A 230,686-nucleotide genomic window follows, 5' to 3' on the forward strand; every position below is an offset into this window, starting at 1 on the left:
TGGTGTCAAAAAGTTGCCCTTTTACTTCAATACCGTAGTTTTTCATCACCTTGATGTCATACTTCAAGTTCTGACCAATTTTTTCAATGCCCTCCGATTCAAAGAAAGGCCGAAGCTGTTCCAAAATTTCCGATGCTGCCTCTTTTTCCTCTGGAATGGGAACATAAAACCCTTTTTTGGCTTCCCAACTAAATGCAATGCCTACAAGTTCTGCTTCCAATGGATTTATGGAGGTGGTCTCTGTGTCAAAACAAACCGAAGTTTGTTGCATCAGTTTTTTTATGAATAGTTTTAGTCCTAGGCCAGGTAGAATACTCTGGTATAAGTGTGAGACATCTGAAACGGTATTTCGACTAGACACATCTTTGATGGTCGCAGGGGCATCGGCCGGGTTTCCACCAAAGAGACTAAACTGTCCACTGCCTGCAGCTTGAGGCTTTTCAGGGGTCTTTTGAACTTGTGGGCTAGATTCCGGTTCGGCGGGCTCTTCGGAGAAGATTTTAATGAACTGTTCTTTTAATCTCCTAAACTCAAGCTCCTCAAAAATTTGCTGCACTTTCGTCCCATCTGGTTCGGACATTTCATAATCATCGGCATTGAAGGTAACATCACAATCAATTTTGATTTCTGCCAACTTTCTTGAGAGTCGACCCAACTCAGCATTTTGCTCCACTTTCTCCTTCATCTTGCCCTTCAATTGGTCTGTATTGGCTAAAAGCCCTTCCATATCTCCAAAATCTGCCAGGAATTTTTTTGCCGTTTTGTCACCGACACCGGGAAGACCGGGAATGTTATCACTGGCGTCCCCCATCATTCCCAAATAGTCAATAACCTGCTCTGGGCGTTCTACTCCAAAGCGCTTTTGTACTTCCGGGATTCCCCAAATTTCGATTCCATTTCCCATCCTGGCAGGTCGGTACATAAAAATGTTTTCCGATACCAATTGGCCAAAATCCTTATCCGGGGTAACCATAAAAACTTTATAATCTTCTTTTTCGGCTTGTTTGGCCAAGGTGCCTATGATGTCATCGGCTTCGTATCCTGCAAGCTCTACCACTGGAATCTGCATGGCCTTTAGAATATTTTGAATATAAGGCACAGCAATTCGGATGGCATCCGGAGTTTCATCTCGGTTGGCTTTGTAGTCTTCAAATAGTTCTGTGCGCTCAACGCTACCCCCTTTATCAAAGCATACTGCTAAATGGTCTGGCTTTTCACGTTTGATCACATCAAACAAAGAATTTACAAACCCCATGATTGCTGAGGTGTCCATTCCTTTGGAATTGATTCGAGGATTCTTTATTAAGGCGTAATATCCCCTAAAAATCAAAGCGTAGGCATCAAGGAGAAAAAGTCGTTTTTGGTCAGACATAATATTGTAGTCAATTAAAAATTTTCGATTGAAGAATCTTAAAAGTAGAAAAAAGAATCAAGTTGATATGGGTTTAAAAAGGATACATTTTATTCTTTTTGATAAAAACTATGTACCTGTTTGTTTTCATGACCTTTTTCGGAATATTCGCGATAGGTAAACCCTGGATGCACGCAATAGCCTCCAGTTTCACCTTGCTTGTTAATAGCCAAAAAACCTATCTGGAAATCCTTGCGTCCCTCATTCTTTTTCATGATGCGCTTTACACCTTCCTCACAGGCTTCTTGCGGGCTTTTTCCTTGACGCATCAATTCAACAATCAAAAAACTGCCAACTGTACGGATGACTTCTTCACCCACTCCAGTTGCCGTGGCACCTCCGACTTCATTGTCTACATACAATCCAGCCCCAATTATGGGTGAATCGCCAACACGACCTGCAACCTTGTATGCCATTCCGCTAGTAGTACAAGCTCCGGCAATGTTTCCGTTTTTGTCAATGGCCAACATTCCGATGGTGTCATGGTTTTCTATGTTGATGGTAGTTTCATAGTTGGATGTTTTCCTCCACTCTTCATATTGTTTCCGTGTGCTTTCCGTTAATAAGTCGGTTTTTTTAAACCCCTTTTCATAGGCAAACTTTTCCGCACCCCTTCCAGCTAGAATAATATGGGGAGTTTCTTCCATTACTTTCCTGGCCACCGAGACCGGATGTTCAATATTCTGTAAATACACAACCGAGCCGCAATTACCATCTTTGTCCATAATACAGGCATCCAAAGTTACATTGCCATCCCGATCAGGACGTCCACCTTTTCCAACAGTTTCATTGGTGACATCAGACTCTTCAACCATGACACCTTGTTCAACAGCGTCCAGTGCATTACCATCATTTTTCAGCACATCCCATGCTTTTGCCGTAGCATTCATAAAGTTCCAAGTACAAATGGCAATCGGTTTTGTAGCTGCCGTCACTACTGCTACATTTTCGGGTTTGCTTTCGGTCTTGCATGAGGCTAAAACAGGTGCTGACATGAGTCCTGCAGTAGTAAGCCCTGATTTTTTAAGAAATTTGCGTCTTTGCATGGTTTGGATGTTTATTTTTAGTCCTGCTAAAGATAGCAATATGCTTGTAGAAGTTTGTGCCAACTCACTTGAATCTGCCCTTGTTGCCCAAGAAGCTGGAGCTGACCGTATTGAGCTTTGCAGCGAGTTGGGGGTAGGTGGAATTACTCCGTCCTATGGATTGATTGAAGCGGTTCGAAATCAACTCAGTATTCCTGTACATGTGCTGATTAGACCCCGCAGTGGCCATTTCACTTATTCTGATTTTGAGTTTGAAGTAATGCAAAAGAATATCGCTTTATGCAAACAAATGGGGGTGGATGGAATTGTTTCTGGAATACTCAAACCTGATTTTAGCTTGGATATGGACCGAACATCGGTTTTGCTCGAAGCATCAGGCTCCATGAAATTTACTTTTCACCGAGCATTCGATTGGGTTAGAAAACCTATAGAAACATTGGAACAATTAAATACAATTGGAGCTGATTATGTTTTGACTTCTGGTCAGGAATCTTCTGGCACAAAGGGTTTGAGTTTGCTAAAAGAGTTAAATGATTTATCAAAAGGTACGATTGTAATGGCAGGTGGAGGTGTACGACTTGATAATTGCGAAAAATTTAAGGCAGCCGGACTGCGGGCCATTCACCTTTCTGGAACATCCTTTGGAAATGAAGTAACCATTTCGGGTAAAGTTCCAATGAATTCGGAAACTCATTTGCAGGAATATCAAGTAGCTGTAACAAACTTGGACAAGGTTCGTCAAATTGTACGCAGCGTTAAATAATCGCTAAATAATTCAGTTCCAGAACTAAAGAAATATCTTTGTAAAAAAGCAATTGCATGCCCCGATTTTTAATTATTCTGTCCATAATTTATATTGTTTCAGCCATTTATGGTTTTCAGGGGTTTAAAACCCTTTTTAAAAATGTATGGCTTCATTGGGCCTATGGATTGCTCTTTTTAGGAGCTTTGGCCAATTTCTTAATTCGTGTGCTTAACTACACCCCAGGAGATGGTATAAGGGGACAGATTGCCAATGCGGGTGGGATTTTCTTTTCGTTTTTGTTGCTTGGATTGGTATTTGGAATCTTTCTATTGCTTGAAGATATCGTTCGATTGTTTGTATTTGGATACAACAAAATAGCTGGGCTATCAGAAACCCAGACCCAATTTTTCCCTTCTCGTCGAAAATTTATCAGTGGAATTGCTCTTGGGATTGCTGCATTGCCATTCGGTGCCTTGCTCTATGGAATGTACAGGGGTAAATACAACTACAAGGTATTGAAGTATCAACTTGAGTTTGACGATTTGCCCGATGCTTTTGATGGTTATAAAATCACCCAGATTTCAGATGTGCACAGCGGTAGCTTTGATAATCGAAAAAAAGTGTCTTATGGCATTGATTTGATTAATGAACAACAAAGCGATGTTATTCTTTTTACCGGAGATATGGTAAATGATAAGGCTGAGGAAATGAAACCATGGGCGGATTTATTTGGAACCCTTGAAGCTAAGGATGGGAAGTACTCGATACTAGGAAACCATGATTATGGAGATTATACTCAATGGGAATCGGATGAAGCCAAAGCTGAAAACCTAGTTGACCTAAAGAATTTGCAAAAAGAAATGGGCTTTGATCTCTTGCTGGATACACATCGCTACTTAGAAAAAGATGGACAACGAATTGTTTTGTTGGGTGTTGAGAATTGGGGTAGAGGTGGATTTAAAAAAGCTGGAGATCTTGAAAAAGCAAAAACCGGCATTTCCAAGGATGATTTTAAAATATTGATGAGCCATGATCCATCGCATTGGGAAGATGTTGTTATCAAAGATGACTATCACTTCCAGCTTACCCTAAGTGGACATACCCATGGCATGCAGTTCGGAGTAGAGATTCCTGGATGGGTAAAATGGAGTCCGGTAAAATGGCGTTACAAGTATTGGGCGGGCGTTTATGAAGAGCTGGGGCAGTTCATTAATGTAAATCGTGGCTTTGGATTTATAGGTTATCCAGGTCGTGTCGGGATTTGGCCTGAAATCACTGTGATTACCCTTAAAAAGAAAGGTTTAACCTAAATTTAACGCCGTTCCTTTCCTTATAAAAACGGACTTCAGTAAAATTTTAACAAATTTTCTTACTTTTGGTTGGTAAACCGAGTAAGTATACATGTCTAAATTTGGTGAACTTATTGATGTAAAAGTGCCAGTGTTGCTGGACTTTTACGCAGAATGGAATGATCAATCCACCTCTATGCATCCTGTGTTGCGCGATGTAGCAGCTGCCTTAGGAGATAAAGGAAAAGTGATTAAAATCGATGTCGACAAAAACAAAGAGCTTTCACAAGCACTCCGCATCAAAGGGTTACCTACTTTGATGATCTACAAAAAAGGAGAAATGGTCTGGCGACAAAGCGGTGAACAGGATGCCAATACCCTTATTGGAATCCTAAATGAATATATCTAAGCCGATTTATTTTATTTTCAACCTATTGGACAGCGGCTGCTGAATCCGATATGGCTTCTATGGTGTCCAATGGAATAGAATCTTCAATGTCCGGATCGGGCATGGTGGGTTCTTCAAAAGCATCTTCATCTTCTCCAACAAACTGGGAGAATTTGTCTATGTACTCATTGAAAATCAAGGTTTCAGATTCAGCCAGTTCCCTATCCTGATTTTCGATAAGGATGTCAATGTTTCTCCTGTACGCCTGCATTTCGGTTAGGATGTCATCAATTTTGTCGTACTGCTCATCCAATGGAATACCGGAATAGTACTCCAATCGTTCTTGATAGACCTTTTTCAGTTTTTCAAAAAGCTCACGTGCCTTATCGGTTTCACCGACTTTGTAATATCCGTCTACAAAAGGCTCCACAAATGCATAAAACCCATATCGTTCAACAGGCATATTTGTCATGGCCATATCAATGATATCTTTGGCCTTATCTATCTTGTTTTCGGCAATCAATGTCTCCATCAAACGGGCAAGATTACTTCTGAAAGACAGACCTTGTGAACGTGTTTGGGGGTCGTGGTAAATGTCTCCGCTTGAATTTCCCCAATCCCACTTTTTGACGATATCATACATTAGGTCACTATCTATTCGACCCATTTCAAAGGAACTTCTGTTTTCGGTCTTAATGGGAACCAATTTGTAGGTCAAACCATCCAACTGCAAATAATCCTTCATCCAAATGTACTCTGCACTATCAAAGCTTCCACCGGAAAAATAGATGGGCCTTTTCCAATCGTTGTTGGCGATAAGGTCTAACATTAAAATCCTATTTTTTGGAAGCGCACTCTTTGGAAGGTCAATATCTATATAATCTACGATGAGATCAGCATCTTTCTCCTTGACCAATCCGCTTTCTAAAACATTCTTTTTGTTGACAGGAATCCTGATTTTATTGGTAGGATAATAAATGATATTTAAAGTGCCTTCGGGAACCTCACTAACATCAACACCTTGCTTTTCCAACAAATACTTATATCTGGTCTGAGGTTTATCACTTCCAATCCAATTCACAAAATCTTTGATACTCCACCTATTTTCTGTTATACCTTGATAATAAACAGCATCTCGTGAGCCATAACGATATTTATCATGGGTCAGTTGTGAAGGAATTGGGTCACTTTCATAGGCTTTTCGTTTCATCTGGTCTATATACCAATCTGTGGCAAAAAGGCTAGTGTTAACTACACGAACATCGGTTCGGTAGTCTTCAATTTCCTGCACATACCAGAGAGGGAAAGTGTCGTTATCCCCAATAGTAAACAAAATAGCTCCTGCATCTTCTTGACACGAATTTAAGTACGCCTTTGCCGTTGAATTTGCAGTAGCTCTACCTGAACGGTCATGATCATCCCAGTTCTGAAAGGCCATCAGCAAGGGAACTGCCAAAAGGCATATTACCGTAATCGCTGGGGCGGCTATCTTAGCTGATAAAAACTTCCTGAATTCATCAAATAGGCCATATACACCCATACCTATCCAAATACAAAAGATATAGAATGACCCCACTAGGGAATAATCTCTTTCCCTGGGTTGGAAAATGTAAGGATTGGTATAGAATTGAATGGCCAATCCGGTAAACATAAAAAAGACAAAGAGTGCCCAAAAGTGTTTTGGATTTTTGGAAACTTGAAAGACAATACCGATAATCCCAAGGAGTAGCGGTAAAAAGAAATAGGTGTTTCTGCCTTTGTTGTTTTCCCAGTCGCTGGGCAGGTTATTTTGACTCCCGAGTCTAAGGCTATCCACAAAACCGATACCACTTAGCCAATGTCCATTTTCATCATATCTACCCTGAACATCATTCTGTCGGCCAACAAAATTCCACATAAAGTAACGCATGTACATGTATCCAAATTGGAACTCGAACATGTACTTAATATTTTGCCAAACGGTGGGGGGTTCGACTTCGATATATTCACTAAACTCGCGTAAAAAACGAATGTATTGTTCGCCGTCAAGCTCTCCTCGGGCATAGGCATCTTTAAATTTGGCGACGGCCTCCCGCAGGTCGTTGTTTGATATATATTCCGACTTGATCTTAAACTCTAATACACCAAAATGGCGCATGTAATTTTCCGCATGTTGCTCACTCCAAAGTCTTGGTAAAAAACCTACATGCTTCTCATGCGGACCTTGAATGGCATTTTTATAATTATTGACAATCACATACTTGCCCAACTTTTCATCTTTCTCGTATTTTGGACGGTCGTCCTGGTCTTCTCCAGCTGGTGCGAAAGTATTGGAGTAATATGCCCCATAAAATGGACTTTCTACCCCTGGGTATTGCTCTCTGTTGTAGTACGCAAGAAGTGATCGAGCATCTGAAGGGTCATTTTCATTGACCACGGTATTGGCATTAGCTCTTATGGGCAACATCAACCAAGATGAAAAACCGAGCAAAAGAAACATCAAGCACAACACTATGATATTTCCTGAATGGAAGCCATTTTTTCTTGTGTAACGCAGGGCAAAATAAAAGGCTGAGATAAACAACAACCCCATTATGATTGTCCCCGAATTAAATGGCAGTCCAATGCTGTTTATGAAGAAAACTTCACTCCAACCGAATAATTTTAATACATAGGTCAAGGAAAATTTGTAAACCAACATTAGTAGGGTCACAACTATAATATTGGCCAACAAAAAGTTCTTTATTGTTGTTGTTTTGTATGTTTTGAAATAGTATAACAGGCCTATGGATGGGATGGCCAAAAAGCCCATAAATTGTATTCCGAAAGTAAGGCCGATTACAAAGCAAATGAGTAATAGCCATCGATGACCTCGAGGGTCGTCAAGATTGTCTACCCATTTTAGTCCCAGCCAAAGTAAAAGGGCCATGATTAAACTGGCCATGGCGTAAACTTCTGTTTCTACCGCATTGAACCAAAAACTATCGGAAAAGGTAAATGCCAGTGCGCCTACCAAACCACTTCCAAAAATGGCGATGGTCTTACTATTACTCAACGGTTTCTTTTTTGAAATCATTTTGCGGGTCAAATTCGTGATTGTCCAAAATGTGAACAATACTGCAAAAGCACTTGAAACAATGGAAACGGCATTGACCATCAAAGCAATCTTGGAGGAATCACCAAAAGCGAATATCGAAAAGAATGCACCGATCATTTGCAAAAGAGGAGCACCTGGTGGGTGACCTACCTGCAATTTGGAGGAGGTGGTGATATATTCACCTGCATCCCAAAAACTTCCAGTAGGTTCAACGGTAAGGGAATAAACGATAAATGCAATGGTAAAAGAGACCCATCCCAATATGGTATCCCATTTTTTGAAGTCTTTTGCAAACATAAAAGTTGGTGTTTACCAAGTTGAGGCGAATTTAGTAAATATAGTAGAGAAGACTATTGAATTTTGGAAAACCTTTAACAAGGGCACTTGCAAAAAATAAAGCTTGGAATCTTATCAAATTATTTGTTGAAACGAAAGTTTGTTTTAAATTTGCACCCTCTTAATGGTAAATGGCCCATGGTGTAATTGGCAACACAGCTGGTTTTGGTCCAGTCGTTCTAGGTTCGAGTCCTAGTGGGCCAACAAAAAATCCTCTTAATTTTAGAGGATTTTTTTATTGCCTCAATTTTATTGAGAGCTGTCCGCCACAGACATATGGCTTTTTAATGGGATTTATCCAAGATTTATTGGAAACACCATGAGTTGTAAACATCTTTTCTAACGGAACATTGGTAACCCCTCAGATGCGGCCAAAAAACCGGCAAGAGCCCCGAGAGTATTCAATGTGCAATGAATAATAATTCCCAAATAGACATTTTTCTTTTTCCAAACTATCCAACTTAAAATAATTCCGATTAAAACTGTAGCCATATAATTATGTGGCTGCCAAAAATGGTACAAACCAAAGAGTGCACCGTTTAAAATAGGAGCCCATTTTTTTAGGTAGGCCATTCGTGGTAATAAATACCCCCTAAAAAACAGTTCTTCAACAAGTGGTCCAATAATACCATCAATGAATATTCCCAAGAAAAATACTTTGGCGATAAGGGATAAATTTGCGCTTCCAAAGCCAGGGTCGAAATACCATTCGGGCAACCAGAAGAAAATGTTTTCTTTGATCCACAAGCCAATCGGGTATAAAGGAATGAAAACAACCAAACATGCCAACATTCCGATAAGTGACCATTTTATATATTGACCAACGGACAACTTTTCTGTGTATGCTATGACGTTTTTAAGGGTGTAACGTCCGTTTAGCTCTTTTCCTTTGCGGAGTAAATGTGTGGTCGCCAAAGGTGTTAGAACCAATAGTTCAACCAATAGCAAAGGTGCAAGTCCAGGGTATCCCATATCGACCAGATGTCCGCTTATAAGGATATATACAGCCAGAAAAATGATTCCCATATAGAAGTGGTACCATAATTGTTTTTTTAAAGTGATTTGATCCTGATAAATATCGAAGGTGTTTCCCATGAGGTCTGTTTTAAGATTCATGGAGCTAAATTGAATTGAAAATCGGACCTGTGCGACCGACTTTACGAAGTCGAACCAATTTAATGGGTTGGATTTCAGGAAATCAGAAGTCGAACTTAGGTTTTTAGTCTTCTGTATTCCGTTGGTGTAAGGCCAGTCCTGTTTTTAAATTGTGTGTTGAAAGAGGATTTGGAATTGTAACCTACAAGGTACATTACTTCTAAAATGGTCAATTTATCGTCTTGACTCTCCTTAAGGATTTTTTTGGCGGCTTCTACGCGATACCCATTAATTAAGTCAAAAAATGATTTTTTGAAAACTTCATTGATTGCCATGGAAACCTTTCGTGTATTCTCATTTATGGAAAGCGATAGCTGCTCCAAGGTTAAGTCAGGTTGAAAATGGATGGAATTTTGCTCTAAGGCGGAAAGCACTTTTTCAGAAATCATGTCAGCTTCTTCCTGCTCAAGTTTATTCTTAGCGGTGCTTGTGAATTTGACTCTTTCTACAACAAAAGGATGATCCAATGCCTTTACAATTATCCGGATAAGAATGAGGCCCATGCAAAGGGCCAGCAATGGTAATCCAATTTTAAAGTAAACATTTGGATTGTAATAAAAAAGGGTTGCCAGTAATGAAATAACCAATATTACAACTACCGCATTTAGGATGTCTTTTAGCCAATTGATATCATATTCCGAATAAAATGCATTCAGATTTTTAACAGTTTTTGAAACCATACCCTTTGCATGGAAAACATAGGCAAAAACGTGGGCATATATCAATAGTGCTCCGATGAAAGAGCCAATAGGCTGGTTCGAAGTCGATATGGAATGTAGTACTTCTAGTTTGTTTTCTAAAGGAAGTGAGTGATAGGTGGCCATGATGATAAAAAGTAGGCAGATAAATGGTAAAAGGTGTACTAGATCATTTTTTTTAAGAATGCCCCCTAGTATCCTTTTAGTGTAAAAAAAGAGCAAAGGGCCATAAAGTAATGAAGTGGAATCTATCCAGAGGGCCAATCGCGGAAATGTTTCGTAGAACCCCATCACAAAAGCTACGGCATCCAAAAAGTCCAGCGCCCATAAAAGAAAGAAGCCTCCCAACAGCCAATTTGAAGAAGGAACCCCCTTTTTTGAAACAAAAAGGTAAATTGCCAACAATCCAAACAATGTAATACAAGCAATGGAAAAGATTATGAAGAGATTCATTGTGGCAATTTGAGACAAAATAATGCAGATATGGATTAAATGCAAGAAAGATAATCTTGGGCGCCATCTTTTCAGAGCATGGTTTTAATTCTAAAAGAATCAAGAAGAAGCTACTTGAAAAGCATACTTTAATTTATATCTCTTGCAATTGCATCATGTAATATTTATTGTATATTTGCGCCACTGAACGGATATAAATGTATTCATGAGGGGACTTCTGGTCCCCTCTTTTATTACTTGATTTTATGTTAAGGGAGAAAGTAAAATCATTATTGAGCAAGGCTTTGGAAGAAAATCCATCCTTGTTTTTGATTGATTTTATGATAACAAATGATAATACGATCCGTGTGGTTTTAGATGGTGATGAGGGTGTCAATCTTCAAGATTGTATGAACATAAGCAGGGCCATCGAGCACAATTTGGATAGGGAAGAGGAAGACTTCTCTTTGGAAGTCACCTCGGCAGGAGCAGCTTCCCCATTAGAATTGCCACGTCAGTACAAAAAGAATATTGGTAGAAAATTAAAGGTAAGGACAGGTGAAGAAGAATTGGAGGGAAACCTGACCCAAGCCTCAGAAGAAAGTATTACCTTGGAGTGGAAGGCCCGTGAGCCAAAGCCTGTAGGTAAAGGAAAAGTTACAGTTCAGAAAAAACGGGACATTCCCTTTTCTGAAATCCATGAAGCAAAAGTGATATTAAAATTTTAATTGTAATTCAAAAATGGAAAACCTAGCGCTCATCGAATCCTTTTCGGAATTTAAGGACGATAAGTTTATAGATAGGGTAACCCTTATGGCAATTTTGGAAGATGTGTTCCGAAATGCACTCAAGAAAAAGTTTGGTTCTGATGAAAACTTTGACATCATTATCAACCCAGATAAGGGTGATTTGGAAATTTGGAGAAACCGAATCGTTGTAAAGGATGGAGAAGTTGAAGAGCCCAATGAGGAGATCTCTTTGTCCGAGGCCAGAAAAATTGAACCAGATTTTGAAGTGGGCGAGGATGTTTCGGAAGAGGTGAAACTAATGGACTTAGGTCGTCGTGCAATCTTAGCATTGCGCCAGAACCTGATTTCTAAGATTCATGAGCACGATAACACTACCATTTATAAGCAATTCAAGGATCTAGAAGGAGAAATATACACGGCTGAGGTGCACCATATTCGTCACAAAGCAATCATTTTGTTGGATGACGAAGGCAATGAGATTATCCTTCCAAAGGAAAAACAAATTCCATCTGACTTTTTCCGCAAAGGAGATAATGTCCGCGGCGTAATCGAAAGTGTTGAACTTAAAGGAAACAAGCCGGCAATTATCATGTCCAGAACATCACCAATTTTCTTGGAACAATTATTCTTCCAGGAAATTCCTGAGGTGTTTGATGGATTGATAACAATAAAGAAAGCTGTTAGGATTCCAGGTGAAAAAGCAAAAGTTGCCGTGGACTCTTACGATGACAGAATTGATCCAGTAGGAGCTTGTGTTGGAATGAAAGGATCTCGAATTCATGGAATTGTTCGTGAATTGGGTAATGAAAATATCGATGTAATCAATTGGACCAACAACTCACAGTTGATGGTCACAAGAGCATTAAGCCCAGCAAGAGTATCCTCTGTAAAGTTGAACGATGAAAAGAAAACAGCTCAAGTATATCTAAAGCCGGAGGAAGTTTCCAAGGCTATTGGTAGAGGTGGTCATAACATCCGTTTAGCTGGTCAATTAACTGGTTATGAGATTGATGTGTTCCGCGAAGGTGTAGAAGAGGATGTGGAATTGACGGAATTCTCAGATGAAATAGAAGCATGGGTCATTGAAGAGTTCAAAAAGATTGGACTGGACACAGCCCGAAGTGTTCTTGAGCAAGATGTGAAAGACCTTATCAAAAGAACTGATTTAGAAGAAGAAACTGTTCAAGAGGTAGTGCGCATCCTCAAAGAGGAATTTGAAGATTAAACTATATATTAGCAGCGAATTTTAGGGCAAGTAAAACAATTTATGGCAGGAAACCCAACAATACGACTCAACAAAGTTCTAAGAGAATTGAACATTTCACTGGATAGGGCAGTGGACTACCTTTTGTCAGTAGGTCATGACGTAGAGGCGCGTCCTACTACCAAAATCACGGATGAGGTGTATCAAGTACTGTTGGATGAGTTCCAAACGGACAAGAGTAAAAAAGTTGCTTCCAAAGAGGTTGGTGAGGAAAAGAGAAAGGAAAAGGAAGCGCTCAGAGTTCAGTTGGAACAAGAACAGGAAGAACGTCGACTTGCTAGGGAGAAAAGGAACGCTGAGCAAGTCATAAAGGCAAAAGCGGAACTTTCTGGTCCGAAAACAGTGGGTAAGATAGACCTGGATAAAAAGCCTGAGACTCCAGTAGAAGAAAAACCTAAGGAGGTAGCTGTGGAGGAACCTAAACCTGTGAAGGCTGAAAAGCCCAAAGAAGAGGTTGAGGTTAAAGAGGTTGCAAAACCAGTTGAGGCCAAAAAAGAAGAAGAGGAAGCCCCAGCCAAAGAGCCGGAGGCAATTCAAACCCAATACAAAAAACTTAGTGGTCCTAAGATAACTGGTGATAAAATTGACTTGTCTCAATTTAACAAGCCAAAGAAAAAGAAAGAGGAGCCAGCTAAAACATCTGGGAGAACTGCAAGTGATAACGATAGGAAGAAACGTAGAAAACGTATTGTTAGCAAGAATGCTCCTCAGCAGGGTGGTAATCGACCCAGAAATAATGGTCCAGTTAGAAAAGGAAACCAGCGAGCTGTTCCCAAGGTAGAGCCTACCGAAGAAGAAGTACAAAAACAGGTAAGGGAGACCCTTGAAAAACTTCAAGGTAAATCCAGTAAAGGAAAAGGTGCCAAGTACCGAAGAGAGAAAAGAGATCAGCATCGTCAGCAGACTGAGAAAGATCTTGAACAACAAGAATTAGAGAGTAAAATCTTAAAGGTTACAGAATTTGTGACCGTGAACGAGGTGGCAACCATGATGGATGTGACCACTACGCAAATTATTTCTGCATGTATGTCACTAGGAATCATGGTGACCCTGAACCAAAGATTGGATGCAGAAACACTTTCTATTGTCGCTGAGGAATTTGGATATGAAGTGGAGTTTGTAACCGCAGAAATTGAAGAATCCATTGAGGAAGAAGTTGATGCTCCGGAAGACTTGAAACCAAGAGCACCTATTGTTACTGTAATGGGTCACGTTGACCATGGTAAAACATCCCTTTTAGATTATGTTAGGGAAGAAAATGTGATTGCCGGAGAAAGTGGTGGTATTACCCAGCACATTGGCGCATATGGAGTTACCCTGGAAGATGGACAAAAAATAACATTCTTGGATACTCCAGGTCACGAGGCGTTTACCGCTATGCGGGCAAGGGGTGCACAAGTTACCGATATTGCAATTATTGTAATCGCTGCTGATGATGATATCATGCCGCAAACCAAGGAAGCAATTAGCCATGCCCAAGCGGCCAATGTTCCTATTATTTTTGCGATCAATAAGATTGATAGACCAACAGCAAATCCAGATAAGATTAAAGAAGGTCTTGCCGGGATGAATTTATTGGTGGAAGATTGGGGTGGTAAAATCCAATCACATGATATATCTGCGAAGACAGGAGATGGTGTAAAAGAACTTTTGGAAAAGGTGTTGCTTGAAGCTGAATTATTGGAGTTGAAAGCAAACCCTGACCGATTAGCAACGGGAACCGTGGTTGAGGCGTTCTTGGATAAAGGGCGAGGATATGTTTCCACAATTTTGGTGCAAACAGGAACCTTGGAAATTGGTGATTATGTTTTGGCAGGAACCTGTAGTGGTAAAGTAAAAGCCATGCAGGATGAAAGAGGAAAGAACATCAAAAAGGCCGGTCCAGCAACTCCTATTTCTATTTTGGGATTGGATGGAGCTCCGCAGGCCGGTGATCGATTCAATGTGTTGGAGGATGAGCGTGAAGCAAAACAAATTGCTACCAAGCGTTCGCAACTACAACGTGAACAATCTGTTAGGACACAGCGTCATATTACACTCGATGAAATCGGAAGAAGGATTGCGCTTGGTGACTTCCAGGAACTGAACATTATTCTTAAAGGTGATGTTGATGGATCTGTTGAAGCATTGACGGATTCTTTCCAGAAATTGTCTACCGATGAGATTCAAGTGAATATCATTCATAAAGGCGTAGGAGCTATTACAGAATCTGACGTATTGTTGGCAAGTGCCTCCGATGCGATTATTATCGGATTTAATGTAAGACCAATGGGTAATGCTCGAGCAGTGGCCGATAAGGAGGAAATCGATATCAGAATGTACTCCATTATCTACGACGCTATCAATGATCTTAAAGATGCGATGGAAGGTATGTTGTCTCCTGAAATGAAAGAGGAGATTACAGGTAATGCCGAGATTAGGGAGACCTTTAAGATTTCCAAAATCGGAACCATTGCAGGTTGTATGGTAACAACTGGTAAGATCTTTAGGAATTCGCAGATTCGTCTGATTCGTGATGGAGTTGTCATATTCACTGGAGAATTGACGTCTCTTAAACGATTCAAGGATGATGTTAAGGAAGTATCCAAAGGATATGACTGTGGATTACAGATTAAGAACTATAATGATATAAAAGAAGGTGATATTGTTGAAGCCTTCCAAGAGGTGGCGGTCAAGAAAAAACTGTAACCTTTATTAACAAAGAATAAAAAATCCCGCCTAAGCGGGATTTTTTTATTGGATTTATTTTCCTTCTGGTTTTAAAAGAATTGCCTCCGGATATTTTTTTCTCACTTCCATGTATTTACGTTCTGCTTCAAGTTTTGTCTTAAATTTCCCTAAACGCACACGATAGGTCGGTGATTCAAATTCAATTTTAGAATACCAACCAGCAAAATCGATATCTACTTTTGTTTTTAAATTTTGAGCCTTCTGATAGCTCCCAAAACCTACTTGAATCTGATAAAAATCAGACTTGGAATTGACTTGAGTATACAATTTCAGTAACTCGTCTATACGTGGATCTTGTTCAATGGTAATGTTACCTTCCTGTGCAGAAACGTGTAGTGCAAAACCAGCAAAAAGGGCTATAGATACAAGGGTTTTCATAATTTTCGACCGCTTTTCCAAATTGTGATTATACAAATGTAATTTATTCAGTTTTAAACCAAGGAAATGCATATTATTTAGAATGTTTATAAATTATATATTATAAATACCTTAACATTTTAAAAAATGTGACTATGTCGTACTTTTGTGACCAATTTTAGGCCGAGAAAAGCTATTGTTCTCAGTATCAATGGAAATAACCGTGCCAAAGATTTCGACAGAAATTTCGTTAATATGAAAAAGGTTTTATACCGCCATCTATTTTCTAAAGTTTTAGGTTTATCCCTCCTATTTTTTTCCGTTTCAATTTTTGCGCAAGAAGAAGCAGCTGAAGCTTCTGGTGGTGATGCTGCCAAGGGAAAGCAGCTCTTTAACCAGAACTGTGCAGCCTGTCACTCTTTGGACAGAAAAATGACGGGACCTGCATTGGCAAATGTAGAAGCGAGATTGTTAGAAGACGAAGGACTGGATAAAGAATGGCTTTATACTTGGATTAAGAATAGTCCAGGGATGATTAAGTCAGGTGACTCCTACGCCAACAAGATTTATGCTGAATACAATCAAGCGGCGATGACGGCATTCCCGACTTTGTCAAATCAAGATATCGATGATATTTTGGCATATACTGCGGCTCCACCTAAAACAGCTGTTAAGGGTCCTGAAGGTCCTGAAACGCCGTTGACTCCATCTGAACCAGGTATCTCTAACGAATTAATATTAGGTGCACTGGCATTGGTTTTTGGCCTGTTGGTCATCATGTTGCTTTTGGTTAATAAGACATTGCGAAGAATAGCCGAGGCCAATGGAGTGGTGTTGGAAAAAGAAAAAGCTGAAAAGAGAATCCCAATATGGAAAGCTTTTGCTCAAAATCAGTTTTTGGTTTTGGTTACTGCTATTTTCTTGTTGTTGGCCAGTGGATATTTTGCCTACGGATGGATGATGCAGGTTGGTGTTGACCAAGGTTATGCGCCGGTACAGCCAATTCACTATTCACATAAAATCCACGCAGGAGACAATAAAATTGAATGCAAGTATTGTCACTCTTCCGCTAGAGTTTCTAAACATTCAGGAATACCATCTTTGAACGTTTGTATGAATTGTCACAAATCAATTTACGAGTACAAAGGAAATCCTGAGGGACCTAGTGCGGAAGATTTGGCAAATGGATATACCAATGAATTCTATACCGGCGAAATCAAGAAGTTGTACAAAGCCGTTGGATGGGATGAAGAGAATCAACAATATACAGGTGAGACACAGCCAGTAGAATGGGTTAGAGTACACAATTTGCCTGATTTTGCATATTTCAATCACTCACAGCACGTTTCCGTTGCTGGAATCGAATGTCAGACATGTCATGGTCCAGTAGAAGAAATGGAGATAATGGAGCAGTTTGCACCATTGACCATGGGATGGTGTATTAACTGTCACAGGGAAACAAATGTGAAAATGGAGGGTAATGAATACTACGAAGCTATCCATGCAGAACTTTCCAAGAAATATGAAGTGGAAGAATTGACTGCCGCAATGATGGGTGGTTTGGAATGTGGTAAGTGTCACTATTAAGAATTAAAAGAAGATAATCTCAGATATATCGTATGGCATCAAACAAAAAATATTGGAAAAGCGAAGCGGAGTTAAATCCGAACGATTCCATTGTTGAGACGCTAAGACAAAATGAATTTTCGGAAGAAATCCCGGTTGATGAGTTTTTAGGAGATAAAGAAAACCTATCAGCTTCAACAACCAATAGAAGGGATTTTCTAAAATATGTTGGATTCAGTACCGCGGCTGCAACTGTTGCTGCCTGTGAAGGTCCTGTTCACAAATCCATCCCATATGTTGTGCAACCGGATACTATTGTGCCAGGAGTTGCAAACTACTATGCGACAACCATAGCAGATGGATTTGATTTTGCCAGTATTTTGGTAAAAACCCGAGAAGGAAGACCTATCAAGATTGAAAATAATACCGATGCCAAGGTGAATGGTAGTGCAAATGCACGTGTTCAAGCATCTGTGTTGACTTTATATGATAGCAAAAGGGTTCAAGGGCCGATGGCTAATGGAGAACCTATCGAATGGAAGGTGTTGGATGCTACAGTAAGAGCAAAACTGGGGAGCTTGAAAGGTTCGAACAGACAGATTGCCTTATTGACCCAAACCTACGCCAGTCCATCTACTGAAAAGTTGATTGCCGAATTCAAAGCTGAATTTGGGGACAATGTAAACCATGTAACGTACGATGCCATTTCTGAAGATGCTGCCTTGAATGCTTTCAATGCGGCCTATGGAGAAAGAGCATTAGTGGACTACGATTTTGAGAAAGCGGATGTAATTGTGTCCTTCGGAGCTGATTTCTTAGGAGATTGGCAAGGCGGAGGATATGATGGCGGATACGCTAAAGGACGTGTTCCAAAAAATGGAAAAATGTCCAAGCACATTCATTTGGAATCCAATATGTCACTGTCTGGAGCTAATGCGGATAAGCGTTACCCGATGACGGCTGCACAGCAGAAAATTGCGTTGGCCAAATTGTATGGTAAGCTAAACGGAACCAATGTAGGTGGAGGAACTTCTGATGTGGACGAAGCCGTTGATAAAATTGCTGCAGAAATCAGAAAAGCTGGAAGTAAAGCTGTTGTGGTTACAGGTCTAAACGATGTTAACGCGCAAACGGTTGTTCTGGCTATCAATAAGTTGCTTTCAAGTGAAGCTTTTGATACGGAAAACCCAAAATATGTTCGTCAAGGTGATGTTGCCAAGGTGAACAAATTGGTTTCCGATATGAATTCTGGCAGAGTAGGGGCTTTGATTATTGACGGAGTTAATCCGGTATATTCATTACCAAATGCTGAGGACTTTGTTGCTGGATTAGAGAAAGTTGATGTTTCTGTAAGTTTTGCTTTCAATAATGATGAAACTGCCCAATCTGTTGGATATGTAGCAGCTGCTTCGCACTATTTAGAATCTTGGGGAGATGCCCAATTGAAAAAAGGACAATATAGTCTTATGCAACCTGCTATCCGTGAGTTGTTCGATACCAGACAATTTCAGTCTGCTTTATTGACTTGGATGGGTAGTGATAAGACCTATTACGAATACATTAAAGAAAATTGGGACACTGCTATTTTACAAGGTTCCGATTGGAATCAGGCGTTGCAAGATGGTGTTTTTGTGGCTTCGGCAAGTGCAGAAGTTGCAGAAGAGCCGGTAGCTGCTCCAGTTGAAGCTGAAGAAGAACAGTGGGAAATCGCTCCAATCGCATCTTCGATAAGAGCTTTGGTCGGCGCCACCAGTCAAGGAACTGAATTGGTATTGTACTCCAAAGTGGGGATGGGAGATGGTCGTCAGGCCAACAACCCATGGCTACAAGAATTCCCTGATCCAATTTCAAGAGCGTCATGGGATAACTATGTTACTGTTTCCAAAGCAGATGCTGAAAAATTAGGATTGAAAAATCATAATGTTGCGAATGGTGGATTAAATGGAAGCTACGTTAAGCTTACTGTTGATGGCACTGTGCTTGAAAATGTCCCGGTAATCATTCAACCAGGTCAAGCCAATGGAACAGTTGGTCTTTCCTTTGGATATGGGAAACAAGCTGGTATGCAGGAGGAATTGGCGACAGGAGTAAATGCTTATACCTTATATAAGAACTTTTCCGATGTGCAATCGGTCAGTATAGAAAAAACGGCTGGAGAGCATGAATTTGCATGTGTGCAGTTGCATAATACGTTGATGGGGCGTGGAGATATCATCAAGGAAACCACCTTGGAGATTTTCAATACCAAAGACCATCACGAGTGGAACCATATGCCTCAGGTTACATTGAATCATCAAGAGATTCCTGTGACTTCTCCAGATGCAGACCTTTGGGAAGAATTTGATCGTTCCATAGGACATCACTTTAACTTGTCAATCGACCTAAATGCATGTACCGGATGCGGTGCCTGTGTGATTGCATGTCATGCTGAGAACAATGTTCCTGTTGTAGGTAAACAGGAGGTTCGAAAATCAAGAGATATGCACTGGTTGCGTATTGATAGATATTATTCTTCCGAAGACACTTTTGAGCAAGATGATGAGAAGAAAGAATCAATGGATGGTCTTTGGGGCGACAATGGTTCTTTGGGAGGATTTGGAGAAATGGAAGACCCTTCTGTTAATCCTCAAGTAGCATTTCAGCCTGTAATGTGTCAGCACTGTAACCACGCACCTTGCGAAACGGTTTGTCCAGTTGCTGCAACATCACACGGTAGACAAGGTCAAAACCAAATGGCTTACAATCGTTGTGTAGGTACTAGATATTGTGCCAATAACTGTCCTTATAAAGTACGTCGATTCAACTGGTTCCTATATGCCGATAATGATGAGTTTGACTTCAACATGAATAATGACCTTGGTAAAATGGTTATTAATCCTGATGTCAATGTTCGATCTAGAGGTGTTATGGAAAAATGCTCAATGTGTATCCAAATGACACAGAAAACTATTTTGGATGCTAAGCGTGAAGGTAGAGTCATCAAGGATGGAGAGTTCCAAACAGCATGTTCTGCAGCCTGTAGCAGCGGAGCTATGGTATTTGGAGACATCAATGATAAAGAAAGTAAGGTTGCCGAGTTGAAGGAAGATGATAGAATGTACCATTTATTGGAGCATGTAGGCACAAAACCCAATGTGTTCTACCATGTTAAAGTGAGGAACACCAACGAGGCTTAATCAATAAATAAAGAAGTAACAAGAAGATAAATTATGGCGTCGCATTACGAAGCACCTATTCGAAAGCCCTTAGTACTTGGAGACAAAGGATACCACGATGTTACCGTGGATATCGCCGCTCCTGTGGAAGGAAAAGCCAATAAGCATTGGTGGATTGTTTTCACCATTGCCTTGGTAGCATTTCTTTGGGGTATAGGATGTATCATTTATACCATTTCTACCGGTATCGGAGTTTGGGGTCTGAACAAGACTGTTAACTGGGCTTGGGATATTACAAACTTTGTTTGGTGGGTAGGTATTGGTCACGCAGGAACCCTGATATCAGCGGTATTATTGTTGTTCCGTCAAAAATGGAGAATGGCGATTAATCGTTCTGCAGAGGCGATGACCATATTCTCGGTAATTCAGGCAGGTCTTTTCCCAATTATACACATGGGACGTCCATGGTTGGCGTATTGGGTACTTCCAATTCCTAACCAATTTGGCTCATTGTGGGTAAACTTTAACTCACCGCTACTTTGGGATGTATTTGCGATTTCAACATATCTATCTGTTTCCTTGGTTTTCTGGTGGACGGGATTATTACCTGATTTTGCAATGATTCGTGACAGAGCGGTAAAGCCTTTCCAAAAGAAGATTTACAGTCTATTAAGCTTTGGATGGACAGGTAGAGCAAAAGACTGGCAACGTTTTGAAGAAGTTTCATTGGTTTTGGCAGGTTTGGCAACACCACTGGTACTTTCTGTACACACCATTGTATCCTTTGACTTTGCCACTTCGGTAATTCCAGGATGGCACACCACCATTTTCCCTCCGTATTTCGTTGCGGGAGCGATTTTCTCTGGATTTGCCATGGTGAACACCCTTTTGATCATTATGAGAAAGGTGTGTAGTTTGGAAGCATATATCACTGTTCAGCATATTGAATTGATGAACATTGTAATCATGATTACAGGTTCTATTGTTGGATGTGCCTATATCACTGAGTTGTTCATCGCATGGTATTCAGGAGTGGAATACGAACAATATGCCTTTTTGAACAGGGCTACAGGACCTTACTGGTGGGCTTATTGGTCCATGATGACCTGCAACGTATTCTCACCACAGTTTATGTGGTTTAAAAAATTACGTACCAGTATTATGTTCTCTTTCTTCATTTCCATCGTGGTAAACATTGGAATGTGGTTTGAGCGTTTCGTAATTATCGTTACATCATTGCATAGAGATTACCTTCCATCTTCATGGACTATGTTCTCTCCAACCTTCGTGGATATTGGAATATTCATCGGAACCATTGGTTTCTTCTTTGTACTATTCCTGTTGTACTCAAGAACATTCCCTGTAATTGCTCAGGCAGAAGTGAAATCTATTTTGAAATCTTCAGGAGAACGATTCAAAAATCTACGCGATGCAGGAAAGCCTTTGTATCAAACACCTTCCAAGGGAAGTGCAACTGTTGAAAAGGCAGCTCCAAAAGAAGAAAGTCCCGAAGCTGATACGGCTAAAGTTTCTTCCTTGTTGGATTCTATCGGAACCTTCGACGCAGCTACAGAAACTGCAGACGATTTGAAAAAAGTAAAAGGAATTGGTCCACAAATGGAGCAGACCTTGAACCAAATAGGGATTTTTACTTTCGCACAGGTAAGTAAAATGACGGAAAAAGAATATGATTTGTTGGATTCAATCACTGGTTCGTTCCCTGGAAGGGCACAACGAGATGATTGGGCTGGACAAGCGAAAACATTAAACGATAAAAAGTAATTATGGCATCAAAAGTTATACAGGCACTTTATAATGATGATGATGTGTTGATGCATGCCGTAAAAAAGGTTAGGGCAGAGCACCATCATATTGAAGAGGTGTACACACCTTTTCCAGTGCACGGTTTGGACAAGGCAATGGGCTTGGAAGATACCCGAATTGCGATTACGTCTTTTATGTACGGTTGTTTGGGATTGACAGTGGCTATTGTTATGATGAACTATATCATGATTGAAGACTGGCCACAGGACATTGGAGGTAAACCAAGTTTTAGCTATTTGGCAAATATGCCGGCTTTTGTTCCAATCATGTTTGAGATGACCGTATTCTTTGCAGCCCACTTAATGGTGATTACATTTTATCTCAGAAGTAGGATGTGGCCATTCAAGAAAGCAGAAAATCCCGATGTAAGAACCACTGACGACCATTTTTTAATGGAAATTGGATTGGGGGACAATGAAAAAGAATTGACAGCACTACTTTGGGAAACAGGAGCTGTAGAAATAAATGTTACAGAAAAGGAGTCTTAAAAATATGAAGCATTTAGGTAAAATAAGTGTTGTTTTGGTTTTGGTCCTTTCTTTTGCGGCTTGTGCCGATAAGAATCATCCAAACTACCAATATATGCCAAACATGTACGAACCTGTCGGTTATGAAACCTATCAGGGCGTTGACAATGGATTGTTTCCACAGGGAACTGAGGCTATGCTTCCTGCTGAAAACACAATCCCAAGAGGATATTTGCCGTACAAGTTTGAAAACACTCCGGAAGGAAAAGAATTGGCAAGATTGGAACCTAGTCCATTGGATTCATTGCAAAGCGAAGCTAATTTGGCCAAAGGAAAAGAGTTGTATGACATTTACTGCGCTATCTGCCATGGACCAAAAGGAAAAGGTCAGGGTACTTTGGTAAAGCGCGAAAAAATATTGGGGGTTCCTAGTTATGACCATGTTGCACGCAACATTACAGTGGGAACAACATACCACACCGTATATTATGGATTGAATTCCATGGGATCCTATGCCGCACAATTGGCTAATGAAGAAGAGATGTGGCAAGTATCCGAATACGTAATGAAGTTAAAGGAAGACCTAACAAAATAATTGGATAAGAGCATACTATGTATACATTTTCAAACAAGCTAAAAATGGGATCTTTCATCGCTATGGCGTTGGGATTGATTTGTTTAGCAACTGGATTTTTAAATGCTCCCAGCACCGTGGAAGAAGCCAAGGAAATGGTGGCAGCTGCGCATGATGATGGACATGGAAGTGGACATGCAGAAGAAGCTGCACACGTTGCAGATGACGCACATGGCGAAGAGCACGATGCCTCACATGATGAGCATTTGTTGCACCAATTACAAAATAGGCCTTGGGCAGCATTGTATGTCGGAGCTTTCTTTTTCTTTATGATTGCTTTGGGTGTTTTGGCCTTTTATGCCATTCAGCGTGCTGCGCAAGCAGGATGGTCACCCATGTTGTTCCGTGTTATGGAAGGGATTACCGCATATTTGGTTCCTGGTGGAATTATTGTGTTTGTGATCTTGGTGCTTTCTGTACTGCATATGAATCATATGTTTGTATGGATGGATGCTGATACCGTAGCCCATGATAAATTACTTCAAGGAAAAGCTGGGTACCTTAACCCTACATTCTTTTTAGTACGAGCTGCTATTTTCTTAGGAGGATGGATTGGGTATAGAGAAATATCAAGAAGATTGTCACTAGCTCAAGACGAATCTGATGACAATTCCAACTTTGTTAAGAATTTTAGATGGTCTGCCGGGTTCTTGGTATTCTATCTAATAACAGAATCAATGATGTCATGGGATTGGATTATGAGTTTAGACCCTCACTGGTTCAGTACCTTGTTTGGATGGTATGTATTTGCCAGTATGTTCGTTTCAGGAATAACAGTTACTGCAATAATAGCCATCTACCTTAAATCCAAAGGATATTTAGAAAATGTAAACGACAGCCACATTCATGATTTGGCCAAGTTTATGTTTGCAATCAGTATATTCTGGACCTATTTATGGTTTTCACAGTTTATGTTGATTTGGTACGCAAATATTCCAGAAGAAGTAACCTACTACATAGCTAGGTTCCAGGATTATAAAGTGCCTTTCTTTACCATGTTGGCCATGAACTTCATCTTTCCCATATTGGTGTTGATGAACAGTGATTACAAACGGATTAATTGGTTTGTGATAATGGCTGGTATCGTAGTATTGTTCGGTCACTATTTGGATGTATTCAATATGGTGATGCCGGCAACCGTTGGTGACCAATGGCATTTTGGTGTACCTGAAATAGGAGGAATATTGTTCTTTGGCGGATTGTTCGTGTTCTGGGTGTTCAATACACTTACCAAAGCACCATTACAGCCAAAACGCAACCCATTTATTGAAGAAAGTAGACAATTTCATTATTAATACGATTAAGTCTTAGAAAGAGATACAATGACTGCATTATTAACATTGACTGTTTTAGTTCTGGTAGCAATCGCAATCTGGCAAATGACCAAGATTTTTGAATTGTCGCAGCTAAAATCAGACTATTCAGAGGTAGCCAACGATTCGGATAACAATTACAACGGTTATCTAATGTTCGCATTCCTGATTTTTATCTACGGAATTACCATATTCAGTTTTGCAAAATATTCCAAGATGCTGTTGCCGGAGGCATCATCGGCCCATGGTGGAGAGTATGATCAGCTAATGTGGGTGTCCTTTGCCATTATCTTCTTTGTGCAATTTATTACACAGGCATTGTTGCACTACTTCGGATACAAGTATCGTGGAAAAGAAGGACAGAAAGCACTTTTCTTTGCTGATAATGACCGTTTGGAATTCATCTGGACAATTATTCCTGTTATTGTTTTGGCGGGATTGATTCTTTGGGGATTATACACCTGGACCAACATTATGGATATCAATGATGAAGATGATCCTCTTATCGTTGAACTCTATGCACAGCAATTTAACTGGAGCGCTCGATACGGTGGTGAAGACAACGTTTTGGGAGATGCTAGTGTACGTTTAATTGATATTGATCGTGCCAATGTGCTTGGTTTGGATGAATCAGACCCGAATTCCTCAGATGATGTGATTGTAAAAGAACTGCACTTGCCTGTTGGACGTAAGGTCAACTTCATGATGCGTTCACAAGATGTATTGCATTCCGCTTACATGCCTCACTTTAGAGCGCAAATGAACTGTGTTCCAGGTATGATTACCCAGTTCTCATTTACGCCTACAAAAACTACAGAAGAAGTCAGATTGGATCCCGATGTGATCGATAAGGTAAAAAGAACAAATGCCATAAGAGCAAAACGTGCTGCGGCAGGCGAGCCTAACTCCGATCCATGGGAATTTGATTACGTATTACTATGTAACAAGATTTGCGGGAAGTCACACTACAACATGCAGATGAAGATTATTGTAGAGACTGAAGAGGAGTTCAATAAGTGGATGGCAGAACAGACCACTTTCAAAGAAACTGTTGCACCCGTAGAATAATAATAAGAAAGGAAAAGAACCTTAATAAAACTTAGAAGAGATTATGTCAGCTACTGGACACGAACACGGACACGAAGATCATGGACATCATCATAAAGAAACTTTTGTAACCAAGTATATCTTTAGTCAAGACCATAAGATGATTGCCAAGCAATATCTTATTACAGGTGTCTTGATTATGGGATTCATTGGAATTGCGATGTCTTTGTTCTTTAGAATGCAATTGGCATGGCCAGGAGAATCTTTTGCCGTATTTGAGATGTTTTTGGGTAAATGGGCTCCTGACGGGGTTATGGATGCTGACATGTATTTGGCATTGATAACCATGCACGGAACCATTATGGTATTCTTTGTACTTACCGCTGGATTGAGTGGTACCTTTAGTAACTTATTGATTCCATTGCAAATTGGAGCTCGTGATATGGCTTCTGGTTTCTTGAACATGCTTTCGTTTTGGATGTTCTTTGTATCAGCCGTAATCATGGTTATTTCATTATTTGTTGAAGCGGGTCCAGCAGCAGCTGGATGGACAATCTATCCACCATTGAGTGCATTACCTTCTGCTCAACCAGGTTCTGGAGCGGGTATGACGCTTTGGTTGGTGTCGATGGCGATATTCATCGCATCATCACTTCTAGGATCTTTGAATTATATCGTAACCGTATTGAATCTAAGAACAAAAGGAATGTCAATGACACGTTTGCCGTTGACAATCTGGGCATTCTTTGTAACGGCCGTAATCGGTGTGATTTCTTTCCCTGTACTACTTTCTGCAGCGTTGTTGCTGATTATGGATAGAAGTTTTGGAACCTCTTTCTTTTTGTCTGATATTTTCATTCAAGGTGAAGTATTACATTATCAAGGAGGATCTCCCGTATTGTTTGAGCACTTGTTCTGGTTCTTGGGTCACCCTGAGGTATATATTGTGATTCTTCCAGCGATGGGTATTGTATCCGAAGTGATGGCCGTAAATGCACGTAAACCTATTTTTGGTTATCGTGCGATGATTGCTTCCATTTTGGCAATTGCGTTCCTATCAACAATTGTATGGGGTCACCATATGTTTATCTCCGGAATGAATCCATTCTTGGGATCCGTATTTACATTTACAACATTATTGATTGCTATTCCTTCAGCGGTTAAAGCCTTTAACTGGATAACAACTATATGGAAAGGAAATCTACAGCTCAATCCAGGAATGCTCTTTTCAATAGGGATGGTTTCCACCTTCATAACAGGAGGTCTAACGGGAATTATTCTTGGTGATAGTACCTTGGATATCAATGTGCATGACACCTATTTCGTTGTGGCTCACTTCCACCTGGTGATGGGTATATCAGCCTTATATGGTCTTTTTGCAGGAGTATATCATTGGTTCCCTAAAATGTTCCAAGGTAGAATGATGAACAAGAATTTGGGATATGTCCACTTTTGGGTAACAGCTATTGGTTCCTATGGAATTTTCTTCCCTATGCACTTTGTGGGTATGGCCGGAGTTCCGCGTAGATATTATGAGAATACAGCTTTCCCAATGTTTGATGAATTAACGAACGTACAGGTTTTAATGACAGTATTTGCCATTATTACAGCTGGTGTTCAATTAGTGTTCGCTTTCAACTTTGTTAGAAGTATTTTCTACGGAAAGAGAGGACCTTTGAATCCATGGAAAGCAACAACTTTGGAATGGACAGCCCCGCAAGAACATATGCATGGTAACTGGCCAGGTGCAATTCCACATGTACACCGTTGGGCATATGACTATAGTAAAACGTATGAAAATGGGGAATATATACTCCCAGGTCAAGATTTTGTGCCACAAACGGTTCCTTTACAAGACAACGAGGAAGAGCTGAATCACTAGTAACTTCCATTTAAAATACACGCCCATCCATCCGGATGGGCTTTTTTGTTTAAAGAGTTTGGTACGGCAATTGTTAGCTCTAATTGTAATATCTTTAATAACCCTTTAAAACGAACACTTGTGAAACATTTAGCCTTACTACTGTTATTGTTGTGTCATATTACAGCTATGGCCCAACGCAAGCCAAAAATTAAGGGAAGCCGTATTGTGACTCAAGTCAATGATGAACTTCCGGCTTTCAATGCCATTCAGCTTAATGACGACTTAGATATCCTTTTAAAAAAGTCTTTTGGTCCGGGTTATGATATTGTCGCTGATGATAATCTGATTGATATTTTAAAGTTTCGGGTGGAGGACAGTACCCTTATCATTAGCTCTTTTTATAATGTTACTGCTAAAAAACAATTCGACATCACCATTAACTACACCGAGCTCAAAGCAATCACCTTAAAAAGGGGGAGCATTACCGTTGATGACGTTATCAGTAGTGATGAATTATTTGTAGATGCCTTTGAAAATACGAGATTAAACCTGAAAGCTAGTGCCGCCGTAATGGATATTAATATGGAAGGAATTAGCAAAGGGGATTTTAATGTTGACGTTGATTCCCTCAACGTAAGTATTAGCAACAGGGCGGAGGCCTATATTTATGCGGTTAATGAAACAAGTCTTGTTGAATTGGATGAAAATGGAATGTTGACCTTTGAGGGCACATCCGATAGAATCCAAGGAAATTTTTTAGGTAACTCTAGATTCAAGGGCGAGAAAATGGAAGCTGGTTCATTCAATGTCAATGTGGAAAATACAGCAAGTGCTAGAGTCTACGCGTTTAGGGATTTGGAACTTCGTGCAAAGGGAAACACCAAAACCTATCTTTATGGAAATCCGCAGATAACCATTCTGGAATTTATGGATACCTCCCAGTTGATCAAGAAATTAGAATAATCCTATGTTGCAATGGGAGCCGAAAGACAATGCTCGGGTATTCCAAAACCATCGACCAATACCTCAATATGTGGGCGAAATTCCGTGGACAAACGCTCTACACGCTGCCGTATGGCTTTTGACTTAGTTCCACCAAAATATCCTTGTTCCAAATACCACCTTGAATCTTCATGCAACTGGTTCAGTGCATAAAGAGTTCCCAATTTAGCCATTAGGTCTCTGTACTTTTCATCTGTGATGGTGCGGTGATGCTCTTCAAAGACCTGATAAGCCAATTCAACACTATAGGCTTTTCCCAATGCCAACAAATGGGTCTGAACCTTTAGAAAAGCTTGATAGGAAGGAACACCCTTTTTGATATAATTCCGAATGCGCATGGCCAAGGTGTATGTCAATCTGCGAGTACGATAATTAAATGCATGTTTGTGGAATTTTGGATTGTATAAATGTTCCGAATCTACTTTATTGGAATAAATAGGATTGATAACAGCAAGTTTATCTGACAACTGCGAGCGCAATAATTTTAATACTGAGGCGAACCCTGCACTATTGAACTCTGACTTAAAATCTGATAATATGCCCTTGGCGGCAAGTTGTAGCAGAACGTTGTTGTCCCCTTCAAAAGTGGTGAATATATCAACATCACCTTTGAGGTCGGCAATCCGATTTTCTAACAAATACCCTTTTCCCCCACAAGCTTCCCGACATTCTTGAATCGTGGTATTGGCAAACCAAGTGATAACAGACTTTAAGCCAGCGACCTGTGTTTCCACCTTTCTTTTATCTGGTTGGGTATCGTCGCTATACCTTTTCATCATTTCCTCTAGGGTGAAATGATATACATAGGCACTTGCAATTGCCGGTGTCAAACGAAGCTGGTGTGTTGGATAATCCATGATTAAATCTTCCTGGATTTTCACGGTATCATTAAATTGCCTTCGGTTCAATGCATGTTTCACGGCAATGGTCAATGCCATTTTAGCTCCGCCCAATGCACCTTTGGCCACACAAATACGTCCTCCTACTAGGGTGCCCAGCATGGTAAAGAATCTTTTGTTCGGATTTTTGATTGTGGAATAATAGGAGCCATCATCTTTGATTTCCCCATACTTATCCAATAGATTCTCTCTTGGAACACGTACTTGGTCAAACCAGATTTTCCCGTTGTCAACGCCATTCAATCCAAGTTTGTAACCGTTGTCTTCAACAGTGATTCCTTTAAATAGGTTACGATCCTTATCCCTAAGAGGAACCAGAATAGCGTGTACCCCTTGATTTTTTCCATCTACAATAAGTTGAGCGAAAACGGAGGCTATCTTTGAATGCAATGCGTTACCAATATATTCTTTATTGTCATTTTCACCTGGAGTGTGTATTACAATAGAATCGGTTTTCTTGTCATAGGTTGCTGTTGTTTTAATACCTCTCACGTTAGAACCGTGACCCGTTTCGGTCATGGCAAAACATCCCAGTAGGGTAGCCTTTCCAGCATTAGTTAGATACCTGTCATGATGTTTTTTAGTGCCCAGTTTTTGGATACTTCCACCGAAAAGACCAAATTGAACCCCAAATTTCACGGCCAGACTTCCATCCACATACATCAAATGTTCAAATATGGCAGCATAGGCAGGCATGTTACCAGTGCCACCAAATGCTTCCGGATATGCCATGGCGCCATATCCCATTTCACCCAAAAGGGAAACCTGTTTTAAAACGTGATTTCGAAAGTCGTTTTTATCTCGGAGGACGGTCCATTTAAAAACATCTTGATCAAGAAAAGAACGAAACGCATCGACCTCAGATACATGAGGTCCCTTGAGCAGTGTATCCAGACTTCGGGCATTGTATTGATTTGAAGTCTTTTCATGCACAACTTCAACATCAAATAAATGATTGTAATGATTGGGCTGTATCCCTAAGTTAATTTCAATATGTTTCAAATGCTCGTTAAAATCGCATTGCGAACAATGAAAGTCGCCCAATCGCTGACTTAATGAAGCTAGTGGATATGTATCACTTTCAATTAGTTTGATTTTGGAATTGTTGATGGTCTGTTTCCATTGTTTAAATTCATTGTCCGATGGTGGTTGTTCCCTATTGAGCCATTTCAGTAGCTGCTTTTTTTCACCCACATCTAATGTAGAATCATCCTCAATGGTTTTTTTAACCACGGAAATTTCAGAAGCAGAAAGCAAATCGTCCGACCAGATTACATAGAAAAATGGGATGTACTGTATTATGCCATTAGAATAACTGGGTGTTACCATGATATTTTATATTGAGGAATTATATTTTCAAGTATCTAATTTAAGTCATAGATTTTTAAGGCTTAGTTTGGAAATCAAACCTTGGGTTATTTTAATCAAATTGGTTTCAAGTGCATCAGGTTTCAACTATATTTGTTAGGATATGAACGAAAACCTGGACCCAACATCCGAGAATTTTTCATCAGAAGAACTGGACATTGAAAGGGCGTTACGACCGATTACTTTCGATGACTTTACGGGACAGGAACAGGTATTGGAAAACCTTAAGATTTTTGTACAAGCCGCCAACCTTAGAGATGAAGCACTTGACCATACCTTGTTTCATGGCCCCCCAGGGTTAGGAAAAACCACCTTGGCACATATTCTAGCCAATGAGTTGGGTGTTGGTATCAAAATCACCTCTGGTCCTGTTCTGGATAAGCCAGGAGATTTAGCCGGACTTTTGACCAATTTGGAAGAACGGGATGTCCTGTTTATTGACGAGATTCATCGCCTTAGTCCGATTGTGGAAGAATACCTGTATTCAGCCATGGAAGATTACAAAATTGATATCATGATTGAAACGGGTCCGAATGCTCGGACCGTTCAAATCAATTTAAACCCCTTCACCTTGATAGGAGCTACAACACGTTCCGGTTTACTAACGGCTCCGATGCGTGCAAGATTTGGCATTCAAAGCAGATTGCAATATTATAACACAGAACTACTTTCAACCATTGTGGAAAGAAGTGCGGAAATTTTAAAAGTACCCATTACCACGAATGCCGCTATTGAGATAGCCGGGCGCAGCAGAGGGACTCCAAGAATCTGCAATGCCTTATTACGGAGGGTAAGGGACTTCGCGCAGATTAAAGGTGATGGAAATATAGACTTGGATATTTCCAAATTTGGACTGAAGGCGCTAAATGTCGACGCCCATGGCTTAGACGAAATGGATAATAAAATATTAAGTACCATTATTGATAAATTCAAGGGTGGTCCGGTAGGTATTACAACGCTGGCCACGGCAGTTTCCGAAAGTGCCGAGACGATAGAGGAAGTGTACGAGCCTTTTTTAATACAGCAAGGATTCATTATGCGTACCCCAAGAGGCCGCGAAGTTACCGAATTGGCCTATAAACATTTAGGGAAGTTAAAGAGCGGCACTCAGGAAGGACTTTTTTAATGGATAAATTGCCTCATATTTCTACTCTTAAGGTCATTGCCAACCGGAAAAGAATACAGAAAAACCCTTTGCCCTTCCATCATGAGAACTTTGAAAAGCTAGGAGATACTTTTCGTATTTCAATTCCAGCAGAAGGAAATGTTGTCTTTTCAAGAGACCCAGTGATGGTCAAGCAGGTACTGCAAACAAAACATCGCAGTTTTGAAAAGTCTAAACTGCAAACCGAAGATCTTGCTAAATATATAGGTCATGGTCTTTTAACCTCTAATGGCGATCATTGGAGAACCCATCGAAGACTTATACAACCGGCTTTTCATCAGAAAAAACTCAAAGGGCTTTTTGAAATCATGCAAATGGCCATTTCAAAAGAATTAGACCTTATTCCAACTGGTTCTGCAATTGATATGCTTCCACGTATGGGTGATTTGGCCTTTCAAGTTGTGGCAAAGACCTTGTTCAGTACGAATGATATCAGGGAGCCCATGATGGAACTGAAGCATATTACTGAGGTCAATCAGAATATGCTTGTTAAGGAAATGCGTAAACCCTATTTTAAATGGTGGTATAACCTAACCGGTGAAATCAATAAACATTTGAAAAAAAGCGATCGGGCCAGACAAATACTTGATCAACTGGTAGAAACTAGATTGCAGGAAGCATCACAGGGAGATGATCTTTTGGATATGCTGCTTCATGCTACTTACGAGGATGGAACACATATGCCGAGAAAGCAGTTGTTGGATGAATTGATGATCTTGTTTACAGCTGGCTTCGAAACTACTGCTACCGCACTTTCATTTACGTTGTATTTTTTGGCCAAAAACCCCCAATTACAAGAGAAGTTGTTTTTTGAGGCCCAAGAACTTAACAATGAAGTATATGATTTGGAAGATTTTAATAAATTACGTTTAACTTCTTCTTGCATTAAAGAAGCAATGCGATTGTATCCTCCCGCCTATTTTATAGATCGAGTGGCCTCAGAGCCTGTGGAGATCAATGGTGCACACTTTAATAAAGGTACTATGGTGCTGTTATCTATTTTTGAACTGCACAGGAATAAGGAGTTTTGGAAGAATCCGTTGGAATTCAAGGCTGATCGTTTTTTGGAAATGCCTCCCAAGACCCATGGTGATTTTTACTATCCTTTTGGAGCTGGGCCACGAATGTGCATTGGAAATGCGATGGCCACATATGAGATGATTATTACAGTTGTGGAAATCGTAAAAAGATTTCAAGTTTCTACAGGTATGACAGAGGTTGAGATCAATCCATTGATTACTTTAAAGCCGGAGCAGATTCGGCTAAATTTTGAAATGCGTAAGTCTTAATGGGATTTTGACCCCAATCAAACTTGATAAAAGACCCTTTTTAAGGAAACTATCTTCTTTTTTGTATCTTGATTTCAACTCTCCCGCTATTTAACATACCAAAACTTCTGCAGTATGAAGCGAAAAGACATGGTTCACTTTTATGAATTTGTAGAACATAATTTTCTTTTTAAACAACTAAGTGTGGATGATTTGTTGTTTACCAACTATGATTGCCCATTGGTAGGGTCTCCGGTAGATTATTATGCAAAAAAGAATTATTTCTGTTACATCTATGTGGGAGGGGGGAGATGGAAAACACCTACGGAGGAATATACGCTCAAGGCAGGCGATGCTGCTTTTCTTAAAAAGGGTCCACATCGGGTTTATAAAATCTTGAATGGTGACTTTTGTGCCCTATTAATTTTTGTTCCGGATGAATTTATTGCTTCCGTAATTAAAAATGATTGCGACTTAGAATTTACCGCTTCAAACATTCAAAATACTGATTGTGTTATACCATTGAATTTGGATGAAACACTTAATGATTATTTTGAGACACTACTTCATTATTTCAGATTACCCAAGTCTCCTTCAAAAAGTTTACTCAAAATAAAATTCAAAGAACTTATTGTTAATGTGGCCACAGGGGGAAATAACCCAAAGGCCACAGATTATTTTAAAGAAATTAGTTCCAGTCGTAAAAAAGCATTGAAGCCAATTATGGACGAACATTATCTTTTCAATTTAAAACTTAAAGAATTTGCCAAATTAAGCGGCAGAAGTCTTGCTACTTTCAATAGGGATTTTCTAAAGCTTTATAAAACCACTCCAGGGAAGTGGCTAAAACATAAAAGATTGGAATATGGGCGATTTTTGCTAGAGACTACGGATTTGAATGTAAATGAAGTGGCTTTGGATATTGGCTTTGAAAACACTTCCCATTTTATAAAATCTTTTAAAGCGCAATATCAAAGTTCACCATTGAGATTCAAGAAACAGTTAATGGGAAAGCAATTACATAAACGCGGCTGAGTTTTTTAGCATACTTTTTGAATTTTAGAGCAAATACTTTTTTTTAATTCTCTGTTAGCTTGCTGAAGTAAAAACTAAAAAGGGAAAACATGAAAAACTACACTTATGTACTCGTCACCATAACTTTGTTTTTTGTAACTGTTCTGAGCTGTTCACCGAAAAAAGCCAATATTAATTCATCTAAGGCAACGGTTGCATCTGAATGGAATAAAAAGATTATCGCAATTGCCGTAGCTGAGGATAACCTACTTACATTAAAAGGTTTGAGAACAATCACTATGGTTCATCTTGCTATGCATGATGTACTCAATACCATTGACCATAAATACGAACGATACGTTTATAAAGGTGAATATGTCAATACTGATCCAATTGCGGCAGTTGCTTACGCTGCCTATTTTGTGAGCGTGGATCAATATCCTGATAAGAAGGGGGAGTTGGAAATACTACTGAATAGATGGATAATTGATATTAGCGACGATGAGAAAACCATTGCAAAAAGCCTTGGTAGTGCTGTAGCAAATGCAATATTGAAACAACGTTCCAAAGATGGTTTCGACTCAGAAGCCGATTATACATGGCATCCTATGGGGCCAGGTGTTTATGCTGAGTTCAACGAACATAGTGGTACACCTGAAGGTTTTGTTTTTGGTGCTGGGTGGGCAGCAGCACAGCCCTTTATGCTGCCCAATCCCAATCATTTTATAGTGCCACCTCCGCCAAAGATTACTAGCAATGAATATACTAAAGCGTTTAATGAGGTTAAGAAAATGGGAAGTTCTGGCAGTAAATCAAGAACAGTCGACCAAACCCATTTGGCCATGTGGTGGAAAGAGTTTAGCGAAAGATCGCACAATAGATTGTTACGGGCTCTAATCATAAAAGAGAATATGAATCTATGGGATGCTTCTAGAACCTTTGCACTTATGAATATGGCTATTTATGACGGCTATATCAATGTATTCGATAATAAATTTCATTATAACCATTGGCGACCTTATACAGCAATTCGATGGGCTGCAAATGACGAGAATCCGGATACGGAACCAGATTTAGAGTGGAACAATTTGCATAAACATACATACCCTTTTCCATCGTACCCATCGGCACATGGTACAGCAAGTACATCGGCAATGACGGTTTTGGCAAATACATTGGGAAAAGGTGATGATTATGCTTTTACCATGGTTCAAAAAGAAGTTGATAGTGCTGGATTTTTTTCAGGAAAAATGAAAATGAATCCGTCTACACGTTCTTTCAATAGCTTTTCAGAAGCTGGGATGGAAGCTTCCATGTCAAGGGTTTATTTGGGAATTCATTTTCGTTATGATTCTGAAGAAGGGTATAAACTTGGAGCCAAAATCGGTAATTATGCTGCGGACAATTTTCTAAAACTTGCAAATTAGAGATTTTCCCAATGCTGGTAATGAACGATTTCTACATGAAGTTGAACCATTTTTGCTATTTTAAAAGCATAAAGAGGTATTTCTTTACTTCTAGAAGTAATTGTTTGAACCATCCGTGGTATTTCTAACCGATGGTTAGCTGTTAAATATGAATTATGCCAATTTTCATGGACAGACATATTGTGCCCGGAATCGAAGCAAAACATGCGGCCGAAGCTCATCGTGAAGACTTGAAGATTCAAGATGAATATGGATGTCGTTGCATGACTTACTGGGTCGACGAGGAAAGAGGTAGTGCATTTTGCCTTATAGATGCTCCTAATGAAGAGGCGGTAAGGAAAATGCACAATAAGGCTCATGGATTGATGCCTCATGAAATTTTGCAGGTCAACAGCAATATTGTAGAAGCCTTTTTAGGCCGAATTGCCGATCCAAAAGATACTTCGACACTATCTGAAAACTTAAAAGTTTTCAATGACCCTGCATTCCGAATTATTCTGATGGCCGAAACCTCAAATGTCCGTTTGCTGCAGCATGATTTAGGGAAAGATAAGGCCAATCGCCTAATGACCTTGTATTATGAAATTATGAGAAATGAATTGGCTAATCATGAAGGTAGAGAAGTAGAGCTAAAGGGCCATAATTTTGTTATTTCATTCGTCTCAGTAAGTCAAGCATTGGGGTGCGCAGCTGCGGTCCAAAAGAGAATGCATGTTGCTGGGGAATTAATAAACTTAAGAATGGGCGTCAATGCGGGCATGCCGGTAGAAAAGAGCAAAGAGTTATTTGGAGATACCATTAAGATGGCAAAATATTTGGGTGCATTTGCCAATCAAAACCAAATTGTTATGGCATCGATAATAAAAGAGATTTACAAGGACGACGGCCAAAAAAGTTTGGATGATAAAAACCTATTTAAATGGGTGGACCCCAAGGATGAAAATTTTATTCAACTATTAATGGATTTTCTATCACAAAACTGGATGAATCCTGATTTAGGAGTATCCGATTTTTGTCAAGAATTATCTATGAGCAAATCAAAGTTATATCGAAAATGTACCTCGTTGGCCGAGATGTCTCCGAATGAGTTAATTAGAGAGTATCGCCTCCAAAAATCTTTGGAATTGCTTACCACTGATCGAAATATCACCCAAACTACTTTCGATTGTGGATTTGGCAGCCCTTCATATTTCACCAAATGTTTTCAGCAACGGTTTGGGTTGAGTCCTATGTCATACCTTAAAAATCCTGAATAAGTAGCGCTATTTTTTATAGTATTAGAACGTTTTGTTACGGTCTCCACTAAGGAGACTTTTTAGTTTTGAAATGTAAAAACTTTAAAACAATGTAATATGAAAATCCTCAGGACAACTATCATTTTAGCAACCTTATTGATGGCGTTAATCAGTTATGCCCAGATAAATTCAAACAAGAATAAACAAGAAACCATGAAGACTTTTATAATCGAACGTGAAATTCCCAATGCGGGAGAATTAACTCAAGAACAACTCAGAGGGATATCTCAAAAATCAAATCAGGTCCTATCGGAAATGGGCACTGAAATTGAATGGCTTCATAGCTATGTTGCAAATCAAAAAGTTTATTGTTTGTATAAAGCAAAAAATGAAGAACTAATTCTTGAGCATGCTGAAAAAGGCGGATTTCCGGCAAATTCAATTAGCGAGGTGGAAAATGAGATTGGCCCTAAAACGGCGAAAGATTAAAATGGACAAATTCTTGCTTAAATAATTGTAATTTAGTTTTATAGTTTACTGTAAACTGATTTCTAAACAAAAACATACAGCTCTTATAAAAACCGAAGCCAAGCGCCTCGGTTTTTTGTCTTGCGGTGTTTCCAAAGCTGAATTTTTGGAAGAAGAAGCACCCCGATTGGAAAAATGGCTCAACCAAAATATGCATGGTGAAATGCAGTATATGGAGAATCATTTTGACAAACGATTGGATCCCACAAAATTGGTGGAAGGTTCTAAATCGGTTGTTTCGCTCTTATTGAACTACTATCCTTCCGAAATACAAAACCCGGATGCCTATAAGATTTCCAAATATGCCTATGGAACCGACTATCACTTTGTGATAATGGATAAACTCAAGCACCTCCTAAATTTCATTCAAGAGGAAATAGGTGAGGTTGATGGTAGAGCCTTCGTGGATTCCGCTCCTGTTTTAGATAAAGCATGGGCAGCTCGCAGTGGATTGGGCTGGATTGGTAAACACAGCAACTTGCTAACCCAACAAGTAGGGTCGTTTTACTTTATAGCAGAACTGATTATTGATTTGGAATTGGAATATGATTCTCCTGTGACCGACCATTGCGGTACCTGCACAGCTTGCATAGATGCATGCCCCACGGAGGCCATTGTAGAACCTTATGTAGTGGATGGTAGTAAATGCATCTCATATTTCACCATCGAGCTGAAAAATGAAATACCAACAGATTTCCAAGGAAAATTTGATGATTGGATGTTCGGATGTGATGTTTGTCAAGATGTATGTCCATGGAATCGATTTTCCAAATCCCATAACGAGCCCTTGTTTAATCCCAACCCTGAATTACTTTCAATGTCAAAAAAAGACTGGGAGGAAATTACAGAAGATGTTTTTAGGAAAATCTTTAAAAAATCTGCTGTTAAACGAACCAAATTCTCCGGACTTGAGCGCAATATTAATTTCTTGAAATGAGATTTTGTGAAATCTCAATCGTTTTCGTTGAGGATATCGCCACTTTATCACTCTGATTTTATTGAAACACTAAAGAAAACTGTATCTTCATCAGATGCTCAGTAGACTTGGCACGTTATTTTTTAACCTGAAAAGCGCCACCTGAATTATGAAGCTAACCAAACCGAAACTGAATTTTTGGCAAATATTCAACATGAATGTGGGATTCCTAGGAATCCAATATAGTTTCGGACTTCAACAAAGTGCCATTAACCCTATTTTCCTTTTTTTAGGTGCAGAGGAAGAGTTATTGCCTATTTTGAATATTGCAGGACCCGTAACGGGTCTCATTGTTCAACCCATAATAGGAGCTGTTTCCGATAAAACATGGTCTCCCAAGTGGGGGCGTCGAAAACCCTTTTTCCTGATTGGGGCAATTATGGGTAGTTTGTGTTTGTTCGCTTTTCCATTGAGCCCCGCCCTTTGGTTTGCTGTTGGTCTACTTTGGATTTTGGACGTAGGTAATAATATGGCTATGGAACCTTACCGTGCGTTTGTTGGAGATAAATTACCCGATAGCCAGTTAAGTATAGGATATCAAATGCAGAGTTTGTTTGTTGGCGCCGGGATTCTTTTGGCCAATGCATCCATATTTTTATTTCAAGATTGGTTCGGTGGTGGTCAAGAAGTGGAGGGGACTATTCCTAAATGGCTATACTATTCTTTTTTCATAGGGTCATTTCTATCCATAGCAACAATATTATGGTCGGTGTTGAAAACTCCGGAAATTCCTCCAAGCGATGAAGAATTAGAAGAAATCAATCGACATAAATCCTTACCGTTCATAGAGCGTTTTAAAATGCCGTTTATTGAAATATCGCATGCCGTTAAAGATATGCCAAAGTTTATGTGGAAGCTTTCTGCGGTCTATCTATTCCAATGGTATGCCTTGTTTGTTTATTGGCAGTTCATAACACCTTTGTTTAGAGCTTCTATGGGATTCGATACCTCTGAGGCTGCAGCCCAAGCAGCCAAAATGAGTACTACATATAATGTGGTGACTGCTGTGGTAGCGTTAATATTAGTGCCATTGACCATGAAATTTGGAGGTAAAAAGGTATATGCCATAAGTCTATTTGGAACTGCATTGGCCTTATTTGCAATTCCTCATATTGCCGACCCCGTTTATGTTTTGTTCCCGATGGTTTTGTTTGGAATAGGATGGGCGGCTATGATGGGAATTCCGTACAGTATGGTTTCCAAGATTGTCCCGCAGGAGAGAAGGGGAGTTTATATGGGTATTTTAAATATGATGATTGTTATTCCCATGGGAATACAAACATTGTCCTTCGGTCCTATTTTTAAAAATTTGCTGGGTGGAAACTCGGTAAATGCGATGTTGTTTGCTGGAACCTGTTTTGCAATAGCATCAATTTTAGCACTGCGCTTAAATGTGAAAAAAGAGAATAGTTAATAAGAGAATTGTTTGAAGTAGTTTAAGTTTAATAAATGGCACCAAAATGTTTTGGTGCCTTTATTTTTAAATACCTTTGAAGCTTGTAAAATAAACAAGCTGTTCTAAAATTTAGGTATGAGCAAAGAAAACCAAAGAAGGGAAGCATTACTCTATCATGCCAAACCCCAGCCAGGAAAAATCAAGGTCGTTCCCACCAAGCCATATGCAACGCAACGCGATTTGGCATTGGCATATTCGCCCGGTGTTGCTGAACCTTGCTTAGAGATTGAAAAAAATCCTGAAGATGTATACAAATACACCGCCAAAGGAAATATTGTAGCAATTATTTCTAATGGAACTGCCGTTTTGGGATTAGGAAATATTGGACCAGAAGCTTCCAAACCGGTGATGGAAGGAAAGAGCTTGTTGTTCAAGATTTTTGCGGATATCGATGGAATTGATATTGAATTGGATACTACCGACGTTGACAAATTCATCGAAACGGTCAAGATTATTTCTCCAACCTTCGGAGGGATCAACCTGGAAGATATTAAGGCACCAGAAGCTTTCGAAATTGAACGCCGATTGAAGGAAGAGTTGGACATTCCTGTTATGCATGATGATCAACACGGAACCGCTATAATTTCAGCAGCAGCCTTGTTAAATGCTGTTGAATTGGCCAATAAGAAAATGGATGAGGTCAAAATTGTGGTAAGCGGGGCAGGTGCGGCAGCCGTTTCTTGCACAAGACTATACAAAGCTTTTGGCGCAAAGGCAGAAAACATAGTGATGTTGGATAGTAAAGGTGTAATAAGAAGTGACAGGGAGAATCTTACGCCAGAGAAAAAGGAATTTGCTAGTGATAGAAAAATAGATACGCTGGAAGAGGCTATGAAAGATTCGGACGTCTTTATCGGCCTTTCTATTGCAAATATCCTTAACCCGGAAATGCTAAAATCCATGGCCAAAGACCCTATAGTTTTTGCCATGGCCAATCCGGATCCGGAAATTGAATACAGCTTGGCCTGTAAAACTAGGGATGACATAATTATGGCTACTGGCCGTTCTGATCACCCTAATCAGGTGAATAATGTTTTGGGATTCCCATTTATTTTTAGGGGAGCTTTAGATGTTCGGGCAACCAAGATAAACGAGGAAATGAAAATGGCGGCAGTAATGGCACTTGCTGACCTCACCAGAGAGCCTGTTCCAGAACAGGTGAATATTGCCTATGACACAACGCGACTTGCATTTGGAAAGGATTATATAATTCCAAAGCCATTTGATCCGCGTTTGATTACCAAGATTCCTCCGGCAGTTGCTAAAGCTGCAATGGAAAGTGGAGTGGCGAAGGCACCTATTAAAGATTGGAAGAAATATGAAGAAGAGCTTTACCAAAGATCTGGGAACGATAATAAAGTAATGCGCCTGATGCACAATCGTGCGAGACTTAATCCAAAACGAATTGTATTCGCGGAAGCGGAGCTATTGGATGTAATGAAAGCAGCGCAAATTGTTTACGATGAAGGTATTGCAATTCCTATTTTATTGGGTAATCGAGAGGTCATTGAAGAATTGATGAAAGAACTGGATTTTGACGCCGATGTAACTATTATTGATCCTAGATCCGACGAATCAAAAGAGATTCGAACAAGATATGCCATGAGACTTTGGGAGTCTCGTAAGCGTAAAGGAGAAACCCAATACAGCGCCCGAATCAATATGGGCAAGCGAAATTATTTTGGAGCCATGATGCTTTTAGAAGGAGATGCTGATGGGATGATTTCAGGATATTCAAGGTCTTATCCAAAAGTATTAAAACCTGTTTTTGAAGTATTGGGAAGATCCAAGGGAGTAAAAAATGCTTCTACGGTAAATATTATGATTACGGATAGAGGTCCACTGTTTTTGGCAGATACTTCAATCAATGTTGACCCCAATGCCGAAGATTTGGCTGAAATTGCCCAGATGACCGCAAGTGTGGCTAGTACTTTTGGTTTTAATCCGGTGATGGCCATGCTTTCTTACGCGAACTATGGTTCTTCAAACCACCCCAATGCGCAAAAAGTAAGACAGGCAGTTGAAATTTTACACAAAACCAATCCAGAATTGGTAGTGGATGGCGAAATTCAAACCGACTTCGCTTTGGACCAAGAGTTATGTCACAACAATTTCCCATTTTCCAAACTAGCCGGGAAAAAAGTGAATACCTTGATATTTCCGAATTTGGAATCAGCCAATATTACCTATAAATTACTCAAAGGTTTGCATAAAGCAGAGTCCATTGGCCCAGTTATGGTGGGGCTGAGAAGGTCTGCTCATATACTTCAACTGGGAGCAAGTGTGGATGAGATGGTGAATATGGCCGCCGTAGCAGTCATTGATGCCCAGGAGCGGGAAAAGAGAAAGAAAGCAAAAATGGAAACAGAATAGATAGCCCAAAATGATTACCCATCTCAAAGGAAAATTAGTCGAAAAAAACCCAACATATGTTATTGTGGAATGTAATGGCGTTGGATATTTCTTAAATATTTCATTACACACATTTTCACAGGTAAAGGACCAAGAGAATATTCAATTGTTCACCCATTTGCAGGTTAAAGAAGACTCGCATACGCTGTTTGGATTTGTTGAAAAAACCGAACGCGAGATTTTCCGATTATTGATTTCGGTTTCTGGCGTGGGTGCAAGTACCGCTCGTACAATGTTGTCATCTTTATCTCCAGTTCAAGTTCGAGATGCAATTGCTAATGGAGATGTGCCTATTATACAGTCAGTCAAGGGGATAGGAGCCAAGACGGCACAACGGGTAATCCTTGATTTAAAAGACAAGATTTTGAAAGTCTACGATATGGGTGAAGTTTCCCTACAATCAAACAATACAAGCAAAGAAGAAGCGTTATCTGCTTTAGAGGTTCTTGGTTTTGTCCGAAGACAATCTGAAAAGGTTGTGGACAAGGTGTTATCCGAAGATCCTACATTAAGCGTTGAGGACATTATTAAATTGGCGCTGAAAAATTTGTAACTAGTTTGAAAAGAGGGGCAAAACCAATACTTAGATCAATAAGATTTAGGCACTTTTTCTTTGTTATATGTTTCTTGACCACTATCACAGGCATAGGGCAGGAGACTGATGTTCAAGAACAAGATTCTGTGAAAACGGGTGTTGCACTTGGGCGATTGGTTTTGGAGAACCCCAATAGTATTATAGCAAAGTACACTTACGACCCTCAGTTGAATCGCTATATTTACACCGAAAGCGTTGGAGATTTTAATATTACCTATCCAACAATACTTACTCCAGCACAGTATTACGACCTTGTTCAGAAAGAGCAAATGAAATCTTATTTCAAACAAAAGATAGACGCTTTTGTAGGTAAGAAGCAAGGTTCGGAAGAAGCACGAAAAAATTTACTGCCGAACTTTTATGTGAACAACAATTTCTTTGAATCTGTTTTCGGCGGGAATAGCATTGAAGTAATTCCGCAAGGTTCTGTTGCCATGGATTTAGGTTTTTTATGGCAAAAAAATGACAATCCGGCGCTATCACCTCGAAACCGTGTTAATCGCTCACTTGATTTTGACCAACGAATCAGTTTGAGTTTATTGGGGAAAGTGGGAGAGCGTTTACAGGTAACTGCCAACTACGATACCGAAGCCACGTTCGATTTTCAGAATCTGGTGAAATTGGATTATACCCCTGATGAAGACGATATATTGCGTAAAATAGAAATCGGTAATGTGAACATGCCCCTCAACAGTTCATTGATTTCAGGTGCGCAAAGTCTTTTTGGTGTAAAAACGCAATTGCAATTTGGAAGGACCACCGTTACTGCAGTGTTTTCAGAACAAAGATCACAGAACAATACGGTTGTTGCCCAAGGTGGGGGAACATTAAATGAGTTTTCATTGACAGCCTTGGATTATGATGAGGACAAGCACTTTTTCTTAGCACAATACTTTAGGGATAACTATGACCAAGCATTGCAAAACTATCCCTTTATTAGAAGTCAGGTCCAGATAACCAGGCTTGAGGTTTGGGTGACCAACCGAAACCAGCAAACCTTGAATGTCAGAAATGTCGTTGCTATCCAAGATTTGGGTGAAACCGTTGAAAGTAGAACCCGAATCGGAATCAATGGCGGAGCTCCAGCTGGTTTTTTTAACCCAGCAGCCATTGCAGCAGGATATCCTCAAAATGAAGCAAACGACTTTGACCCAAATCAGGTTGGTGCCGGAGCCCTTACCCAATCAATACGGGATATTGCTACCGTAGAACAAGGGTTTAACATTCCCGGATATCAAGTCAACCAGGGATTCGATTATGCCATTTTAGAAAATGCCCGAAAACTTGAGATTGGAAGAGATTATCAGTTCGATGCCCAATTAGGTTATATCTCATTAAACCAAAGATTGAGTAATGATGAGGTATTGGGTGTGGCATTTCAGTATACTATTGATGGACAGGTATTTCAAGTGGGTGAATTTGCAAATGGGGGAATTGATGCTACAACCGTTTCAGGAGGCGTAAACCCAATTATCGAGAACAATACTTTGATTCTGAAATTGCTAAAGAGTAACATTACCAATGTAGAAGATCCTATTTGGGATTTGATGATGAAAAACATCTATTCTACTGGGGCATTTCAGTTGAGTCAAGAAGATTTCAAGTTGAATATTTTATACTCAGACCCTACTCCTCGAAACTATATTACCCCTGCCCGTGATGATCAAGGAAATGAAGTGCCCTTTCCTATTTCTGCTATTTCGGCAACAGGAAAACCATTAGAGGAACGGATACTTTTGGAGGTCTTCAACCTGGACCGTTTGAATGTTTATAACGATGTGCAGCCTGGAGGGGATGGTTTCTTCGATTATGTTCCTGGTATTACTGTTGATACCCAATCTGGGCGAATTATTTTCACCAAAGTAGAACCTTTTGGCGAATATCTTTTTAATCTCCTTGGAGGAGGAACTTATGATGTGGAAAATGACCAGGGATATGACGCAAACCAACAGCGGTATGTGTTCAGAAATATGTATGCCAAGACTAAGGCCGCCTCTTTACAAGATGCGGAAAAGAATCGCTTTCAATTAAAAGGACGATATAAATCCGAAGGAAATAATGGTATTCCCATAGGAGCTTTCAATGTTCCTAGAGGATCTGTGCGAGTTACAGCAGGTGGGAGACAACTGCAAGAAGGAATTGATTATACTGTGAACTACCAAGCAGGAACAGTTCAGATTTTGGACCCGAGTTTGCAAGCCTCAAATACACCAATAAATATCTCTGTTGAAAACAATGCTGTTTTTGGCCAGCAAACAAGAAGATTTACAGGAATTAACGTAGAACATAAATTCAATGAAAACTTTGTTTTAGGAGGAACCCTATTGAATTTGAACGAGCGACCGTTGACCCAAAAATCAAACTTTGGAGTTGAGCCGGTAAACAATACTATTTTTGGATTAAATGGGAACTTTAGCACCGAAATTCCGTTTTTGACCCGTTTGGCCAATAAACTGCCTAACATTGATACAGATGTTCCTTCCAACCTTTCTATTCGAGGTGAAGTTGCTGTTTTAAAGCCCAATTCTCCGAAGAATGCCGACTTTCAAGGAGAAACTACGACCTATATAGATGATTTTGAAGGTGCCCAGGCATTGATTGATATCCGTTCATCGCTGGGATGGACATTGGCAAGTCCGCCAGTTGAGTTTTTAGAGGATAGAACCGATATTGATGTAGGTTTTGAACGTGCAAAAATGGCGTGGTATACAATCGACCCGATTTTTTACACCAACCAAAGACCAACTGGATTGTCCGATAATGATATCTCCTTGAACTCTACCCGTAGGGTATTTATCAATGAAATATTTACGGAGACTGATATTGCTCAAGGACAAACTCAAGTTCAAGGGACCTTGGATTTAGTATACTACCCAAATCAAAAAGGACCATACAATGCCAATCCAGACTTTGCGGGGGAAACGCCTCAAGACAAATGGGCTGGGATTATGCGTCCGTTGAGCAGTACAAACTTTGAGCAATCCAATGTAGAATTTGTTCAATTTTGGGTGTTAGATCCTTACATTGATGGCGAAACCACCGATGGCAATGTTGGTGAACTGGTATTGAACCTTGGAAATATCTCTGAGGACGTATTAAGAGATGGACGTAAGCAGTATGAAAACGGACTTCCGGCCAGTACCAACAATGAAATACCAAGAGAAACCATATGGGGAGAAGTGCCTTCCACACAATCTCTGGTGTATGCTTTTGATGCTGATGAAACCAACCGTAGCCAACAGGATATTGGCTTCGACGGATTGGATGATACTGAAGAAGCCGCTATATATAATGGTCCTGCCGAAGATCCGGCATTGGACAACTATCAATACTATCTAAACCGTGAGGGAAGCATCTTGGAGCGTTATCTTGACTTCAACAACCCGGACGGGAATTCACCAGTCGCGGTTACCAATACCAATCGGGGATCCACCACTTTACCTGATGTAGAGGATATTGATAGGGATTTAACAATGAACACGGTAAACAGTTACTTTGAATATCGAATTCAAATCAGACCAAACACAACCATTGATGATCAGTATGTGACAGATATTCGCGAAGGTTTAACACCAACACTTCCGAATGGTACCCAGCTGAACCGAAGATGGATTCAATATAAAATTCCATTGAGTGATTTCTCTGATGCTGTTGGTGGTATTACCGACTTCCGCTCTGTGAGTTTTATGCGAATGTACCTCACAGGTTTCTCCAATGATGTGGCACTTCGTTTTGCAACGTTGGATTTGGTGCGTGGCGATTGGAGAACCTATACCAACTCATTACAACCCGATGTTGATAACGATCCTTCTGATGATGGTACTGTAACCGATGTAAATACCGTCAATATTGAAGAGAATTTTGGTAGACAACCCATACCCTACGTTTTGCCTCCAGGGGTAATCAGGGAACAATTGAATAATAACAATACCATTATTCGTCAGAATGAGCAGTCATTATCTTTTGTGGTTGAGAATCTTGAGTCTCAGGATTCCCGTGGTGTGTTCAAAAATGTGAATATGGATGTAAGGCAGTATGAGCGAATCAAAATGTTCATGCATGCCGAAAAAATATTAAATGGAGATTATTCTGATGATGATACTCCTTTGGTCGGATTCCTTCGAATAGGTACCGATTTCTCGGAAAACTTCTATCAAATAGAACTTCCGTTGCAGTTTACTTCTTTCAATGTAACTTCTGCTGATGAGATTTGGCCCGATGTCAATCAAATCGATATTGATTTAAATGATTTGAACAAAGTGAAGTCAAGAGGTATTGCAGAACAAAGTCTTGACCAAATCAATTATTACGAAATTGTGGATGGTGAAGCCGTTCCCGTTAATGAGTTTGATCCAAGGACCTTGGGGAGACTACGTATTGGAATTCGAGGAAATCCCTCATTGGGAAGTCTAAGAGGAATGATGGTGGGTATAAAGAATATTGACGACCTTCCGGCTCGTGGAGAAGTTTGGTTCAACGAATTGCGTTTGGCTGGTTTGGACAACAACGGAGGTTGGGCCGCAATAGCTGCTTTAGATGCAAATATGGCAGATTTTGCCAATGTAACGGCCACTGGAAGCAGAAGTACTTCCGGTTTCGGATCCATTGATCAAATGCCCAACGAACGTTCTCGGGAGGACGCAATTGCATATGATGTTGTGACCAATGTCAATGTAGGTCAATTGCTGCCAAAAAAATGGGGAATACAAATTCCGTTTAACTATGGAATTTCTGAAACCTTGATTACTCCAGAATTTGATCCTGTTTATGATGACCTTAAATTGGATGATCGTATTGCTGCCGCAACTACACCGGAAGATGCGGAAACTATTCGTAAGCAAGCAGAAGATTATACCAAAAGAACAAGCGTAAACCTTATTGGGGTTAGAAAGAATAGAGGTGAAGAGGCTAAAGAGAACTTCTTTGATGTGGAAAATTTCACCTTTAATTACTCCTATAATGAAACCAACCATAGGGATTTTGAAGTGGCAGACCTACGGGATCAGAATGTGAATACCGGATTTGTTTACAATCACAATTTTAAGCCTGCAACAGTTGCCCCATTTGTTAAAAATGATTCCCTTTTGATGGGAAAATATTGGCAATGGCTTAAAGAACTTAACTTTAATGTGTTGCCGACCAGTTTATCGGTAAACGCGAATATCAATAGATCATTCAATCAGCAACGTTTTAGAGATGTTTTGGAGCCAGGGGTTGATGCATTGGCTTTGCCTTTATTGCAACAACGAAACTACCTGTTCAATTGGCAATATGCACTCAACTACAATCTTACCAAATCACTTCGATTGAATCTGACAGGATCCAACAATAACATTGTCCGAAACTATTTTAATCTCGATGGAGATTCCGATTCCGGAATCAATCAAGAATTGGATTTATGGGATGGGTTTTTCGATGTGGGCGAACCTAACCGACATTCGCAGCAAATGCAGTTGAACTATGAGCTTCCTTTCGAGAAAATTCCATTTTTGAATTTCATCAACGCACAATATACCTACACCAGTAATTTTGATTGGCAGCGTGGTGGTGATGCCTTAACAGAAGTTGCCCAAATAGAATTAAATGACCCGAATGCTCAAATAAATACTGTCCAAAATGCAAGTACGCATAACCTAACGGGTAATTTGACCATGCAGCGATTCTACGACTTTTTGGGATTGAAAAAGAGAACGGGTAAAGTTACTGCGGGCCAAGCTGCTATACGAAGGGATAAAGCAGGGAACCCGGCGTCAGGTGCAGAAGACCAAAAACCACCTAAGAAAACGAGTAAAACCTTCAACACCTTGGTCGATATTTTGACCATGGTAAAGCGGATTAATGTAAACTATAGCGAGAATAGAGGTACTGTGCTTCCGGGATATACACAATCCATTGGATTCATAGGAACTACCCGCCCCACTTTGGGCTTTGTTTTTGGAAGTCAAGCTGATATTCGTTTTCAAGCTGCCAGAAACGGTTGGTTGACCACTTTCTCTGAATTTAACTCTCAATTTATGCAGAATGTAAATCGACAGTTGAATATTACAGCAACGGCGCAGCCGACACAGGATTTGACCATAGATTTTACAGCGGACAGACAATTCTCTAGTAGTCTTCAAGAGAATTTTGAAATTGATATAACCGATTTGGATGAACCCTATAAATCTCTCACTCCAAACACTTATGGAAATTTCAGTATTTCAACGGTGATGATTGGAACGGTTTTCAACAAGAGCGATGAGTTCGATTCCAAAACTTTTGAGCAATTCAAAGAGAACAGGATAACCATAGCAAATAGATTGGTTTCTGATCGAGGACAGAATCCTGGAACTTTGGATGCTGATGGATTTCCAGAACAATATGGCAAGACGCAACAAGAGGTGTTACTACCTGCATTTTTTGCTGCATATACAGGACAGGATGTAGATCGGGTAAACCTTGATGCTTTCCGTGAAATTCCAATCCCAAATTGGAATATAAAGTATACCGGCTTGATGAAGAACAGATGGTTCAAAAAGAAATTCAAGCGTTTCTCAGTGAGTCATGGGTATCGAGCGGCTTATAGCATCAATTCATTTCAAACTAATTTAGAACGTCAAAACTCTACAACAGACCCAGAAACGGGAGATTTTCTGCCTGAAAACATCATAAACAATGTGGTGTTGACGGATCAGTTTAATCCTCTGGTACGGATGGATTTTGAGATGAAAAACTCCTTTAGCTTCTTAGCTGAGGTGCGCACCGATAGAACACTTTCATTGAGTTTTGATAATAATTTGTTGACCGAAATCAACGGTAAAGAATATACGTTGGGCTTGGGATACAGATTTAAGGATGTAAAATTTGTTGCCAATATTGGTGGCGAAAAAACAAGATTCAAAGGAGATTTGAACTTAAAGGCTGATTTATCCCTACGGGATAACCTTACCATAATTCGAAATTTGGATATTGACAATAACCAGATCACTTCGGGTCAGAAATTAATGTCGATTAAGTTCACGGCGGATTATGCATTGAGCAAAAATTTGAATGCCCTGTTCTTTTACGACCACTCCTTTTCACAATTTGCGGTATCCACAGCCTTTCCGCAGACTACTATCAATGCAGGCTTTACCTTCCGATATAACTTTGGGAATTAATCCCCTGAGTTAGGATTACCCTCTTTTTAAAGACCATAATTTTGTTGAATAATTTACTTGAAAAGCTATGCTATATCTGTTACATTTGTCAGCGTACTTAAACAAAATGGAACTATGAATTTACCAGCAGAATTAAAATATACCAAAGATCACGAGTGGGTAAAGATTGATGGCGATGTTGCCACAGTTGGGATTACCGATTTTGCCCAAGGCGAATTGGGTGATATTGTTTATGTTGAGGTGGAAACTTTGGATGAGACTTTAGATAAAGAAGAGGTATTTGGTACCGTTGAAGCCGTAAAAACGGTTTCTGATTTGTTTTTGCCTTTGAGTGGAGAAATAATTGAATTTAATGAGGCGCTTGAAGATGAACCTGAAAAGGTAAATTCAGACCCTTACGGAGAAGGATGGATGATCAAGATTAAAATGAGTGACCCCTCTGAGGTCGATGGGTTGATGAGTGACGAAGATTATAAGGCATTGATTGGTGCTTAAAACTAATATTTACACCATTTTATTTATAAGCTGGATATTGTTTATTACAATGCTCAGCTTATTTTCTTTTTCAGGACTGGATTTTGATGCCGGCAAATTGAGAATTCCTTATGCCGATAAGGTTATCCATTTTACGTTTTATATGGTTTTTGCCATTTTGGGTTGTTTATTCTTAAGGGAACGCACACAGGGAAGTATGAGACTGGGAACAGCAATGGTTTTAATGGGTTTTATTGCAGTTTTCTATGGTATGTTTATGGAAGTTTTACAGTACACTTTAACCAGCGATCGAATGGCAGAATTTGGTGACGTTCTGGCCAATACCTTTGGGGCAATTGTAGGAGTTGGCTTAATTAAATGGTATTTTTCTAAAGAAAGGCCGTTAAAATGGAAATTTTAATTGTTTATTTAACCAATTAAATATTAAATTAGCAAATACTAAAATCAAAACGATGGAACTAAAAAAGAATCCAAAAGCAGATGTAGGAAAAAACAGTTCGCTCTATTTTGTGATAGGGTTAGCAGCTGTTTTGGGGTTGGTTTATGGAGCCATGGAGTGGAAGAAATATGATAAGAGCAATGATTATGATATCTCGATGAATGTTGAGGATCAGTTGGACGAAGAGGTGCCAATGACGGAGCAAATCAAGACACCACCACCACCACCACCGCCAGCTGCCCCTGAGATAATTGAAGTTGTTGAAGATGAGGAAGAAGTTGAAGAAACAGTTATCGAATCTACCGAAACTAGTCAGGAAGAAGAAGTTATGGAGGTTGAGGACGTAGAAGTGGAAGAAGTTGATGAAGATATTTCAGTTCCATTTGCAGTAATTGAAGATGTACCGGTTTTTCCTGGTTGTGAAAGATCAAGTAATAAGAAAGCATGTTTCCAGGAGATGATGCAGAAGCATATCCGTAAAAACTTCCGTTACCCAGAAATTGCCCAAGAAATGGGAGTTCAAGGAAGGGTAAACGTAATCTTTGTAATCCAGAAAGATGGAAGTATCGGAAATATTAGAATGCGTGGACCGGACAAAAACTTGGAAAAAGAAGCACTTCGTATTATTCAGAAGTTACCAAAAATGACACCTGGTAAACAAAGAGGTAGAGCGGTAAAAGTTCCTTTTAGTATTCCAATTACTTTTAAGCTTCAGTAAAATATTTCATGTTCCTGTTGCGGCAGGAATAGGAAAAGCCCTAGTTGAAAAACTAGGGCTTTTTTTGTTATATGGGTACCTATCGGATTAAGCGTGATAGTAGCGCTCATTTATGATTTTACCATCTTTCCATTGTGTGCGCACAACCTGCTCAAATCGATGTTTTGTACCATCGCTGGTATCAAATTCCATTACGGCTTCATAAAAAGTAGTATCTCCTTTTACCGCTGGACCACTGATTACATTGTAGCCATGAAAGGCAGTTACCGTGTCCAGTAGTTTTTGTTCCTCAACAAGACAAAATTCCTTACCCACCTTTGGAGGATTGTTTCCTTCAAAAAGTTGTACATCATCAGCTAGGTAGCTTTCCATTGCTTCAATAAATTTTCCTTCCGCCAATAGATCGGTTACTTGGTTTGCTTTTGTCAATAATTCTTGTTCTTGTATTGTAGTTTCCATAATAGAATATTTAAGATTAATAATTTGTTTAAACAAAAGTAATCGGAGGACTAGCCTTTTAGATTGCAGATTTTTCCCGAATGCTGTTATGTATTTCCCTTTTAGCGTTTTATGTTAAGGTAAAAGCGTGTATAAGTGCGAGAGTAGGTGAATGGTTATGCAAAAAGAGCAACCAAGCAACCTTGCTAAAATTTTGTAGTATACTTATAATGATTGACTTTATATTTGTCATGTTAACTAATTACGTAACAAATAACATGGATTCATTTTTAGATCAATCTGCGGGATATTTAATTAACATGACGGCTCTTTTACTAAAAAGAGAATTAAATACCGCTATAAAAAACAACGACATTGATGTTACCCCTGAGCAATGGGCAATTTTGAACAGATTAAATGAGAATTCCGGTTTAACTCAGAAAGAGGTTGCGAAATTGACATTTAAAGACAATGCTAACATTACAAGAATAGTTGATAAGCTTGAAAGTAAAGGGTTGGCAGTTAGACAAGCAGATTCCAATGACAGAAGAACTTGGAAAATTTCCATAACAAAAGAAGGAACGGCGATACGTGATTTGGTAGAGCCTCTGGCTGTTAAGATTCTGCAGAAAGCAACAAAAGGGTTAAGTGATAAGGAAGTTGTGGAATTTAATGATACTTCTAAAAAAATCTTAGAAAACTTAACTAAATAAATTTTTTCTATATATTTGTCATAACAAATATTGCTAAGGCAAATTATATTAAATCACATGGAGGTTGTAAAGATCAACAATGATTTTACAAAGAAGTACAGTAGGGGAACCATCGCAGTACATTGGTTGACTACAATACTAATTATAAGCTTGTTTCCTCTAGGAAAATACATGGAAAGTCTTTCAGCTTCGGATAAAATGGGTTTTGTAAAGATTCATGCAATATTAGGAATCATCGTTTTGGTATTGACACTTGTTAGAAGCTATTTATTCTTTAAATCAGAACGCCCTGAAGACTTGAAAACTGGTTCAAAATTCAATGATAGATTAACCATTTGGATTCACAATACGTTTTATTTTCTGTTGGTTGCGATATCAATAGCTGGACTAGTTGCTATGTCCGTTGGCGGTTATATGGATGCTCTAAAATCTGGTACATCCGAATTGATTTTGCAAAGAGAGAATATTGCGCCACTTAAAGCCCATGGATTATTAGCTAACATTATGATGATATTGTTAGTACTTCATGTTTTGGGAGTTGTAAAACATTACATCTTGACCAAAGAAAACACTTTAAAAAGAATGTCTTAAAACTTAAATTATGTATACAACAATAAATATTTTGCGATCATTTTTCATAGCATTCTTGTTAATCAATTTATCCTCTTGTATTAGCGAGGGAAAACCTAAAAACAAATCGTCCATGGATGTCAAAAATTCAGAATACATTATACTAATAAACCCATTTGAAGTGCCTAGTGGAAAATTGGAAGAATCGGTAGCATATTGGGAAGCTTGCAGAGATTTTCTTAAAAAACAACCTGGTTACATTTCTACTAAATTACATAAATCGATAAAGGATGATGCCAAATTTGAGCTTATCAATGTAGCGGTCTGGGAAAGTCCAAAAGCATTTACTGAAGCAAGTCGGAAAATGGCAAAAGAACTGGAAGTTCTTCCTACGGAAGGACTTAAAGCTAATCCATCACTCTACACTATAATTAGCGAATAGAATGCTTGAGACGTATTATTACTTTTTCAAACTCTTATAAAGGGTCACCCTCATTTTTTCAGGGTCTATATAACCATTGCCATGCGTGGCGTCGTATTGGGACAAAAGTGAGGTATTACTTTTAACTTGATCCAAAGTTTTTCCTGCATCGATTTCCTTTTGAACAATGGCCTGTATTTCCGACAACATCATCACATAATTCTTCAATTCTTTTTTATTCGAAGGCCTTCCATGACCAGGTATAATCTTGGTGTTTTCGTCGATGACCATTAGTGCTTTTTTATGGGCTGCGATATAACCTTCTATACTACCACCATTGTTTAGGTCAATATACGGGTAGCGTCCAGAAAAATAGGTGTCACCCATGTGCAAGATATTCTCGTTCACAAAATAAATCATGGTATCCCCATCGGTATGCGCATTGTGAACATGGAGAGCCATGATGGTTTCATTGTCATCATAAAATGTCATACCCTCCGAAAATGTGATTTCTGGTAGACTTTTTTCATAATCCTCTTGACTCATTTTCTTTTCCGAAACATTTTTCAGGCCTTTGGTCTCAAGTTTTTTACGAACATTATCATGTGCAACCAGTGTGGTGTTTTCAGTATTGAAATTGATATTCCCGCCAGTATGGTCACCGTGCATATGGGTGTTTACCAAATATGTAATGGGCTTACTGGTCAATGTGGAGATGGCAGTTTTGATTTTATCACTCAATGGAGCAAACTGGTCATCTATCATAAAAACATGATTATTTCCAACGTAAACTCCAATATTTCCTCCTCTACCAGTTAACATAAAGGTGTTTTGGTTTAAGGTATCAATCGAAATGGTGACCTCTTGACTGTATATTGAAAATGTGAAAAGAAATATCAGGGAGAATGTTAATGCACGCATGGCTATGGTTTTAGGTTTGATTTTAAGTAATAAGACGTATAGCTTTTTCAAAAATAACATAAAGACAGACAATAGGTTGGAAATGAGATAGAGCGAGGTTATCTTTGCCAGCCAATTGAATTTGTGGATGAAACCCACCGTAAGTTCCGTAAAAAATATTTCATTGTCTTTGACTTTTGCCGATTTTAAGGAAATCACTAAAGCCAGACTGGCTGTCAGTGTGGTTTTTTCATCCATTGCCGGCTATTTTTTAGGTGCTTCACAGATTGATTTAATGTCAGTTTTATTGCTTGCCTTTGGTGGCTATTGTATGGTTGGGGCCTCCAATGCCTACAACCAGGTTATTGAAAAGGATTTGGATGCGTTAATGAACCGTACTAAGAACCGCCCTATTCCTTCTGGAAGAATGACGGCTCAAAGGGCAATGTTTATTGCTGTTTCCTTGACCTTGATAGGGGTGATTGCGCTTTATATGCTTAATCCCAAAACGGCACTGTTTGGGGCTATTTCTATTTTTTTGTATACCAGTGTCTATACCCCTTTAAAGACTAAGACACCACTTTCGGTCTTTGTAGGTGCCTTTCCCGGAGCTATTCCATTTATGCTGGGTTGGGTGGCAGCAACCAATGAGTTTGGTATTGAGCCTGGAACCTTGTTCATGATTCAATTTTTTTGGCAATTTCCACATTTTTGGGCTTTAGGATGGATGTTGGATGACGATTACAAACGCGGCGGATTTAAAATGTTACCTACGGGCAAAAAAGACGCTGGAACTGCACTTCAGATAATTTTATATACCATCTGGATGATTGTGATTTCAATCATGCCGGCATTTGGTTTTACAGGAAGATTACATTTATCCATTCCCGCAGCGGTAATAGTGTTGCTTTCGGGGTTGGTAATGCTGATATTTGCATTTAAATTATATGAAAATCGAGATAATGCATCAGCACGAAGGCTAATGTTGGCCAGTGTTACCTACATTTCTCTTATTCAAATTGTATACGTAATAGACAAGTTTGTCAGCTAGACTATGGATTTAACCGAAGTAGATATAGAAGTAAAGAAACGCCGAGCCAAAAAAATGATGCTGTGGTTCGGTATTGGAAGTTTGATTATGGGCTTTGCCGGTTGGACCAGTGCCTATATTGTGAGCAGTAAACGTGAAGATTGGATAAGCGACTTAGAATTGCCGCAAGCTTTTTTTATCAGCACGGCCATTATAGTTTTGAGTAGCATTACCTACTATTTGGCTAAATTGGCAGTAGGCAGAAATGACCAATCCAAAGGAACATTGCTATTGGTGATAACCCTGGTCTTGGGAATCACATTCATAATCCTCCAGTTTATGGGGTTCTCCCAAATGTTGGATAACGGATATTATTTTACTGGACCAACCAGTAACATTAAAATGTCCTATGTGTTTTTGATTGCCGCCATACATATTGTGCATTTGGTGGCGGGTATTATTTCACTTTTGGTTGTATTGGTGCAGCAGTTGAGGGGAAAATATATGCCCGGAAATATGTTGGGATTAGAACTTGGAGCCACATTCTGGCATTTTTTGGATTTTCTCTGGGTGTATCTAATACTATTTATGTATTTCGTAAAATAAATTTGAATCCATTCAGTTTTCATTCAACTTTATCTTTTCGAATACGTCAAAAGATGTATTTTTGTGAAAGTTTTATTAAAACGACCTTTTTAATATGAGTACAACCGTGACTACCGGTACAGAAGAAAGCGTTTGGGGAGGTGGAAATCAACCACTGAACGCTAGCTACGGAAAAATGATGATGTGGTTTTTTATTGTTTCGGATGCCTTGACCTTTTCTGGTTTCTTGGTTTCCTACGGCTTTTCAAGGTTCAAGTTCATTGAAACTTGGCCCATTGCCGATGAGGTATTTACCCACGTTCCTTTTTTCCATGGAAACTACCCGATGATCTATGTTGCCTTCATGACCTTTATTTTGATTATGTCATCTGTGACTATGGTACTTGCTGTAGATGCTGGACATAAGATGAAAAAGAATAAGGTTATTTGGTACATGTTCGCTACAATTATTGGGGGTGCCATATTTGTTGGTTCCCAGGCTTGGGAGTGGGCAACCTTTATAAAAGGTGATTATGGAGCTGTAGAGACCAAAGGTGGAAGAATACTTCAGTTCGTAGATGCCGAAACCGGAGAAAGAGCTGCATTGGCGGATTTTTCAAAAGCTTTACCAGAAGATAGAATCAAGCATGAAAAGAGTGAGGGTGTATGGTTTATGGATGAAGGCTACAAAACTTCATATTCTGTCAATGAGGTGGTTGCAGGATTTAAGTCTAATCCTGGTATAATGATGCGGGCGGAAAAAATTATTCCCAATGTTGAAAAATTGAGGGGATCTGATGAACCTTCAGATATAGCAGAGCTTGAAGATTTAGAAAGAAACTACATTAATCTTGACAAAACAGGCGAAAAAGCAATTTTTAAAAGAGAGGTTGCATTAGCTAAACTCAACAATGTAACCCAAGTTGTCGAAGGTGCAAACCTAATTCATAATGAATACGGAAGTCGACTGTTTGCAGACTTTTTCTTTTTCATTACAGGATTCCACGGATTCCACGTATTCTCAGGAGTACTTATAAATATTATCATTTTCTTCAATATCATCCTAGGCACATATGAGCGTCGCGGACATTATGAAATGGTAGAAAAAGTTGGACTGTACTGGCACTTTGTAGATTTAGTATGGGTTTTTGTATTTACATTCTTTTATTTGGTATAAATTTTATGTTATTCCTGCAAGAGTAGGGATCCAATCAATTACAGTATAATGGCACACGAACATAAACTAGAAATTTTTAGAGGACTAGTAAAGTTTAAGAACAACATCCAAAAGATTTGGGGAGTATTGATTTTTCTTTCCATCGTTACGGCGGTAGAGGTTGTTTTAGGGATTTTTAAACCTGAGGTTTTAACCCAAAACTATTTTATAGGAATGAAACTCCTTAACTGGATATTCATCATTCTGACTTTGGTAAAAGCATACTACATTGCTTGGGACTTTATGCACTTGCGTGATGAGAGAAGCTCGTTGCGAAGAGCTATTGTCTGGACACCAATCTTCCTTATATGTTATCTAGTGTTCATTCTGTTATTTGAAGCAGATTACATTTACAATATATTCAAGGATGGATTTTTATCCTGGAATTTCTAGAAAAGTATTAACAAATGAAAAAGGCGGTTTTATAACCGTCTTTTTTATTTTTGTACAATCCAAATTCCAATGAAAAAGACTTTTGTTTTAGTTGTTCTATTTATACTTCCTTTGGTGGCTTATTTATTCTTTGCATCGGGAGTGAACAACTTTGGAAAATTGCCCATTCTTACCTCAAATCTTCAAGAATTATCGGATTTCAAAGGCAATGTTAAACTAAGAGACAAGATTACCATACTTGGGTTTTTGGGTAATGATATCGAAAAGAGAAAAGGCAATGCCTTCAACCTAAATCAAAAAATCTACAAGCGATTTGGGAAGTTTAAAGATTTGCAGTTGGTTATGATCGCATCTGAGGGAACGGAAGATGAGACCGCTGCTTTAAAAAAGGAACTTGGAGAGTTTTCTGATGTTACCAAATGGCATTTCGCTTTTGGAACCCACACGGAAATTGCTTCCTTTTTTGATAGCTTGAAGACGGGAATTCAATTAGAGGAGGATATGGGGAGTCCGTACGTTTTTATCATCGATAAAGATTTGAGCCTTAGAGGCAGAAATGATGACGAAGATGAAGGGGTCAAATACGGATTTAATACAACTTCAGTTGCCGAATTAAACAATAAAATGGAAGATGATGTTAAGATTATTTTAGCCGAATATCGTCTTGCCCTAAAGAAAAATAATGCCGACAGGAGCGAATAAGAAAAAGAAATATAACTACGTATGGATATCTGCCGTTATCCTGGTATTTGGAGTCTTTGCTGTCTACGAAATGACCAAAAAGCTCAAGGAAGGTGATATTGTGGAAAATGACAGAATGAGTGTTCAAGCTCCGCAAAAAGAATTAGGTTTTATTGTTGGGAATGGACAAAAAAGGAAAGTACCCGCCTTTTCATTTTTGAATCAAGATAGCGTTCTGGTTTCCAACAAGGACTATTTGGGCAAAGTATATGTGGTCGAGTTTTTTTTTACCACATGCCCCACCATTTGTCCAATAATGACCAAAAACTTGGTAGAGCTTCAAGATACCTTTAAAGATTATGAGGATTTTGGAGTTGCTTCATTCACTATAAATCCGCGTTACGACACTCCATCCATTTTAAAAAAATATACACAGAAGTATGGAATTCATGATGAGGATTGGCATCTTTTAACCGGGGACCGAGATACTATTTATAAACTGGCACAAGAAGGATTCTATATTGTTGCCAATGAAGTTGAAGATGCTCCTGGTGGATTTGAGCACTCAGGAATGTTCGCTTTGGTAGATAAACAAGGTTACATTCGTTCCAGAAATGATGAATACGGTAATCCTTTGATATATTACCGCGGTACCATTACAGAAAAACAAGGAGTTAATGCCGAGGGCGAGGCACAGCAGATAACAATGTTAAAAGAGGATATTAAAAAATTACTTTTAGAAGAATGAAGGAAGCCATTTCAGCCAATGAAAAGCAATTCAAAAAGTGGATAACTGCCGTTTCTATAGCTGTTCCCTTGCTTGTGGCGCTACTTTTTATGTACAAGATACCTGATGCCAAACCGTTAACATTTTTACCTCCGATCTATGCATCAATAAATGGGCTTACAGCTATTTTACTTATAGCAGCTGTGATAGCTATTAAAAATGGTAAAAGAAGTATACATCAAAAGTTAATGACGACCTGTATTATACTTTCTGCATTGTTTTTGGTTATGTATGTTGCCTATCATATGACCTCCCAAAGCACACCTTATGGTGGAGAAGGTACGATGAGATATATTTATTTCTTTATTCTGCTTACGCACATCTTACTTTCAATTGCGGTAATTCCTTTGGTTTTGATTACCTATTCAAAGGGATACTTGGAGAATTATGTAGCGCATAGGAAGTGGGCAAAGTATACTTTTCCTATTTGGTTGTACGTGGCCGTAACGGGTGTTATTGTGTACCTTATGATTTCACCTTATTATCAATATTGACCTGAACAGTGAAGACTAGATTTTTCATACTCCTATTGGTTTTTGTATTACTGCCTGAAATTGCCGAGGCACAATGTGCCATGTGTCGTGCAGTTGTAGAAAGTGAAGTCGGAGGTGAGACGGCTGAAGGAATCAATAATGGAATCGTTTACCTAATGGCAATTCCTTATATTTTGATCGGAGGTCTCTTCTATTTCGTGTATAAAAAGCTTCGTAACTGACATATTTTTAAAGTTTTAACACTTTTTTTACCTTTAAAGTGTAACATTCTGGCGGAATTTTTGTCATATTGGGGTACGGTAACGTATTTCATCAATCATCAAACACCAACCACTATGTTCGACATTGAAAGGTGGCAAGAAATCTTTGACACCATAAGGAAGAACAAGCTACGCACATTTTTAACCGGACTTTCGGTAGCTTCCGGTATTTTCATTCTTGTAATTCTATTAGGTTTTGGCCAGGGAATGAGAAATGGTATTGAGCACGAATTCAAGCAAGATGCCACAACCAGTGTATGGGCTTGGCCAGGAGTAACTTCAAAAGAATTCAAAGGTCTTAATCCAGGAAGACGTATCCGTTTTAATAACGACAACTTCGAGAACACAGCTTCCATGTTCAAAGAGACCGTCGAATATAAATCTCCACGAATATTTGTTCGAAACATTACCGTGAATTACGGCAAAGAATCCCTTGTGTACAGTGTTCAAGGGGTTGGTGCAGATTTTCAGTTCATTGAAGGTCCTAAAATGAGGGAAGGGCGCTTTATAAATTTCCAAGACGAAAACTCCACCGGTAAAGTGGCCGTAATAGGTAATAAAATAAAAAAAGACGTCTTTACCGAAGTTGATTCTCCTGTTGGGGAATTCATAGATATTTCTGGAATTCCTTTTAAAATAGTCGGAGTTTTTGGAGAAATGCAGGATCGTGAAGAGGAGCGTATCTATATTCCTATCACAACAGCGCAGCGCGTTTTTAATGGGGGAGATAGAGTGAACAATTTATCCTATACACTTCCTGAAGTGGAAAACTTTGATCAAGCCGTGGCACAAGCGGTGAAGTTCAAAGCCGATCTAAGGTCCTATTTACAACAATCCCATACCGTTGCGCCCGATGACGAGGCCGCCATTGATGTATGGAGTGCCATGGAGGAAGCAAAGCGATACTATGGTATTACGAACAACATGAAACTGTTTTTTTGGTTTGTGGGTGGATGTACCATAATTGCGGGAGTAGTGGGAGTGAGCAATATTATGCTCATTGTTGTGAAAGAACGTACACGTGAAATAGGTATTCGCAAAGCCCTCGGTGCCAAGCCATGGTCTATTGTTGGGATGATTTTACATGAAGCTATTTTTGTTACGGCCATTTCTGGATTTTCCGGTTTAATTTTTAGTATGACCCTTTTAGAAATATTGGGCCCACATGTGCAAATAGATTATGTAAAAAATCCATCAGTAAATTTTAATGTGGCCTTTTCTACGGTTTTGGTTCTTGTTTTTGCTGGAGCACTTGCAGGACTGATACCAGCGCTAAGAGCAGCGAAGGTCCAGGTCATAGAATCATTGCGAGAAGAATAATTGCTAACCAAAAGCGTACATAAAGATGTTCAATAAGGATAGATGGAGGGAAATATTGGAAGTGCTCACAAGCAATGTGGGCCGTACCATACTCACTGCTTTTGGCGTATGTTGGGGAATCTTCATTCTGATTGTGTTGTTGGCAGCCGGAAAGGGTTTTGAGAATGGGATTCGAGCAGATTTTGGCGATATAGCTACCAACACAATGTTCATGTGGACACGGAGGACCACCAAACCATATGAAGGATTGCCAAAGGATAGAAGTTTTGAATTTAAAGTGAGCGATGTTCAGGCCATTTGGGATAATGTGCCCAACCTTCGTTTTGTTTCTCCCAGAAATCATACTGGAGGAACCGGAGGAGGAAATAATGTAGTAAGAGGCATTAGAACGGGCGCGTATAGTGTTTATGGAGATTATCCGGAAATAATAAACCAGGACCCCATGACGATAACGTCAGGTCGGTTTCTGAATTACAATGACATCAACGAAAAACGTAAAGTTGCTATAATCGGAAGGGGAGTAGTCAAGGATCTTTATGAAAAAGATGAAGAGTATTTGGGTACTTATATCAAAATACAAGGAGTAAATTTTCTAGTGATTGGTACATACAAGAAGAACAACAATGATGGTAATGGAGAAGAAGCTCAAAAAGAAATATTTGTTCCGTTTACGGCTTTCTCTCAAGCATTCAATCGAGGAGAAGACGTAGGCTGGATGGCAATTACTGCACATGACGGAAACTCCATATCCGCATTAAAAGAAAATATTATTGAAGTAGTACGGGAAAGGCATAAAGTACACCCAGAGGACAATAGAGCAATAGGATATTTTGACCTTTACGAACAGTTTAATCGGGTAGAAAGTCTTTTTGCAGGGCTAAAAGCCATCGCTTATATCGTAGGTATCATGGTATTGTTGTCCGGTATTATTGGTGTGAGCAATATAATGTTAATTGTGGTCAAAGAGCGCACCAAAGAAATTGGAATTCGTAGGGCATTGGGCGAGCAGCCATGGTCCATTAAAAAACAGATTCTTATGGAATCTATTTTCCTGACGATAATATCAGGCATGGTTGGAATTATTTTCGGGTCGTTGGTCATTTATGGCATTAATTCGCTGTTGGACAGTGTCGGCCCAGTAGATATGTTTATCAATCCGAATGTAAGCGTAGGTGTTGTGAGTGGAGCCATGATGATATTAATGATATCAGGATTATTGGCTGGTTTCATACCAGCGAACAGTGCCATTCGTGTGCGTCCAATTGAAGCTTTACGAACAGAATAAAAGAATCATCAATCAAAATAAACCATATTAATTACAATGAAAAAGTCAGTAACCATTATCATTCTATTGCTCATCATAATTGTTTTTGGGGGATCTATGTATTATCTCTATCAAAAAAATTCTGAAAACCCAGTAGTTTACGAAATAGAAGAACTTTCAAAAAAGAATATTGTTAAAAAAGCGGTAGCCACCGGTAGTATTCTTCCCCTCGAAGAAGTATTGATCAAGCCTAACATCTCAGGAGTAATTGAGGAGATTTATGTTGAAGGTGGTGATTACGTAAAATCGGGCGACTTGTTGGCCAAGATAAAAGTAGTCCCCAATTTAAATGCGCTGAATGACGCCAAGAATGCGATTGACGAAGCCAAGATTGATTTGGATGATCAAAAGCGAAATTATGAAAGACAAGCATCACTTTTTGATAAAGGTGTAATTTCCAAGGCGGATTTAGAGCGTGCCCAGGTGGCCTATGATCAGGCAAGGCAATCGCACAGAGCAGCGAACAAACGCTACGATATTGTAAGAACGGGAACTACTTCGGGATTTAGCAATTCGGCTAATACATTGATTAAATCAACTGTTAGTGGAATGGTTTTGGAAGTGCCGGTAGAGGTAGGAAATCAAGTGATAGAGAGCAACAATTTTAACGAAGGAACCACAATTGCCGCGGTTGCCGATGTGGAAAAGATGATTTTTGAAGGAAAAGTGGATGAATCAGATGTAGGGAGAATAAAAGAAGAACTACCCTTGGAAATAACAGTTGGTGCAATTGAAAACAAAGTTTTTGATGCCGTGCTGGATTACATCGCACCAAAAGGCAAGGAAGAGAACGGAGCCATCCAGTTTGAGATTAAGGGAACACTTAAAAAGCAAGACTCTGTTTTTATTAGAGCAGGTCTTAGTGCCAATGCTTCCATTATCTTAGCGAGAGCAGATAGCGTTTTGGCTTTAAAAGAGGCCTTGGTTCAGTTTGACGATGATACCAAAAAACCATTTGTTGAAGTAGAGACCTCGGAACAACAATTTGAGCGCAGGGATATAGAGTTAGGGGTAAGTGATGGTATTTTTGTGGAGGTAAAATCAGGACTTGTGCTCGAAGACAAGGTCAAGGTTTGGAATGCCATAGAGGAAGACGAAAACACAGACTAGTCATTTAATAAAAAAAATCAAATAATCTTGTAACATTTTAACGACTTGTAAGTCATATTACAGTAGTTAAACTACCAGATAGCTAATATTCTCAACCATGATAGAAATCAAAGACCTTAATAAGTCCTATAAAATGGGCAGTAATTCACTTCATGTATTAAAAGGAATCAATTTTAATGCAGAAGCCGGTGAGCTAGTGGCCATTATGGGGTCTTCAGGTTCTGGAAAATCTACTTTACTGAATATTTTAGGAATGCTCGATGGAGCTGATAGTGGTGAATACATCTTAGATGGTGTCCCGATCAAAGATTTGAGCGAAACAAAAGCTGCGCAATACAGAAACAAATTCTTGGGCTTTGTTTTCCAATCCTTCAACCTGATCAATTATAAGAGTGCAATGGAGAATGTAGCCTTACCGCTATATTACCAAGGCGTGCCAAGAAAAGAACGACAAGAAAAAGCACTTAAATATTTGGAGAGAGTAGGATTAAGGGAATGGGCTACCCATCTACCAAGTGAGTTGTCCGGAGGACAAAAACAACGTGTGGCAATTGCTCGGGCTATGGCAGCAGAGCCTAAAGTTCTTTTGGCCGATGAGCCAACAGGAGCTTTGGATAGTACCACTTCGTATGAGGTCATGGATCTTATCCAAAAAATCAACGACGAAGGAAACACCATTTTGGTTGTTACCCACGAGGAAGATATTGCCCATATGTGCAAACGAATTGTCCATTTAAAAGATGGAGTAATTGTAGAAGACAAAAAGGTAAAACAAGTTAGGGCCGAACAATATGTTTGATAGAGATATTTGGCAAGAAATATTCAACACCCTTAAAAAGAACAAGCTTCGTACTTTCTTAACAGGCTTTTCCGTTGGTTGGGCTATATTTATTTTGGTGATGCTTTTGGCTTCAGTCAATGGTATGCAAAATGGATTTGTTGGTCAATTTAATGACGACGCCACTAACTCTATTTTTGTTCGTCCGGGTACTACAGCAAAGGCGTATGCCGGTTTTGAAGCCGGAAGACGCATTCAATTTAAAAGTGACGACGTAGAATATATCAAACAGAGTTTCGCCGATGATGTCGAGTATATCAGCGCCAGATATTTTTCTAATACAACTGCAAGGTATAAAAGTGAAACAGGATCATATCCGATACAAGCAGTGCATCCTGAATTCCAGATTATTGAAAAGCTTATCATTACAGATGGAAGATTTTTCAATGAAGCGGACCTCACCAATAAGGCCAAAGTTGCCGTAATTGGAAATAAAGTAGCTGAAGATTTATTTAAAGATGAGGATCCAGTCGGTAATTTTGCCGAATTCAATGGGCTCCCCTTTCGTATTATCGGCATATTCATTGACGAAGGTGATGACAATGCAGAACGAAGAATATACGCGCCAATTAGTACATATCAAAGAATTTACGGAAATACAAACGATATAAGTGCTATTGCCCTTACATACAATCCTACCTATGATTTGACAAAGGCATTGGAGTTTTCCGGACGTTTAGAAGATCTATTGAAACGAAGACATAAGGTATCTCCCAAAGACCAATCTGGATTGTTTGTTTGGAACTACGCCGAGGCTTTTGATGATATCAGTAGTTTCTCAGCAGTTTTGAGGGCCATCGGAATTGGAGTTGGATTCTTGATCCTGATAGCAGGAATAGTAGGCATTGGAAACATCATGGTTTTTACCATTAAAGAACGCACCAAAGAAATCGGTGTTAGAAAAGCGTTGGGTGCGAGACCCAAACAGATTGTAAACCTGGTACTTCTAGAATCTATTTTTATCACTACCCTATCTGGGTTTATTGGACTATTGTTTGCCTGGATGATTTTGGCTGCAATAGGTCCTACTATAGAAACACCAGCTTTTAGCAACCCTAATGTCAGTGGTTCTACCGTAGTCACAGCCACTATCGTATTGATCGTAGCGGGTGTGATGGCCGGTTTAATACCAGCAATAAAAGCTGCAAACGTAAAACCCATTGTTGCATTAAGAGATAAGTAGTATGTGGTTATTTGATAGAGATTTATGGTCAGAAATTTTTCATACGCTTGGAAAGAACATGTTCCGGACATTCTTGACCATGCTGGGAGTTATATTTGCCATGCTCATATTGGTCCTTCTTTTAGGTTCTGCCAACGGAATGAGCAACGGATTTGATAAAATTTTCGCCGGAACCGCTTCAAATAGCCTTTTTGTCTGGGGACAGAGTACTTCGGAACCATATAAAGGTTTTGAAAGAGGGCGTAGAATCCGATATAAGATTGATGACGCTCGAATTTTAAAAGAACAAATCCCCGAAATTGAGGTTTTGGCACCACGAATTGAATTGGGGAACCATCGCAACGTGACCACCGTGTATCGAAAAGGCCAGACCAGTGGATCTGCAGTATATGGTGATTTTCCAGAAATCGACAATATTACCAAGAAGAAGTTGGTGGAAGGAAGATTCCTCAATAACAATGACATCAAAGACTCAAAAAAGGTTTGTGTCATAGGAGAGGAAACCTATAAATTACTTTTTGAAAAAGGAGAAAATGCAATAGGGGAAGATATCCGAATTAATGGAGTGTTCTTTTCCGTAGTAGGTATATACAAACCAAATAACAACATTAATATCGATGGTGAAAACGCGGTCTTTATACCATTTACCACCTTCCAGAAAGCATTTAATAGCGGAGAACGTATGGGTTGGATGGCGATAGCCGTAGAACCGAATACAAAGGTTGCCGTTGTTGAAAACCAAATAAAAAGAATCCTTAAGGCTAAGTACGATATTCATCCCAATGATGAAAGGGCTATTGGAAGTTTTGACATGTCGGAAATTTTCAACAACATCAGCGCCTTTACAAACGTGTTAAAAGGGTTCTCATTCTTTATTGGCATATTCACCCTTTTGGCCGGTATTATTGCTATCAGCAACATTTTGTTAATTACAGTAAAGGAAAGAACTAAAGAGATTGGTGTCCGACGGGCCCTTGGGGCCACACCGGTTGTGGTAAAACGTCAGATAGTTGTTGAAGCCATTGTTTTAACAGCATTTGCAGGACTTATTGGTTTTGCCATTTCCGTAGGCATTTTAGCAGGACTGAATTCCCTTTGGGGTAGTGGAGAAGATTTTCCGTTTGTTAACCCGATGGTCAATATACCTCAGTTTGGAATTTCATTTTTGCTCATGGTAACCTTTAGTGTATTGATAGGATTATTGCCTGCAAACAAGGCCATTCGAGTAAGACCAATAGAAGCATTAAGAGAAGAATAATCAATCAGAATAAATTAGAATAACAATGAACAAATATGTAAAATATGGATTGATAGGGTTGGCCGTAATAGGTATTTTGGCTGCCATTGTCTATTTTCTAAAACAGAATAGCACCCCTAAACAACTGTATAAAACCGAAACGGTGGAACGTAAAGATATCACCAACAAGGTAATCGTAACCGGAAAGGTTATTCCAGAAGATGAAATCAATATTAAACCACAAATTTCTGGAATCATTGAAAAGATTTACTTGGAGGAAGGAGTCGAAGTCAAAGCTGGGGATTTGATTGCCGTAATTAAGGTAGTTCCAAACGAGCAGTCGTTGAACCAGGCGGCTGGAAGGGTTAGAAATGCGGAATTGGCCTTAAACAATGCCAAAGTAGAGTATGATCGAAACAAGGCTTTGTTTGACAAGGGAGTAATCTCAAGCCAAGATTTCAACAATCAGCAGTTGACCTTTGATCAGGCTCAACAAGAATTGAAGAACTCAAGAGCGGATTACCAAATTATCAGAAGAGGTTCCGCAGGAGGTTCAGCAAGCGCTAACACTAACATTAGGGCTACTGTTTCAGGGACAATTCTTGAGATTCCGGTAGAAGAAGGAGATCAAGTAATTCAAAGTAATAACTTCAACGATGGTACAACGATTGCTACCATTGCTGATATGACCAAAATGATTTTTGAAGGGGAAGTGGACGAAGCTGAGGTTGGAAAACTACATGAAGGCATGCCTTTGGAGATTAGTTTGGGGGCTCTGGAAAAGAACAAATTTGAAGCAAAACTTAAATTCATTGCTCCAAAGGGAGTAGAAGAAGAAGGTGCTGTTCAGTTTAAGATAGAAGGCGATTTGGAAATGAACGATAGTACCTATGTGCGCGCTGGTTATAGCGCTAATGCCTCAATTGTTTTGGAAGAGAAGAAGGACGTACTTGCCATCAAGGAAGCATTGTTGCAATTTGATAAAGATTCCGAGCAGCCCTATGTAGAAGTGGAAATAGCCGAGAACGAGTTTGAGAAAAAGGAATTGGAATTGGGTGTTAGCGATGGAATTGATGTTGAGGTTATTTCAGGAATAGAAGAAGATGCCAAAATCAAGGTTTGGAATAAATTGGAGCAGAAGAGTGATGATGACGAAGATTCCTAATCAATTAGCTTAATAAAGAATTAAATCAAAAAACGAATGAAAAGTAGATTAATAACACTACTGGTACTGTTGTGCGCCGTTACAATTTCAAACGCACAGATGCGGAAATGGACACTACAAGAATGTGTAGAATACGCCGTAGAAAATAACTTGACCATTGAGCAGTTTGAGCTGGACTTGGAAAATGCCAAGATAGATGAGTCAGATGCAATCGGGGCACTTATTCCTAATTTGAATGGTTCATCGACCATATCATCGAATACAGGTTTATCCTTTAACCCGGCAACCAATGAACCAACTACGAATACGATTTTGAATGTCAGCGCGAACCTTTCATCCAATGTAGTTTTATTTGATGGACTTCGAAACTTTAAAAGAATCCAAAGGGCAAGATTGAACGGGATTGCAAATCAATATCGGGTTGATGACATTAAAGATGATATTAGATTAAATGTGGCCAATTCATATCTTCAAGTCTTATCCAATAAAGAAACATTAAAGACATTCAGGGCGCAGCTTGCCGTTACTGAGCAAGATTTAAAAAGAACGAAGGAACTTGTGGAATCCGGTGTTTCTCCTCGGGGGGATTTATTGGAAATCGAAGCTACAGCTGCCAATCAAGAACAACAAGTTGTAAATGGAGAGAGCTTGGTGCTGATTTCTAAAATAAGCCTTGCCCAACTGTTGCAAATAACGGATTACGAAAATTTTGATATCGCCGAAGAGTCTTTTGAAATACCTATTTCTGATATTCTCAACAACTCACCCAAAGTCATTTTCGATAAGGCGTTGACTTTTAGAAATGATATTAAGTTTTCTGAAAGCAATGTTGAGCTTTCTGAGAAGGATTTGGAAATAGCAAAAGGTGCCAAATATCCTACGCTTACTGGTTTTTTCAACTATAACACAAGATATTCAGATCAGAATGCGATTTTTGGAAACTTTTTTGACCAATTGTACATTTTTGATGGTATCTCCTATGGAGCACAACTAAATGTTCCCATTTTTAATGGTTGGAGTGCTAGAAACAATGTAAAACGAGCAAAAATTAATGTGGATATCTCTAAAGTTCAACTGGAGCAACAAAAACTTGAATTGGAGACCAATATCAATCAAGCTTATGTAGATGTAACTTCTTTCTTTAAAGCATACGAAGCTGCCGAAAAGACGTTGGATGCACGAAGATTGGCTTATGATTATGCCAGAGAGCGCTTTGATGTTGGATTGATGAATGCATTCGATTTTAGCCAGGCCCAATCAAGATTGGATAACGCTGAGGCCGATGTAATCCGAACCAAGTACGATTATATTTTTAGATTGAAGATATTGGAGTTCTATTTTGGTATTCCGATTTCACTAAACTAGTATCTTTGTGGCCGCTATGGCCAGAATACTAAACTTAGAAACAGCAACTACAAATTGTTCCGTAAGCATTTCGGAAGGTAATGACATTGTTTGTTTAAAAGAAAACAATGCAACAAACTACTCCCATTCAGAACAATTGCATGTATTTATAAAGGAGGCTTTAGATGAGGCCTCCTTCTCTTTTTCCGACTTGGATGCAATAGCTGTAAGTAAAGGTCCAGGATCTTATACGGGTCTCCGAATTGGAGTGTCTGCCGCCAAGGGATTATGTTTTTCACTTGATTTACCATTGATTTCGGTGCCAACCTTGCAAAGTATGGCATCTCAGGTTTTGCTGAAGGAGGATGAAGTTGTTATTCCAGTGCTTGATGCACGACGCATGGAAGTGTATTCCTCGGTTTTTGACGCTGATTTTAAGGAAGTAAGGGAGACCAAGGCTGAGATTATTACCGAAGATTCTTTTGGCGACTACGCCTCTTTTCAGAAAGTGTACATTGTCGGCAGTGGGGCAGAAAAATGCAAAGAGATTCTTAAGCAAGGGAATTTTCAATTTGATACATCCATAGTCCCTTCTGCTAAGGAAATGGCCTCAATTTCATTTAAGAAATTCCAAGAGAACACCTTAGAAGACGTCGCTTATTTTGAGCCTTATTATCTAAAGGATTTTGTAATGCAGACTAAAAAGAAGAATTAGCAACTTACTCCGAAGCTCCGTGAACCACACGTTGTGGGAATGGAATTTCAATTCCGGCCTCATCAAAACGGGATTTGGTTTCTTCGATGACGTAAAAGTGGGCTGGCCAAAACACATCGTTTTTAGCCCAAAAGCGTAAAGTAAGGTTTACGGAACTATCACCCAATTCTCCAACATAAACTTCAGGTGCAGGTTCATTTAATATATCAGTACTATCTGCACAAACCTGGAGCAAAATTTCTTTTGCGGCCTTAATATTTGAACCATATCCAATGCCAACATCGAACTTATCTCTTCGCGTATTTTCCATGTTATAATTGACAATACTTCCGTTGGAAAGCTGTCCGTTTGGAATAATGGCGACTTGGTTTCCAAAAGTATTGAGCTTGGTGCTAAAGATGGTAATCTGTTTTACCGTGCCATCGACACCTTGTGCAGAAATCCAATCACCAACTTTGAAGGGTTTAAAAAGGAGAATTAGAACACCACCCGCAAAATTGGCCAAAGATCCTTGCAGTGCCAAACCAATTGCCAAACCTGCCGCACCGACCATGGCAATTAGCGATGAAGACTGTACTCCAAGTTCGGTAACTACCGCAACAATTAAAAGTACTTTAAGGGCTATACTGATAAAGCTTTGTAAAAAACTTTCCAATGTTTCATCATAATCCTTCCGTTCGAAGAATTTATGGACTAGCTTATTGATTAGTCGTATGATCCACAAACCGACAACAAAGATTATGATGGCCCAAAACAGTTTTGGAAGATATGCCAAGACTAACTTTAATGCTCCTTCCAACTGTTGTTCAAGATTCCAAAACTCTTCCATAGTATTCAAATAAAAAACAAAGAAAAATGATGTTACAATTTTTTACAATGTATAGATATTAAACTTTGTTTAATTCCGCAATTGACCTAGTGCTTTTTCTGCCGAGGTAACAGGTAGTTTGCACGTCCCTTCAATACACACATAAACCAAGGTTTGGCCTTCATTGTACCTACTTTTCAATAGTTCGATAGTACCTTCTTTTGGAGAACCGACCAAGATGCTATTGGGGATATAACTACTTGCTATTTGTTTTCCCAAATCCTTGTAATTCTCACCAACGACAGCAATTTCATAGAAATTCTGATTTTCATAGAGTACCAAATGCAACCAATTGGCAAAACCTTGGGCACTCTCATCAAAATCTGTCTGTACATTTTTAACCATTTGTTCAGCGGTTTCTCCGTAACCTTCCTCAGAAAACAATTTGTGATATTTGAGCAGGTTTTTGGCCATGATTGAATTGGAAGCGGAAATTACATTATCACTTGTTTCGACAGATCTTCGAATTAAGGATTCATCCTCATCAGAAGTATAGAAAAACATACCAGATGTACTGTCAAAAAAGTGAAGTTTGGTATAATCCAGCAATTTTTTGCCATGCTCTAACCATTTTTGGTCAAAAGTAACCTCATATAAAGCGATATAAGCCTCAATTACTGCGGCGTAATCATCTAAAAAGGCATTGATGTTACTTTCACCCTTTTTATGGTTTCGGAACAGGGAAAAATTGTCTTTTATCATTTCCTTTTCAATGAATGCTGCATTTTTTAGGGCTAATTCAAGGTATTCTTCATTTCCTAAATAACGGTAGGCATCAACAAGGCCTTTCAACATCAAGCCGTTCCATGAGGTAAGAATTTTATCATCCAATCTAGGCTTGTCCCGTTTCGCTCTTTCTTGTTTTAAAATGTTTAGCGCCTTCTTCATCTTTTGCCCAAGACCAGGTACAGAGATACCATGCTTTTCGGCAATTTCGGTATCATCTTTATCACGAATCAACACATAATTACCCTTTTCCCAAAGTCCATAGGAGTTGATGTTGAAATAATCTTTAAAGATTTCATAATCAGAACCAATTAATTGGGTCAGCTCTTCCTTGGACCAAACATAATATGCACCTTCTTCCAATTCACCGTGGTCATCAAGGCTATCCGCATCTAAAGAAGAATAGAAACCACCATTTTCATCTGATAACTCCTCTTTTACAAAATCAATAGTTTCTTGGACTATGTTCTTATAGAGTTCGTTTCCGGTTGCAGCGTAGGCTTTGGCATAAAGACTGGTCAATTGCCCGTTGTCATACAGCATTTTTTCAAAATGTGGTACATGCCATTTGGTATCAACCGCATATCGCGAAAAACCACCTCCCACATGATCGTAGATGCCCCCGTAGGCCATTCGGGTTAATGTAACATCGACCTGCTCCATCAATTCAGGCTTGTTATTGGCAGTTGCGTAATGTAACAGAAAATCCCAATTATTGGGCATCATGAATTTCGGTGCCCTTTTATATCCTCCTAGGTAATTGTCAAAATGTCTGGACCAGTTTGAAACTGCGTTGTCCAACTGATCTAGAGAATAAGTATCTGCATCAGCCTTGTTTTCTACTAGGTTGATGGCATTTATTCCATTTGCAAGGTCGGTAGCAACCTGTACAATTCTTTGCTTATCTTTTTTGTATAGATTAATGAGTTGATCTAGAGATTTGACCCAATTGTCTTTTGGTACATATGTTGCACCCCAAAATGGCCTTCCATCGGGCAGGGCAACAATGTTTAAGGGCCAACCACCGTTTCCGGACATCATTTGAATGGCATCCATATATATTTGGTCAACATCCGGTCTTTCTTCCCTATCAATTTTAATGTTGATGAAATTTTCATTCATCATTTTGGCCACTTCTTCATCTTCAAAACATTCCTTTTCCATGACATGGCACCAATGACATGCGGCATATCCAATACTTATCAAAAGTGGTTTGTCTTCTTTCTTGGCACGTTCTAGCACCTCAGGACTCCATGCCTCCCAGTTCACTGGATTATGAGCATGTTGAAGCAGGTAAGGACTTGTCTCGTTGATTAGGGCATTGGTGTATTTATGGTCCACTTTGGTTGTTTTTTGGGTGCATCCCTGTGTCAAGGAAAACAGAACCGATAAAAGTGCAATTCTTTTGATCATAACAATATTTTGGACACAAAAAAAGCGCCCTAAATGGGCGCCTTATAATGCCCTTTGATTATTTTACCTCAAAGGTAATCTTTACGTTTACTCTGTAGTCATCAATTTTACCATCCTTAACAGATGCGCTTTGTTCATTGATATAAACCGAGCGGATGTTTTTAACTGATCTGGACGCTTGGTCCAATGCATTTTTTGCGGCTTGTTCCCAACTCTCATCTGAGTTGGCCAATACCTCGATTACTTTTAATACTGCCATAATAGTTAATGATTTTAAATTTATCCAATTTAGGAAAAATTAGGCATAACCTGCAGTATACCCTGGGGAAATTAACCGTTAATGGCAACCACCTCATTTACTTTGTCGCCCATCATATTCTTGAGCATGGTCTCAATCCCATTTTTTAATGTAAAAGAGGAAGAAGGACACCCACTACATGCTCCTTGCAAAACGACATTTACAGTCTTGCTTTCCTTTTCATAGGATTGGAATAGAATATTTCCACCGTCGCTAGCAACGGCAGGTTTTACATACTCCTCCAAAATGTCCACAATTTGCTGGGAGGTGTCGTCATATTGAACTTGACTTACCTGTTGCTCAGCAGTTTCTTTGGCTTTTTCAATAGCAATTTGAGATACGACCTCTTTGCCATCAGCCAAAAAGTCTCTTATGAACTCCCGAACTTCCATGGTTACTTCCTCCCATTCAGCAACATCAAATTTGGAGACAGAAACATAGTTTTCATCCAAGAAGACTTCTTTTACAAAAGGAAAATGGAAGAGTTCTTGTGCCAATTGGGAATCTTTGGCCTCATCAATGTTCTTAAACTCGTAGGTTGAAGGGACTATTTTTTTATTGGATACAAACTTCATTACCGCAGGGTTCGGAGTAACTTCTGCATAAACGGTTATGGGTTGTTTCTTTTTCGTTTCTTCCTCATTCACAATGGGCTCTCCGGCATTTAAATACTCCACCAATTGCTGTGCTACTTCATCTTTTACATCTTCCCATTCTACAATGTCAAATCGTTCCAGAGCGATAAAATTTCCGGAGATATATACAGTTTTGATAAAAGGTAGGTAAAACAACTGTTGCGCTAGTGGTGAATCCTTTGCTTCGTCAATGTTTTTATACTCGTAGTTTCCCTTTACAAGGAAATGATTGGCCTCAAATTTTAAGATTTTTGCGTTGTTGGTGGCAACCACCGTGATATTAAATTCTTTCATGGCAACTATTTGTTGCAAAAGTACCAAAGTAAATAAGAGGGTCAAAATATATAATAATGTACTACTTCGACCGTTATCTAAATGTTTGATTACCTTTAAACCACAACTATAGCCCAAAATCGTTGCATGAGACGCTATTTAACCTCATTAATCATAACCCTGTTATTTGGGCTTACTTCTAAGGCTCAGGAGGGTATTCCTATTTATTTTGACTATTTATCGGATAACTATTATTTGGTGTATCCTTCGATGGCAGGAATTGCCGAAGGAACCAAAATTAGGCTTACGGCACGTAAACAATGGTTTAGCGTGGATGAAGCTCCGAGTCTTCAGACATTAAATGTCAATTCCAGGGTAGGTCAGCGAAGCGGTGTTGGTGCAATTTTATTCAATGATTCCAACGGATATCATTCCCAAACGGGATTTAAAGCGACCTATGCGCACCATTTACAACTTGCGGGTGATTTTAGGACATTGAACCAATTATCGTTCGGATTAAGTGCTGGGGTTATTTTGAGTAGTTTGGATGAAACAGAGTTTAGATCGGTTGTCCCTGACCCAGTCGTTACTGGTGTCAAGAATACAGCAAGTTATTTTAATGTTGATTTGGGTGCTTCTTATAATTTTATGGAGTTTTATGCCCATGCAGCTGTTTTGAATATTTTGGGAACCGGGCGTGACTTATATACAGCCGCAGAATTTGATAATTTAAGAAGGTATTTGCTTTCTGCAGGATATGTTTTTGGAAGAAAAACGAGAATTGAGCCTTCTGTTCTTTTTCAATTGACAGATTTTACCAAGGAAAAAACAATCGATTTTAATGCTAAAGTATATAGAGATGTAAGCTTTGGAACCGTTTGGGGTGGATTATCATACCGCAGAAGTTTTGATGGAGCGCAATTTCAGACCAATGGTGGTTTTGGAGAACAACGCCTGCAACTTTTTACGCCTATTGTTGGTGTTAACGTAAATAACTTTTTATTCTCTTATAATTATTCGTATCAATCTGGGGATATCCGTTTTGACAATGGTGGATTCCATCAGATTACATTGGGCTATGATTTTGGTCAGAATGATCAGGGCAAACGTTACGATTGTTATTGTCCCGCTGCTAATAATTAAAAAAGGCCTATCCAATAGGGATAGACCATTTTTTCACCTGTAATTTACGGAACTAGTTATCCCACTTATAATTTTTCTTTGAGGCCTGGGCCTTTATGGCTGAAAGCATTGCGTTCTCAAGCTCTCCAGCTTCTTCCTTTTGATTTTTGGCGATATAGGCCTCACGCTTTTTGTTGAGCTCCTGAATTTGTTTTTGAATTTTTACCCGCTCGCTCTTTTTAGCGATTATATATTCTTTTATTTCCTTTTCTGATTTTCCCTTTAATTCTGAAGGTAAATCGTCCTGTTTTAGCTCAGAAACAACCGCTTCATCATCTTCAATGGCATCCACCAAATCCCATTTTGAGTTTTTGTAAAGCCTGGAACTTTTACTAACAGCTCTTTTAACGGCGACCGCTTCTTCCAATTCAGCGGCATTACTATCTTGCATAGCTTGTGCTGCTTTCTTTTCTCTTCCTATAGAACCATAAGAAATATAAGTATTGTTTAGTTGACCATTCAATTTGATGATGATGTCGTCATATGGGGTGTCAATATGCACCACTTGTCTATTATGGTCAATGGCCATGTACTCTCCACCGGTCATTAGTGCACCATTTTTCCACTTTGTTGAAATACCCTGATTGTAATTTCCGCAAAAAATGGTGTTAACGATTACATCATTTTCTTTGGCATTGTATGCAGCATCTTGATAGTTCAGTTTCCCTTGAGTAAATGGTTCGTTGCCTGCAATGAATATCATTTTAAGATCATCTGCATTTTTACCCCATTCCAATTGCTTTAATGAAGTTTGAATGACTTGTCCACAATATTCTTCACCGCCATTTGTGGTCAGGGAAAACAATTTTTCTGAAATTTCATCAAGGTCATTACTAAAACCAATTACTTGTCTAATGTAACCCTCATTTGCGCTCAGGTTGTCATTACCATATTCATAAAGGGCAATCTGTAATAAAGGTCTTGTTGCGTTTTCACATTTAGCATGGGTAAACTCATTTACTATATCCCAAAGCTGTGCTTTAGCCTGGTTGATAAGCCCATCCATACTGTTGCTGGTATCCAACAGTAATGCAATTTTCACATACTGTTTTGATGGTTTTTCAACGATTGATTTGGTAACCAATGCCGTGTTTTGATGTTGTTTTTGATTTATGTTGCATCCGTAGATGTTTCCAAGGGTCAATGTGGCCATGGCCAAACCCAATACATATTTTACATTTTTCATGATTCAATATTTTTAAAAGATGGGCTAAATGTATCTCTACCTTTTTTCAATAAAAACTAAAAATGAGGGAATGGACTGTTGTAATGAGTAAGCTGACCTTCTTGGTTTGTAAAGGGGTAAAATGCACATGCCTAAAGCCCATTTTTGCCTAAGGACCATTTTTTAGTACGCTTCAGATATACTAAGTTTACTTAAGTTTTGAACGTATATATGACTAAAGTAAAGCACTTTATACTCCTTTTTTTGATGGCCGTATTTACTGGATTTTCACAGGTAAACGGTGACAATGCTGTAATGGAAATCAAGGGAACGGTCAAAGGAATGGAGAACTTTGAGCCTATTTCAGACGTTGATGTGTCCACAAGTTCGGGAAGGTATGCACGCACCAACGCTTTGGGCGAATTTAAAATAAGGGCATCTATTAATGATATTCTTATCGTAGAAAGCCCGGAGTTTGAAACCGTCAGACATCGCATAACTTCAGATGAGGATATTGACGTTCGCGTTGAGGGTTATGACCCTTATAGTGTTGACCAAAAGAAGAAAAAAGAAGCAGCACGGAGTACCACGAATCATGAACGGTTTCTGGATTCGGCTAATTTCTATAAAAAAACAGATCTCGAAAAAAGTATTGATTTCATCGCTAAATCAATTTCACAGTTAGGGAAAAGAGGCAATAAAAGGGAGCTATCCACAGCATTGACCGCTTTGGGAGATATATACTTGTTTCACCAACAATATGACCTTGCCATTACCAATTTTAAAGATGCCTTGTCCAACAGACTATCTTCAAAAACAAGTTTACTACTTGGGAAGGCCTATTTGCGGAACGGAGAATTTCAGAATGCCGAGAATACACTTTTGCCCTTGTTGGAATCAAAAAATATGATTCCATATCAGCGTATCGAACTTTATGAAGCTTTGGGAGACATCAATAAGGCATCATCAAAACTGGAAAAGGCATTGGATTTTTATCAAGAAGGTCTAGAAGTGGCTCAAAAGAATCAGATATCACCAAAGGTCATCGATTTAAATTCAAAGATAGCCGATGCCTATGCAGGTGAAAACCGAATTATTGAGGCCGAAGGATTCTATACGAATTCATTGAGTCTTTCAAAACAAGTGGCCCCGGAAAGACTGATTGAGGAGAATGAAAAGGTTGCAGATTTCTATAGTGACAAAAATAGATATGATGATGAAATACGATTACGGAAAAAGAGCTTAACCGAATTAAAACAACTGCCCCAGCAAGCTGTTCCGAAACCTAGTGCTGGTCTTTTAAATCCGGACTCTATAACATCACAACGTATCAACTACAAAATTGCCAATGCTTATATCGCCCAAGACAAGCTTGATGAAGCCATTCCATATTTGGAGCGCAGCATTGTTGAGGCGGACAGCGAAGACGATTTGGTGGTGCAAAAGGATGCTACAAGAAAACTATCAGAAGTCTATCGATATAAAGGGGATTTTTCCAAAGCTCTGGAGTCATATCAAAACTATGTGGCGGTTGTTGATAGTCTTTATGTGCGGAAAGAACAGGAAATCTCTCGAGCAGCAAGGTTCAATCGTGAGATTGCCACCAAACAGAATCGCATCTCCAGTTTAGAACAAGAACGTCAACTATCGCAGAGTAAGTATAGCTTGGCACTTGCTGAGCAACAACTTTCTAGGGCCGCGACCAAGAAACAGGAATGGATCATTTATTCATTGGCTATTGGAATTATCCTACTGACCTTGACCACGTTTTTATATTATCGAAGCAACAGGCAACAAAAGCTGGCCAATAATCTATTGGCATTAAAGTCACTGCGCACGCAAATGAACCCTCATTTTATCTTTAATGCCCTGAATTCGGTCAATACTTACATTGCAAAAAGTGATGAACGAAGTGCAAATCGTTTTTTAAGTGAATTTTCGGTGCTCATGCGCAGTGTTCTTGAAAATTCGGAAGAAGATTTTATTCCGCTTTCAAGGGAATTGGAACTATTGGAACTGTATGTCAAGCTTGAGCATTCCCGTTTTGCAGATAAATTCGATTTTGAAATTGATATTGATGAGAAAATTGATATTGAGGCCTTCGAAATTCCACCAATGCTCCTTCAACCCTATATCGAAAATGCGATTTGGCATGGATTACGATATCGAGAGGAAAAGGGGTTTCTTAAAATAACTGCAGAACAGCTGGACAATGATATGCTTGAAATTAATATCATGGATAACGGTATTGGAAGGAAAAAGTCGGCCGCATTGAAGACTTCAAATCAAAAGAAACAGAAATCCAAAGGAATGGGTAACATTAAAAAGCGAATCCAAATCTTGAACGATATGTACAAGAACAAGGTTGATGTGTCCATTACAGATCTTTATGATGATGAAACAGGAACTAAAGTATCGCTAAAACTTAAAAAAGATTGATGGAGTTAAAAACAATCATAGTAGAGGACGAGGCAAATAGTAGGGAGATTCTTAGGAATTATCTATCCAAATACTGTGCAGGTATCAAGTTGTTGGGGGAGGCCGCCAATATAGAGGAAGGACAAAATTTGATTCAGGAGCACAAGCCTGATCTGGTGTTTTTAGATGTGGAAATGCCGTTCGGAAACGCGTTTGACCTATTGGATAAAATTCCGGATCGCACATTTGAAACTGTATTTGTCACAGCCTATAACCAATATGCCATAGATGCCTTGAATAACCATGCAGCCTATTACCTTATGAAACCCATAAATATTGATGAATTGGTAAAAGCGGTGGAATATGTAAAAGAAATAAAGGAAAAAGAGAGTGCTTTGGAAGGACAGGTTTTAGTGGCCAAAACCTCCAAGACAGAAGGGAAGATTACCTTGCCACAACAAGATGGTTTTCAGGTATTGGACGTTGATGATATTTTCTTTTGCAAAGCGGACGATAATTACACGGAAATCTATTTAGAACACAAAAAGATTGTGGTGAGCAAAACTCTGAAGTATTTTGAAAACGCTCTTTCCGAATATGCATTTGCCAGAATACACAAATCGTATTTGGTACATGTGGGAAAGGTAACCAAATACAAAAGAGGAAAAGGCGGAAGTGTAGTGTTGTCCAATGGAAAAGAACTATCGGTTTCTGCCTCAAAAAAAGCTACCTTGCTATCCTATTTTCAATAATTAAAAAAACATGATTATTCAACCAGTAAGAGGGAAATCACCTAGTATAGGTGAAGATTGCTTTATTGCGGAAAATGCGACTATTGTAGGGGAAGTGACCATGGGAGACCATTGCAGCATATGGTTCAATGCAGTTTTACGGGGAGACGTCCATTATATAAAAATGGGAAATAAGGTCAATGTGCAAGATGGTGCTGTTATTCATTGTACCTATAAAAAATCACCTACAACAATTGGGAATAATGTTTCAATAGGTCATAATGCTATAGTGCATGGTTGTACCGTAAAAGACAATGTCCTTGTCGGAATGGGTGCTATTCTGATGGACGATTGCGTAGTAGAGAGTAATTCAATTATTGCAGCCGGAGCAGTTGTAACCCAAGGCACGCATGTAGAAGCAGGAAGCATATATGCTGGAATGCCGGCAAAAAAAATAAAAGAAGTAAGTCCAGAATTAAGCGCTGGTGAAATAGACAGGATAGCCAATGCGTATGTTAAGTATGCATCCTGGTTTAAAGAAGAATAAGAAAAATGTCTGTAACAACTTCTGTCACTGACCTCTGACCTCCAAATAATCCTTATTTTTGCACCACTAAAAACTAAACCGATGAACGCTTATATTTTCCCAGGACAAGGGGCCCAATTTGTAGGAATGGGTCTTGATTTATATGAAAACCAACCATTAGCACAAGAATTATTTGAAGAGGCAAATGATATTCTTGGGTTTTCCATCACTGATATTATGTTTGAAGGAACGGCAGAAGACCTGAAACAGACAAAGGTTACCCAACCGGCAATTTTTTTGCATTCGGTGATTTTGAGTAAGGTTTTGGGGGAGAATTTTAAGCCAGATATGGTGGCAGGACATTCCCTGGGAGAGCTTTCGGCATTGGTTGCGAATGGAACCCTTAATTTTGCAGACGGATTAAAACTAGTTGCTCAAAGAGCAATGGCAATGCAAAAAGCTTGCGAAATGCAATCAAGTACTATGGCAGCAGTATTGGGATTGGAAGACGCTGTTGTCGAAAAGATTTGTGCTGAGACCGATGGAATAGTAGTTCCTGCCAATTACAACTGCCCAGGTCAGTTGGTCATTTCTGGAGATGTAGAAGCGGTTAATCTCGCTTGCGAAAAACTCAAAGAAGCTGGTGCTAGAAGGGCGCTATTACTCCCTGTTGGAGGAGCTTTCCATTCACCTTTGATGGAGCCGGCTAGAGAAGAATTGGCTGCTGCAATTGAGGCCACTAATTTCAATGAACCAAGTTGTCCAATATATCAAAATGTAACCACCACAGCAGTAACTGATTCAGGTGAGATTAAGAACAATCTTATACTCCAATTGACTGCTCCCGTAAAGTGGACACAAAGTGTGCAACAGATGGTCAATGATGGAGCAAAATCCTTTGTTGAGGTTGGGCCGGGAAAAGTACTTCAGGGACTCGTAAGAAAGATTGATTCGACCTCAGAAACTTCATCTGCAATACTCTAAAATAAAGATTTTTCCGACGGCGATAACCGTTCACCCAAGAAACTTAGATTTAATCTGTTAAGTTGTTGGCATTCCTTTAATTTTTAGTAATATTGATTCTTCCCAAATCACCAACCTAAATGGAATAAAGAACGATACTCAAACTTATTTGAATAGGTAATGTTACCCTTCATGAAAAAAGCCTCAGCAAGACAGTTTTCTAGCTATGTATGTAGTAAGCTACTGTTTATAGCATTTACCTTTTTTACTTTTAGTTTTGGATTCGGACAAGATTTCATAAGCATCTCGGACGTTACCCTGGCGGAGGGCGATGCCGGGACGACGAACTTCCAGTTCACGGTTAGCGTTGATGGCGGCGGGAACGCTGCGGCCAACATAGACTTCACGGTCAATACCGCTGACGGCACGGCTACCCTTGCCAATAGTGACTACGTGCAGATAATCGGTGGCAGCGGAACGATAACTGCTGGCAACCCGAGCACTACGGTAACGGTACAGGTCAACGGGGACACCGATATTGAAACTGACGAGGACTTCACGGTGGTATTGAGCGCACCGGTCAACGCGACGATAACCGATGGCACGGGCCTTGGAACGATCACCAATGACGATGTTGCAGTGGTTGATGCGATAAGCATCTCGGACGTTACCCTGGCGGAGGGCGATGCCGGGACCACGAACTTCCAGTTCACGGTTAGCGTTGATGGCGGCGGGAACGCTGCGGCCAACATAGACTTCACGGTCAATACCGCTGATGGCACGGCTACCCTTGCCAATAGTGACTACGTGCAGATAATCGGTGGCAGCGGAACGATAACTGCTGGCAACCCGAGCACTACGGTAACGGTACAGGTCAACGGGGACACCGATATTGAAACTGACGAGGACTTCACGGTGGTATTGAGCGCACCGGTCAACGCGACGATAACCGATGGCACGGGCCTTGGAACGATCACCAATGACGATGTTGCAGTGGTTGATGCGATAAGCATCTCGGACGTTACCCTGGCGGAGGGCGATGCCGGGACGACGAACTTCCAGTTCACGGTTAGCGTTGATGGCGGCGGGAACGCTGCGGCCAACATAGACTTCACGGTCAATACCGCTGACGGCACGGCTACCCTTGCCAATAGTGACTACGTGCAGATAATCGGTGGCAGCGGAACGATAACTGCTGGCAACCCGAGCACTACGGTAACGGTACAGGTCAACGGGGACACCGATATTGAAACTGACGAGGACTTCACGGTGGTATTGAGCGCACCGGTCAACGCGACGATAACCGATGGCACGGGCCTTGGAACGATCACCAATGACGATGTTGCAGTGGTTGATGCGATAAGCATCTCGGACGTTACCCTGGCGGAGGGCGATGCCGGGACCACGAACTTCCAGTTCACGGTTAGCGTTGATGGCGGCGGGAACGCTGCGGCCAACATAGACTTCACGGTCAATACCGCTGATGGCACGGCTACCCTTGCCAATAGTGACTACGTGCAGATAATCGGTGGCAGCGGAACGATAACTGCTGGCAACCCGAGCACTACGGTAACGGTACAGGTCAACGGGGACACCGATATTGAAACTGACGAGGACTTCACGGTGGTATTGAGCGCACCGGTCAACGCGACGATAACCGATGGCACGGGCCTTGGAACAATCACCAATGACGATGTTGCAGTGGTTGATGCGATAAGCATCTCGGACGTTACCCTGGCGGAGGGCGATGCCGGGACCACGAACTTCCAGTTCACGGTTAGCGTTGATGGCGGCGGGAACGCTGCGGCCAACATAGACTTCACGGTCAATACCGCTGACGGCACGGCTACCCTTGCCAATAGTGACTACGTGCAGATAATCGGTGGCAGCGGAACGATAACTGCTGGCAACCCGAGCACTACGGTAACGGTACAGGTCAACGGGGACACCGATATTGAAACTGACGAGGACTTCACGGTGGTATTGAGCGCACCGGTCAACGCGACGATAACCGATGGCACGGGCCTTGGAACGATCACCAATGACGATGTTGCAGTGGTTGATGCGATAAGCATCTCGGACGTTACCCTGGCGGAGGGCGATGCCGGGACCACGAACTTCCAGTTCACGGTTAGCGTTGATGGCGGCGGGAACGCTGCGGCCAACATAGACTTCACGGTCAATACCGCTGATGGCACGGCTACCCTTGCCAATAGTGACTACGTGCAGATAATCGGTGGCAGCGGAACGATAACTGCTGGCAACCCGAGCACTACGGTAACGGTACAGGTCAACGGGGACACCGATATTGAAACTGACGAGGACTTCACGGTGGTATTGAGCGCACCGGTCAACGCGACGATAACCGATGGCACGGGCCTTGGAACGATCACCAATGACGATGTTGCAGTGGTTGATGCGATAAGCATCTCGGACGTTACCCTGGCGGAGGGCGATGCCGGGACGACGAACTTCCAGTTCACGGTTAGCGTTGATGGCGGCGGGAACGCTGCGGCCAACATAGACTTCACGGTCAATACCGCTGACGGCACGGCTACCCTTGCCAATAGTGACTACGTGCAGATAATCGGTGGCAGCGGAACGATAACTGCTGGCAACCCGAGCACTACGGTAACGGTACAGGTCAACGGGGACACCGATATTGAAACTGACGAGGACTTCACGGTGGTATTGAGCGCACCGGTCAACGCGACGATAACCGATGGCACGGGCCTTGGAACGATCACCAATGACGATGTTGCAGTGGTTGATGCGATAAGCATCTCGGACGTTACCCTGGCGGAGGGCGATGCCGGGACGACGAACTTTGTGTTCACGGTGAGCGTGGACGATGGTAGAAACGCTGCCAACAATATAGACTTCACGGTCAACACCGCGGATGGCACGGCTACCCTTGCCAATAGTGACTACGTGCAGATAATCGGTGGCAGCGGAACGATAACGGCTGGCAACCCGAGCACTACGGTAACGGTACAGGTCAACGGAGATACTAATGTGGAGGGCAATGAAAATTTCACTGTAGTGTTGAGTGCACCTGTCAATGCAGTAATAAACGATGGTACTGGCTTAGGTACCATTACTAACGATGACAGTGTAACGGTTGAGTTTTCTCAAGTGACGGGAGTGGACGCAGAGAATAGTGGCGGTAACCTTGCGGTACTTTTGGTGACTGGTACGGTGACCAATGCAACCACGGTTACAGTTACGGATGCTGGCACAGGCAATGCAACTTCAGGTGTAGATTATATCTTCAACAGTCCCCAGGTGGTAAATATACCTGCTGCAACTTATGATGGCACGGTTGGAACAGCTGTTACGATACCTACACTTTCCATAAATGGAGACATTGAAGTTGAGGACAATGAGGTTATAAATCTAGTATTGAGTGCTCCCACGGGTGATGCCACCCTAGCTGCTCAGACTACAACCGGATACAGAATAAACAATGATGACAATGCTACTGTAACTATTGCCGATGCAAGCGGTGATGAGGATGATGGTGCGATTACGGTAACCGCGACGCTTGATAATCCGGTGGACGGAGGATTTACCGTTCAGGTTTCGACCAACGATGGCACGGCTACCATTGCTGATAATGATTATACAGGCATATTAAACCAAACCCTAACATTTGCAGGCACGGCGGGAGAATCGGAAACTTTTGAGGTTACTCCAAATGCAGATAGTGTCATTGAAGTCAATGAGACAATTACGGTCTCAATGGGGAATTTGAGTACCACTTTGCCCATCAATATTTCAGATACGGCAACGATTACCTTCGATAATGATGATTCTTGTGCTGCAGGTAATGCACCGCCAATAATTGATAATTCAGTAGTTAGGGATTTCTGTGACGCCTTTACCCAAGATCTTGATGCCTATAACAACATTGCAATTCCTCCAGGTTCAGATTTAAGATGGAGCACCAATTCTGATACAGATATTACAGGAGACTATCTAGCAACAAGTACGGTAAGCACTCCTGACACCTATTTTGGATTTTTCTATGACGCATTAAACGACTGTGCAAGTCCTACTTTAAGTGTCACAATTACTCAAAATTTTACCCCCTCCCCAGGAACCACTTCGAATGTGGCAACCTGTGATGATTCCAATGAAGGGGACAGTGTAATAGACCTGGATGACCAGTTAACAGGTGCTGATACGGGAAATTGGATATTATCAGATGCACCTGGAGGAGCATCGATTACCATAAATGCCAGCAATATTGTTAATTTTAACGGACAACCTCTAGGGGATTACACATTTACCTATACAACTTCCGGGGCAGTTGCACCTTGTGTTGACCAATCCGTCGATTTGGTGGTAACTGTTCAAGATTGCGCAATTCCTTGCAATGCAGGAATCAATGCACCTTCTTTAGATGTCAATGAACCCACTGAGTTCTGCGATACTGTATTGGCAGATTTAGATGATTATGTAACGGATACCGCTCCTGCAGGTAGTGCACTAACTTGGAGCACAAATCCAGATCCTTTGGAAACTATAGCGCACAGGAATAGTTTGGTAAATGCTCCAGGGTCCTATTTCGGTTTCTTTTATGATTCAACAAATAATTGTGCCAGTCCTGTTTTAACAATTACTCTACAGCGTTTTGATACACCCATAATCGACAGTACCTCTGGAGATACCAGATGCGGCGATGGTACATTGACATTAACTGCCGTCGTAAGCGATGGAAGCTTCTTAAATTGGTATGATTTGCCAACCGGAGGAACTATTTTAGGTACAGGCCCATCTTTTGAGACACCAACACTTTCAACGACAACCTCATTTTATGTTGACGCTACAGCTAATGGATGTAGTACGACTCGTGTCGAAGTTGTGGCCACAGTAAACCAAACACCATCGGCGGGAACACCTTCTAATACTGAAGTATGCAGTACCGTCGGAAATGGAGGTCTAACAGTAATAGATTTAGACACTACTCTTACCGGTGCAGATTCTGGAACGTGGGCAATCATAACTGACCCTTCAAGTGGTACACTCTCCATCGGTACAGATAACAATGTGGATTTTGAGGGTCTGCCAGATGGAAGTTATGTTTTCGAATATACAACAGATGGAGCAGCAGCTCCTTGTACAAATACAACTGTCCAAGTCACAATTTCAGTTAGTGATTGTGTGGTAGATACCGATGGTGATGGTTTGACTGATGGGGAAGAAATGGATTTGGGAACAGATCCAAATCTTGCAGATACCGATGGCGATGGTCTTACTGATGGTGAAGAGGTATTAGTAATAGATGACCCAAGCACAACCGCAGTTCCGGAAAATGCATCTGATCCTTTGGATTCTTGTGACCCTTTCCTAACACCAGATTGTAATCCGGATCCTATTGATTTAGCGGTTACCAAAGAAGTAGATAATGACGCACCCCTATTAAATAGCAATATCACATTTACCATTACTCTTGAAAATACTACGATGGATAGGGTTCTTGATGTTGTTGTAACTGATTTGTTGGGTGGGAGTACTGGATTTGACTATGTTTCACACACAACTTCAAAAGGGACATACGACCAAACAACAGGTGAATGGTCCATTGATGAATTGACCTCCGAGGAGACGGTTACTTTGGAAATTACGGCAACCGTTTCTTCAGCAGGACTGCTTCAGAATACGGTAAACATAACATCATCTTTTCCTGTGGACGGGGTTGACTCGAATAATTCAGCAACGGTTGATGTTAGGGTAAGTCAGAGTCCTTGTAGTGACCCTGGTACTATTTGTAATATATTTTCACCCAACGGTGATGGTATCAACGACACATTGGTTTTTATTGATCCCAATGGGGATTACCCCAATAATACCATAGAAATTTTTGATCGGTACGGTAACAGTGTATTTCAGATGGACGCATATGATAGTTCGTGGGATGGAACAGGAAGTAATGGTGATTTACCCAAGGGAACCTATTTTTATATACTGGATTTAAATGGCGATGGAAGTGAAGTGGTTAAAGGCTGGATCCAAATCTTAAGATAACATGAATATGCCCAAAAAAATTGGTTTAGACTCATATAAGGGAGCAATATTGGTGCTATTAATGGTTCTTGGTTCAAGTATCCAAGCGCAGAAAGAGCCGCTGTACACTCAATATATGTATAACATTGGGAGTTTTAACCCGGCGTATGTTGGAACCGTTGAGAGTCCTGAAATTGCTGGTTTGTATAGAGCACAATGGGTAGATATTCCTGGAGCTCCAACTACAATTCGCTTTGGAGTAAATGTTCCATTCACAAATGAGAAAAGTGGATTGGGTCTGAATGTGGTTCAAGATGAACTAGGTCCTTCAAAACAAACCTATGCCAACCTCTCCTATTCGTATGAAGTAAACCTTTCTGATGACACCAAACTCTCTTTTGGAATGGTCGCTGGAGGTTCTTTTTTAAATTTGGATTATTCCGAGGGAACCTTTGTCAATCCATCAGACCCAACACTTGTTGGTGAAAATCAAAGCAATTTTTACCCTACCGTAGGTGCGGGGTTGTTTATGTACGGTGAAGAAGAATGGTATTTGGGGCTTTCCGTACCGAATTTCTTGACCAATGGACTTTACAATGACGAAGTTGCCACCATTGTTGAAGATAACATGCAGTTCAATGCCATAGGCGGATATGTTTTTCAGGTTTCCGATAGAACCAAATTCAAACCCGCTTTTCTAGTAAATTATTTATCAGGTTCGCCGGTCAATATAAATTTATCCGCTAACTTTCAATTTATAGATGCGCTTACCATAGGCGCATCTTATAGATTTGACAATGCAGTAAGCGGATTGGCAGGAATTCAAATTTCCAATACCATGTTCATTGGGTATACTTACGATTACAACACCAATGGGCTTGGAGAATACTCAGGAGGTAGTCATGAAGCCATATTGAAGTTTTATATAGGTCGTGAAGGGTCTGGAAACAGAGGTTCCAGAAATAAAAACAAAGGCAAAAACCAAAAGGGCAAACCCAAACAAATAGATTCCCCAAGATTCTTTTAATATGGTACAAACAAAAAAAATATCCCTTGCGCTATCTCTTTTCATTTTTGGTATGATGGCCGGTTTGTCTCAATCCAAAAAATCAAAGGGAGATACTTATTTTTTTCAGTACGATTACAGAAATGCCGTAGTAGCATATGAGTCTGATTTAGCTAATGGAGCTTTGACGGAGCAGCAATACCTTAATTTGGCCGATTCATATTTCAAAACCAATAATTTCGAAAAAGCGTCCAAGGCATACATTGAATTATATGAAAAGGATAAATTGGAGAGCAATCACCATTTGAATAAAATGTTGCAAAGCATTTCTAGGAGTTCAAAAAAAGAACGTAAGGATGCTTTTTTGACCACCATGTCTGCAAAGTTTCCTAAAGAATTTTTAGAAAACCTGGATTTTAATACACAGTTGTTGAATGGGGAAACGCTCGGAGGAAATTTGGATTTTCAGGTTTTTAACCTTACAAGTAATAGTTCACAGTTGGATTTTTCTCCAAGTTTTTATGATAACAAACTCTTGTTTTCAAGCGGAAGAATTTTAGATAAAAAGAAGAATGGACAAACTGGTTACCTCAATATCTATGAGGCCTCGGTACTACAAGACGGTCAAATCTCGTCCGCCGTTCCGTTTTCGGGAATAGCAGATTCTGATTTTCATAGAGCCACACCAAGTTATTCAAAGGAATTAAAGAGCATATTTTATGTAATGTCCAATACAGAAGATGGAGAAATGGCTTTTGATGAGAATGGCAAAAATGCCTTGGCCATTGCCATGCAACCACAAAGCGGAACATTAAGGTTGCTACTTAAGGATTTGAGTACCTCTTTCTATTATCCTTTCTATGATCACAAAAGCGGAAAACTCTATTTCTCAGCCGATTTTGAAGATGGTTATGGCGGTACCGATATCTATTTTGTCTATACCAATAATGGGCAAATCATGTCTGCCCCGATCAATCTAGGTCCGCGAATCAATTCCTCGGGTAATGAGATTGCTCCTTTCATTTTTGAAAACAGTTTTTATTTTTCATCAGATGTTTTTTACGGTCTTGGTGGTATGGATGTCTATAAGTCGAATATCGAAGGTGAAAGTTTTAGTATTCCCGTTAATTTAGGAATTGGAATCAATTCAAATGAAGATGATTTTGGACTGGTGATGCGAAACGAAGGTGATGGACTTTTGGGGTATTTTGCTTCAAATAGGGCAGGAGGAAAAGGACAGGATGATCTCTACGGTTTTAAGGTTGATAAAAAACCGGGATTAAGGACAATAGCTCTAAAAGGAAAAGTGGTGAAGTCAAGCAGGAAATCTGATGGAATTGAAAAAACTACTGTGCGTCTTTTGGGAGATGATGGCACCTTGTTTGCAGAAACTTTTTCCGATGAGGAGGGAAATTATCGATTGGAGATTCCCTGGAAAGAACATGTTGTTTTGGAAGCAGGGAAAGAACGATTTTCGACACTGAGTAAGCAACTGAGTCAGGAAGAATTGGAAGCATTGGGAAGCGACTCGTATAATATTGAATTGGCTTCATACAACGACTTGGTCGAAGAAAAGGAAGGTCAAATGGTTGTGAAAATGAAGAACTTCTTTTTCGGCAGAAGTTCTACCCAAATAACCCCAGAGATAGAAACAGAATTAGATAAGGCAATCGAATTTGTTAAAGCGTTTCCCGTGGTTCAATTACGTATAGAAACCTATACGGACAGCAGAGGAGGAAGCAGTACCAATTTCAGACTAACTCAAGGTCGCTCAGATGCTATAAAGGAATATTTGATAAAAAAAGGAGTCCCTTCAACCAATATCATCTATTCGATTGGATATGGTGAGGACAAAATCTTGAACAACTGCACAAACGGAGTCTATTGCTTGGAGATGCTGCACAAGCAAAATCAACGGTCACTGATTGTGGTGCTCAACGACAATGTACTTTTCAACTAGTTGGAGAGCAAAATCCAGCAATAATACAAAGCGAAAAGTGCAAGGAATATCATTCCGATATAAGTAAGCCATTGTAATCTCTTTTTCGGACGATATTCCATAGGCATATCATTACCCATTACAGTTTTTAAATTCATCCATCCGATTAGTGGAGCCATTACAAAGGAAACAAAGGTTGCAACGGCGACCAAATTACCCATATTGGCGCCAAAACCAACAATTACTATCCAATTGATAATGGCCATTAATATCACGGTAATGGGAAATGCCTGTTTACCGGAAAAGGAGGTTGTTTTTGGGAAGAGTTTCTGGAGAACGTCCAAGCTTACCCTAGATATGGCATCGTGGGCAGTCATACATGTGCTAAACATTGTGGCAAAAGCAGCCACAGCAATTAAGATATAGGCCCAGCTTCCAATATTAGTGGTGAATAGACTCACTACTTGGTCAGCAAAAACAATTGCACTACCACTTAATTCTGTGCCTGTTCCGTATAGCGTCATCCAACCAATGATCAAAAAGAAAATGGCTAAAAGTGCGGTCATAAAATAACCCAAACCAAATTCTTGCAGTGCTTCCTTGAGCGATGGCTTTTGTTTCATGGTCTTCATATTTTCTATGCTCCATAAACTTACCCAGCCCGAGGCTTCAACAGCAGTTGGCATCCATCCCATAAGGCTTATTAAAAACAAAATTCCAATTTCATTGAAAATTTCAGGTCTTTGATAAGTTTCCGCACCTGGCACACCACCCTTATTGAGAACAACAACGGTTGTAATGATCAGTGCGATAAACAGAATGGAGATTACAGCTTTCAGCGAATTTTCCAGGAAGCGATATTTTCCAACTATCAACAGAGCACCTATAAAAACAAACAAACAAAATGCTATCGTTCCTATGCCAACGGTGGTAATGTTAAATAGGTTCATGAACAAACCGGCAGTGACCACATATAGTGCTGCCAATAGGGTAAAAATGGAAACTATAGTCACCAGTGCATAGATCCACAGGTATTTTTTGCCCAGATTGAGGTAGCCCTGAATCAAACTTTTTTCGGTTACCGTTGTATATCGAATCCCAAATTCAAAAAAGGGATACTTTAGAATATTGGCCAAAATAATGGGCACTATCATAATCCAACCGTATTGGGCACCAGCTTTTGTTGATAGCACTAAATGAGAAGTTCCAATGGCCATGCTGGCAAATAACAATCCCGGGCCAAGGTTTTTAAGTAGAATTTTAAGTTTTGACATGAAAGCTAAAAGTACGTCTGTCTAAAATAGTATATTTATATAACTCCATAAAAATCGTTTTCGTCAAGTCTACTTAAGCCCATTTCCATGAGATTACTTCTAAAGATATTTAAAGGCCTTTTATTGATTGTTATCCTTATAGTCGTCACCTATTTGTTAGGTCCGAAAGTGGATGAGCCAAATTTGAATAAAGCTCTTCCTGAAGTTCCAGCTGATTTGGTTCAGTTGGAAAAGTGGATAAATCAAAAAGAAAGAGAAATACCCAATATCAAACCGGAAAATGAAGCACGAATTGTTTGGTTTGACAGTATTCCGACCAAAACCGAATATAGTCTAGTATATATCCATGGATGGTCTGCGAGCAGTAAAGAAGGAGACCCCATTCACAAGCAAACGGCAAGGCGCTATGGATGTAACCTCTACCTTCCGCGCTTGGCCGGGCATGGATTGAAGGAAAAAGAAGGCATGCTGGATTTAACCGCCGATGAGGTGTTGGATTCTGCAAAGGAAGCTATTGCCATTGCAAAACAATTAGGAAATAAAGTAATTATAATGGCGACCTCCACAGGTGGTACATTGGCACTTCACCTTGCTGGCAATGACCCTGATATTGCTGGATTATTGTTGTATTCACCAAATATTGAAATCTATGATCAAAGTGCTAAACTATTGGCCGGGCCTTGGGGAATTCAATTGGCGAAAGCTGTGAAGGATAGTGATTATTATGAGTTTGAAGCCACTGAGGAAAAGAAAAAATACTGGACTACCAAGTATCGGATGGAAGCGCTAACTCAACTACAAACGTTGGTTGATAATACGATGATTCCCGAAACATTTCAACAAGTAACACAACCCACTTTTTTGGGGTATTTCTTTAAAAATGATTCCATTCAGGATAATGTGGTTTCTGTGCCAGCCATGCTTGAAATGTATGATATGTTGGGAACCGCGCCGGATTTGAAAAGAAAAAAGGCCTTTCCTGAAACCGGTGATCATGTAATGACCTGCTCAATTACTTCTAAGGATTTGAAATCTGTACAAAAGGAAACTGAAAAGTTTCTGGAAGAGATTATTGGCTTAAGGCCAATGACAACTGATTTGTCAGTTGTGTCTCAAGAATAAGGCAAAGTATTAGCTACCTATCGTGGTTCGTTCTCCAGCGATTGTCCATTGCCCATTCATCTTAAAACAAATGAAAAAAGTAGTGGTGGATTCTTCTGTAAAATCGACCCTTACTATGGCCAATTTTCCATTATAAAGATCAGTCGAAACTAACTTTATAGGGTCAGATGGATAAGGGTTTGTCTTTAAATTTTTTAACCATGTTTTTTTATCGATAATACTATAGTTATTTTGATGATTCAATATTTTTTTGTCCCATGCAGAGTGTAGTAGTTGATTCAACATCTTTTGGTTCGAGTTTTGAACCGCTTCAAAATAGGAATGCAGAAGTTCATGAACATTGGAATACTCGTAGCCATTCCGTTGGGTGTTATCAAGGTCTATAGTGGCCCATAACTTATCCATAAGAATCCATTCACCATCCAATTTGTAGAGAAAAAAACTGGTGGCTCCCGTTTTATTCACTCTAACAAATGCAATGTTATCATTTGCCAGTCCAATTGATGCAAATTTTCTATCTTTTGCGTAACCATGATACGGACCATGATCAGCTACACGCTGTATAAATTTTTGTTTACTTTCTATATGAAGTGAACCTATATGTTGGGTTTCGGTATCTCTCATAAACCAGTCCGTATGAAAAACTTTATCCAAAAGGGTTGTGTTTGCTTTCTCCACTCCTTTGTAATAGTCTGCCATAACTTTATATATAGCTGATAGATCCTTGGAATTTTGGTCTAGGTTTTGAGGATTGAACAAAAAAGGAGACCGGGTTTGTTGTTTTTGCTCACTTTCAACTTGGGAAAAACCAATTAAAAAAGACAAAAACATGAAAATGGTATAATGCTTTTTTTTCATAATAATCCATGAATAAAGTTAGTATATCAAATTACGATTTAATTGGAGAGTGATAGACGTTTTTGATTCATAAAATCGGAAAATCTATTTGGGTGACCACTCCTTTATCATTATCTAAGTTTTTGAGTGCAAACAAGTAATCATTTCCATATTGCGCTTGGAACCTTTCCCTTAAAATCCTTAATCCATTACCGCTGAAACCCTTTTTATTTATACCCTTGAGATCTAAGGGAGTGCCATTGTTTATAACAGTTGAGGACAGATAATTTCCCTTTTGGGCAATGCAAATTTGAATGGATAAGTTTTTTCTGTGGAATCCGTACCCATGCTTTATTGAATTCTCTACAATAGGTTGAAGAAACATATTTGGCACTTTGATTTTACCTATATTTTCCTCAACTATAAAATTGACCTCCAAATCCTCATCAAACCGGATTTTTAATATTTGAATATAATTGTTCAGGTTTTGTAACTCGATCTCAAGATTAACAATAAGAGATTTTTTCTTATCAAAAGTATTTCTGAGCATGGCTCCTAAATGCGCAATCATATTTTGAGCCTTTTCTTGATTTTCATCAATGAGTGTGGATATGCTGTTTAGGGTATTGAATATGAAATGTGGTTGCAGTTGGGAATTTAAAGCAGATAACTTGGCCTCCATAAGCTGAGCTTCTAAAGTGAGCTTTATCGACTCCTCATCCCTTTTGCTTTTAAAATAATAGAACAACAGAATGATGCCTAGCATCGAGAAGTAAGTAAGAAAATTTAGGTCCATGTATTTAATGACCCTATCTAACAAAACCCGAAAATAACCTTCTTTAAAATGAATTTTATCTTGTAATCTATACGATAAAAACTGCAAGGGAAAAATGAAAAAATTTAAAAGGAAAGATAAAAGTAAGTGAAGGGGTAAAAGTTTAATTAATGTAATTCTATTGGTGCCGGACCATTTACCCATTGCATAAGCAACAACGGACATGAATAAGATTACTACAAACCAATCTATAATGATAGCGTCAAGGTAATCCGCTGGGTTTTGTACCTCTCCAAAGGTTGGAATATTATTTTTATATAGCCATATGAAGTTAAGGTGCTTAATGATTTTCCAGACGGTATAAAATATGGAAAGAATAAGCACCAGTTTGTAATATTCACTTTTGTTAAAAGCCAGATTCTTTTTTTTCATAGTCCTAGCTTTTGCATGGTTGCATTTCTATAAGATTTACTCACCCTGAACTTTCTGTTTTTGGGCATAATAACATCGATTTCGTAATAACTGGAAGCTTGGATTTCAATAATATAATCCCGATTTATAATTGTGGAGCGGTGTATGCGTATGAATTTGGTTTTGTCTAAGGATCTGAAAATATTTGTTAAGGAATCTCTAAGAACCACCTTTTTGTCTTTTTGATACAATTCAGAGTAACTACCGCTGGCTAAAAAGTAAAGTATGTCATTGGTGGGTACAAAAATGGTCTTGTTGCCAAGTTTTACCGGGATTTTGTCTAAAGGTTTTACGTTTAATCGTTCAATTTTTGAATCAATCTCCGTGATGATTTGGTTAAAGTGGATAGCATTATTCCGATACTTCAAAATCTTGAGATGTCCCTGTACCCGGTTTAGACACTCATAGAAGCGTACTTTGTTGAACGGTTTCAACAGAAAATCAAAAGCCTTAAAATCAAAAGCTCTAATGGCAAAGTCATCGTAGGCACTTATTAAGATTGGTAATGGAATCTTTGTTTGGTCAAGTTGCTTTAGAACATCAAAACCCGTCATATCTTTCATTTTAATATCCAAAAAAATGAAATCAGGATTTAGCGCATTGATTTTCTGAATAGCGCTCTCGCCATTGGAGCATTCATCCAAAAGTTTCACATTTTCCGCCTCGGCCAGCAATCTTCTCACCCTTTTTCTTGCAAGTGCCTCGTCATCGATAATTAAGCATGTAAAGTCCATACGTTCCACAAGAGCTCTATTAAAACTATCAAAAGTACTCATGATTTGAGATGCAAATCTACCCTTGTCATCTACATTATTGGTATATACGTCCATTCAGAATTGTTTTTACACCCTTTAAAACATAATGACAATCGTTCACCACAAAATGGGGACATCAGCCTATAAAAACAGATAATTTGGCGCCATAACTCAAATAAAATTAACTTATGAAGAAACGTTTGCTTATGGCATTACTACTGCTGTTGGCGGTAGTTATTAATGCCCAACAGAAGACTATTTCTGGTACGGTGGTAGACCAATCTGGGCTTACATTGCCTGGAGTCAACATCGTTATTGAAGGAACCTCAATTGGAACACAAACAGATTTTGATGGTAATTATATCATCCAAGCCAGTGAAGGCCAGGTATTGCTGTTCACTTACATTGGTCAAAAAGATGTGCGTGTCTCAGTGGGTACTTCGGATACCATAAATGTGACCATGAATGAGGATGCTCAAGCGCTCCAGGAAGTAGTAGTTACTGCCTTAGGAATTAAAAGGGAGAAACAAGCTCTGGGCTACGCGGTCACCGAAGTAGGAAATGAACAATTGGAATCCAGGCCTGAAGGAGACGTAGGAAGGGTTTTGCAAGGAAAAGCCTCTGGAGTTCAAATTTTGCAGCAAAATGGACTTTCCGGTTCAGGAACCAATGTGATAATTAGAGGCTATAGCACTTTCAGTTCTAGTAACCAGGCCCTGTTTATTGTAGATGGAGTTCCTTTTAGTACGGATACAAATGCTTCCGGTAGAATTGGGGACCGTGATGACTTTATCAATGGTAACAATGGTTCCAGTCGATTCTTGGACTTAGATCCAAACAATATCGAAAGCGTCAATGTCCTTAAAGGACTGGCTGCAGCTACGCTTTATGGTTCGCAAGGGAGGAACGGAGTAATTTTGATTACCACAAAATCCGGTTCAGCAGGGACAGGCCCGAAAAAGACGGAGATTACAGTCAATTCGTCATTCTTTTTTAATAAGGTTGCTTCAGTACCAGATTATCAAAATGAATATGGAAATGGTTTTGATCAAAACTTTGGTTGGTTTTTTAGTAACTGGGGTCCATCTTTTTCACGGGAAGGTGCTGCCGGTTGGGGAGCCCAATCTCAAATTGATGATAATGGAACATTAGCGCATCCGTATTCAACATCCACTGCTGCTATCCAAGCCGCTTTTCCGGAGTTTCAAGGGGCTCGTTACGAGTGGAGACCTTATGATAGTGTTAAGGATTTTTTCAGGACAGGAACTGTGACAAATACTTCTATTGGGGTAAGAGGTAGTTCTGAAGATGGGAAAATAGGCTACAATGTGAGTTTCGGCCATTTGAAAGATAATGGCTTTACTCCGAACAATGGTTTGACCCGAAACAATTTGTCCATTGGAGGAAAAGCTCAATTGTCCAATAAATTTACCGCGACAGGTACTCTTAATTTTTCGAGGACCAAATTTGTCACTCCCCCAGTTGCATATAGCTCAGGAAGTGGGGCGACAGGTACAGGTTCCTCAGTTTTTGGGGATATCTGGTTTACTCCAAGAAGCATCGATATCCAAGGGCTTCCTTATCAGGACCCACTTACCGGAGGAAGTGTTTATTACCGACAGGATAATACGATTCAACATCCACTTTGGACAGTTTTCAATGCGGAGTTCAACCAAGAAACCAATCGAGTTTTTGGACAAGCTTCATTGCAATATGACTTGACGGATAACTTGAATATTTTATACAGAGCTGGTATTGATATTTATTCGGAGAACAATGCCAATTTTCAAAACAAAGGAGGAATCAATAGTCAGAGTAATGATATCCGATTGGCTAGCGGTATTTACGAGACATGGAACAACACGAGTACCATTTGGGATCATAATTTAGCGCTAAATGGGAGTTTCGATATAACGGATAAAATTGGATCGACTTTTAACCTTGGAGCAACTTCCAGAAGAACGATTTTCGACCAAAATGGAGTAGCTAGTGATGGGCAGCAGGTTTTTGGGGTGCTTCGTCACTTCAATTTCCTCAATCAAAATGAGATTCAGACGTTTAGGGAGAGAAATCTTGTTGGTGTTTACGCACAGACGGACTTCGACTATGACAGCATGGTTTATCTAACTTTGGCTGCTCGAAACGACTGGGTTTCCAATTTTTCTAGAGATAACAGGTCTCAATTCTATCCAAGCGCCAGTGTATCCTTTATTCCGACAAAGGCTATAGATGGATTAAAATCAGAAAAGATTTTGAACTATTTAAAAATAAGGGCCGGTATTGGAGTTTCAGCGAATTTTGAAACCATTTCACCATATCCTATTGCCAATACATTGTTTTTGGATACACAGGACACTCAGGATAATACTGGAACCAATATTGTTTCCAATAGTACCGGCTCTCGCTTGGGTAATCCGAACTTGGAACCAGAAACATTGGAAGAGATTGAATTGGGAATTGAAAGTAGATGGTGGGATGGACGAATCACCCTAGAAGCTTCTATTTATAAAAGAAACACCAATAACCTGATTTTGGATAGACCATTAGACCCCGCAACTGGCTTTACAATTACTTCTACTAATATCGGTAAAATTGAATCAGAGGGTGTTGAGGCAGATTTAGGGGTCAATTGGATACGGTCAAAAGCCAATGATGGATTTTCATGGACTACTAATGTAAACTTTACGGCTTATGAAACCACCGTGGCTGATTTAGGGTTGGATACTGATCAGGTTGTTTTTAGTGGTTTTGGTAACCTTGGAAACGCCGCGATCGAGGGAGAATCCTTCGGAGTACTTTTTGGAACAAGGATTCTTCGTGATGATTCAGGAAACTTGGTGGTCGGCCAAGATGGAAACTATCTGCCGAATCCTACAGATGGAGTGATAGGTGACCCTAACCCAGATTGGGTGATGAACATGCGCAATACCATATCCTATAAGAATTTTAGCCTAGGTTTCCAATGGAATTATACCCAAGGTGGAGATATTTATTCGCAAACCATTTCTACATTATTGGGAAGAGGTTTGATTCCAGAAACACTTAATAGAGAAGATACTTATATTTTGGAAGGAGTGGATGTCAACGGTAGCCCAAACCGAGTGCAGCTAAACAACTCGCAGTATTTCTTCAATAATTTACTGTTTGGACAGAGTGAGGCACAGGTTTATGATGCTACGGCAATCCGTTTGCAAGAAGCCTCGTTAAGTTATGCTCTCCCGAAAAAATTCTTGGATAAAACCCCATTCGGACAACTCGTCTTTACACTATCAGGACAAAACCTTTGGTTTAGAGCTGTTAATACGCCTAAAGGAGCTAATCTGGACCCCAATACGTCGGGTACCGGTGTTGGTAATGGCTTTGGTTTTGATTTTATCAACGGACCCAGTTCTAGGAGATATGGATTTAGTATTAAAGCATCATTCTAAAAAAAAGAAGCATGAAATTATATAGAAATATACTAGGAGCCTTGATGTCGGGAATTTTGATGCTGTCATCATGCGAAACAACAGATTTAGATTTAACCAATAACCCCAACGATCTTGTTCCAGAACAAGCAAATGTCGACTTTTTTATTAACTCAATCCAAGAGGATTTTGTGCGACAATTTGAGGGGGATGCGGACAATGACATAAATGATAATTGGGACTCAGGAGGTAACACCGATGGAGACGGATTAAACGAACTAGGTATGGAAATTACCAGAATCGTAAATATGAATGGAAGGAATTATGCCAGTGTATATCAAGCCAGTGATGTAGATGATGAATGGGACAATTGTTACAGGGGTATAATAGCGGATATTAGAGCAATGACCCCATTGGCCGAGGAGTCTGGGCAAATTCATCATATAGGTATTGCCCAATTCATTGAAGCGTACCTCATGATTACGATGGTAGACTTTTTCGGGGACGTACCTTATTCTGAAATTATTCAAGCCAGGGAAGGGATTTTTAACCCGGGATTGGATGCCGGAGCAGATGTCTACGATGCCGCGTTGAGTCTTATCGATGAAGCGATTGCAAGCTTTAATGCTGATGCTTTGAACGATCCCGATGTGGATTTTTATTATGGAAATGACTATGATAAATGGATAACAGCAGCGAACACTTTGAAGATGAAAATCTATTTACAACGTAGGTTGGTTGATTCGAATGCAATTACTTCCTTTAATAGTATAATTTCAGGAGGCAACTACATTCAGGACACTGCAGATGATTTCCAATGGAACTGGCCAGGGACCAATGCTTCTCAACCCGATGTAAGGCATCCAAGATATGGACTTAACTATACTGCGGGAGGTGCAAATGAATATATGTCCACATGGTTGATGAACCTTTTGGATACAACGAATGATCCTAGGACTCGATACTACTTTTATAGGCAAAACACTAATGTGCCGGGAGCGGAAATTTCGCCAGATGAAGAACTTTTGAGCTGTTCATTGGAAAGCCCACCACAACATTACATAGATGGTAATTTCACATTCTGCTGGTTGGATAATGGCTATTGGGGCCGTGATCATGGTGATACTGATGGTATTCCACCAGATGGGTTAAGGAGAGCTGTTTACGGTTCTTATCCAGTTGGTGGTAGGTTTGATGACGACTCCTTTGAGGCTGTCTCCGCAACTGCCGGTTCTGGAGGAAATGGGATTACTAATTTGCTGACTGCTTTTGGTGTGGATTTCATGAGAGCGGAGATAGCAATGGTTAATGGAGATGAAACTGCCGCGGAAGGATTTTTATTAGCTGCTTTTGATAAATCTGTGGCTAAAGTGCAAAACTTTCTTGTAGGAAGGGAGGCGGGAGCCGACACTTCCTTTGAGCCATCACCGGCAGATATCACTGCGTACCGTGGTGCTTTGCAAAGCAATTTTCAGAACGCGGATACCGAGGGGAAATGGGATATTTTGGGAGAGCAGTTTTTTATTGCCCATTTCGGAAATGGTGTGGAAACTTATAATTTTTATCGAAGAACCGGGTATCCAACTACACTTCAGCCCAATCTTGAGCCCGATCCTGGAAGTGTAATACGTTCCTTATACTATCCTTCCGACGCTGTGAACAACAATTCTAGTATAAGTCAGAAAGCAAGCCATACAGAACCAGTGTTCTGGGATACTAACAATTCTCCGATAGCTAACTAAAAAGTACTTACAATGAAAAACAATTTATTTAAACTAAAATTACAGCTAAGTCTAGTGATCCTAGCATTGGTGACAGTTTCATGTAGTGAGGATGACAAGTTAAGTCTGAAAATTCAGGAGACAGTGGAACGCGGAGCCGTTATCCGGACAATATCATTTGAAAGTACAAGCTTTAACGTATTTGATCCAGAGTCTATTTTTGCAATGACCATTGAAGAACAGGATTTGGAAGATGGGGATCTTTTTCGAGATGTGGAAATCTATTTGGATTTTGTGGATAATACCGAATCCAATGGAATCACCACTTCGCAAGAGCAACTACTTATGAGTTTGCAAGCTTCTGATTTCAGTCCTGGGCCAAACGGTCTTCCTAGAACTAGCTTTTCCATTACGTTGAGTGAAGCCTTGAGCACTATTGGTGTGACTAATACACCAGCAAATGTTACCGGAGGAGATGAAATAAATGTCAGATTGGTTTTGAATCTGACTGATGGACGGTCTTTTACCGATATAAATGCATCAGGAAATGTATCTGGGGGATCTTTCTTTTCTTCTCCATATGCGTATAGGGCAGGTATTAAATGCATTCCTGTCACTCCTTTTACTGGCGATTATACCTTAGATATGGATGATAGTTTTGGAGATGGCTGGGATGGAGCATTTATTACAGTGACTATAGATGGGTCTAGCACTGATTATACAGTATCCGTTGCTGATGGAACAGCATCTTCCTTTGTAATCAATGTGCCTGGCGGTACCTCCGAACTTCTTTGGGAATATACGCCGGGAAATTTTGAAGAAGAACACACCTATGAGTTGATTGCACCCAATGGGTCTGTCGCCGCTGCTGGCGGCCCTGGCCCAACTCCAGGTGAAATTGTACTGAATATCTGTGAATAACCAACCTTTTTTGGGTTTAGAGTTTTCTAAGAACCGCTCCTTTGGGAGCGGTTTTTTTTATTTGTGAAAACCAGGTGAAACTATTAAATATAATAGACTTTTTATACGTCCGTTCGCAACAAAACCATGGTCGTTCAAAACAATTCTTCGTGGCCTGGACATTTCCTTGTCTATTTTTAAACATATAATCTATAGAGAAAGTTTTGTTCTCGTTTAAGATTAATGAATTAGCTAGAATAAAGGCCGGGATACCGGCCTTTATCATTCCTCTTTTTTATGCGTATCAAAGTCGTTGTTAAATGGTTTTATCTTAAGGTATTATTACTTGGTATAGGGACTATCTCAAGTTGTATTGAAGAAATTAGTCCAGCATTTGTTGATTTTGAGGACTTATTGGTTGTGCAAGCAACGCTTACTGATAAATTGAAACACCAAAATATTTACCTCTCCCGAACCTTTGAATTTGAAGGAGGGTTAAACCCTCTTGCCGGTGCGGAAATTTCCTTATGTAACAGTGAAGGCCATAAGTTCAAATTTATTGACATGCAGAATGGCATTTATACCTCCGAGAATGAATTTGCGGCTAAAGAAGGGGTAGAATACCAACTTTTAATAACAACTCAAAATGGGTCGATATATGAATCTAGCAAGGAAGTATTGCCCGAACGAAACCCATTGGATAGTGTTTCGATAAAAGTGATTACTAATGATTTGGGAGAAGAAGGAGTGGCTATCCTTGCAAACAGTTTTGACGCAGATGGATCACCAAAGAATTATCGATATGAGTATGAAGAGACCTATAAAATTATTGCTCCAAAATGGAGGCCCAAAACCTTAGTTCCTATTGAAGGTACTCGCTGTGCCATGGAGGAGTCCCCTGACACTGAATATAAGGAGGTTTGTTTCAAACAAAATAAATCTGTCAATATTCTACAGACTTCAACAAAAGATTTGTCTGAAGATCGTGTAGACCAATTTATGGTTAGGTTTATTCCAACCGACAACTACATTATTTCGCATCGTTATAGCATTCTTGTAAGGCAGTATGTGCAGTCAGACCAGAGCTTTAATTTTTACAAAGTTTTAAATGAACTTTCGAGCAGCGAGTCAGTGTTTTCAGAAAACCAACCAGGATTTATTCAGGGAAACATAGCCAACACATATGACAGAAGCGAAAAGGTAATAGGTTTCTTCGATATAAACTCGGAATCAGAAAAGCGTGTTTTTTTTAATTACTCAGATTTATTTCCAGATAGAGGTTTACCCCAGTATGTAGATCGTTGTGTGGAGATTGCTCCACCATTTGCTAGTTCTTCTGAAGGTTGTGTCCTTAGAGTATTCATGGAGGAAGGACTTGTAAGCTATGTGACAAAAAACGATGGTGATATTGATGGTGGGCCTTTTGTTGTGGTACCTATAGTATGTGGAGATTGCCGAGAACTTGGTTCAGAAGAAGTCCCTGAGTTTTGGGTAGAATAATATCTAGGTTAACATAAAAAAACCGCTCTTATAGAGCGGTCTTAGAAAAGAAACTACCTAATTATTTGGCTTTCTTATCAGGTTTTAGTTCGTTTAATACTTCTTGTATTTGCATTACATGACGATAAGAATGAGCCGCTGCGATAATAAATTGCTGATAGGCATCCGCTTCCCCATAGGGGTAAGGCCCAAACAGATGGCGAAGATCAGCCTCGGTGTTTTCCAATAGTGCGATTAAATCCATTCGCGTGCTTTTGATTTCCTGTAAAAAATCATCTTTACTTTTATGTTTATTTTTTTGCATTGGCTTAAAAGGCTTCGGAGTATCTACCTTTCTGGTTCTATCAGTGATTTGGGTAATGATCAAACCATCTTCTGAACTTAGGTCTTTATTTGTGTCCAAAGCGTTGCCATTAATAATTTTTTTGATTTCCATAATAAGTACGGGCTCTACCAATGTGAGGTGTTCTAGGTTATTCATGACGGACCAACCTCCGCTTTTTGGAGTATAGTTCAAGTCGGTATCCTGTAGGGAAGAAACGGTTTTTTCAAGCTCTTCCCATGTCCGATGGAGAAGGTCTAAAGCCAATGTTTTGTCCAATGCCTTGTCTTGGGCGGTTAATACATTGCTCGTTCCCATAGTTACTAAAAGAATTAAAAGTGTTTTTTTCATATTGATATTTATTTATATAGTATTTCTCCCATCCGGAAAATCTGTCCACCGGGAGCTTGAAAATAGATTTCATTTTTTTCTACTTTATCACGAATAATTTTTACTCCTGATTGTCTGACGCGCTCGGCAACATTTTTAAAATCCGCAGTGTGAATTCGAATCCAAAGACCCTCATGGAAATCTGCAATTGAAGGGACATTTTCCTTTAAATAAATGATGTTTATTCGAAAACCATTTGAAAATTCCACGTAATCCCTTGGTACGGGAGATTTAGGGGTAATCAATTTCATGCCTAACACATCTTTGTAAAATTTGCGGACTTCCAAGGTATCTTTAACATGATGGTTAACTTTCAGATTTCCAAGATGAACCTCCTGTTTTTGAGAAAATGTGACAACAGTAAAGACCATTGCCATACATAAGAAAATAGATTTCATTGTAGAGTTTACAATGAAGACATACCTAAGGCGTAAATGGGGACGAAATCCGGAAAATATCTTTTTAAGAATTTAATTTTGACTCCATTTCAAGCCTTTTCTTTAACAATAAGTTCTTTTCCTGGATTGACCCTGTTAACCGTAAGGCAGTATCTAGTGCCTGAATTGACTGAGCATACTTCTTCTGAGCTCCAAACAGTTCACCTAAAGTTGCATGCAACAAATAGTAGGATTGTAAATGTGGATGCTCTTTTAACAGCTGTAGTTCATTTATGGATTCTGTGGTTCTACCCAACATGTTTTTTACGATTGCAATATTGAGCAGAATTATCGGTGAGGGCTTGAGTTTATACAACTGCTTATATTGCTGTAAAATAAAGGTCCAACGGGTTTTTTCAAAGTTTGGAGCAGTGCAATGTTCTGCGGCAATAGCTGCCTCAAAATGATATACGGTTATCACATTGCCGGTGGATGCTTGGGACAAATGGTATATTCCAGATTTGATGAGGTCCTGATTCCAAAGGTTTCGGTCTTGGTTCTTGAACAATACAATAGCTCCCTTGTCGTCAATTCTGCTTTCAAATCGTGCTGAATGAAAGCACATGAGCGCGAACAACGCATGTGTTCTTGAATGATCATGGAAATGGTCTAAGAGTAATTTAACCAAGCGCATTGCCTCAAAGCAAATATCTTTTCGAATCACATTTTCATGACTGGAGGAATTATAGCCTTTATTGAAAAGAATGTAAAGTATATTGCAGATAGTGCCGATTTGCCCTTTTAAGGATTCTGCGCTGGAATCTGCTGCCTTCAAGTCCTGTTCGCGGATGGTTTTTTTGGCTCTAAACAATCGTTTTTTGACTGTTTCTGGCTTCATCAGTAGCGCTTGTGAAAGTTCCTTTCTGCTGAATCCACATAAACAACTCAAAATAAAAAGAATCTTACTTTCAATGGGAAGGCTAAGATTGCAACAGAGAAGAATAATACGTAGCATATTGTCTTCAATCTCCCTATTTAAGAAGATTTGATCTTCGCTTGCTGAAAATTCTGCGACCAGCTGGGCAAGCTCGATTTCGGAATTTTTTTGTTGCTTCTTTACAAGATTATAAGCCTTGTTTCTGGCTACCACAAAAATCCAAGCTTCAGGATTTTCAGGGATACCATCAAATGCCCATTTTTGAAAGGCGGTGAAAAGTGTTTCTTGAACAACATCTTCCGCATTCTCCAAGAAACCCAATCCGAATTTCGAAGTGAGGTATGAGACCATTTTACCATACTGAGTACGAAAAAGAGTCTCAATAACAAGCTTTACCTGTTCATTTTGGGAATTCATGTTCATTTGGACCTGTGTACATTGGCCTTATCGAAATTTGGAACTCATCACTTAAAGGACAACTTTGAGCAATTTTGGTGGCCATGTCAAGGTCATTGGCTTTGATAAGAATATATCCGCCAATAATTTCCTTGGGTTCCAAAAAGGGGCCATCACTTACTACGGTATCTTTGTCCACCAGAAAATTTCCGCTATTGTCCAACCGGTGACCTTTGACGAAATTACCCTTTTCTACAAGACCGTTCATCCAATTAAAATAACGATCAAGATGCTTTTTGAGCATTTCGGGAGACTCATCTTTATAACCACTTCCATGAATAAGTAAAAGAAATTCTTGCATGTTCTTCGTTTTAGTTGATGATTAATCGGTTTTGATATACTTTATAAAAACAACAATCATCCCATAAAGGGGACAGAAAATGTCCCCTTTTTTTATTTGGAACTGTTCTTAAAACAAAACCAATATAAACAGAACTTATGGAATTTATTTTAATTGTAAAAAGTAAAGGTGTGGAACCAACACGTCAAGACATGCAGGTATTGTTACAAAACTATGGACCTTGGATGCAGAAGTATTCCGAAACTGGTAATTATTTAGCTGGAAGTCCTTTCCAAAAGGATGGAGCTCTTTTAAAAGGTGAAAATAAAGTGCATATGGAAGGTGACTTTCTAGAAGGTGTTAATTTACTGACAGGATATATTCACCTTGAAGCGGAAAATTTGGAACGGGCCATTAAGATTTCCAAGGAATGCCCGTTACTTGATTTCAATGATATTACCATAATGCCCATTTTGGAAATGAAATAGTAATATGTTTTTGGTAGGGCTGACCATTTCCATTTTGGTTGGCAGGGTTGAAATCAAATTATGACTGGTTTTAATTCTTGGAAGGGAAGTTTCTAAGATAGAAATGAAGATGATACAATTCCTTGTAGCTCACCTTTGTATTTATGGTTTTTCCCTTAAATATTTTATTATTATTCCAAGCTGCCCCAGGTGATAAAGGTCATGGTGCAGCATTCCATAAAGCACAAAACTATATGGATAATCACCTTTAAAATCGGTGTCGTAGTAAAGTTCATTTAAGAATTGATCATCTTTTGATTTTAATAAATCAATCAATTCCGTTAGTGATTTATCGTATTCTGATTTAAGATGCTGCCACCCCAAAGGCTTAAGTTTGTCGTTAGATAACCAATTTTCTTCGCAATCATCAGTTTTACTGCCTTGCCCTGTTTGAATCTTCAAAATAGTTTCTTTTCGCCATAACGTGAGATGGGAAATAATTTCTGCAATACTGTGAAGACCTTCTATCGGTCTTGTGAAAACCAAACTTTCATCAACTTGATTCAATTTACTAGTAAACGTGCTGCCTATCCATAGTTTACTATTCTGAACATCCTGATATTGCTTGATAATATTTTCAATTAGATATCTCATACTGATAATGTTGCTGTGCGACCTGCACTTAGGTGTTTTAAGTTAGCAATTTTCATCTGAGTGGTTAACAACTGATACAATAGATTTTGTCTTCAGCAAGTTGCTGCTAACCAAGTTTGTTTCTCACAATATGTTTGGAGATGGCTTTTTCCAATTCAGTATATGCTGTTTGTATCAACCAATGTCCTGAATCCAACTCAATGAATTCGTAGTCCTTTTTCATAAACCCATGACCTTCATTAACGGAATGGGAGCCAACCGCGATATCCTTGTTTCCCCAGATAAAAAGAGTTGGAACGTTTATGTCTCCCAATATTTGACCCTTTGCCGCTTGTTTTAAAAGTTTGTAATTACTGCGATAATAATTTAAAGAGGCGGTCAGTTGATTTGGGTTGCCAAAAACCTTCAAGTAATCATCTATTTCAACTGGTTCACAATTTTTCCACAACTTTCGAAGAATTTTAAAATCATCTTTTCTGAGCCCCTTTTCAGGGAGATATGGCAATTGAAAGTTTTTTACATATTGACTCATCTTAATTTGTTCCTCGTTGGTCATCATCGCTTTCCCGAATGCCTGAGGATGTGGAACTGAAATACCTGTCCAGCTCAGAATTTTATCTTGATGGTCATGGACTAATTTCCAACCTATCAACGCTCCCCAGTCATGCCCAATAAGATGAAATTTAGGCTTATTCAGAAATTTTGAAATATCAATGACGTCCCTAACCAATTTATCCAGACTGTAGTGTTTTTTACCTTTAGGGCATGCATTTTCACTATACCCCCTCATATTAGGAGCAACACAGTAATATCCCTTTCCTGCTAAACTGGACATCAGTTTTTTCCACATATGCGAAGTTTCCGGCCAACCGTGCAATAAAATCACGAGAGCGTTTTCTTCATTACCCTCTTTACGGCAATCGAAGATTAACTCGTCAATCTTTATTTGAATTATTTTTTCCATGAATAAGAATCAATGTGAGCAGTTTTAATATCTACGTTAACGGTTTTTGGTGTCAGGCCATTCCTCCATGGTACAAACGGTTATATAAAATTCGTTTGTTTTTCTATTTCCTCGTGGGATGTAAATAGTCTTATTGGCCCTATCAAACTCCAAATCACCAAAATATGCAGCATCTTCCAATATTTTGGTCACCTGCATTTGCTTATTTATATGGTAAAACCCACTATTTTCAACAGTCGTAACAAAAAAGCCGTCGTTACCATCTGGAATTAATCCATCAAAATCTTTAATGGATGGATTTAATTGAATGGAATCAATGCGCCTTGAATCGGAATCTATTGTACTCATGTCCAAACCTGCTACAATTACTTCTTTATTGGTTGCGACCAGACCGTTTGCCCATTTAAGTCTTTCTTCGTCTTTGGCCCATAATCTTAGCTCCCCTTCCTCTAGCGTAAAAATAGAATGAACAAATGAGGCGGAAACATAAACCTCGCCCTTGTCATTGATTGCAACATCGTTTAGCCCGGAATTGGCCACAGGCTCCAAAAATCGCTCAACGACAGTTCCTTTTTTTGTATTAATGACAATCAAAGTGTTTACATCCGCAACGTATAGCAAAGAATCACGGATTGCCATTCCGGTAGGTCTATTGAGGCCTTCAATCCATTTCAATTCCTGTAGCGTTCCATCTTTTGAAATTTTGGAAATAAATCCGTCTGTTCCCAAACCATAGTTTTCTCCATTAGAGGCATAGAATACTTGGTTCGATGCATCGTGAACAATACTTTCAACATTAAGCAAACCTTGGTTTTTCACCCAGTCGGTTGTTGAAGTGATACGCCAACTACTTTTTAAAGCAGTATCCTGAGCAGATGATGGATGTTTGCCCTTTTTGTTTTGCTTGCCACAGCTAACACATAAGGAAAGTAACAAAATTGTTAGGACGGTTATTCTCATTTGGATTGCTGTTATGGTTTGTCTTCTCTATTCTGATATAATCGGATGATTTCCATATACTTTTGAGCACCTGCCTCTGTTTGGTCATAGATAAATCCTTTTAAATCAGGATGATTTTCATCAACCCAACTCAAAAGCTCGCCTCTGTTTTTGGAAAATACTGAATCATTGAAAACTTCATACTTGGTAGTTTCAACACTGATTATTTTATCAGCATCAAACCGGATGACTTGATTGGTAACGATGGGCCCTTCGTGAAGAAAAAGGATTCTTTTGTCCACTTTTGAAATCTTAGCTTTTACAACTTCCTCTTCTTGCCCAATCTGAAGAACTTCATAGGTCGGTTCAAAGATGGCATCCCATTTCAGCCATTCAACGTATTCTTTCTTTGTAAATATCTGTTCATAATCGTATTCAGTTTCTTTGGTATGCAAGCTATCGGTCAACAAGCTGGCTATTTTAGAAGTATCGGAAGTGTCAAGGGCCTCATAGTACCTTTTTGCAATTTTAAGTTCATCAATTTCCTCTTCGGAATTTTTACAGGATGTAAATCCGATTGCGAAAAGCGATAAGAGCAGTACGATTTTATTCATTGGTATTCGTTTTTTTTAGTATAAATCAACCCAGAATTGCAACAGCTTTTGCTTACCCTACTTGGTCACATAAGAACTAATACACATTACGGTGTCATCAACGTTAATTGGTGGGGTGGCTAACTTGTATAGTATAATCCCATCCTTGGGCGCTTTGTATGTTTCAAGAATAGTTCCAAATACGTCTGTGGTATAACCAATAACATCATCCTTTTTGATCTTGTCCCCAGCCTTATATTCACTATAAAAAATACCTTCAACAGTAGCATCGACATAGGTTTGATTATTAAGATACGTTATGTTATGGTCTTTTTTCCTGTCCTTTGTGTACATACCCATTTCGGCGAGCATATTGTAAATGCCTGTTGTAATTAAAGCCACATTATCCTCTTGCACATTCCCCAATTTTCCGCATTCAATGCTAAGAGCCGTTTTTCCATCCTGAACAGCTTGCTTGAACGTATATTTTGCTGGCTCGGTATCTGAAATGGTATAGGGATAAGAAACCACATAATTAAATCCGCTACTTTCCGAAAGTTTTTTTGCCAATGCCGTCTGATTTGGTTTTTTCGTGTTGTCGTAGAAACATACAAAAGGAATTAAATCCTCACAGGCATCCCCGCCATGCACATCAAGAAAAACATCACTTTCGGGAATAATGTTTGTGGTAATAAAATGAGCTATTTGTTCAGTAATAGTACCATCACTTTTCCCTGGAAAGGCGTTGTTAAGATTTTTTTGGTCTTGAGGATTAATAAAAGGTGTTCGCGTAAAAAAGGAAGCTAAGTTGGCAATCGGAATCACAATTAGTGTTCCTTTAAGTTGTTCCGGGTTGATTTCTTCAATTATTTTTTGGGTAGCTACTATTGGCGGATATTCAAAACCATGAACACCTGCAACTATGGTAAAAACTGGACCTTCAGTTTTGCCTTTGATGATGGAAATGGGCAGGTATATCGAATTTCCCAATTGATCGGAGAAGTCAATTCGAATGTTCTCTCTGTGAGCTCTGGTGTCATTACTAAAAACATTTTGAAACGCATTTTGAGACACTACGGTAGTGGTGACAAAAAGTATGAATAGGAATAAAAGTATGGAACGCATTTTACTTGGAATGTTGATTTAAGGTTTCTGACTCTCTAATATAGCCATCAGTTTGGATTAAACCAGCTATTATTTTTGGTTATGCATTGTTGCCAACTGTTATTTTTGATTCAGGATTTTCTGAAGTGGTGGAGAACAAGTAATTAATTAGAACCATTGTTCTGTCCTAGTAATATATCACTTCCCAATTATCAGCAATATCCCAATCAATAAGAGTACTATCCATCCTGGATGTTTTCCTTTAGTTCCAGCTAATACCAATAGGGAAGCAGCAAGCATTGTAAGGATAGTTGAGTTAATTATAAAATCAACAAATTCGGCACCTGACTTACCTTGGTTTAATGCTATTTTAACCAGAAATGTTCCAATACACCAACCAAAAAATGAAGCCAAATGCCAGGTTGCCCAAATTATTCGTAAATGCCTTTCTTTCAATTCAGTGCCTACTTTTGTTGGAACCAGATTTCCCTTGTTTCTTTTGGTGTTAAAAATCATGTACTCTCCAAGTATCGAGTGAACAAGTCCCAATACGAAACATAGAATTCCGGCGATTAGAAAATAAATATTCATAAATCAATTCTTGACTATTCGTTTTTCGGTTTGCCCCTAACGGTCTGGGTTATGATTTTGTTTCAGAACGAATCCGTAATGAATTATGGCAATCGTTACGAAACGTTTTATTTTTTCTCCTGTGCTTGACTGATCATATGGCTAATTATTTTCCATTCGTTGTTTGATTTTTCATATACTCTCAAATGATTAATATACCGGTCATTCATTAAAGTGCCATCACTCCATTTTTGACCCGTTCTTACATTAGTTGAACGCAATATTGCAATGTTGTCAGTAAGGAATTGAACATCATCATTAACATAACTATCTTCTCCATTCATAACGAAATCCATCGCAAAAATTTTTGTGAGAAGTTGTCGCAATTCAGATTTCGATTGCATTCTATCTCCGAAGGCGTTGGTCCAATCCGTGTTTTCGGAATAGTCTTTTATAGCTAATTCCACATCCTTTGCGTCCCATCCTTCGTTCCAATTATCAATGGTTTTCAATATCTCTTTAGAATCCGTATCGCTATCAATCTCTATTTCTTTTTTCTCCGATTTGCACCCAAAAACAAGTGCTATCATAAAAAGTGTTGTGGTTATTTTCTTCATTTTTAGTTTTTTAAATGTTCGACAATGACCCTAATTGAAACTTATGTTACTCTTTCACATCTGGTACTTTGGTGAACGGTTTGATGCCAAAAGCAGGGTACACTTCACTGGGAAAGTAGAAAGTGCCCGCTCGGGATACCAGTGATATTGTTTTTATGGCTTTAATGTCCTCAACGGGATTCCCGGGGATTAAAAAGAAATCGGCCAACGCATCGGGCTCAATTATGCCAAGATTATCATCCCCCAGATATTGGGCCATATCATAAGTTGCCAATTTCAATAGTTCGGCTGGGGTATACCCCAATTGCTGATATAGTTCAAGTTCACGATGGTAGAAGAAAGCTCCCCCCAAGTCGGTCCCTGGGATAATGGTGATTCCTTTATCTTTCATCATTTTTAAGGTTTCCACAATTTTATCGAAACCTTCCCGATAGGCTTTGTCATCTTCTAGGGAAGCCACGTCGGCCAAAGCTACTTTATATCCACGTTGGGAGTTTGGTGGCATATGATCAATGAAATCTTTGGTGCCCTCCCAAATTTCACCGTTTCTTGCCTTCATCAAAACCTCATGAATGGCCAGTGTAGGATCCATTGCAGTTTTGTTGGTTATAAATAAATTCATTGATTCCTGAACCTTTGGACTGTTAAGGTCTAGGCCTGGAAATCTTTTTAAGGCTGTCAATCGAAGCAAGGTGCGTGTATCTTCGTGCGGTTCCAATACCCAGCCTAACATGGTTTGATTAATATGTGTCATTTCGTCAAAACCAGCTCGCAACATAGCATTGGCATTGGAGAAAGCGGGAACATGGCCACATACAAACATGCCATATTCATGGGCTTTTTTAACAATGGCCGGAGCCCAATCCCCATTCATTGAGTTGTATAACTTCACGCCATAAAAGCCCATTTCGTGATAACGATCCACGGCTGCCAAGGCCTCTTCCTCAGTGGAGACCAAAATTCCATTGTTTGCGCTGTATTCACTTTTTCCTTCAATAAAGCCCAGACGATGTACTCTGGGTCCGGCCAGAATCCCGGCATCTATTTTATTGATTAATTCATCCAATACCGCATTGTCATTTCCCATATCACGAAAGGAAGTAATTCCTGCTAAAACATTCAACAAAGCTCTTTCATCTCCCGTATGTGCATGCATTTCATACATTCCGGCCACCAAGGTGCCTTCAGCTCCATCGATGACAACTTCATCGGTACCAGTTGTGTTGGGCGCATCAATACTTACAATTCGGTCACCATCGACCAACACGGACGAAAGTGGAGTGAGTGCCAAAGATTTGGGATTAAATATTCTTACGTTGTCGATTCGTACTTTTTTTCCATAATTATGGGCGTACTTCTTTTGCAATGATTCAAATCGTTCCGTGGAATATTTTTCGGCATAGGCCCGAAGTTGTTTTTCTTTTGCTTCAAACCCTTCGCGAACAATAACAAATGAAGGACTTATAATAGCGAATAGCCGTTGATCATTATCGGCAATAAAATAGGAAGGATTCATATCAGCTCCCGACATGGCATAGGTGGTAAGGTCCAGAGAAGTGGAGTCGACCATAATACTGGCTTTTTCCATCTCCGTAAGTCGAAGTGTGCCTCCTGGGAGTACATCGGCTGATTGATTAGGAGATTTGAGGAGGCTGCGAGCCATAAGAATTTCGGAATACGGACTCCCAGACTGATTTACATACCATTTGGCTTTGTCCAGGTTAGTGCTATCACTTCCGGTAGCATCCGTCCATGAAGCTGCGGTTCCGTTCCATGTATACTGTTCGTCAACGGCATTTCCAAAAGTGGTGTTTCCGGCAATGTTCCATTGAACAGGAAAGCCTTCCTTGTTTAGTACTATAGTTTCGTTCATGGTAGGTCCACGTCCATTGTTTTTATAATCGTAGTCTATTTGGATCGTGTCTCCTGAAATTTGTGTTTTTAGGTGTCCTATTGTGGTGCTCCCAAAAATTACAGAATAGGTTTCATTTCCTTGGAAATCAATCAGGGAGGAAACGGAAGAAGATTCTTGTTTACAGGACATCAATATCAATAAAGTAATGGGTAGGAAAAGAAATTTGACGTTCATGATCAGTTGTTTTTTAGAAATTTATTGAAGGTAGGAAATATTCTTTTTTGGTAGGAGGTAAGCTATGAATTATAGCCATTGTTAGGTGCTGGCTTTATAATTCATTCTCATTTAAATCCTTAGCTAAACTTGAAATTTTTAATTTTTTATTCCGCTTTATATATTCCAAATCAGCTGAATTGTCAATCATTAACTGACGGTTGTAATAATTTATATGTTCAAGAACTGCGAAAAAATTGGCTAATATCCCCCACAAAATTAAGTTTTCAGGTATAATTCCCCAGTCATTTTGATACAATTGAATTGTAAATATCATTGGAATCAAGCCAATTAATATCATATTTATTTTTTTAGAATTCCTGAAAATATTTAGGTTTTTTTCTTGATTGAAAGGTTTGTTCATCAATCTATATAATTTTAATTTCCAATAGTGTTGACCTTGAATTAGTATTATTATACAAACTAAAATTCCATACAGTAGAAAAAATATATTTGCAAATGAGTTATTAAAGATTAGATAAACTAATATAGCAGGGAAGGTCACAAAAGCGTGAAATCGTTCCATAGGATAATAACTCTTTAGTCTTTTAATCAGTTTTTGTTTGCTCATATTCTTTTTCGGCTTGCACCTAACGGTCTCGGCTATGATTAGTTGCGGACTTTTCCAACGGAAAATGTCCGCCTGACGTAAAGATGATTGATTGCAGGGATTTCCATTCTGGGAAATCCGACCGCAATTAATTATACACAATGTTGGCAACTGGTTTTATTTTTTCAGTCCTTTTTAAATCCATAAATAGTTGTTTGCATTCCAGCAATTTTCCATTTGCCATTCACCTTTTCCATAAGTCTTGTTTCACGTTTTAATCCTCGAATCGAATCCTGTTGTTCATAAGTAACCCAGGCCCCATTTCCATAGAGGCGTACATTGATTTCGTCCAACAGTTCAGGAATTGGTTCGGGTTCAGGATGTTCCTGTATGAATGTTTTGACGAACTGGCTTATTTTTTTCCACCCGATTGATTCTGTAAAAGTACTGTCCGCAAAATCCACGTAAACTTTTGAAATGTCAGGGTCATGAACCCAATTTTTAGTCCAAGCCTCGTAATCTCTTTGAAAAGCATCTTTGGTTTCGTTGTTCAATGTTTCCAAAATGGCTTGTTTTTCCAATTCAGGGTTTATTTGCTCAATAGCTGCCACCTTAGTTTCTGCTTCATTCTTTTCTTTACAGCTTGCTAATATGACAAGCATTAATAATATAAATGGTAATATATTTCTAATTTTCATCTTCTCTTTTTTAACTTGTTGCCAACGGTCTCGGCTAAACGACGTGACCAGCTTTTGCTGGGCATGGACGTTTTAGCCATTTTTAGCGGCTGGCTTCTTTTTTATTCAAATTTCATATTCTTTATTATCTGTCACAATTACTCTTTCATAAACTTCTGTCCAATGATTAAATGTCTTTGTTTTCGGAAATTCGGAAGAACTTTCTTTTCTTCCTTTCCAAGTTAGATGCACAACCGCCATTTCTTGTTCGCCAATTTTAAAAAGAACATCATCATTATCTTCTCTTTTTGCAATTACTTCCACTACTTTTCCAAATAATAGATGTTCATTCGAAATTTCTTTTCTTAATTCATCTTCTAAGTTTCCTTTTGATTCAATTTTCATCCAAGGTGGTAAAAATTTAATTTCATCTCCAGGAAATAATTCTACGATTTCACCTTCTTTAAATTTTTCGGAATCTGAATCATTTTTTAATTGAAATGCCCACAAATCTAATCTTACATTTCCATTTTCATCAATTGCTCTTGGTTGAGTTAAACTATTAGTAATTTCTATATTTCCCAATTTCGAATTTTCTGGAAGCCAAAATCCTTTTCCTTCTTCAACTAATTTGGCTGTAACGAAATATCCTTTTTCCGTTATTTTAAACACCGATTCAATTTCAAATTTGACAGCCATTGTTTTTCTTTTTTTCTGCTTGCCGCTAACGGTCCCGTATAACCGTCAGTTACGGGTTAATATGCGTTAATTTTCGGTTTAGCACTGGCTTTAGCAATTCCGAGTGGATTCGGACGTAGTCGAATCCGTCGTAATTGCGGTTATACATTGTTGGCAACTGGCTTTTTTCCAAATATACGATTCACATTGTCGGGATACTTATGATTTAAATAGACTCCAATTCCAAAGAATCCTAATATTAACATAAGAGGAAATAGAAATTTCAATTCAGATTTTACGTCCTCCATATCATAGAGAATATTCCTTTCACCTGTTGCAATTTGAAATACTTGGGGTTCCATTTCTGAAATGTCTGTTTTCTTAATCCAAATAATCGCTTTCCCCGATTTTTTTAATTCATTCTTAACTAGTTCGTATTTTTTATTATACCTACTTTGTTCAATATTCTTACCTAATTTATATTTTCGTTTATCATTTTTAAGTTTTAAAATCAATTCGGATTTAATGCTTTCATGCCCTCTTTAACTCACTTGGGAGTATAAAGTTTTTACTACCTCTATTTCTCCACTTTTTTCAATCAAAGATTCTTGGCCTGTAAATAAGGTTGGAGCAAAAAAATAAAAAGCACAACCAACGCAAGAAATTCCAAACCAAAGTAATCTCCTAGCATAATAATCTTTGCGTCTTTTCTTTTTTTCTTTTTTTTCAATATTTTTTAGATCGTTGTCCCTATTTTCTTTTTCAATTTTTCCTTGGTCAACGGAATCTAATCCAGGTAATTTTCCATTACGTAGATTTAAAATATGAATGGCGGCATTAACAGCCTCTTCGGTATATTTTTTTTGATTTTCTAAAATATATTCCAATTCCATGTTAGTTTTATTTTGGAACTTATTAATGAATATATTTCTGTTCATTTTTTAATTGGAGTTATTATGTTCAGGCTTGCGCACAACTACTGGATATAAGGAAAACTCCCCATATCCCTACTATTTTGTACTAAATGTACTACTTATTTGTCCAAAATTAATCCGCTGGAATATTATGTCAATTCCTGATTTTATAAAAATATTGGTAGTGAAAAGGTATAGTGGCAGTATCATTAGTAGTTATACATACACAATAGCATTGGTTGGCCACTTTTTTTAAAAGAAAACCCTTCAAAATCAGTTGATTAAGAAGGGTTTCTGTACTCGAGGCGGGACTTGAACCCGCACGGGCAAATGCCCACAGGATTTTAAGTCCGGCGTGTCTACCAATTCCACCACTCGAGCAGGACTTAAATAAAAAAACGCTGTAAACAGCGTTTTGAGCGAAAAACGGGATTCGAACCCGCGACCTCCACCTTGGCAAGGTGATGCTCTACCAACTGAGCTATTTTCGCATTTTAAAGAACATCTGCAGCATCAGTTACTGCCGATGCGGATGCAAATTTAAAACAATTCCGCAAAAAAGAAAGAAATATTTTAGGAGGAGGCCTTTTTCTTTTTGCCCAACAAACGTTTAATCTCGTTAAGCTTCATCAATGCTTCCACAGGAGTAAGGGTATCAATATCCAAATGTAGAATTTCCTCTTTGATTTCTTCGAGTAAAGGGTCATCCAGATTAAAGAAACTGAGCTGCATTTCTTGTTGCGTTGCCTCCAAGGTACCCGCTATTTCTTCACTGGAATGCGATTTTTCGAGCTTTTTCAGGATTTTGTTAGCTTTTTGAATCACCTGTTGCGGCATCCCCGCCATTTTGGCCACATGGATTCCGAAACTATGTTCGCTACCTCCCGGGATTAATTTCCGAAGGAAGAGCACATTATCTTTTAACTCTTTTACCGAAACATTGTAGTTTTTAATGCGGCCAAAAGTATTGGTCATTTCGTTGAGTTCGTGATAATGCGTGGCAAAAAGGGTCTTTGCCCTGGAAGGATGCTCATGCAAATATTCCGAAATGGCCCAAGCAATGGAAATTCCATCATATGTGCTGGTTCCCCTGCCAATTTCATCCAATAAAACCAGACTCCGTTCCGAAAGGTTGTTCAAAATGGAGGCTGTTTCGTTCATTTCTACCATAAAGGTAGATTCACCCATCGAAATATTATCGCTTGCCCCCACACGCGTGAAAATCTTGTCCACAACACCAATTTTTGCTTCAGACGCAGGAACAAAACTTCCCATTTGGGCGAGAAGGACGATTAGGGCGGTTTGACGGAGTATGGCCGATTTACCACTCATATTGGGTCCTGTGATCATAATGATTTGCTGCTCATCACGATTTAGGAAAACATCATTGGTAATATAACTTTCTCCCAGAGGTAACTGTTTTTCGATAACTGGATGACGCCCGTCTTTAATCTCCAGACTTGTGGAGTCATTTATAGTGGGTAAGATGTAATCATGTTCTTTGGATAGTTGCGCAAATCCGGAAAGGCAATCCAGTTGGGCAATCAACTGAGCATTTTTTTGCACCGGAACTATGTATTCTTGCAGCCAAACCAAAAGTTGGTCAAACAGTTGTTGCTCCAATTGCAAAATACGTTCTTCGGCACCCAATATTTTGGCTTCGTATTCTTTAAGCTCCTCGGTAATATAGCGCTCTGCGTTGACCAAAGTCTGTTTTCGAATCCAAGATTCAGGCACCTTATCCTTGTGGGTGTTACGCACTTCGATATAGTAGCCAAAAACATTATTGGAGGCAATTTTGAGCGAATTAATACCAGTTAGCTCAGTTTCCCGCGCCAACATTTTATCGAGATAATCCTTGCCAGAAAAAGCAATATTGCGCAGTTCATCCAGCTCTTCGGAGTAACCAGTGGCAATCGTATTTCGTTTTTGTAGGTTGATAGGCGCTTCTTCATTGAGCGTTTCCTTGACTTTGGTGCGTAGTCGCTCGCAATCATCCAACTGTTCCCCAATAAGTTGGAGTGAAGCATTGGAACTTTCCGTAGCCAATTGTTTTATGGGACCAACAGCTTCAAGCGAATTTTTTAACTGAATGACCTCCTTCGGGTTTATTTTCCCGGTGGCCAGTTTGGAGATCAAGCGCTCCAAATCGCCCATTTGTTTGATCCAATGTTGCATTTTTTCAAGCTGGGTTTCTTCTTCTTTTAAATACGAAACCACTTGATGGCGTTGTTGGATCTTTTCAATATTTTTCAGCGGAAGGGCCAGCCATCGCTTTAAAAGGCGACCACCCATGGGAGAAATAGTCTTGTCGATGATATCCAGCAGCGTCACCGCATTGAGGTTGGTAGAATGATATAATTCCAGATTACGAATAGTAAAACGGTCCATCCACACATATTCCTCTTCCGCTATACGCTGAATTTTGTTGATGTGCTGTAACTGCCTGTGTTGGGTTTCCGACAGATAATGCAGTACGGCTCCAGAAGAGATTATTCCATAACCCAAATGATCTATACCAAAACCCTTAAGATTTTTGGTCTTGAAATGATTTGCCAGACTTTCTTGGGCATAATCCTCCTGAAATATCCAGTCCTCCAAATAAAAACTATGGAATTGTGTTCCAAAAAGCTCTGTGAATTCCTTTTTATGTGTTTTGGAAACCAAAACCTCGTTTGGGCCAAAGTTTTGCAACAATTTATCGACCTGTTCCGCGGAACCTTCCGCAGTTAAAAACTCACCGGTAGAGATATCCAAAAAGGAAACGCCAAATTTATTGCGTCCAAAGTGCACCGCGCAGAGAAAATTATTTTGCTTGGCAGATAAAATGTCATCATTTAGCGCAACGCCGGGAGTAACCAATTCGGTAACACCCCGCTTTACAATGCTCTTGGTCAACTTGGGATCCTCCAATTGGTCACAAATAGCCACACGTTGACCTGCTTTTACCAATTTTGGCAAATAGGTGTTGAGCGAGTGGTGCGGAAAACCTGCCAGTTCCGTTTTATCTCCCCCATTGTTTCTGTGGGTAAGGATAATTCCAAGAATTTTACTGGCTTTAATGGCATCTTCACCAAAAGTTTCATAAAAGTCCCCAACACGAAAAAGTAGCAGCGCATCAGGGTGTTTCACCTTGATAGCATTGTATTGCTGCATTAGGGGGGTTACTTTCTTTGTTTTTGAAGATGCTGCCAAAGCGATGGATTTTCCGTTATTTTTGAACCGGGTAAAAACGAAAGTACCGTTTTCCCTATAGATCAGAAATTTTTGTTGATATTTTCACATGGATGTTGAAAACCTATGAACCGTAAACTAGAAAACAGCGAATTGGGCCGATTGGATGTCGAAGGCTTTAAAAATGAGCGGAAGTCACCTATAATTTTGATTTTAGACAACATCCGGAGCTTAAATAACATAGGTTCGGTGTTTCGCACTGCGGATGCATTTCTAATTCAAAAAATCTATTTGTGCGGAATTACAGCCACTCCACCCCATAAAGACATTAGAAAAACTGCTTTAGGAGCGACCGAAAGTGTGGATTGGGAGTATAGACAAGACACTTTAGAACTTATTCAAGAACTTCAAAGCGAAAAAATCAAGGTAATTTCTGTTGAACAAGCAGAAGATTCCACTATGCTCAATGACTTTGATGTTGTGGAAGGAGAAACATTGGCACTGGTTTTTGGCAATGAGGTAAAAGGAGTTTCACAAGAGGTAGTTTCTGCAAGTGATGTGGTTTTGGAGATTCCCCAATTTGGTACAAAACATTCTTTGAATATCTCGGTAAGTGCTGGAGTGGTGGTTTGGGATATTTGGTCTAAAATGAATGCCCTAAAAACAAAAAAGCCCTGAAAAATCAGGGCTAAACATATAGTTTGAGTTAGTTAGTTCCTCTGTAAAGAGAAGGCTAATAAAATAAAACCATTCGTTATATGCAAACTTTTTCTGAAAATTCTCTTAAAACTTTGATAAAAGAATTTGGTCCGAAAGCGCCTTTAAAATGGTGTTATAATCCTTTTTGTCGGCTACAAAATCAAACTCGCTGATATCCAAAATCATACTGTTCTGATTGGGATGACCTTTAATAAAATCCAAATACCCTCGATTTATCTGCTCCAAATAAGAAGGACTTATATTTTGTTCATATTCTCGTCCTCTCTTTTTTATATTGTCCAATAGGCGCTCCGTATTTTGATAGAGGTATAAATAGATATCGGGTTTTTTTACCTCTTTGTACATAAAATTGAACACTTTACGGTACAAATCGAATTCCTCTTCTTGCAGGGTGATTTTTGCAAAAATCAGCGACTTAAAAATGTCATAATCACTGATCATAAAGTTTTTAAAAAGGTCAAATTGCGAAGTATCATCGGTAAATTGTTGGTAGCGGTCTGCTAAAAAAGACATTTCCAAAGGAAAAGCATAACGAGCTTGGTCCTCATAGAACTTGGGAAGAAAGGCATTGTCAGCAAAACGTTCCAATACCAACTTTGCGTTAAAATCGGAAGCAATCATCTTGGATAAGGTAGATTTTCCTGCCCCGATATTACCTTCAATCGCTATGAACTGAAGTTGCGAAAAAAGCTCCGTTCTATTTTTAAACAGTTTGTGCTTCGTCTTTTTCAATTGACTTCGATCTTTGCATTGCTGCAAAAGATTACGGATGTCCTTATTCAGAATGGGATGGTAATATTGGGGAGCAATATCGGCCAGAGGTCTTAAGACAAAATTTCGGTCAACCATCTTAGGATGTGGTATGGTCAGCTTGGCCGAATTGACGGTATCGTTACCATAAAGGATGATGTCAATATCCAATGTTCTGGATTGGTAGCCCTCATGCTCACTTCTTTCCCGACCAAAATCACGTTCTATCTGAAGTATAGTTTCGAGCAATTTTGATGGAACAAGTTCCGTTTCAACAGCGATACATGCATTTAAAAAGTCATCTCCGTCAAAACCAACAGCCGGGTTTTCATAAACAGCAGATACGGCCAGAATTTCCCCAGCTTTTTCTTGAATACTGAAAAGGGCGTTTTGCAGTGTAAGAAAGCGATTGCCCATGTTGCTTCCCAAAGAAAGATATGCCTGTTGTTTTCGACCCATAATCAAAAAAACAAAGTAAACAAAACAATATAACAATGGTTATATTTGACGCAGAATAAAATTTTTTTAATGAATTTTTTGAGAAATCTTTTGGCCTCAATTTTGGGATGTTTGGTAGCATTTGGCATACTGTTCGGCATGTTCATGATATTTTTGGCCATAGTAAGCAGTGCAGATGATGGAGTGATGGTTAAGAAAAATTCCATTTTGGAAATAAGCTTTACGGAACCCATCCGGGATTATTTGGGTAAGGATGAAACTGACCCCTTCGGTGGATATTGGAACGATGAAGCAGGGTTGGATGAGATAATTCATGCTATAAAAGTGGCTGGGGGAGATGAAAAAATAAAGGGAATTAGCCTTACCACCAGTTTTGTGCAAGCCGGTCTTGCCCAAGTGCAAGAAATCCGTAAAGCACTGAAAGACTTTAAAGCTACCGGGAAGTTCATTTATGCGCATTCCGATTTCTTCACACAAAAGGACTATTACCTGGCCAGTGTAGCAGATGAGTTGTATTTGAATCCGGTTGGAGGCATGGATTTCAAAGGATTGTCGACAGAGGTGTTATACTTTAAGGATTTGCAGGAAAAGACGGGCATAAAAATGGAAGTGATTCGGCATGGAAAATACAAAAGCGCTGTTGAACCCTATCTTTCAGATACCATGAGTCCTGAGAATCGTGAGCAAATTCAAGAACTGATCACCTCCTTATGGAACGAAATGGTCGGTGAGATTGGTGCTTCACGAGGTATAAGCACAAATAGACTGAATATTGTGGCAGATACATTGGGTGGACGCACTCCTGAGTTTGCCGTTGCTTCGGGTTTGATAGACGGCAATCTTTACTTTGATGAATATGAAAGTTTAATGAAGGAAAGCCTTGGAGTTGACAAGGATGATGACCTTAATTATGTGAGTTTTCAAGATTATATTCCATTGGCTAGTGGAACAAAATATAATGTCGGCAAGAATAAAGTAGCAGTAATTTATGCCCAAGGAGAGATTTATTATGGTGAGGGGTCCAAGGAATTTATTGGACAAGGCCTGATTACAAGAGCACTTCAAAAAGCTACTAAAAGTGAAAGTGTTAAGGCAATCGTTTTGCGGGTTGATTCACCGGGCGGAAGTGCCTTGGTTTCGGATATTATATGGCGAGAAGTGGAGTTGGCCAAAAAAGAAAAGCCTGTGGTCGTTTCCTTTGGAAACGTAGCTGCCTCAGGCGGATATTATATTGGGGTAGGAGGGGATAAAATCTTTGCGGAACCTACCACCATAACCGGTTCTATTGGTGTTTTTGGGACAATTCCGAATGTAAGTGGATTGGCTGGAGATATCGGAATCAATGCAGAACAAGTTGGGACCAATAAGAACTCGGTGGATTATTCATTATTTGAGCCGATGAGCAATTCGTTCAGAGATGTGGTGCAAGAAGGAATTGAAGATACCTACAATACTTTTTTAGAGCGCGTGGCAGCTGGAAGAAATATGAGTGTTGAAGAAGTGGATGTATTGGCCCAAGGTAGAGTATGGAGTGGCGTGGATGCAAAAGAAAATGGTTTGATAGATGAATTGGGGGATTTGGAAGATGCAATCGCCGCTGCGGCAGAAATGGCTGAATTGGAGACCTACGGAATTCGGAAATACCCCAAATACAAATCTGATTTTGAAATTTTCATGGAGAATTTTGGAGGCGCCAAGACCAAATTGGGAGAAGCCTTGATTCAAGAAGAAATTGGAAATGAAGCCTATCAAATATTAAAAGAGTTCAAACAATTGACCAAACAAAAAGGAATCCAGGCCAAAATGCCATTTAGCCTAAATATCAAATAATCGAATGACGCAAAAGGATAAGAGAGTTGCGTTTTCCATTTACCTCTATTTAGGGGCTTTGTTCATCACTTCTTTAGTGGTGTCCAACCTTATTTTTCAGAAATTCTTTTATTGGAACCCCTTTGGGGAAATAACCATTTTTGGGGCACCATTATTTGAGATTTCTGTTGGGATTTTACCTTACCCTATCACATTCTTGATAACAGATTTAATTTCGGAGATTTTTGGTAAAAAGAAGGCGAATCAAGTTGTGGTAGCTGGTATTTTTGCTTCTTTCTTTTCCTTGTTGATCGTGTCCACAGCTTCCGCTGCCTCAGCAACCGATTGGTCTCCGGTCTCCAACGAAATGTTCAATTCGGTTTTTGGAAATACCATAGTGGCCGTTTTTGCCTCTATGATGGCTTATCTGTTGGCTCAATTTGTAGATATTCAACTCTACCACTTCTGGAAAAGACTTACGAAAGGCAAATACCTATGGCTTCGGAATAACTTTTCAACCTTTTCCTCCCAGTTCATAGACACCTTTACTGTGGTCTTGCTATTGTGCAGTTTTGGTGAGATTCCATGGGAACTTTTTTATGGTCTAGTCATTAGCGGATTTGTTTTTAAGATTTTTATTGCCCTCCTCGACACCCCTTTGCTCTATCTTTTCGTATATCTAATACGCAGAAGATTTAACCTAAAATTAGGGGAAGAAATAGCCCTTAATTAGGTACTTCTTACTTATTTTGCCGTTATAAACGCCCAAATTATGAGAACTAAAGCCTTAAAAATCATTGGCATAACCCTACTTGTCTTGATTTCGTTACTAATTGCCTTACCCATGCTACTTGAGGGAAAGATAGCCGATATCATCAAAAATAAAGTCAACAATAACATCAATGCCACCTTGGATTTTGAAAATGCAAGTTTGAGCTTGATTAAAAGTTTTCCCAATGCCCACGTTGAATTGGAACAATTATCCTTGGTAAATAATGCTCCTTTTGAAGGTGATACCTTATTTGCCTCCGACCAGATTGCATTAAAGATGTCAATTAATGAATTGTTCAAAACGGCTGAAGAACCGCTAACCATCAAAAGCCTGAAAGTGGATGGAGCAAAACTTCATATTAAAGTGGACGAATCGGAAAATGCCAATTATGACATTGGCAAAACCTCCGATGAAACCGCAAGTACTGCTGAAAGTGAAGAAGGTGCAAATTTCACCTTGGCGATGGATGCTTATGAAATTACCAATTCTGAAATCACATACGCTGATTTGGTCAGTGGAATGCACTTGACAATCTCGGAGCTAAATCATTCTGGTACGGGTGACCTTTCATTGGAGAAATCTGAGCTTAAAACGATGACGGATGCTTTGGTCTCTTTTGAACTGGATAGCGTTAAATACCTAAACAACAACAAATTGTTTTTGGATGCCTTAATAGGGATTGATTTGGCACAAAACAAATATTCATTTTTGGAAAATAAAGCAATGATCAACCAATTGTCTTTAGTCTTTGATGGATTTGTACAGGTAAATGATGAGAGTCAGGAAGTGGATATTAACTTCAAAACGCCTTCTTCCGACTTCAAGAACTTTTTGGCTGTGATTCCGGAAGTTTATTCCAAGAATATAGAAGATGTACAAACCACTGGTAATTTTGAGGTGGCTGGACAGTTCAAGGGTATTGTTGATGAAGAACACATTCCCACTTTCAACATTCAAATAAATTCGGAAAACGCCTCTTTTAAGTATCCCGATTTGCCAAAATCGGTTCAAAATGTATATATCGACACTGAAATCAACAATCAAACAGGGGTTGCTGAGGACACCTATGTCAACATTAAGAATGCCACTTTTACCATTGACCAGGATAAGTTTAGTTTAAAGTCCAGAATCAATGATTTGATGGGCAATACCAAGGTGAATGCACATTTGGATGGAAAAATGAACCTGGAGAACATTTCCAAAGCGTATCCTATGCCTTCCGACTATAATTTGAAAGGAATCTTGGTAGCTGATGTCACTACTTCTTTTGATATGGCCAGCTTGGAAAACAATCAGTATCAAAATACGAAGACCAATGGCAATTTAGCGGTTTCTAATTTTGAGTATAACTCTGAGGAATTGAAAAACCCAGTGGCTATTAGCTCAGCAGCGGTGGATTTTACTCCGGAGACGGTTTCATTAAATTCTTTTAAAGGTAAAACAGGACAAACCGATTTTGATGCTACAGGAACTCTGTCGAATCTGCTCGGTTTTGTGTTCAATAACGAAAATATTGAAGGGAACTTTTCGCTCGTCTCAAATACTTTTGCCCTAAACGATTTTATGGTAGAGGAGGAAAGTTCTGAAGAAGAGACCAGCGATACTGGTTCAGAAGGAGAGGAACGTATTAAGATTCCATCTTTTTTGGACTGTACCATTGATGCTTCTGCGGGAACCGTGCTCTATGATAACCTCCAACTGAAAAATGTTCAGGGGAAATTGGTCATTAAAGATGAAACCGCAACAGTTCAAAATTTGAAATCCGATTTGTTCGGAGGGACTTTAGGGGTATCTGGTTCGGTTTCTACCAAAGAAGATACATCGACCTTCAACATGGATTTAGGAATGAACAATTTTAATATTGGAGAATCTTTTTCCTCTTTGGAGTTGTTTAAAGTGTTAGCTCCATTGGCGAATGCACTTCAGGGAAAACTCAATTCCGATATCAAGATATCAGGAAATTTAAAAGAAGATTTCACACCCAATTTGGCTTCTATTTCGGGTGATGTTTTGGCAGAACTGTTATCAACCAAGGTAAAAGCGGGAAACGCACCTTTGCTGTCTGCAATGAGTTCCAAACTTAACTTTTTAAACACTGACGATTTAGATTTAAGCGATTTAAAAACCGCATTGAGTTTTGATAATGGTTCTGTAAAGGTAAAACCATTTGCTCTAAAGTATAAGGATATAGCTGTAAATGTGGATGGAAGCCATACGTTTGATAAACAGTTGCAGTACTCAGCAACCTTGGATGTCCCGGCCAAATATTTGGGCAATGATGTGAACAATTTGATTGCTAAAATGGATGATGATAGTTTAAAGGATTTGACCATTCCTGTGGTGGCTAATATTGGAGGAAACTACGCAAATCCCACGGTAAGTACCGATTTGAGCTCTGGGATTTCCAAATTGACAAAACAGTTGGTGGAGATTCAAAAACAGAAATTGTTAAACCAGGGTAAGGACACGGCTAAGGATTTATTATCAGATGTATTTGCCAAGGATGATAAGGATTCTACCCAAACAAGTTCTTCAGGTGTCAAAGAAGCTCTTGGAAGTCTTTTGGGAGGAAAAAAGGACAGTACCCAGACCAAAGATTCCACCAATTCTGAAGATCCGGTAAAAAATACCGCAAAATCCATCTTGGGTGGTCTATTGGGCAAAAAGAAAAAGGATACGGTCAATAACTAATCTAAAGTAACGAGGACTGGAAGATGATCTGAAGGATACAATCCATTCTTTCTCCGGTCGTCAATGGTGCGAAAAGTTTCAACCTTCAAGTTTTTGGTTAGAATGTAGTCTATTCTTCTCGTGAGCTTTTCATTTGGTTTGAAGCCGTTAAATGTTCCAACAGGGCCATAGGCTGAAGCTGCGCTGATTTCATACCCATCTTGTAGTTGTGTTTTCAAGATTTGAATTGGACTTTCTTCGGGATGACTATTTAAATCCCCAATAACGGTAACACGCTCATTGGCAATTCCCATTTTTTTTATAAGCTCAAGGACTAGTTTTGAGGAATTTTCCCTTGCTAGCTTCCCAATATGGTCATAGTGACAATTGAACACATGGGTTATTTTTTTGGTGCCTTTGTCCTTGAATTTGGCATAGGTTACAATTCGTTCCATAGAAGCATCCCATCCTACAGAAATCCTATCCGGCGTTTCAGAAAGCCAATAAGTTTTGGTGTTGACCAATTCCAAATTCTTCTTGTTGAAGAAAATTGCTGCGTATTCACCTTTTTGTTTTCCATCATCTCGTCCTACACCAACAAAACTGAAATTTTCCAGGGTGTTGCCCAAATAGGTCACCTGGTCATGTAAACCTTCTTGAATCCCTAAAATATCAGGGTTATAGTGTTGTATCAAATCTGCAACTTCTTGTTTGCGATTTTCCCACCAATTTTCCTTATCTCCTGGATTGTTATAGCGAATATTGTAGGTCATTATGGATTTTTGGGCATTTAGACCTATGCCTACCAACAGTAAAATGGTAAGAATCAACTCTTTTCTCACGTTTGTTTATTTTGGTTTTTTCAACTTAATATCACTCGAACAATTGGATGGTGTAATCTAAAAGTTCTGTCCCTCCACTTTTACCATGTCCAGGGATTACAATTTCCAAATCTTGAAACTCTTGTTTTATTTTTTCAACTGTGGTCGACCATTCAGAAATGTCTGCATCTTCAAGATTACCCTTGCTGGCGTTCACTGATTTAATAAGACAACCACCAAAAAGAGCCTTTTCTTCTGAAGCATACCCAACCACATTATCTATGGTATGGCCAGCACCAAAATGCTTTACTTGGGTAAATGCATCTCCAACTTTTATTTCAATCATATTATTGAACTCATGTTGAGGTAAAAGTTCCAACCCTTTTTCATTCATTATAGCTATGGTCTTTTGGCTGGCATAAGACATTATGTTACTATTATGAAACTGATTTAACCCACCCCAACAGTCAATATGGAAATGTGTGACCACTACTGCGACAATTTTCTTTTTCTGTTCTTTTTCAATCCATTCAATGAGTTCTTTGGAGGTCACATCATCACTGGGAGTATCAAAAACTACTGCCTCGTCTTGATTGAAATACACCATGCCATTACACTCCACCTTCCCAAAATCGTTGGTTTGTAGGTATGAGATATGTGCAAAAACATTGTTGTTTAGAGGTTTGATTTTTAGGGCGTCTGATTGATACGGTTCCGGTTGCTTATTTTTACAAGAACAACTAATCAACAAGACCCAAAAAGAGAAAAAGAAACGTGCTTTTTTCATTTATAGTGATATACAGAGACGAAATTACTTAATGCCAATACCAACATAGTATCCTTCACTCCCTCGGATGTTGAACACAGTGCTATCTTCAAAAATCAAATATTGACCCTTTACACCTTTAAGGACTCCGGTGTAACTCGGTGTTTTGTCCAGATTAAGACTCTTGACTTTTTCCGGATATTGCAATACGGGAAAATCCATATGCGTCTCGGTGTTCGAATCAATAAAATAATCAGATGCCTCTTCTGGAACACTGGACTTGAGCTTATTTCTCCATTCCACAAGATTAACATCTTCTATACTATTGGTGAGCATTTTACGCCAGCTGGTCTTGTCACTCACATGTGCTTTTAGCGCAACCTCGGTGATGCCTGCGAGATATCTGTTGGGGACTTCAACAATTTCAATGGCTTCATGAGCTCCTTGATCTATCCACCGAGTTGGGACCTGGGATTTTCTGGTTACCCCCACCTTTACGTTACTGCTATTGGCCAGATATACAATATGTGGTTGTAGCTGCGCTTTTTTCTCATATTCCAAATCGCGATCTTCCTTGCCTAAATGGGCTGTGCTCAATTCGGGCTTCATGATCCAATCCCCTGCAGCCGGAGACTCATAAAAACAGGATTTGCAAAAACCTTGTCGATAGATAGGTCTTTCCCTTCCGCAATTCAGACATTGATATTTAATAAAATCGATTTGTATTTCCTTATCCAAAAGCTGGTTCATGTTTAAAAAATCGTTTTCAAAAACGAGATAATATTGGATAGGACTCCCTAGTTCGGTTTGCATTTTGCGCAGAACACCTTCGTAAAGCATGGCGGAATTGATATGTTTTTAGACTGATTTGAAAATGAAGGCAAGATGACCTATTTTAGCTATAAGACCCAACCTCATTATAGGTTAAAGATACCTAAAAATGCCAATACCTTTATTCAATTCCATAGCTTCTTGGTTACTTAAAAAGCGCTATCACCAAATTGAGCTTTTTTTGAAATACCCGTTGGATGTGCAAAGTGAAGTTTTACAGCATTTGGTTGATTTTTCAAAAGATACCATGCTTGGAAAACAGTATGGGTTTAATGACATTGAAAAGTATGAGGATTTTGCAAACAGAGTGCCCATTGTAAACTATGAGGGTATAGCGGATTTGATTGAACGAAGTCGACGTGGAGAACAAAATCTGTTTTGGCCCACGGCGATAAAATGGTTTGCCAAAAGCAGTGGTACGACCAATGCGAAGAGTAAGTTTATTCCCGTAAGCACTGAAGCTCTGGAAGATTGTCATTATAAATCCAGTAAGGATTTACTTTGCTTATATCTTAACAACAATGAGAATTCCCAACTTTTTACTGGAAAGAGTTTGAGGCTTGGGGGTAGCAAAAAGTTGTATGAAGATAATGGGACGTTTTTCGGCGACCTTTCTGCTATTCTAATTGATAATATGCCGCTTTGGGCCGAATATAGTAGTACTCCGGGTAACAAGGTATCGTTAATGAGTGATTGGGAACCCAAGTTAAAAGCCATTATCGATGAGAGTATTCAGGAAAATGTGACCAGCTTGGCAGGTGTTCCTTCATGGATGTTGGTATTACTGAATGATGTATTGGAAAAAACGGGTAAAAACCACTTGTTTGAAATTTGGGAAAACCTTGAAGTATATTTTCATGGAGGAGTGAGTTTTGCACCCTATAGAGATCAGTATAAGAAATTATTGCCCAGGAAAAACTTCAATTACTACGAAACATACAATGCCTCAGAGGGATTTTTTGGGATTCAGGATAGGAATAATTCCCAGGACCTCCTCTTAATGTTGGATTATGGTATTTTTTATGAATTCATACCCATGGATTCCTATGGAAAAGAAGAAAAAGCCATTCCACTTTGGGAAGTTAAAACAGGAGTAAATTATGCCATAGTCATCACCACCAATGCTGGTTTATGGCGTTACAAGATTGGCGATACGGTACGTTTTACTTCAACAAACCCTTATAGAATTCGAATTACAGGGCGTACCAAGCACTTTATTAATGCTTTTGGTGAAGAACTCATTATTGAGAATGCAGAGGAGGCCTTGAACCAGATTTGCCAAAAAACTGATGCTCAGATCATGGATTACACTGCAGCGCCCATTTTTATGAACGGTAGCGAAAAAGGGGGCCATGAATGGATTATTGAGTTTCGAAAACCACCAAAAGATGTTGCCTACTTTACCGAGTTTTTGGACAATGCACTAAAATCGCTGAATTCTGACTACGAGGCCAAACGGTATAATAATATTACACTTCGAATGCCCAAAGTGCATGTTGCACGGCAAAACCTGTTTCATGACTGGTTAAAATCCAAGAACAAACTAGGCGGACAGCACAAGATTCCCAGACTGTCCAATGAAAGAGGTTATATTGATGAATTACTCCAAATGAACGAGATTTCTTAACTTTCAAGAGATCTCAATGGATTTCAGGGCGATTTTTAATCTTTTTCTCATAGTAGGGGCTATTCAGGGCTTTGTCTTCGTATTTGTAACGTTTGCAATGCGAAGGAAAATTGAAAAACCTATATTTTACCTTAATCTTTTTGTCATATTTCTTTCCTTGAACAACCTCCAGTCCTGGTTGATTGATAAAAACATTCTGGAGTATGGCAATATATCAACCTACCTAACAATACCGTGGTACATACTTATCGTACCTGCCTTTTATACATTTCTGCTACATTATCTGGGGATGGAAAGTAAAAAGTCCAACTTGATAAAACAAGGGATTGCCTTTTTCTTGGTAGCATCTTCAATTCGATGGTACTTGATAGTTTCCGTGATTGGAGAAACTACACCGATAGATTTGCTGCATAAGTACAATCTTCTAGAGGACTTCTTAACCTTGGTCTATTCCGTTTACCTCTACACTAAATGTGTTCTGTTACTTAAAAGACATAGGGGGCAGTATGCGGAAATTTTGGTTTATGATAATCTTATTTGGATTGTACACTTTTTAAGATGGGGTGCTTTAGTATTTCTTTTTTGGGGGATTGCAGTCCTACTTAACAGTGTGTTGCACATAGTAAAACCTCCGTATTCATATTATCCTTTAAGATTGACTTCTTCGATATTGATTTATTGGGTGGCTTATAAAGCGTTCTTCAGATATAGGTTGCTAAAAGATAGAGTAGCGTTGAGGGCGATTCTTGCTCCTAATAAGGGGGAGAATGTATTTTCGTCTGAGACAAAAAAAACCCGTGGGAAGTTCACCTTTGATCAGTTTGATTCTTTTATCCTTGAAAACAAACTTTTTCTAGACCCCAATCTAAGTTTGAATACAGTGGCATCAGCATTGCAAATTGGTGTGAGTACTTTATCCAAGGTTATCAATGAAGAACAACTCCATTTTTCGGATTATATAAATACGCTTAGGGTAAACGAATCAAAGAGAATATTAAAAGACCCTGACTTTGAAGCCTACACCATTGTAGCCATAGGTTTGGAATGTGGTTTCAACTCAAAGTCCACTTTTTACCAATCATTCAAAAAGATAACGGGTAAAACACCATCACAGTACCGAGGTTAATCTTCTAAGTAGCATTCGTCCGGATTTTTCCAAATGAGAGATTATAGGACATCTCTTTTCTCATGGTCCAATAGTTTTGAATGTAACCAAAAAACAATTTAATCATGCGAACCATTAGTATTGCTTTTTTGCTTTGTCTATTACTACAAAGTTGTCACTCCTATAAAAATTTAAACAACACTAAAGAACCGCTTGTAGTGGGCAAAAAATATAAACTCAAATTAGATAGGGACGAAGACAAGTATGTTAAAGTGAAAATAACTGGATTAACCGAAACTGGCATTGTTGGTCTTTCAGATGGGAGAGAAATTCAAATAGCCTACAAGGATGTTTGGGAGGTGAAAAAACGAAAGTTCTCAGTAGGGAAAAGTCTTTTAATGGCTGTGGCTACTGTTATTACAGTTGGCACAATTCATCTAATCATTGAAGGGCCTTCTTTGGGAGGTATTGACTTTGGGTATTGATAGTTTGGAACAACAATGACACTTTTAACCAATATTCGAAGAAATTAACGAAAACGTTTTCGTAAATGAATGCCGTTCATCGAACAATCTTTAATTTTGGACAAATAAATCAGGATTTTTAACGTTAATGACTGAAGTTTGGTTCAGATATTTTGAGTTCCCTCATCTTAATAAACCGAATATTAGTAAAGTTATGGCTGAAAAACTTGTTATCATCTCCGATATGTGGGGGGTAAAAAAAGGACTCTGGATTACTTCTTATTTTGGGTACCTACAACAATATTATGATATCGTATTTTATGATTGCCAACAATTGGGCAATATAGATACACCTGTTTCCACGGAAGAAAACATTCACAAAGCTTTTGTTGACGGCGGAATTGATACGGCAGTTGCTCATTTGCTTAAAAAGGAAAATGAAGCGAGTCATTATTTAGCATTCAGTACTGGAGGTACCATTGCATGGAAAGCCGCATTGAAAGGTTTGCCTATGAAATCACTGACGGCAATTTCTCCTACCAGAATACGATTGGAAAATGAAAAGCCAGATGTGCCCACGAATTTAATTTATGGAGGCAAAGACGAATTTCGCCCCGGAAATGAATGGGCAGATGAGATGGGAACTGAACTTCATGTGGTTCCCAATTTTGGGCATCAGTTATACTCCGACGAAAAAATCATTGCTGAAGTTTGTTTGGAACTTTTAGATAAAGTGACCAAAAAAGCAGTGTAGTTTAGGAAACCGCTTTTAATTTTTTAATGGTCTCGTGCGAGAGCTTTTCTTCCGCATAAGCCTTGGTGACTTTAAATTCTTTTTCTTCGCTACTTGGCAAGGCAAACATTGCATCCGTGAAAACGGCTTCGCATAGCGAACGCAAGCCTCTGGCACCTAGTTTATATTCCACCGCTTTTTCTACAATATAGTTTAAAGCCTGTTCGGTAATGCTAAACGTAATGCCATCCATCAGAAACAATTTCTCATATTGTTTGATAATGGCATTTTTTGGCTCGGTCAGAATAGCTCTTAATGTTTTTGAATCCAAAGGATTCATATGTGTAAGCACTGGGAGTCTACCAATAATTTCAGGAATTAGTCCAAATTCCTTTAAATCTTTTGGAATTATATATTGAAGGATATTTTCGTTATCCAAACGATCTTCCGCTTTTGAAGCACTGTAACCCACCGCTTGCATGTTTAGGCGTTTGGTGATAATACGTTCAATACCATCGAAGGCTCCTCCCGCAACAAAAAGAATGTTTTCTGTATTGACCTCAATGAACTTCTGATCAGGATGTTTTCTTCCACCTTTAGGCGGAACATTGACTACTGTTCCTTCCAATAATTTTAGCAGCCCTTGCTGAACACCCTCGCCAGAAACATCACGAGTAATGGAAGGATTATCACTTTTACGGGCAATTTTATCTATCTCATCGATAAAAACGATGCCTCTTTCCGCCTTTTCCAGGTTATAATCTGCGGCTTGCAGTAATCTGGTTAGTATACTTTCTACATCTTCACCTACGTAACCCGCCTCTGTTAATACAGTAGCATCAACAATGGCTAATGGAACGTTGAGCATACGTGCTATAGTTTTGGCAATCAGGGTTTTTCCAGTTCCTGTTTGCCCTACCATAACGATGTTACTCTTTTGGATCTCTACGTCATCTTCTGAGCTTTTGGGCTGAAGAAGTCTTTTGTAATGGTTATATACGGCAACGGACATCACCTTTTTGGTGCGCTCTTGTCCAATAACAAAAGTGTCCAGAAAGTCTCTGATCTCGATTGGTTTTTTCAAGACCAATTCTGAAGACAGATCTTGGTTTTTAGATTGTTTAGATTCCTCCGCTACAATACTATGGGCCTGTTCAATACATCTGTCGCAAATATGTGCGTCAAGACCAGCTATAAGAAGATTGGTCTCAGGTTTTTTTCTACCACAAAAAGAACATTCCAAGTTTTCCTTTGCCATATAAACATTTAAAGTTCAACCACTAATAACGTAAAAAATATAGATTTTGTTTGTTGTCGATGGTCTTTTTTTGACTTCTTAGTACGGTTTTAGGACTTATCCCTTACCAATATTTCGTCGATCATACCATATTTTTTGGCTTCAGGAGCCCTCATCCAGTAATCACGATCACTGTCTTCATAGACCTTATCGAATGATTGTCCTGAGTGATTAGCTATGATATGATATAATTCGTCTTTTATTTTAAGAACTTCCTTGGCAGCGATTTCAATATCACTAGCCTGTCCTTGTGCACCTGATAAAGGCTGATGGATCATAACCCTTGAATGGGATAGCCCACTTCGTTTCCCTTTTTCACCAGCACATAACAATACTGCGGCCATGGAGGCAGCTATACCTGTGCAAATGGTGGCAACATCAGGTTTGATAAACTGCATGGTATCATAGATTCCAAGACCGGCATAAACACTCCCACCTGGTGAATTGATATAAATTTGAATATCCTTGACGGCGTCTGCACTTTCCAAAAAGAGCAACTGTGCTTGAACTATATTGGCCACTTGATCATTGATTCCAGTGCCCAAAAAGATGATTCTGTCCATCATTAACCTTGAAAAAACATCCATGGCAATGGCATTCAATTGTCTTTCCTCGATAATATTAGGGGTCATGCCCACGGGATGCATACTACTTACGATTTGGTCATAGTACATGCTGTTTATTCCGTGATGTTTGGTAGCGTATTTTTTGAATTCTGTTCCGTAATCCATAGGATTTTCTTCGATTTTGCTTAAAAAAAAGGTGCCGAAAACTGAGCTTTCGGCACCGTAAAGATACTTAATTTTCTTTTTAGCTCAATCTAGCTATAGGCTTCTTTAACAAAGTCATCATACGTAACCTCTTTTACTTTGAGGTTTGCATGTTCTTTGTAGAAAGTCAATAGTTTTTGACTCATCAACTGTTCAGAAAGCCTTTTGACTTCATCTTGGTTCCCCATAATGCGATTGGCAATATTCTCCAACTCTTCTTCTTGGGGGTCTAAATGACCGTATTGCGCCATCTGTGATTTGATAAAACCTTTGGAAAATTCTTTCAATTCGTCGAATTGAACTTGAAGGTCATTTTCCTTAATGATTTTACCTTCTATAAGTTGATATCGAAGTCCTTTTTCAGATTTTTCAAACTCTTCTTTGGCCTGATCATCTGATAATGGATTTTCACCACTTACCTGAATCCATTTTTGTAAAAACTCCGATGGAAGATCAAACTTGGTATCATCGATAAGTTTTTCGGTGATATCGTTCAGCAGTTTTTGATCGGACTGTTGTTCAAATTGCTTTTCCGAATCTTCCTTAATTTTTTCGCGAAGTTCCTTTTCCGATTTTACATTGTCCTTTCCAAATAACTTATCGAACAATTCTTGGTCAAGGTCAGCGGGTTGGCGCTCATTGATTTCTTCAATAGTGAAGGCAACCTCGATATTTAATTTTTCAGATTTTTCCTTGTTGATACCTAGTGCACTGGTCAACAGATAGTCTTCCTTGAAAAGTCCCTTTGTTTTTAGTTGAACGGTATCTCCAACTTTTTTCCCTACAAGAGCTTCCAATGCTTTTTTCGCTTTGACCTTATCTAACTCTATTGTGGTTTTATTTTCAATCTCTTCAGCTTCATTTACAAAGACTCCGGTAATTTCATCCGATTTTCCAGCTTCTGTTTTTGAAACTAATTTTCCATATTGTTTCCGGATGCGATCCATTTGTTCTTGGATCATCTTTTTATCTGCAACAATTTTGTATTGGGTGACTGCTTTTTTGGTTTTTACTTTTACCTCAAAATTTGGCGCAAGACCCAATTCAAATTCGAAATCAAGATTATCATTGTCCCAATCAAAATCTTCTTGTTGTTTTGGTAATGGATTGCCCAAAACATCCAATTTTTCTTCAGTAAGATATTTATTGAGGTTATCCTGCAACAATTTGTTCACCTCGTCTACCAATACGGCCTTACCATATTGCTTTTTAATAAGTCCCATGGGTACTTGCCCCTTGCGAAAACCAGGAATATTTGCTTGTTTTCTGTAGTCCTTAAGGATTTTTTCTACTTTGTCTTGATAGTCATCCTTGCTTATGGCAACTTTTACAACTGCATTCAGCTCGTCAATCTGCTCTTTTGTGATATTCATCTCCTACCTAATTTGCTATTCAAAAATGGGTGGCAAAAGTAATGCATTTTCTGATTGACAGCAAGTTTTTAAAACATTGAGGCCCAAACTAAATCATTTCTTTTTATCCTCTTTAAGTATGGAGTGTAAAATAGACTGTAAAAACGATAGCAGAAGACTAAAAAGAATGGCCCACCATATGCTTGATACTTCAAACCCAGAGATAAAATGAGCAGCAATAAGAATAATGATGGCATTTATAATTAAAAGAAACAAACCCAGAGTGACAATGGTTATGGGGAGTGTAAGGACTATTAAGAGAGGTTTGACCAAAAAATTCAGTATACCCAAAACCAAAGCTACAATTATTGCGGTGGTTGGCGAATCTACACCTACTCCTGGTAAGATATAAGATAGGATTACCACTGCTAATGCATTTAGGAGAAGTCTTAAAATAAATTTCATAAGCTCAATATTTTTGAAAAAGAAAGGCACCACAAAACGGTGCCTTTAATATAGTGAATTTGAGTAGTGTTTTCTAATCGATATAAAGTCCCGTGAAATCCAAAGGATTTACTCCGGGGAGGTTGGAGCCAAATTTTGTGTTGATGGCCTCAATAAATGCATTGGCCAATATAGCATATCCTCTTGGAGCTGGATGAACGCCATCCAAAGAGAAGCCTCCTCCGGTTGCAAAAGTTGATGTTACTGTACTTCCATCTGCTAAAGCTATTCCATTTGCATTCAAATCGGAAAGTAAAGTGCTAGCATCAACAAGGGCCAAATCATATTGGGTTGCCAATCCTGCTATGGTAGCATTATATGCTGTGCGAGCATCTTCAATTGCGGTTTGTTCTTCAGGGGTCAGAACCCATTGATCTTCTAGTGGGAAAGTAACCCCGTTTACGGATAATTGTCCGGCTGTCGCTGGATCAACACCAAGGCCTTGTAACATGGCAAAAGCATCTTCATTTAAGGTTGCAATTTCAGAGCTGCTCGTAAGGACCAATAAATCATTCTCATTAGCCTGACGCGCCTGACCGTATAATAAACCTGTTACACCTGCAGTTCCGACATCTACACCATTCATAACAAGAGCTGTAGTGATTGCTCCTGACAAATCTGCCAAGTCTTCATCTTTGATAATCACAGCACTTGCTGCTGAATCTGAGAAAGTAAATTGTCTTTCAGGAACCCCTAAAGCTTGGAATACTAGATTCAATCCGGCAAACTGCGCGTTTAAAACGGGAATCTGAGGTCCGAATGCGGGATTCGTAGGATCCAATGGAGCGAAAGGTACTGTAGTAAAGAATGGAATATCCGTAACATTTGGAATGTTTGCGATAACTCCATCTGCTCCTCCGGCAGTCATAGCCATTAGAATGCCATTTAAAGAACCGGCAAAAACATTTGGGTCTGTGATGTCATTTCTATTGTACGTAGCAGGATTCAGATTTCCTGTTTGATCAACTCCTGAACCACCATTGGTGGCATATAAAAGTATGTCGTTTGCACCTACCCAAGCAGAGAAAAACGTAGCTCCTTGAGCGGCTGCATCTCCAATTACCGTTGCATCTTCTGCTGAAGAAAAACGAGCAAAATATGGGTTGGCCAGTCCTAATGCAACTCCAGCAACACTTCCATAGCCAGGAGCCAATAATTCATAGCTTTTGGCACCGGGAATTCCAAAATTGTTGAAAGAGCCTGTTAACTTTGTAGAAACCTCAGTAGTTCCAGCCCCAGTAACAGGAGTTGGCGCAGGACCATCCGCGGTAAATGCGAGAATCAGTCTGTTTCCGCTGATAGGATTTCCTTGAAGGGTCAATCCGCCTAGATTGTCCGCCATAAAGGGAACATTAAACTCTCCTCCGCCTACCAAATCAAAATTTGAAGCCAGCATAACGGGAAGAGAAGCTAATTGTCCATCACGGAACAATGCATTATCAGAAAAACCTGCTGTCAGTGAGTTTCCGACAGAAATATAATTCGAGAAATTTGCCGAACCGGCAGTGTAAACAATAGGATCGGGATCCGGTTGTGTTACTATCGGAGATTCATCATCTTCACATGCAATCAGGAATATCCCTAAAAAGGGGAGCAGGGCATATAACTTTTTCATATTCAAATCTGTTTTGTGTTAGCTTAAGTTAGTTTTATGTTCAAACCAATGCTACCAAAACTAGGTGAAATTTGTTATACAGACAATAAAATGGGTAAAAAAATTATGCATGCATAATAAAAAGCTAGTAATTTTAGGAATTTAGAAAGTGTAGTGATTTTTCGAAAAACTGTTTTGGGTTTTCGGCATGCAACCAATGACCTGCATTGGATACAGTGTCTATTTCGGCATTTGGAAAGTGTTTTTTTATCTCAAGAAGGTCATTCTGAAGAATATATTCTGAACGATCTCCGCGCAAAAACAGTGCAGGACCTTCGAATTTGGATGTGGAACTTATGTTTTCACCGATTTCATCCATTTTATCCTTAAGAACTTCAAAATTGAAGCGAAATCCCAATTTCCCCGCTTCTATCCAATGTAAATTCTTTAATAGGAATTGGCGTATGCCAAACTCTGGTAAATATTGGGAAAGTACTTCGTCAGCTTCTTTCCTACTTCCGATTGTTGCCAAGTCGAGTTTGGCCAATGCATCTATTATGGGTTGATGATGCGGAGGGTAGTATTTAGGGGCAATATCTGCCACAAGCAGTTTGTGTATTCTTTCGGGAACTGAAACTGCCAATTGCATTGCAGTCTTGCCTCCCATGGAATGTCCAATAATATTTGCTGCTCCTATGTGGTGAAAGTCCATATAGTTAAGGATGTCTTCGCTCATAAATTCATAGTCAAAATCTTCCGAATGAAAACTTTTCCCATGATTGCGTTGATCGACCAGATGCACCTGAAACCCATGTTGTATATATTGGTTGGCAAGCGTTTTCCAATTATCTGACATGCCCAAAAAACCATGTAGGATTATTATGGGTTTTCCTTCGCCTATAATTTTTGAATGTAATAACTCCATTATTTCAATCGGTGTAAATACATATTGACTACATTTTCCAAACCTAAATAGAGTGATTCGCAAATGAGCGCGTGTCCTATGGATACTTCTAGGAGGTTTGGGATATTTTTTTTGAAAAATTGAATATTTTCTAGGTTAAGATCATGTCCCGCATTGATGCCTAGCCCTACTTCGCTTGCCATTTCGGCAGCTTTAACAAAGGGTTGGATTCCTTCTGTCTTCTTGCCATGAGCAAAATCATGGGCGAAGCTCTCTGTGTACAATTCAATCCGGTCAGTTCCCGTTTCTGCTGCTCCTCTTACCATTTCAACGCTTGGGTCTACAAAAATTGAAGTCCTGATGTCATTGTTCTTAAAAGTCTTAATTACATCGATTAGGAAATCCCGATGTTTAATGGTGTCCCAACCGGCATTGGACGTTATGGCATCCTCAGCATCTGGTACTAAAGTGACCTGTGTGGGTTTGACCTCCAACACCAAATCAATGAACTTCGGAATGGGGTTGCCCTCTATATTATATTCTGTTGTAACTACCTTTTTAAGCTCATAGGCGTCACTATATCGTATGTGCCGTTCATCTGGTCTTGGATGAATGGTTATGCCCTGTGCTCCATAGGATTCAATGTCTGCGGCAGACTTTAAAAGGTTGGGCGTGTTGCCTCCTCGTGAATTTCTTAGGGTTGCGAGTTTATTAATATTGACACTAAGTTTTGTCATGTATTCCAATTTTGAACGTCAAAAATAAGAATTAGGCACGCCTTTTGCGATTTAAAATTAGTATTTTGCACCTGAAAAATTTGTTATGCAAATTCAAAGTCAAATCATATCCACTGTCCCCATTTTTGAGGTCTCTGAGACTTTGAAAGAGATTATTCAGTTTTTTGAGGAAACAACTTTTTCCCATGTAGCTGTGACAGAGAACGGGGCTTTTATAGGATTACTTTCTGAGAACGATTTGGCCTGCTTTGAGCCGGATAAAAAGATTGAGGATTTCCGATTTGAACTTGAAACTTTTTTTGTGACCAAAGAAACCTCATGGTTAGATGTTTTGGAAATGTTTTCTAGAAATGAGGCCAATATTCTACCTGTTCTTGATAAAAATGAAATCATTGTTGGATATTATGATTTGGAAGATGTGGTGTCAGTCTTTATCAATACGCCTTTTTTTAGGGAGCCAGGGGGTATTCTGGTAGTTTCCATTGGGGTAAAGGATTATTCATTTAGTGAAATAGCACAAATTGTCGAAGGGAACAATGCACGCTTATTAGGCGCTTTTATTACCGATTCACAGAATGATATTGTTGAAATAACATTAAAAGTCGGTTCGGAAAATCTTAATGACGTGGCCCAGACCTTTAGAAGATACAACTATACCATTGTTTTCGGCAATAGCGACGACCAGTTTTTGGAAGATTTAAAACAACGGTCAGACTACTTGGAAAAATACCTTAACGTGTAACATGAAAGTAGCCATCTTCGGCCAGAGTTTTCAAGAAGAAGACAAAGCCTACATTATAGCGTTATTGGAAGAACTAAAGAAGGTCAATGCCTCTGTTTTTATGGAAACGGGATTTGATGACTTGGTGTCCAAGTATATTCCAAAATTTGATTATGGAGCCTTTTCGCAGGATGCTGGCCTAGATTCATCCTTCGACATATTTGTAAGTTTTGGAGGAGACGGAACCATGCTTAGGGCTGTAACCTATGTAAAGGATTTGGGAATTCCTATTGTGGGAGTAAACACGGGTCGATTGGGTTTTTTATCCACTTTCAAAAAAGAAGATGTGCGCAAGGTGGTAACGGAATTTACTGCGGGCAATTATAAAATAGAAGAACGTAGCCTTGTTGAGGTAGAAGTTAATTCCGATCTCGATGAGATAGGTGAACTCAACTTTGCTCTAAATGAAGTTACAGTAAGCCGAAAGGATACCACTTCGATGATCAATGTGGAAACCTACCTGAATGGGGAATATTTAACTTCTTACTGGGCAGATGGCTTGATCGTATCAACACCGACAGGATCGACTGGTTATTCCTTGAGTTGTGGGGGACCGGTAATAGAACCAACAGCAAAATCTTTGGTTTTGACCCCTATTGCACCCCATAATCTTAATGCTCGTCCTTTGGTAATATCAGATGACACCCAAATAAGATTAAAGGTTTCTGGACGTGAAGAAACCCATTTGGTATCCTTGGATTCTAGGATAGCAGATATTCCGAATGGTAAGGAAATCAAGGTGAAAAAATCAAATTTCACCATCAAAATGATTGAATATACTTCAGAAAGCTTCTTGAAAACACTTCGGAATAAATTGCTTTGGGGTGAAGATAGACGGAATTGAGTCTAACAAAAACAATAAAAGAAGCTAAAAACTGTTTATCAAAAGAGAACATTCTAACAGTATACCATATAGACTTTCCTTTACCTCTAATATGTTTAATTTTTTGATTGTATGCGGATAGTTTTGGCTATTGTACTCTGCTGCGTGTTTAATGTCAACGCCCAGACTTATGAGATTGGTCTTTTTGCGGGAGGAACCAACATGATTGGTGATGTGGGGCGAACAAACTATATTTTGCCATCCGGCCCCGCCTTTGGAGGACTTTTTAAATGGAATAAAAGCAAGAGGTATGCGTGGAGAGCAAGTGTGCTTTATGGAACATTTACCGCAGATGACTCCAAATCCAGCAAATCTTCACGACGCCAACGACAGTATAGTATAGATAATTCCGTCTTGGAATTCTCCGCGGGATTGGAATTTAACTTTGTAGAGTACAATCTTCATAAGCTTGGACCAGCTTTTACTCCCTATCTTTATACGGGTTTCACCTACTTTAGATACGATTTTAATTATTTTGATGCCCTTCAAGTGCAGGATATTAACCAAAAAGACGGTAGTTTTGCAATTCCAATGACGGTAGGGGCGAAGTATCGTTTGAATCAATTTTTGATTCTAGGTGCAGAAATTGGGGCCAGGTACACATTTACGGACAATTTGGACGGAAGTAACCCGGAAGGATCCAATTTTGAGCAATTTAGATTCGGAAATATATTGAGCGATGACTGGTACGTCTTTTCAGGTATAACATTAACGTATACCTTTGGGCGCAAACCTTGCCAGGATTGTTTTCAATAAAATGCACACACTAGAGGACGTAGACAAAGACAAACTTCCAAAACATATTGCCGTTATAATGGACGGCAATGGTAGGTGGGCCAAACAACGCGGCAAACTTAGGATTTTTGGACATGAGAATGGGGTAGAAGCGGTCAGGAAGACCGTTGAAAATTGCGCAAAACTCCAAATAGAATTTCTTACGCTTTATGCCTTTTCAACTGAAAATTGGAATAGACCAAAACTCGAGGTCGAAACTTTGATGCGACTTTTGGTGACTTCACTTCGAAAAGAATGGAAAAGGCTTCATAAGAATAATATCAGACTTAGGACTATTGGAAATCTTGATTCCTTGCCCAAGAAAGCACAAAAAGAGCTGGCGGAAGTAATTTCCAAAACCAAGGATAACACTGGAATGACACTTACGATAGCGCTAAGCTATGGCTCTCGTGAGGAATTAAAATCAGTAGTTAAGGAAATCAGTATCAAAGTTAAAAATAGCATAATTTCACCTGAAAATATTGACGAAACCGTTATAAATACTCATCTTTACACGCATTTCATGCCAGATGTGGACTTGCTTATCCGAACCAGTGGTGAACAAAGGATAAGCAATTTTTTACTTTGGCAGATAGCATACGCCGAATTACATTTTATTGACGTATTTTGGCCCGATTTTAGTGAACATCATTTGGTAGAGGCAATATTAAGTTACCAAAATAGAGAACGACGATTTGGAAAAACAAGCGAACAACTTAACTAAGGTTATAAAAAATACCACCCAACTATACTTAAAACTACTCCTTCTTTTACTTTACACGGGCCAAAGCTTTGCACAGGACACCTCTTTTGAGAATGGTAAGGATTATATTTTAGGTGGACTAACTGTAACGGGTCTTCAAAGCTATAACGAACAAACCGTAAAAACCTATACGGGACTTCGTGTTGGGCAACCGATTACCATTCCGGGTGAAGAAATAAGTGCTGTAATTAAGAAATTATGGAGTTTAGAATTATTCAGTAATGTTGAGTTCTACTATACCAAAATCGAAGGCGATCAAATATTCCTTGAACTTAGTATTCTTGAAAGGCCAACACTTAGCAATGTTACTGTTTATGGCGTAAAAAAGCGGAAGGTAGAAGACATTTTGAACGATACCGACCTTAAAAAGGGTAAGAAAATAACGGAAAGTTTAATTGCCAATACCAAAAACTATCTCCAGAACAAATATAAAAAACAGGGTTTTCTTAATGCTAGGGTAACCATTGCAACGGCGAATGACACCGTGGGCGCTAACTCCCAAAGTATGGTGATCAATGTAAAAAAGGGAGATAAAGTAAAAATCAGGAATATTGTTTTTGGAGGCAATGAGCAACTGCCTGACAAAAGACTATTAAAATCTTTGAAAAAGACCAAAAAACGAAAATTCTATCGTTTTTGGAAAAAGTCAAAATATATTGAAGAAGACTACAAGGAAGATTTATCCAGCCTTATAGATACCTATGCCGAAAGAGGTTATAGAGATGCAAGAGTGTTGTCGGACACCTTTATCAAGGTAGATGAAAACAGCATCGATTTAAAGATTGATGTTGAAGAAGGAAATAAATACTATTTCGGAGACGTGAATTTCGTTGGAAACACGGTGTATTCTGACAGAATATTGAGCCAAGTTTTAGGTATTCGAAAAGGGCAAACCTATAATGGAGTACTACTCAAAAAACGAATCGCAGATGATTCAAAGCCTGATGGAGAAGATCTTACCAATCTATATCAGAACAATGGCTACCTATTCTCAAGTATCAACCCAGTTGAAGTTTCGGCAATTAATGATACCATCAACTTTGAAATCCGGATTATAGAAGGTAAAGAAACCTTTTTGGATCACGTAACTGTTACTGGGAATGACAAGACCAATGACCACGTAATCTTTAGGGAGTTGCGCACAAAACCTGGTCAAAAATACAGCAAGGATAACATTGTAAGGAGTATCCGTGAATTGGGACAACTTGGATTTTTTGATGCGGAACAAATTGCTCCAGACATTCAAAACCCGGACCCAAATGCAGGTACTGTTGATATAAATTATAGTCTAGTAGAATCAGGTTCCAGCCAAATTGAACTTCAAGGTGGTTTTGGTGGAGGTGGATTCATCGGAACCCTGGGGCTTTCGTTCAGCAACTTCTCATTAAAAAATATTTTCAACGGTGAAGCTTACAAACCTGTCCCTATGGGTGATGGACAGACCTTTTCACTTCGATTACAGGCCAGTAGAACGTTTAGGGTCTACAGTCTGAATTTTTCGGAACCATGGCTAGGTGGCAAAAAACCAGTTCGATTTAATCTATCCCTATCGAGAACCCAACAATTTGCTACTAGTTTTAATAACAGCGGCAGGTTTGATGTAGATAAGAGTAGAGGTTTTGCGATTACAGGAATTTCGGCAGGGTTGGCAAAAAGGGTTCAGTGGCCAGATGATTTCTTCACCATCTCCCATTCCTTAGCTTATCAATTATACGATTTTAACAATTTCAACAACGGACTTTTCAACTTTGGTAATGGTAGTTCCAATTCGTTGAGCTATACTTTGGGGATTTCAAGAAGTTCTCAAGGACCAAGTAGAATATTTCCACTTCGAGGTTCAAACTTTGAGTTAACGGCTAAGTTTACACCTCCATATTCACTTTTTGGAAATAAGGACTTTAAGGACATCCGAACCCAAATCGATGAAAAAACAGCCAGACTGATTGAAATTGGTGGGCCTAATATTGGAACAGTAGAAGAACAAGCCGAATTTGTGCAACTAAGCGGTGAGGTTGAAAATTTAGAGGAAGAACGTTTTAAACTGTTGGAATTCTACAAGATCAAGTTCAAAGGAGATTGGTACACGAACCTGGTGGATAAATTGGTGCTACGAACCAATGCCGAATTTGGTTTTCTTGGCAGTTATAACAATGATATAGGGGACGTACCGTTTGAACGCTTTTTTGTAGGTGGGGACGGTCTTGGAAACTTTACCTTGGACGGCAGGGATGTAATTCAACTTAGAGGTTATGAGAATAGCTCATTGACTCCGTTCAGTAGAAATGCGATTACCGGTCAAGATGAAAGGGATGGTGGTACTATCTACAATAAATTCTCTTTGGAGTTAAGGTACCCGCTTACCTTGAAACCCTCAGCTTCCATCTATGCACTCTCTTTTTTAGAGGCAGGGAATGCCTTTAACAATTTTAATGAGTTTAATCCGTTTCAATTAAAAAGATCTGCCGGAGTGGGGCTACGTATTTTTATGCCGGCATTTGGTCTCTTGGGTATTGATTTTGGGTATGGATTTGATACAGATGCCAATCCATCTTCTGTTGGACCAAGCGGCTGGCAAACACACTTCATTATCGGTCAGCAATTTTAACTATAAGAAAATACAAGCTTTGTAATTTAATAAGTAGCTCATTTTGAATTAATTAGTTATTTTGGCACGATATTTTCTTTGTAAAAGCGGAATCAAAAATGAATAGTAAAGTTCTTTTGTCATTGATTGTTTTACTGCTATCCCTAAATAGCTTTGCCCAAAGAGGTGTACGAATTGGTTATGTAGATATGGAGTACATCCTTGAAAATGTTGAGGAGTATAGAGAAGCAACGGAACAACTAGATGCCAAGGCCATCAAATGGAAACAGGAAATTGAGCTTAAACAAAGTGTTGTTGAGCAAATGAAGAAGGACCTGATGGCGGAAAAAGTGTTGTTGACGGATGAACTCATTGCGGAACGCGAAGAGGAAATCCAGATTTTGGAAGCAGAAATGCTCGACTATCAGCAAGATCGCTTTGGACCGCAGGGAGATTTGGTCTTACAGAAACAACTTTTGATTCAGCCTATACAAGATCAAGTATTCAATGAGGTCCAAAAAATAGGCGGAAATAAAAGATACGATTTTATTTTTGATAAATCGGCAGATGTTGTAATGTTGTACTCCGAAAAAAGACACGATATCAGTGACTTGATTTTAAGGGAGATAGCACGGACTCGCAAGGTGAGCAAATCCAACAAAAAAGCTAATGAAAAAAGCAGATTGGATAAGTTTAAGGAAGAGCAGGCCGAAGATGATAAAGAAGTGAGTGAAGCCTTAAAGGAGCGTCAAGCGAAAGCCGATGCTGCTAGAGATGCCAAAACAAAATCAGCAGATGAGCGCAGAGCAGAGCAATTAAAATTGAGGGAGGAACGCAAGAAGGCGTACGAGGCTAGAAGACAAAAATTATTGGAAGAGCGTGAAGCCAAACGAAAAGCGAAACTGGAAGAACGGGAAAAAGCGCAAGAACAAGAAAAAGATTCAATACAACAGTAAATATTGAAACACTAAAATTAACATTCAAAATAGTAACTTAGAATCATGAAAAATGTAAAGAAAATTGCTGTAGCCATAGTTTTATTTGTTGCCGCTACGGGTTTTGTAAATGCGCAGAGCAAGGTTGCCCACATCAATGTGCAGCAGTTATTGTCTGAAATGCCGGAGATGAAATCAGCACAAGCAGAGCTTAAGAAATTACAAGAGACATATAGAGCCGACTTGGAGAGTTCAATGACCGAGTTAAGAAATAAAGTAACACAATACCAAAACGAGTCTAGTGCTAAATCTCGAGAAGAGAATGAAAAAAGAGCTCTAGAACTTCAAGGCTTTGAGAAAAATATTCAGGAAGCAGAGCAAGTTGCTGTTCAGGAGATGCAAAAGAAGCAACAAGAGTTATTCGCTCCTATTTCCGATAAAGCAAAAGCCGCTATTGAAAAAGTAGCCGCAGCGCAAGGTTTCGATTACGTTATCGATGCTAGCCCAGGGCTTAGCCTAATTGTATCAAAAGGAAAAGATTTACTTCCTGCTGTAAAACAAGAATTGGGCTTCTAAAACATATTTAAAAATATTTTTAAACCGCTTCTTTCAACAGAAAAAAGCGGTTTTTTTATTCCATTGATTCAATAGTATCTATTTTTGAATATGCAGCAGCCTATAGGCGTTTTTGATTCAGGAGTAGGTGGCACATCCATTTGGAAAGAGATCCAAAAAATGCTCCCTAACGAATCCGTAATATATCTGGCAGACGGTAAAAATGCCCCATATGGAACAAAATCTAAAGAAGAAATACTTAGGTTAAGCATTAAGAATACCGAACTTCTACTTGAAAAAGGCTGTAAATTGATTGTGGTCGCGTGCAACACAGCAACAACAAACGCCATTGATTATTTAAGAACCACCTATGAAGTTCCATTTGTAGGTATAGAACCAGCGATTAAACCTGCTGCGCTGAAGACAAAAACAAAGAAGGTTGGAATTTTGGCCACTAAGGGGACATTGTCCAGCAGTCTTTTCCATAATACTTCCAAATTGCATGCATCCGGTATTGAAGTCGTTGAACGGGAGGGTACAGGCTTGGTCGATTTGATTGAGAGAGGACAAGTAAATGCTAAAGAAACCTACCTTTTGCTACAGAAGTATATTGCTCCAATGTTGGAGGCCGGGATTGATTGCCTAGTATTGGGCTGTACACATTATCCTTATTTGATTCCCCAAATTCAAAAAATGGTCCCTACAGACCTAAATATTATAGACTCAGGAGAGGCAGTTGCCCGACAGACCAGAGCGGTATTGGAGCAACAAAATCTATTGGCCATATCACGAAAAAACCTTTCAGAACATCAATTTTACACCAATAGGGAGCTCGAAGTATTGAAGAGTTTTGTGATGGGACCTAACATCCAAGTAAGTTATCTGGATTTTTAAAGTTTATTTCCGGGTATAGGTCAGATAGGTGAAATCAAACGCATGCTTTTCATCTTTAGCATGATATTCTTCCTTGACCAATTTCCAAATTGAATCATCTATTTCTGGAAAAAAAGTATCTGCTTCAAAAGTATGATGTATTCGGGTGAGTTCAATATCAGTAGCAAAATCCAGGGATTGTCTGTAAATTTCTCCTCCACCAATGATAAAAGCACGCTCCTCGGGTCCTATAAGTTCAATAGCATCTTCCAAATTATGTACCACCGTACACGGAAATTTTGGTGAATATTTTTGATCTCGGGTTATTGCAATATGCTCCCGGTATGGTAATGCCTTTGGGAAGCTCTCCAGGGTTTTTCTACCCATAATAATCTTATGCCCCGATGTAAGTGTCTTAAAGCGTTTAAAATCGTCCGGTAAATGCCATGGAAGGTCATTGTTGATGCCCAACGCATTATTTTCGGCTGCTGCTGCAATGATGATCAATTGTTTCACTGATCTTTTTTTTATTGACGCCGGAAATAGGGAAGTCCGTTTCAATTTCCTTTTGTATTTCTGAAATACGCCGCTTTTGTTTTTGGACCAATTTTTCCCTTTGAAGGCGTTCCCAATCCTTTCCCATGAATCTATGGGTAACAAAAACATTAAAAGTGTGCAGTATCAACAGGAAAGCCCATAAGAGAATAGCCCACATCGACCAGTCGTACCCTTCACCATATTTCAAGATTTTATTGGCGAGAACCAGCAGAACACTTCCAATTAAAAACATGACAAAATGGGAGAACAACTTTTTTTTCTGTCGAACCCGTTTTTGCGCATTCTCCAGCAACTCATGCTGTTCAATATCAACGGTACTTTCTGGCTTCTTTTTGGATAACATTGAATGGCTATCTTTATCGACAAATATAACTTAATTAGACTCAAAACTATTGCAATGCAGAATCTCCGAAAAAAATTTCCTGTGTTAAAGCAGTGCACTTATGCAAACACACCAGCTACCGGATTGTTGTATGAAGATTTGTTGGAATGGCGTCAAGAGCATGATTTGGATTATTTGATTGGTGGCAGCGAAGCGAAAAGAAAGAACTTTGAGAATATGTATACCATTAGGGATACCGTGGCGCGATTTTTTAGCTGTAGTTCTGAAAATGTTTCCCTAGTGCCCAATTTTACATTAGGATTGAATATGCTGCTGGAAGGGTTGTCAAATAGCAGTCGCATTCTACTTCTGGAAAATGACTATCCATCCCTAAACTGGCCCTTTGAAACCCGAGATTTCAATCGTAGTTATATCGAAATAAGTGAAAATTTTGAAGAGCAAATCCATTCTGAAGTAGCATCGGGCAAGGTCGATGTTTTGGCCTTTAGCGTAGTACAATGGATTAATGGAGTTAAAATAGACCTTGACTTTATCAAAAAACTGAAGAACGATTTTCCAGACCTATTGATTATAGCCGATGGAACCCAGTTCTGTGGAACCGAAGATTTTAATTTTACCGAGTCTGGAATTGATGTATTAGGTGCCAGTGGATACAAATGGTTACTATCGGGATACGGAAATGGCTTTGTTTTGGTTTCTGAAGGAGCCAAAGAACGTTTTGATCCCAAGTTTATTGGAAATGGCTCAGTGGACCGAGACATAGATTTAAGGAACTCAATTCCGTTTTGCAAACATTTGGAACCTGGCCATTTGGATTCCTTCAATTTTGGAAGTTTACAGTTTTCGTTGAATTTTCTGGATTCTATAGGAATGGATCATATTGGGACCCAATTGCAGAAACTATCGAATCGGGCAAAAGAGGGGTTTTCTTCGCTTGGGTTATTGGAGGATATGGTTGTTAATAGACCACAACATAGCACCATATTTAATATTAAGGGGGATAAGCATCTTTTTAACAAGTTGTTGGATGAAAATGTGACCTGCATTCCCAGAGGAAGCGGAATTCGATTTGGTTTTCACTTCTACAACACAGAAAACGAAATTGACAAGATTATTGATATCATCAAATCTTAATAGTCAATATTACTTTTTGAAAAAAAAGAGGCCTTCATTTTATAAAAGTAATCTCATTGTTAGGCGCATTTTATCAATTTGATAAATCGTACCTAACTTATTGTGCATAAGCGGTTTTATCTATTGTTTTGTCCTAGTTTTTAATTGGAAAATAAAATACCATGGCAATAAAAAAGCAATACCTAAAAAGCAAGCCTGTTTGTAAAGTTACATTTACAGTGCCTGCAGAAGAAGCAAAGAAAGTAGCAGTCGTTGGCGATTTCAATGATTGGAACCCTAAAGGAAGCACCTTAAGAAAACTAAAGAACGGAACGTTTAAAGGTATCTTTGACTTACCAAAAGACAATTCTTTTGAGTTCAGATATTTGGTTGATGACACTTATATCAACGACGCTGAAGCCGACCGTTACCAGTGGAACGACTACGCGGGAACAGAGAACGCGGTACTTGAACTTTAACCCATCAAAGTCGCCATTGGAGTACTAAGCTTCAATGGTGACTCCTTTCCAAAAGGCCACGCGACCTTTAATGGATCTGGCCAATTCGCTGGTTTCGGGATAGTACCAAGCTGCGTCCGCATTTTCTTTTCCGTCCACTTCCAAAGTGTAATACGAAGCAACACCTTTCCATGGACAGGTACTATGGGTATCACTGGCCTTAAAAAATTCCTTTTTGATGCTTTCAGCAGGAAAGTAGTGGTTGTTTTCAATTACCACAGTATCATCACTTTCTGCTATCACCGTATTGTTCCAAATTGCTTTCATATCCTATTTTTTAAAAACATAGTTTTTGAACCATTGTTTGTCGTCTGTAAAACTTGTTACAATCTTTAGGTCAGCCTGTTCGGCCAACCAAGCAACAACGGTATCATCATATTTTTGGGAAATTTCTGTATGAATGGTTTCCCAAGCATTAAGACGTATTTCCAGCTCTAAACTTTCAATATTGACCATTTGCTCCTCTTTGGATACTAAATAACTCTTGGCCGTACCAGTTTCAGGATCGTAGACTTCCCAATGCAGAAATTTATCAAGGTCAAAATTTGCATCCATTTCGCCATTGATTCGTGTAAGCACATTTTTGTTGAAGGCTTCCGTTATACCGGCTTTGTCATTGTAGGCATCCAAAATGGTTTGAGGGTTCTTTTTTTGATCCAGACCCATAAAGATCAAATCATTTTCAGCTATCGAATTTCTCATATTCTTTAAAAATTCTATGGCTTGTGGGTGCAATAGATTACCCATGTTCGACCCTAGAAATAAAATGACTTTTCTTCTTCCATTTGCCTTGCCAATGTCCCGGAGTGTTTCAAAATAAGTGCCTTGTAACGTATTTACCTCAACTTCAGGAATTTCTTTTTTGATGGATCCTTCTAGTTGATTTAGCGCATTTTGGCTGATATCGATGGGTCGATAATCAAATTGGATTTGATTTTCAACAAAATGCTTTAGTAGAATTTTGGTTTTTTTACCGTCTCCTGCTCCCAGCTCAAAGAGGCTGAAAGGTTCACCATCCTTTTTAAAAAGCTCACCTATGGCTTTCTTGTTGGCATCTAGAATATCGTACTCACAATCTGTCAAGTAGTACTCAGGCATATTCATAATGTCCTGAAAAAGCTTATCGCCTACTTCATCGTAAAAATACTTTGAGGACAAATGCTTGGGAAAAGCAGTAAGACCTTCGTACACTTCCTGTTCAAAAGTTGATTTGAAGGAGGTAGTTTGTGTTTTTTGCATGGAATCTATGTCGAAATTATTTGGCCAACCTTAATCCGGTAAACTGCCAACGTAACTGGGGGTGAAAAAAGTTTCTGTATGTATGTCTAGTATGTTTTTCAGGTGTTGCCACGGAACCTCCTCGAAGCACTTTCTGATTGACCATAAATTTGCCATTGTACTCGCCAAGAGCCCCATCAGCCTTTTGATAATTGGGGTAGGGCAGATAGGCACTCTCAGTCCATTCCCAGCGTTTCCCCCAAGGAAAATAAGCTTGGGCCACCTCCCATTCAAATTCAGTGGGCAGTCGCTGACCTTTCCATTGGGCATAAGCAAAAGCTTCAAAATAACAGATATGGGTTAATGGAGTATCTGGATTTATTTTTTCAAGTCCTTTGGAAGTATAATGGTACCATTCACCCTCTATTTGGTGCCAATATAATGGAGAAGCAATTTGATTTTGCTGTACCCAATCCCAACCTTCAGCATGCCAAATGTCGAAACGTTGGTACCCTCCATCATTTAAGAACTCTATGAATTCCCCATTGGTTACCAATTTATTGGAGATTTCGTAAGCATGGAGGAACACTTTGTGTTTGCCCAGCTCATTATCGTAGCAAAAACTTTCTGTGTTGTGTCCAATTTCGTGTATACCTTCTTCCACCGAAATCCATTCCCGCTCATGCGCTTCGATGGGGTGGTCCTGAAATTTTTCCGAGTAAACGGGTAGCAAAGGATTGTTTCCTAAAATATACTTGATATCGGTAAGTAAAAGCTCTTGGTGTTGTTTTTCGTGGTGAATGCCTATTTCCAAAAGAGCATTTAGGGTATCATTCTGAGGAGCTTCAAAAAATTTCTGAATGTTTTCCGTAATGTATTTTCGATATGCATAAACCTCTTTTACCGAAGGTCTTGAAAGATTCCCGCGATCCGACCGTATCACCCTTTTACCTACAGTTTCGTAATAACTATTAAAGACAAAGGAAAAATCCGCATCAAACTGAACATACCCACCATAATGCGGTTTCAGAATAAATTCTTCAAAAAACCAGGTGGTATGACCCAAGTGCCACTTAGGAGGACTTACATCCACTATAGGTTGAACCACATAGTCTTCAATTTCCAAGGGTTCACAAATAGTTTCGGAATGTTTTCGGGTTTCAAGAAAAAAATCCAACAGGGAATCGGTAAGAATCATAGCAGCATTTTACCCTTTAAAGATAACAAATATGGTTTAGCCAACAGCGTAAACAGGCAGGCTAAAACTAAAGGAAGTTCCTTCATCTGGCTTACTGAGTACCTTGATGCTACTATCATGAATCTCAACAATCTTCTTTACGATGGCCAGCCCCAAACCGGCACCTTCTTTTTGTTGACCAGCTTTGGTTTGTCGATAACGTTCGAAGATTAAAGCCTGATTATCCTTTTTTATTCCCGGTCCGGAATCTTTGATGGTCACTTGGACATGGTCATCCTCAGTTTCGATTTTTACGGTAACTTTTCCTCCTTTTGGAGTGAATTTAAGTGCATTGTCCATCAAATTTTGAATGGCCCTTTCCACCAAGGAAATATCTGCAAACACTAAGGGCACGCTATCGGCCATGGATAGTTTTAGATCAATACTTTTTTGCTCGGCCAATAACTTATAATTTCCATGGATGTCATTAGCCAGTTCACTGATTAGAAAAGGTTCTTTTTGTGGTTGAATTTGGTTGGCCTCAAGTTTGGAGTACTCGAACAATTGAGAAATTAATTTGGAGAGTCGTTCACTACTTCGGGAAATGGTCTTTAGATATTCTGCCCTTTCCTCAGCGGTAAGTTTACTATCCTTCATGTGCAACGTTTCAATATAACCTTGAATTATGGAAAGTGGAGTGCGTAGATCATGCGAAATGTTGGCAATAAGTTCCTGTCGTAATTGATCTACGGACTTTATTTTTTCAATATCAGATAGAATAGTGTCGGCCATATGGTTATACGTACTTGCCACATTGGCCAAATCGGTTTTTTCAGCATTTTCTATGCGATACTGCAAGTCACCCTGTTGAAAACGTTTTGCTGCATAGATGATTTTCCGCAGACTTCGGGTTAAATACCAAATGGCAAGCACACCCAAAAGGGTTGCGAAAATTAACGTCAATAAGGAGCCTCCCAATCCGAGGCGCATAAAGTAGCTATTAAAAAGGTCACTTCGGGTGGTTAGAAAGTCCTTTCCCGCCAAAATGATGTATACATAACCTTCATTTCCGTCCTTGTTGAAACTAGCTGCTGAAAATATGGTCTGTTTCGTTAAATCTTTTGGATCGTCACCTAGTGTATAATTGCTGCCTTTTTCATTGATGAATTTTTTGACCGGGGCCAAATCCACCTTTTTTTGCTTGGTTTCTGGAGCATCATGATCCAAGACCACAGAATACTGTACATACCCTTCTTTATCTAAAAGGTAAACTTCAATGGCACGGTTAACGGCCATCATATCATGCATAATATCCCCAAAAAGAGCTTTGTTTACTGTTCCCTCTGAATCAAAAGGGTCGGCATTTTTAAACTTTTCATCAATTAAGTCTTGAGCTAGATTCGCATGCAGACGTTGTGTGGTCTCGTGAAAATATTTATTGGAAAGATATATGGAAGTCACCGTGTACCCAATTCCCGCCAATAATAAAATGGCCAAAAAGGAAAGGGATAGTTTTAATATAAATCTTCCAGAAAGAATACTGTTTTTCATTGGTCGGTTTTTGGTCATGCCCCTATAAGCTCTTCGTTAAATTTGTAACCAACACCCCATGTGGTTAAAATAAATTTTGGATTACTCATATCGGGTTCAATTTTGGAACGAAGTCGATTGATATGCGAGTTTACCGTATGCTCATATCCTTTGAAATCGTATCCCCAAATCATATTCAAAAGTTTGGTTCGATCATAACTTTTTCCTGGATTGGACGATAGGAGTACAAGTAATTCGAACTCCTTTGGAGAAAGTTCCACTTTTTGCCCTCCCAATAGTACTTTACGCATATCAACATCAATGGACAGCATATCGAACTCCATTAATTTTGGGTTCTCATCAGAAGAAAGCTCGATGGTGTCCATTTTTTGTCGACGGAAAATTGCCTTTACCCGGGCGATAAACTCTCGGACACTAAAAGGTTTGGTAAGGTAATCATCAGCGCCCACTTCCAATCCGAGCACTTTGTCAATTTCTTCAGAACGTGCGGTTAGCATCATGATGGGTGTTTTGATGTCTCGCGCACGTAACTTTTGACATATTTCAATACCATCCATTTCGGGAAGCATAACATCTAAAATGACCAAGTCCGGATTTTCTGCAACGGCCTTTTGAAGTCCAATGTCTCCTCGATTCGCGGTGATAACATTGCAGCCCAAATCTTTAAGATGTATTTCTAACAAACGAATAATTTCAATGTCATCCTCAACAATCAATACTTTTTTCATGATATAGCGAAGTAAAAAGTAAAATATCACGGAAAGTTCACCATTCCGTATAAAATTTTGGCGGTATACCCGTTTAACAGTCTATTTTTTGGATAAATCTTTACACTTCATCGAATATTTAATTGTAATTAATTGATATTCAGTGAATAATGAATTTTGACTTTTACGTGATACTTCTGCAACAACTTCCCTTTTCATTTGTAAGGCAATTTAAAAGAACACGAAATGAGCAACTTAAAATCTATTATCGCATTATTGGGCATTGGATTGATTTTAGGGTCATGTGACCCTGATTCGGTTGATGCGCCATTGGTATTAAACGCAGGAACGCTTTCTGGCGGACCTTTTACTTTTACTGTGGATGGCACTCCTGACATGGTAAGTGGGATTACATTGGATGAATCTGATGTGGTCGGACTTAACAGAGGCTATATTATCACGGATGATTCTGATAATATCTTAGGCCTCCCACCAACACTGGACGCCGTTGAAGGTGTTGACTTTGATGGAGCCGGAGCTGGAATATGCTTTATTTGGCATATTGTTTATGAAGCAGGATTATCTGGTTTGGAAGCTGGGAACAATGTAGCCGATTTATCAGGCGAGTATGAATTATCCAATTCCATAATGGTGACCCGAAACGGTCTTAATGCAGGAACGCTTTCTGGCGGACCATTTACGTTTACTGTGGATGGAACTCCCGATATGGTAAGTGGAATCGAATTGGATGCTACTGACCTTAACGGAACCAATCAAACTTATGTAATTACTGACGATCAGAACAACATTTTGGGTCTTCCACCAACCTTGGAAGCTGTTGAAGGGGTAGATTTCGATGGAGCTGGTGCTGGAGTATGCCTTATCTGGCACTTGACGTATGAGGATGGACTTACAGGATTGGAAGCAGGTAACAATGTTTCTGACTTTACTGGTAACTACGCCTTGTCCAACTCTATTACCGTTACAAGAAATGGACTTAACGCTGGAACAATTTCTGGTGGACCTTTCACTTTTACGGTTGATGGAACACCTGACATGGTTAGTGGAATAGAATTGGATGATACCAATTTGAATGGTTCAAAACAAAGATGGGTTATCACGGATGATAAAAACAATATTCTTGGATTACCGCCAACTCTTGAAGCGGTTGAAGGTGTGGACTTTGACGGTGCAGGAGTAGGAGTATGTCTTATCTGGCATTTAACGTATGAGGAGGGACTTACTGGATTGGAAGCGGGCAATAACGTTTCCGATTTGAAAGGAGATTATGCACTTTCCAACTCGATTACGGTAACTAGAAATGATGTGACTGCTGGCGAAATTTCTGGAGGACCATTCACCTTTACGGTTGATGGCACACCCGATATGGTTAGCGGAATTACTTTAGATGACACTAATGTCACAGGACCGAACCAAGGTTGGGTAATTACAGATGATAAAAATAACATTTTGGGCTTGCCACCAACGTTGGACGCAGTTGAAGGTGTAGATTTTGATGGAGCCGGAGCCGGAGTTTGCTTGATCTGGCACATTACCTACGGTGAGGGATTGACTGGATTGACAGCTGGTAATAATGTATCTGATTTAGAAGGTCCTTACGCACTTTCCAATTCAATTACCGTGACAAGAAATGCTTTGGATGCCGGATACATCAGTGGAGGCCCATTCACCTTTACTGTTGATGGAACGTCAGATATGGTAAGCGGAATTAATTTGGATGCCACGAACCTTAACGGCTCTAAACAAGGCTGGGTTATCACCGATGATAAAAATAACATTTTGGGCTTGCCACCAACATTGGACGCCGTTGAAGGCGTAGATTTTGATGGTGCAGGAGCTGGAGTTTGCTTGATTTGGCATATTACCTATGAAGAAGGACTTACAGGCTTGGAAGCTGGAAATAATGTATCTGGGTTGAATGGTTATTATGCCTTGTCCAATTCACTTACGGTTACTAGGAATGCTTTGAATGCAGGCTATCTTTCCGGAGGACCTTACTACTTTGTAGTAGATGGAACACCCGATATGGTAAGTGCAGTAGCTTTGGATGATACGGAACTGAATGGTTCCAATCAGACGTGGGTGATTACCGATGACAAAAACAATATTTTGGGCCTTCCTCCAACTTTGGATGCAGTAAAAGGTGTTGATTTTGACGCCGCAGGACCTGGAACTTGTTTTATCTGGCACCTTACCTACGAAGATGGTTTGACCGGGCTTTCTGGCGGTAACAATGTATCTGATTTAAGCGGATACTATGCACTTTCAAATTCCGTAAAAGTGGTTAGAAGCCCATTGAATGCGGGATACATCAGTGGAGGTCCATTTACCTTTAAGGTGGATGGAACACCAGATATGGTCTACGGAATCACTTTGGATGATAGCGAACTCAATGGAAGCAAGCAAGGTTGGGTAATTACCGATGAATACAACAATATTTTAGGCTTGCCACCAACTCTGGAAGCTGTTGAAGGCGTAGACTTTGATGCTGCGGGAGTAGGTATTTGCTTTATATGGCATATTACCTATGAAGAAGGCCTTAACGGATTGGCAGCTGGAAACAATGTGTCCGATTTGGATGGATTTTATGACCTTTCCAACTCCATTAAAGTGAAAAGAGAACTACCACACTAACCGACTATGAAAAAGAAAATGAGTAGGTAGATTGTTTAATTGTTTGTTAAGAAACACCCAGGTTGATCAGCTTGGGTGTTTTTTTATATTGAGAAGGTAATTGGAATAGAATATGGTATTTTGATAGGCTCTCCATTCTGTTTTCCAGGTTCCATTTTTGGCAAGAATTCGATAATTCTTATTGCTTCATTTTCCAATAGCTTGTGAGGACCCTTTGCTTCGATGTTCGTTATATTTCCCTCTTTTGAAATAATAAAGACGATGTTAACCCTACCTGATATGTTGTTGATTGCTGCTTCTGGAGGATAAATGAAATGACTGGAGATATGATCTTGCATTTTTTCTTGAAAACATAATATTGCTTCTTTTTGGGACAAGTTCTCACAACCAGGGAAAACAGGTATTTCTTGAATTACCCCACCAGCATAGGTGTCCTTACTAGGAACATACTTTATTTCAAGTTCCTTTTTTCCTTGTACAACAAAGCGATAAGGTAAAAAATGAATCGAGTTATAGGTTTCCGATTTCCTGTTTGAAACTTTGAATTTTGGAAGACCGAATATCACCTTGCTTAGCTTTTTATCAAATTTTTGCCATAATTTTCCGGAGTTTACACTAACATTGACTTTGTCTTGAATCACAAATCCTTCAGGGTCAACTTGAAATGATAAGACAACATTTGTAGTGTCTTTTCCGTGTTTTTTAATTGCATTCAAGCTCTTTTTTTGAGACAAAAGGGTAATCATTTTGTTTTTAACGATCTCATGCAGATAAACACTTGGGTCTTTCTGTTCTGGAAGATCAGGGTGGATCAATTGCTCTTGAGGGAAATACACAATCTTGGACTGTGCAAAACCATTGGCGACAAAAAGAAGGCAAAACAAACAAATAATTATCCTCATTGTTATAGTATTAATTTCTTACCCTGCCTACGGCAAGTACACTTAATTCCGCTTTAAAATGGCTCGGTATGGGTTCATTATTTTCGTTCTTAGCTGGCTCGAGCACCACCTCATTTTCCATTAGGTATTTTTCAACAGCTGTTTTGGCTTCGGGAAAAGTGGTCACGGCTACGGCGTTAGAAATACTTCCATCAGTACTGATTTCAAAATAGACCCTGACCCTGCCACTAAATTTTTCCCCATCGCCTAAGTGAAGCCTTTTGGATTTGGTTATGATTTCAAAAAGTTTGTCCTCCAAACATCTTTTTTGATCTTTAGCCCTTTTGCATTTCAAAAAGATTGCAGGAAACGGCGCTTTTTCACATGCAATAAGGGGTTCCCGTTCTTCTGTTGGTGCTGTTTCAATATCAATGGTAAAAACCATGGGAAAGCTATGTGAAACAGACACTGCTCTTCCATCTTTTTGGGCAGGAACCATTTTGGGGAGTGTGTTTACCACGCGAATAGCTTCTTCGATAAAGGATTGCTCCAAAGACCTAGCCTTTATATCCGAAACCGTTCCCAACGAATCCACTATGAATTGCACGTAAGCTTTACCGGTAGTTCCCTTTTCCAAGGCCTCCTCAGGATATTTAAGGTTAGTGGAAACATGAGACATCAATTGTAGCGTAAAGCAAGACTCGGTTTCAAGGTTTTTGCAGATATCGTTGCTGATAATGGGATAAGTATCTACCTCATTGCTTTTATAGATTTTTGACTGTGCCAACGAAATTTGAAAGCAAAGAAGACAGCCCAATAAAAGAAGTTTGTTCATGAATGATGTTTGGTTAAGTCGGGGGCTATTGGTGGTCAAGATAGCCTATGCACGTATGAAATCAAAACAAATTAGAAATCGCCTACCGCTCAAAAAGAATTGGATTTAAATGCGAATTGATGACTGAACCGATTTTGACTCCGGGGCACCAAGTTTCCCAGTCATTGACCTGGCCATCGTTTTCGGGTTTTTTTAGGGTGATGTCCTTGTCCATATAAATGCAGGTCATCACTTTTCGGGTTTGGCTGGTAGTATTGGCACCGGCCCTATGGAAAATCCAACCGGAATGAAAACTTATTTCTCCAATATCAAAAGGTTCGGAAACTTTAGTGCAATCGCTCAGTCGTAATTTTTCACCAATCAGGGTTTCACTTTCATCACTGATGGATAAATCCCTTCCCGTTAATATGTTTTGACTGCCGGATGCAAATTCAAGCGGACCCATTTCCGAAGGAACAGCCTGTAACGGAATCCAAGCCGTAATAACATTGTCACTGGACAGTGGCCAATAGTATTGATCCGCATGCCAGGGTGTGATGCCCCCACCACCTTCTTTAAAAAGGGACTTGATCGTGATACATACGAACTCCATCCACTTTCATAAGATCTGCCGCCAATTGTGCCAATCGTTTACTGAACATAATTTCCTTAATCTGCTCATCTTGGGTCCAGAGATTGAAAATCTGTAAAAAGGCTTTGCCATAAGTGTCTCGTTCTTCAAGGGCGGTGGTTTGGGTGTTCAGTTCGTCCACTTTGGTTGATATTACCGTGTTGATATGTGCTACAACATCTGGTGGCAATACCTCCTTGATTTTTATAAAGGCATTTTGTTGGTAAAAATCGATTTGTGTTTGGGTGAGGGTGAAGGGTTGTTGGAGGATATCGAGATTCATGAGTTGGGTAAAAGGTGAAGGATTAAAAGTTATACTACAGCAAGTTAGTCAAAAGTCACAATTTGTTATGACCCTTATCAATTAGTAGAGAATTATCTTTGGATTCGATTGGGAAGGGTTAAGGGTAGAAGGAGAAAACCCGGTGAGCAAAGAACAACTAGAAAATTTAGCAGAACTTATTGAAGAAGGTTATAGCACCCCAACCGAAATGGCCAATGTTCTGGATTTGGGGGTGGAAATGTTGTTTTAATTAGAGGAAGGTGCCTTTTCTCAAATGGAAATACAGCAGGTGGTCACGGCAATCAGAGATATCACTAGGTTTTTGAGGAACAAAGGATATGTTTTAGATGGCCGTTAAAACTAGATACCCAATCGTTGTTAAAACAGAAAACTATTTTTCATTGATCCAAGTGGGTTTAAAGTTTGAAGTATGTTCTTTACCAATTATATCTCTATATAAGTCTGGTCTTCGGGCATTCATATATCGGAACCCGCCGGCAAGCGGAATTTTATTCTTAGTGACTTTAGCTATTGTGATTTCATCTTCAAACGATTTTATTTCAGTGAGAACCTCTCCGTATGGGTCCAAAATCATCGAATTTCCATTTTTCAGGTGTTCGCCATCGTATCCGATTGGATTGGTAAATGCATAATACACACCATTGTCATATGCCCTTGCAGGCAACCAACGCATCAACCATCCTCGTCCTTTGGGACCTTCAAATTCTAATCTCAGCGAAACCGGATCTGTTTCTCTGTTTTTCCAAAATTTGTCATCTACATAACCTCTTCCCGGCATTGCCGATGGAGTGCAGCCTGTCACATGGGGGGCAAAAATTAATTCTGCTCCCAATATTGCAGTTGCCCTTACATTTTCTATAACATTGTTGTCATAGCAAATTAATATTCCACATTTCCAACCCTTTAGATTGAATACTTCATACTTATTGCCTGCTGACATGTGCCTATTTATAAAGGGATGCAGTTTTCTAAATTTAGCCACTACTTCTCCTAGACTCACACAAACATAAGTGTTAAATACCGCCTTATTTTCTTTTTCTACCAAACCGGCCAAGATGGCAATATCGTTTTCTTTTGAAATTCTAATGAGTGCTTGAATGCTTTCCCCAGCAGGAACTGACTCGGCTAGATTGACAATTTCGTCATAACTTAAATCTTTTGTAAAAGTGTAACCTGTAATTGACATTTCATGAAAACTAATCACATCAGCTCCTCTACTTTTTGCTTTTCTTGTTAAATTCTCGATTACCGCTAGGTTGTAAGCCTTATCTCCATCTTTAGGTTGAAATTGGGCTACTGCTATATTTAGTTCATCCATGATATAAGTGATAAAAGATAAAACTATCAATCCTTAAGGGATAAAAATTGTACAAACCCGACATGGATGTGCTATATCTCAAAGAGATTTACAGCAAGACGTGATGTTTTCAGATATTCTGTGGGAGCAATGCCGACTATTTTTCTGAATTCCCTTATTAAATGTGCTTGGTCATAGTAACCGGCGTCAAGACTTAATTTGGTCAATGAAGAGAAATTACCTTCATTTCTTAATTGTCTTAAAAAGGAATGGAATCTAATGTTGCCAATGAATTTCTTTGGTGAGATACCGATTTGTTCTAAAAACAATCTCTGGATCTTTCTCTCGGTGATTCCGGTTTTAGCACAAAGCTTTTTTACTGACAACCTGCCCTTTTCATTATTAATTATGCCAATGGCATTTTCAAGACCAGCCATGGTATGTTGCTGACCTTTTGCTTTTTCGGTAAAATAAGAATTCAAATAATTGACCATAATGCTCGAATCGGAGCATGCTTGTAGACGTTCTTTGAGCTCCAAAATTTCATTGCCATAAATTAAACTGGAATTTTCAAAGCTATTTATGTACTTACTTCCTGGAATACCGGTTAATTCATAAAAACCGGATGGCTGGAACAATACAATCAAAACGGAAACAACTCCTTTGAATTGAAATTCTTGATTCTCCGACAACTGTCCCAAAATAAACGTTTCCGGCAATTCTATCTTTGAATTTAGTAAAATTAGTTCACTATTTTTTAAAATAAAAACCAAGCCATGGTGACCATTTGCAAAATGCCGATACTTTTTCAGGTTACTAGATGTGATATTAAATAAAAGATAGTGTTTGATATATTTTGAAAGACATTTGGATGGTGCGTATTGCATGAGATAACGAATCGTTATGTTAAAACTATCTAATCAAGTGCTAGTTCGTTTTCCATTTTTAGAGGAATTAGAAACTACACTGGCCAGCATAAAATACGCAATCTTGTGATTACACGGCAACAACCCCTTTAATGTGGGGGTGTGGGTCGTAGTTTAACAACTCAAAATCATCAAAAGTGAAGTCAAAAATGTTTTGTACGCTGGGGTTTAACCGCATGGTGGGCAATGGGCGAGGGTTACGACTCAGTTGCAGCTCCACCTGTTCCATATGGTTGTCGTAAATATGGGCATCACCAAAGGTGTGTATAAAATCCCCGGGCTGATAGCCGCACACCTGGGCCATCATCATCGTAAACAGGGCGTAGGAGGCAATGTTAAAGGGCACACCTAAAAATATGTCAGCACTACGTTGGTAGAGCTGGCAAGAGAGTTTACCATCGGCCACATAAAACTGGAAAAAGGCATGGCACGGGGGTAAGGCCGCCTTTCCGTTGGCCACATTCTCACCAAAAGACACGGAAGTGTCTGGCAGTACACTGGGGTTCCAGGCAGAAACCAACATTCTTCGACTATTGGGGTTGTTTTTTAAAGTTTCGATCACTTCTTTTATCTGATCGATCTCCTCACTGTTCCAATTGCGCCATTGGTGTCCGTACACTGGCCCCAAATCTCCATTTTCATCAGCCCATTCGTTCCAAATACGGACGCCGTTCTCCTGCAAGTAGCCTACATTGGTATCACCTTTTAAAAACCACAGCAGTTCATGCACAATGGATTTTAAGTGTAATTTTTTGGTGGTCACCATGGGAAATCCTTCGGAAAGATCAAAGCGCATCTGGTAGCCAAAGACACTTTTTGTTCCAGTTCCGGTACGATCGCCCTTTTGGTTTCCGTGTTCCAATACGTGTTTTAGTAAGTCGTGGTATTGTTTCATAGTGGGGTTAAAGATAATAGGTAAAGGGGGAAAGGTAAAAGGTGAAGGGTTGTGATTTATTAGATTTTATTAACGAAATGGAGGTGAAGGGTTTTTGGGTGGAGGGTTAAAGATTAAAGGTTAAGGGTAAAAGTTTAATGGTTTTGTTTGTTATACTTTATAAGTGCAGTGATTCGTTTTTGCAGCCGTTGAATTTTTTGAAGTAGTGGGACGGATTGCTCGGTGGAAATGAATTTCAAATCTTGACATAAAATGATATGCGTTTCAAGCTCAAATGCTGAACCTAAGCTAATCTGTAAAAAACGAACAAAATCCTTTTGCGAAAACTTACTAGAGCCTTCCGCAATATTAGCCGGAATGGAAACAACACATCTGTTGATTTGTGAAACTAGTCCGTACTTTTCGGTTTCAGGTAGTTTGGAGGTGACATAGTAAACTTCCTTTACTAATTTTCTGGCCTCTTTCCAGATTTCCAACTCTCGAAAATTTCTCATGGTATACACCTTTTAAAATCTCGAGGTTGATTTTATAAGTTTATTTCGGAGGTTAAACTTTAACCTTCCTCCTTTTACCCTATTATCCTAAAATCATCCCGGCAATAGTAGCTGAAAGTAGTGAAGCTAAAGATCCACCTAAAACGGCCTTCATGCCGAATTCAGATAAAGTTTTACGTTGTCCTGGCGCCAAAGAACCGATACCGCCGATTTGGATTCCGATAGAAGCAAAATTTGCAAATCCACAGAGCATGTAGGTAGCCATAATCACGGATTTATTATAGGTGAAATGAAGACTGTTGCCCATGTTTTTGAGTTCGGCAAGCTGAATATAGCCGATAAACTCGCTAGCGGCCAGTTTAATACCTAAAAGTTGCCCCATTAGCATTACATCGTCACCAGAAACGCCGATCAACCACATCAAAGGAGCGAAGACGGTTCCAAGAATCGATTCAAGGGAAAAACTATCATATGGAGAATTTATAGCAATCCATTCATTGAAAGTTGTGACATCGCCAACCCAACCCAAAATTCCATTAATCATTGCAATAAAGGCAACAAAAACCAAAAGCATGGCCCCTACGTTCATTGCCAATTTGAGTCCTTCAGTGGTTCCGTTGGCAATGGCATCCAAAATATTGGAGCCAATTTTTTCTGTGGATACTTTTACGTCAGTATTTACTTTTTCGGTTTGGGGGTACAAAATTTTAGAAATCACGATGGCTCCCGGAGCGGCCATCACGGATGCGGCCAACAAATGTTTTGCAAAAACTAAACGCAATGCAGGGTCATCTCCTCCCAAAAACCCAATATAGGCAGCCAAAACAGCTCCGGCCACGGTGGCCATTCCCCCAATCATCACCAAAAGGATTTCCGATTTGTTCATCTTTTCCAAATAGGCCTTTATTAGAAGAGGTGCTTCGGTCTGCCCCAAAAAGATGTTTCCCGCAATGGAAAGACTTTCTGCTCCTGAAATGCCTAAAGATTTAGTCAATAGCCAAGCCAGGGCTCTTACCACTTTTTGAATCACTCCCATATAGAAGAGCACGGATGTCAAAGCAGAAAAGAAAATAATAGTGGGCAATACCTGAAAAGCAAAAATGAATCCAAAGGTATCCATGTCAACGACTAGGCCTTCAAATAAAAATTTACTCCCAGCTCGTGTGAAATCCAGGATGCTGACAAAGACCTGTCCAATTTTTTCAAACACCAATTTTATAAAAGGAACCTTAAGTACTCCAATGGCAATTAGTAGCTGCAGCGAAAGTCCTATTCCAACCGTCCTCCAATTAATGGCTCTTCGGTTTGAGCTGAAAAGAAAGGATATTAATATCAATACTGCCATACCCAAGGCCCCGCGCCAAAGACTGTTTATGGAGAATCCTTGATTTGGAATCAACTCAGGTGTTTGTTGAGGTGCTATGTCATCAATGACCGAGGTTTCAACAGCAAGATTTAGCGAATCCGTTGGAAGTGCGTTCTGACCAAAAGTGACTGCACAAGTAAATAATAAAAGTATGAGTAAACTTCTGGTTTTGTTCGGCATGTAGTTGGTTTATTTACGCTTGGAGATTTCGTCCCGTAGTTTGGCAGCCTTTTCGTAGTCTTCGTTGGCAACTGCTTTGTCCAATTCTTTATGGAGTTCTTCCAAAGTCATTTCTCGATACCCTTGCGACGAGGCTCCTGACTCAATTTCCACGGTTTCCCCTTCTTGAAGAATTTCATCCACTACAATACTATCATCGTCTTCATTTTCCTCATCCTCTTTGTTGGAAAACTTTAAGAAGATACCTGCTTTGTCCAAGATAGTTTTGTACGTAAAAATAGGTGCGTTGAAACGCAACGCCAATGCAATGGCGTCACTGGTTCTTGCATCGATAATTTCTTCCGCTTTATCCCGCTCGCAGATAATGCTGGAATAGAAAACACCATCAACCAATTTATGGATGATGACCTGCTTGACCACAATCTCGAACCTGTCCGAAAAGTTTTTGAACAAGTCGTGGGTAAGTGGCCTTGGTGGTTTTATCTCTTTTTCAAGTGCAATGGCTATGGATTGTGCCTCAAAGGCACCTATTACAATGGGAAGTTTTCTGTCTCCTTCAACTTCATTCAAAATAAGGGCGTAGGCACCATTTTGTGTCTGGCTGTATGAAATCCCCTTTATTTTTAACCGTACTAAACTCATAAGTTCTTCCTAAAACGCAAAAAAGCTGTTCAAATAAGTGGCGATACCAGTTATCTGAACAGCCCCTTGCAAAGGGCAAATTAACAAAATTTAAGCGTTTTGGGCTTTAAATTCTTTTAATTTTTCGATGAGTTTTGGGACCACTTCAAAGGCATCTCCAACGATTCCATAATCCGCAGCCTTAAAGAAGGGAGCTTCTGGGTCATTATTGATCACTACTTTGGTTTTTGAGGAACTTACCCCAGCCAAATGTTGTATAGCTCCCGAAATACCGATTGCAATGTAAAGGTTACTTGCAACGGGCTTTCCGGTCTGTCCAACGTGCTCACCATGTGGGCGCCATCCCAAATCGGAAACGGGCTTGGAACAAGCGGTGGCCGCTCCTAAAATATCGGCCAATTCCTCGACCATACCCCAATTTTCTGGGCCTTTAAGGCCACGACCTCCGGAAACTACGATATCTGCATCGGCAATAGTTGCCTTTCCAACTACTTTGTCGACTTCTACTGATTTTACAGCAAAATCGGCATCGGAAAGTGAAGGACTAAAATCCTCAACAGAAGCTGAACCTCCATTTTCATGGATTCCATAGGCATTATTCGATACTCCAACAATTTTAATATCTGAGCTGATTTCGGTATAGGCAAAGCCTTTGTTACTAAAAGCGGTTCTCTTTACAGTAAATGGAGAGGTACCTTCTGGCGCTGCCACTACATTGGGAACATAACCCGCACCCAACTTGGCCGCTAAAATTGGTGCCAAAAATTTGGTGTCGGCACTTGAACTTACAATAATGACTTTTGCATCTTCAGCCTGGGCGGCTTGGGTCAAAACGTTAGCATACGCTTTGGCGTTAAATGTGTCCAATTGGTTATTGGAGACTTTCAGTACTTTGGATACTCCATAATTGCCCAAAGAGGCATCATCCTCGGCATTAATGGTAACAGCGGTTACACTTCCACCAACTTCCTGGGCAACTTTGTGCGCATAGGAAGCCACTTCCAAAGCATTCTTTTTAAATTTTCCTTTATCTGATTCGGTATAGACTAATACTGACATAATTTTGTGGATTCTAGTTCTTAAATCACTTTAGCTTCATTGTGCAATAGCTCGACCAATTCCCCAACATTTTCTGCATCTACCAATTTAACAGGTCCTTTAGCTGCGGGCTTTTCAAACTTTTGATCTTGGGTATGTTTTGAGGCATCAACAGGCTCAACTACATTGAGCACCTTTTTTCTAGCCATCATAATACCCCTCATATTTGGGATACGAAGGTCACTTTCCTCGACCAGTCCTTTTTGTCCCCCAACTACCAGGGGTAGCGTGGTGCTTATTGTTTCTTTACCACCATCTATCTCACGGGTGGCCGTCGCTTTATCTCCTTCAATTTCAAGACCGATGCAGGTATTTACAAAATTCATGTCTAGCAGAGTAGCTAGAATACCTGGTACCATTCCACCATTATAGTCGATGGATTCTCTTCCTGCAATAACAAGGTCATATCCTCCACTTTTTATGATTTCCGTTAGCTGTGAAGCAACAAAGAAACCATCGGTAGGTTCTGCATTGATTCGAATGGCTTCATCCGCACCAATGGCCAGAGCCTTGCGAATAGTGGGCTCAGTTTGTGGACCTCCAACGGTGGCAACGTGAACAGAAGCCCCTTGCTTTTCCTTAAACCACATAGCACGGGTAAGTCCGAACTCATCGTTGGGATTAATAACAAATTGAACACCATTTGTATCAAACTTGGTGTCCCCTTCCGTAAAATTGATTTTGGAAGTGGTATCGGGTACGTTGCTGATGCAAACTAAAATCTTCATAGTCTCTTTGAATTTAACGGCGCTAAGATAGCCATAAATATTCGATATTTATTATGCATGCATAATAAAATTTCATACTTTTTTTAAATTATACCTCAGGGTTATTCTTTTAGATTTTGCTATTTTTGCGTGCATTTTTATGTACACGAACGAAACTTTTTAGTACTACTTAATGAAAACACTACAATTCAGGGAAGCCATCAAAGAGGCCATGAGCGAAGAGATGCGCAGGGACGATACCATTTATTTAATGGGTGAAGAGGTTGCCGAATACAATGGCGCTTATAAAGCCTCAAAAGGGATGTTGGATGAATTTGGACCTGAAAGGGTTTTGGATACGCCAATTTCTGAATTGGGATTTTCCGGTATCGGCGTTGGGTCTGCTATGATTGGTAACAGACCTATTATAGAGTTCATGACGTTTAACTTTTCATTGGTAGGAATCGATCAAATTATAAATAACGCTGCCAAAATTAGACAGATGTCAGGTGGGCAATTTGCCTGTCCTATTGTGTTCAGAGGACCAACTGCTTCGGCAGGTCAATTGGCTGCAACACACTCTCAGGCGTTTGAAAGCTGGTACGCTAACTGCCCAGGGTTAAAGGTTGTGGTTCCTTCGAACCCTGCAGATGCAAAAGGATTGTTGAAATCAGCAATTCGTGATGATGACCCGGTCATTTTTATGGAATCAGAGCAGATGTATGGCGATAAAGGCGAAGTGCCTGAAGGCGAGTACACCATTCCAATAGGCGTTGCTGAAATTAAAAGAGAAGGTACCGATGTAACGATTGTTTCTTTCGGGAAAATCATTAAAGAGGCCTATATAGCTGCTGACGAATTGGAGAAAGAAGGCATTAGTTGTGAAATCATTGATTTACGTACGGTTAGACCAATGGACCATGATGCTATTTTGAATTCAGTAAAGAAAACAAACCGAATGGTTATTTTGGAAGAAGCATGGCCCTTTGGAAATGTTGCTACTGAAATTATTTACCATGTTCAGGACAAAGCATTTGATTATTTGGATGCGCCAATAGTGAAAATAAACACTGCAGATACGCCAGCTCCTTATTCTCCGGTACTTTTGGCGGAATGGTTGCCGAATTCCAAAGATGTTGTCAAAGCTGTTAAGAAAGTGTTATATAAGTAGTCAACTTATAATTGTAAGGTATATTAGCCTCGTCAACAAAAGTTGGTGAGGCTTTTTTAAGGAACAGTTTTTGATAAGAAATTACTTTTAAATCGAACAGACCATTACACTATTGAAATTCTTACCAAGAATTTTTAAAGTGGCACATATCAAAAAATGAAGAAATTCCTTTTAGTTTTTTCCCTGACGTTATTCAGTGTTTTAGCTTTTTCCCAGACCAAAGTAGGAGGTATAGTTGTGGACGACCTTGGTTCACCTGTTGCCTTTGCAAACATTGTTTTTAAAGATTCATCAGAAGGAACCATAACCAATGATAATGGGCGGTTCTATATAGAATCTGATAACACCTACAGTACTATTCTTGTTTCTTTTATCGGATATGAAACCAAAGAGATTCAGTTGGAACAAAAGGTGAACTTTAATATGGAGATTGTGTTGGTCGAATCCACCGAACAACTAAAAGAAGTGATCGTATACACAGGAAAACAATCCAAGAAGAACAATCCGGCTATAGATATTTTAAAGAAGATATGGGCTAAAAAACGAGAAAACGGTGTTCGAAAGTTTAAACAATACCAGTACGATAAGTACGAAAAAGTTGAATTTGACCTAAATACTATAGACAGTGCTCTTATAAAGAGCAAGATGTTCAAGGGACTGGAATTTATGTTTGAGGATTTGGACACTTCCAGAATAACAGGGAAAACCTATTTGCCCATGTTTTTGAACGAAAGCTTCTCCAAAGTTTATGGTGATAATGTGCTAAATGAGGAAAAGGAAGATGTGCTAGGGAATAAAAATTCCGGTTTTAGTGGAAACCAAGCGATTACGGCCTTTGTTGAAGACCTGTATTCCGATTACGATATTTATGAAAACTACCTTAAGTTTTTTGACAAAAGCTTTACCAGTCCGTTATCAAAAACAGGTGTGGATACCTATAATTATGTCCTTTCCGATAGTACATTTATCGACAATAAATGGTGTTACAATATCATCTACTACCCAAGGCGGAAGAATGAATTGACTTTTAAAGGAGATTTTTGGGTGAATGATTCCACCTACGCCATCAAAAAAATCAATCTGCAGGTTACCAAAAGCGCCAACATCAACTGGGTAAAGGAAATTTACATTGAGCAGGATTTTGATGTGGTCAATGATTCCATTTTTCTCTTGCAGCGAGATTACATGCTCAGTGATTTTAGTTTTTCCAAAAAAGAAAAGTCACGAGGAGTCTATGGCAAAAGAACAACGGTTTATGATAACTATCAATTTGATACAAACCGTCCGGAAGAATTTTACAAGGCCGAATCAGACCCATATGACCCAAGAGTGTTTGCAAGAGACAGCACGTTTTGGAAAAATGCACGATTGGAAAAACTCAATGAGGATGAATCTGGTATATTCAAACTGTTGGATACCTTAAAAACAGTGCCCAAATTCAGGACGTATTATGATATTGTGAGCATCTTAGGCTCTGGTTACATAGAAATAGACAAATGGAACATAGATATCGGTAACATTTATAGTGTTCTCGGCTTTAACGATGCAGAGGGAACCAGGGTTCGGCTTGGGGCTAGAACCTATTTTGGACAGAATGATACTTGGCGCCTTGAAGGCTATATGGCGTACGGATTTACGGATAAAAAAGCGAAGCACGGACTTTCTGGTAAATTCTTATTAGATAGAAAGAGCAGGCTTATACTCTCAGGAGGAAATCGAAGAGATGTGGAGCAATTGGGACTCAGTTTGACTAGTACAAATGATGTGCTGGGAAGAAGTATTGCCTCCTCTTCTTTAGTGACAGTTGGGGCAAACGATCGGTTGACCAATATCAATTTGTCCACTTTTAATTTAGAGGTGGAACCGGTGAAAAATTTCAGGGTCCGGTTGGGAAGTTCATTTCGAACGTTGAGTTCTGCGCTGCCGAATGCCTTTAGTTTGGATTATGTGGACCCTGATTCGCCTACTGGGATTTCCTCAGAGGTAAAACAATTCGACATAAATACCACCTTAATATATACTCCAGGCAAAAGAACAATTGGTTATGGCGTGGAACGTGCCAATATCAATGACGATCACAGCACCCTATTATTAAATTACACCAAGGGAATCAGTGGATTTTTAGAAAGTGATTTTGACTACGAAAGACTACAGTTCTCGTATCGTCAACCCTGGCAAATTGGTGGTTTTGGACGTTTAACAAGCAGCATTGAACTGGGTAAGACCTTTGGAGAAGTACCATTGAGCCTATTGAGTGTTGTACCTGGTAATCAGACACTTTTTTCCTTATATAATGTTTTTCCAAATCTTGATTTTTACGAGTTTGTGACCGATACCTATGCCGCAGTGCATTTGGAACATAATTTTAATGGTCGATTATTCTCGAGAATCCCAATCCTAAGAAATTGGAACCTTAGAGAAATTGTTGGTCTTAGAGGGGCATGGGGGCAACTTTCAGATGAAAACAAAGCTTTGAGCGCGCCTACCAATATTCCGTTGATAGCGCCGGAAGACCAGATTTACTGGGAATATTCCTTTGGAATAGGAAACATATTCAAGATATTCCGGATTGACTTCAATTTTAGGGGGAACTACCTAGACAATCCAGATGCCCGCGCATTTGGTGTCACGGGTACCTTCGGATTTAATTTTTAATTAACAGAAAGGTCGAGATTTGTTGACCTTATTCCCATAAGGAGCACTATTTTTGCAAAAAATCTAAAACCTCATAATGTCAAAGAAAGAAGTAACCTTCGATGTGCTGATTGAAATTCCAAAAGGAAGTAGAAATAAATATGAATATGATTTTACCCTAAATAAAATTCGATTCGATAGAACCTTGTTCTCGTCGATGATGTATCCTGGGGATTATGGGTTTGTACCTGAAACTCTTGCTTTGGATAAAGATCCCTTGGATGTATTGGTTTTAGGAACAGAGCCAACCTACCCGATGGTGGTAATGGAGGTGAAACCTATTGGAGTTTTCCATATGACGGATGAAAAAGGGCCGGATGAAAAAATAATCTGTGTACCTGTGAGTGACCCCGTTTGGAACAAGAAGGAAGATATAACCGATATCAATCCACATAGAAAAAAGGAAATAGAACACTTTTTTGCGGTTTACAAAGATCTGGAAGAGAAGAAGGTTGATACCGGTGGATGGGGAGACGTTAATGAGGCCATAGAAATCTATCATCAATGCGTGAACCGCTACGATGAAAGTGAGCACAAAAAGAAAAGAACTTTTACCATTTAAGATAAAACCAAATAAAGATTTATGCGCTTTTGACAATCAAAAGCGCATTTTTTTTATTAGTCCGTATTTTACTACTTTAGCATCCGTTAAAAAAAATATAAATAATCAAATAAAATGGAACTGATCGTAAACTATTTACCGGTATTTGGTGTTTTGGCACTTGTCTTCGTATTTATTAAGAATATGTGGGTTGGAAAGCAAGATGAAGGAGATGCAAAAATGGCAAGAATTGCTAAAAATATTGCAGATGGCGCTATGTCTTTCTTAAAGGCCGAGTATAAAATTCTATCAATTTTTGTAATTGCCGTTGCTGCATTGCTTTATTTCAAAGGCAGTAGTGAGACTGGCTCCAACGGTATGGTGGCCATATCCTTTATTGTAGGTGCAATTTGTTCTGCATTAGCAGGATTTATTGGAATGCGTGTTGCTACAAAAGCAAACGTAAGAACTACTCAAGCGGCTAAAACGTCTTTAGGAAAAGCTCTTGAAGTTGCTTTTGCGGGCGGTGCCGTAATGGGCTTGGGTGTTGTGGGCCTAGGTGTATTAGGTCTAAGCGGATTGTTTATGGTCTATCAAAATATGTGGCCTGGAGCTGATAATCTTGGTTTAGTATTAAATGTATTATCTGGATTCTCACTAGGTGCATCATCTATTGCGCTTTTTGCCCGTGTTGGTGGTGGTATCTATACAAAAGCTGCCGATGTTGGAGCGGATTTAGTAGGTAAGGTTGAAGCAGGTATTCCCGAAGATCACCCATTAAACCCTGCTACAATTGCGGATAACGTTGGAGACAATGTTGGAGATGTTGCAGGTATGGGAGCTGACCTTTTTGAATCATACGTAGGTTCAATTATCGGTACAATGGTTTTGGGTGCATTTATTATTACTCCCGATTTTGCTGGCTTAGGTGCGGTTTACCTTCCATTGGTATTAGCTGCGGTAGGTATAATAATGTCAATTATTGGCACCTTCTTTGTAAGAGTTAAGGATGGTGGAAATCCACAAACAGCTTTAAATATTGGTGAATTTGGATCAGCTGGTTTAATGGTAGTTGCTTCTTATTTCATTATTAATGCTCTAATTCCTGAGACAGTCGATGGATTGCCTTTTGGAGCTATGGGTATTTTTTGGGCAACCTTGGCCGGTCTTGTTGCTGGTTTGGGTGTTGGTAAGATTACAGAGTACTATACAGGTACAGGTACAAAACCAGTAAATTCTATTGTAAAACAATCAGAAACTGGTGCCGCTACAAATATTATTGCAGGTTTAGGTGTTGGTATGATGTCAACAATGATTCCTATTCTTTTAATTGCTGCTGCGATTTTGGTTTCACACCATTTTGCTGGTCTTTACGGTATTGCAATCGCTGCAGTTGGAATGTTGGCAAATACAGGAATCCAACTAGCAGTTGATGCTTATGGACCTATTTCTGATAACGCTGGTGGTATTGCTGAAATGGCCGAACTAGATCCAGAAGTTCGTGAGCGTACGGATAAATTGGATGCTGTTGGTAATACTACTGCTGCAATTGGTAAAGGTTTTGCTATCGCTTCTGCTGCTTTAACAGCCTTAGCGTTATTTTCTGCTTTTATGAAAGTCGCAAACGTTACTTCTATTGACGTTTCTAAACCAACGGTAATGGCAGGACTCCTTGTAGGTGCAATGCTACCTTTTGTATTCTCTGCACTTTCTATGAATGCAGTAGGTCGTGCCGCAATGGCAATGATTGAAGAAGTACGTCGTCAATTTAGAGATATTCCGCAATTGAAAGCGGCCTTGGAGGTAATGAAAGCTGTGGATACAGATATGTCTAAAGCGACTCCAGAGCAGCGTGCTACTTTTGATGCTGCCGATGGTTATGCCGAATATGACAAATGTGTTGACATTTCTACAAAGGCCTCTATTAAAGAAATGGTATTGCCAGGTCTGTTGGCAATTGCAGTTCCTGTTGCAGTAGGATTTATTGGCGGAGCCGAAATGTTGGGCGGTTTATTGGCAGGTGTTACTTCAGCAGGTGTTTTAATGGCAATCTTCCAATCTAATGCAGGTGGTGCTTGGGACAATGCAAAGAAAATGATAGAGTCTGATGGTCGTAAAGGAACAGATGCTCATAAAGCTGCTGTTGTTGGTGATACCGTTGGTGATCCATTTAAAGATACTTCAGGTCCATCGTTGAACATTTTGTTGAAATTGATGTCAGTTGTGGCATTGGTTATTGCTCCAAGTATTGCAATAAGTGCAGATAAAATGATGGCATATAACGAAACTAACGTTGCCACAGAAGTTGTTGAAAGACAAATGGAGCAGCATATTAATGTTGAAATGAGCAATACCGAAGATGGTGCTTTCAAAGCTGTTGTAATGACTACTTCAGAAGTTGATGGAGAAATTACAGAGGAAGCAAAAGAATTCACTGCCACTACTAAAGAAGAAGTAGAAAAGTTGGTAAATGAATATAAAGAAACGAAGGAATAAATTCGTTGCTTTTTAAGATACGAAAGGGCCGCACTTTAGTGCGGCCCTTTTTTGTGATGTCCATTTGAATATTGGACACCACTGACGGTCACCATGAACACGATCAACCTGTAAATCATTTCCACGCCTCATTGCCGACAACCTGATTGGTTCATTATGACGCCTATTGCAGTTTAAAAGTTATTGGAATAGAAAAAGGAACTTTAACCGGAGTGCCTCGTTGCTTTCCAGGGGTCATTTTGGGGAGTTTGGAGATGATTCTGGCTGCTTCTCCTTCTAATATTTTATGCGGTCCACGCATTCGAACTTCCCCAATACTCCCATCTTTTTGAATGGTGAACTGTGTGAAGACTTTTCCCTGTAAATTCATATCAACAGCATTTTCTGGATATTTAAAGTTTTTACGGATATGTTTTTGCATCATTTCCTGAAAACAAGCTCTTTTATCTTCTTCATTTTCACAGCCGGGAAAAACCGGGACATCTTGGATAAGAACCCAAGGGACAGTTACTGTTTCTTCAACTTTCTCAAAAGTGATATCCTCAATATCCGCAATCTCGGTATTCTGATCAGGTTCGTTCGATTCAATTACGGTTTCAACAATATCTTCATCATCAGGAGCAATTTCGATTACTGGCGGAGTTTGAATTTTTGGTGGAGGAGGTGGTGGCGTATGAAATGTTATTGGTACTACTTCATCTAGACTATCCGGAGTATTTAAGTTCTGGACGAACTCAGGAGTTTCATAAAACGTCTTCCATTCAATGGCGACGTATGCAAATAGTAAAATAGCAGTCAATCCTATTAAAAAATATAAGGTGCTGTTCTTTTTCAGTTCCAATTTTGGATTTTTCTTTAATTCCATGTTTTCAAAATTTGTGAAGCCTGAGCTTCGAGTTAGAAATAATGGGCGCTAACCATAATCTAAAACTAGGTTCAAAATCGAGCAAGAACAATCGGGAATGAGGGAACTGGTCATTTGGCTGAGTAAAAAGCACAAAGCTTTTAATAGTTCAGCCAGAAACGGGGAAATGCAGCCAAAAGAATTGAAAATAATTGAGGCAACAAGATGTAAATATGTAGCAATGGTTACATTCAGACGATTTAGGAAAGCTTTAATTGTATATTTCCATCCATCTAAATCATACTCCGATTATGGATACATTGACTTTTTTGCAAAAAATGGGCAAGAGTTTTTTGTTCTTTGCGTTTTTCAGCATGATTGTATTTTCCTGTACACAGGATGATTCTATTGAAGGGGAAAGTAACCTTCCAAATGGAACCATTGACTTGCCAGAGCGAACAAATGCTGATTGTGAGGGAGAAGCATTCATCCAAAGAAAGGATGCCGTTGTTTTCCCATTGGACCCAAGTCTTTTTGGGTTGGATAATTTTGTGGTGAACGGTGCCTTGGAAACGCATCAGGAAATAACCTCATCCATTACTGGGATTACCTATAGATACCACGTGTACCTCCCACCTGAGTATGAATTGGAACCGGAAAGAAGTTTTCCAGTGCTGTATTGGTTGGATGCTCAATTTTGGGGTATACCCAATGCAATGCAACCTATTAAAGTGGTGGATTTTGATGAACTTCCGGTTATTGTTGTAGGAGTTGAAGAGGGTCCTGCCGGGCGCAGGGCGGTCGATTATATATTTCCAGGGATAAGCACTTATAACCGTTTTTTTACGGAAGAGTTTATTCCTACGGTGGAGTCAAAATATCGAGTTTTGTCAGAAGATCGTACCATACAAGGGGGGTCTGCCTCTGGCCTGGCTTCATTGGCAATGATGTTAAGTGATCAAGAGAATCCACCTATATTTAAAAACCATCTTGCGTTCGACCCTTTCATTCAGAGTACCTCAAGTTTACAGAACTTACTCAATGACAGGCTGAACACGGGTGTTCCTTTGAATAAAACATTAGTGATAACAAGTATGAAAAGCGGATTTTCATCATCTGTGGACCCCTATGCGGAGGATTTAGCTACAAGGAATATATCTTGTCTAAATATAATTCATAGTAGCTATCAAGGGGATCATTTTGCTAGTACAAGATCCAGTACTGGCGATGCACTTAGGGACATTTATAGTGAGTATTACGAGCAATAATATAATATTCCGTAAAAATTATTAGATTGAAATATTGGTTTACTTAAAACCTCAATGAAATGAAATTGAAAAGAATCATCACGAATCTATGGTTTTCAATACTTGCAAGTACCTGCATTTTAATGTTTTCTTGTTCAGAAGAAGCACAGGTAAGTAATGAGCCTGATACGGAAGGGCAAGAATCCGAAGAACAGGAAGTGCAGATACCCAGTCTAAATCCGCAACAAGCACAATCAGGTGTTATAAGGGATATTACCTCAGCAACTCTGGTTGAAGAAATGGGCATTGGATGGAATCTTGGCAATAGCATGGATGTAGAGGATAGGGACAAAACTTTTTGGGGCAATCCATTGCCTACAAAAGAAATGATAGATGCTATAGCCGAAAGGGGGTTTGGTACTTTGAGGGTTCCTGTTACCTGGGGTTATCATCAAGGACTTGCACCTGATTACACTATGGAAACAGAATTTTTAGATCAAATACAAGAAATTGTTGATTACGCTCTTGCCAATGGCATGCATACCATCATAAACGTACATCATGATGACCCATGGATGATTCCCACTTACGACATGGCTGATGAGGTAGGCACGCGATTGGGAAGTTTATGGAGTCAAGTTGCACTTAGATTTAAATCGTACGGCGATTATCTCATTTTTGAGACCATGAATGAGCCTAGGCATGAGGGTAGCGCTCAAGAATGGCTTGGTGGTACAGCGGAGGGTAGGGATGTAGTAAATCAATACCATAAAATATCATTGGATGCCATCCGGGCCACTGGTGGCAACAACGAAAAAAGGCATGTTATGATAGCGCCATATTCAGCGGCCCCTTATGATGTTACCATGGATGCATTGGTAATACCCAACAGTGACACTAACATCATTGTTTCCATTCACCAATATTTTCCATTTGAATTTACGCATGAAACACCAAATGGCACCTTTAATTGGGGTAGTCAACAGGACAGAACTGATTTGCGTAATGCAATTGATTTTATAGCTGATAAATGGGTTGTTCAAGAAAAAAGACCTGTGGTTTTAGGAGAATGGGGAACGGTTGACAAGAATAATGCCGCAGCCAGAAGAAATCATGCCGAGGCTTTTGTCGAATTTGCCAAAGACAGAGGAATGTTGCCCATTTGGTGGGATAACGGATTAGGAGATGAATTTGGAGTCTTTGACAGAAATAATATCTCATGGTCAAGACATGACGAATTGGTAGATGTTATTCTGAACACTTGGTATAAATAGTATTTCCCGTCATTTTGTAACCCCTGATATATTTGGACAGCAAGGAATTTTGCCAAATATCTTTAGGAGGGTAATGAATTATAAGAAAAATTAAATGGTTAGGGTTATTCTTTCTTGAATTGAAGCATCCAATCGTATATAGAAACATCAAAAGGATTGTAAATAACATCACTGGAAAAAGCATCCGAATAGGTTCGTGACCAAGCATCATGCCCGGTGTTTCTAAACACAGTAACTCTGGCTTTTACATTAGGATTTTTGTTATTTATAAATTGTACCAGCGGAACTGATCCATAATTTTGAAAAGCCAATACGGTATTATCACTATCTCCGTGAAAAGCCCAAATTGGGATGTCGGTCAGATTGTCAATAATCCTTTCCTCACCTCGCGCACTTATGGGAACAATTGCTGCTGCATAATTATCAAGGCCTCTTTCTCCTATATAATACCACGTGCCGCCACCACCTAAACTTAAACCAGTCAAGTAAATTCTACTTGTATTTACCTGATAGTTATCAATGATGTATTTTATGAAATCATGTATCTGCTGATGTGGCCAATAGGCTGTTTTTAACCTAGGAGAAACGACAATAAAAGGATAGGAAGGATTCCATTTGTTTTTCTTTATCAGCCCGGGAGGGGTGGTTCCTATAAGCACTTCATGAAGTTCATCCTCATCAGATCCAGTATAACCACTTGGATCCCATCCATGTAAGAAAATCAACAACGGATATTCCGGACCGTCTTCCGTATAACCACTAGGAGTATAAACATGATGACCAAATACCGCTTCGTTAGCGCCCAAGGGATACGCCATATGGACACCTCCGGTATCTTCCGGTAGATCTTTTAAATCAGAAGTATCTATATTAATTGTGGTAGGTTCAGATTGCGAAGATTCATTTGGATTTTCACCATTTTCCTCAAACAGCTCCATATTAGGCCTGTCAGATTCCGAACAAGAATATCCTAGAATAACAGTCAAAAATATCCAAAAGTACTTTTTACCTAACCACATTCTAACTACGAAATTTATATTTTAGATAACCTGATCGTGCCTGTATGACTACCATCACAATCCGTTCCAGTAAAGCTCACGTTAAATGCATTTTCATTGGTTAACTTTCCATTTCCCGTAAAGGTTCCAGTGCAGTTTGGAATAATATCATCCCAACGAAAGCTACTTAGATCATTTTCGTCTATGCTAAAACTTATGGTGCCATCATTTGCTCCACTGTTACAGCAACTTACAAAATTTCCACTAATAAAAAATTCGCCATCAAAATTACCCGAAGAAGTTTCTACAATACTAGCAGAGATTGGAAGGTTTGTGAATGTTGCGGATGGGGTTGTGGAATTCCAAAGTCCAGTATAATTTCCCGCTTGTAAACTGAAAATTTTGGCACTCTCCTCCTTTGGACTATCCGAGTCGTCACTTTTGTTACATCCAACAAAGAATAATGTCAAAAAGCTGGCAACTACTGTTTTTTTAATCAAATGTTTCATTTTAACTGTAATATGATTTTTGTTCATGTCAAATTTGACCAATAATCAAAGAGCAGTCGACCGCTTGGTTGCAAAACCACATACTGGTCAGTAAGTGCAATGTTGTATTGAAACAAGGAAGGTAAGATTGCACTAAATGATTATAGTGCTTTCTTTTTGATGTATTCTCGTGGAGTTTGCTGAGTCTGTTCTTTAAAAGCTTTGTTGAAGGTTGATTTTGAATTGAAGCCGGCTTCGATGGAAAGCGTTAGAAGTGTATGGGTGTGGTGCTGACCTTGTTCCAATTTTTTAATAAACTCCTTAATTCGGTAGGCATTGATAAAATCATAAAAACTCTTGTTCAGAATGTTGTTTAGAAACCAAGAAATATCGTGGGGAGAAGTGTCTAGTTTTTGTGAAAATTCCATCAAATTCAGCCTTGGTTCTAAATATGTCTTTTGGTTGGACATTAATGCATCAATTTTGCTTTTTAATTCACCAACTTGACTTTTAGAAAGTCTTTGGGTGCTCTTTAATTCTTCAAGCTGAAATAATTCGGGGAACCGTAGTTTGTAATAAGCTATAACGCATACGCTGCTTAATAAGGCTATGCCCAATGCTATATATATAGATTTGTCCAGCCCAATTTGCATTATTCTGTCCCCAACATAGCTTACGGCCCAAATTAAAATAAATAGTAAAATTGACCATAGGAAGGCGTAGATGTATTTTGACGTATTCTGAACATAGGAAAGTTGTTTTTTTTCATCAAAGATGTATTTCCTAAAATGTGCAAAGGACAATATCAAATAGGTAAAACATAGCACTAAAGAAATACCTTCATTGATTACGTACACCACGAGAAAACTATCTATGCGTGACCAATAAACTTCTAATGAGAGGCATGCAATGACCAAATTAAAAGCTATAAATAGAGCTACAGGCAGAAAATGGATTTTTGGTATATGAAACCTTGTCTTTGTAGTAAGTTGCTTGATATATGCGAATAAGTAAACACCATAGAAAAAAATGGAAGCATCTAAAAAATGAAAGAGTCTATGACCGGAGAAATGCGGATTTATAGTCCATCTAAGGCCTCTAAAAATGAGTATAATATTGGCAATGACAAAAATGGAAAGGTAATCGTTTGATAGGTTATTTCTCTTGTCCGTTTTATTCAAGTTGTAAATAAAAAAGAGACCGAGAAGAATAACGATAAAGTGAATGGCAACTTCAATATTGAACAGCACGGTCTACTGAATTTAGGAATGCCAAATGTAAAAATTAATGATTTTACATTTTTGCTCAGATTAGTATGGTTCTGTGAAATTCGTTCAATAGAACTGCAAATATGTGCAGTTGCGACCAATCGCACCTTTTTTAAGATTTAGGAAGTCTTTTTTCAATTGTTGAATAGGTACAAACCAATATTCTTGGTTTAAAATAACCCGTGAATTTCAGCATCAATCTTATTGATTACTTGGCCCAAATCTTCAGGCTCATCAACAAAATTGATATTGTCCACATCAATAACCAAAAGCTTGCCTTTTTCATAGGTGTTTACCCATGCTTCGTAACGTTCATTAAGTCGACTTAGATAATCAATGGATATGCTATTTTCATATTCTCGACCCCGTTTATGGATTTGATTTACGAGATTGGGAATAGAACTACGTAGGTAAATCAACAAGTCCGGTGGCTGCACCAAAGTTTCCATAAGCTCGAAAAGACTTTTATAATTTTCAAAGTCACGGTTGGTCATTAATCCCATGGCGTGCAAGTTCGGTGCGAAAATATGGGCATCCTCGTATATGGTTCGATCTTGGATCACATTTTTCCCACTTTCCCTGATTTTGAGAATTTGTCTGTAACGACTGTTCAAGAAGTAAATCTGAAGATTGAAGCTCCAACGTTCCATTTGGGTATAAAAATCATCCAAATACGGATTGTCTACTACATCTTCAAATTGGGCGTTCCACCTGTAATGTTTGGCAAGTAAGGTGGTCAATGTGGTCTTTCCTGCTCCAATGTTTCCTGCTACGGCAATGTGCATGGGTGATAATGTTGAATGGTTACTAGTTTACAGTGTTTAGTTGCAAAGGCATACAATATACAACGAATCTTGTGGAAGCTAAAACCGAGCTTGACGCTTTTATCAACCTTTCGATGAAAAACCATTATCAGTGCTTTAGTGCATGGCAACTACAGCCAGGAATTGTAAAACTTTGTGTTTGTTCATGCCACGGAAAAGCCTGGTTATACTTGTTGTTTTCCCAATAGAACTTACTGCGCGTATTAGTTTCATTACCAATTTCATTCATGGTTTCGGTATCATACAAGCGTCCATTGATCATGGTGTATCTGACAGAATTGGTGTTTTCGATATCCGCTAGCGGATTTTTGTCCAGCACAATCAAATCGGCCAACTTGCCCACTTTTAGGGAACCAATTTCGCTTCCCATACCGATATATTCAGCACCATTAATAGTAGCCGCTTTCAACGCATCCATATTGCTCATTCCACCAGCTTTGAGCATCCAAAGTTCCCAATGTGCGCCCAGACCTTGCAATTGACCATGGGCTCCAAGGTTGGCTTTTACCCCAGCATTGGAAAGCGAAGTAACGGTTTCAGATACTAAAATATGTCCGTTGGAATATTCTTCTTGCGGCGCTTTTGTTCTATGTCGACTTCTCGAATCTATAATGTGCCTTGGGGTGTACTTTAGCAATTTCTCATTTTCCCAGACATTGTCACGTTCGTAGTAGAAATATTCTCCATTTAAACCTCCATAGTTTACAATCAATGTGGGGGTGTAACCACTTGTGCTATTGCTCCAAAGCGTAATGATGTCCTTATAAACAGGTGCAACAGGAATATTATGCTCAATTCCGGTATGGCCATCCATGATCATACTCATATTATGGAAAAAAGTGGATCCGCCTTCAGGAACCACATTGACCCCTAATTCTTTAGCGGCTTGCATTACTTGTTGACGCTGTTCGCGTCGCGGTTGATTATAACTTTTTACAGAAGTAGCTCCAAAAGCCTTTGTTCTTCGGATAGCTGAGCGAGCATCATCCAAGCTATTGACCACAGCTTTAAAATCTCCGTCGGCACCATACAAAATGAATCCTGTGGAGTATATTCTTGGTCCGACCATTTCACCGCTTTTTACCAATTCCGAAAGACCAAAAACAGTTTCACTGTTGGCCGAAGGGTCATGAGCCGTGGTGACACCAAATGCAAGATTGGCATACAATTGCCAATGCTTTTTGGTGTTCAAGCCTGATCTGAAGGCACCAATATGGGCATGGGCATCTACAATGCCGGGCATTATGGTTTTACCTTTCGCATCAATTATTTCGGTATTTGATGGAATAGTGATTTCCGAAGAGGTACCTATACTTTCAATTTTGTTATCCTTGATGATAATGGTAGCATTTTCCAATACTTCATCATTTTCCATGGTGATGATTCTCGCATTGATAAATGCGATTCTACCTTTGGGTCTGTCCGTTTTAGCAACTAATCCTACCTCAATTCCTTTTTCTGTTATTGGAGGAATGCTATCAGGAGAGTTTTTGAGGAAAGTGAATCGTTGTTCCACATCATTGGAGAAATATTCACTGCCTAAAGTCCAATGAAGTTTTTCGCTATCCTTGGACCAATGAAGACTGTATCCAGCATCTTTGGCCACTTGAGTCACCGGAAAAGCTTTACTTTTCGGGTCGAACTCTACAGTTTGACCTGTCATGGTCATCGGTGCAACATAGGCTTTGTGCAAATTCGAAAACAATAGCCATTTGTTATCCGGGGATGGTACAATGTGGTTAGCATATTTAGACTTGAAATGAGTGCGTTCATCTTTCCCATTCAAATCGACACTTTTGAGCTCCTTGGTTAATGATCCAAAGAATTTTCCGCCAGTTTGAAAGAAAATGCGAAGATCATCCGCGCTAAATGTTGGTGTTAAACCATTTTCAGTAAGTTTTTTAATAGAATTCCCATTGGTTGCCATGGTATAAATGCCGGGCTCTTTCGTGAATGAGCGGCCCTGGTCATTACTGCCACTTTGTTTGCCATATACAATGTAATTTCCATTGTTGGAAAAAGAAGGGAAGCGATAAATACCTTTTTTCAAGGTCAATTTGGTTGAATTACCACCACTTGATGAAACTTTATGGATTGCTCCCAAATGCTCATCGTCCCAAGTCACATAAACTATCTCTTTTCCATCAGGAGAGAAAGAAGGCTCAAATTCCAAATCCTTGCTATCCGTTAATCGCTTCGGCTTGCCATTGGGTAGAGTTTTGGTCCAAAGGTGCCCCAAAGCACTAAAAACGATTCTTTTTCCATCAGGAGAAGTCTTTACATGTCGGATAACCTTGGCTGTAAACTCATCCGAATCTACCTGATGCTGTACTCGATGGGTCTCTGCAATTTTAATTTTGGTATCAACTTGGAACGGAATTGGCGTAACTTGAAGGGTGTTACTATTGATTTTTTGAATTTTTCCTCCAGCCCAAAAAACAATTTCAGCACCATTTGGCATCCAACTGAAGTTGGGATAGGTTCCAAAAAGGGCCCATGCTTCCATCTGATCCTTATTTAAGGTGTCATAGATTGGCCATTCTTCGCCAGTTTCCAAATCATGAATAAATAACACTGACTTAGTTCGAACGCGTTTTACGAATGCAAGTTTTTTATTGTCAGGAGACACCGTTGGCCTTGAAGCACTGCCTGGTCCTCCTGTAACGGTTACGGTTTTTCCTGTTTCAAAATCGTAACGTTTAATGGCATAAATCTGTGCATTCGGGTTCTTGTTATATTGAAAGAAACCTCCTGGATACATATCCTCACAGTAATATAAATATTGGCCATCACTTGAAACCGAAGGTTCGTTAACATCCTGCTGATCATTTTTACGTGTAGTTAGCTTTAGACCGCTTCCACCGGTTATATGATATTGCCACATTTCACCAGCGCCCAGTGATCGTTGGGAAGTAAAGTGTTTTCGGGCAATTAAATGGTTGCCATCAGGTGTCCAAACAGCATTGTTCAACAATCTGAAATTTTCTTTGGTTACTTGTGCTGCATTGTTGCCATCCATATCCATTACCCAAATATTGTCACCTCCTCCAGCATCGGAGGTGAAAGAAATTCTCTTGCCATCTGGGCTAAAACGAGGTTGCACTTCAAAAGGAAGTCCTGAGCGCAAAGCCTTTGCCTTTCCTCCCGTAATGGGCATGGTATAAATGTCACCAAGCATATCAAAAACGATATGCTTTCCATCTGGGCTTACATCAAGGTTCATCCAGGTGCCTTCATCGGTCGATAAATCAACTTCATTGACTTTCCAATTGGTATAAGGATTGGAAACATCCCATTTCTTATCGTCCTTTTTGTCTTGAGCTAACACAATAAGAGTAAACGAGAACAGTAGAATGGAAAGTAAAGCTTTGTTTTTCATGAGTTTTAAATTAGTCAGATAGCAAAATACGGATAAACCTCCTATTTATTAGTATTGGGTTTTTAAAAATATTTGGTTTTTAAGACCAAAACATTTTCATATTTTAGCACCCGATTATTGAGGAAAGATTTGACTGCTTGCAACCTCGCTAAAAAATGCTAAAAAGGAGTGTAAACTTTTTTGGGCTGTACCGTCAAATCTCTCCATTTAAAATATATGTACATGCCATATCTGTTTACATCGGAATCAGTAAGTGAAGGACACCCAGACAAAATAGCAGACCAAATCAGTGATGCACTTTTAGACAACTTTTTGGCTTTTGACCCAGAAAGCAAGGTGGCCTGTGAAACTTTGGTAACCACTGGACAAGTTGTTTTGGCCGGAGAGGTTAAAAGTGACACCTATTTAGATGTCCAAAACATTGCTCGAGATGTCATCAACAAAATTGGGTATACCAAAGGAGAATATCAATTTAGCGGAGACTCGTGCGGTGTAATTTCCCTGATTCATGAGCAATCACAGGACATTAACCAGGGTGTTGACCGAGGAAGCAAGGAAGAGCAAGGAGCGGGTGATCAGGGAATGATGTTTGGTTATGCTACTAAAGAGACTGAAAATTATATGCCTTTGGCATTGGATATCTCACACAAGATTCTTCAAGTTCTAGCCGAATTACGAAGGAAAGGCGATAGCATATCATACTTAAGACCCGATGCAAAAGCGCAGGTGACCATCGAGTATTCAGATGACAATGTACCACAACGCATTGATACCATCGTAGTATCAACTCAGCATGATGATTTTGATTCAGATGAAAAGATGCTGACTAAAATCAAGGAGGATATTATAGCTATTTTGATTCCAGAAGTTAAAAAACTATTGCCAGAATCCATACAAGTATTGTTTAATGATGATATCAAATATCATATTAACCCAACAGGAAAGTTTGTCATTGGCGGACCTCATGGCGACACGGGCTTGACAGGCCGTAAAATCATCGTGGACACCTATGGCGGAAAAGGTGCACATGGCGGTGGTGCTTTTAGTGGGAAAGACCCAAGTAAAGTGGATAGAAGTGCTGCATATGCAGCAAGACATGCAGCAAAAAATTTGGTAGCTGCTGGTGTGGCTGATGAAATTTTGGTTCAAGTAAGTTATGCTATTGGGGTGGTGGAACCTACCTCGATTTTTGTGGATACGTTTGGTACGGGTAATTTGGGATTGACCGATAGTGAAATTGCCAAAAAAGTCGCAGCACTTTTTGATATGCGTCCATTTGCTATTGAAGAACGTTTGAAGTTGAGAAATCCCATTTATCTGGAAACCGCGGCTTATGGGCATATGGGGAAACAACCTCAAATACTTACTAAGGTTTTCGAATCACCCTATAATGGAAGAGTTGAAAAAGAAGTGGAGCTTTTCACTTGGGAAAAATTGGATAGGGTGGATGCTGTAAAGGAAGCTTTCGGGCTATAAACCCAGTACCATTTTTTACTACATTTTGTCTAGGTGACATCAGCTTAAGATTTCTTTGTAGTTTTAGGCGTCAATCAAAATTTCTATACGATGAAAAGAGTATTTCGTTCGCTATTGCTGATGTTCATTTTCGCATTGGCCTTCTCTTCCTGTAAAAAGAATACAAAAAAAGAAGTCCAGCTAGAAGACACTTATGTTTCGGATAACTACACCAAAAAAGAAGTAGATATTGAAATGCGTGATGGAGCCAAACTCCACACCACCATTTATTCCCCGAAAGATACCTCAAAAGAATATCCCATTTTAATGCAACGTACCCCATATAGTTCAAGACCTTATGGAGAAGAAAATTTTAGAAAACAGATTGGGCCTAACATTCATTTAATGAAAGAAGGAAACATTATTGTTTACCAAGATGTTAGAGGACGATGGTTAAGTGAAGGACATTATGAAAATATGCGCGCCTACCTTCCTAATAAAACTTCGGACCAAGATGTAGATGAAAGTTCAGACACCTATGATACCATCGAATGGTTGGTGAACAATGTAGACAACAACAGCGGTAAGGTAGGTGTTTGGGGCATATCCTATCCTGGCTATTATGCCACTTATGCCACTATTGATGCCCACCCGGCATTGAAAGCGGCTTCACCCCAGGCTTGTATTGGAGATTTCTTTTTTGATGATTTCCATCATAACGGAGCCTATTTGTTGAGCTATTTTAGGGTGACTTCACTTTTTGGTACACCCAGACCCAACAATGACCAACCAATAGATACAGCGTGGTATACCTTTCCAGATTTACAAACGGAAGACCAGTACCAGTTCTTTTTGGATGCAGGACCATTGAAAAATTTGAACTCCTTTTTCGAATATGAAACCGTGGACACTCCTACGATGAGACCAGAGGGGGTCACCGATGATTATTTCTGGAACGAAATAAAGGAGCATCCCAATTATGATGAACTCTGGCAAAGTCGTGGATTGATTCAGCATTTGGATAAATCCAAGTCACATGTGGCCACAATGATCGTTGGGGGGTGGTTTGATGCGGAGGACCTTTATGGACCGCTGGAAACTTATAAAAACATTGAAAAACATACCGATGGCTATAATACTATGGTCTTCGGCCCATGGGATCATGGTCGATGGGCAAGACGAAATGGAAGAAGTTTAGTGGGGAATTACTATTTCGGAGATTCCATTTCAGAATTTTATCAGGAAAACATAGAGACGAAATTTTTCAATCACTTTTTAAAAGGTGATGGAGGGGATAACAGCGGACTCCCCGAAGCCTATGTGTTTGATTCTGGACGTAAAGCCTGGAAAACATATGATTCCTGGCCTCCATCAGGAGTTGAAAAGCAAACTATGTTTCTATCCAAAGACCAAAATTTGACCTCTGATTCCGAAGATGTTGAAGGGATTAAATTTATAAGTGATATCAAAAAACCAGTTCCATATTCAGAAGATGTAAAAACTGTTTTTACACCCAGAAAATATATGACAGATGATCAGCGATTTGCAGCTCGCAGGTCAGATGTGTTGGTTTTTGAAACAGAGGTCATGGAAGAAGACCTGACTTTGGCCGGGGATATTATGGCAAATTTAAAAGTGGCAACTACCGGTACGGCTGCGGATTGGATTGTCAAGGTCATTGATGTGCATCCAGGTGATGTTGAAACCAATGAAGAAATGCAAGACCATTTAAAGATGTCAAACTATCATTTGATGGTCCGTAGCGAGGTGTTACGTGGACGGTTTAGAAACAGTTTTTCCGAACCGGAACCTTTTACACCCAACAAAAAAACGGATGTAAATATCAAATTGCAAGATGTCTTCCATACCATTAAAAAAGGGCATAAACTGCAGATTCAGGTACAGAGTACCTGGTTTCCTTTGATTGATTTGAATCCACAAACCTATGTGGAAAATATCTTTAAGGCGGATGAGACAGATTTTAAAACCCAGACCCATACCGTTTATACAGACTCTAGCATTGAGTTTTCAGTCTTAAAATGAAAATAAGTTCAGCCAAAAAAATGAAAAAGCCATGGCCCACTAAAAAGGCCATGGAGCAAATTTATGAGGCTAAGCTATGGGGGGACAATGGTTCTAATTTTTATTCCGGTGACGGGTCACATCATCCTGAATTGGTTAAACCCTATGTGTATGTTCTGCAATCATTTTTAAAATCGTTTAAAAATCCATTGACTGTTCTTGATTTAGGTTGTGGAGATTTCAATGTGGGAGCACAATTGGTTGGGCACACGAAAAGGTACATTGCATTGGATATTGTTGAAGAACTGATAAACTACAACAAAACAAAATTCAAGAGCTCCAATTTGGAATTCCATTGTTTGGATATAGCTAAAGATGACCTTCCATTTGCAGATTGTGTCATTTTAAGACAAGTACTGCAACATGTATCCAATGCGGAAATCAAGAATATCGTAGATAAGCTATATGATTTTAGATATGTGGTTTTGACTGAACATTTGCCTCATGTTGATTTCTCTCCCAATATCGATATCATTTCTGGTCAGGGAATTCGAATAAAAAAACAAAGTGGTTTGGATTTGCAAGCGGCACCATTTTATTTAAGAGTAAAGGAAGCAAAGCAGCTATTGTCCCTTTAATCACCAGATTATAATGGAAGATTGGTAACGACCTTGTTTAAAATGTTTTGAGTTTTGTAACGGGTATTGGAGAGGTTTTCCTTTGACGGTTAATTATAATTAATATGGATTTTAGAAATTGTTTATTTGGAATTTCAATTATTGTCTTTTTGGGTTGTTCAAGTAGACAAACAGGTTTGCAATTTGAACAAAAGGTCTTATATCAAATCGTACCCCAAATTATTGATTCTGAATTTCCTGATACTTCGGAAGGTTTTATGTTGAAAAAAACAGTTGATGGTTCTTCAGTTTGGAGGAAGGAAACTTCGGCTAATACGATAATTGGAATTTTGGATTCTGTGTATGAGTTTGATCAAAAATTTTATAAAAAATATATCAATCTTCATTTCTCAAATCACGATTTAAAGTTAGCAAAGTTGAATTCTGCAAAGGGTTATAAATTAGATATTTCAAAAATCAAAAAATCAAAAAACTACTATTATCAGTATCTAAGTGAAATTCCTGATTCAAAAATACGATGGAAAAGGAAGAAAGAATTTTATTTGATGGGATTGGTAGGTTTTTCAAGAATTTATTTTGATAAAGAGAGGAAGAATGGAGTACTAGACTTTACAATGTCGTGTGGTCAGCAATGTGGAATGACAGCCCTTGTTTATTTGAAAAATGAAAATGGGGATTGGAAGGTTGATGAAATAGAGTCCATCATCGAGGAATGAAAACATTTCCAATCCGAACACCATGAGCGAGAGAAATCTCTGTAACTTACTCCATTAAAATCACCCGAATACGTAAAATTTCCCAAAATCATTAGGATTTTAAAAGATTCTGCCTTTATATTTGTCCTCACAAGTTCAAACACGTATTGAATAGTTATCAAGAAAGGTGGAGGGAATAGACCCTATGAAGCCTTAGCAACCCTTGACTTCCAATGTCAAGAAGGTGCTAAATTCTATCCCATATGGGAATAGATAACAACGACCGATATATTTTCGGTTTCACTTTCTTATAACTTTTTGATTTTTCCTATCGGCCAAATGGTCGAGCAGGGTTTGGCTTTTTAATTTATCGCAATTAATAATTTAAAAAACTAGAAATCATGAGTGATCAAAAATTTTCAACCAATGCTTTGCATGCGGGTCACGACACGACCCAAACTAGCGGAACAAGAGCAGTACCCATTTATCAGTCCACTTCCTATGTGTTCAATGATACGGATCATGCTGCAAACTTGTTTTCATTGGCCGAACTTGGCTTTATTTATACACGATTAAACAATCCTACCAATCAAATTCTGCAAGAAAGATTGGCTGCTATCGAAGGTGGGGTAGGAGCAGTTGTTTTTGCTTCGGGAACGGCAGCAATCTCGACTGGATTGCTGACCTTGTTGAGAGCTGGTGATCACATTGTTGCATCAAGTAGTTTATATGGAGGCACCTATAATTTATTGAATGTCACACTTCCGCGTCTGGGCATCACAACCACCTTTGTGGACGCATCTGACCCATCCAACTTTGGTAAGGCCGTGCAGGATAATACCAGGGCTTTCTTCGTAGAATCTTTGGGTAACCCAAAATTGGATGTACTGGACTTAAAAGGAATTTCAAAAGAGGCCAAAGCTGCTAAAGTTCCATTTATAGTAGATAACACAGTTGCCACTCCGGGGCTATTAAATCCTATTGAACATGGCGCAAACCTTGTAATTCACTCACTTACGAAATATATCAATGGTAATGGTACCGCCTTGGGAGGTGCTATCATAGATGCAGGAACATTTGACTGGACTAACGGGAATTTCCCTGAATTTACAGAACCATCAGCTGGGTACCATGGTTTGGTATATAGTGAAGCGTTAGGTGCTGCTGCATTTACTTTCAAACTGATTTTGGAAGGATTGCGCGACTTTGGTGGCGCATTAAGTCCATTTAATGCTTTTCAAATAATTCAGGGCTTGGAAACTTTGCCGGTTCGAATTAAACAACATAGCGAAAATGCGCTGGCCTTGGCAGAATGGTTGCAAAATAGGGAGGAAGTTGCATGGGTAAATTATCCTGGCCTAAAAGGGAATAAATATTATGAATTGTCTCAAGAATATTTACCTAAAGGACAAAGTGGTTTGGTCACTTTTGGGGTAAAAGGAGGATTTGAGTCCGCCAAAGCTTTGACCGATGCAACTAAGGTATTCTCATTATTGGCTAATATCGGTGACACTAAATCTTTGATTATTCACCCTTCCAGCACAACACACCAGCAATTAGATGAAGCAGAGCAAGAATCAGCCGGGGTGACCAAAGATTTGATTCGTCTTTCTGTTGGATTGGAAGACCTATCGGATTTAAAAGCTGATTTGGAACAAGCCTTTGCAGCCATTAAGTAATAGTTCTGATATTAAAATAGCATAAAGCAAAGCCATTCTAGGTTCATCGAAAGGTAATTTGTCCAATCGATATCAATTTTTAAGAAATGCTCCACAAAACGGAAATAAAGAATTATAAAACCATAAGCGGTACTTCTCAGGACCTGAAATTGTCGTATCAAATTTTCGGAAGAGAATTACATACTGCTCCTATTATATTGGTTAATCATGCATTGACAGGAAATTCCAATGTTACGGGAGAATCCGGTTGGTGGTCCGATATCATTGGAAAGGGTAAAAGCATTGATACAGGTAAGTACACCATTTTAGCTTTCAATATCCCTGGAAATGGATACGATGGCTTTGTAATTGAAAATTATAAGGATTTTGTTGCAGGAGATATCGCCCAAATCTTTCTTGAAGGATTAAGGCAGTTGAAAATTGACCGCTTGTATGCCATCATCGGAGGCTCTCTGGGTGGTGGCATTGCCTGGGAAATGACTGCTTTAAACCCGAACATTACCGAACATTTGATTCCAGTAGCTTCAGATTGGAAGTCCACGGATTGGTTGATTGCGAATTGCCAGATTCAAGAACAGTTTTTAGTCAATTCAAAACAACCAGTGCACGATGCCCGTATGCATGCGATGCTCTGTTACCGGACTCCAGAATCATTCAAAGAACGATTCCAGCGCAGCACAAATGAGGAACTGCAGGTTTTTAATGTAGAAAGCTGGTTGATGCACCATGGGAAGAAACTGCAAGAGCGATTTCAATTGTCTGCATATAAGCTAATGAACCAACTTTTGAAGACTATTGATATCACCCGAGAAGGAGACCAAGCCTTTAAGACGCTTCAAGAAAGTGACACCAAGATTCATATTATTGGGGTTAATTCAGACTTATTCTTTACCGCAGAGGAAAATAAAGAAACCTTTAGGCGACTGGCACTGGTCAATACGAATGTCACCTATGGTGAAGTGCAGTCACTACATGGTCATGATGCTTTTTTGATGGAGTTTGAGCAGCTAGAAAAGCTTTTGGAACCGGTATTTCAAAAAAATGGGAAATCGGAACGAATCAAGATTCTAAAGTTTGGAGGAAAATCTTTGGCCAACGGAGATGGCATTAAAAGAGTCCTTAAGATTATTTCAGAAAAGGCAAGAGAAAAGGAAAACTTTGCGGTTGTGCTATCTGCTAGAGGAAAAGCTACTGACCAGTTGGAATCTATGTTGAAGAAAGCCTCAAGAGGAAAAGATTTTGAAGGGGAGCTAAAAGATTTTTCCAGCTATCAAATAGAAGGGTTGTCCAATACCGCTGTCATCAGCGATGAACTGGCGGTGGTGGAAAAAATTCTCAAAGGCGTTTCACTTACTGGGGATTACAGTGCAAAAACTCAGGATGAACTTATGGCCTATGGAGAGCTGATTTCCGGAAAAACAGTTACCTCCTTGTTGAAAGAATCTGGAATCAAAGCACAGTTAATTGATTCGAGAACTTTGATTAAAACAGATGATACCTTTACCAATGCTGAAGTGGATGAAGGCCTTTCCAAAGAAAATGTCATCAGATGTTTTAAAGATATCTCTGCGGATATTGTGCCCATAGTAACCGGTTTTATTGCTTCAAATGGTTCAGGAGAAACCACAACCTTGGGAAGAAATGGAACAAATTACTCTGCAGCACTTCTTGCTAATTTTTTAGACGCCAGTGAGTTACTGAATTATACCCATGTAAACGGAATTTATACGGCCAATCCAGATTTGGTGCCCGATGCAAAGCTGATTGATGCCATCTCCTATGCAGAAGCAAATGAATTAGCCAATTTTGGAGCTACTATTTTACATGCAAAAACCATAATTCCCCTTATCGAGAAGAACATTCCTCTGCGGATACTCAATACCTTCAACGGTGATAATAAAGGAACACTGATTGGCCCTAAAAAAGACGATGGAGGAATTAAATCTCTATCGGTTTTGGAAGATGTCGCTTTGATTAATCTTGAAGGAAGGGGGCTTTTAGGAAAAGTAGGAATTGACGCCCGTATTTTTAAAGCACTTGGACAAAACAATATTAATGTTGGGATTATATCTCAGGGTTCTTCCGAAAGAGGTATCGGTTTGGTGGTTGATGCAAAAGAGGCGCAAAAAGCCAAAAAAGTGCTAGATGCAGAGTTCGAAACAGATTATAGTTCCCAAGATGTCAATCAAATTACAGTAATCCAGAATGTATCAGTAATTTCCATTGTGGGCATGGACCTGAGTACTTTTCACAAACCTTTTAATGCCTTGGTGAAAAACCAGATAGTTCCGCTCCTGTTTAATAATACCGTGACAGGTAAAAATGTGAGTTTGGTATTGAAGAAATCGGATTTGAACAAGGCCATTAATGTGGTCCACGGACAGATTTTCGGAATAGCCAAAAAGGTGAACCTGGCCATTTTTGGGCATGGTAATGTGGGAGGCACCTTAATCGACCAAATATTGGATTCCAAATTCAGTATTGAAAACAGAAAAGATATTGACCTTCGTGTGTTTGCGGTTTCCAATTCCAGAAAAGTACTGTTGAATGCCGAAGGCATAACCGAAAATTGGAAAACGGATTTAGAGACCGCGGGTGTTCCGTATCAAGTGGAGGACGTTATTGAATTTACAAAAGCAAATCATTTGGAAAATCTGATAGCAGTTGACAACACAGCAAGTAAGACATTTGTATCCCATTATGAAGCATTGATAGAAAATGGTTTCGATTTGGTTTCCTCTAACAAAATAGCAAATACGCTAGACTTTGATTACTATAAATCCATACGCCAACACCTTGAAAAAAATCAAAAACAATACCTCTACGAAACTAATGTTGGAGCGGGGTTGCCACTTATCGATACTATAAAACTATTACATTTATCTGGAGAAAACATAACTAGGATTAAAGGCGTTTTTTCAGGATCCCTGAGCTATATTTTCAATACATTTTCTGAAAATGAGGTTCCATTTTCCAGAATTGTTAAAGAGGCAATGGAGAAAGGATTTACCGAACCAGACCCAAGAGAAGATCTCTCAGGAAATGATGTAGGAAGAAAACTGTTGATTTTGGCTCGTGAGCTCGATTTACATAATGAGTTTGATGATATCCAGATTGAAAATTTGATTCCAAAAGAATTACAACCACTAAGTTTTGATGAGTTCAAAGGAAAAATAGAAGCCATGGATGAGGTGTTTGGAAAGGTCAAAGAGGCGCAAAAAGAGGGACATGTATTGCGATATATTGGAGACTTGCATGGCGATTTACAACAAGACAAGGGCATTTTGGATGTGAAACTGGTTTCCGTGCCCAAAGAAAGTGCATTAGGCCAGGTGAGCGGGTCCGATTCGATTATCGAAATCTATACGGAATCCTACGGTGAAAATCCTTTGGTGATTCAAGGTGCCGGCGCCGGAGCTGCAGTTACTGCACGTGGTGTTTTCGGTGATATTTTAAGAATAGCAGAAAAAATATGAGGGAGAAAAAACAATTTGAAACAGAGGCGATTCGCACGCAAATAGAACGAACACAATTCCTGGAGCATTCCAGCCCCATGTATTTGACTTCCAGCTTTGTTTTTGAAGATGCCGAAGACATGCGCGCCTCTTTTGCTGAGGAAAAAGACCGGAATATTTATTCCCGTTATTCCAACCCAAACTCCTCGGAATTTATTGATAAGGTTTGTAAAATGGAAGGTGCAGAAAGTGGTTTTGCCTTTGCATCCGGAATGGCTGCGGTTTATGGTACTTTCGCAGCACTGCTGGAAAGTGGAGACCATATTGTTTCATGTAGGAGCATTTTTGGCTCCACCCATTCATTGTTTACCCAGTTTTTCCCAAAATGGGGCATCAGTACCAGTTATTTTAATATTAATGACTTGGATGCTGTTGAAGGTTTAATAACCGACAAGACCAAGATTATTTATGCAGAATCCCCGACCAATCCCGGAGTTGATGTTTTGGATTTGGAAGTTCTTGGAAACTTGGCCAAAAAACACAATCTGATTTTTATCGTTGATAATTGTTTTGCTTCTCCTTATTTACAGCAGCCCATTAAGTTTGGTGCGCATTTGGTCATTCATTCAGGAACTAAATTGATGGATGGTCAAGGAAGGGTTTTGGCGGGCATTACCGTTGGAAACAATGACCTTATTGATAAGATTTATCGCTTTTCTCGAATTACTGGGCCGTCACTTTCTCCGTTCAATGCTTGGATCTTGTCCAAAAGTCTGGAAACTTTGGCACTTCGGGTGGACAGACATTGTGCAAATGCACTGAAATTGGCTACTTTTTTGGAGAGTCATCCACGAATTGAGTGGGTCAAATATCCTTTTTTGAAATCCCATCCCAAATATGAGGTGGCTAAAAAACAGATGAAGGCTGGCGGTTGTGTAGTGGCCTTTGAGGTAAAAGGAGGTCTTGCTGCGGGAAGAAAATTCTTTGATTCGGTAAAAATGTTGTCCCTTTCTGCCAATTTAGGAGATTCCAGAAGCATTGTTACACATCCTGCGTCAACTACACATAGTAAATTAACTCTGGAAGAACGAAAGTCGGTCGGAATTTCGGATGGAACAGTTCGAATATCTGTGGGACTTGAGCATATAGAAGATATCATCGTCGACATAGAGCAGGCGTTGGGCTAGGTAATCTTGACTTTCACCCAAATTAGAACAGGCGATTGTTAATTTTCGCTATCTTCGTTGGATGCTCTCCAAGAAGACAAAATACGGTTTAAAAGCATTGACTTACCTGGCCTCTCTGGAAACTCGTGAGCCCGTTCAAATTGCGGAGATAGCGAAGCATGAAAACATTTCACAAAAGTTTTTGGAAAGCATACTACTTACCTTAAGACGAAATGGTTTTTTAGGATCAAAAAAGGGAAAAGGTGGCGGCTATTATCTCATCAAAGAACCGGAAGATATTTTAATGACTGCTGTAATGCGGGTGCTAGAAGGCCCAATTGCTATGGTGCCCTGTGTAAGCCTTAACTTCTACGAGAAGTGTGCAGACTGTCCTGACGAAAACAAATGCTCTGTAAACAAATTGATGCTTCAAGTGAGGGACAGCGCATTGGAGGTATACCGCAATAACACCTTGGCCGACCTCATTTCCTGATTAAAATTCAATAGTATTTTCTCTTTTGGATCAATAAATCCATAAAATTGAACGCAACATCCATATAAATCTACAAAAACGATAGGGTAATAGTAATTTTATGCAGCTTTTAACGATTACAATAAAATAAAACACCTATGTTTGTAATTCCTAGTAAATCGATAGGATAATATTATGATAGCAGACCAACTCATACTCAATACTAAAAAAGAGAAGACATCTTTTAAGGAAGATAAGAATTCGGAAAGACCAATTCGTAGCATCGCAAAAGCTGTTAGCTGGAGGGTGGTTGGTACTTTGGATACCTTGATAATTTCGTATTTTTTTGTGGATGAGGTTGTCGTAGCTGCTTCCATTGCTTCGGCGGATTTTATCACAAAAATGATTCTCTATTTTTTCCATGAGAGAATCTGGAACAAGATTGGCTGGGGTAGATAAATCAGAATGATATGGCATTTACACTAGAAAGTATAGAAAAACTAAATCGACATTTTAAAGGGATTGATCCCCAGGAAATAATTTCATGGGCTATTGCCAATGGAAATACCCCGGTGGTTACCACAAATTTTCGTCCATACGAAGTAGCCATACTTCATGCTGTCACTGATGTTGATAAAAGCATTCCAGTAGTTTGGTGCGATACCGGTTACAATACACCCAATACCTATAAACATGCCGAGGAACTCATATCCCGATTAGGTTTGAATATTAAATTGTACGTGCCAAAACAGACCGCTGCACATCGAGATTCTGTTATGGGAATTCCACAGATAGATGACCCAAGACATGCAATTTTTACAGAGCAAGTAAAATTGGAACCTTTTAGAAGAGCGATGAAGGAACACAAACCAGATGTATGGTTTACCAATCTGCGGCAGGGCCAAACGGCGCACCGAGATTCCCTGGATGTGCTGAGCTTGAGCAAGGATGGGGTGCTTAAAGTCAGCCCGTTCTATTACTGGAGCGACACACAATTAGACGCCTATTTAAGAGAACGAAATTTACCCAACGAACATAAATATTTTGATCCTACCAAGGTGTTGGAAAACCGTGAATGTGGATTGCATACATAAAATATCATCATTACTGTGGAAACAGAAACCCAAACAAAAAATTAAGATTTGAGCACAATTTTAGAAGAAATACAAAAACCAGAACTATTGGATTTGGATAAAAGGCCAAACGCCAATGCACTAGAGCATGAGGCCATTTATGTACTACGTGAGGTTGCCGCCCAATTTGAAAAACCAGTTTTGCTGTTTTCAGGAGGAAAGGATTCAATAACACTGGTAAGATTGGCGCAAAAAGCATTTTGGCCAGCAAAAATCCCATTTCCATTAATGCATATCGATACCGGCCACAATTTTCCTGAAACGATTGAGTTTCGTGATAAATTGGTTGAAGAGCTTGGTGTTGAGCTTATTGTGAGAAATGTTCAAGATTCCATAGATCAGGGTAAAGTAGTTGAGGAAACCGGAAAGTATGCCAGTAGAAATATGCTACAGACCACGACTTTGTTGGATGCTATTGAAGAGTTCAAATTTGATGCCTGTATCGGTGGGGCACGAAGAGATGAAGAAAAAGCTAGAGCCAAAGAGCGTATTTTTTCTGTTCGTGACGATTTTGGACAGTGGGATGAAAAGAACCAGCGTCCTGAATTGTTCGATATGCTGAATGGTGAAATTGAAATGGGTCAAAACGTTCGAGTTTTCCCGATAAGCAATTGGACTGAACTAGATGTTTGGAGCTACATTGAAAAAGAAAATATTGAGATTCCCTCTATTTACTTCGCACACAAAAGAAACATCTTTTTAAGAGATGGATTGATATGGTCCGCAGAGGACGATGTGGTATTTAGAGCAGAGGATGAGGTGGTTGAGGAACGCATGGTGCGTTTTAGAACCATAGGTGATATGAGCTGTACTGCAGCTGTGGCGTCGTATGCCGATACTATTGAAAAAGTAGTGGCTGAAATCAGGGAATCAAAAATTTCGGAACGTGGAGCTAGAATCGATGACAAGCGTTCCGAAGCGGCAATGGAAAAACGTAAACAACAAGGTTATTTTTAAGAGATTATGGAAGTATTGAAAATTGCTACCGCAGGTAGCGTAGATGATGGAAAAAGCACCTTGATTGGACGACTGTTGTACGACACAAAATCGTTGACAGACGATAAATTGGAGGCTATTGAAAAAACCAGTAAGCAAAAAGGGTACGATTACCTTGATTTCTCATTAGCTACAGATGGATTGGTAGCAGAAAGAGAGCAGGGGATTACTATTGATGTAGCCCATATTTACTTTTCTACAGCTAACAAAAGTTATATTATAGCGGATACCCCAGGGCATGTGGAGTATACCCGAAATATGGTGACCGGTGCTTCTACATCCCAAGCGGCAATCATATTGATTGATGCTAGAAAAGGAGTGATAGAACAAACAAATCGTCACTTTTTCATTAACAACTTACTTCGTGTAAAAGAAGTTATCGTTGCTGTCAATAAAATGGATTTGGTAGATTTCTCCGAAGAGAAATACAATTCAATTAAAGCGGACTTCGAGGAATTGATGAGCAAACGAGATTATGCTGGACAAAAAATCACATTTATTCCTGTTAGTGCATTAAAAGGAGATAATGTTGTTGAGAAATCCAAAAATACACCATGGTACACCGGTGAAACTATATTAGAACACCTTGAAAGTTTAGACCTAGCGGCTGTATCTAATGTAGGAACTCCGAGGTTCCCTGTACAATATGTGGTCCGACCAAAGACTGAGGATTTTCATGATTTTCGTGGATTTGCTGGTAAAGTATATGGTGGAGAATTGAATGTAGGTGACGATGTTGTTGTACTACCTTCCATGACACGAAGCAAAATTAAGAGCATCTATTTCTACGATGAAGAATATCAAACTGCTCCAAGAAGATCTTCCGTAACCATTACTTTGGAGGATGAGGTAAACGTTAGTAGGGGAGATATGTTGGTCAAGGATGGCGATTTGCCTACGATAGATAAGCAACTTACCGCAACTGTTTCTTGGATGGACTCCGATAACCTTGCAACTGGAGGAAAGTATGTGATTCAACATGGAGTGAATAAGGTATTGGCCAAAGTGGATGCTATAGAACATAAGATTCATCCGGATTATTCCGGTATCGAAGAAAATGTAACCTCCTTACAGATGAACGACATCGCCAAGGTGCGGTTAAAATTGAACAAACCCATCTTTTACGATCGGTTCAAAGACCATCGTACAAACGGTTCCTTTATCATCATAGATAGTAGAACAAATACCACAGCCGGTGTTGGTTTCATAAACTAAATGCGACCAATGACGCTGTGAATAGATAACATGGTTTTGAATAAAACCTATTAAATAGATAGGAAAAATAGAATAATGAGAAGCTTTAGAACGGAAATAGAGAACCCTGTAGTTGAAAAAGATATCATTGAATTAGAACAGAAGATTCGTCAGTTTAAAGGAGGCGAATTGGATGAAGAAAAATTCAGAAGTCTGCGCTTGGCACGTGGAGTTTACGGACAGCGTCAACAAGGAGTGCAAATGGTACGCATCAAACTACCTTATGGCAAGGTAACTTCCAATCAATTACTTCGCATTTGTGATGTTTCCGATGAATATTCAAGAGGTCGATTGCATATCACTACACGCCAGGATATCCAAATCCACTATGTGGCCTTGGAACGCACACCAGAACTTTGGTCCGAATTGGAACGTGATGATGTAACCCTTCGCGAAGCCTGTGGTAATACCGTTCGAAATGTCACTGCTAGTGAAACAGCCGGAATCGATGTTGATGAACCTTTTGATGTTTCTCCATATGCCCACGCTGTTTTCCAATATTTCCTTCGAAACCCCATAGGGCAAGAAATGGGTAGAAAGTTCAAGGTTTCCTTCTCATCAAGCGATGCAGATACCGGACTTTCCTATATGCACGATTTAGGTTTTATTGCCAAGGTTGAGAATGGACAAAGAGGATTTAAAGTAATGTTGGCGGGTGGATTAGGTTCCCAACCGCGCCATGCAGATGAACTCTATAGCTTTCTTCCAACTGATAAAATTGTTCCATTGATGGAAGGTGTTATCCGTGTTTTTGATAGGTACGGAGAACGTAGGAGTCGCGCCAAGGCCCGTATGAAGTTCTTGTTGAAAGACATTGGACTAGAAGGATTTAAAACTTTATTGGAAGAAGAACAGACTGCTATTCCAATTCAGACCTATCCAATAGATTTTGAAAATTATCCAAAACCTGAGGTGGCAGATGTTGAAGTTCCATCAGTTCAGATAGAGGAAAACGAGGAATACCAACAATGGAAATCCACCAATTTAGTACCTCAAAAACAAGAAGGCTACGTAGCTATTGGAATCAAGGTGCTATTGGGAGATTTTTATACTGATAAAGCTAGGGAATTGGCCAAGTTGGTGCAAGAATATGCAGCTGGAGAAATCCGTTTATCACTTCGCCAAAACATTCTTATTCCTTACGTAAAAGAAGAATTGGTTCCATTTTTCTATTCAGAACTGAAGAAATTAGGTTTTGTAGAAGCAGGGTACAACAAAGCGTTGGATATTACAGCTTGCCCAGGTACGGATACTTGTAATCTAGGTATCTCAAGTAGTACTGGAATCGCCGAAGAATTAGAGCGAGTAATCAAAGCAGAATACCCACAATACATTAGTAACCCAGATGTGGTTATCAAAATAAGTGGTTGTATGAACGCTTGTGGCCAACATAATATGGCCAACATAGGATTCCAAGGAATGTCTATACGAACCAAGGATAAATTGGTTGCTCCAGCACTTCAGGTGCTATTGGGAGGTGGAAACTTTGGAGACGGTAAAGCCAGGTTTGCAGATAAAGTGGTAAAAATTCCAAGTAAGAGAGGCCCCCAAGCCCTCCGATTGATTCTGGACGATTTTAATGCAAATGGCAATGGGGCTTCCTTTGCTCATTATTATGAAGCTAAAGGAGAACATTACTTCTATGAGTTTCTAAAACCGCTTTCAGATATCGAAAACCTTACGCAAGATGATTTTATTGACTGGGGTACCGAAGAGAAATATAAAAAAGAGATTGGAATAGGAGAGTGTGCCGGAGTCATTGTTGATTTGGTCGCCACCTTGTTTTTTGAAAGTCAAGAGAAGATTGAAAAAGCGGAAGAAGCGTTGATTGAAGAAAAATGGGCAGCAAGCATCTATTATTCCTACCAGTCTATTGTTAACTCTGCCAAGGCACTGTTGACATCTGAAAAGGTCAAAGTAAATACCCATTCAGCAATCATCAAGGATTTCGATAGGCTATATGTTGAGACGGGAAAGGTTGATTTCGCGGAAAACTTCGAAAATTTGGCACTCCAATTGAACAAAAATGAACCCAGCCAAGCATTTGCCACATCCTTTTTGGATGATGCAAAGTTGGTTTTAGACAGATTGGAATCCTTCAGAAAATTAGAATTGGCACATGTATAACGGAAAATTGACAGTTGTAGGGGCTGGCCCTGGGGATGTGGATTTGATTACTTTAAAAGGAATCAAGGCATTGCAGCATGCAGACGTTGTATTGTATGATGCTTTGGTTGACACAGAGTTATTGGAATATGCCCCAAACGCAGAACATATTTTTGTAGGCAAGCGAAAAGGCTGCTATGCCTATCAACAAGAGCAGATTAATGAGTTGATAGTGCAACGTGCAAGTAGTAACAAGCATGTAGTGCGATTAAAAGGTGGAGATCCTTTTGTTTTTGGAAGAGGTGCAGAAGAAATGGAATACGCCGCGTCGCATGGTTTGAGTGTTGAAGTTGTTCCTGGAATTTCATCTTCTGTTGCAGTACCTGCAGCTCAAAATATACCGGTAACCAAGAGAGGAGCCTCTGAAAGTTTTTGGGTGATTACGGGAACCACAAAAGAACACAAACTTTCCTCAGATGTAGCTTTGGCCGCAAAATCGAATGCCACGGTTGTAATTCTAATGGGTATGTCAAAATTACCGGAGATCACGGAACTCTTTAAAAAAGAAGGAAAATCAAACCTACCTGTGGCCATTATCCAAAATGGCACTACAGAAAGTGAAAAAATTGGGATTGGTACTGTTGCTTCCATTGAGAACAAGGCAAAGGAGCAGCAGTTGTCCAATCCGGCCATTATAGTAATTGGCGAAGTCGTTAAACATCGTCAAAAAATCATTGAGATTCAAAAGAACCATCAAGAAGAGGGAATAAAATTGTTTGAAAAAGTATAAATATCAGCCTTGCTGAGAGTATTAAATTAAGATTATGATCAAAACGGATATTTTAATTATAGGAGCTGGACCAACAGGATTGTTTACAGTTTTTGAAGCGGGTTTGTTGAAGTTGAAAACGCATTTGATTGATGCCCTTCCTCAACCTGGAGGACAATGTTCGGAAATCTACCCAAAGAAACCCATTTACGATATCCCCGCCTACCCCGAGATTTTGGCAGGCGATTTGGTGGATAGACTTATGGAACAAATTAAGCCTTTTGAACCCGGTTTCACCTTAGGTGAGCGTGCCGAAACTTTGGACAAGCAAGAAGATGGTTCTTTCATTGTTACTACAAACAAAGGAACCAAACATCATGCTCCTGTTGTGGTAATAGCGGGTGGATTGGGCTCATTTGAACCCAGAAAACCAATTATTCCTAACATTGCTGATTATGAAGACAATGGAGTTTCTTATATTATTAAAGACCCAGAGGTATACCGAAATAAGAAAGTGGTAATTGCCGGTGGTGGTGATTCTGCGCTGGATTGGGCTATATTTTTGGCCGATGTAGCATCTGAAGTGGCCCTTGTACATAGGAGAAATGAATTTAGGGGTGCGTTGGACTCTGTTGAAAAAGCTTCAGAATTGGCTAAACTCGGTAAAATCCAATTATATACTGAGGCAGAAGTAAAAGAAGTACATGGGGAAAACGAGCTGAAAGCTGTAGTAATCAAGCACAATGACGAAGCAAAAGGACAGACTTATTTAGAAACTGATCACTTTATTCCTCTTTTTGGACTTTCTCCAAAATTGGGACCTATTGGAAATTGGGGCTTGGAAATCCAGAAAAATGCCATCAAGGTCAATAATGCAAAGGATTACCAGACCAATATACCTCGAGTTTTTGCAATCGGGGATGTCAATACCTATGAAGGGAAGTTGAAATTGATATTATCTGGATTTCATGAAGCTGCGGTAATGTGCCAATATGCTTATCAAATTATCAATCCTGATAAACGATTTGTAATGAAATATACCACGGTTGGAGGAGTAGAAGGATTTGATGGTTCCAAAAAAGAAGCCAAAAAAGAAGTGGTGCAAAGTATAATCTAAAGTTTTGTTTAGGTTATTTTGAGTTAGTCAAAAACCTTCCTTTGTTTCACTTTGGAAGGTTTTAACATAGAAAAAAGGGGTATTTAAGTTGCTTTTGATAATAAAGAGTGCTTATTTTGTCCCTAGTTCATTTAAAAACTGAAATTGTTATCAAGAAAGGTGGAGGGATTAGACCCTATGAAACCTTAGCAACCCTTTAACTTTATAAAGAAGGTGCTAAATTCTACCCTTATCGCAGATTCGATTTGGGAAGGATAACGAAGAATACTTTCCAACGTATTTTCCACACTTTTCTTGATACAATTTATATCCCATAAAAAGGGTAATTGTGTTATGAAACGAATTGAAGAAATAGTGCAGGAAAGGATTTTAGTGTTGGATGGGGCGATGGGTACCATGTTACAACAGTACAAATTCGAAGAAGAAGATTTTAGAGGAGAACGTTTTAAGGATTGGGCACATCCTTTAAAAGGCAATAACGACTTACTTTCGCTCACCCAACCTGAAGCTATTGCAGAAATCCATAGAAAATATTTTGCAGCCGGAGCTGATATTGTTGAAACCAACACTTTTTCTGGAACTACAATTGCCATGGCAGACTATTACATGGAAGATCTGGTATATGAGCTCAATTATGAATCTGCCCGAATAGCCAAGGAAGTAGCCAACGAATTTACTGCCAAAGAACCTCATAAACCTCGATTTGTTGCGGGTAGTATAGGTCCTACCAATAAGACGGCAAGCATGTCACCGGATGTTAATGACCCAGGGTATAGGGCTGTCTCCTTTGATGAATTGAGAGAAGCATATAAACTGCAGGTAGAAGCGCTCTTAGATGGTGGTTCCGACATCCTTTTGGTGGAGACCATTTTTGACACACTCAATGCAAAGGCCGCCTTGTTTGCAATAGAGGAGGTGAAAGATGAACGTAATATTGAGGTTCCAATTATGGTGAGCGGTACCATCACTGATGCTTCTGGACGAACACTTTCTGGGCAGACGGCGGAAGCTTTCCTAATTTCGATTTCACACATTCCCATTCTTTCTGTAGGATTCAATTGCGCATTGGGTGCAAAGCAACTAGTCCCTCATTTAGAAGTGGCATCGGCCAAAACAGATTACGGCGTTTCTGCACACCCCAATGCCGGTTTGCCCAATGCTTTTGGCGAGTATGACGAATCCCCGGAGGAAATGGCCTCCCAAATCATGGAATATGTGGAAAAAGGATTAGTCAATATCGTTGGTGGATGCTGTGGAACAACTCCAGAACATATAAAGGCCATAGCAGATTTGGTGGCTAATTATCAACCAAGAAAACTAGCCGTTTCCGTATGAGCGACCAGAAACCAAGATATTTAAAGCTATCGGGCCTGGAACCCTTGGTGGTAACCCTAGACAGTAATTTTGTCAATGTTGGGGAACGGACCAATGTGGCCGGTTCTAAAAAATTTCTTCGTCTGATAAAGGAAGAAAAATACGATGAAGCTTTAGACGTTGCACGACATCAGGTAGAAGGAGGAGCGCAGATTATAGATATCAACATGGACGATGGCCTCATTGATGGAAAAGAGGCTATGGTAAGGTTCCTAAACTTGATTGTGGCCGAACCTGATATTGCCAGAGTTCCTATAATGATTGACAGTTCAAAATGGGATATCATAGAAGCGGGCCTACAAGTAGTACAGGGAAAATGTGTGGTCAATTCCATTAGTCTAAAAGAAGGAAAAGAGCAGTTCATTCAACAAGCTAAATTGATTAAAAGGTATGGAGCTGCCGTCATTGTAATGGCATTTGATGAGGTTGGCCAAGCAGATACTTATGAGCGACGGGTTGAAATTGCGGAGCGTTCGTACCGTATTTTGGTTGATGAGGTCAATTTTGCACCGGAAGATATCATTTTCGACCTTAATATCTTTCCCGTTGCCACTGGAATGGATGAGCATAAACTCAACGCTCTTGATTTTATTCAAGGAACCAAATGGGTGCGTGAAAATCTGCCCCATTGCAGCGTTAGCGGAGGCGTGAGTAATGTGTCTTTTTCTTTTAGAGGAAACAATCCCGTAAGAGAGGCCATGCATTCTGTATTTCTGTACCATGCCATAAAGGCTGGAATGAACATGGGGATTGTTAACCCAGCTTTGCTGGAGATTTATGATGACATCCCCAAAGATCTTTTGGAACATGTTGAAGATGTGATTCTAAACCGACGTGAGGATGCCACGGAACGATTATTGGAATTTGCGGAAACTGTTGTCGGTACGGCCAAAGAAAGTAAAGTCGATTTATCCTGGAGGGAAGAACCGCTGCAAAACCGAATAACCCGTGCTTTGGTCAAAGGAATTGATCAATATATCGTTGAAGATGTGGAAGAGGCTAGGTTAGCGGCTTCTAGACCATTAGAGGTGATAGAAGGCAATTTGATGACAGGGATGAATGTGGTCGGAGATTTGTTTGGAAGTGGAAAAATGTTCCTTCCGCAAGTAGTCAAATCCGCTCGTGTGATGAAGAAAGCTGTTGCCCATCTTACTCCATTTATTGAAGAATCCAAGGATGCTAAAACTTCCGCAGCTGGTAAAATATTAATGGCCACTGTAAAAGGAGATGTGCACGATATTGGAAAAAATATTGTGAGTGTGGTATTGGCCTGCAACAATTATGAAATTGTTGATATGGGAGTAATGGTACCTCCAGAAAAAATCATCAACAAGGCCAAAGAAGAACAGGTTGATATTATTGGATTGAGCGGTTTGATCACCCCTTCGTTGGATGAAATGGTGTTTTTGGCCAAAGAAATGGAACGGCAACAATTTACTGTACCACTTTTAATAGGTGGAGCTACCACCAGTAAGGCACACACAGCTGTGAAAATCGACCCTCAATATAGTCAAGCTGTTGTTCATGTAAACGATGCATCCCGTGCGGTGACGGTTGTTGGTGATTTGCTTCAAAAAGAAACCTCTGACAACTATAAAAAAACCGTCAAGCTGGACTATGAGAGTTTTCGAGATAAATTCTTGAATCGTACCAAGCAAAAAGAATATCTGACCTTGGAAGAAGCTCGAAAAAACAAATTTCAAATTGGATGGAATCCCGAAGATGTTATCAAGCCCAATAAAATGGGAATTCAAATTTGGGAGGACTTCGATTTAAAGAAATTGACAGATTTTATTGATTGGACGCCGTTTTTCAGAAGCTGGGATTTGCACGGGAAATATCCTGCGATTTTGCAAGATGAGATTGTTGGAAAACAAGCTTTGGAACTTTTTGAGGATGCCCAAAAAATGCTGAAAGAGATTTTGAGCAAAAAACAACTAAAAGCGAAAGCTGTCTTTGGATTATTTCCAGCCAATTCGGAAAATGAAGATGATATCGAGATTACTTTGGGTAAAGACCAACAAGCTATTTTTAGAACGCTCCGACAGCAGTTGAAAAAAAGGGCAGGAGTGCCAAATATTGCTTTAGCGGATTTTGTAGCTCCAAAATCTTCAGGAATACAAGATTATATGGGCTGTTTCTGCGTGTCCACTGGATTTGGAACTCAAGAATTGGCCAAGATGTATGAAGAGAACCTAGATGATTATTCCTCCATAATGGTCAAAGCTCTGGCGGATCGGTTGGCTGAAGCCTTTGCCGAATATCTGCATAGGGAAGTCCGAACACAACACTGGGGCTATGCTTCATGTGAAAGTTTTTCCAATAATGAATTGATTGATGAAAAATATCGGGGAATACGTCCAGCTCCAGGATACCCGGCATGCCCTGACCATCTTGAAAAACTTACAATTTGGGAAGTGTTGGAGGTAGAAGAAAAAATTGGGGTAAAACTTACTGATGGTTTGGCCATGTGGCCAGCTGCCAGCGTTAGCGGATATTATTTTGGACATCCAGAGGCTAAGTATTTTGGACTGGGAAAAATAAAACAGGACCAGATAGAAGATTTTGCCAATAGAAAAGGAATTGAGTTAGAGAAAGCCCAGAAATGGCTCGCTCCAAACATTGTTGAAGAATAACAAATGAAAGTAACCGATCACATAAAACAAGCAAAAGGAAATACACTTTTCAGCTTTGAAATTATACCACCTGTAAAAGGAAAAAGCATTCAGGAACTCTACGACAGTATAGATCCATTAATGGAATTTAAACCTCCTTTTATCGATGTTACAACCTCTCGGGAAGAGTATGTATACCTAGATCGTGATGGACTTTTGGACAAAAAATTAACCCGAATGCGTCCTGGAACCTTGGGAATATGTGCTTCTATCACACATAAATATAATGTGGACACGGTTCCACATGTATTATGCGGTGGTTTTACCAAAGAGGAAACCGAGTATCTTTTGGTGGATTGTCACTATTTGGGAATTGATAATGTTATGGCACTTAGGGGTGATGCCATGAAGGAAGAGAAATATTTTTCTGCCACAAATGGGGGACATCAATTTGCTTCAGATTTGGTCAGTCAAATACAGGATTTGAACAAGGGAAACTATCTGCACGAGGTTATCGAAACGGACAATTGCGCTGATTTCTGTATTGGGGTTGCAGGGTATCCGGAGAAACATATGGAAGCACCTTCATTAAAATCCGATTTAAAGCGGTTAAAACATAAGGTAGATTTGGGAGCCGATTACGTGGTAACCCAAATGTTTTTTGACAATAAAAAGTACTTTGAATTTGTGGATGAAGCTCGTAAAATGGGAATCACTGTACCCATCATACCTGGAATAAAACCAATCGCGGTTAGACGACATCTACATTTACTGCCACAAGTGTTTCGAGTAGATATTCCTGAAGATTTAATTGAAGCGGTCGAAGGTTGTAAAAATAATAAAGAAGTAAGGCAAGTTGGCGTAGAATGGTGCATAGAACAGTCAAAAGAACTCAAAGATGCGGGTGTGCCTGTCTTGCATTATTATTCGATGGGAAAATCAGATAATATCAAAGCAATTGCCAAGGAGGTTTTTTAATTTCCTACTTTAGCGCTTCATGAAGCGCCTACTTTATTTATGTGTTTTTTTTAGCTTTTTAAGTGGATTCTCCCAACAAAAAGAAATCCCTAAAAAGTATGTGTTGGATGCCAGCCAGTTTTATGGTTCCATTCTGTTGCATAACACGGACATATCCCATTTGATAACCAATCACCCCGGGGGAATAATTCTTGGACTTAACCGGAAACGGTTTGGAAATGAAGAATGGGAATCCCTTTATGGATATCCCGATACCGGGTTTTCGTTCATTTATCAAAACATGAACAATTCAACTTTGGGAGAGAACTTCGGATTGTATGCTCACTATAATTTTTATTTTTTAAAACGGAATTTACAACTTCGTATTGGCCAAGGAGTTGCTTACAATACCAATCCATACGATAAGAACAACAATTTCAGGAATAACGCCTTCGGGTCACATCTGCTTGCATCAACGGTAGTGATGATAAACTACCATAAAGAAAATTTGTTCTCCGGATTAGGATTGAAGGCTGGACTTTCGTTGATTCATTACTCCAACGCCAATTTTAAAGCGCCCAATACCTCCACAAACACAATGGCATTGAATGTTGGGTTAACCTATGATTTGGATGGTGGGGATACCCATGAATTTATCGCTTCAGAATCAAAGGAAAAAACAACTGAACCCATTCGTTATAATTTGGCCTTCAGAACGGGAGCCAATGAAAGTGATATCATCAATTCTGGGAGATATGGTTTTTGGATATTTTCCGCCTATGCCGACAAACGTTTGGGGAGAAAAAGTGCTATTCAATTCGGAACAGATGTGTTCTTTTCCAATTTTTTAAAGGAATTAATTCGATTTCAATCCATTGCATTTCCTGAACTGGATGTTGCGGCGGATACTGATTTTAAGCGGGTCGGATTATTTGTTGGACATGAATTGTTTATCAACAAAATGAGTGTTATTGCTCAACTAGGATATTACGTGTACTATCCTTTTGATTTTGAAGGGAGAGTATATAACCGGGTAGGATTGAAGCGATATTTTGGAGATAAAGTTTTTGGAGCAATTACCCTAAAATCACATGGCGCAAAGGCTGAAACCGTTGAATTTGGAATAGGAGTAAGACTATGAAGAAAGGGATAATTTCATACTTGACTTTAATCTTGATAGCTTGTAATGGTGAGAATACGTCAGATTGCTTCCAAAATGCTGGTGATTTGATAAGGACTACGACAGAGGTACCAAACTTTACAACAATCACCGTATTCGAGAATATCAATCTGGTCCTAAAAGAAGGGGCAGAACAACAAGTGGAAATTGAAACCGGAGAGTTTCTACAAAATGAAGTTACCGCGTCAGTAGCAGACAATCGACTCATTCTAAGAAATGAAAATGGATGCAATTTTATCAGGGACTATGGTTTGACCACAATTTATGTGACCTCACCTAACATTACAGAAGTCAGGAGCAGCACTGGATTATTGATTTCAAGCGATGGAGTTCTAAATTACCCTAACCTTAATTTAATTTCAGAAAGCTTCATTAATTCAGAATCGGAGACAACAGATGGATCTTTTGATTTGACGCTTAATGCAGAAAATGTTAGAATAACCGTTAATGGAATTGCGTTTCTCAAACTTGCCGGAGTATCAGCCAATTTGAATGTCGTTATAGCTGCGGGTGATTCTCGGATAGAAGCTGAAGGTCTCGCGGCGCAAAATGTAAGTATGAACCATCGTGGTTCCAACGACATTATTGTGAACCCTCAATCAAGTATTTCTGGGGTGATAAGGGGAACAGGAGATGTAATTAGTATCAACCGCCCACCAGAAGTTAATGTCGAAGAACTTTTTAATGGGAAATTGATTTTTAGGGATTGATTTCTTGCAAAGCAATTCTTAAATTAAGTTTCTTGCTACATTAGGAGCTGATTAACCCATGGAGTTGAAATCACTTGTCAATTTTTTTAGAGATTTATTTGATCCACCAGAAAAGTCTTGGGAAGGGTTGTATGGATTGGAAAAAGCAAATGCAATGCTCTACGACCTTGCTGTTCAAGGTAAGGTGCCAGGAATGGCGGTTACCGTTCTAAAGGACGGGGATACCGTTTTTGATAAAGGTTATGGTTTTGCCAACCTTGAAGAAAAGGTTCCTGTTGATCCCCAAAACACCGTATTTCGAATTGCAAGTATTTCAAAATGTATCACAGGAATAGCTTTGGCCAAAATGCTGGAAGAAGGGCTTATCGATTTGGATGCATCCTTTTATGAATATGTGCCATACCACCCTAAAAAGGAATATGATTTTACACTGCGGCAATTGGCTGGGCACACTGCAGGAATCCGAGGGTATCGCGGTAAAGAATTTGCACTGAACAAACCATTTTCCATACAACAGAGTATCGAAGTTTTTAAGAATGACCCTTTGGTTTTTGAACCTGGTAAAGGGTATTTGTACAACAGCTTTGATTTTGTTTTACTTTCTCTGGCTATGCAAGAAGCTTGCGGTATTTCCTTTGAGGAATATGTCAGGAAAAAAGTGTTGGACCCTTTGGGAATGGGAAATACTTATCCAACCGACATAAATGGTGATATTTCAGACAGAGAAAATGACCTTGCTGAGTTTTACACCAGATCAGCTACGGGGTTTAAAAAAGCCGTTGTGGTCAATAATCATTATAAAATGGCCGGAGGAGGCTATTTGTCTACTAGTCATGATATCGCCAAGTTGGGTAGTGAAATATTGAATCCCAAGATAGTAGAATCCAGAATTCTTCAGGAAGTTCTTACCTCACAAACTGTTGATGAGAATCCAACCTATTATGGTTTGGGCTTTCAAGTTAGTCAAGACGTCCATGGAAAAAGTTTTGTCGGTCATATAGGCAACAGTGTTGGTGCATATTCTAACTTTTTTGTGTATCCGAATGAAAAAAAGGTGATTTCAATTTTAATTAATTGCACTGATCCAAAAGTGCAAAACAAACTTGATGACATAAATATTTTATTTAATTAGGAATCCTTACTATATTTGCAAAGCAATAATGAAAAACCTAAAAAATAAATGAAATGAGTAAATCAGTTTTTTATCATGCAGGTTGCCCTGTGTGTGTTAGCGCCGAACAAGACTTGGTTAGCCTAATCGGCACCGAGAATATTTCGATAGTTCATGTCGGAGAAAACAAAGAAAAGGTTAGTGAGGCTGAGCGTAAAGGAGTAAAGTCAGTACCAGCCTTAATAACCCCAAATGGTAATATATTGCACATTAATTATGGTGCTTCTATAGAAGATCTAAAGCCTTGATATTTTTTTAATTCATAAAGTTAGGAATCCTTATTAATAGTAAAATGAAAAAAAGAAATTTACTTATGTCGATTTTGTTATTGGGTAGTGGCCTTTTTACTTCCTGTGCCCAGAAAAGCCCATATAACAATGCTGATTTTGAAATTAAAACGGTAGTAGTTACGAACAAACCGGATCTAGGAGTTATCGTTTGGGAGATTACGGTAGGTGGACAGGCCGGTGCGACCGTTCCAATACCGGCCGGACAGTTGGATGGGGCACCGGTTCTAGGATATGTATTTCCCACAAACTTAAAACCTACTGATGTTGGTTTTGGAGATACCGAAGGCATTGTGGCATTGGCCCTAACATCGCATCCCGATTTTGATGATACGCCACTTTGGGATGAGAACAATGATTCCGTTTTTGATAATGATGGTGTAATATGGCATCCGCATTGGGTTGTGCTTACTGAAGACAAGCGCGTTGCGGGCGGACTTTCTGTGAAGCAGTTCAAGAAAGCGGATAAAACTGTTGTGCTGCCACCTACTAACCCAGGGATGCCAATGTATATGGATTCTCCTGGATATCCAGTGATGAACCAGAATAACAGCATAAAAGTTGTTGTGCCAAATTATAGAATCAATAACAAAACTGATTTCAACTATGATGGTGTTTCAGCTTTTATGAAGGTCAATACCAGCAAAGAGAATTTACCAATGCTGGGTGTTTATGAAGTTTTTAGCATTGCCAGTGGTGATCTGTCCCTACCCTATACTGTTAAATGATGGAAGTTTCTGTTTGGGATACTTATGTGCCAAGAGGTGATGGAAAAGTAATGCATTTTGATATTCTGGTCCCATCCACCACTATGATACGGAAGTTATTTTTGGATATGGAAAGGAATATTTGGTCTCCAAGCCCTTTGAAACCGGAAAACTATCCACCAACGAATGCCGCTTCTGTCATATGCAATCTGCGCCGGAAAATGTAGTGAAGAACATCGAGACAGAAGGATATCATATCATTGAAATGGAAAATTGTTCCTAATTTAATTAGGATAACTAACTTTGCCTGTCGAAACTATCGGCGGGCATTGTTTACTATGGATAAAAGAAGCGTTTTTGACCCGGAGCAGCAGCAAGAGGACCTTTCAAGCAAAATAATTGCTGGATTGGAGCGTATCTCGCAGGCTTTCAAAGTACTGTTATGGGAAAAAGCGAAATTATTGGGATTAAGCCCTATACAAATTCAGATTTTGATTTTTGTAGCATATCACAAAAGTGAATTCAACAACGTTAGCTTTTTAGCCCAAGAGTTTAATGTGACCAAACCTACAATAAGCGATGCCATACGTGTTTTGGTCAAAAAAAAATTAGTGGTCAAGGACCATTCCTCAGCAGATAACCGAAGCTACTCTATTCTTCTTTCTGGCGAAGGAAAAAAGATTGTGGCTGACACAGAACATTTTGCCAATCCTTTAGCTGAACAGTTGGAAATTATTGATACGAAAGAAAAGGAAAACCTTTTCAAAACGTTGAGCAAATTGATTTATCAACTGAATCAAATTGGGGTTTTGACGTTACAACGCACTTGCTTTGCATGTAAATTCTATCAAAAGACTGCCAATACGCATTTCTGTAACCTTCTAGAAAAACAATTGAAGCATACCGATATTCGATTGGATTGTGTGGAATTTGAAGAAAAGTTATGATTCCAGAAGAGGTTTTGAAAAAGTACGGTGCTTCGAAGATACATCTAGAAAAAAAGGAAGTGCTGTTCAATGTTGATACCCAAGCCCGGTATTATTATCAGGTGAATTCCGGCAAGATCAAAATGAACAACTTCAATGAAGATGGGAAAGAGTTTATACAAGGCCTATTTTCAACAGGTTCAAGTTTTGGCGAACCTCCCTTATTTGCTGAATTGAAATATCCAGCTCAGGCCGAAGCTGTTGAGCAAAGCTCCGTTTGGAGACTGGAAAAAGAAAACTTCTTCAAATTACTTAGAGAAAACCCGGAGTTACATTTGGAGTTGACCAAGATCCTTGCGGGCCGATTGCATTATAAGGCCACCATGGTGGCTGAGATTTCGACGGAAAGTCCGGAGCATCGATTACTGAAATTGATAGATTATTTCAAAACACATATCCACAACATTCCGAAAGAAGAACAGTATTTGGTCGAACTATCCCGTCAACAAATGGCTGACCTCACTGGTTTACGGGTGGAAACTGTAATACGAGCTATCAAGTCTTTAGAAAAAAAGAAGATGGTCCAACTTCAATCGCACAAAATTTTACGCTAGAGACTGAACTAAGCATTGTTTTATGATTTCAGTCATAAAATACAGCCTCAAGACCCACTTAATTTTGTTTCATAATATGACAAATGACATATATCATGGAACTCTATCACAAAGGTTTATTGGAATTTGAAAGGAATATGAGCGGATATGCCGCTATTTTTATTATTGCCCAGAGCTGCCTGGGATCTATTGCGGCTCTTTATATTTTAATTAAAGGGGTGGCCCCAATTCAAATGGTACAATTGTTTTTAGTTACTATAGCCTGCATGGGTTTCAACGCAGCTGTTTTATCCCAGCAAAAGCCAAAAGTGATTTTTAACCTGTTTATTATAAGTGTGTTGCTCAGTACATTAGTATTAATCATAAATTCGTACTAGTATGTCCAGAAAGCAGATAGAAACCCGGGAAGATGTAAATTTTTTGGTGACCAAGTTTTACGAAAAGGTCAGAAAGGATGCTGAGATAGGTCACTTTTTCAATGACTTAATTGAAGATTGGCCGGAGCATATTGAAAAATTGACCAACTTTTGGGAGACCAACCTTTTTTTTGTGCAAAAATATAGGGGAAACCCATTAATGGTTCATGCGGAAGTAGATCAAAAAATGAATCGAACCATAACCAACGAGCACTTCGGAATTTGGCTTCGATATTGGATAGATACTATTGACACCAACTTTGTTGGAGATAATGCGGAAAAAGCCAAACAACGTGCCCGAAATATCAGCGTGCGCATGTTTATTACCATTTTTGAACAACGAAGAATGACTCAGGAATGAATTAAATTACATCGACACCTTGATTGTTCTTTCTTTTTTGTTGAAATTTATCTCAAACTTTACGGGTGCTCAATATTCAAAAAATAGTATTCTTTTTGTTGATTCTCTGTGCGAACTGCGTGTTTTCACAGGAAGTTAGTGACCACACTTCAGAAAAAGACAGTACTCTAAATAAAGGACTTGAGGAACTTTCCTTGAGTGAATGGAAAAAACTCAAAGATTTTGAAGAGAGACTATCTCGAGCCGAACAGACAAAACTTGTAAAGGAAGAACAATTCAGGGCGTATACCAGGGATTCCATCCAAATACTGGGTGTAAAACTAATGGCGGTAAAATTATTGGATGAAAAAGAACTTTTGAATCGTGATATGGCCGAAAACCCAACATATTATGCAAAACTTCTGGAAGAGCTTCGCGATAGTAAAATTCCCCAAAAAGAATATCTTTTTTTAGAAGAGAAGATGGCATTAATTACTCAAGAGATACTAAACCAAAAACTTACACAAAGTCAATGGCTAAATATGGTGCTTATCATACTCTGTTGTTCTTTGGTCCTTTCGACTATTTATTTCAGAACTAAGCGCAAAAGTTTACCACTACCTGAATTAAGTAGGCAAGAAGTCACGGTTCGAAATCTGATTTTAAAGGGTAAGACCAACAAAGAAATTGCCAGTGAACTTTTTATAAGCCTTAGCACGGTCAAAACCCATATTACCAACATTTATGCGAAGTTAAATGTTGTGAATAGAAAGGAATTACTGCAAAAAGGTACAGGTACTAGTACCTAATTCAGACCCTAAAATTCTTTAACAAAGGAGTTTCCGATTTTATTTTGCCCCAAAACATAATACTTTGAGGCGATTAGATGTATTGTTCCTTTTATTGGTTTGTAGTGCCAATGCCCAAAATTTTCATAAGTTGGAAGGACAGGTTTTTGACGAAAATGAGATTGCTGTCTCGATTTGCGATGTTCTCCTGCTTCAAAGCGAATCCAATACTTTGGAGAAATACACAACAGTATTGGACGGCAAGTTCGTTTTAGAAGATGTCCCAGAAGGGGATTATATCTTGCAGATTTCTGCTCTGGGATATGAATTGCATGAAGAAAAATTCTTTCTAGATGCAAACCGGAGTTTCTCTATAACCTTAAAAGAAAATGCAACAGCGTTAAGGGGAGTGGAAGTCATTGCCACCAAGAACCCTATCGAGTATAAAGGGGGTAATCTAAAAGTGGATGTCCAAAATCCTTATTTTTCGTCAATTCCAGACCCGATAGATTTACTCTCCCGTCTTCCGAATGTCCAGGTGTCTCCTGACCGGGAGTCAGTTTCCATTTTAGGAAAGGGCAATCCTTTGATTTATTTGAACAATCAACGCATCTCTATGGAAGAGTTCGGGGCATTGTCAGTGGATGGCATAGCAACCATCGAACTTATTAATAATCCATCTGCAAAATATGAAGCTGAGGGTCGAGCGGTGCTATTGATTACTCTTAAGGCTCAAGCAAATAAAGGTTTGCAGGGAAGTTTAACCGAGACGGCATCTGCACGTAGGAATTTCAATAATTATTCCGGGTTTACTTCTAGCTTTTCTGATGAAAAATTGACCATTCGTGGCAACTTGGCGTATAATCAATTACAACAATGGGAAAGCAATAGTTTTTTGTTTGAGATTCCTGAAAGAGATGTTTTGGTAGACTATCTTGTGCTGATACCTCGAAATGATAGAGTTCAAATAAATGGAGGGTTGGGGTTGTATTTTCAATGGAATGATTCTGACTACGTCTCCTTTAATTCAACCATACGTGCTCAAACCGATGATGCTCCATTTTTTACGGATACTTTTTTAGCAGACGGAGATGATGAAGAATTTATTGAAACACGAACCGGAAACGATAACACCAAGGACTATTATACCGCTTCGTTCAACTTCAATAAAAAATTGCCCGATACTTGGAATCTTTTTACCGGGATTCAATATTCAGGATTCAAACAGACTTTGGATACGGAAATCACAAACAGCATTAATAATTCGGAGTTTGTTTTAGATCAAACTAGGGCACAGGAATACAGTATCAATTCGTTTGCATTTCGATTTGATATAGAAAAGAAATTCTCCGAGAATCTAAAATTGGAACTAGGAACCAATATAGGCCAAGCCAAAGCGGATGCTTTTACCCAAATTCGGCAGGTTTCAACGAATACAGAAACGCTTATAGATTTTGGTTATGAAGAGGAGTTGTTGGCAGGTTATACTTCCGTTTCAGGTAAACTAGGAAAGAAGACCGATTTTGAAACTGGATTGCGGGCTGAGCATAATACGGTGGATGGTAATATTGCTTCTCAAGATTCACCTATTGTCGCCAGAAATAATATCAACTTGTTTCCCAAAGCCAACATCTCTTTTGTTTTGGATAGTACCAAAACGTTGAGTTTTAACTATGCCAGAAGTATCCGACGGCCAGATTTCTCCAGAGCCAGTTCCATTACGGCTTTTATCAACCCATTTTTGGAAGGTTCGGGAAATGTCAATTTACGGCCCACATTGACCAATGAAGTTTCGGCAAACTATCAAAAAGGGAACAAATCTTTGTTCCTAACATATTACCAAAGTTCGAATCCGACCAATTTCACCATCTCGTATGATGCCCAAGCCGATACTGCCCTACTTTCCTTGGTAAATCTGGAGAAAGAAGTCGGATTTTATACTGGGGTCACTTTACCCTATTCCAAAGGAATATGGACTTCAAACAACACAATTACACTTAATTATAACCAGTTGAAAGACGAAGGCGCCACTATTTCATCGGCCAAACCATATATGTATGTCTATACAAACCACCAATTGAAGATTACAAAAGATACGACCTTAGTCATGGGAGCTTGGGCGATGGGCAGACGGCAAGAAGGTATTTTTAAAAGAAATGGTATGGCAATTTTTGAAGCTTCATTATCCAAAACCTTTTTTAAAAATTGGGACTGCACCCTACGATTCAATGATATTACACGTGCAATGAATTTTGAAGAGCAGTATGCCTTGAACGGAGTTATTGCTGATGGAGTATATTTTGCTGATGCCAGAGAAGTAGCACTTTCTGTGAAATACCGCTTTGGAAACAGTAAAAGCGCAAATTTTAAAAACAAGGATGTGGACGAGAATCTAAAACGGATAAACTAGTTTAATAATACCTCCCTATCATAGGATGCTCCACAATTGTCTTTTTTAATTCAAAAGCATCAATTGTGCCCATTTTCCGATATATAATTTCACCGCCAGGAGCCACCAATGCAGTGTAGGGCAATGCACCGTCCCACTCAGGGTCCACGGCTTCAATCATCTTATATTTGTCATTTTCTGAGTAGATATAATTAGTCAATGCCGAATGCTTTTTCTGTAAAAACTTTAAGGCACGGTCTTTTGATTTAAGATTGTCCGCACTGATCGAAATAAACTCGAAATCACGTCCGCGGTACATCCTGTGAATATCTATAAATTCCGGATACTCATGCACGCATGGGCCGCACCAAGTAGCCCAAAGATTCATAAGCCTCAATTTATCAGAATCGTTCCTGAAAAGTTCTTCAATACCATCTGCAGAAAGCTCTTCTAATGTTACCTCCTTTTCTTGCCATTCTTTGTTTATTTTTTTGGCATATTTATCCTTCCACGCCCATTTTACGGAACAACCAAAAGTTTTTGTTACTGGTTCTTCGATAGTTTCACCAGTTAGTGTTTTATCAATAGCGTTGCGCACGTCTTCGGCATTTGCGGTACCTGGTTTTTCAGAAGTGTCTAACCTACCCACATAAGTTAGTTTACGGTCTTTGTTAAAAACATAAGTGTGTGGTGTGGCAACCGGCCCATATTGTAAGGATGCACTATGGGTGTCGCCATCATACAAATAGGGGAAATTGAAGCCCTTATCTTCTACTCTTACGATCATATCCTCAAAAGTATCCCCCAAATCACTATATCCAAGTTCGTTTAGCAATAGTCCGTTAGTGGAGTTGGGAGAAATAGCAATTATCTGAACCCCTTTATCTTTATAATCCTTGGTCAGTTGTATAATACGCTCTTCATATGCCTGCGCAGTGGGGCAGTGGTTACATGTAAAAACGATAACCAATGCACTAGCATTGTTGTAGTCTTTTAAAGAATGAAATTTCCCATCTGTTCCTGGGAGATTAAAGTCAGGGGCACTTTCACCAATTTTTAGCGTGGTTACTTCTTGTTCAGGAATGGCTTGCGGATTTGCTGTAAAAAATGCTTTTTCTTCCGAAAGTTTTTTGGTTTCAATTGCAGAGCTCTCATTTTTTTTATCCGTCTTACAAGAATAAATAACTGCGATGGAGAGAAAAAATACTTTAAAAAATTGTTTCATAGCTTCTGATTTTTACCCTTTGAACTTGGGCACAATTTGTTTGAGATTAAGATGAAGAAGTCAGCTCCGTAAACAAACTTTCCAGATTTTTGTTCTTTCGGCTTAATTGAAGGGTTTTCAACTTGTTGTCGTGGGCAAAATCGAAAACGGCAGGTCGCATATCCTCGGAGGTACTAAACGTTATTTCGTAAACAAAGCCTCCTGTATTTTTGACGTGGGAGACATGTGGTAGTTTTTTCAATAATACTTCCTCAACACGATAATCAAACTCAACTTCTATAATCTGTTCTGTTGCTTCGCGAAGTCCCTCCAGTTTTTTATCTGCCACCACTTCACCTTTATTGATGATAATAACCCGATCACATACCGCTTCAACCTCTTTCATGATATGTGTTGAAAGTAATATGGTTTTTTGTTTTCCAATTGAACGAATCAATTTTCGAATCTCGATCAATTGATTGGGGTCAAGTCCGGTAGTTGGTTCATCAAGAATCAGCACCTCAGGGTCATGAAGCAATGCTGCAGCTAACCCTACACGTTGTTTATAGCCTTTGGAAAGTTGACCAATTTTTTTATGCGCTTCCGCTAAAAGTCCTGTTTGTTCAATGACTTCTTCAATCCTTTTTTTTGGAACGGTATAGACATCTGCATTAAATGCCAAATATTCCCTTACATACATCTCATGATATAAAGGGTTTTGCTCCGGAAGGTACCCAATACTGTTTTGAACACTTTTTTCTTCGTTGAGCACGTCATGTCCATTGACTTCAGCTTCGCCCTGATCTGCTTTATAGTAGGTGGTCAAAATTCGCATCATGGTCGATTTTCCGGCACCATTGGGTCCCAAAAAACCCACGATTTCCCCTTTTTCTATGGAAAAAGAAACATCATTTAGTGCTTTTTGCTTACCAAAGGTTTTTGTAATGTGATTGACTTTGATTGACATGAGAACGAATTTGAATCAAAAATACTGTTTTAGATTTCTCTGAAGGAAACACAATCCATAATTTGAACTATACAAGTGATTTGAATAGTCCATTTTGATTGGCGCAAAATTTCAAATCCTTAAAAAAATCATTATTCTGCAAAGCAAAATGTAACAAATTGAACATTTTCACTAAAAATCGAAAAAATTTTGGGTTTGTCTTTTGTTTTTCATCCGAATACCTATCTTAGCCCAAGAATTTAATGAAATGACAAAGACGTATTTCTGGAACGGTTTTTATTTCTACTTCTTTTTTAAGAGAAGTACGGGACTATTCTAGATATACAACAAGTATAAAAAAGATATGAAGTCCCGATGTAAATCGGGATTTTTTTTTGCCATGAGCTTAAAAATAGCCATACAAGGAATCAAAGGATCAAATCACCATCAAGTTGCCAATGACTTTTTTGGAGATGATATTGATTTGGTTGAGTGCCTATCATTTGATGCAATGATTGACCATTTGTGCAATGGTACCGCAGATAAAGGTGTTATGGCTATAGAAAACTCCATAGCAGGTTCCATAATCCCAAATTACAACCTAGTTTATCATAACAATATCCACATTATTGGAGAGCATTATTTAAGTATCCACCATAATTTGATGGTTTTGCCAGGAACCACGATTGAAGATATTGAAGAGGTACATTCTCATCCTATGGCATTGTTGCAATGTAAAGAGTTTTTTAAACAATATCCTGAGATTAAGTTAGTTGAAAGTGTTGATACCGCAGAAACAGCCAAACGCATTAAAGAAGGTCAATTGACCAATATTGCTGCCGTTGCTCCAAAAGTCGCGGCAGACTTGTACAAATTGGATATTATTGCTGCAGAAATCCAGACCATAAAAAATAATGCTACAAGATTTATCATCCTTAAAAAGCAAAATAAGGTTTTACCAAAGGAAGAAATCAACAAAGCATCTTTACGATTTATTACAGATCATAAAAGAGGAAGTTTGGCAACGGTACTGAATGTGATGAGTGATTGTAATATGAATTTGACCAAAATCCAGTCGCTACCTGTGATTGAGACGCCTTGGAAGTATGCCTTTTTTGTGGATGTAACCTTTGAGACCTATGACCAATTTGCCAAGGCAAAAGCTTTATTGGAAATTATGTCCGAAGATTTTAGGGTTTTGGGAGAATATAAAAACGCATTGGTATCATGATAACAGCTGAACGGCTAAATACAATTCAGGAATACTACTTCTCCAGAAAATTGAGGGAAGTAAGAGGTATGATCAATGCCGGAAAGCCCATTATTAATATGGGTATAGGTAGTCCTGATTTGGCTCCTTCGCCAAAGGTTTTGGAAACTTTGAAAGACTCCATTGCCGATACTGGGGCGCATCAATATCAAAGTTATCAAGGATTGCCAGCGCTTCGGGAGGCCATAGCTAACTTCTATCAAGCCAAGTTTAAAGTTGAAGTTGATTCATCTACAGAGATTTTGCCGCTCATGGGGTCCAAAGAAGGTATTATGCATATCAGTATGGCTTTTTTGAATGAAGGTGATGAGGTATTGTTGCCCAATCCTGGGTACCCAACCTATGCTTCCGTAACCAAATTGGTGGGTGCTGTGCCAAAAACCTATGATTTAAAAGCTGAAAATGGATGGTTCCCTGATTTGAATGAACTTTCTAAACAAGACTTATCCAAAACCAAGGTGATGTGGGTGAGTTATCCACATATGCCTACCGGAGCGACCGCCACTATAACGCAGCTTAAAGCATTGGTGGATTTTGCCAATTCAAATGAAATTTTGTTGGTCAATGACAATCCTTACAGCTTTGTTTTGTCCCATGATCCAATAAGCATTTTGTCCATTGAAGGAGCCAAGAATTGTACACTCGAGCTTAACAGTTTAAGCAAGACTTTCAATATGGCTGGTTGGAGAGTGGGCATGGTTTTGGGCAGTAGCGAGCACATCAATGCGGTACTTAAGGTAAAAAGTAACATGGATTCAGGGATGTTCTATGGTATCCAAAAAGGAGCTATTGCTGCCTTGAAGAGTGGACCTGAATGGTTTGAACACCTAGATGAGGTATATGCCAAACGACGGGAACTGATGTTTGAGTTGGTTGAAAAATTAGGCTGCGAATATTCAAAAGATGCTGTTGGAATGTTTGTTTGGTGCAAACTTCCAGAAGGAGCTGCTTCGTCCGAAGAATTTATAGACCGAATACTGGTTGAAAAGAACATATTTATTGCTCCCGGAACCATTTTCGGGAGCAATGGAGAAGGATACATCCGGTTTTCACTTTGCGTGAAAGAAGAAAAGATAAAAGAAGCCATCGATAGATTTTGATATGAATATAGCTGTTATAGGTATTGGATTAATTGGTGGATCGTTTGCAAAAGACATTAAACTGTTGCGCCCCGATTCCCATATTATTGGAATCGACGTAAGCGAGGAGAATTTAAATGAGGCGTTGGCCCTTGGACTCATTGACGAAAAGGGTTCCTACGAGGTTCTTTCACATGTAGAATTGGTTTTTGTAACTATCCCCGTTGATGCACTCCTAGTTGATCTGCCCAAAATTTTGGATGCTGTTGGCGATGATACTGTGGTCATTGATGCCGGGTCAACAAAAAAGCTCATCTGCGAAGCCATTGCCAATCACCCAAAACGAAGAAACTTTTTGGCAAGTCACCCAATAGCGGGAACTGAATTTTCAGGTCCTACTGCTGCGATTTCTGGTTTGTATGAAGGAAAGACCAATATTATCTGCGAAGTGGAAAAAACGGCTTTCAAACTTCAGGAAAGAGCATTGGAGATTTTTCAGCAACTAAAAATGCGTATTCGATATATGAACCCAGAAGCGCATGACAAGCACATTGCCTACGTATCCCATTTATCACATATCAGCTCATTTATGTTGGGAAAGACAGTTATTGAAAAAGAAAAAAATGAGCGTGATATTTTTGACATGGCTGGCAGTGGTTTTGAGAGCACGGTACGCTTGGCAAAAAGCTCACCGGATATGTGGACACCAATTTTTGAACAAAACAAGGAGAACGTAATCGAAACTTTGGAAGAATACATTCAAAACTTGGAGACTTTCAAACAATTGCTTGTCGAAAACGATTTTGAGAATGTTTATAATGAAATGAGTAATACCAATAGAATCAAACAAATATTAAAAGGAATACCACTTACAAAAAAATAAAAAAGAAGATGGAAAACACTAAGGAAATGAGAAAATGGCTGGATGGCATGAATTTACCACATCCTTTGGTAATAGCCGGGCCATGTAGTGCTGAGACGGAGGAGCAGGTACTAAAAATCGCTCATGAATTAAAAGATACGGATGTGAATTATTACCGTGCCGGAATCTGGAAACCTCGTACACGTCCAGGTAATTTTGAAGGAGTAGGCGCCATCGGATTAAAGTGGTTGCAAAAAGTGAAGGAAGAAACGGGCCTTAAGACAGCAACGGAAGTAGCCAATAGAGCCCATGTAGACCTTGCATTGGAGCATGATGTGGACTTGCTTTGGATTGGTGCCCGTTCAACCGTAAGCCCATTTATCGTTCAGGAAATAGCTGATGCTTTAGAAGGAACGGACAAAGTGGTACTGATCAAGAATCCTGTAAACCCTGATTTATCCTTATGGTTGGGAGCTGTTGAAAGACTTTATACCGCCAATATCAAGAAATTGGGAGTTATCCATAGAGGGTTTTCAACCTATGAAAAAACCAAATATCGTAACATTCCGGAATGGCAAATGGCAATTGAGTTGCAATCAAGATTTCCGGATTTACCTATCATAAACGACCCAAGCCATATCACAGGAAAGAGGGACATGATCTTTGATGTTTCCCAAACTGCATTGGACTTGAACTTCGATGGATTAATGATTGAGACCCATCATGACCCAGATAATGCCTGGAGTGATGCTGCTCAACAGGTAACACCTGAAACTCTAGTTCAGATTATGAGAGATCTTCGTATACGTAAGGAAACTGATCAGGAAGCCGAATACAATAGCAAACTGAGTAATCTCAGGGCCCAAATTGATGTTATCGACAACCAATTGGTTGATACTATGGGCAAACGAATGAAAATTTCCGATGAAATAGGAAAACTTAAAAAGCAAAAGAACGTAGCCGTACTCCAATCCAACCGATGGAATGCGATTTTGGGTAATATGATTCTAGAAGGGGAACAAAGAGGGCTTAGCGAAGAATTCGTTTTGCGTATGTTCAAGGCCATCCACCAAGAATCCATCAACCACCAAGAAAAGATTATCAATAACTAGTCTTGGATATTTAGTGGTGTTCAACCATTTAGGACGGAATAATTTTCTGTTCTAAATGGTTTTTTTTATTTTTTACTGTAACAGTTGGTCAATGGATTCATCTCTATATAGATTAAATAACACAACTATGAAAAATGTTTTAACACTAGGTCTTTTATTTCTTACCACAGCTATTTTTTCACAGCGAATGATTGATACAGAGGTAGGAGATTTTAATAAAATCAAAGTTTTTGATTTAATAGAAGTAAACCTTATCCAATCGGATGAAGAGCGCATCGTAATCAAAGGAAGGAATGTAGAGGATATAATTTGGATGAATAGGGATGGAGTATTGAAACTTCGCATGCAGTTGGATAGAAAATTCTTGGGTGAGGATACCCTAATTGAAGTTTATTATACCAATTTGGATGTTATTGATGGTAACGAGGGAGCTAAAATTACTTGCAATGAAATGGTGAAAAAGGATAGAATAGAACTTAGAGCACAAGAAGGAGCAGCTATTCATATAGGGATGGATGTAGAGTATGCCAATATAAGGGCGGTGACCGGAGGAATTGTCCAAGCGACCGGACTCGCCAAGAACCAAAGTATTGTAATCAACACAGGAGGAATTTTCGACGGTAAGGATTTGCGCACCGCCACTACCGATATCAAAATATCAGCTGGGGGTGAAGCTGATATATTTGCTTCAGAAGTTGTGGATATCAGCGTAAAGGCAGGCGGAGATGTGCATGTCTATGGAAAACCCAAAAAGGTATATAAGAATACTTTTATTGGTGGAAGGGTGTATATGGTGGATTAGCAAAAAGTTGATTATTGAAAGCCCCCTTATTAATTAGGGGGCTTTTGTTTTATATAGATTTCTACTTTCTGAAAATGTACCTGGTAATAAAAATACCTTGCCCGTCACCTTCGCCGCCATCACTTTCAACAGCACTACTTACAAAGGCCAGTTCCCAACCATTGGTGACCATGTCATTGATCATTGAAGATAGTAAGGCATCATTGGCAGCGATGTTCTGAAATCGTATGCCACCAATGTTGAAAAAGTTCAACAATTTGGTTTCTTCAAAGTTCTTTACCCTGATCTTTCCTCGTTTCGATTTGTTCCTGGTATTGTCATCCTCCGTTTGTACACTAGTGTACTCGCGATAGTCCTTATCTTCTAGAGCATTGATAATACGTGATCTTCCCAATCCATTCGGTACAATGGACTCAACGCTGGTAATTACCTTATACTCTTGAGCATTTAGACCAAAGCTCATGGTCAATGCTAAACTTGCAACTAATAAAAATTTCTTCATGATTATTTTCTTTATGATATCAAAAAGACAATCGTTAAGAATAAAGGGTTGCATATGGAGCATAAAAAAAGCCCCTCGATTTCTCAAGGGGCTTCATATGGTAAAAACAATATGTTTTTATTTCTTAAAGATGTATCTGGTAATAAAAATACCTTGACCATCACCTTTTCCTCCTTCACTTTCAACAGCACTGTTCACAAAAGCAAGTTCCCATCCATTCGCAACCATATCATTGATCATTGAAGTGATCAAAGCATCATTTGCAGCAATGTTTTGAAAACGGATACCACCAATGTTGTAAAAGTTCAACAATTTGGTTTCCTCAAAATTCTTTACACGAATTTCTCCTCGCTTCGATTTATTACGAGTCTTGTCATCATCTGTCTGTACACTGGTATACTCCCTGTAATCTTTATCTTCCAACGCATTAACGATTCTAGAGCGTCCCAGACCGTTAGGTACGATGGATTCAACGCTGGTAATAACCTTAAATTGTTGTGCACTCATTTCAACTGTTGCAGCTAGGGCTATCACTGCGATAAAAAAGATTTTTTTCATGATTAGAATTTTTTGGTTTAATAAACTGTTAACTACATATATCGTACCAATAAGAGGATTATTGTTTCTTTGTATCGAAAATTTTAACAAATAATGCAAGGGACTGTTTATAAATCTACCGGAAGTTGGTATACCGTAAAGGCGGAGGACGGTAGTTTTTATGAATGTCGCATTAAAGGAAAGTTCCGTATAAAGGGTATCAAAAGCACCAATCCCATCGCTGTTGGAGATGAGGTTGTATTCGATTTGGAGAAGGTAGGCGACGAAACTGTGGCTGTAATTTACCAGATTATGGAACGAAAAAATTACATTATTCGTAAATCGGTAAATCTATCCAAGCAAACCCATATTATAGCCACGAATTTGGATCAGGTGTTTTTGTTGATCACTTTGAACAACCCACAGACCTTTACCAGTTTTATAGATCGCTTTTTGGTTACTGCCGAAGCTTATGATATTCCAGCTGTCTTGCTGTTCAATAAGATGGACGTGTATGATAAAGATGAAATGGTTGAGGTGGATTATTTGATACAATTATATCGGCAAATAGGATACAACTGTATTGAAATAGCAGCCAAGGAAGGAGATAACGTTGAACAAGTTAAAAACATGATGCTTGGAAAGACAAGTATGTTCGCAGGCCATTCAGGTGTGGGGAAGTCTACTTTAGTGAATGCTTTGGAGCCCGGATTGAAACTTAAAACTGCAGAAATTTCCCAGCAACACCTTCAAGGACAACACACGACCACCTTTGCCGAAATGTATGACCTTTCCTTTGATGCCCGAATCGTGGATACCCCCGGAATAAAAGGGTTTGGTATTGTGGATATGGACGAAGATGAAATTGGTGATTACTTCCCGGAATTTTTTAAGTTGAAATCAGAATGCAAATTCAACAATTGTCTGCATTTGGACGAACCCAAATGTGCCATAAAAAATGCCTTGGAATCCGATGAAATTTCATGGAGTCGGTACCGCAGCTATGTTCAAATGCTTACTGGTGAAGAAGACAACTACAGAATAGATATCCATAAAGAGCGATAAATGAGAGCGGTAATTCAACGTGTTTCAAAAGCAAGTGTTACGGTTGATGAAAAAGTAATTTCAGAAATAGCAGATGGTATTCTGGTTTTACTGGGAATTGAGGACGCGGATAATAAAGAAGACATAAGCTGGCTTTCAAAAAAAATTATCAACTTAAGAATTTTCAATGATGACCAGGGCGTAATGAATCGTTCTGTGCAAGATGTAAAAGGAGATGTGATTGTTGTAAGTCAATTTACATTGCATGCATTGACCAAAAAGGGAAACCGTCCATCCTATATTAAAGCATCAAAACCGGATGTAGCAGTTCCATTATATGAGAATTTTGTTAGACATATAGAACAGGATTTAGGCAAGAAAGTGGGTACAGGAATTTTTGGAGCGGATATGAAAGTTGATTTACTGAATGATGGTCCGGTTACCATTTTTATCGATACAAAAAACAAGGAATAGTGACCTTTAATCGAAATTGTTTTTATATTTTGTAGGAAAATCAACAACTTAGAGCCATCTAAATCAACCTACCAACCTCAATGCGAATTCCTATCTTTTTTCTATTTGTTTTAATTTCTTGTTTTTCATTTTCCCAAAAGTTTAAATTCTCAGAGATTTCTCCCGAACTCCTTAAAAATGCAGATGCTGTAGCTCGTTTGGATGCCATGGATATTCAAATAAGTGCCATAAATAAAATGACTTATACAGCGCATATGGCCATTACAGTTCTCAATAAGGATGGAGACAATTTTGCGAGAACTCGTGCTTTCTATGATAAAGAGAAAAGGATAAAAAAAATAGAGGCTTTTGTGTATGACGCTGAGGGTAATGAAATAGAACACATTAAGAAAAAAGACTTTAGAGATATTGCAGCGGTAGATGGCTTTTCATTGTATTTGGATGATAGGTTATTATTTCATCGATATGTACCCATTCAATATCCGTATACAATTGAATTTATATATGAAATTGAAACCTCAGATACAGGAGTTATGCCGCAATGGTACTTTATTTCAGGTTATGGCATTTCAGTTGAGCAAAGCAGATATTCTATTTCGTATCCCTCCCAGGATTTAAAACCCGTAGTTGTTGAAAACAATTTGACCAATATCGCTTTTGACAAAAAGGATGAAAACGCTCTTGTATCATACACTTCCAACAATATTCCAGCATTAAAAGGAGAAAGTTTGAGCCCTCCTTTCAATACATTTTGCCCAAAGCTATCGGTAAGACTGCCCAATTTTCATTATAAAGGATACAATGCCAAAATTGATAATTGGCAGGAAATGGGTCTTTGGATTGATAAGAACCTATTGTCCGGAAGAACTGATTTAGAAGCAAGCACCTTAGCAAAGGCCAAAATGTTGGTCAATGGAGTGAACGATGATCTGGAAAAGGCAAAAATCATCTATCAATATGTGCAGGACCAAACAAGATATATCAGCGTGCAAATAGGAATTGGAGGTTTTCAACCTATAAGTGCTATTGAGGTCGATAAGGTGAAATATGGCGATTGTAAAGGCCTCTCAAACTATACCAAGGCATTATTGGAGGCAGTGGGGGTAGCTTCATACTACGTGGTGGTCCAGGCAGGAAATACAAAAGTTGATTTTGTAGATGATTTTGCAGATTTGTTACA

General features: G+C 39.3%; 201 protein-coding genes, 3 tRNA genes and 2 riboswitches (2 of these 206 cut by a window edge). Of the genes, 126 read left to right on the forward strand and 78 right to left on the reverse strand.

The features are described 5' to 3' along the window. A protein-coding gene (polA, locus tag ACOKFG_RS06215; RefSeq protein ID WP_298794057.1) for a DNA polymerase I crosses the window boundary here: on the reverse strand, positions 1-1,372 show its 5' portion. Its footprint begins 1,463 nt before the window's first position; only the first 1,372 of its 2,835 coding nucleotides appear in the window; the start codon lies at positions 1,370-1,372; the stop codon falls past the left edge of the window. Positions 1,373-1,461: 89 nt separating this feature from the next. Next, entirely contained in the window at positions 1,462-2,457 is a 996-nt protein-coding gene (locus ACOKFG_RS06220) for a N(4)-(beta-N-acetylglucosaminyl)-L-asparaginase (protein ID WP_298794059.1), read from the reverse strand. A 40-nt stretch (positions 2,458-2,497) separates the two neighbouring features. Here ACOKFG_RS06220 and ACOKFG_RS06225 point away from each other — a divergent pair, with 40 nt between their 5' ends. From ACOKFG_RS06225 to ACOKFG_RS06235, 3 genes are all read left to right on the forward strand, one after another. Beyond that, positions 2,498-3,220: a copper homeostasis protein CutC gene (locus ACOKFG_RS06225; RefSeq protein WP_299487918.1), complete on the forward strand. Its 723-nt coding sequence runs from the start codon at positions 2,498-2,500 to the stop codon at positions 3,218-3,220. A gap of 56 nt (positions 3,221-3,276) precedes the next feature. Then, complete coding sequence (locus ACOKFG_RS06230) at positions 3,277-4,512, forward strand: metallophosphoesterase (protein WP_299487916.1); 1,236 nt, start codon at positions 3,277-3,279, stop codon at positions 4,510-4,512. 91 nt (positions 4,513-4,603) lie between these two features. After that, positions 4,604-4,900, forward strand: a complete 297-nt coding sequence (locus tag ACOKFG_RS06235; protein ID WP_136467482.1) for a thioredoxin family protein — start codon at positions 4,604-4,606, stop codon at positions 4,898-4,900. Between the two features lie 22 nt (positions 4,901-4,922). Here ACOKFG_RS06235 and ACOKFG_RS06240 read toward each other — a convergent pair whose 3' ends face one another. Next, positions 4,923-8,252, reverse strand: coding sequence for a DUF2723 domain-containing protein (locus ACOKFG_RS06240; RefSeq protein WP_298794066.1), 3,330 nt, complete (start codon positions 8,250-8,252; stop codon positions 4,923-4,925). 171 nt (positions 8,253-8,423) lie between these two features. Between ACOKFG_RS06240 and ACOKFG_RS06245 the strand changes: the two genes are divergently transcribed. Continuing rightward, positions 8,424-8,495: transfer RNA gene (locus ACOKFG_RS06245), tRNA-Gln, on the forward strand. Between the two features lie 135 nt (positions 8,496-8,630). Here the strand turns inward: ACOKFG_RS06245 and ACOKFG_RS06250 are convergent. Together ACOKFG_RS06250 and ACOKFG_RS06255 are read right to left on the reverse strand one after the other, a co-directional pair. Next, positions 8,631-9,407 carry a CPBP family intramembrane glutamic endopeptidase gene (locus ACOKFG_RS06250; RefSeq protein ID WP_298794068.1) on the reverse strand — a complete coding sequence of 259 codons (777 nt, stop codon included), beginning with the start codon at positions 9,405-9,407 and terminating at the stop codon, positions 8,631-8,633. Positions 9,408-9,502: 95 nt separating this feature from the next. Further along, on the reverse strand, positions 9,503-10,597 hold the full coding sequence (locus ACOKFG_RS06255) for a helix-turn-helix domain-containing protein (protein ID WP_298794070.1): 1,095 nt from the start codon (positions 10,595-10,597) through the stop codon (positions 9,503-9,505). 245 nt (positions 10,598-10,842) lie between these two features. Here ACOKFG_RS06255 and rimP point away from each other — a divergent pair, with 245 nt between their 5' ends. Genes rimP through infB form a run of 3 tightly spaced genes read left to right on the forward strand, consistent with a single transcriptional unit; the run spans position 10,843 to position 15,277 of the window. Next, complete coding sequence (gene rimP / locus ACOKFG_RS06260) at positions 10,843-11,304, forward strand: ribosome assembly cofactor RimP (protein WP_299175053.1); 462 nt, start codon at positions 10,843-10,845, stop codon at positions 11,302-11,304. 13 nt (positions 11,305-11,317) lie between these two features. Then, positions 11,318-12,550: a transcription termination factor NusA gene (nusA, locus tag ACOKFG_RS06265; protein WP_298794074.1), complete on the forward strand. Its 1,233-nt coding sequence runs from the start codon at positions 11,318-11,320 to the stop codon at positions 12,548-12,550. Positions 12,551-12,592: 42 nt separating this feature from the next. Then, complete coding sequence (gene infB, locus ACOKFG_RS06270) at positions 12,593-15,277, forward strand: translation initiation factor IF-2 (protein ID WP_299487913.1); 2,685 nt, start codon at positions 12,593-12,595, stop codon at positions 15,275-15,277. Between the two features lie 54 nt (positions 15,278-15,331). Here infB and ACOKFG_RS06275 read toward each other — a convergent pair whose 3' ends face one another. Further along, positions 15,332-15,697 carry an SPOR domain-containing protein gene (locus tag ACOKFG_RS06275; RefSeq protein WP_299175055.1) on the reverse strand — a complete coding sequence of 122 codons (366 nt, stop codon included), beginning with the start codon at positions 15,695-15,697 and terminating at the stop codon, positions 15,332-15,334. A gap of 234 nt (positions 15,698-15,931) precedes the next feature. Between ACOKFG_RS06275 and ACOKFG_RS06280 the strand changes: the two genes are divergently transcribed. The 9 genes from ACOKFG_RS06280 to ACOKFG_RS06320 all read left to right on the forward strand — a co-directional run bounded on the left by ACOKFG_RS06280 (position 15,932) and on the right by ACOKFG_RS06320 (position 28,509). Then, entirely contained in the window at positions 15,932-17,263 is a 1,332-nt protein-coding gene (locus ACOKFG_RS06280) for a c-type cytochrome (protein WP_422862053.1), read from the forward strand. Positions 17,264-17,295: 32 nt separating this feature from the next. Next, on the forward strand, positions 17,296-20,418 hold the full coding sequence (locus ACOKFG_RS06285; protein WP_299487909.1) for a TAT-variant-translocated molybdopterin oxidoreductase: 3,123 nt from the start codon (positions 17,296-17,298) through the stop codon (positions 20,416-20,418). 33 nt (positions 20,419-20,451) lie between these two features. Continuing rightward, entirely contained in the window at positions 20,452-22,179 is a 1,728-nt protein-coding gene (gene nrfD, locus ACOKFG_RS06290) for an NrfD/PsrC family molybdoenzyme membrane anchor subunit (protein WP_298794085.1), read from the forward strand. A gap of 2 nt (positions 22,180-22,181) precedes the next feature. Then, positions 22,182-22,709: a DUF3341 domain-containing protein gene (locus tag ACOKFG_RS06295; protein ID WP_298794087.1), complete on the forward strand. Its 528-nt coding sequence runs from the start codon at positions 22,182-22,184 to the stop codon at positions 22,707-22,709. 4 nt (positions 22,710-22,713) lie between these two features. Beyond that, positions 22,714-23,283 (forward strand): c-type cytochrome, encoded by a 570-nt coding sequence (locus ACOKFG_RS06300; protein ID WP_422862054.1) that lies wholly within the window; start codon positions 22,714-22,716, stop codon positions 23,281-23,283. Positions 23,284-23,300: 17 nt separating this feature from the next. Next, positions 23,301-24,617, forward strand: coding sequence for a quinol:cytochrome C oxidoreductase (locus tag ACOKFG_RS06305; protein WP_298794091.1), 1,317 nt, complete (start codon positions 23,301-23,303; stop codon positions 24,615-24,617). A 27-nt stretch (positions 24,618-24,644) separates the two neighbouring features. Beyond that, positions 24,645-25,703, forward strand: a complete 1,059-nt coding sequence (locus tag ACOKFG_RS06310; RefSeq protein ID WP_298794092.1) for a cytochrome c oxidase subunit II — start codon at positions 24,645-24,647, stop codon at positions 25,701-25,703. Positions 25,704-25,746: 43 nt separating this feature from the next. Further along, entirely contained in the window at positions 25,747-27,564 is a 1,818-nt protein-coding gene (locus ACOKFG_RS06315) for a cbb3-type cytochrome c oxidase subunit I (RefSeq protein WP_298794094.1), read from the forward strand. A gap of 120 nt (positions 27,565-27,684) precedes the next feature. Next, positions 27,685-28,509 carry a GIN domain-containing protein gene (locus ACOKFG_RS06320; RefSeq protein WP_299487905.1) on the forward strand — a complete coding sequence of 275 codons (825 nt, stop codon included), beginning with the start codon at positions 27,685-27,687 and terminating at the stop codon, positions 28,507-28,509. Between the two features lie 2 nt (positions 28,510-28,511). Here the strand turns inward: ACOKFG_RS06320 and ACOKFG_RS06325 are convergent, their stop codons facing one another. After that, positions 28,512-30,776, reverse strand: a complete 2,265-nt coding sequence (locus ACOKFG_RS06325; RefSeq protein ID WP_299487902.1) for an acyl-CoA dehydrogenase family protein — start codon at positions 30,774-30,776, stop codon at positions 28,512-28,514. A gap of 142 nt (positions 30,777-30,918) precedes the next feature. Between ACOKFG_RS06325 and ruvB the strand changes: the two genes are divergently transcribed. The 14 genes from ruvB to ACOKFG_RS06395 all read left to right on the forward strand — a co-directional run bounded on the left by ruvB (position 30,919) and on the right by ACOKFG_RS06395 (position 51,682). Continuing rightward, positions 30,919-31,941, forward strand: a complete 1,023-nt coding sequence (gene ruvB / locus ACOKFG_RS06330; RefSeq protein ID WP_298794097.1) for a Holliday junction branch migration DNA helicase RuvB — start codon at positions 30,919-30,921, stop codon at positions 31,939-31,941. Further along, on the forward strand, positions 31,941-33,269 hold the full coding sequence (locus ACOKFG_RS06335) for a cytochrome P450 (protein ID WP_298794098.1): 1,329 nt from the start codon (positions 31,941-31,943) through the stop codon (positions 33,267-33,269). Before ruvB ends, ACOKFG_RS06335 begins: the two co-directional genes overlap by 1 nt. Positions 33,270-33,383: 114 nt before the next feature. After that, positions 33,384-34,283 (forward strand): helix-turn-helix domain-containing protein, encoded by a 900-nt coding sequence (locus tag ACOKFG_RS06340; protein ID WP_298794099.1) that lies wholly within the window; start codon positions 33,384-33,386, stop codon positions 34,281-34,283. Between the two features lie 89 nt (positions 34,284-34,372). Then, a complete protein-coding gene (locus ACOKFG_RS06345) occupies positions 34,373-35,689 on the forward strand; it encodes a vanadium-dependent haloperoxidase (RefSeq protein WP_299487899.1) in 1,317 nt (438 codons plus the stop codon). Positions 35,690-35,844: 155 nt separating this feature from the next. Further along, complete coding sequence (locus tag ACOKFG_RS06350) at positions 35,845-36,945, forward strand: nickel-binding protein (RefSeq protein WP_298794101.1); 1,101 nt, start codon at positions 35,845-35,847, stop codon at positions 36,943-36,945. Positions 36,946-37,041: 96 nt separating this feature from the next. Beyond that, positions 37,042-37,413 carry a DUF4242 domain-containing protein gene (locus ACOKFG_RS06355; RefSeq protein ID WP_299487897.1) on the forward strand — a complete coding sequence of 124 codons (372 nt, stop codon included), beginning with the start codon at positions 37,042-37,044 and terminating at the stop codon, positions 37,411-37,413. A gap of 55 nt (positions 37,414-37,468) precedes the next feature. After that, positions 37,469-38,389, forward strand: coding sequence for a tRNA epoxyqueuosine(34) reductase QueG (queG, locus tag ACOKFG_RS06360; protein ID WP_299488183.1), 921 nt, complete (start codon positions 37,469-37,471; stop codon positions 38,387-38,389). Between the two features lie 148 nt (positions 38,390-38,537). Then, positions 38,538-39,842 (forward strand): MFS transporter, encoded by a 1,305-nt coding sequence (locus ACOKFG_RS06365; RefSeq protein WP_298794105.1) that lies wholly within the window; start codon positions 38,538-38,540, stop codon positions 39,840-39,842. Positions 39,843-39,959: 117 nt separating this feature from the next. Next, on the forward strand, positions 39,960-42,257 hold the full coding sequence (locus tag ACOKFG_RS06370; protein ID WP_299487895.1) for an NADP-dependent malic enzyme: 2,298 nt from the start codon (positions 39,960-39,962) through the stop codon (positions 42,255-42,257). Between the two features lie 10 nt (positions 42,258-42,267). Beyond that, complete coding sequence (gene ruvA, locus ACOKFG_RS06375) at positions 42,268-42,849, forward strand: Holliday junction branch migration protein RuvA (protein WP_299487892.1); 582 nt, start codon at positions 42,268-42,270, stop codon at positions 42,847-42,849. A 65-nt stretch (positions 42,850-42,914) separates the two neighbouring features. Then, complete coding sequence (sprA, locus tag ACOKFG_RS06380) at positions 42,915-50,030, forward strand: cell surface protein SprA (protein WP_422862181.1); 7,116 nt, start codon at positions 42,915-42,917, stop codon at positions 50,028-50,030. A gap of 114 nt (positions 50,031-50,144) precedes the next feature. Then, the gene (gene gcvH / locus ACOKFG_RS06385) at positions 50,145-50,525 is read left to right on the forward strand and encodes a glycine cleavage system protein GcvH (protein WP_298794110.1); all 381 of its coding nucleotides are present in this window, start codon (positions 50,145-50,147) and stop codon (positions 50,523-50,525) included. 49 nt (positions 50,526-50,574) lie between these two features. Next, the gene (locus tag ACOKFG_RS06390; RefSeq protein ID WP_298794111.1) at positions 50,575-50,925 is read left to right on the forward strand and encodes a VanZ family protein; all 351 of its coding nucleotides are present in this window, start codon (positions 50,575-50,577) and stop codon (positions 50,923-50,925) included. 52 nt (positions 50,926-50,977) lie between these two features. Further along, positions 50,978-51,682 (forward strand): energy transducer TonB, encoded by a 705-nt coding sequence (locus ACOKFG_RS06395; protein WP_298794112.1) that lies wholly within the window; start codon positions 50,978-50,980, stop codon positions 51,680-51,682. An 87-nt stretch (positions 51,683-51,769) separates the two neighbouring features. On the opposite strand, the gene ACOKFG_RS06400 is transcribed toward ACOKFG_RS06395, so the two are convergent. Next, complete coding sequence (locus tag ACOKFG_RS06400; RefSeq protein ID WP_298794113.1) at positions 51,770-52,141, reverse strand: SnoaL-like domain-containing protein; 372 nt, start codon at positions 52,139-52,141, stop codon at positions 51,770-51,772. A 257-nt stretch (positions 52,142-52,398) separates the two neighbouring features. Between ACOKFG_RS06400 and ACOKFG_RS06405 the strand changes: the two genes are divergently transcribed. The 3 genes from ACOKFG_RS06405 (at position 52,399) to ACOKFG_RS06415 (ending at position 53,845) form a co-directional block, all read left to right on the forward strand. Further along, positions 52,399-52,833, forward strand: coding sequence for a MarR family transcriptional regulator (locus tag ACOKFG_RS06405; RefSeq protein ID WP_298794114.1), 435 nt, complete (start codon positions 52,399-52,401; stop codon positions 52,831-52,833). A 57-nt stretch (positions 52,834-52,890) separates the two neighbouring features. Then, positions 52,891-53,424 (forward strand): cytochrome b/b6 domain-containing protein, encoded by a 534-nt coding sequence (locus ACOKFG_RS06410; protein WP_298794115.1) that lies wholly within the window; start codon positions 52,891-52,893, stop codon positions 53,422-53,424. A 112-nt stretch (positions 53,425-53,536) separates the two neighbouring features. Continuing rightward, entirely contained in the window at positions 53,537-53,845 is a 309-nt protein-coding gene (locus ACOKFG_RS06415; protein ID WP_298794116.1) for an antibiotic biosynthesis monooxygenase family protein, read from the forward strand. A gap of 18 nt (positions 53,846-53,863) precedes the next feature. On the opposite strand, the gene ACOKFG_RS06420 is transcribed toward ACOKFG_RS06415, so the two are convergent. Then, entirely contained in the window at positions 53,864-54,745 is an 882-nt protein-coding gene (locus ACOKFG_RS06420) for an MBL fold metallo-hydrolase (protein ID WP_299487883.1), read from the reverse strand. A gap of 127 nt (positions 54,746-54,872) precedes the next feature. Here ACOKFG_RS06420 and cyoE point away from each other — a divergent pair, with 127 nt between their 5' ends. The 17 genes from cyoE (at position 54,873) to tsaB (ending at position 70,406) form a co-directional block, all read left to right on the forward strand. After that, positions 54,873-55,775 carry a heme o synthase gene (cyoE, locus tag ACOKFG_RS06425; RefSeq protein WP_298794120.1) on the forward strand — a complete coding sequence of 301 codons (903 nt, stop codon included), beginning with the start codon at positions 54,873-54,875 and terminating at the stop codon, positions 55,773-55,775. Positions 55,776-55,778: 3 nt separating this feature from the next. After that, complete coding sequence (locus tag ACOKFG_RS06430; protein WP_298794121.1) at positions 55,779-56,360, forward strand: cytochrome c oxidase subunit 3; 582 nt, start codon at positions 55,779-55,781, stop codon at positions 56,358-56,360. Positions 56,361-56,454: 94 nt separating this feature from the next. Next, positions 56,455-57,516 (forward strand): cytochrome c oxidase subunit 3, encoded by a 1,062-nt coding sequence (locus ACOKFG_RS06435; RefSeq protein ID WP_422862055.1) that lies wholly within the window; start codon positions 56,455-56,457, stop codon positions 57,514-57,516. Positions 57,517-57,564: 48 nt separating this feature from the next. Further along, complete coding sequence (locus ACOKFG_RS06440; RefSeq protein WP_298794124.1) at positions 57,565-57,948, forward strand: cytochrome C oxidase subunit IV family protein; 384 nt, start codon at positions 57,565-57,567, stop codon at positions 57,946-57,948. Between the two features lie 69 nt (positions 57,949-58,017). Further along, on the forward strand, positions 58,018-58,650 hold the full coding sequence (locus ACOKFG_RS06445) for a hypothetical protein (protein WP_422862056.1): 633 nt from the start codon (positions 58,018-58,020) through the stop codon (positions 58,648-58,650). Further along, the gene (locus ACOKFG_RS06450) at positions 58,631-59,377 is read left to right on the forward strand and encodes an SCO family protein (RefSeq protein ID WP_422862057.1); all 747 of its coding nucleotides are present in this window, start codon (positions 58,631-58,633) and stop codon (positions 59,375-59,377) included. Before ACOKFG_RS06445 ends, ACOKFG_RS06450 begins: the two co-directional genes overlap by 20 nt. After that, complete coding sequence (locus tag ACOKFG_RS06455; protein WP_422862058.1) at positions 59,374-59,910, forward strand: DUF420 domain-containing protein; 537 nt, start codon at positions 59,374-59,376, stop codon at positions 59,908-59,910. Before ACOKFG_RS06450 ends, ACOKFG_RS06455 begins: the two co-directional genes overlap by 4 nt. 8 nt (positions 59,911-59,918) lie before the next feature. Continuing rightward, positions 59,919-60,131, forward strand: coding sequence for a hypothetical protein (locus ACOKFG_RS06460; protein WP_422862059.1), 213 nt, complete (start codon positions 59,919-59,921; stop codon positions 60,129-60,131). A 114-nt stretch (positions 60,132-60,245) separates the two neighbouring features. Then, positions 60,246-61,490 carry an ABC transporter permease gene (locus ACOKFG_RS06465; protein WP_298794131.1) on the forward strand — a complete coding sequence of 415 codons (1,245 nt, stop codon included), beginning with the start codon at positions 60,246-60,248 and terminating at the stop codon, positions 61,488-61,490. 25 nt (positions 61,491-61,515) lie between these two features. Continuing rightward, positions 61,516-62,775 carry an ABC transporter permease gene (locus ACOKFG_RS06470; RefSeq protein ID WP_299487880.1) on the forward strand — a complete coding sequence of 420 codons (1,260 nt, stop codon included), beginning with the start codon at positions 61,516-61,518 and terminating at the stop codon, positions 62,773-62,775. A 36-nt stretch (positions 62,776-62,811) separates the two neighbouring features. Further along, complete coding sequence (locus tag ACOKFG_RS06475; RefSeq protein ID WP_299487878.1) at positions 62,812-63,924, forward strand: efflux RND transporter periplasmic adaptor subunit; 1,113 nt, start codon at positions 62,812-62,814, stop codon at positions 63,922-63,924. 97 nt (positions 63,925-64,021) lie between these two features. Further along, a complete protein-coding gene (locus ACOKFG_RS06480; RefSeq protein ID WP_298794135.1) occupies positions 64,022-64,723 on the forward strand; it encodes an ABC transporter ATP-binding protein in 702 nt (233 codons plus the stop codon). Beyond that, complete coding sequence (locus ACOKFG_RS06485) at positions 64,716-65,945, forward strand: ABC transporter permease (RefSeq protein ID WP_422862060.1); 1,230 nt, start codon at positions 64,716-64,718, stop codon at positions 65,943-65,945. Before ACOKFG_RS06480 ends, ACOKFG_RS06485 begins: the two co-directional genes overlap by 8 nt. Position 65,946: 1 nt before the next feature. Next, positions 65,947-67,203 (forward strand): ABC transporter permease, encoded by a 1,257-nt coding sequence (locus tag ACOKFG_RS06490; RefSeq protein WP_422862061.1) that lies wholly within the window; start codon positions 65,947-65,949, stop codon positions 67,201-67,203. Positions 67,204-67,228: 25 nt separating this feature from the next. Then, positions 67,229-68,347 (forward strand): efflux RND transporter periplasmic adaptor subunit, encoded by a 1,119-nt coding sequence (locus tag ACOKFG_RS06495; protein ID WP_422862062.1) that lies wholly within the window; start codon positions 67,229-67,231, stop codon positions 68,345-68,347. A gap of 36 nt (positions 68,348-68,383) precedes the next feature. After that, entirely contained in the window at positions 68,384-69,712 is a 1,329-nt protein-coding gene (locus ACOKFG_RS06500; RefSeq protein WP_299175104.1) for a TolC family protein, read from the forward strand. 16 nt (positions 69,713-69,728) lie between these two features. Further along, complete coding sequence (tsaB, locus tag ACOKFG_RS06505) at positions 69,729-70,406, forward strand: tRNA (adenosine(37)-N6)-threonylcarbamoyltransferase complex dimerization subunit type 1 TsaB (protein ID WP_299487870.1); 678 nt, start codon at positions 69,729-69,731, stop codon at positions 70,404-70,406. 4 nt (positions 70,407-70,410) lie between these two features. On the opposite strand, the gene ACOKFG_RS06510 is transcribed toward tsaB, so the two are convergent. From ACOKFG_RS06510 to ACOKFG_RS06525, 4 genes are all read right to left on the reverse strand, one after another. After that, the gene (locus ACOKFG_RS06510) at positions 70,411-71,235 is read right to left on the reverse strand and encodes a mechanosensitive ion channel domain-containing protein (protein ID WP_299487867.1); all 825 of its coding nucleotides are present in this window, start codon (positions 71,233-71,235) and stop codon (positions 70,411-70,413) included. Between the two features lie 69 nt (positions 71,236-71,304). Further along, the gene (locus ACOKFG_RS06515) at positions 71,305-73,413 is read right to left on the reverse strand and encodes a thioredoxin domain-containing protein (RefSeq protein WP_299487864.1); all 2,109 of its coding nucleotides are present in this window, start codon (positions 73,411-73,413) and stop codon (positions 71,305-71,307) included. Positions 73,414-73,471: 58 nt separating this feature from the next. Beyond that, a complete protein-coding gene (locus ACOKFG_RS06520) occupies positions 73,472-73,672 on the reverse strand; it encodes a dodecin family protein (RefSeq protein ID WP_298794147.1) in 201 nt (66 codons plus the stop codon). A gap of 71 nt (positions 73,673-73,743) precedes the next feature. Next, positions 73,744-74,640: a NifU family protein gene (locus ACOKFG_RS06525; RefSeq protein WP_299487861.1), complete on the reverse strand. Its 897-nt coding sequence runs from the start codon at positions 74,638-74,640 to the stop codon at positions 73,744-73,746. A gap of 126 nt (positions 74,641-74,766) precedes the next feature. Here ACOKFG_RS06525 and ACOKFG_RS06530 point away from each other — a divergent pair, with 126 nt between their 5' ends. Beyond that, on the forward strand, positions 74,767-75,762 hold the full coding sequence (locus ACOKFG_RS06530) for a PorP/SprF family type IX secretion system membrane protein (protein WP_299175114.1): 996 nt from the start codon (positions 74,767-74,769) through the stop codon (positions 75,760-75,762). A 52-nt stretch (positions 75,763-75,814) separates the two neighbouring features. On the opposite strand, the gene ACOKFG_RS06535 is transcribed toward ACOKFG_RS06530, so the two are convergent. Continuing rightward, on the reverse strand, positions 75,815-76,987 hold the full coding sequence (locus tag ACOKFG_RS06535) for a VWA domain-containing protein (protein ID WP_299487859.1): 1,173 nt from the start codon (positions 76,985-76,987) through the stop codon (positions 75,815-75,817). 210 nt (positions 76,988-77,197) lie between these two features. On the opposite strand from ACOKFG_RS06535, the gene ACOKFG_RS06540 reads away from it, so the two are divergent. The 7 genes from ACOKFG_RS06540 (at position 77,198) to ACOKFG_RS06570 (ending at position 90,579) form a co-directional block, all read left to right on the forward strand. Then, positions 77,198-79,405, forward strand: coding sequence for a histidine kinase (locus tag ACOKFG_RS06540; RefSeq protein ID WP_298794151.1), 2,208 nt, complete (start codon positions 77,198-77,200; stop codon positions 79,403-79,405). Next, positions 79,405-80,136 (forward strand): LytR/AlgR family response regulator transcription factor, encoded by a 732-nt coding sequence (locus ACOKFG_RS06545; RefSeq protein WP_298794152.1) that lies wholly within the window; start codon positions 79,405-79,407, stop codon positions 80,134-80,136. The genes ACOKFG_RS06540 and ACOKFG_RS06545 overlap by 1 nt, the downstream gene beginning before the upstream one ends. Positions 80,137-80,146: 10 nt before the next feature. Continuing rightward, complete coding sequence (locus tag ACOKFG_RS06550) at positions 80,147-80,662, forward strand: gamma carbonic anhydrase family protein (RefSeq protein ID WP_299487854.1); 516 nt, start codon at positions 80,147-80,149, stop codon at positions 80,660-80,662. An 81-nt stretch (positions 80,663-80,743) separates the two neighbouring features. Then, positions 80,744-81,625, forward strand: a complete 882-nt coding sequence (gene fabD / locus ACOKFG_RS06555) for an ACP S-malonyltransferase (protein WP_298794155.1) — start codon at positions 80,744-80,746, stop codon at positions 81,623-81,625. Between the two features lie 171 nt (positions 81,626-81,796). Further along, a complete protein-coding gene (locus ACOKFG_RS06560) occupies positions 81,797-87,634 on the forward strand; it encodes a Calx-beta domain-containing protein (RefSeq protein WP_422862063.1) in 5,838 nt (1,945 codons plus the stop codon). Between the two features lie 7 nt (positions 87,635-87,641). After that, positions 87,642-88,640: a PorP/SprF family type IX secretion system membrane protein gene (locus ACOKFG_RS06565; RefSeq protein ID WP_299488503.1), complete on the forward strand. Its 999-nt coding sequence runs from the start codon at positions 87,642-87,644 to the stop codon at positions 88,638-88,640. A 1-nt stretch (position 88,641) separates the two neighbouring features. After that, positions 88,642-90,579 carry an OmpA family protein gene (locus ACOKFG_RS06570; protein WP_298794171.1) on the forward strand — a complete coding sequence of 646 codons (1,938 nt, stop codon included), beginning with the start codon at positions 88,642-88,644 and terminating at the stop codon, positions 90,577-90,579. Here the strand turns inward: ACOKFG_RS06570 and ACOKFG_RS06575 are convergent. Then, positions 90,576-91,832 carry a divalent metal cation transporter gene (locus tag ACOKFG_RS06575; protein ID WP_298794173.1) on the reverse strand — a complete coding sequence of 419 codons (1,257 nt, stop codon included), beginning with the start codon at positions 91,830-91,832 and terminating at the stop codon, positions 90,576-90,578. The two genes, ACOKFG_RS06570 and ACOKFG_RS06575, sit on opposite strands and share 4 nt — an antisense overlap. A gap of 87 nt (positions 91,833-91,919) precedes the next feature. Here ACOKFG_RS06575 and ACOKFG_RS06580 point away from each other — a divergent pair, with 87 nt between their 5' ends. Beyond that, a complete protein-coding gene (locus ACOKFG_RS06580) occupies positions 91,920-92,954 on the forward strand; it encodes an alpha/beta fold hydrolase (RefSeq protein ID WP_298794175.1) in 1,035 nt (344 codons plus the stop codon). A gap of 9 nt (positions 92,955-92,963) precedes the next feature. Here the strand turns inward: ACOKFG_RS06580 and ACOKFG_RS06585 are convergent, their stop codons facing one another. The 3 genes from ACOKFG_RS06585 to ACOKFG_RS06595 form a co-directional block, all read right to left on the reverse strand. Further along, positions 92,964-93,812, reverse strand: coding sequence for a nuclear transport factor 2 family protein (locus ACOKFG_RS06585; RefSeq protein WP_298794177.1), 849 nt, complete (start codon positions 93,810-93,812; stop codon positions 92,964-92,966). 67 nt (positions 93,813-93,879) lie between these two features. Beyond that, the gene (locus ACOKFG_RS06590; RefSeq protein ID WP_298794179.1) at positions 93,880-94,998 is read right to left on the reverse strand and encodes a histidine kinase; all 1,119 of its coding nucleotides are present in this window, start codon (positions 94,996-94,998) and stop codon (positions 93,880-93,882) included. Then, complete coding sequence (locus ACOKFG_RS06595; RefSeq protein WP_298794181.1) at positions 94,995-95,867, reverse strand: LytR/AlgR family response regulator transcription factor; 873 nt, start codon at positions 95,865-95,867, stop codon at positions 94,995-94,997. Before ACOKFG_RS06595 ends, ACOKFG_RS06590 begins: the two co-directional genes overlap by 4 nt. Positions 95,868-95,980: 113 nt before the next feature. Here ACOKFG_RS06595 and ACOKFG_RS06600 point away from each other — a divergent pair, with 113 nt between their 5' ends. From ACOKFG_RS06600 to ACOKFG_RS06615, 4 genes are all read left to right on the forward strand, one after another. Further along, entirely contained in the window at positions 95,981-99,220 is a 3,240-nt protein-coding gene (locus ACOKFG_RS06600; RefSeq protein ID WP_422862064.1) for a SusC/RagA family TonB-linked outer membrane protein, read from the forward strand. 11 nt (positions 99,221-99,231) lie between these two features. Next, positions 99,232-100,941: a SusD/RagB family nutrient-binding outer membrane lipoprotein gene (locus tag ACOKFG_RS06605; RefSeq protein WP_299488489.1), complete on the forward strand. Its 1,710-nt coding sequence runs from the start codon at positions 99,232-99,234 to the stop codon at positions 100,939-100,941. A gap of 12 nt (positions 100,942-100,953) precedes the next feature. Then, positions 100,954-101,841 carry a hypothetical protein gene (locus ACOKFG_RS06610; RefSeq protein ID WP_299488487.1) on the forward strand — a complete coding sequence of 296 codons (888 nt, stop codon included), beginning with the start codon at positions 100,954-100,956 and terminating at the stop codon, positions 101,839-101,841. A 276-nt stretch (positions 101,842-102,117) separates the two neighbouring features. Then, positions 102,118-103,320, forward strand: a complete 1,203-nt coding sequence (locus tag ACOKFG_RS06615) for a DUF4249 domain-containing protein (protein WP_298794189.1) — start codon at positions 102,118-102,120, stop codon at positions 103,318-103,320. A gap of 61 nt (positions 103,321-103,381) precedes the next feature. Here the strand turns inward: ACOKFG_RS06615 and ACOKFG_RS06620 are convergent, their stop codons facing one another. The 4 genes from ACOKFG_RS06620 to ACOKFG_RS06635 form a co-directional block, all read right to left on the reverse strand. Beyond that, the gene (locus ACOKFG_RS06620) at positions 103,382-103,993 is read right to left on the reverse strand and encodes a DinB family protein (protein WP_298794191.1); all 612 of its coding nucleotides are present in this window, start codon (positions 103,991-103,993) and stop codon (positions 103,382-103,384) included. Positions 103,994-104,001: 8 nt separating this feature from the next. Continuing rightward, on the reverse strand, positions 104,002-104,430 hold the full coding sequence (locus ACOKFG_RS06625; protein ID WP_298794193.1) for a VOC family protein: 429 nt from the start codon (positions 104,428-104,430) through the stop codon (positions 104,002-104,004). Positions 104,431-104,494: 64 nt separating this feature from the next. Further along, on the reverse strand, positions 104,495-105,763 hold the full coding sequence (locus tag ACOKFG_RS06630) for an RNA polymerase sigma factor (RefSeq protein WP_422862065.1): 1,269 nt from the start codon (positions 105,761-105,763) through the stop codon (positions 104,495-104,497). Next, positions 105,747-106,103 (reverse strand): YciI family protein, encoded by a 357-nt coding sequence (locus ACOKFG_RS06635; protein WP_298794196.1) that lies wholly within the window; start codon positions 106,101-106,103, stop codon positions 105,747-105,749. The genes ACOKFG_RS06630 and ACOKFG_RS06635 overlap by 17 nt, the downstream gene beginning before the upstream one ends. A 137-nt stretch (positions 106,104-106,240) precedes the next feature. On the opposite strand from ACOKFG_RS06635, the gene ACOKFG_RS06640 reads away from it, so the two are divergent. Then, positions 106,241-106,570, forward strand: coding sequence for a YciI family protein (locus ACOKFG_RS06640; RefSeq protein ID WP_299175155.1), 330 nt, complete (start codon positions 106,241-106,243; stop codon positions 106,568-106,570). Positions 106,571-106,711: 141 nt separating this feature from the next. Here the strand turns inward: ACOKFG_RS06640 and ACOKFG_RS06645 are convergent, their stop codons facing one another. The 16 genes from ACOKFG_RS06645 to mutS form a co-directional block, all read right to left on the reverse strand. After that, a complete protein-coding gene (locus ACOKFG_RS06645) occupies positions 106,712-107,203 on the reverse strand; it encodes a DinB family protein (protein WP_422862066.1) in 492 nt (163 codons plus the stop codon). 106 nt (positions 107,204-107,309) lie between these two features. Beyond that, a complete protein-coding gene (locus ACOKFG_RS06650; RefSeq protein ID WP_422862067.1) occupies positions 107,310-108,167 on the reverse strand; it encodes an alpha/beta hydrolase in 858 nt (285 codons plus the stop codon). A gap of 36 nt (positions 108,168-108,203) precedes the next feature. Further along, complete coding sequence (locus tag ACOKFG_RS06655) at positions 108,204-109,127, reverse strand: hypothetical protein (protein WP_422862068.1); 924 nt, start codon at positions 109,125-109,127, stop codon at positions 108,204-108,206. An 11-nt stretch (positions 109,128-109,138) separates the two neighbouring features. Further along, a complete protein-coding gene (locus ACOKFG_RS06660) occupies positions 109,139-109,720 on the reverse strand; it encodes a hypothetical protein (protein ID WP_422862069.1) in 582 nt (193 codons plus the stop codon). Between the two features lie 57 nt (positions 109,721-109,777). Beyond that, on the reverse strand, positions 109,778-110,824 hold the full coding sequence (locus ACOKFG_RS06665) for a M14 family metallopeptidase (protein ID WP_422862070.1): 1,047 nt from the start codon (positions 110,822-110,824) through the stop codon (positions 109,778-109,780). A 177-nt stretch (positions 110,825-111,001) separates the two neighbouring features. Continuing rightward, positions 111,002-111,394 (reverse strand): hypothetical protein, encoded by a 393-nt coding sequence (locus ACOKFG_RS06670; protein ID WP_422862071.1) that lies wholly within the window; start codon positions 111,392-111,394, stop codon positions 111,002-111,004. Between the two features lie 107 nt (positions 111,395-111,501). Beyond that, positions 111,502-111,990, reverse strand: coding sequence for a YybH family protein (locus tag ACOKFG_RS06675; RefSeq protein WP_422862072.1), 489 nt, complete (start codon positions 111,988-111,990; stop codon positions 111,502-111,504). Between the two features lie 46 nt (positions 111,991-112,036). Then, on the reverse strand, positions 112,037-114,079 hold the full coding sequence (locus tag ACOKFG_RS06680) for an amidohydrolase family protein (RefSeq protein WP_422862073.1): 2,043 nt from the start codon (positions 114,077-114,079) through the stop codon (positions 112,037-112,039). A gap of 94 nt (positions 114,080-114,173) precedes the next feature. After that, positions 114,174-114,689, reverse strand: coding sequence for a hypothetical protein (locus ACOKFG_RS06685; protein WP_422862074.1), 516 nt, complete (start codon positions 114,687-114,689; stop codon positions 114,174-114,176). A gap of 164 nt (positions 114,690-114,853) precedes the next feature. Then, positions 114,854-115,366 (reverse strand): hypothetical protein, encoded by a 513-nt coding sequence (locus ACOKFG_RS06690; protein WP_422862076.1) that lies wholly within the window; start codon positions 115,364-115,366, stop codon positions 114,854-114,856. A gap of 105 nt (positions 115,367-115,471) precedes the next feature. Next, positions 115,472-116,044: a hypothetical protein gene (locus ACOKFG_RS06695; RefSeq protein ID WP_422862077.1), complete on the reverse strand. Its 573-nt coding sequence runs from the start codon at positions 116,042-116,044 to the stop codon at positions 115,472-115,474. A 140-nt stretch (positions 116,045-116,184) separates the two neighbouring features. After that, on the reverse strand, positions 116,185-116,538 hold the full coding sequence (locus ACOKFG_RS06700) for a hypothetical protein (protein ID WP_422862078.1): 354 nt from the start codon (positions 116,536-116,538) through the stop codon (positions 116,185-116,187). A gap of 27 nt (positions 116,539-116,565) precedes the next feature. Continuing rightward, positions 116,566-116,916: a hypothetical protein gene (locus ACOKFG_RS06705; RefSeq protein ID WP_422862079.1), complete on the reverse strand. Its 351-nt coding sequence runs from the start codon at positions 116,914-116,916 to the stop codon at positions 116,566-116,568. Between the two features lie 318 nt (positions 116,917-117,234). Next, positions 117,235-117,318, reverse strand: a tRNA-Leu gene (locus ACOKFG_RS06710). Between the two features lie 37 nt (positions 117,319-117,355). Next, positions 117,356-117,428, reverse strand: a tRNA-Gly gene (locus ACOKFG_RS06715). Positions 117,429-117,510: 82 nt separating this feature from the next. Further along, positions 117,511-120,093 carry a DNA mismatch repair protein MutS gene (mutS, locus tag ACOKFG_RS06720; RefSeq protein ID WP_422862182.1) on the reverse strand — a complete coding sequence of 861 codons (2,583 nt, stop codon included), beginning with the start codon at positions 120,091-120,093 and terminating at the stop codon, positions 117,511-117,513. Positions 120,094-120,237: 144 nt separating this feature from the next. Between mutS and ACOKFG_RS06725 the strand changes: the two genes are divergently transcribed. Then, positions 120,238-120,789 carry an RNA methyltransferase gene (locus ACOKFG_RS06725; protein ID WP_422862080.1) on the forward strand — a complete coding sequence of 184 codons (552 nt, stop codon included), beginning with the start codon at positions 120,238-120,240 and terminating at the stop codon, positions 120,787-120,789. A gap of 105 nt (positions 120,790-120,894) precedes the next feature. Here ACOKFG_RS06725 and folK read toward each other — a convergent pair whose 3' ends face one another. Further along, complete coding sequence (gene folK / locus ACOKFG_RS06730) at positions 120,895-122,040, reverse strand: 2-amino-4-hydroxy-6-hydroxymethyldihydropteridine diphosphokinase (RefSeq protein WP_422862081.1); 1,146 nt, start codon at positions 122,038-122,040, stop codon at positions 120,895-120,897. Positions 122,041-122,109: 69 nt separating this feature from the next. On the opposite strand from folK, the gene sppA reads away from it, so the two are divergent. The 3 genes from sppA to ACOKFG_RS06745 are packed head-to-tail and all read left to right on the forward strand — an operon-like array spanning position 122,110 to position 127,312. Next, positions 122,110-123,870 carry a signal peptide peptidase SppA gene (sppA, locus tag ACOKFG_RS06735; protein WP_422862082.1) on the forward strand — a complete coding sequence of 587 codons (1,761 nt, stop codon included), beginning with the start codon at positions 122,110-122,112 and terminating at the stop codon, positions 123,868-123,870. 4 nt (positions 123,871-123,874) lie between these two features. After that, a complete protein-coding gene (locus ACOKFG_RS06740; protein ID WP_299175179.1) occupies positions 123,875-124,582 on the forward strand; it encodes a queuosine precursor transporter in 708 nt (235 codons plus the stop codon). Positions 124,583-124,621: 39 nt separating this feature from the next. Beyond that, positions 124,622-127,312 (forward strand): AsmA-like C-terminal region-containing protein, encoded by a 2,691-nt coding sequence (locus ACOKFG_RS06745; protein WP_422862083.1) that lies wholly within the window; start codon positions 124,622-124,624, stop codon positions 127,310-127,312. On the opposite strand, the gene ACOKFG_RS06750 is transcribed toward ACOKFG_RS06745, so the two are convergent. From ACOKFG_RS06750 to ACOKFG_RS06760, 3 genes are read right to left on the reverse strand one after another with little or no spacing between them, the layout of a single operon-like run. Then, positions 127,309-128,133 (reverse strand): endonuclease/exonuclease/phosphatase family protein, encoded by an 825-nt coding sequence (locus ACOKFG_RS06750; protein WP_422862084.1) that lies wholly within the window; start codon positions 128,131-128,133, stop codon positions 127,309-127,311. The genes ACOKFG_RS06745 and ACOKFG_RS06750 overlap by 4 nt on opposite strands. A gap of 31 nt (positions 128,134-128,164) precedes the next feature. Further along, entirely contained in the window at positions 128,165-128,899 is a 735-nt protein-coding gene (gene bla / locus ACOKFG_RS06755; RefSeq protein ID WP_422862085.1) for a subclass B1 metallo-beta-lactamase, read from the reverse strand. A 24-nt stretch (positions 128,900-128,923) separates the two neighbouring features. Beyond that, entirely contained in the window at positions 128,924-129,718 is a 795-nt protein-coding gene (locus ACOKFG_RS06760; RefSeq protein WP_422862086.1) for a DUF2797 domain-containing protein, read from the reverse strand. A 100-nt stretch (positions 129,719-129,818) separates the two neighbouring features. On the opposite strand from ACOKFG_RS06760, the gene ACOKFG_RS06765 reads away from it, so the two are divergent. From ACOKFG_RS06765 to ACOKFG_RS06780, 4 genes are all read left to right on the forward strand, one after another. Then, positions 129,819-131,336 (forward strand): GH3 auxin-responsive promoter family protein, encoded by a 1,518-nt coding sequence (locus ACOKFG_RS06765; RefSeq protein WP_299488418.1) that lies wholly within the window; start codon positions 129,819-129,821, stop codon positions 131,334-131,336. 289 nt (positions 131,337-131,625) lie between these two features. After that, a complete protein-coding gene (locus tag ACOKFG_RS06770; protein ID WP_422862087.1) occupies positions 131,626-132,462 on the forward strand; it encodes a helix-turn-helix domain-containing protein in 837 nt (278 codons plus the stop codon). A gap of 104 nt (positions 132,463-132,566) precedes the next feature. Then, the gene (locus ACOKFG_RS06775) at positions 132,567-132,926 is read left to right on the forward strand and encodes a hypothetical protein (RefSeq protein WP_298794240.1); all 360 of its coding nucleotides are present in this window, start codon (positions 132,567-132,569) and stop codon (positions 132,924-132,926) included. Positions 132,927-133,119: 193 nt separating this feature from the next. Continuing rightward, on the forward strand, positions 133,120-133,659 hold the full coding sequence (locus ACOKFG_RS06780) for a hypothetical protein (protein ID WP_298794241.1): 540 nt from the start codon (positions 133,120-133,122) through the stop codon (positions 133,657-133,659). Position 133,660: 1 nt separating this feature from the next. Here the strand turns inward: ACOKFG_RS06780 and clpX are convergent, their stop codons facing one another. The 7 genes from clpX to ACOKFG_RS06815 all read right to left on the reverse strand — a co-directional run bounded on the left by clpX (position 133,661) and on the right by ACOKFG_RS06815 (position 140,796). After that, positions 133,661-134,896, reverse strand: a complete 1,236-nt coding sequence (clpX, locus tag ACOKFG_RS06785) for an ATP-dependent Clp protease ATP-binding subunit ClpX (protein ID WP_298794242.1) — start codon at positions 134,894-134,896, stop codon at positions 133,661-133,663. A gap of 89 nt (positions 134,897-134,985) precedes the next feature. Continuing rightward, on the reverse strand, positions 134,986-135,666 hold the full coding sequence (clpP, locus tag ACOKFG_RS06790) for an ATP-dependent Clp endopeptidase proteolytic subunit ClpP (RefSeq protein WP_298794243.1): 681 nt from the start codon (positions 135,664-135,666) through the stop codon (positions 134,986-134,988). Positions 135,667-135,755: 89 nt separating this feature from the next. Beyond that, positions 135,756-137,078: a trigger factor gene (tig, locus tag ACOKFG_RS06795; protein ID WP_299488409.1), complete on the reverse strand. Its 1,323-nt coding sequence runs from the start codon at positions 137,076-137,078 to the stop codon at positions 135,756-135,758. 93 nt (positions 137,079-137,171) lie between these two features. Further along, positions 137,172-137,522 carry a phage holin family protein gene (locus ACOKFG_RS06800; protein WP_298794247.1) on the reverse strand — a complete coding sequence of 117 codons (351 nt, stop codon included), beginning with the start codon at positions 137,520-137,522 and terminating at the stop codon, positions 137,172-137,174. Positions 137,523-137,595: 73 nt separating this feature from the next. Beyond that, positions 137,596-139,176 (reverse strand): G-D-S-L family lipolytic protein, encoded by a 1,581-nt coding sequence (locus ACOKFG_RS06805; RefSeq protein ID WP_298794249.1) that lies wholly within the window; start codon positions 139,174-139,176, stop codon positions 137,596-137,598. A gap of 133 nt (positions 139,177-139,309) precedes the next feature. Further along, complete coding sequence (locus ACOKFG_RS06810) at positions 139,310-140,080, reverse strand: alpha/beta fold hydrolase (protein WP_299488404.1); 771 nt, start codon at positions 140,078-140,080, stop codon at positions 139,310-139,312. Then, the gene (locus ACOKFG_RS06815; protein ID WP_422862088.1) at positions 140,080-140,796 is read right to left on the reverse strand and encodes a pyridoxine 5'-phosphate synthase; all 717 of its coding nucleotides are present in this window, start codon (positions 140,794-140,796) and stop codon (positions 140,080-140,082) included. Before ACOKFG_RS06815 ends, ACOKFG_RS06810 begins: the two co-directional genes overlap by 1 nt. Before the next feature lie 85 nt (positions 140,797-140,881). Here ACOKFG_RS06815 and ACOKFG_RS06820 point away from each other — a divergent pair, with 85 nt between their 5' ends. The 8 genes from ACOKFG_RS06820 (at position 140,882) to murI (ending at position 148,965) form a co-directional block, all read left to right on the forward strand. Continuing rightward, entirely contained in the window at positions 140,882-141,538 is a 657-nt protein-coding gene (locus ACOKFG_RS06820; protein ID WP_299488397.1) for a CBS domain-containing protein, read from the forward strand. Between the two features lies 1 nt (position 141,539). Further along, the gene (locus tag ACOKFG_RS06825) at positions 141,540-142,421 is read left to right on the forward strand and encodes an NAD kinase (RefSeq protein ID WP_298794255.1); all 882 of its coding nucleotides are present in this window, start codon (positions 141,540-141,542) and stop codon (positions 142,419-142,421) included. A gap of 111 nt (positions 142,422-142,532) precedes the next feature. Further along, positions 142,533-143,216, forward strand: a complete 684-nt coding sequence (locus ACOKFG_RS06830; protein WP_298794257.1) for a DUF6089 family protein — start codon at positions 142,533-142,535, stop codon at positions 143,214-143,216. Between the two features lies 1 nt (position 143,217). Further along, positions 143,218-143,958, forward strand: coding sequence for an isoprenyl transferase (locus ACOKFG_RS06835; protein ID WP_298794259.1), 741 nt, complete (start codon positions 143,218-143,220; stop codon positions 143,956-143,958). Then, entirely contained in the window at positions 143,930-146,602 is a 2,673-nt protein-coding gene (locus ACOKFG_RS06840) for a POTRA domain-containing protein (RefSeq protein ID WP_298794261.1), read from the forward strand. The genes ACOKFG_RS06835 and ACOKFG_RS06840 overlap by 29 nt, the downstream gene beginning before the upstream one ends. A 98-nt stretch (positions 146,603-146,700) precedes the next feature. Beyond that, entirely contained in the window at positions 146,701-147,537 is an 837-nt protein-coding gene (locus tag ACOKFG_RS06845; protein ID WP_422862089.1) for an OmpH family outer membrane protein, read from the forward strand. Between the two features lie 45 nt (positions 147,538-147,582). Further along, complete coding sequence (locus tag ACOKFG_RS06850) at positions 147,583-148,092, forward strand: OmpH family outer membrane protein (RefSeq protein WP_298794265.1); 510 nt, start codon at positions 147,583-147,585, stop codon at positions 148,090-148,092. Between the two features lie 90 nt (positions 148,093-148,182). Next, on the forward strand, positions 148,183-148,965 hold the full coding sequence (murI, locus tag ACOKFG_RS06855; RefSeq protein WP_422862090.1) for a glutamate racemase: 783 nt from the start codon (positions 148,183-148,185) through the stop codon (positions 148,963-148,965). 3 nt (positions 148,966-148,968) lie between these two features. Here the strand turns inward: murI and ACOKFG_RS06860 are convergent, their stop codons facing one another. Together ACOKFG_RS06860 and ACOKFG_RS06865 are read right to left on the reverse strand one after the other, a co-directional pair. Then, positions 148,969-149,460 (reverse strand): dihydrofolate reductase, encoded by a 492-nt coding sequence (locus ACOKFG_RS06860; protein WP_298794270.1) that lies wholly within the window; start codon positions 149,458-149,460, stop codon positions 148,969-148,971. Beyond that, positions 149,420-149,845 carry a 2TM domain-containing protein gene (locus ACOKFG_RS06865; protein WP_422862091.1) on the reverse strand — a complete coding sequence of 142 codons (426 nt, stop codon included), beginning with the start codon at positions 149,843-149,845 and terminating at the stop codon, positions 149,420-149,422. The genes ACOKFG_RS06860 and ACOKFG_RS06865 overlap by 41 nt, the downstream gene beginning before the upstream one ends. A 54-nt stretch (positions 149,846-149,899) precedes the next feature. Here ACOKFG_RS06865 and ACOKFG_RS06870 point away from each other — a divergent pair, with 54 nt between their 5' ends. Further along, the gene (locus ACOKFG_RS06870) at positions 149,900-150,979 is read left to right on the forward strand and encodes an aminotransferase class V-fold PLP-dependent enzyme (protein WP_422862092.1); all 1,080 of its coding nucleotides are present in this window, start codon (positions 149,900-149,902) and stop codon (positions 150,977-150,979) included. A 161-nt stretch (positions 150,980-151,140) separates the two neighbouring features. After that, positions 151,141-151,437, forward strand: coding sequence for an isoamylase early set domain-containing protein (locus ACOKFG_RS06875; protein WP_422862093.1), 297 nt, complete (start codon positions 151,141-151,143; stop codon positions 151,435-151,437). Between the two features lie 24 nt (positions 151,438-151,461). On the opposite strand, the gene ACOKFG_RS06880 is transcribed toward ACOKFG_RS06875, so the two are convergent. The 5 genes from ACOKFG_RS06880 to ACOKFG_RS06900 are packed head-to-tail and all read right to left on the reverse strand — an operon-like array spanning position 151,462 to position 156,150. Next, complete coding sequence (locus ACOKFG_RS06880; RefSeq protein ID WP_298794277.1) at positions 151,462-151,743, reverse strand: DUF427 domain-containing protein; 282 nt, start codon at positions 151,741-151,743, stop codon at positions 151,462-151,464. A 3-nt stretch (positions 151,744-151,746) separates the two neighbouring features. Continuing rightward, complete coding sequence (locus ACOKFG_RS06885; protein WP_422862094.1) at positions 151,747-152,715, reverse strand: L-histidine N(alpha)-methyltransferase; 969 nt, start codon at positions 152,713-152,715, stop codon at positions 151,747-151,749. A gap of 16 nt (positions 152,716-152,731) precedes the next feature. After that, positions 152,732-153,892, reverse strand: coding sequence for an ergothioneine biosynthesis protein EgtB (gene egtB / locus ACOKFG_RS06890; RefSeq protein WP_422862095.1), 1,161 nt, complete (start codon positions 153,890-153,892; stop codon positions 152,732-152,734). 36 nt (positions 153,893-153,928) lie between these two features. Continuing rightward, positions 153,929-155,422, reverse strand: coding sequence for a sensor histidine kinase (locus tag ACOKFG_RS06895; protein WP_422862096.1), 1,494 nt, complete (start codon positions 155,420-155,422; stop codon positions 153,929-153,931). 14 nt (positions 155,423-155,436) lie between these two features. Further along, positions 155,437-156,150, reverse strand: a complete 714-nt coding sequence (locus ACOKFG_RS06900) for a response regulator transcription factor (protein ID WP_298794285.1) — start codon at positions 156,148-156,150, stop codon at positions 155,437-155,439. A 225-nt stretch (positions 156,151-156,375) separates the two neighbouring features. Between ACOKFG_RS06900 and ACOKFG_RS06905 the strand changes: the two genes are divergently transcribed. After that, positions 156,376-158,784 (forward strand): hypothetical protein, encoded by a 2,409-nt coding sequence (locus ACOKFG_RS06905; RefSeq protein WP_422862097.1) that lies wholly within the window; start codon positions 156,376-156,378, stop codon positions 158,782-158,784. Between the two features lie 83 nt (positions 158,785-158,867). Here the strand turns inward: ACOKFG_RS06905 and ACOKFG_RS06910 are convergent, their stop codons facing one another. The 12 genes from ACOKFG_RS06910 to ACOKFG_RS06965 form a co-directional block, all read right to left on the reverse strand. Then, the gene (locus ACOKFG_RS06910; RefSeq protein WP_299488377.1) at positions 158,868-159,686 is read right to left on the reverse strand and encodes an energy transducer TonB; all 819 of its coding nucleotides are present in this window, start codon (positions 159,684-159,686) and stop codon (positions 158,868-158,870) included. Positions 159,687-159,696: 10 nt separating this feature from the next. Then, a complete protein-coding gene (locus ACOKFG_RS06915) occupies positions 159,697-160,500 on the reverse strand; it encodes an energy transducer TonB (RefSeq protein ID WP_299488374.1) in 804 nt (267 codons plus the stop codon). Between the two features lie 82 nt (positions 160,501-160,582). Beyond that, on the reverse strand, positions 160,583-161,092 hold the full coding sequence (locus ACOKFG_RS06920) for a phytanoyl-CoA dioxygenase family protein (protein WP_422862098.1): 510 nt from the start codon (positions 161,090-161,092) through the stop codon (positions 160,583-160,585). Further along, positions 161,055-161,393, reverse strand: coding sequence for a hypothetical protein (locus ACOKFG_RS06925; protein WP_422862099.1), 339 nt, complete (start codon positions 161,391-161,393; stop codon positions 161,055-161,057). The genes ACOKFG_RS06920 and ACOKFG_RS06925 overlap by 38 nt, the downstream gene beginning before the upstream one ends. A 391-nt stretch (positions 161,394-161,784) precedes the next feature. Beyond that, on the reverse strand, positions 161,785-162,732 hold the full coding sequence (locus ACOKFG_RS06930) for a nitrilase family protein (protein ID WP_299488368.1): 948 nt from the start codon (positions 162,730-162,732) through the stop codon (positions 161,785-161,787). Positions 162,733-162,803: 71 nt separating this feature from the next. Next, positions 162,804-163,598 (reverse strand): helix-turn-helix domain-containing protein, encoded by a 795-nt coding sequence (locus ACOKFG_RS06935; protein WP_422862100.1) that lies wholly within the window; start codon positions 163,596-163,598, stop codon positions 162,804-162,806. A 109-nt stretch (positions 163,599-163,707) separates the two neighbouring features. After that, the gene (locus ACOKFG_RS06940; RefSeq protein WP_299488360.1) at positions 163,708-164,532 is read right to left on the reverse strand and encodes a thymidylate synthase; all 825 of its coding nucleotides are present in this window, start codon (positions 164,530-164,532) and stop codon (positions 163,708-163,710) included. A 134-nt stretch (positions 164,533-164,666) separates the two neighbouring features. After that, complete coding sequence (locus ACOKFG_RS06945) at positions 164,667-165,026, reverse strand: four helix bundle protein (RefSeq protein ID WP_298794296.1); 360 nt, start codon at positions 165,024-165,026, stop codon at positions 164,667-164,669. Between the two features lie 82 nt (positions 165,027-165,108). Beyond that, positions 165,109-166,572 carry a nucleoside transporter C-terminal domain-containing protein gene (locus ACOKFG_RS06950; protein ID WP_298794298.1) on the reverse strand — a complete coding sequence of 488 codons (1,464 nt, stop codon included), beginning with the start codon at positions 166,570-166,572 and terminating at the stop codon, positions 165,109-165,111. 9 nt (positions 166,573-166,581) lie between these two features. Further along, the gene (locus ACOKFG_RS06955) at positions 166,582-167,214 is read right to left on the reverse strand and encodes a bifunctional nuclease family protein (RefSeq protein WP_298794300.1); all 633 of its coding nucleotides are present in this window, start codon (positions 167,212-167,214) and stop codon (positions 166,582-166,584) included. Between the two features lie 90 nt (positions 167,215-167,304). Further along, positions 167,305-168,273 carry an electron transfer flavoprotein subunit alpha/FixB family protein gene (locus tag ACOKFG_RS06960; protein WP_298794302.1) on the reverse strand — a complete coding sequence of 323 codons (969 nt, stop codon included), beginning with the start codon at positions 168,271-168,273 and terminating at the stop codon, positions 167,305-167,307. Positions 168,274-168,293: 20 nt separating this feature from the next. Next, the gene (locus ACOKFG_RS06965; RefSeq protein WP_298794304.1) at positions 168,294-169,040 is read right to left on the reverse strand and encodes an electron transfer flavoprotein subunit beta/FixA family protein; all 747 of its coding nucleotides are present in this window, start codon (positions 169,038-169,040) and stop codon (positions 168,294-168,296) included. Between the two features lie 172 nt (positions 169,041-169,212). On the opposite strand from ACOKFG_RS06965, the gene ACOKFG_RS06970 reads away from it, so the two are divergent. The 4 genes from ACOKFG_RS06970 to ACOKFG_RS06985 all read left to right on the forward strand — a co-directional run bounded on the left by ACOKFG_RS06970 (position 169,213) and on the right by ACOKFG_RS06985 (position 175,921). Then, positions 169,213-170,190, forward strand: a complete 978-nt coding sequence (locus tag ACOKFG_RS06970) for a pyruvate dehydrogenase complex E1 component subunit beta (RefSeq protein ID WP_298794306.1) — start codon at positions 169,213-169,215, stop codon at positions 170,188-170,190. A gap of 156 nt (positions 170,191-170,346) precedes the next feature. Next, positions 170,347-172,845, forward strand: a complete 2,499-nt coding sequence (locus ACOKFG_RS06975) for a DUF5686 family protein (protein WP_298794308.1) — start codon at positions 170,347-170,349, stop codon at positions 172,843-172,845. A 76-nt stretch (positions 172,846-172,921) separates the two neighbouring features. Continuing rightward, positions 172,922-173,446 (forward strand): inorganic diphosphatase, encoded by a 525-nt coding sequence (locus ACOKFG_RS06980; RefSeq protein ID WP_298794310.1) that lies wholly within the window; start codon positions 172,922-172,924, stop codon positions 173,444-173,446. Positions 173,447-173,560: 114 nt separating this feature from the next. Beyond that, complete coding sequence (locus tag ACOKFG_RS06985) at positions 173,561-175,921, forward strand: sodium-translocating pyrophosphatase (protein WP_298794312.1); 2,361 nt, start codon at positions 173,561-173,563, stop codon at positions 175,919-175,921. Between the two features lie 163 nt (positions 175,922-176,084). Here ACOKFG_RS06985 and ACOKFG_RS06990 read toward each other — a convergent pair whose 3' ends face one another. Next, positions 176,085-176,786: an energy transducer TonB gene (locus ACOKFG_RS06990; protein ID WP_298794313.1), complete on the reverse strand. Its 702-nt coding sequence runs from the start codon at positions 176,784-176,786 to the stop codon at positions 176,085-176,087. A gap of 290 nt (positions 176,787-177,076) precedes the next feature. On the opposite strand from ACOKFG_RS06990, the gene ACOKFG_RS06995 reads away from it, so the two are divergent. Continuing rightward, on the forward strand, positions 177,077-178,033 hold the full coding sequence (locus tag ACOKFG_RS06995; protein WP_422862101.1) for an alpha/beta hydrolase-fold protein: 957 nt from the start codon (positions 177,077-177,079) through the stop codon (positions 178,031-178,033). 59 nt (positions 178,034-178,092) lie between these two features. Next, complete coding sequence (locus ACOKFG_RS07000; protein ID WP_298794317.1) at positions 178,093-179,286, forward strand: glycoside hydrolase family 5 protein; 1,194 nt, start codon at positions 178,093-178,095, stop codon at positions 179,284-179,286. Between the two features lie 104 nt (positions 179,287-179,390). Here the strand turns inward: ACOKFG_RS07000 and ACOKFG_RS07005 are convergent, their stop codons facing one another. The 5 genes from ACOKFG_RS07005 to ACOKFG_RS07025 all read right to left on the reverse strand — a co-directional run bounded on the left by ACOKFG_RS07005 (position 179,391) and on the right by ACOKFG_RS07025 (position 186,243). Further along, entirely contained in the window at positions 179,391-180,305 is a 915-nt protein-coding gene (locus ACOKFG_RS07005; RefSeq protein WP_422862102.1) for a hypothetical protein, read from the reverse strand. Between the two features lie 14 nt (positions 180,306-180,319). Next, complete coding sequence (locus ACOKFG_RS07010) at positions 180,320-180,793, reverse strand: hypothetical protein (protein WP_298794321.1); 474 nt, start codon at positions 180,791-180,793, stop codon at positions 180,320-180,322. 140 nt (positions 180,794-180,933) lie between these two features. Beyond that, the gene (locus ACOKFG_RS07015) at positions 180,934-182,022 is read right to left on the reverse strand and encodes a helix-turn-helix domain-containing protein (RefSeq protein WP_422862103.1); all 1,089 of its coding nucleotides are present in this window, start codon (positions 182,020-182,022) and stop codon (positions 180,934-180,936) included. A gap of 188 nt (positions 182,023-182,210) precedes the next feature. Beyond that, entirely contained in the window at positions 182,211-182,825 is a 615-nt protein-coding gene (locus ACOKFG_RS07020; protein WP_298794325.1) for a deoxynucleoside kinase, read from the reverse strand. 127 nt (positions 182,826-182,952) lie between these two features. After that, the gene (locus ACOKFG_RS07025) at positions 182,953-186,243 is read right to left on the reverse strand and encodes an amidohydrolase family protein (protein ID WP_422862104.1); all 3,291 of its coding nucleotides are present in this window, start codon (positions 186,241-186,243) and stop codon (positions 182,953-182,955) included. A 222-nt stretch (positions 186,244-186,465) separates the two neighbouring features. Here ACOKFG_RS07025 and metK point away from each other — a divergent pair, with 222 nt between their 5' ends. The 29 genes from metK (at position 186,466) to ACOKFG_RS07170 (ending at position 219,695) form a co-directional block, all read left to right on the forward strand. Then, a complete protein-coding gene (gene metK, locus ACOKFG_RS07030; protein WP_422862105.1) occupies positions 186,466-187,719 on the forward strand; it encodes a methionine adenosyltransferase in 1,254 nt (417 codons plus the stop codon). Positions 187,720-187,809: 90 nt separating this feature from the next. Next, positions 187,810-189,741 carry a CocE/NonD family hydrolase gene (locus tag ACOKFG_RS07035; protein WP_422862106.1) on the forward strand — a complete coding sequence of 644 codons (1,932 nt, stop codon included), beginning with the start codon at positions 187,810-187,812 and terminating at the stop codon, positions 189,739-189,741. Positions 189,742-189,761: 20 nt separating this feature from the next. Next, a complete protein-coding gene (locus ACOKFG_RS07040; protein WP_422862107.1) occupies positions 189,762-190,358 on the forward strand; it encodes a class I SAM-dependent methyltransferase in 597 nt (198 codons plus the stop codon). Between the two features lie 257 nt (positions 190,359-190,615). Next, complete coding sequence (locus tag ACOKFG_RS07045; protein WP_422862108.1) at positions 190,616-191,074, forward strand: hypothetical protein; 459 nt, start codon at positions 190,616-190,618, stop codon at positions 191,072-191,074. Positions 191,075-191,225: 151 nt separating this feature from the next. Then, positions 191,226-191,333: riboswitch (SAM riboswitch) on the forward strand. A 121-nt stretch (positions 191,334-191,454) separates the two neighbouring features. Continuing rightward, positions 191,455-192,732, forward strand: coding sequence for an O-acetylhomoserine aminocarboxypropyltransferase/cysteine synthase family protein (locus ACOKFG_RS07050; protein ID WP_422862109.1), 1,278 nt, complete (start codon positions 191,455-191,457; stop codon positions 192,730-192,732). Between the two features lie 86 nt (positions 192,733-192,818). Further along, positions 192,819-196,208 (forward strand): bifunctional aspartate kinase/homoserine dehydrogenase I, encoded by a 3,390-nt coding sequence (gene thrA / locus ACOKFG_RS07055; protein ID WP_298794340.1) that lies wholly within the window; start codon positions 192,819-192,821, stop codon positions 196,206-196,208. Beyond that, complete coding sequence (locus tag ACOKFG_RS07060) at positions 196,205-197,374, forward strand: trans-sulfuration enzyme family protein (RefSeq protein WP_422862110.1); 1,170 nt, start codon at positions 196,205-196,207, stop codon at positions 197,372-197,374. The genes thrA and ACOKFG_RS07060 overlap by 4 nt, the downstream gene beginning before the upstream one ends. Before the next feature lie 61 nt (positions 197,375-197,435). Beyond that, on the forward strand, positions 197,436-197,846 hold the full coding sequence (locus ACOKFG_RS07065) for an RrF2 family transcriptional regulator (RefSeq protein WP_298794346.1): 411 nt from the start codon (positions 197,436-197,438) through the stop codon (positions 197,844-197,846). A 174-nt stretch (positions 197,847-198,020) separates the two neighbouring features. Further along, positions 198,021-198,284: a DUF2061 domain-containing protein gene (locus ACOKFG_RS07070; RefSeq protein WP_298794348.1), complete on the forward strand. Its 264-nt coding sequence runs from the start codon at positions 198,021-198,023 to the stop codon at positions 198,282-198,284. A gap of 11 nt (positions 198,285-198,295) precedes the next feature. Next, entirely contained in the window at positions 198,296-198,919 is a 624-nt protein-coding gene (locus ACOKFG_RS07075) for a phosphoadenosine phosphosulfate reductase family protein (RefSeq protein ID WP_298794350.1), read from the forward strand. Positions 198,920-198,976: 57 nt separating this feature from the next. Beyond that, the gene (cysD, locus tag ACOKFG_RS07080) at positions 198,977-199,915 is read left to right on the forward strand and encodes a sulfate adenylyltransferase subunit CysD (protein ID WP_422862183.1); all 939 of its coding nucleotides are present in this window, start codon (positions 198,977-198,979) and stop codon (positions 199,913-199,915) included. 6 nt (positions 199,916-199,921) lie between these two features. Continuing rightward, complete coding sequence (locus tag ACOKFG_RS07085) at positions 199,922-201,169, forward strand: sulfate adenylyltransferase subunit 1 (RefSeq protein ID WP_422862111.1); 1,248 nt, start codon at positions 199,922-199,924, stop codon at positions 201,167-201,169. 75 nt (positions 201,170-201,244) lie between these two features. Next, positions 201,245-203,335 carry a HEPN domain-containing protein gene (locus ACOKFG_RS07090; RefSeq protein ID WP_299488319.1) on the forward strand — a complete coding sequence of 697 codons (2,091 nt, stop codon included), beginning with the start codon at positions 201,245-201,247 and terminating at the stop codon, positions 203,333-203,335. Further along, positions 203,328-204,104: a uroporphyrinogen-III C-methyltransferase gene (gene cobA / locus ACOKFG_RS07095; RefSeq protein WP_299488317.1), complete on the forward strand. Its 777-nt coding sequence runs from the start codon at positions 203,328-203,330 to the stop codon at positions 204,102-204,104. The genes ACOKFG_RS07090 and cobA overlap by 8 nt, the downstream gene beginning before the upstream one ends. A 34-nt stretch (positions 204,105-204,138) precedes the next feature. After that, entirely contained in the window at positions 204,139-205,200 is a 1,062-nt protein-coding gene (locus tag ACOKFG_RS07100; protein ID WP_299488315.1) for an NAD(P)/FAD-dependent oxidoreductase, read from the forward strand. Between the two features lie 144 nt (positions 205,201-205,344). Continuing rightward, positions 205,345-205,461: riboswitch (SAM riboswitch) on the forward strand. 72 nt (positions 205,462-205,533) lie between these two features. Next, positions 205,534-206,535: a homocysteine S-methyltransferase family protein gene (locus tag ACOKFG_RS07105; protein ID WP_299488313.1), complete on the forward strand. Its 1,002-nt coding sequence runs from the start codon at positions 205,534-205,536 to the stop codon at positions 206,533-206,535. Further along, on the forward strand, positions 206,532-209,210 hold the full coding sequence (gene metH, locus ACOKFG_RS07110) for a methionine synthase (RefSeq protein WP_422862112.1): 2,679 nt from the start codon (positions 206,532-206,534) through the stop codon (positions 209,208-209,210). The genes ACOKFG_RS07105 and metH overlap by 4 nt, the downstream gene beginning before the upstream one ends. 3 nt (positions 209,211-209,213) lie before the next feature. Then, entirely contained in the window at positions 209,214-210,167 is a 954-nt protein-coding gene (metF, locus tag ACOKFG_RS07115; protein ID WP_298794364.1) for a methylenetetrahydrofolate reductase [NAD(P)H], read from the forward strand. A gap of 19 nt (positions 210,168-210,186) precedes the next feature. After that, positions 210,187-211,287, forward strand: coding sequence for an acyloxyacyl hydrolase (locus tag ACOKFG_RS07120; protein ID WP_298794366.1), 1,101 nt, complete (start codon positions 210,187-210,189; stop codon positions 211,285-211,287). Beyond that, entirely contained in the window at positions 211,284-212,036 is a 753-nt protein-coding gene (locus ACOKFG_RS07125; RefSeq protein ID WP_299488307.1) for a head GIN domain-containing protein, read from the forward strand. The genes ACOKFG_RS07120 and ACOKFG_RS07125 overlap by 4 nt, the downstream gene beginning before the upstream one ends. Positions 212,037-212,094: 58 nt before the next feature. After that, positions 212,095-213,168, forward strand: coding sequence for a serine hydrolase domain-containing protein (locus ACOKFG_RS07130; RefSeq protein WP_299488305.1), 1,074 nt, complete (start codon positions 212,095-212,097; stop codon positions 213,166-213,168). A gap of 53 nt (positions 213,169-213,221) precedes the next feature. Next, positions 213,222-213,455, forward strand: a complete 234-nt coding sequence (locus ACOKFG_RS07135; RefSeq protein WP_299488303.1) for a thioredoxin family protein — start codon at positions 213,222-213,224, stop codon at positions 213,453-213,455. 44 nt (positions 213,456-213,499) lie between these two features. Then, entirely contained in the window at positions 213,500-214,222 is a 723-nt protein-coding gene (locus tag ACOKFG_RS07140) for a hypothetical protein (RefSeq protein ID WP_299488301.1), read from the forward strand. 121 nt (positions 214,223-214,343) lie between these two features. Next, entirely contained in the window at positions 214,344-214,484 is a 141-nt protein-coding gene (locus ACOKFG_RS07145) for a DUF2024 family protein (protein WP_313819543.1), read from the forward strand. A gap of 55 nt (positions 214,485-214,539) precedes the next feature. Continuing rightward, entirely contained in the window at positions 214,540-215,148 is a 609-nt protein-coding gene (locus ACOKFG_RS07150) for a MarR family winged helix-turn-helix transcriptional regulator (protein WP_422862113.1), read from the forward strand. Next, positions 215,145-215,741 carry a Crp/Fnr family transcriptional regulator gene (locus ACOKFG_RS07155; protein WP_422862114.1) on the forward strand — a complete coding sequence of 199 codons (597 nt, stop codon included), beginning with the start codon at positions 215,145-215,147 and terminating at the stop codon, positions 215,739-215,741. The genes ACOKFG_RS07150 and ACOKFG_RS07155 overlap by 4 nt, the downstream gene beginning before the upstream one ends. A gap of 378 nt (positions 215,742-216,119) precedes the next feature. Next, positions 216,120-216,518 (forward strand): group III truncated hemoglobin, encoded by a 399-nt coding sequence (locus ACOKFG_RS07160; RefSeq protein ID WP_299488294.1) that lies wholly within the window; start codon positions 216,120-216,122, stop codon positions 216,516-216,518. A 65-nt stretch (positions 216,519-216,583) separates the two neighbouring features. Further along, positions 216,584-217,306, forward strand: a complete 723-nt coding sequence (locus ACOKFG_RS07165; RefSeq protein ID WP_299488292.1) for a helix-turn-helix domain-containing protein — start codon at positions 216,584-216,586, stop codon at positions 217,304-217,306. A gap of 64 nt (positions 217,307-217,370) precedes the next feature. Then, the gene (locus ACOKFG_RS07170; RefSeq protein WP_299488290.1) at positions 217,371-219,695 is read left to right on the forward strand and encodes an outer membrane beta-barrel family protein; all 2,325 of its coding nucleotides are present in this window, start codon (positions 217,371-217,373) and stop codon (positions 219,693-219,695) included. Position 219,696: 1 nt separating this feature from the next. Here ACOKFG_RS07170 and ACOKFG_RS07175 read toward each other — a convergent pair whose 3' ends face one another. Continuing rightward, complete coding sequence (locus tag ACOKFG_RS07175) at positions 219,697-220,899, reverse strand: redoxin domain-containing protein (RefSeq protein WP_299488288.1); 1,203 nt, start codon at positions 220,897-220,899, stop codon at positions 219,697-219,699. Between the two features lie 46 nt (positions 220,900-220,945). Next, positions 220,946-221,845 carry a gliding motility-associated ABC transporter ATP-binding subunit GldA gene (gene gldA, locus ACOKFG_RS07180; protein WP_299488285.1) on the reverse strand — a complete coding sequence of 300 codons (900 nt, stop codon included), beginning with the start codon at positions 221,843-221,845 and terminating at the stop codon, positions 220,946-220,948. A gap of 379 nt (positions 221,846-222,224) precedes the next feature. Here gldA and ACOKFG_RS07185 point away from each other — a divergent pair, with 379 nt between their 5' ends. The 5 genes from ACOKFG_RS07185 (at position 222,225) to ACOKFG_RS07205 (ending at position 226,949) form a co-directional block, all read left to right on the forward strand. Further along, the gene (locus tag ACOKFG_RS07185) at positions 222,225-223,055 is read left to right on the forward strand and encodes a prephenate dehydratase (RefSeq protein ID WP_298794393.1); all 831 of its coding nucleotides are present in this window, start codon (positions 222,225-222,227) and stop codon (positions 223,053-223,055) included. Beyond that, a complete protein-coding gene (locus tag ACOKFG_RS07190; RefSeq protein ID WP_299488509.1) occupies positions 223,049-224,194 on the forward strand; it encodes an aminotransferase class I/II-fold pyridoxal phosphate-dependent enzyme in 1,146 nt (381 codons plus the stop codon). The genes ACOKFG_RS07185 and ACOKFG_RS07190 overlap by 7 nt, the downstream gene beginning before the upstream one ends. A gap of 1 nt (position 224,195) precedes the next feature. Beyond that, the gene (locus tag ACOKFG_RS07195) at positions 224,196-225,056 is read left to right on the forward strand and encodes a prephenate dehydrogenase (RefSeq protein WP_299488283.1); all 861 of its coding nucleotides are present in this window, start codon (positions 224,196-224,198) and stop codon (positions 225,054-225,056) included. A gap of 8 nt (positions 225,057-225,064) precedes the next feature. Further along, a complete protein-coding gene (locus ACOKFG_RS07200; protein ID WP_299488280.1) occupies positions 225,065-226,147 on the forward strand; it encodes a bifunctional 3-deoxy-7-phosphoheptulonate synthase/chorismate mutase type II in 1,083 nt (360 codons plus the stop codon). A gap of 127 nt (positions 226,148-226,274) precedes the next feature. Beyond that, positions 226,275-226,949 carry a head GIN domain-containing protein gene (locus ACOKFG_RS07205; RefSeq protein WP_299488278.1) on the forward strand — a complete coding sequence of 225 codons (675 nt, stop codon included), beginning with the start codon at positions 226,275-226,277 and terminating at the stop codon, positions 226,947-226,949. Between the two features lie 61 nt (positions 226,950-227,010). Here the strand turns inward: ACOKFG_RS07205 and ACOKFG_RS07210 are convergent, their stop codons facing one another. Further along, the gene (locus tag ACOKFG_RS07210) at positions 227,011-227,451 is read right to left on the reverse strand and encodes a hypothetical protein (protein WP_422862115.1); all 441 of its coding nucleotides are present in this window, start codon (positions 227,449-227,451) and stop codon (positions 227,011-227,013) included. Between the two features lie 117 nt (positions 227,452-227,568). Then, entirely contained in the window at positions 227,569-228,009 is a 441-nt protein-coding gene (locus ACOKFG_RS07215) for a hypothetical protein (protein WP_298794403.1), read from the reverse strand. Positions 228,010-228,102: 93 nt separating this feature from the next. Here ACOKFG_RS07215 and rsgA point away from each other — a divergent pair, with 93 nt between their 5' ends. The 3 genes from rsgA to ACOKFG_RS07230 form a co-directional block, all read left to right on the forward strand. Then, positions 228,103-229,053, forward strand: a complete 951-nt coding sequence (gene rsgA / locus ACOKFG_RS07220) for a ribosome small subunit-dependent GTPase A (protein ID WP_298794405.1) — start codon at positions 228,103-228,105, stop codon at positions 229,051-229,053. Then, a complete protein-coding gene (dtd, locus tag ACOKFG_RS07225) occupies positions 229,054-229,506 on the forward strand; it encodes a D-aminoacyl-tRNA deacylase (protein ID WP_422862116.1) in 453 nt (150 codons plus the stop codon). An 80-nt stretch (positions 229,507-229,586) separates the two neighbouring features. Continuing rightward, positions 229,587-230,686: the 5' portion of a DUF3857 domain-containing transglutaminase family protein gene (locus tag ACOKFG_RS07230; RefSeq protein ID WP_422862117.1), read on the forward strand. The gene runs 799 nt beyond the window's last position; the window shows 1,100 of its 1,899 coding nt (coding positions 1-1,100); the start codon lies at positions 229,587-229,589; the stop codon falls past the right edge of the window.

The sequence above is a fragment of the Flagellimonas rhodophyticola genome (genome assembly GCF_049332665.1).
Taxonomy (GTDB): Bacteria; Bacteroidota; Bacteroidia; order Flavobacteriales; family Flavobacteriaceae; genus Flagellimonas.

Excerpts from the sequence above, each read along its gene's own strand:
- ACOKFG_RS06570 (WP_298794171.1), top strand. The coding sequence starts at position 88,642 with ATGGTACAAACAAAAAAAATATCCCTTGCGCTATCTCTTTTCATTTTT.
- ACOKFG_RS07105 (WP_299488313.1), top strand. The coding sequence starts at position 205,534 with ATGAAACGAATTGAAGAAATAGTGCAGGAAAGGATTTTAGTGTTGGAT.
- ACOKFG_RS06775 (WP_298794240.1), top strand. The coding sequence starts at position 132,567 with ATGCGAACCATTAGTATTGCTTTTTTGCTTTGTCTATTACTACAAAGT.
- ACOKFG_RS06815 (WP_422862088.1), bottom strand. The coding sequence starts at position 140,796 with ATGACAAAACTTAGTGTCAATATTAATAAACTCGCAACCCTAAGAAAT.
- nrfD (WP_298794085.1), top strand. The coding sequence starts at position 20,452 with ATGGCGTCGCATTACGAAGCACCTATTCGAAAGCCCTTAGTACTTGGA.
- ACOKFG_RS06590 (WP_298794179.1), bottom strand. The coding sequence starts at position 94,998 with ATGAAAAAAAAGAATCTGGCTTTTAACAAAAGTGAATATTACAAACTG.
- ACOKFG_RS06740 (WP_299175179.1), top strand. The coding sequence starts at position 123,875 with ATGACGCAAAAGGATAAGAGAGTTGCGTTTTCCATTTACCTCTATTTA.
- folK (WP_422862081.1), bottom strand. The coding sequence starts at position 122,040 with ATGGGTCGAAAACAACAGGCATATCTTTCTTTGGGAAGCAACATGGGC.
- ACOKFG_RS07135 (WP_299488303.1), top strand. The coding sequence starts at position 213,222 with ATGAGTAAATCAGTTTTTTATCATGCAGGTTGCCCTGTGTGTGTTAGC.
- ACOKFG_RS06920 (WP_422862098.1), bottom strand. The coding sequence starts at position 161,092 with ATGGAGTTCGTATGTATCACGATCAAGTCCCTTTTTAAAGAAGGTGGT.
- ACOKFG_RS06865 (WP_422862091.1), bottom strand. The coding sequence starts at position 149,845 with ATGTTATCCAAAAAGAAGCCAGAAAGTACCGTTGATATTGAACAGCAT.
- ACOKFG_RS06305 (WP_298794091.1), top strand. The coding sequence starts at position 23,301 with ATGTATACATTTTCAAACAAGCTAAAAATGGGATCTTTCATCGCTATG.
- ACOKFG_RS06500 (WP_299175104.1), top strand. The coding sequence starts at position 68,384 with ATGAAAAGTAGATTAATAACACTACTGGTACTGTTGTGCGCCGTTACA.
- ACOKFG_RS06450 (WP_422862057.1), top strand. The coding sequence starts at position 58,631 with ATGCCGACAGGAGCGAATAAGAAAAAGAAATATAACTACGTATGGATA.
- ACOKFG_RS06645 (WP_422862066.1), bottom strand. The coding sequence starts at position 107,203 with ATGAGATATCTAATTGAAAATATTATCAAGCAATATCAGGATGTTCAG.
- ACOKFG_RS06400 (WP_298794113.1), bottom strand. The coding sequence starts at position 52,141 with ATGGAAACTACAATACAAGAACAAGAATTATTGACAAAAGCAAACCAA.
- ACOKFG_RS06935 (WP_422862100.1), bottom strand. The coding sequence starts at position 163,598 with ATGCAATACGCACCATCCAAATGTCTTTCAAAATATATCAAACACTAT.
- ACOKFG_RS07035 (WP_422862106.1), top strand. The coding sequence starts at position 187,810 with ATGAAAAGAGTATTTCGTTCGCTATTGCTGATGTTCATTTTCGCATTG.
- ACOKFG_RS06660 (WP_422862069.1), bottom strand. The coding sequence starts at position 109,720 with ATGAATAAAATCGTACTGCTCTTATCGCTTTTCGCAATCGGATTTACA.
- ACOKFG_RS07185 (WP_298794393.1), top strand. The coding sequence starts at position 222,225 with ATGAGCTTAAAAATAGCCATACAAGGAATCAAAGGATCAAATCACCAT.
- ACOKFG_RS06355 (WP_299487897.1), top strand. The coding sequence starts at position 37,042 with ATGAAAATCCTCAGGACAACTATCATTTTAGCAACCTTATTGATGGCG.
- ACOKFG_RS07210 (WP_422862115.1), bottom strand. The coding sequence starts at position 227,451 with ATGAAGAAATTTTTATTAGTTGCAAGTTTAGCATTGACCATGAGCTTT.
- ACOKFG_RS06430 (WP_298794121.1), top strand. The coding sequence starts at position 55,779 with ATGGATTTAACCGAAGTAGATATAGAAGTAAAGAAACGCCGAGCCAAA.
- ACOKFG_RS07050 (WP_422862109.1), top strand. The coding sequence starts at position 191,455 with ATGAGTGATCAAAAATTTTCAACCAATGCTTTGCATGCGGGTCACGAC.
- ACOKFG_RS06475 (WP_299487878.1), top strand. The coding sequence starts at position 62,812 with ATGAAAAAGTCAGTAACCATTATCATTCTATTGCTCATCATAATTGTT.
- ACOKFG_RS06540 (WP_298794151.1), top strand. The coding sequence starts at position 77,198 with ATGACTAAAGTAAAGCACTTTATACTCCTTTTTTTGATGGCCGTATTT.
- ACOKFG_RS06830 (WP_298794257.1), top strand. The coding sequence starts at position 142,533 with ATGCGGATAGTTTTGGCTATTGTACTCTGCTGCGTGTTTAATGTCAAC.
- ACOKFG_RS06235 (WP_136467482.1), top strand. The coding sequence starts at position 4,604 with ATGTCTAAATTTGGTGAACTTATTGATGTAAAAGTGCCAGTGTTGCTG.
- ACOKFG_RS07160 (WP_299488294.1), top strand. The coding sequence starts at position 216,120 with ATGTCCAGAAAGCAGATAGAAACCCGGGAAGATGTAAATTTTTTGGTG.
- ACOKFG_RS06825 (WP_298794255.1), top strand. The coding sequence starts at position 141,540 with ATGAAAGTAGCCATCTTCGGCCAGAGTTTTCAAGAAGAAGACAAAGCC.
- clpP (WP_298794243.1), bottom strand. The coding sequence starts at position 135,666 with ATGGATTACGGAACAGAATTCAAAAAATACGCTACCAAACATCACGGA.
- ACOKFG_RS07150 (WP_422862113.1), top strand. The coding sequence starts at position 214,540 with ATGGATAAAAGAAGCGTTTTTGACCCGGAGCAGCAGCAAGAGGACCTT.
- ACOKFG_RS06970 (WP_298794306.1), top strand. The coding sequence starts at position 169,213 with ATGAAAACACTACAATTCAGGGAAGCCATCAAAGAGGCCATGAGCGAA.
- ACOKFG_RS06240 (WP_298794066.1), bottom strand. The coding sequence starts at position 8,252 with ATGTTTGCAAAAGACTTCAAAAAATGGGATACCATATTGGGATGGGTC.
- ACOKFG_RS06665 (WP_422862070.1), bottom strand. The coding sequence starts at position 110,824 with ATGCGTTCCATACTTTTATTCCTATTCATACTTTTTGTCACCACTACC.
- ACOKFG_RS06515 (WP_299487864.1), bottom strand. The coding sequence starts at position 73,413 with ATGATCAAAAGAATTGCACTTTTATCGGTTCTGTTTTCCTTGACACAG.
- ACOKFG_RS06495 (WP_422862062.1), top strand. The coding sequence starts at position 67,229 with ATGAACAAATATGTAAAATATGGATTGATAGGGTTGGCCGTAATAGGT.
- ACOKFG_RS06925 (WP_422862099.1), bottom strand. The coding sequence starts at position 161,393 with ATGAATCTCGATATCCTCCAACAACCCTTCACCCTCACCCAAACACAA.
- ACOKFG_RS06655 (WP_422862068.1), bottom strand. The coding sequence starts at position 109,127 with ATGAGAATAACCGTCCTAACAATTTTGTTACTTTCCTTATGTGTTAGC.
- cyoE (WP_298794120.1), top strand. The coding sequence starts at position 54,873 with ATGAAACCCACCGTAAGTTCCGTAAAAAATATTTCATTGTCTTTGACT.
- ACOKFG_RS06315 (WP_298794094.1), top strand. The coding sequence starts at position 25,747 with ATGTCAGCTACTGGACACGAACACGGACACGAAGATCATGGACATCAT.
- rsgA (WP_298794405.1), top strand. The coding sequence starts at position 228,103 with ATGCAAGGGACTGTTTATAAATCTACCGGAAGTTGGTATACCGTAAAG.
- ACOKFG_RS06800 (WP_298794247.1), bottom strand. The coding sequence starts at position 137,522 with ATGAAATTTATTTTAAGACTTCTCCTAAATGCATTAGCAGTGGTAATC.
- ACOKFG_RS06765 (WP_299488418.1), top strand. The coding sequence starts at position 129,819 with ATGCCAATACCTTTATTCAATTCCATAGCTTCTTGGTTACTTAAAAAG.
- ACOKFG_RS07215 (WP_298794403.1), bottom strand. The coding sequence starts at position 228,009 with ATGAAAAAAATCTTTTTTATCGCAGTGATAGCCCTAGCTGCAACAGTT.
- ACOKFG_RS06225 (WP_299487918.1), top strand. The coding sequence starts at position 2,498 with ATGCTTGTAGAAGTTTGTGCCAACTCACTTGAATCTGCCCTTGTTGCC.
- ACOKFG_RS06345 (WP_299487899.1), top strand. The coding sequence starts at position 34,373 with ATGAAAAACTACACTTATGTACTCGTCACCATAACTTTGTTTTTTGTA.
- cobA (WP_299488317.1), top strand. The coding sequence starts at position 203,328 with ATGTATAACGGAAAATTGACAGTTGTAGGGGCTGGCCCTGGGGATGTG.
- ACOKFG_RS06905 (WP_422862097.1), top strand. The coding sequence starts at position 156,376 with ATGAGCAACTTAAAATCTATTATCGCATTATTGGGCATTGGATTGATT.
- ACOKFG_RS06275 (WP_299175055.1), bottom strand. The coding sequence starts at position 15,697 with ATGAAAACCCTTGTATCTATAGCCCTTTTTGCTGGTTTTGCACTACAC.
- ACOKFG_RS06995 (WP_422862101.1), top strand. The coding sequence starts at position 177,077 with ATGGATACATTGACTTTTTTGCAAAAAATGGGCAAGAGTTTTTTGTTC.
- ACOKFG_RS07100 (WP_299488315.1), top strand. The coding sequence starts at position 204,139 with ATGATCAAAACGGATATTTTAATTATAGGAGCTGGACCAACAGGATTG.
- ACOKFG_RS06280 (WP_422862053.1), top strand. The coding sequence starts at position 15,932 with ATGAAAAAGGTTTTATACCGCCATCTATTTTCTAAAGTTTTAGGTTTA.
- ACOKFG_RS07005 (WP_422862102.1), bottom strand. The coding sequence starts at position 180,305 with ATGTGGTTAGGTAAAAAGTACTTTTGGATATTTTTGACTGTTATTCTA.
- ACOKFG_RS07175 (WP_299488288.1), bottom strand. The coding sequence starts at position 220,899 with ATGAAACAATTTTTTAAAGTATTTTTTCTCTCCATCGCAGTTATTTAT.
- ACOKFG_RS06675 (WP_422862072.1), bottom strand. The coding sequence starts at position 111,990 with ATGAAGAAAATAACCACAACACTTTTTATGATAGCACTTGTTTTTGGG.
- ACOKFG_RS07065 (WP_298794346.1), top strand. The coding sequence starts at position 197,436 with ATGCTCTCCAAGAAGACAAAATACGGTTTAAAAGCATTGACTTACCTG.
- dtd (WP_422862116.1), top strand. The coding sequence starts at position 229,054 with ATGAGAGCGGTAATTCAACGTGTTTCAAAAGCAAGTGTTACGGTTGAT.
- ACOKFG_RS06875 (WP_422862093.1), top strand. The coding sequence starts at position 151,141 with ATGGCAATAAAAAAGCAATACCTAAAAAGCAAGCCTGTTTGTAAAGTT.
- ACOKFG_RS07120 (WP_298794366.1), top strand. The coding sequence starts at position 210,187 with ATGAAGCGCCTACTTTATTTATGTGTTTTTTTTAGCTTTTTAAGTGGA.
- gcvH (WP_298794110.1), top strand. The coding sequence starts at position 50,145 with ATGAATTTACCAGCAGAATTAAAATATACCAAAGATCACGAGTGGGTA.
- ACOKFG_RS07020 (WP_298794325.1), bottom strand. The coding sequence starts at position 182,825 with ATGCACATTGCCGTAGCAGGAAACATTGGAGCAGGAAAGACCACATTG.
- ACOKFG_RS06455 (WP_422862058.1), top strand. The coding sequence starts at position 59,374 with ATGAAGGAAGCCATTTCAGCCAATGAAAAGCAATTCAAAAAGTGGATA.
- ACOKFG_RS06550 (WP_299487854.1), top strand. The coding sequence starts at position 80,147 with ATGATTATTCAACCAGTAAGAGGGAAATCACCTAGTATAGGTGAAGAT.
- ACOKFG_RS07000 (WP_298794317.1), top strand. The coding sequence starts at position 178,093 with ATGAAATTGAAAAGAATCATCACGAATCTATGGTTTTCAATACTTGCA.
- ACOKFG_RS06650 (WP_422862067.1), bottom strand. The coding sequence starts at position 108,167 with ATGGAAAAAATAATTCAAATAAAGATTGACGAGTTAATCTTCGATTGC.
- ACOKFG_RS06685 (WP_422862074.1), bottom strand. The coding sequence starts at position 114,689 with ATGAGCAAACAAAAACTGATTAAAAGACTAAAGAGTTATTATCCTATG.
- ACOKFG_RS06530 (WP_299175114.1), top strand. The coding sequence starts at position 74,767 with ATGAGACGCTATTTAACCTCATTAATCATAACCCTGTTATTTGGGCTT.
- thrA (WP_298794340.1), top strand. The coding sequence starts at position 192,819 with ATGCTCCACAAAACGGAAATAAAGAATTATAAAACCATAAGCGGTACT.
- metF (WP_298794364.1), top strand. The coding sequence starts at position 209,214 with ATGAAAGTAACCGATCACATAAAACAAGCAAAAGGAAATACACTTTTC.
- ACOKFG_RS06295 (WP_298794087.1), top strand. The coding sequence starts at position 22,182 with ATGGCATCAAAAGTTATACAGGCACTTTATAATGATGATGATGTGTTG.
- ACOKFG_RS06885 (WP_422862094.1), bottom strand. The coding sequence starts at position 152,715 with ATGCAAAAAACACAAACTACCTCCTTCAAATCAACTTTTGAACAGGAA.
- ACOKFG_RS06310 (WP_298794092.1), top strand. The coding sequence starts at position 24,645 with ATGACTGCATTATTAACATTGACTGTTTTAGTTCTGGTAGCAATCGCA.
- rimP (WP_299175053.1), top strand. The coding sequence starts at position 10,843 with ATGTTAAGGGAGAAAGTAAAATCATTATTGAGCAAGGCTTTGGAAGAA.
- ACOKFG_RS07040 (WP_422862107.1), top strand. The coding sequence starts at position 189,762 with ATGAAAAAGCCATGGCCCACTAAAAAGGCCATGGAGCAAATTTATGAG.
- ACOKFG_RS06975 (WP_298794308.1), top strand. The coding sequence starts at position 170,347 with ATGAAGAAATTCCTTTTAGTTTTTTCCCTGACGTTATTCAGTGTTTTA.
- ACOKFG_RS06350 (WP_298794101.1), top strand. The coding sequence starts at position 35,845 with ATGCCAATTTTCATGGACAGACATATTGTGCCCGGAATCGAAGCAAAA.
- ACOKFG_RS06895 (WP_422862096.1), bottom strand. The coding sequence starts at position 155,422 with ATGAAAAACAGTATTCTTTCTGGAAGATTTATATTAAAACTATCCCTT.
- sppA (WP_422862082.1), top strand. The coding sequence starts at position 122,110 with ATGAATTTTTTGAGAAATCTTTTGGCCTCAATTTTGGGATGTTTGGTA.
- ACOKFG_RS06390 (WP_298794111.1), top strand. The coding sequence starts at position 50,575 with ATGCTCAGCTTATTTTCTTTTTCAGGACTGGATTTTGATGCCGGCAAA.
- bla (WP_422862085.1), bottom strand. The coding sequence starts at position 128,899 with ATGAAAAAAGCACGTTTCTTTTTCTCTTTTTGGGTCTTGTTGATTAGT.
- ACOKFG_RS06705 (WP_422862079.1), bottom strand. The coding sequence starts at position 116,916 with ATGGAATTGGAATATATTTTAGAAAATCAAAAAAAATATACCGAAGAG.
- ACOKFG_RS06945 (WP_298794296.1), bottom strand. The coding sequence starts at position 165,026 with ATGAGAAATTTTCGAGAGTTGGAAATCTGGAAAGAGGCCAGAAAATTA.
- ACOKFG_RS06910 (WP_299488377.1), bottom strand. The coding sequence starts at position 159,686 with ATGAGGATAATTATTTGTTTGTTTTGCCTTCTTTTTGTCGCCAATGGT.
- ACOKFG_RS06640 (WP_299175155.1), top strand. The coding sequence starts at position 106,241 with ATGGAATTTATTTTAATTGTAAAAAGTAAAGGTGTGGAACCAACACGT.
- ACOKFG_RS06415 (WP_298794116.1), top strand. The coding sequence starts at position 53,537 with ATGGATGTCAAAAATTCAGAATACATTATACTAATAAACCCATTTGAA.
- ACOKFG_RS06230 (WP_299487916.1), top strand. The coding sequence starts at position 3,277 with ATGCCCCGATTTTTAATTATTCTGTCCATAATTTATATTGTTTCAGCC.
- tsaB (WP_299487870.1), top strand. The coding sequence starts at position 69,729 with ATGGCCAGAATACTAAACTTAGAAACAGCAACTACAAATTGTTCCGTA.
- ACOKFG_RS06850 (WP_298794265.1), top strand. The coding sequence starts at position 147,583 with ATGAAAAATGTAAAGAAAATTGCTGTAGCCATAGTTTTATTTGTTGCC.
- ACOKFG_RS06560 (WP_422862063.1), top strand. The coding sequence starts at position 81,797 with ATGAAAAAAGCCTCAGCAAGACAGTTTTCTAGCTATGTATGTAGTAAG.
- metK (WP_422862105.1), top strand. The coding sequence starts at position 186,466 with ATGCCATATCTGTTTACATCGGAATCAGTAAGTGAAGGACACCCAGAC.
- ACOKFG_RS06770 (WP_422862087.1), top strand. The coding sequence starts at position 131,626 with ATGGAAAGTAAAAAGTCCAACTTGATAAAACAAGGGATTGCCTTTTTC.
- ACOKFG_RS07010 (WP_298794321.1), bottom strand. The coding sequence starts at position 180,793 with ATGAAACATTTGATTAAAAAAACAGTAGTTGCCAGCTTTTTGACATTA.
- ACOKFG_RS06545 (WP_298794152.1), top strand. The coding sequence starts at position 79,405 with ATGGAGTTAAAAACAATCATAGTAGAGGACGAGGCAAATAGTAGGGAG.
- ACOKFG_RS06845 (WP_422862089.1), top strand. The coding sequence starts at position 146,701 with ATGAATAGTAAAGTTCTTTTGTCATTGATTGTTTTACTGCTATCCCTA.
- ACOKFG_RS06915 (WP_299488374.1), bottom strand. The coding sequence starts at position 160,500 with ATGAACAAACTTCTTTTATTGGGCTGTCTTCTTTGCTTTCAAATTTCG.
- ACOKFG_RS06485 (WP_422862060.1), top strand. The coding sequence starts at position 64,716 with ATGTTTGATAGAGATATTTGGCAAGAAATATTCAACACCCTTAAAAAG.
- ACOKFG_RS06980 (WP_298794310.1), top strand. The coding sequence starts at position 172,922 with ATGTCAAAGAAAGAAGTAACCTTCGATGTGCTGATTGAAATTCCAAAA.
- clpX (WP_298794242.1), bottom strand. The coding sequence starts at position 134,896 with ATGGCAAAGGAAAACTTGGAATGTTCTTTTTGTGGTAGAAAAAAACCT.
- ACOKFG_RS06420 (WP_299487883.1), bottom strand. The coding sequence starts at position 54,745 with ATGCGTGCATTAACATTCTCCCTGATATTTCTTTTCACATTTTCAATA.
- metH (WP_422862112.1), top strand. The coding sequence starts at position 206,532 with ATGAGCGACCAGAAACCAAGATATTTAAAGCTATCGGGCCTGGAACCC.
- ACOKFG_RS06695 (WP_422862077.1), bottom strand. The coding sequence starts at position 116,044 with ATGGCTGTCAAATTTGAAATTGAATCGGTGTTTAAAATAACGGAAAAA.
- ACOKFG_RS06805 (WP_298794249.1), bottom strand. The coding sequence starts at position 139,176 with ATGAAAAAGTTATATGCCCTGCTCCCCTTTTTAGGGATATTCCTGATT.
- ACOKFG_RS06990 (WP_298794313.1), bottom strand. The coding sequence starts at position 176,786 with ATGGAATTAAAGAAAAATCCAAAATTGGAACTGAAAAAGAACAGCACC.
- ACOKFG_RS06370 (WP_299487895.1), top strand. The coding sequence starts at position 39,960 with ATGAGCAAAGAAAACCAAAGAAGGGAAGCATTACTCTATCATGCCAAA.
- ACOKFG_RS06900 (WP_298794285.1), bottom strand. The coding sequence starts at position 156,150 with ATGAAAAAAGTATTGATTGTTGAGGATGACATTGAAATTATTCGTTTG.
- ACOKFG_RS06625 (WP_298794193.1), bottom strand. The coding sequence starts at position 104,430 with ATGAAATCTATTTTCTTATGTATGGCAATGGTCTTTACTGTTGTCACA.
- ACOKFG_RS06480 (WP_298794135.1), top strand. The coding sequence starts at position 64,022 with ATGATAGAAATCAAAGACCTTAATAAGTCCTATAAAATGGGCAGTAAT.
- ACOKFG_RS06880 (WP_298794277.1), bottom strand. The coding sequence starts at position 151,743 with ATGAAAGCAATTTGGAACAATACGGTGATAGCAGAAAGTGATGATACT.
- ACOKFG_RS07045 (WP_422862108.1), top strand. The coding sequence starts at position 190,616 with ATGTTGAAAAAAACAGTTGATGGTTCTTCAGTTTGGAGGAAGGAAACT.
- ACOKFG_RS06960 (WP_298794302.1), bottom strand. The coding sequence starts at position 168,273 with ATGTCAGTATTAGTCTATACCGAATCAGATAAAGGAAAATTTAAAAAG.
- ACOKFG_RS06410 (WP_298794115.1), top strand. The coding sequence starts at position 52,891 with ATGGAGGTTGTAAAGATCAACAATGATTTTACAAAGAAGTACAGTAGG.
- ACOKFG_RS06465 (WP_298794131.1), top strand. The coding sequence starts at position 60,246 with ATGTTCGACATTGAAAGGTGGCAAGAAATCTTTGACACCATAAGGAAG.
- ACOKFG_RS06435 (WP_422862055.1), top strand. The coding sequence starts at position 56,455 with ATGAGTACAACCGTGACTACCGGTACAGAAGAAAGCGTTTGGGGAGGT.
- egtB (WP_422862095.1), bottom strand. The coding sequence starts at position 153,892 with ATGATTCTTACCGATTCCCTGTTGGATTTTTTTCTTGAAACCCGAAAA.
- ACOKFG_RS06395 (WP_298794112.1), top strand. The coding sequence starts at position 50,978 with ATGGAACTAAAAAAGAATCCAAAAGCAGATGTAGGAAAAAACAGTTCG.
- ACOKFG_RS06565 (WP_299488503.1), top strand. The coding sequence starts at position 87,642 with ATGCCCAAAAAAATTGGTTTAGACTCATATAAGGGAGCAATATTGGTG.
- ACOKFG_RS07195 (WP_299488283.1), top strand. The coding sequence starts at position 224,196 with ATGAATATAGCTGTTATAGGTATTGGATTAATTGGTGGATCGTTTGCA.
- infB (WP_299487913.1), top strand. The coding sequence starts at position 12,593 with ATGGCAGGAAACCCAACAATACGACTCAACAAAGTTCTAAGAGAATTG.
- ACOKFG_RS06600 (WP_422862064.1), top strand. The coding sequence starts at position 95,981 with ATGAAGAAACGTTTGCTTATGGCATTACTACTGCTGTTGGCGGTAGTT.
- tig (WP_299488409.1), bottom strand. The coding sequence starts at position 137,078 with ATGAATATCACAAAAGAGCAGATTGACGAGCTGAATGCAGTTGTAAAA.
- ACOKFG_RS06680 (WP_422862073.1), bottom strand. The coding sequence starts at position 114,079 with ATGAACGTCAAATTTCTTTTCCTACCCATTACTTTATTGATATTGATG.
- ACOKFG_RS06365 (WP_298794105.1), top strand. The coding sequence starts at position 38,538 with ATGAAGCTAACCAAACCGAAACTGAATTTTTGGCAAATATTCAACATG.
- ACOKFG_RS06520 (WP_298794147.1), bottom strand. The coding sequence starts at position 73,672 with ATGGCAGTATTAAAAGTAATCGAGGTATTGGCCAACTCAGATGAGAGT.
- ACOKFG_RS06635 (WP_298794196.1), bottom strand. The coding sequence starts at position 106,103 with ATGCAAGAATTTCTTTTACTTATTCATGGAAGTGGTTATAAAGATGAG.
- ACOKFG_RS06630 (WP_422862065.1), bottom strand. The coding sequence starts at position 105,763 with ATGAATTCCCAAAATGAACAGGTAAAGCTTGTTATTGAGACTCTTTTT.
- ACOKFG_RS06965 (WP_298794304.1), bottom strand. The coding sequence starts at position 169,040 with ATGAAGATTTTAGTTTGCATCAGCAACGTACCCGATACCACTTCCAAA.
- fabD (WP_298794155.1), top strand. The coding sequence starts at position 80,744 with ATGAACGCTTATATTTTCCCAGGACAAGGGGCCCAATTTGTAGGAATG.
- ACOKFG_RS07075 (WP_298794350.1), top strand. The coding sequence starts at position 198,296 with ATGGCATTTACACTAGAAAGTATAGAAAAACTAAATCGACATTTTAAA.
- ACOKFG_RS06585 (WP_298794177.1), bottom strand. The coding sequence starts at position 93,812 with ATGAAAAAAAAGCATTATACCATTTTCATGTTTTTGTCTTTTTTAATT.
- ACOKFG_RS07130 (WP_299488305.1), top strand. The coding sequence starts at position 212,095 with ATGGAGTTGAAATCACTTGTCAATTTTTTTAGAGATTTATTTGATCCA.
- ACOKFG_RS06490 (WP_422862061.1), top strand. The coding sequence starts at position 65,947 with ATGTGGTTATTTGATAGAGATTTATGGTCAGAAATTTTTCATACGCTT.
- ACOKFG_RS06670 (WP_422862071.1), bottom strand. The coding sequence starts at position 111,394 with ATGAATATTTATTTTCTAATCGCCGGAATTCTATGTTTCGTATTGGGA.
- ACOKFG_RS07090 (WP_299488319.1), top strand. The coding sequence starts at position 201,245 with ATGAGAAGCTTTAGAACGGAAATAGAGAACCCTGTAGTTGAAAAAGAT.
- ACOKFG_RS06690 (WP_422862076.1), bottom strand. The coding sequence starts at position 115,366 with ATGAAAATTAGAAATATATTACCATTTATATTATTAATGCTTGTCATA.
- ACOKFG_RS07155 (WP_422862114.1), top strand. The coding sequence starts at position 215,145 with ATGATTCCAGAAGAGGTTTTGAAAAAGTACGGTGCTTCGAAGATACAT.
- ACOKFG_RS06535 (WP_299487859.1), bottom strand. The coding sequence starts at position 76,987 with ATGAAAAATGTAAAATATGTATTGGGTTTGGCCATGGCCACATTGACC.
- nusA (WP_298794074.1), top strand. The coding sequence starts at position 11,318 with ATGGAAAACCTAGCGCTCATCGAATCCTTTTCGGAATTTAAGGACGAT.
- ACOKFG_RS06575 (WP_298794173.1), bottom strand. The coding sequence starts at position 91,832 with ATGTCAAAACTTAAAATTCTACTTAAAAACCTTGGCCCGGGATTGTTA.
- ACOKFG_RS07085 (WP_422862111.1), top strand. The coding sequence starts at position 199,922 with ATGGAAGTATTGAAAATTGCTACCGCAGGTAGCGTAGATGATGGAAAA.
- ACOKFG_RS06870 (WP_422862092.1), top strand. The coding sequence starts at position 149,900 with ATGCAGAATCTCCGAAAAAAATTTCCTGTGTTAAAGCAGTGCACTTAT.
- ACOKFG_RS06955 (WP_298794300.1), bottom strand. The coding sequence starts at position 167,214 with ATGAGTTTAGTACGGTTAAAAATAAAGGGGATTTCATACAGCCAGACA.
- ACOKFG_RS07025 (WP_422862104.1), bottom strand. The coding sequence starts at position 186,243 with ATGAAAAACAAAGCTTTACTTTCCATTCTACTGTTCTCGTTTACTCTT.
- ACOKFG_RS06580 (WP_298794175.1), top strand. The coding sequence starts at position 91,920 with ATGAGATTACTTCTAAAGATATTTAAAGGCCTTTTATTGATTGTTATC.
- ACOKFG_RS06300 (WP_422862054.1), top strand. The coding sequence starts at position 22,714 with ATGAAGCATTTAGGTAAAATAAGTGTTGTTTTGGTTTTGGTCCTTTCT.
- ACOKFG_RS06940 (WP_299488360.1), bottom strand. The coding sequence starts at position 164,532 with ATGAAACAATACCACGACTTACTAAAACACGTATTGGAACACGGAAAC.
- ACOKFG_RS06950 (WP_298794298.1), bottom strand. The coding sequence starts at position 166,572 with ATGCCGAACAAAACCAGAAGTTTACTCATACTTTTATTATTTACTTGT.
- ACOKFG_RS06220 (WP_298794059.1), bottom strand. The coding sequence starts at position 2,457 with ATGCAAAGACGCAAATTTCTTAAAAAATCAGGGCTTACTACTGCAGGA.
- ACOKFG_RS07125 (WP_299488307.1), top strand. The coding sequence starts at position 211,284 with ATGAAGAAAGGGATAATTTCATACTTGACTTTAATCTTGATAGCTTGT.
- ACOKFG_RS06780 (WP_298794241.1), top strand. The coding sequence starts at position 133,120 with ATGGCTGAAAAACTTGTTATCATCTCCGATATGTGGGGGGTAAAAAAA.
- ACOKFG_RS06760 (WP_422862086.1), bottom strand. The coding sequence starts at position 129,718 with ATGCTTTACGAAGGTGTTCTGCGCAAAATGCAAACCGAACTAGGGAGT.
- ACOKFG_RS06335 (WP_298794098.1), top strand. The coding sequence starts at position 31,941 with ATGGATAAATTGCCTCATATTTCTACTCTTAAGGTCATTGCCAACCGG.
- ACOKFG_RS06440 (WP_298794124.1), top strand. The coding sequence starts at position 57,565 with ATGGCACACGAACATAAACTAGAAATTTTTAGAGGACTAGTAAAGTTT.
- ACOKFG_RS06610 (WP_299488487.1), top strand. The coding sequence starts at position 100,954 with ATGAAAAACAATTTATTTAAACTAAAATTACAGCTAAGTCTAGTGATC.
- ACOKFG_RS06835 (WP_298794259.1), top strand. The coding sequence starts at position 143,218 with ATGCACACACTAGAGGACGTAGACAAAGACAAACTTCCAAAACATATT.
- ACOKFG_RS06445 (WP_422862056.1), top strand. The coding sequence starts at position 58,018 with ATGAAAAAGACTTTTGTTTTAGTTGTTCTATTTATACTTCCTTTGGTG.
- ACOKFG_RS06285 (WP_299487909.1), top strand. The coding sequence starts at position 17,296 with ATGGCATCAAACAAAAAATATTGGAAAAGCGAAGCGGAGTTAAATCCG.
- ACOKFG_RS06510 (WP_299487867.1), bottom strand. The coding sequence starts at position 71,235 with ATGGAAGAGTTTTGGAATCTTGAACAACAGTTGGAAGGAGCATTAAAG.
- ruvB (WP_298794097.1), top strand. The coding sequence starts at position 30,919 with ATGAACGAAAACCTGGACCCAACATCCGAGAATTTTTCATCAGAAGAA.
- ACOKFG_RS06340 (WP_298794099.1), top strand. The coding sequence starts at position 33,384 with ATGAAGCGAAAAGACATGGTTCACTTTTATGAATTTGTAGAACATAAT.
- ACOKFG_RS06985 (WP_298794312.1), top strand. The coding sequence starts at position 173,561 with ATGGAACTGATCGTAAACTATTTACCGGTATTTGGTGTTTTGGCACTT.
- ACOKFG_RS07200 (WP_299488280.1), top strand. The coding sequence starts at position 225,065 with ATGGAAAACACTAAGGAAATGAGAAAATGGCTGGATGGCATGAATTTA.
- gldA (WP_299488285.1), bottom strand. The coding sequence starts at position 221,845 with ATGTCAATCAAAGTCAATCACATTACAAAAACCTTTGGTAAGCAAAAA.
- ACOKFG_RS06525 (WP_299487861.1), bottom strand. The coding sequence starts at position 74,640 with ATGAAAGAATTTAATATCACGGTGGTTGCCACCAACAACGCAAAAATC.
- ACOKFG_RS06405 (WP_298794114.1), top strand. The coding sequence starts at position 52,399 with ATGGATTCATTTTTAGATCAATCTGCGGGATATTTAATTAACATGACG.
- ACOKFG_RS06810 (WP_299488404.1), bottom strand. The coding sequence starts at position 140,080 with ATGGAGTTATTACATTCAAAAATTATAGGCGAAGGAAAACCCATAATA.
- ACOKFG_RS06930 (WP_299488368.1), bottom strand. The coding sequence starts at position 162,732 with ATGGATGAACTAAATATAGCAGTAGCCCAATTTCAACCTAAAGATGGA.
- ACOKFG_RS07140 (WP_299488301.1), top strand. The coding sequence starts at position 213,500 with ATGAAAAAAAGAAATTTACTTATGTCGATTTTGTTATTGGGTAGTGGC.
- ACOKFG_RS07205 (WP_299488278.1), top strand. The coding sequence starts at position 226,275 with ATGAAAAATGTTTTAACACTAGGTCTTTTATTTCTTACCACAGCTATT.
- mutS (WP_422862182.1), bottom strand. The coding sequence starts at position 120,093 with ATGCAGCAATACAATGCTATCAAGGTGAAACACCCTGATGCGCTGCTA.
- ACOKFG_RS06605 (WP_299488489.1), top strand. The coding sequence starts at position 99,232 with ATGAAATTATATAGAAATATACTAGGAGCCTTGATGTCGGGAATTTTG.
- ACOKFG_RS07060 (WP_422862110.1), top strand. The coding sequence starts at position 196,205 with ATGAGGGAGAAAAAACAATTTGAAACAGAGGCGATTCGCACGCAAATA.
- ACOKFG_RS06820 (WP_299488397.1), top strand. The coding sequence starts at position 140,882 with ATGCAAATTCAAAGTCAAATCATATCCACTGTCCCCATTTTTGAGGTC.
- ACOKFG_RS06470 (WP_299487880.1), top strand. The coding sequence starts at position 61,516 with ATGTTCAATAAGGATAGATGGAGGGAAATATTGGAAGTGCTCACAAGC.
- ACOKFG_RS06250 (WP_298794068.1), bottom strand. The coding sequence starts at position 9,407 with ATGAATCTTAAAACAGACCTCATGGGAAACACCTTCGATATTTATCAG.
- murI (WP_422862090.1), top strand. The coding sequence starts at position 148,183 with ATGCAGCAGCCTATAGGCGTTTTTGATTCAGGAGTAGGTGGCACATCC.
- ACOKFG_RS07070 (WP_298794348.1), top strand. The coding sequence starts at position 198,021 with ATGATAGCAGACCAACTCATACTCAATACTAAAAAAGAGAAGACATCT.
- ACOKFG_RS06725 (WP_422862080.1), top strand. The coding sequence starts at position 120,238 with ATGAACCGTAAACTAGAAAACAGCGAATTGGGCCGATTGGATGTCGAA.
- ACOKFG_RS06620 (WP_298794191.1), bottom strand. The coding sequence starts at position 103,993 with ATGAAAAAAACACTTTTAATTCTTTTAGTAACTATGGGAACGAGCAAT.
- ACOKFG_RS06325 (WP_299487902.1), bottom strand. The coding sequence starts at position 30,776 with ATGGTAACACCCAGTTATTCTAATGGCATAATACAGTACATCCCATTT.
- ACOKFG_RS06255 (WP_298794070.1), bottom strand. The coding sequence starts at position 10,597 with ATGAATCTCTTCATAATCTTTTCCATTGCTTGTATTACATTGTTTGGA.
- ACOKFG_RS06615 (WP_298794189.1), top strand. The coding sequence starts at position 102,118 with ATGCGTATCAAAGTCGTTGTTAAATGGTTTTATCTTAAGGTATTATTA.
- ACOKFG_RS06745 (WP_422862083.1), top strand. The coding sequence starts at position 124,622 with ATGAGAACTAAAGCCTTAAAAATCATTGGCATAACCCTACTTGTCTTG.
- ACOKFG_RS06595 (WP_298794181.1), bottom strand. The coding sequence starts at position 95,867 with ATGGACGTATATACCAATAATGTAGATGACAAGGGTAGATTTGCATCT.
- ruvA (WP_299487892.1), top strand. The coding sequence starts at position 42,268 with ATGATTACCCATCTCAAAGGAAAATTAGTCGAAAAAAACCCAACATAT.